The organism is Alcanivorax sp. 24, from assembly GCF_004360225.1.
In the GTDB taxonomy this organism is placed as follows: Bacteria; Pseudomonadota; Gammaproteobacteria; order Pseudomonadales; family Alcanivoracaceae; genus Alloalcanivorax; species Alloalcanivorax xiamenensis.
The window spans coordinates 115,343-344,779 of record NZ_SNUA01000001.1 but is presented as its reverse complement, the minus strand read 5'-3'; the positions used below and the strand labels follow the sequence as shown (position 1 = coordinate 344,779).

Annotated in this window: 210 protein-coding genes, 1 tRNA gene, 1 pseudogene and 1 riboswitch (2 of these 213 only partly in view); of the genes and pseudogenes, 80 read left to right on the top strand and 132 right to left on the bottom strand. The window is 61.9% G+C overall.

Going from position 1 to position 229,437, the window contains the following annotated elements:
• From creD to creB, 3 genes are all read right to left on the bottom strand, one after another.
• A protein-coding gene (gene creD, locus E0L37_RS01550; RefSeq protein ID WP_133490052.1) for a cell envelope integrity protein CreD crosses the window boundary here: on the bottom strand, positions 1 to 557 show its 5' end (the start). Its footprint begins 793 nt before the window's first position; only the first 557 of its 1,350 coding nucleotides appear in the window; the start codon lies at positions 555 to 557; the stop codon falls past the left edge of the window.
• 219 nt (positions 558 to 776) lie between these two features.
• Complete coding sequence (gene creC / locus E0L37_RS01545; protein WP_133490051.1) at positions 777 to 2,192, bottom strand: two-component system sensor histidine kinase CreC; 1,416 nt, start codon at positions 2,190 to 2,192, stop codon at positions 777 to 779.
• Positions 2,189 to 2,863: a two-component system response regulator CreB gene (gene creB / locus E0L37_RS01540; RefSeq protein WP_236564081.1), complete on the bottom strand. Its 675-nt coding sequence runs from the start codon at positions 2,861 to 2,863 to the stop codon at positions 2,189 to 2,191. The genes creC and creB overlap by 4 nt, the downstream gene beginning before the upstream one ends.
• A gap of 136 nt (positions 2,864 to 2,999) precedes the next feature.
• Here creB and E0L37_RS01535 point away from each other — a divergent pair, with 136 nt between their 5' ends.
• Positions 3,000 to 4,175: a trans-acting enoyl reductase family protein gene (locus E0L37_RS01535; RefSeq protein ID WP_133490050.1), complete on the top strand. Its 1,176-nt coding sequence runs from the start codon at positions 3,000 to 3,002 to the stop codon at positions 4,173 to 4,175.
• 43 nt (positions 4,176 to 4,218) lie between these two features.
• Here E0L37_RS01535 and E0L37_RS01530 read toward each other — a convergent pair whose 3' ends face one another.
• Genes E0L37_RS01530 through E0L37_RS01515 form a run of 4 tightly spaced genes read right to left on the bottom strand, consistent with a single transcriptional unit; the run spans position 4,219 to position 7,972 of the window.
• On the bottom strand, positions 4,219 to 5,133 hold the full coding sequence (locus E0L37_RS01530) for an amidohydrolase (RefSeq protein ID WP_240687407.1): 915 nt from the start codon (positions 5,131 to 5,133) through the stop codon (positions 4,219 to 4,221).
• Positions 5,134 to 5,140: 7 nt separating this feature from the next.
• Positions 5,141 to 6,421: a TRAP transporter large permease gene (locus tag E0L37_RS01525; protein WP_133490049.1), complete on the bottom strand. Its 1,281-nt coding sequence runs from the start codon at positions 6,419 to 6,421 to the stop codon at positions 5,141 to 5,143.
• Positions 6,414 to 6,914: a TRAP transporter small permease gene (locus E0L37_RS01520; protein WP_133490048.1), complete on the bottom strand. Its 501-nt coding sequence runs from the start codon at positions 6,912 to 6,914 to the stop codon at positions 6,414 to 6,416. The genes E0L37_RS01525 and E0L37_RS01520 overlap by 8 nt, the downstream gene beginning before the upstream one ends.
• Before the next feature lie 53 nt (positions 6,915 to 6,967).
• Positions 6,968 to 7,972, bottom strand: coding sequence for a TRAP transporter substrate-binding protein (locus tag E0L37_RS01515; RefSeq protein WP_133490047.1), 1,005 nt, complete (start codon positions 7,970 to 7,972; stop codon positions 6,968 to 6,970).
• 279 nt (positions 7,973 to 8,251) lie between these two features.
• Here E0L37_RS01515 and E0L37_RS01510 point away from each other — a divergent pair, with 279 nt between their 5' ends.
• Positions 8,252 to 9,862: an amidohydrolase family protein gene (locus E0L37_RS01510; protein WP_133490046.1), complete on the top strand. Its 1,611-nt coding sequence runs from the start codon at positions 8,252 to 8,254 to the stop codon at positions 9,860 to 9,862.
• A 263-nt stretch (positions 9,863 to 10,125) separates the two neighbouring features.
• Here E0L37_RS01510 and E0L37_RS01505 read toward each other — a convergent pair whose 3' ends face one another.
• On the bottom strand, positions 10,126 to 11,613 hold the full coding sequence (locus tag E0L37_RS01505; RefSeq protein WP_133490045.1) for an amidase: 1,488 nt from the start codon (positions 11,611 to 11,613) through the stop codon (positions 10,126 to 10,128).
• Between the two features lie 131 nt (positions 11,614 to 11,744).
• On the opposite strand from E0L37_RS01505, the gene E0L37_RS01500 reads away from it, so the two are divergent.
• Positions 11,745 to 12,758: a zinc-binding alcohol dehydrogenase family protein gene (locus E0L37_RS01500; protein WP_133490044.1), complete on the top strand. Its 1,014-nt coding sequence runs from the start codon at positions 11,745 to 11,747 to the stop codon at positions 12,756 to 12,758.
• 129 nt (positions 12,759 to 12,887) lie between these two features.
• Here E0L37_RS01500 and E0L37_RS01495 read toward each other — a convergent pair whose 3' ends face one another.
• Positions 12,888 to 14,687: an AMP-binding protein gene (locus E0L37_RS01495; protein WP_133490043.1), complete on the bottom strand. Its 1,800-nt coding sequence runs from the start codon at positions 14,685 to 14,687 to the stop codon at positions 12,888 to 12,890.
• Positions 14,688 to 14,877: 190 nt separating this feature from the next.
• On the opposite strand from E0L37_RS01495, the gene E0L37_RS01490 reads away from it, so the two are divergent.
• Complete coding sequence (locus tag E0L37_RS01490) at positions 14,878 to 15,711, top strand: hypothetical protein (RefSeq protein WP_133490042.1); 834 nt, start codon at positions 14,878 to 14,880, stop codon at positions 15,709 to 15,711.
• A gap of 274 nt (positions 15,712 to 15,985) precedes the next feature.
• Here the strand turns inward: E0L37_RS01490 and E0L37_RS01480 are convergent, their stop codons facing one another.
• The 3 genes from E0L37_RS01480 to E0L37_RS01470 are packed head-to-tail and all read right to left on the bottom strand — an operon-like array spanning position 15,986 to position 22,286.
• Positions 15,986 to 17,929, bottom strand: coding sequence for a PhoX family phosphatase (locus tag E0L37_RS01480; protein ID WP_133490040.1), 1,944 nt, complete (start codon positions 17,927 to 17,929; stop codon positions 15,986 to 15,988).
• Positions 17,926 to 19,785 (bottom strand): phytase, encoded by a 1,860-nt coding sequence (locus E0L37_RS01475; protein ID WP_133490039.1) that lies wholly within the window; start codon positions 19,783 to 19,785, stop codon positions 17,926 to 17,928. Before E0L37_RS01475 ends, E0L37_RS01480 begins: the two co-directional genes overlap by 4 nt.
• Before the next feature lie 11 nt (positions 19,786 to 19,796).
• Positions 19,797 to 22,286, bottom strand: a complete 2,490-nt coding sequence (locus E0L37_RS01470) for a TonB-dependent receptor (protein WP_133490038.1) — start codon at positions 22,284 to 22,286, stop codon at positions 19,797 to 19,799.
• A 346-nt stretch (positions 22,287 to 22,632) separates the two neighbouring features.
• Here E0L37_RS01470 and E0L37_RS01465 point away from each other — a divergent pair, with 346 nt between their 5' ends.
• Positions 22,633 to 23,535 carry a diguanylate cyclase domain-containing protein gene (locus tag E0L37_RS01465; protein ID WP_133490037.1) on the top strand — a complete coding sequence of 301 codons (903 nt, stop codon included), beginning with the start codon at positions 22,633 to 22,635 and terminating at the stop codon, positions 23,533 to 23,535.
• Between the two features lie 2 nt (positions 23,536 to 23,537).
• Complete coding sequence (locus E0L37_RS01460; protein WP_133490036.1) at positions 23,538 to 24,605, top strand: AraC family transcriptional regulator; 1,068 nt, start codon at positions 23,538 to 23,540, stop codon at positions 24,603 to 24,605.
• On the opposite strand, the gene E0L37_RS01455 is transcribed toward E0L37_RS01460, so the two are convergent.
• On the bottom strand, positions 24,600 to 25,643 hold the full coding sequence (locus E0L37_RS01455; protein ID WP_133490035.1) for a metal-dependent hydrolase: 1,044 nt from the start codon (positions 25,641 to 25,643) through the stop codon (positions 24,600 to 24,602). The two genes, E0L37_RS01460 and E0L37_RS01455, sit on opposite strands and share 6 nt — an antisense overlap.
• A 423-nt stretch (positions 25,644 to 26,066) precedes the next feature.
• On the opposite strand from E0L37_RS01455, the gene cfa reads away from it, so the two are divergent.
• The 6 genes from cfa (at position 26,067) to E0L37_RS01425 (ending at position 34,192) form a co-directional block, all read left to right on the top strand.
• The gene (cfa, locus tag E0L37_RS01450) at positions 26,067 to 27,227 is read left to right on the top strand and encodes a cyclopropane fatty acyl phospholipid synthase (RefSeq protein ID WP_133490034.1); all 1,161 of its coding nucleotides are present in this window, start codon (positions 26,067 to 26,069) and stop codon (positions 27,225 to 27,227) included.
• 120 nt (positions 27,228 to 27,347) lie between these two features.
• A complete protein-coding gene (locus E0L37_RS01445; protein ID WP_133490033.1) occupies positions 27,348 to 27,857 on the top strand; it encodes an RNA polymerase sigma factor in 510 nt (169 codons plus the stop codon).
• Complete coding sequence (locus E0L37_RS01440) at positions 27,854 to 28,807, top strand: FecR domain-containing protein (RefSeq protein WP_133490032.1); 954 nt, start codon at positions 27,854 to 27,856, stop codon at positions 28,805 to 28,807. The genes E0L37_RS01445 and E0L37_RS01440 overlap by 4 nt, the downstream gene beginning before the upstream one ends.
• A 352-nt stretch (positions 28,808 to 29,159) precedes the next feature.
• Positions 29,160 to 31,487: a TonB-dependent siderophore receptor gene (locus tag E0L37_RS01435; protein WP_133490031.1), complete on the top strand. Its 2,328-nt coding sequence runs from the start codon at positions 29,160 to 29,162 to the stop codon at positions 31,485 to 31,487.
• A gap of 279 nt (positions 31,488 to 31,766) precedes the next feature.
• Positions 31,767 to 32,918 carry a lipid A deacylase LpxR family protein gene (locus tag E0L37_RS01430; RefSeq protein WP_133490030.1) on the top strand — a complete coding sequence of 384 codons (1,152 nt, stop codon included), beginning with the start codon at positions 31,767 to 31,769 and terminating at the stop codon, positions 32,916 to 32,918.
• A 116-nt stretch (positions 32,919 to 33,034) separates the two neighbouring features.
• Positions 33,035 to 34,192, top strand: a complete 1,158-nt coding sequence (locus E0L37_RS01425) for a C4-dicarboxylate TRAP transporter substrate-binding protein (protein WP_133490029.1) — start codon at positions 33,035 to 33,037, stop codon at positions 34,190 to 34,192.
• Positions 34,193 to 34,382: 190 nt separating this feature from the next.
• On the opposite strand, the gene E0L37_RS01420 is transcribed toward E0L37_RS01425, so the two are convergent.
• From E0L37_RS01420 to E0L37_RS01400, 5 genes are read right to left on the bottom strand one after another with little or no spacing between them, the layout of a single operon-like run.
• On the bottom strand, positions 34,383 to 34,757 hold the full coding sequence (locus E0L37_RS01420; RefSeq protein WP_133490028.1) for a sirohydrochlorin chelatase: 375 nt from the start codon (positions 34,755 to 34,757) through the stop codon (positions 34,383 to 34,385).
• Between the two features lie 26 nt (positions 34,758 to 34,783).
• Positions 34,784 to 35,017 carry a DUF3820 family protein gene (locus E0L37_RS01415; protein ID WP_133490027.1) on the bottom strand — a complete coding sequence of 78 codons (234 nt, stop codon included), beginning with the start codon at positions 35,015 to 35,017 and terminating at the stop codon, positions 34,784 to 34,786.
• A 43-nt stretch (positions 35,018 to 35,060) separates the two neighbouring features.
• On the bottom strand, positions 35,061 to 35,687 hold the full coding sequence (locus E0L37_RS01410) for a cation transporter (RefSeq protein ID WP_133490026.1): 627 nt from the start codon (positions 35,685 to 35,687) through the stop codon (positions 35,061 to 35,063).
• Between the two features lie 14 nt (positions 35,688 to 35,701).
• Complete coding sequence (locus E0L37_RS01405; RefSeq protein WP_133490025.1) at positions 35,702 to 36,610, bottom strand: cation diffusion facilitator family transporter; 909 nt, start codon at positions 36,608 to 36,610, stop codon at positions 35,702 to 35,704.
• 42 nt (positions 36,611 to 36,652) lie between these two features.
• The gene (locus tag E0L37_RS01400) at positions 36,653 to 36,988 is read right to left on the bottom strand and encodes a DUF3703 domain-containing protein (RefSeq protein ID WP_133490024.1); all 336 of its coding nucleotides are present in this window, start codon (positions 36,986 to 36,988) and stop codon (positions 36,653 to 36,655) included.
• A gap of 74 nt (positions 36,989 to 37,062) precedes the next feature.
• Here E0L37_RS01400 and E0L37_RS01395 point away from each other — a divergent pair, with 74 nt between their 5' ends.
• Complete coding sequence (locus tag E0L37_RS01395; RefSeq protein WP_133490023.1) at positions 37,063 to 37,485, top strand: helix-turn-helix domain-containing protein; 423 nt, start codon at positions 37,063 to 37,065, stop codon at positions 37,483 to 37,485.
• A 123-nt stretch (positions 37,486 to 37,608) separates the two neighbouring features.
• A complete protein-coding gene (gene nhaD, locus E0L37_RS01390; protein ID WP_133490022.1) occupies positions 37,609 to 38,838 on the top strand; it encodes a sodium:proton antiporter NhaD in 1,230 nt (409 codons plus the stop codon).
• Between the two features lie 6 nt (positions 38,839 to 38,844).
• Here the strand turns inward: nhaD and E0L37_RS01385 are convergent, their stop codons facing one another.
• Both E0L37_RS01385 and E0L37_RS01380 read right to left on the bottom strand, forming a co-directional pair.
• Positions 38,845 to 39,648 (bottom strand): class III extradiol ring-cleavage dioxygenase, encoded by an 804-nt coding sequence (locus tag E0L37_RS01385; protein WP_133490021.1) that lies wholly within the window; start codon positions 39,646 to 39,648, stop codon positions 38,845 to 38,847.
• Positions 39,649 to 39,974: 326 nt separating this feature from the next.
• Positions 39,975 to 40,169 carry a hypothetical protein gene (locus E0L37_RS01380; protein WP_133490020.1) on the bottom strand — a complete coding sequence of 65 codons (195 nt, stop codon included), beginning with the start codon at positions 40,167 to 40,169 and terminating at the stop codon, positions 39,975 to 39,977.
• Between the two features lie 254 nt (positions 40,170 to 40,423).
• Here E0L37_RS01380 and E0L37_RS01375 point away from each other — a divergent pair, with 254 nt between their 5' ends.
• Both E0L37_RS01375 and E0L37_RS01370 read left to right on the top strand, forming a co-directional pair.
• A complete protein-coding gene (locus E0L37_RS01375; protein ID WP_133490019.1) occupies positions 40,424 to 41,884 on the top strand; it encodes a YdiU family protein in 1,461 nt (486 codons plus the stop codon).
• Positions 41,885 to 41,942: 58 nt separating this feature from the next.
• A complete protein-coding gene (locus E0L37_RS01370; RefSeq protein ID WP_133490018.1) occupies positions 41,943 to 42,572 on the top strand; it encodes a hypothetical protein in 630 nt (209 codons plus the stop codon).
• Between the two features lie 11 nt (positions 42,573 to 42,583).
• Here the strand turns inward: E0L37_RS01370 and E0L37_RS21480 are convergent, their stop codons facing one another.
• The 7 genes from E0L37_RS21480 to E0L37_RS01340 form a co-directional block, all read right to left on the bottom strand.
• On the bottom strand, positions 42,584 to 42,886 hold the full coding sequence (locus E0L37_RS21480) for a helix-turn-helix domain-containing protein (RefSeq protein WP_166642976.1): 303 nt from the start codon (positions 42,884 to 42,886) through the stop codon (positions 42,584 to 42,586).
• Between the two features lie 184 nt (positions 42,887 to 43,070).
• On the bottom strand, positions 43,071 to 43,340 hold the full coding sequence (locus E0L37_RS21475) for a hypothetical protein (RefSeq protein ID WP_159660712.1): 270 nt from the start codon (positions 43,338 to 43,340) through the stop codon (positions 43,071 to 43,073).
• 24 nt (positions 43,341 to 43,364) lie between these two features.
• Complete coding sequence (locus tag E0L37_RS01360; protein ID WP_370450500.1) at positions 43,365 to 44,021, bottom strand: DUF6670 family protein; 657 nt, start codon at positions 44,019 to 44,021, stop codon at positions 43,365 to 43,367.
• Between the two features lie 116 nt (positions 44,022 to 44,137).
• Positions 44,138 to 47,281 (bottom strand): CusA/CzcA family heavy metal efflux RND transporter, encoded by a 3,144-nt coding sequence (locus E0L37_RS01355; RefSeq protein WP_133490234.1) that lies wholly within the window; start codon positions 47,279 to 47,281, stop codon positions 44,138 to 44,140.
• Between the two features lie 30 nt (positions 47,282 to 47,311).
• The gene (locus tag E0L37_RS01350) at positions 47,312 to 48,478 is read right to left on the bottom strand and encodes an efflux RND transporter periplasmic adaptor subunit (RefSeq protein ID WP_133490016.1); all 1,167 of its coding nucleotides are present in this window, start codon (positions 48,476 to 48,478) and stop codon (positions 47,312 to 47,314) included.
• A complete protein-coding gene (locus E0L37_RS01345) occupies positions 48,475 to 49,728 on the bottom strand; it encodes a TolC family protein (RefSeq protein ID WP_133490015.1) in 1,254 nt (417 codons plus the stop codon). Before E0L37_RS01345 ends, E0L37_RS01350 begins: the two co-directional genes overlap by 4 nt.
• Positions 49,729 to 49,846: 118 nt before the next feature.
• A complete protein-coding gene (locus E0L37_RS01340; RefSeq protein ID WP_133490014.1) occupies positions 49,847 to 50,164 on the bottom strand; it encodes a hypothetical protein in 318 nt (105 codons plus the stop codon).
• 282 nt (positions 50,165 to 50,446) lie between these two features.
• Between E0L37_RS01340 and E0L37_RS01335 the strand changes: the two genes are divergently transcribed.
• From E0L37_RS01335 to E0L37_RS01315, 5 genes are all read left to right on the top strand, one after another.
• On the top strand, positions 50,447 to 50,869 hold the full coding sequence (locus tag E0L37_RS01335) for a PaaI family thioesterase (RefSeq protein WP_133490013.1): 423 nt from the start codon (positions 50,447 to 50,449) through the stop codon (positions 50,867 to 50,869).
• Positions 50,870 to 50,890: 21 nt separating this feature from the next.
• A complete protein-coding gene (gene trpS, locus E0L37_RS01330; protein WP_133490012.1) occupies positions 50,891 to 51,889 on the top strand; it encodes a tryptophan--tRNA ligase in 999 nt (332 codons plus the stop codon).
• A 242-nt stretch (positions 51,890 to 52,131) separates the two neighbouring features.
• The gene (gene ada, locus E0L37_RS01325; RefSeq protein WP_133490011.1) at positions 52,132 to 53,220 is read left to right on the top strand and encodes a bifunctional DNA-binding transcriptional regulator/O6-methylguanine-DNA methyltransferase Ada; all 1,089 of its coding nucleotides are present in this window, start codon (positions 52,132 to 52,134) and stop codon (positions 53,218 to 53,220) included.
• A gap of 8 nt (positions 53,221 to 53,228) precedes the next feature.
• Positions 53,229 to 53,948 (top strand): 2OG-Fe(II) oxygenase, encoded by a 720-nt coding sequence (locus E0L37_RS01320; protein ID WP_205655560.1) that lies wholly within the window; start codon positions 53,229 to 53,231, stop codon positions 53,946 to 53,948.
• Between the two features lie 47 nt (positions 53,949 to 53,995).
• Complete coding sequence (locus E0L37_RS01315; protein ID WP_133490009.1) at positions 53,996 to 54,778, top strand: SDR family NAD(P)-dependent oxidoreductase; 783 nt, start codon at positions 53,996 to 53,998, stop codon at positions 54,776 to 54,778.
• Positions 54,779 to 54,897: 119 nt separating this feature from the next.
• On the opposite strand, the gene E0L37_RS01310 is transcribed toward E0L37_RS01315, so the two are convergent.
• From E0L37_RS01310 to E0L37_RS01300, 3 genes are read right to left on the bottom strand one after another with little or no spacing between them, the layout of a single operon-like run.
• The gene (locus E0L37_RS01310) at positions 54,898 to 55,218 is read right to left on the bottom strand and encodes a DUF3325 domain-containing protein (RefSeq protein ID WP_133490008.1); all 321 of its coding nucleotides are present in this window, start codon (positions 55,216 to 55,218) and stop codon (positions 54,898 to 54,900) included.
• Positions 55,211 to 56,881, bottom strand: a complete 1,671-nt coding sequence (locus tag E0L37_RS01305; protein ID WP_133490007.1) for a PepSY domain-containing protein — start codon at positions 56,879 to 56,881, stop codon at positions 55,211 to 55,213. Before E0L37_RS01305 ends, E0L37_RS01310 begins: the two co-directional genes overlap by 8 nt.
• Before the next feature lie 17 nt (positions 56,882 to 56,898).
• Positions 56,899 to 57,195: an iron uptake protein gene (locus E0L37_RS01300; protein WP_133490006.1), complete on the bottom strand. Its 297-nt coding sequence runs from the start codon at positions 57,193 to 57,195 to the stop codon at positions 56,899 to 56,901.
• Between the two features lie 242 nt (positions 57,196 to 57,437).
• Between E0L37_RS01300 and E0L37_RS01295 the strand changes: the two genes are divergently transcribed.
• Positions 57,438 to 58,043, top strand: coding sequence for an alpha/beta hydrolase (locus tag E0L37_RS01295; protein WP_133490005.1), 606 nt, complete (start codon positions 57,438 to 57,440; stop codon positions 58,041 to 58,043).
• Positions 58,044 to 58,219: 176 nt separating this feature from the next.
• Here E0L37_RS01295 and ahpF read toward each other — a convergent pair whose 3' ends face one another.
• From ahpF to E0L37_RS01255, 8 genes are all read right to left on the bottom strand, one after another.
• Positions 58,220 to 59,791: an alkyl hydroperoxide reductase subunit F gene (gene ahpF, locus E0L37_RS01290; protein WP_133490004.1), complete on the bottom strand. Its 1,572-nt coding sequence runs from the start codon at positions 59,789 to 59,791 to the stop codon at positions 58,220 to 58,222.
• A gap of 85 nt (positions 59,792 to 59,876) precedes the next feature.
• On the bottom strand, positions 59,877 to 60,440 hold the full coding sequence (ahpC, locus tag E0L37_RS01285) for an alkyl hydroperoxide reductase subunit C (RefSeq protein WP_022994839.1): 564 nt from the start codon (positions 60,438 to 60,440) through the stop codon (positions 59,877 to 59,879).
• Positions 60,441 to 60,838: 398 nt separating this feature from the next.
• Complete coding sequence (locus E0L37_RS01280; protein WP_133490003.1) at positions 60,839 to 61,891, bottom strand: sulfate/molybdate ABC transporter ATP-binding protein; 1,053 nt, start codon at positions 61,889 to 61,891, stop codon at positions 60,839 to 60,841.
• A complete protein-coding gene (cysW, locus tag E0L37_RS01275; RefSeq protein WP_133490002.1) occupies positions 61,888 to 62,796 on the bottom strand; it encodes a sulfate ABC transporter permease subunit CysW in 909 nt (302 codons plus the stop codon). Before cysW ends, E0L37_RS01280 begins: the two co-directional genes overlap by 4 nt.
• A 1-nt stretch (position 62,797) precedes the next feature.
• A complete protein-coding gene (gene cysT / locus E0L37_RS01270; RefSeq protein WP_133490001.1) occupies positions 62,798 to 63,625 on the bottom strand; it encodes a sulfate ABC transporter permease subunit CysT in 828 nt (275 codons plus the stop codon).
• A 12-nt stretch (positions 63,626 to 63,637) separates the two neighbouring features.
• Positions 63,638 to 64,636, bottom strand: coding sequence for a sulfate ABC transporter substrate-binding protein (locus tag E0L37_RS01265; protein WP_133490000.1), 999 nt, complete (start codon positions 64,634 to 64,636; stop codon positions 63,638 to 63,640).
• Positions 64,637 to 64,729: 93 nt separating this feature from the next.
• Entirely contained in the window at positions 64,730 to 64,903 is a 174-nt protein-coding gene (locus E0L37_RS01260; RefSeq protein ID WP_133489999.1) for a DUF2292 domain-containing protein, read from the bottom strand.
• Between the two features lie 35 nt (positions 64,904 to 64,938).
• A complete protein-coding gene (locus tag E0L37_RS01255; RefSeq protein ID WP_133489998.1) occupies positions 64,939 to 65,943 on the bottom strand; it encodes a porin in 1,005 nt (334 codons plus the stop codon).
• 209 nt (positions 65,944 to 66,152) lie between these two features.
• On the opposite strand from E0L37_RS01255, the gene E0L37_RS01250 reads away from it, so the two are divergent.
• The 7 genes from E0L37_RS01250 (at position 66,153) to E0L37_RS01220 (ending at position 72,984) form a co-directional block, all read left to right on the top strand.
• A complete protein-coding gene (locus E0L37_RS01250; protein ID WP_166642975.1) occupies positions 66,153 to 66,953 on the top strand; it encodes an EAL domain-containing protein in 801 nt (266 codons plus the stop codon).
• Between the two features lie 128 nt (positions 66,954 to 67,081).
• Complete coding sequence (locus E0L37_RS01245; RefSeq protein ID WP_133489996.1) at positions 67,082 to 67,636, top strand: alpha/beta hydrolase; 555 nt, start codon at positions 67,082 to 67,084, stop codon at positions 67,634 to 67,636.
• 66 nt (positions 67,637 to 67,702) lie between these two features.
• A complete protein-coding gene (locus E0L37_RS01240) occupies positions 67,703 to 69,316 on the top strand; it encodes a methyl-accepting chemotaxis protein (protein ID WP_133489995.1) in 1,614 nt (537 codons plus the stop codon).
• A gap of 45 nt (positions 69,317 to 69,361) precedes the next feature.
• The gene (locus tag E0L37_RS01235) at positions 69,362 to 69,697 is read left to right on the top strand and encodes a hypothetical protein (RefSeq protein ID WP_133489994.1); all 336 of its coding nucleotides are present in this window, start codon (positions 69,362 to 69,364) and stop codon (positions 69,695 to 69,697) included.
• 73 nt (positions 69,698 to 69,770) lie between these two features.
• Positions 69,771 to 71,711, top strand: coding sequence for a copper resistance system multicopper oxidase (locus E0L37_RS01230; RefSeq protein ID WP_133489993.1), 1,941 nt, complete (start codon positions 69,771 to 69,773; stop codon positions 71,709 to 71,711).
• Complete coding sequence (locus E0L37_RS01225) at positions 71,708 to 72,436, top strand: copper resistance protein B (protein ID WP_133489992.1); 729 nt, start codon at positions 71,708 to 71,710, stop codon at positions 72,434 to 72,436. The genes E0L37_RS01230 and E0L37_RS01225 overlap by 4 nt, the downstream gene beginning before the upstream one ends.
• A 14-nt stretch (positions 72,437 to 72,450) precedes the next feature.
• On the top strand, positions 72,451 to 72,984 hold the full coding sequence (locus E0L37_RS01220) for a cytochrome c (RefSeq protein ID WP_133489991.1): 534 nt from the start codon (positions 72,451 to 72,453) through the stop codon (positions 72,982 to 72,984).
• A gap of 34 nt (positions 72,985 to 73,018) precedes the next feature.
• On the opposite strand, the gene can is transcribed toward E0L37_RS01220, so the two are convergent.
• Entirely contained in the window at positions 73,019 to 73,654 is a 636-nt protein-coding gene (gene can, locus E0L37_RS01215) for a carbonate dehydratase (RefSeq protein WP_133489990.1), read from the bottom strand.
• 280 nt (positions 73,655 to 73,934) lie between these two features.
• Here can and E0L37_RS01210 point away from each other — a divergent pair, with 280 nt between their 5' ends.
• Positions 73,935 to 74,423 (top strand): peptidylprolyl isomerase, encoded by a 489-nt coding sequence (locus tag E0L37_RS01210; RefSeq protein WP_022994832.1) that lies wholly within the window; start codon positions 73,935 to 73,937, stop codon positions 74,421 to 74,423.
• A 158-nt stretch (positions 74,424 to 74,581) separates the two neighbouring features.
• Here E0L37_RS01210 and E0L37_RS01205 read toward each other — a convergent pair whose 3' ends face one another.
• Positions 74,582 to 76,159, bottom strand: a complete 1,578-nt coding sequence (locus E0L37_RS01205; RefSeq protein WP_133489989.1) for an acyl-CoA synthetase — start codon at positions 76,157 to 76,159, stop codon at positions 74,582 to 74,584.
• A 117-nt stretch (positions 76,160 to 76,276) separates the two neighbouring features.
• A complete protein-coding gene (locus tag E0L37_RS01200) occupies positions 76,277 to 77,176 on the bottom strand; it encodes a LysR family transcriptional regulator (RefSeq protein ID WP_133489988.1) in 900 nt (299 codons plus the stop codon).
• 250 nt (positions 77,177 to 77,426) lie between these two features.
• Between E0L37_RS01200 and E0L37_RS01195 the strand changes: the two genes are divergently transcribed.
• From E0L37_RS01195 to E0L37_RS01185, 3 genes are all read left to right on the top strand, one after another.
• Positions 77,427 to 78,548: a LuxR C-terminal-related transcriptional regulator gene (locus E0L37_RS01195; protein ID WP_133489987.1), complete on the top strand. Its 1,122-nt coding sequence runs from the start codon at positions 77,427 to 77,429 to the stop codon at positions 78,546 to 78,548.
• Between the two features lie 15 nt (positions 78,549 to 78,563).
• Positions 78,564 to 79,748, top strand: a complete 1,185-nt coding sequence (locus E0L37_RS01190; protein WP_133489986.1) for a helix-turn-helix transcriptional regulator — start codon at positions 78,564 to 78,566, stop codon at positions 79,746 to 79,748.
• A gap of 119 nt (positions 79,749 to 79,867) precedes the next feature.
• Positions 79,868 to 80,695 (top strand): hypothetical protein, encoded by an 828-nt coding sequence (locus E0L37_RS01185; protein WP_133489985.1) that lies wholly within the window; start codon positions 79,868 to 79,870, stop codon positions 80,693 to 80,695.
• Between the two features lie 126 nt (positions 80,696 to 80,821).
• Here E0L37_RS01185 and E0L37_RS01180 read toward each other — a convergent pair whose 3' ends face one another.
• The 7 genes from E0L37_RS01180 to E0L37_RS01150 all read right to left on the bottom strand — a co-directional run bounded on the left by E0L37_RS01180 (position 80,822) and on the right by E0L37_RS01150 (position 91,852).
• Positions 80,822 to 82,894 (bottom strand): thrombospondin type 3 repeat-containing protein, encoded by a 2,073-nt coding sequence (locus tag E0L37_RS01180; RefSeq protein ID WP_133489984.1) that lies wholly within the window; start codon positions 82,892 to 82,894, stop codon positions 80,822 to 80,824.
• A gap of 253 nt (positions 82,895 to 83,147) precedes the next feature.
• Positions 83,148 to 84,776, bottom strand: coding sequence for an acyl-CoA synthetase (locus tag E0L37_RS01175; RefSeq protein ID WP_133489983.1), 1,629 nt, complete (start codon positions 84,774 to 84,776; stop codon positions 83,148 to 83,150).
• A 91-nt stretch (positions 84,777 to 84,867) separates the two neighbouring features.
• Positions 84,868 to 86,250: a hypothetical protein gene (locus E0L37_RS01170; RefSeq protein WP_133489982.1), complete on the bottom strand. Its 1,383-nt coding sequence runs from the start codon at positions 86,248 to 86,250 to the stop codon at positions 84,868 to 84,870.
• Positions 86,251 to 86,428: 178 nt separating this feature from the next.
• A complete protein-coding gene (locus tag E0L37_RS01165; RefSeq protein WP_133489981.1) occupies positions 86,429 to 87,850 on the bottom strand; it encodes an NAD-dependent succinate-semialdehyde dehydrogenase in 1,422 nt (473 codons plus the stop codon).
• A gap of 16 nt (positions 87,851 to 87,866) precedes the next feature.
• Entirely contained in the window at positions 87,867 to 89,630 is a 1,764-nt protein-coding gene (locus tag E0L37_RS01160) for an acyl-CoA dehydrogenase (RefSeq protein ID WP_133489980.1), read from the bottom strand.
• A gap of 91 nt (positions 89,631 to 89,721) precedes the next feature.
• On the bottom strand, positions 89,722 to 90,474 hold the full coding sequence (gene phbB, locus E0L37_RS01155) for an acetoacetyl-CoA reductase (RefSeq protein ID WP_133489979.1): 753 nt from the start codon (positions 90,472 to 90,474) through the stop codon (positions 89,722 to 89,724).
• A 4-nt stretch (positions 90,475 to 90,478) separates the two neighbouring features.
• Complete coding sequence (locus E0L37_RS01150) at positions 90,479 to 91,852, bottom strand: malonyl-CoA decarboxylase (protein WP_133489978.1); 1,374 nt, start codon at positions 91,850 to 91,852, stop codon at positions 90,479 to 90,481.
• 211 nt (positions 91,853 to 92,063) lie between these two features.
• Here E0L37_RS01150 and E0L37_RS01145 point away from each other — a divergent pair, with 211 nt between their 5' ends.
• From E0L37_RS01145 to E0L37_RS01125, 5 genes are all read left to right on the top strand, one after another.
• Positions 92,064 to 92,498: a MaoC family dehydratase gene (locus E0L37_RS01145; RefSeq protein WP_133489977.1), complete on the top strand. Its 435-nt coding sequence runs from the start codon at positions 92,064 to 92,066 to the stop codon at positions 92,496 to 92,498.
• Between the two features lie 25 nt (positions 92,499 to 92,523).
• A complete protein-coding gene (locus E0L37_RS01140; RefSeq protein ID WP_133489976.1) occupies positions 92,524 to 93,072 on the top strand; it encodes an isochorismatase family protein in 549 nt (182 codons plus the stop codon).
• A gap of 59 nt (positions 93,073 to 93,131) precedes the next feature.
• Positions 93,132 to 94,703, top strand: coding sequence for an ATP-binding protein (locus tag E0L37_RS01135; protein ID WP_236564075.1), 1,572 nt, complete (start codon positions 93,132 to 93,134; stop codon positions 94,701 to 94,703).
• An 11-nt stretch (positions 94,704 to 94,714) separates the two neighbouring features.
• Complete coding sequence (locus E0L37_RS01130) at positions 94,715 to 95,353, top strand: response regulator transcription factor (RefSeq protein WP_133489975.1); 639 nt, start codon at positions 94,715 to 94,717, stop codon at positions 95,351 to 95,353.
• A 114-nt stretch (positions 95,354 to 95,467) separates the two neighbouring features.
• Positions 95,468 to 96,643: a YbfB/YjiJ family MFS transporter gene (locus tag E0L37_RS01125; RefSeq protein WP_133489974.1), complete on the top strand. Its 1,176-nt coding sequence runs from the start codon at positions 95,468 to 95,470 to the stop codon at positions 96,641 to 96,643.
• A 173-nt stretch (positions 96,644 to 96,816) separates the two neighbouring features.
• Here E0L37_RS01125 and apbC read toward each other — a convergent pair whose 3' ends face one another.
• Complete coding sequence (gene apbC / locus E0L37_RS01120; RefSeq protein ID WP_133489973.1) at positions 96,817 to 97,908, bottom strand: iron-sulfur cluster carrier protein ApbC; 1,092 nt, start codon at positions 97,906 to 97,908, stop codon at positions 96,817 to 96,819.
• Between the two features lie 466 nt (positions 97,909 to 98,374).
• Between apbC and E0L37_RS01115 the strand changes: the two genes are divergently transcribed.
• The 10 genes from E0L37_RS01115 to E0L37_RS01070 all read left to right on the top strand — a co-directional run bounded on the left by E0L37_RS01115 (position 98,375) and on the right by E0L37_RS01070 (position 107,002).
• Positions 98,375 to 99,757, top strand: coding sequence for an ABC transporter substrate-binding protein (locus E0L37_RS01115; RefSeq protein WP_201303761.1), 1,383 nt, complete (start codon positions 98,375 to 98,377; stop codon positions 99,755 to 99,757).
• A gap of 24 nt (positions 99,758 to 99,781) precedes the next feature.
• Positions 99,782 to 100,669: an ABC transporter permease gene (locus tag E0L37_RS01110; protein ID WP_201303762.1), complete on the top strand. Its 888-nt coding sequence runs from the start codon at positions 99,782 to 99,784 to the stop codon at positions 100,667 to 100,669.
• On the top strand, positions 100,666 to 101,604 hold the full coding sequence (locus E0L37_RS01105; RefSeq protein WP_201303763.1) for an ABC transporter ATP-binding protein: 939 nt from the start codon (positions 100,666 to 100,668) through the stop codon (positions 101,602 to 101,604). Before E0L37_RS01110 ends, E0L37_RS01105 begins: the two co-directional genes overlap by 4 nt.
• Positions 101,605 to 101,671: 67 nt before the next feature.
• A complete protein-coding gene (locus tag E0L37_RS01100; protein ID WP_133489972.1) occupies positions 101,672 to 102,418 on the top strand; it encodes a GntR family transcriptional regulator in 747 nt (248 codons plus the stop codon).
• An 8-nt stretch (positions 102,419 to 102,426) separates the two neighbouring features.
• Positions 102,427 to 104,160 (top strand): fumarate reductase/succinate dehydrogenase flavoprotein subunit, encoded by a 1,734-nt coding sequence (locus E0L37_RS01095; protein ID WP_133489971.1) that lies wholly within the window; start codon positions 102,427 to 102,429, stop codon positions 104,158 to 104,160.
• A 19-nt stretch (positions 104,161 to 104,179) separates the two neighbouring features.
• Positions 104,180 to 104,413: a ferredoxin family protein gene (locus E0L37_RS01090; RefSeq protein ID WP_133489970.1), complete on the top strand. Its 234-nt coding sequence runs from the start codon at positions 104,180 to 104,182 to the stop codon at positions 104,411 to 104,413.
• A 7-nt stretch (positions 104,414 to 104,420) separates the two neighbouring features.
• Positions 104,421 to 105,377 (top strand): HEAT repeat domain-containing protein, encoded by a 957-nt coding sequence (locus tag E0L37_RS01085; protein ID WP_133489969.1) that lies wholly within the window; start codon positions 104,421 to 104,423, stop codon positions 105,375 to 105,377.
• 30 nt (positions 105,378 to 105,407) lie between these two features.
• Positions 105,408 to 105,731, top strand: a complete 324-nt coding sequence (fdxA, locus tag E0L37_RS01080) for a ferredoxin FdxA (RefSeq protein WP_133489968.1) — start codon at positions 105,408 to 105,410, stop codon at positions 105,729 to 105,731.
• A gap of 59 nt (positions 105,732 to 105,790) precedes the next feature.
• The gene (locus E0L37_RS01075; protein WP_205655559.1) at positions 105,791 to 106,126 is read left to right on the top strand and encodes a DUF971 domain-containing protein; all 336 of its coding nucleotides are present in this window, start codon (positions 105,791 to 105,793) and stop codon (positions 106,124 to 106,126) included.
• Positions 106,127 to 106,225: 99 nt separating this feature from the next.
• Entirely contained in the window at positions 106,226 to 107,002 is a 777-nt protein-coding gene (locus E0L37_RS01070; protein WP_133489967.1) for a ferredoxin--NADP reductase, read from the top strand.
• Between the two features lie 42 nt (positions 107,003 to 107,044).
• On the opposite strand, the gene E0L37_RS01065 is transcribed toward E0L37_RS01070, so the two are convergent.
• The 12 genes from E0L37_RS01065 to cbiB all read right to left on the bottom strand — a co-directional run bounded on the left by E0L37_RS01065 (position 107,045) and on the right by cbiB (position 120,562).
• Entirely contained in the window at positions 107,045 to 107,941 is an 897-nt protein-coding gene (locus tag E0L37_RS01065; RefSeq protein WP_133489966.1) for an NAD(P)/FAD-dependent oxidoreductase, read from the bottom strand.
• 27 nt (positions 107,942 to 107,968) lie between these two features.
• Entirely contained in the window at positions 107,969 to 108,418 is a 450-nt protein-coding gene (locus E0L37_RS01060) for an Rrf2 family transcriptional regulator (RefSeq protein ID WP_133489965.1), read from the bottom strand.
• Between the two features lie 60 nt (positions 108,419 to 108,478).
• Positions 108,479 to 109,717 (bottom strand): OprD family outer membrane porin, encoded by a 1,239-nt coding sequence (locus tag E0L37_RS01055; RefSeq protein ID WP_133489964.1) that lies wholly within the window; start codon positions 109,715 to 109,717, stop codon positions 108,479 to 108,481.
• 247 nt (positions 109,718 to 109,964) lie between these two features.
• Entirely contained in the window at positions 109,965 to 111,389 is a 1,425-nt protein-coding gene (locus tag E0L37_RS01050; protein ID WP_133489963.1) for a cobyric acid synthase, read from the bottom strand.
• Between the two features lie 89 nt (positions 111,390 to 111,478).
• Positions 111,479 to 112,090, bottom strand: a complete 612-nt coding sequence (gene cobO / locus E0L37_RS01045; protein ID WP_133489962.1) for a cob(I)yrinic acid a,c-diamide adenosyltransferase — start codon at positions 112,088 to 112,090, stop codon at positions 111,479 to 111,481.
• A 17-nt stretch (positions 112,091 to 112,107) separates the two neighbouring features.
• Complete coding sequence (locus E0L37_RS01040; protein WP_133489961.1) at positions 112,108 to 113,430, bottom strand: cobyrinate a,c-diamide synthase; 1,323 nt, start codon at positions 113,428 to 113,430, stop codon at positions 112,108 to 112,110.
• Between the two features lie 243 nt (positions 113,431 to 113,673).
• Positions 113,674 to 114,438 carry an ABC transporter ATP-binding protein gene (locus E0L37_RS01035; RefSeq protein ID WP_133490228.1) on the bottom strand — a complete coding sequence of 255 codons (765 nt, stop codon included), beginning with the start codon at positions 114,436 to 114,438 and terminating at the stop codon, positions 113,674 to 113,676.
• Positions 114,438 to 115,430 (bottom strand): iron ABC transporter permease, encoded by a 993-nt coding sequence (locus E0L37_RS01030; protein ID WP_201303766.1) that lies wholly within the window; start codon positions 115,428 to 115,430, stop codon positions 114,438 to 114,440. Before E0L37_RS01030 ends, E0L37_RS01035 begins: the two co-directional genes overlap by 1 nt.
• The gene (locus E0L37_RS01025) at positions 115,417 to 116,298 is read right to left on the bottom strand and encodes a cobalamin-binding protein (protein WP_133489960.1); all 882 of its coding nucleotides are present in this window, start codon (positions 116,296 to 116,298) and stop codon (positions 115,417 to 115,419) included. The genes E0L37_RS01030 and E0L37_RS01025 overlap by 14 nt, the downstream gene beginning before the upstream one ends.
• Positions 116,299 to 116,328: 30 nt before the next feature.
• On the bottom strand, positions 116,329 to 118,206 hold the full coding sequence (locus E0L37_RS01020) for a TonB-dependent receptor domain-containing protein (RefSeq protein ID WP_133489959.1): 1,878 nt from the start codon (positions 118,204 to 118,206) through the stop codon (positions 116,329 to 116,331).
• Positions 118,207 to 118,363: 157 nt separating this feature from the next.
• Positions 118,364 to 118,624: riboswitch (cobalamin riboswitch) on the bottom strand.
• A 1-nt stretch (position 118,625) separates the two neighbouring features.
• On the bottom strand, positions 118,626 to 119,663 hold the full coding sequence (gene cobD / locus E0L37_RS01015) for a threonine-phosphate decarboxylase CobD (protein ID WP_133489958.1): 1,038 nt from the start codon (positions 119,661 to 119,663) through the stop codon (positions 118,626 to 118,628).
• Complete coding sequence (cbiB, locus tag E0L37_RS01010; RefSeq protein WP_255433106.1) at positions 119,660 to 120,562, bottom strand: adenosylcobinamide-phosphate synthase CbiB; 903 nt, start codon at positions 120,560 to 120,562, stop codon at positions 119,660 to 119,662. The genes cobD and cbiB overlap by 4 nt, the downstream gene beginning before the upstream one ends.
• Positions 120,563 to 121,130: 568 nt before the next feature.
• Between cbiB and cobT the strand changes: the two genes are divergently transcribed.
• From cobT to E0L37_RS00995, 3 genes are read left to right on the top strand one after another with little or no spacing between them, the layout of a single operon-like run.
• Complete coding sequence (gene cobT / locus E0L37_RS01005; protein WP_133489956.1) at positions 121,131 to 122,198, top strand: nicotinate-nucleotide--dimethylbenzimidazole phosphoribosyltransferase; 1,068 nt, start codon at positions 121,131 to 121,133, stop codon at positions 122,196 to 122,198.
• Between the two features lie 2 nt (positions 122,199 to 122,200).
• Positions 122,201 to 122,815, top strand: a complete 615-nt coding sequence (locus E0L37_RS01000) for a histidine phosphatase family protein (protein WP_133489955.1) — start codon at positions 122,201 to 122,203, stop codon at positions 122,813 to 122,815.
• Positions 122,812 to 123,558: an adenosylcobinamide-GDP ribazoletransferase gene (locus E0L37_RS00995; protein ID WP_133489954.1), complete on the top strand. Its 747-nt coding sequence runs from the start codon at positions 122,812 to 122,814 to the stop codon at positions 123,556 to 123,558. Before E0L37_RS01000 ends, E0L37_RS00995 begins: the two co-directional genes overlap by 4 nt.
• Here the strand turns inward: E0L37_RS00995 and E0L37_RS00990 are convergent.
• The 4 genes from E0L37_RS00990 to E0L37_RS00975 form a co-directional block, all read right to left on the bottom strand.
• Positions 123,465 to 124,202: a lipopolysaccharide kinase InaA family protein gene (locus E0L37_RS00990; RefSeq protein ID WP_133489953.1), complete on the bottom strand. Its 738-nt coding sequence runs from the start codon at positions 124,200 to 124,202 to the stop codon at positions 123,465 to 123,467. The genes E0L37_RS00995 and E0L37_RS00990 overlap by 94 nt on opposite strands.
• A complete protein-coding gene (locus tag E0L37_RS00985; protein WP_133489952.1) occupies positions 124,195 to 124,890 on the bottom strand; it encodes a class I SAM-dependent methyltransferase in 696 nt (231 codons plus the stop codon). The genes E0L37_RS00990 and E0L37_RS00985 overlap by 8 nt, the downstream gene beginning before the upstream one ends.
• Positions 124,891 to 124,996: 106 nt before the next feature.
• Positions 124,997 to 126,274 carry a HAMP domain-containing sensor histidine kinase gene (locus E0L37_RS00980; RefSeq protein ID WP_133489951.1) on the bottom strand — a complete coding sequence of 426 codons (1,278 nt, stop codon included), beginning with the start codon at positions 126,272 to 126,274 and terminating at the stop codon, positions 124,997 to 124,999.
• Positions 126,267 to 126,947, bottom strand: a complete 681-nt coding sequence (locus E0L37_RS00975) for a response regulator transcription factor (RefSeq protein WP_133489950.1) — start codon at positions 126,945 to 126,947, stop codon at positions 126,267 to 126,269. The genes E0L37_RS00980 and E0L37_RS00975 overlap by 8 nt, the downstream gene beginning before the upstream one ends.
• A 244-nt stretch (positions 126,948 to 127,191) precedes the next feature.
• Here E0L37_RS00975 and E0L37_RS00970 point away from each other — a divergent pair, with 244 nt between their 5' ends.
• Positions 127,192 to 128,946, top strand: coding sequence for an alkaline phosphatase (locus E0L37_RS00970; RefSeq protein WP_133489949.1), 1,755 nt, complete (start codon positions 127,192 to 127,194; stop codon positions 128,944 to 128,946).
• Positions 128,943 to 131,096, top strand: coding sequence for a metallophosphoesterase (locus E0L37_RS00965; RefSeq protein ID WP_133489948.1), 2,154 nt, complete (start codon positions 128,943 to 128,945; stop codon positions 131,094 to 131,096). The genes E0L37_RS00970 and E0L37_RS00965 overlap by 4 nt, the downstream gene beginning before the upstream one ends.
• 172 nt (positions 131,097 to 131,268) lie before the next feature.
• Here E0L37_RS00965 and E0L37_RS00960 read toward each other — a convergent pair whose 3' ends face one another.
• From E0L37_RS00960 to E0L37_RS00945, 4 genes are all read right to left on the bottom strand, one after another.
• Complete coding sequence (locus tag E0L37_RS00960; RefSeq protein WP_133489947.1) at positions 131,269 to 131,619, bottom strand: cytochrome c5 family protein; 351 nt, start codon at positions 131,617 to 131,619, stop codon at positions 131,269 to 131,271.
• 164 nt (positions 131,620 to 131,783) lie between these two features.
• Positions 131,784 to 132,311: a bifunctional adenosylcobinamide kinase/adenosylcobinamide-phosphate guanylyltransferase gene (cobU, locus tag E0L37_RS00955; protein WP_133489946.1), complete on the bottom strand. Its 528-nt coding sequence runs from the start codon at positions 132,309 to 132,311 to the stop codon at positions 131,784 to 131,786.
• Positions 132,312 to 132,316: 5 nt separating this feature from the next.
• Positions 132,317 to 133,312, bottom strand: coding sequence for a nitronate monooxygenase family protein (locus tag E0L37_RS00950; RefSeq protein ID WP_133489945.1), 996 nt, complete (start codon positions 133,310 to 133,312; stop codon positions 132,317 to 132,319).
• Positions 133,313 to 133,470: 158 nt separating this feature from the next.
• The gene (locus tag E0L37_RS00945; protein WP_133489944.1) at positions 133,471 to 134,118 is read right to left on the bottom strand and encodes a TetR/AcrR family transcriptional regulator; all 648 of its coding nucleotides are present in this window, start codon (positions 134,116 to 134,118) and stop codon (positions 133,471 to 133,473) included.
• 88 nt (positions 134,119 to 134,206) lie between these two features.
• On the opposite strand from E0L37_RS00945, the gene E0L37_RS00940 reads away from it, so the two are divergent.
• Entirely contained in the window at positions 134,207 to 135,394 is a 1,188-nt protein-coding gene (locus tag E0L37_RS00940; RefSeq protein WP_133489943.1) for a CaiB/BaiF CoA-transferase family protein, read from the top strand.
• Positions 135,395 to 135,556: 162 nt separating this feature from the next.
• On the opposite strand, the gene E0L37_RS00935 is transcribed toward E0L37_RS00940, so the two are convergent.
• Entirely contained in the window at positions 135,557 to 136,312 is a 756-nt protein-coding gene (locus E0L37_RS00935; RefSeq protein WP_133489942.1) for an SDR family oxidoreductase, read from the bottom strand.
• A 60-nt stretch (positions 136,313 to 136,372) separates the two neighbouring features.
• Here E0L37_RS00935 and E0L37_RS00930 point away from each other — a divergent pair, with 60 nt between their 5' ends.
• The 3 genes from E0L37_RS00930 to E0L37_RS00920 all read left to right on the top strand — a co-directional run bounded on the left by E0L37_RS00930 (position 136,373) and on the right by E0L37_RS00920 (position 138,255).
• Positions 136,373 to 137,014, top strand: a complete 642-nt coding sequence (locus E0L37_RS00930; protein ID WP_133489941.1) for an MBL fold metallo-hydrolase — start codon at positions 136,373 to 136,375, stop codon at positions 137,012 to 137,014.
• Positions 137,015 to 137,091: 77 nt separating this feature from the next.
• Complete coding sequence (locus E0L37_RS00925) at positions 137,092 to 137,427, top strand: hypothetical protein (RefSeq protein ID WP_133489940.1); 336 nt, start codon at positions 137,092 to 137,094, stop codon at positions 137,425 to 137,427.
• A 105-nt stretch (positions 137,428 to 137,532) separates the two neighbouring features.
• Complete coding sequence (locus E0L37_RS00920; protein ID WP_133489939.1) at positions 137,533 to 138,255, top strand: DUF2057 domain-containing protein; 723 nt, start codon at positions 137,533 to 137,535, stop codon at positions 138,253 to 138,255.
• Between the two features lie 126 nt (positions 138,256 to 138,381).
• Here the strand turns inward: E0L37_RS00920 and E0L37_RS00915 are convergent, their stop codons facing one another.
• Both E0L37_RS00915 and E0L37_RS00910 read right to left on the bottom strand, forming a co-directional pair.
• Positions 138,382 to 138,807, bottom strand: coding sequence for a secondary thiamine-phosphate synthase enzyme YjbQ (locus tag E0L37_RS00915; RefSeq protein WP_133489938.1), 426 nt, complete (start codon positions 138,805 to 138,807; stop codon positions 138,382 to 138,384).
• Positions 138,808 to 138,810: 3 nt separating this feature from the next.
• Positions 138,811 to 139,779 carry a D-2-hydroxyacid dehydrogenase gene (locus tag E0L37_RS00910; RefSeq protein ID WP_133489937.1) on the bottom strand — a complete coding sequence of 323 codons (969 nt, stop codon included), beginning with the start codon at positions 139,777 to 139,779 and terminating at the stop codon, positions 138,811 to 138,813.
• A gap of 35 nt (positions 139,780 to 139,814) precedes the next feature.
• Here E0L37_RS00910 and E0L37_RS00905 point away from each other — a divergent pair, with 35 nt between their 5' ends.
• Positions 139,815 to 140,447: a DUF523 domain-containing protein gene (locus tag E0L37_RS00905; protein ID WP_133489936.1), complete on the top strand. Its 633-nt coding sequence runs from the start codon at positions 139,815 to 139,817 to the stop codon at positions 140,445 to 140,447.
• 16 nt (positions 140,448 to 140,463) lie between these two features.
• Here E0L37_RS00905 and E0L37_RS00900 read toward each other — a convergent pair whose 3' ends face one another.
• On the bottom strand, positions 140,464 to 140,916 hold the full coding sequence (locus tag E0L37_RS00900; protein WP_133489935.1) for a DUF4112 domain-containing protein: 453 nt from the start codon (positions 140,914 to 140,916) through the stop codon (positions 140,464 to 140,466).
• Positions 140,917 to 140,948: 32 nt separating this feature from the next.
• Positions 140,949 to 142,829 carry a biosynthetic arginine decarboxylase gene (gene speA, locus E0L37_RS00895; RefSeq protein ID WP_133489934.1) on the bottom strand — a complete coding sequence of 627 codons (1,881 nt, stop codon included), beginning with the start codon at positions 142,827 to 142,829 and terminating at the stop codon, positions 140,949 to 140,951.
• Between the two features lie 27 nt (positions 142,830 to 142,856).
• On the opposite strand from speA, the gene E0L37_RS21470 reads away from it, so the two are divergent.
• The 3 genes from E0L37_RS21470 to E0L37_RS00885 all read left to right on the top strand — a co-directional run bounded on the left by E0L37_RS21470 (position 142,857) and on the right by E0L37_RS00885 (position 145,857).
• Entirely contained in the window at positions 142,857 to 143,006 is a 150-nt protein-coding gene (locus E0L37_RS21470) for a hypothetical protein (protein ID WP_166642974.1), read from the top strand.
• 728 nt (positions 143,007 to 143,734) lie between these two features.
• The gene (gene speE, locus E0L37_RS00890) at positions 143,735 to 144,595 is read left to right on the top strand and encodes a polyamine aminopropyltransferase (protein ID WP_133489933.1); all 861 of its coding nucleotides are present in this window, start codon (positions 143,735 to 143,737) and stop codon (positions 144,593 to 144,595) included.
• A gap of 65 nt (positions 144,596 to 144,660) precedes the next feature.
• Positions 144,661 to 145,857: a multidrug effflux MFS transporter gene (locus E0L37_RS00885; protein ID WP_133489932.1), complete on the top strand. Its 1,197-nt coding sequence runs from the start codon at positions 144,661 to 144,663 to the stop codon at positions 145,855 to 145,857.
• 197 nt (positions 145,858 to 146,054) lie between these two features.
• Here the strand turns inward: E0L37_RS00885 and E0L37_RS00880 are convergent, their stop codons facing one another.
• Together E0L37_RS00880 and E0L37_RS00875 are read right to left on the bottom strand one after the other, a co-directional pair.
• A complete protein-coding gene (locus E0L37_RS00880) occupies positions 146,055 to 146,645 on the bottom strand; it encodes a 2-hydroxychromene-2-carboxylate isomerase (RefSeq protein WP_133489931.1) in 591 nt (196 codons plus the stop codon).
• A 1-nt stretch (position 146,646) separates the two neighbouring features.
• Complete coding sequence (locus E0L37_RS00875; protein WP_133489930.1) at positions 146,647 to 147,372, bottom strand: SDR family oxidoreductase; 726 nt, start codon at positions 147,370 to 147,372, stop codon at positions 146,647 to 146,649.
• Positions 147,373 to 147,541: 169 nt separating this feature from the next.
• On the opposite strand from E0L37_RS00875, the gene E0L37_RS00870 reads away from it, so the two are divergent.
• A complete protein-coding gene (locus E0L37_RS00870; protein ID WP_133489929.1) occupies positions 147,542 to 148,054 on the top strand; it encodes a helix-turn-helix domain-containing protein in 513 nt (170 codons plus the stop codon).
• 288 nt (positions 148,055 to 148,342) lie between these two features.
• Here the strand turns inward: E0L37_RS00870 and E0L37_RS00865 are convergent, their stop codons facing one another.
• The 23 genes from E0L37_RS00865 to E0L37_RS00755 form a co-directional block, all read right to left on the bottom strand.
• On the bottom strand, positions 148,343 to 151,324 hold the full coding sequence (locus tag E0L37_RS00865; protein ID WP_133489928.1) for a TrlF family AAA-like ATPase: 2,982 nt from the start codon (positions 151,322 to 151,324) through the stop codon (positions 148,343 to 148,345).
• A 161-nt stretch (positions 151,325 to 151,485) separates the two neighbouring features.
• Positions 151,486 to 151,713: a DUF2274 domain-containing protein gene (locus E0L37_RS00860; RefSeq protein ID WP_133489927.1), complete on the bottom strand. Its 228-nt coding sequence runs from the start codon at positions 151,711 to 151,713 to the stop codon at positions 151,486 to 151,488.
• Complete coding sequence (locus tag E0L37_RS00855; RefSeq protein ID WP_133489926.1) at positions 151,710 to 152,999, bottom strand: TrbI/VirB10 family protein; 1,290 nt, start codon at positions 152,997 to 152,999, stop codon at positions 151,710 to 151,712. The genes E0L37_RS00860 and E0L37_RS00855 overlap by 4 nt, the downstream gene beginning before the upstream one ends.
• Before the next feature lie 2 nt (positions 153,000 to 153,001).
• Positions 153,002 to 153,994, bottom strand: a complete 993-nt coding sequence (gene trbG, locus E0L37_RS00850) for a P-type conjugative transfer protein TrbG (RefSeq protein WP_133489925.1) — start codon at positions 153,992 to 153,994, stop codon at positions 153,002 to 153,004.
• Positions 153,991 to 154,695 carry a conjugal transfer protein TrbF gene (gene trbF / locus E0L37_RS00845; RefSeq protein ID WP_133489924.1) on the bottom strand — a complete coding sequence of 235 codons (705 nt, stop codon included), beginning with the start codon at positions 154,693 to 154,695 and terminating at the stop codon, positions 153,991 to 153,993. Before trbF ends, trbG begins: the two co-directional genes overlap by 4 nt.
• 18 nt (positions 154,696 to 154,713) lie before the next feature.
• Positions 154,714 to 156,081 carry a P-type conjugative transfer protein TrbL gene (gene trbL / locus E0L37_RS00840; protein ID WP_133489923.1) on the bottom strand — a complete coding sequence of 456 codons (1,368 nt, stop codon included), beginning with the start codon at positions 156,079 to 156,081 and terminating at the stop codon, positions 154,714 to 154,716.
• A gap of 12 nt (positions 156,082 to 156,093) precedes the next feature.
• Positions 156,094 to 156,822, bottom strand: coding sequence for a P-type conjugative transfer protein TrbJ (gene trbJ, locus E0L37_RS00835; protein WP_133489922.1), 729 nt, complete (start codon positions 156,820 to 156,822; stop codon positions 156,094 to 156,096).
• On the bottom strand, positions 156,819 to 159,278 hold the full coding sequence (gene trbE / locus E0L37_RS00830) for a conjugal transfer protein TrbE (protein WP_133489921.1): 2,460 nt from the start codon (positions 159,276 to 159,278) through the stop codon (positions 156,819 to 156,821). The genes trbJ and trbE overlap by 4 nt, the downstream gene beginning before the upstream one ends.
• A 12-nt stretch (positions 159,279 to 159,290) precedes the next feature.
• Positions 159,291 to 159,575 (bottom strand): VirB3 family type IV secretion system protein, encoded by a 285-nt coding sequence (locus E0L37_RS00825; protein ID WP_133489920.1) that lies wholly within the window; start codon positions 159,573 to 159,575, stop codon positions 159,291 to 159,293.
• Positions 159,572 to 159,949 carry a TrbC/VirB2 family protein gene (locus E0L37_RS00820; RefSeq protein WP_133489919.1) on the bottom strand — a complete coding sequence of 126 codons (378 nt, stop codon included), beginning with the start codon at positions 159,947 to 159,949 and terminating at the stop codon, positions 159,572 to 159,574. The genes E0L37_RS00825 and E0L37_RS00820 overlap by 4 nt, the downstream gene beginning before the upstream one ends.
• Entirely contained in the window at positions 159,946 to 160,980 is a 1,035-nt protein-coding gene (gene trbB, locus E0L37_RS00815) for a P-type conjugative transfer ATPase TrbB (RefSeq protein ID WP_133489918.1), read from the bottom strand. The genes E0L37_RS00820 and trbB overlap by 4 nt, the downstream gene beginning before the upstream one ends.
• Complete coding sequence (locus E0L37_RS00810) at positions 160,977 to 161,453, bottom strand: ribbon-helix-helix protein, CopG family (protein WP_133489917.1); 477 nt, start codon at positions 161,451 to 161,453, stop codon at positions 160,977 to 160,979. The genes trbB and E0L37_RS00810 overlap by 4 nt, the downstream gene beginning before the upstream one ends.
• A complete protein-coding gene (locus E0L37_RS00805; protein ID WP_133489916.1) occupies positions 161,450 to 163,459 on the bottom strand; it encodes a conjugal transfer protein TraG in 2,010 nt (669 codons plus the stop codon). Before E0L37_RS00805 ends, E0L37_RS00810 begins: the two co-directional genes overlap by 4 nt.
• A 231-nt stretch (positions 163,460 to 163,690) precedes the next feature.
• The gene (locus E0L37_RS00800; protein WP_081194644.1) at positions 163,691 to 163,954 is read right to left on the bottom strand and encodes an EexN family lipoprotein; all 264 of its coding nucleotides are present in this window, start codon (positions 163,952 to 163,954) and stop codon (positions 163,691 to 163,693) included.
• On the bottom strand, positions 163,951 to 164,892 hold the full coding sequence (locus tag E0L37_RS00795; protein WP_133489915.1) for a LysR family transcriptional regulator: 942 nt from the start codon (positions 164,890 to 164,892) through the stop codon (positions 163,951 to 163,953). The genes E0L37_RS00800 and E0L37_RS00795 overlap by 4 nt, the downstream gene beginning before the upstream one ends.
• Positions 164,893 to 164,906: 14 nt before the next feature.
• Positions 164,907 to 166,178, bottom strand: a complete 1,272-nt coding sequence (gene glyA, locus E0L37_RS00790; protein ID WP_081194640.1) for a serine hydroxymethyltransferase — start codon at positions 166,176 to 166,178, stop codon at positions 164,907 to 164,909.
• Between the two features lie 24 nt (positions 166,179 to 166,202).
• Positions 166,203 to 167,060 (bottom strand): tryptophan synthase subunit alpha, encoded by an 858-nt coding sequence (gene trpA, locus E0L37_RS00785; protein ID WP_081194638.1) that lies wholly within the window; start codon positions 167,058 to 167,060, stop codon positions 166,203 to 166,205.
• Positions 167,057 to 168,292 carry a tryptophan synthase subunit beta gene (gene trpB, locus E0L37_RS00780; RefSeq protein ID WP_081194636.1) on the bottom strand — a complete coding sequence of 412 codons (1,236 nt, stop codon included), beginning with the start codon at positions 168,290 to 168,292 and terminating at the stop codon, positions 167,057 to 167,059. Before trpB ends, trpA begins: the two co-directional genes overlap by 4 nt.
• Positions 168,289 to 169,521 (bottom strand): aspartate aminotransferase family protein, encoded by a 1,233-nt coding sequence (locus tag E0L37_RS00775; protein WP_081194634.1) that lies wholly within the window; start codon positions 169,519 to 169,521, stop codon positions 168,289 to 168,291. Before E0L37_RS00775 ends, trpB begins: the two co-directional genes overlap by 4 nt.
• Entirely contained in the window at positions 169,497 to 170,429 is a 933-nt protein-coding gene (gene pdxK, locus E0L37_RS00770) for a pyridoxine/pyridoxal/pyridoxamine kinase (protein ID WP_133489914.1), read from the bottom strand. Before pdxK ends, E0L37_RS00775 begins: the two co-directional genes overlap by 25 nt.
• Positions 170,426 to 171,148: a glutamine amidotransferase gene (locus tag E0L37_RS00765; protein WP_081194630.1), complete on the bottom strand. Its 723-nt coding sequence runs from the start codon at positions 171,146 to 171,148 to the stop codon at positions 170,426 to 170,428. The genes pdxK and E0L37_RS00765 overlap by 4 nt, the downstream gene beginning before the upstream one ends.
• On the bottom strand, positions 171,145 to 171,960 hold the full coding sequence (locus E0L37_RS00760; protein ID WP_081194628.1) for a YggS family pyridoxal phosphate-dependent enzyme: 816 nt from the start codon (positions 171,958 to 171,960) through the stop codon (positions 171,145 to 171,147). Before E0L37_RS00760 ends, E0L37_RS00765 begins: the two co-directional genes overlap by 4 nt.
• Positions 171,960 to 173,201 (bottom strand): benzoate/H(+) symporter BenE family transporter, encoded by a 1,242-nt coding sequence (locus tag E0L37_RS00755; protein ID WP_081194626.1) that lies wholly within the window; start codon positions 173,199 to 173,201, stop codon positions 171,960 to 171,962. The genes E0L37_RS00760 and E0L37_RS00755 overlap by 1 nt, the downstream gene beginning before the upstream one ends.
• Before the next feature lie 107 nt (positions 173,202 to 173,308).
• On the opposite strand from E0L37_RS00755, the gene E0L37_RS00750 reads away from it, so the two are divergent.
• The gene (locus E0L37_RS00750; RefSeq protein ID WP_081194624.1) at positions 173,309 to 174,805 is read left to right on the top strand and encodes a PLP-dependent aminotransferase family protein; all 1,497 of its coding nucleotides are present in this window, start codon (positions 173,309 to 173,311) and stop codon (positions 174,803 to 174,805) included.
• 30 nt (positions 174,806 to 174,835) lie between these two features.
• Entirely contained in the window at positions 174,836 to 176,032 is a 1,197-nt protein-coding gene (locus E0L37_RS00745; RefSeq protein WP_081194622.1) for an MFS transporter, read from the top strand.
• Here the strand turns inward: E0L37_RS00745 and E0L37_RS00740 are convergent.
• The 9 genes from E0L37_RS00740 to E0L37_RS00695 form a co-directional block, all read right to left on the bottom strand.
• Positions 176,029 to 178,002, bottom strand: coding sequence for a relaxase/mobilization nuclease and DUF3363 domain-containing protein (locus E0L37_RS00740; protein ID WP_133489913.1), 1,974 nt, complete (start codon positions 178,000 to 178,002; stop codon positions 176,029 to 176,031). The two genes, E0L37_RS00745 and E0L37_RS00740, sit on opposite strands and share 4 nt — an antisense overlap.
• A gap of 424 nt (positions 178,003 to 178,426) precedes the next feature.
• Positions 178,427 to 179,026, bottom strand: a complete 600-nt coding sequence (locus E0L37_RS00730; protein WP_133489911.1) for a S26 family signal peptidase — start codon at positions 179,024 to 179,026, stop codon at positions 178,427 to 178,429.
• On the bottom strand, positions 179,023 to 179,535 hold the full coding sequence (locus E0L37_RS00725; protein ID WP_240687413.1) for a DUF2840 domain-containing protein: 513 nt from the start codon (positions 179,533 to 179,535) through the stop codon (positions 179,023 to 179,025). Before E0L37_RS00725 ends, E0L37_RS00730 begins: the two co-directional genes overlap by 4 nt.
• A 17-nt stretch (positions 179,536 to 179,552) precedes the next feature.
• Positions 179,553 to 179,804, bottom strand: coding sequence for a chromosome partitioning protein ParB (locus tag E0L37_RS00720; RefSeq protein WP_133489909.1), 252 nt, complete (start codon positions 179,802 to 179,804; stop codon positions 179,553 to 179,555).
• Positions 179,801 to 180,439, bottom strand: coding sequence for a ParA family partition ATPase (gene parA, locus E0L37_RS00715; RefSeq protein ID WP_133489908.1), 639 nt, complete (start codon positions 180,437 to 180,439; stop codon positions 179,801 to 179,803). The genes E0L37_RS00720 and parA overlap by 4 nt, the downstream gene beginning before the upstream one ends.
• A 286-nt stretch (positions 180,440 to 180,725) precedes the next feature.
• Positions 180,726 to 181,580 (bottom strand): replication initiator protein A, encoded by an 855-nt coding sequence (locus E0L37_RS00710; RefSeq protein ID WP_133489907.1) that lies wholly within the window; start codon positions 181,578 to 181,580, stop codon positions 180,726 to 180,728.
• 26 nt (positions 181,581 to 181,606) lie between these two features.
• On the bottom strand, positions 181,607 to 181,891 hold the full coding sequence (locus E0L37_RS00705; protein ID WP_133489906.1) for an AlpA family transcriptional regulator: 285 nt from the start codon (positions 181,889 to 181,891) through the stop codon (positions 181,607 to 181,609).
• A gap of 83 nt (positions 181,892 to 181,974) precedes the next feature.
• Positions 181,975 to 182,766: a DUF2285 domain-containing protein gene (locus E0L37_RS00700; RefSeq protein WP_133489905.1), complete on the bottom strand. Its 792-nt coding sequence runs from the start codon at positions 182,764 to 182,766 to the stop codon at positions 181,975 to 181,977.
• 321 nt (positions 182,767 to 183,087) lie between these two features.
• Complete coding sequence (locus E0L37_RS00695; protein ID WP_133489904.1) at positions 183,088 to 183,417, bottom strand: DUF2958 domain-containing protein; 330 nt, start codon at positions 183,415 to 183,417, stop codon at positions 183,088 to 183,090.
• A 285-nt stretch (positions 183,418 to 183,702) separates the two neighbouring features.
• Between E0L37_RS00695 and E0L37_RS00690 the strand changes: the two genes are divergently transcribed.
• The 4 genes from E0L37_RS00690 to E0L37_RS00675 all read left to right on the top strand — a co-directional run bounded on the left by E0L37_RS00690 (position 183,703) and on the right by E0L37_RS00675 (position 188,526).
• Complete coding sequence (locus E0L37_RS00690) at positions 183,703 to 183,993, top strand: helix-turn-helix domain-containing protein (RefSeq protein WP_133489903.1); 291 nt, start codon at positions 183,703 to 183,705, stop codon at positions 183,991 to 183,993.
• A 99-nt stretch (positions 183,994 to 184,092) separates the two neighbouring features.
• A complete protein-coding gene (locus tag E0L37_RS00685) occupies positions 184,093 to 185,997 on the top strand; it encodes an ATP-dependent endonuclease (protein ID WP_133489902.1) in 1,905 nt (634 codons plus the stop codon).
• A complete protein-coding gene (locus E0L37_RS00680; RefSeq protein ID WP_133489901.1) occupies positions 185,994 to 187,664 on the top strand; it encodes a UvrD-helicase domain-containing protein in 1,671 nt (556 codons plus the stop codon). Before E0L37_RS00685 ends, E0L37_RS00680 begins: the two co-directional genes overlap by 4 nt.
• Before the next feature lie 139 nt (positions 187,665 to 187,803).
• Complete coding sequence (locus E0L37_RS00675) at positions 187,804 to 188,526, top strand: hypothetical protein (RefSeq protein WP_133489900.1); 723 nt, start codon at positions 187,804 to 187,806, stop codon at positions 188,524 to 188,526.
• A gap of 139 nt (positions 188,527 to 188,665) precedes the next feature.
• Here the strand turns inward: E0L37_RS00675 and E0L37_RS00670 are convergent, their stop codons facing one another.
• Positions 188,666 to 188,980: a DUF736 domain-containing protein gene (locus E0L37_RS00670; RefSeq protein WP_133489899.1), complete on the bottom strand. Its 315-nt coding sequence runs from the start codon at positions 188,978 to 188,980 to the stop codon at positions 188,666 to 188,668.
• A gap of 619 nt (positions 188,981 to 189,599) precedes the next feature.
• Between E0L37_RS00670 and E0L37_RS00665 the strand changes: the two genes are divergently transcribed.
• Positions 189,600 to 190,130 (top strand): GNAT family N-acetyltransferase, encoded by a 531-nt coding sequence (locus tag E0L37_RS00665; RefSeq protein ID WP_133489898.1) that lies wholly within the window; start codon positions 189,600 to 189,602, stop codon positions 190,128 to 190,130.
• A gap of 124 nt (positions 190,131 to 190,254) precedes the next feature.
• On the opposite strand, the pseudogene E0L37_RS00660 reads toward E0L37_RS00665, so the two are convergent.
• Positions 190,255 to 192,165 (bottom strand): annotated as a pseudogene (locus E0L37_RS00660) (ParB/RepB/Spo0J family partition protein); the annotation flags it as partial.
• Between the two features lie 179 nt (positions 192,166 to 192,344).
• The gene (locus E0L37_RS00655; protein WP_133489897.1) at positions 192,345 to 193,172 is read right to left on the bottom strand and encodes a DUF932 domain-containing protein; all 828 of its coding nucleotides are present in this window, start codon (positions 193,170 to 193,172) and stop codon (positions 192,345 to 192,347) included.
• Positions 193,173 to 193,840: 668 nt separating this feature from the next.
• Between E0L37_RS00655 and E0L37_RS00650 the strand changes: the two genes are divergently transcribed.
• Positions 193,841 to 194,971 carry a nucleoid-associated protein gene (locus tag E0L37_RS00650; RefSeq protein ID WP_133489896.1) on the top strand — a complete coding sequence of 377 codons (1,131 nt, stop codon included), beginning with the start codon at positions 193,841 to 193,843 and terminating at the stop codon, positions 194,969 to 194,971.
• Positions 194,937 to 196,520 carry a hypothetical protein gene (locus tag E0L37_RS00645; protein ID WP_240687404.1) on the top strand — a complete coding sequence of 528 codons (1,584 nt, stop codon included), beginning with the start codon at positions 194,937 to 194,939 and terminating at the stop codon, positions 196,518 to 196,520. Before E0L37_RS00650 ends, E0L37_RS00645 begins: the two co-directional genes overlap by 35 nt.
• Positions 196,521 to 196,555: 35 nt before the next feature.
• Here E0L37_RS00645 and radC read toward each other — a convergent pair whose 3' ends face one another.
• The 7 genes from radC to E0L37_RS00610 form a co-directional block, all read right to left on the bottom strand.
• Positions 196,556 to 197,065, bottom strand: a complete 510-nt coding sequence (radC, locus tag E0L37_RS00640) for a DNA repair protein RadC (protein ID WP_133489895.1) — start codon at positions 197,063 to 197,065, stop codon at positions 196,556 to 196,558.
• Positions 197,066 to 197,532: 467 nt separating this feature from the next.
• Positions 197,533 to 198,816: a hypothetical protein gene (locus E0L37_RS00635; protein WP_133489894.1), complete on the bottom strand. Its 1,284-nt coding sequence runs from the start codon at positions 198,814 to 198,816 to the stop codon at positions 197,533 to 197,535.
• An 11-nt stretch (positions 198,817 to 198,827) separates the two neighbouring features.
• Positions 198,828 to 199,646 (bottom strand): TIGR02391 family protein, encoded by an 819-nt coding sequence (locus tag E0L37_RS00630; RefSeq protein WP_133489893.1) that lies wholly within the window; start codon positions 199,644 to 199,646, stop codon positions 198,828 to 198,830.
• 25 nt (positions 199,647 to 199,671) lie between these two features.
• On the bottom strand, positions 199,672 to 199,977 hold the full coding sequence (locus E0L37_RS00625) for a DNA-binding transcriptional regulator (protein ID WP_090487213.1): 306 nt from the start codon (positions 199,975 to 199,977) through the stop codon (positions 199,672 to 199,674).
• Positions 199,958 to 200,341, bottom strand: coding sequence for a type II toxin-antitoxin system RelE/ParE family toxin (locus E0L37_RS00620; RefSeq protein WP_133489892.1), 384 nt, complete (start codon positions 200,339 to 200,341; stop codon positions 199,958 to 199,960). Before E0L37_RS00620 ends, E0L37_RS00625 begins: the two co-directional genes overlap by 20 nt.
• Before the next feature lie 160 nt (positions 200,342 to 200,501).
• On the bottom strand, positions 200,502 to 201,701 hold the full coding sequence (locus E0L37_RS00615; RefSeq protein WP_133489891.1) for a site-specific integrase: 1,200 nt from the start codon (positions 201,699 to 201,701) through the stop codon (positions 200,502 to 200,504).
• Between the two features lie 438 nt (positions 201,702 to 202,139).
• A complete protein-coding gene (locus E0L37_RS00610; protein WP_133489890.1) occupies positions 202,140 to 203,051 on the bottom strand; it encodes a LysR family transcriptional regulator in 912 nt (303 codons plus the stop codon).
• A 121-nt stretch (positions 203,052 to 203,172) separates the two neighbouring features.
• Between E0L37_RS00610 and E0L37_RS00605 the strand changes: the two genes are divergently transcribed.
• Both E0L37_RS00605 and E0L37_RS00600 read left to right on the top strand, forming a co-directional pair.
• Positions 203,173 to 203,850, top strand: a complete 678-nt coding sequence (locus tag E0L37_RS00605) for a histidine phosphatase family protein (protein ID WP_097057655.1) — start codon at positions 203,173 to 203,175, stop codon at positions 203,848 to 203,850.
• Between the two features lie 190 nt (positions 203,851 to 204,040).
• On the top strand, positions 204,041 to 204,793 hold the full coding sequence (locus E0L37_RS00600) for an SDR family oxidoreductase (protein WP_133489889.1): 753 nt from the start codon (positions 204,041 to 204,043) through the stop codon (positions 204,791 to 204,793).
• Between the two features lie 299 nt (positions 204,794 to 205,092).
• Here the strand turns inward: E0L37_RS00600 and E0L37_RS00595 are convergent, their stop codons facing one another.
• Both E0L37_RS00595 and glnK read right to left on the bottom strand, forming a co-directional pair.
• Positions 205,093 to 206,352: an ammonium transporter gene (locus tag E0L37_RS00595; protein ID WP_133489888.1), complete on the bottom strand. Its 1,260-nt coding sequence runs from the start codon at positions 206,350 to 206,352 to the stop codon at positions 205,093 to 205,095.
• Between the two features lie 76 nt (positions 206,353 to 206,428).
• Complete coding sequence (gene glnK / locus E0L37_RS00590; protein ID WP_133489887.1) at positions 206,429 to 206,767, bottom strand: P-II family nitrogen regulator; 339 nt, start codon at positions 206,765 to 206,767, stop codon at positions 206,429 to 206,431.
• A gap of 309 nt (positions 206,768 to 207,076) precedes the next feature.
• On the opposite strand from glnK, the gene E0L37_RS00585 reads away from it, so the two are divergent.
• Positions 207,077 to 207,334 (top strand): accessory factor UbiK family protein, encoded by a 258-nt coding sequence (locus E0L37_RS00585; protein WP_133489886.1) that lies wholly within the window; start codon positions 207,077 to 207,079, stop codon positions 207,332 to 207,334.
• 7 nt (positions 207,335 to 207,341) lie between these two features.
• Here the strand turns inward: E0L37_RS00585 and E0L37_RS00580 are convergent, their stop codons facing one another.
• The gene (locus E0L37_RS00580) at positions 207,342 to 209,252 is read right to left on the bottom strand and encodes an alkyl/aryl-sulfatase (protein WP_133489885.1); all 1,911 of its coding nucleotides are present in this window, start codon (positions 209,250 to 209,252) and stop codon (positions 207,342 to 207,344) included.
• 100 nt (positions 209,253 to 209,352) lie between these two features.
• On the opposite strand from E0L37_RS00580, the gene E0L37_RS00575 reads away from it, so the two are divergent.
• Positions 209,353 to 210,252, top strand: coding sequence for a LysR family transcriptional regulator (locus E0L37_RS00575; RefSeq protein ID WP_133489884.1), 900 nt, complete (start codon positions 209,353 to 209,355; stop codon positions 210,250 to 210,252).
• 608 nt (positions 210,253 to 210,860) lie between these two features.
• Positions 210,861 to 212,351: a YifB family Mg chelatase-like AAA ATPase gene (locus E0L37_RS00570; protein ID WP_133489883.1), complete on the top strand. Its 1,491-nt coding sequence runs from the start codon at positions 210,861 to 210,863 to the stop codon at positions 212,349 to 212,351.
• On the opposite strand, the gene E0L37_RS00565 is transcribed toward E0L37_RS00570, so the two are convergent.
• On the bottom strand, positions 212,323 to 213,231 hold the full coding sequence (locus E0L37_RS00565; RefSeq protein WP_133489882.1) for a DMT family transporter: 909 nt from the start codon (positions 213,229 to 213,231) through the stop codon (positions 212,323 to 212,325). The genes E0L37_RS00570 and E0L37_RS00565 overlap by 29 nt on opposite strands.
• Before the next feature lie 92 nt (positions 213,232 to 213,323).
• Here E0L37_RS00565 and E0L37_RS00560 point away from each other — a divergent pair, with 92 nt between their 5' ends.
• Entirely contained in the window at positions 213,324 to 214,115 is a 792-nt protein-coding gene (locus tag E0L37_RS00560; RefSeq protein ID WP_133489881.1) for a helix-turn-helix domain-containing protein, read from the top strand.
• 1,176 nt (positions 214,116 to 215,291) lie between these two features.
• Here E0L37_RS00560 and E0L37_RS00555 read toward each other — a convergent pair.
• From E0L37_RS00555 to E0L37_RS00545, 3 genes are all read right to left on the bottom strand, one after another.
• Positions 215,292 to 216,038 (bottom strand): SDR family NAD(P)-dependent oxidoreductase, encoded by a 747-nt coding sequence (locus tag E0L37_RS00555; protein ID WP_133489880.1) that lies wholly within the window; start codon positions 216,036 to 216,038, stop codon positions 215,292 to 215,294.
• A gap of 184 nt (positions 216,039 to 216,222) precedes the next feature.
• On the bottom strand, positions 216,223 to 217,269 hold the full coding sequence (locus E0L37_RS00550; RefSeq protein ID WP_236564209.1) for an AraC family transcriptional regulator: 1,047 nt from the start codon (positions 217,267 to 217,269) through the stop codon (positions 216,223 to 216,225).
• A gap of 174 nt (positions 217,270 to 217,443) precedes the next feature.
• Positions 217,444 to 218,292: a 16S rRNA pseudouridine(516) synthase gene (locus tag E0L37_RS00545; RefSeq protein WP_240687403.1), complete on the bottom strand. Its 849-nt coding sequence runs from the start codon at positions 218,290 to 218,292 to the stop codon at positions 217,444 to 217,446.
• A gap of 103 nt (positions 218,293 to 218,395) precedes the next feature.
• Between E0L37_RS00545 and rep the strand changes: the two genes are divergently transcribed.
• Positions 218,396 to 220,417, top strand: coding sequence for a DNA helicase Rep (gene rep, locus E0L37_RS00540; RefSeq protein ID WP_133489879.1), 2,022 nt, complete (start codon positions 218,396 to 218,398; stop codon positions 220,415 to 220,417).
• 182 nt (positions 220,418 to 220,599) lie between these two features.
• Here rep and E0L37_RS00535 read toward each other — a convergent pair whose 3' ends face one another.
• From E0L37_RS00535 to E0L37_RS00520, 4 genes are all read right to left on the bottom strand, one after another.
• Positions 220,600 to 221,052, bottom strand: a complete 453-nt coding sequence (locus E0L37_RS00535; RefSeq protein WP_133490224.1) for a cytochrome c5 family protein — start codon at positions 221,050 to 221,052, stop codon at positions 220,600 to 220,602.
• Between the two features lie 235 nt (positions 221,053 to 221,287).
• Positions 221,288 to 223,882: a CHASE2 domain-containing protein gene (locus tag E0L37_RS00530; protein ID WP_133489878.1), complete on the bottom strand. Its 2,595-nt coding sequence runs from the start codon at positions 223,880 to 223,882 to the stop codon at positions 221,288 to 221,290.
• A gap of 236 nt (positions 223,883 to 224,118) precedes the next feature.
• Positions 224,119 to 225,186: a FecR domain-containing protein gene (locus E0L37_RS00525; RefSeq protein WP_133489877.1), complete on the bottom strand. Its 1,068-nt coding sequence runs from the start codon at positions 225,184 to 225,186 to the stop codon at positions 224,119 to 224,121.
• Between the two features lie 6 nt (positions 225,187 to 225,192).
• Positions 225,193 to 225,882, bottom strand: a complete 690-nt coding sequence (locus tag E0L37_RS00520) for a response regulator transcription factor (protein WP_014996509.1) — start codon at positions 225,880 to 225,882, stop codon at positions 225,193 to 225,195.
• A gap of 323 nt (positions 225,883 to 226,205) precedes the next feature.
• Here E0L37_RS00520 and E0L37_RS00515 point away from each other — a divergent pair.
• Positions 226,206 to 226,282, top strand: a tRNA-Arg gene (locus E0L37_RS00515).
• 332 nt (positions 226,283 to 226,614) lie between these two features.
• On the opposite strand, the gene E0L37_RS00510 is transcribed toward E0L37_RS00515, so the two are convergent.
• A complete protein-coding gene (locus E0L37_RS00510; protein ID WP_133489876.1) occupies positions 226,615 to 227,454 on the bottom strand; it encodes a phytanoyl-CoA dioxygenase family protein in 840 nt (279 codons plus the stop codon).
• Positions 227,455 to 227,690: 236 nt separating this feature from the next.
• On the opposite strand from E0L37_RS00510, the gene E0L37_RS00505 reads away from it, so the two are divergent.
• Positions 227,691 to 228,275, top strand: a complete 585-nt coding sequence (locus E0L37_RS00505) for a TetR/AcrR family transcriptional regulator (RefSeq protein WP_159660957.1) — start codon at positions 227,691 to 227,693, stop codon at positions 228,273 to 228,275.
• 10 nt (positions 228,276 to 228,285) lie between these two features.
• Here E0L37_RS00505 and E0L37_RS00500 read toward each other — a convergent pair whose 3' ends face one another.
• The gene (locus E0L37_RS00500) at positions 228,286 to 229,404 is read right to left on the bottom strand and encodes an acyl-CoA dehydrogenase family protein (protein WP_133489874.1); all 1,119 of its coding nucleotides are present in this window, start codon (positions 229,402 to 229,404) and stop codon (positions 228,286 to 228,288) included.
• 10 nt (positions 229,405 to 229,414) lie between these two features.
• A protein-coding gene (locus E0L37_RS00495; RefSeq protein ID WP_133489873.1) for an acyl-CoA dehydrogenase family protein crosses the window boundary here: on the bottom strand, positions 229,415 to 229,437 show its final stretch. The gene runs 1,183 nt beyond the window's last position; 23 of the gene's 1,206 nt are visible here — the last part of the coding sequence; the start codon falls outside the window, past its right edge; the stop codon is at positions 229,415 to 229,417.

Sequence of the window (229,437 nt, the reverse complement as noted above, 5' to 3'; positions counted from 1 at the left end):
GGCATCGACGCGGGTTCCACCAGCGGCAACGTCCGCCCGCCGACACGTAATACCGGACGCTCCACCAGGCCACGCAAGTCACCAATCCGAAACACCAGCAGTGGTGTGCCGGACGACATGATGGAAGCATCGGCCTTGGCGGCCCGCAGCCATTCCTCCGGAAAATGCGCCTCCAGTTCAAGCACGCTTCGATACACTGGCGTACCGTAAATACCACGGTACAGCATGCGGCTTTGCAGATTACCCTCGATGTTCAGGGTATCCGGCAGATAACGATCCAGATCACGGCGCAGCTTGCGGCGCGGGCTCGCGGCTTCTTCCTCGACAGCATCGCGAGTGCTCTCCGTCGCCCAGTATTCCCGCACACGCGGCACCATCAGCAGCGGCCCGGATAAGGTCTGTTCCTTGGCGAACTGGTTGCTGATTTCGTAGCTCACCAGCCGCGCACGATCCTGGCGTTCATCGATCTTCAGCTGAATCATCAACAGCGGACCGACCAGCACCAGCATCAGACCGCAGATCATCAGGATTTTCGTTAGTGGACTATAAGAAGCCATGGGTCACTCCCCTCTTTGGAGTGACCAGCTTGCCGGCCCTGTTTGAGAGGAGTGTGGGGGTTTTGTGAGGATTCCACGCTGGACCTGACTTACCAATTCGCTGGCAAGCCAGCTTCCCACAGCGGCTCCGTAGCCCCCGCTGTGGGAAGCTGGCTTGCCAGCGAATACCGCGCTAATCCCGATCTCCTGGCTACAGCCATGGCTTGCCGTATCAGCAGCCTATCCCAGGCATAACCGCACCCGCACGCCCTGCTCCAGGTTCTCCACCCGCAACCAGCCGCCGTGCAGTTGACCGATTTCCTCCACCATGGCGAGCCCGAGGCCTGAGCTTTTTTCCTCCCCCGGCGCCGGCAACGAGTAAAATCGCTCGGTGACCCGGGCCAGCGCGTAGTCCGGGATACACGGCCCCTGGTTGCTGACGTCTACGCCCTGCTGTCCCTCCTCGCGCCAGCCTTCGACCTCAATGGTGGAGCCCGGTTTGGCAAAGCGCAGCGCATTGTCCAGCATATTGAACAGGGCCAGCCGGGTGGTGTCCGGCTCCACCCGCAGTACCGGCTCGCCGCTCAAGTTCACGCTCAGCCGTTTCTCATCCAATAGCACTTCACGGCTGAGTTGCCATTCCTCCAGCAAGGCCGCCAACCGCTGTTGTTCCCTGGGTGGCAGACTTTCCAGTTTTTCCAGCCGCGCCAGAGCCAGCATCCGATCCAGCAAATCACTGAGCCGCTGACTCTCGTGTACTACATTACCGGTCAGCCGACTCAAGGCAGGCTCGCTGATCTCCTCGGCCAGAATCTCCCCGGCGCCCCGAATGGCCGCCAACGGACTCTTCATTTCGTGGGTCAGCATGGTGATGTGGTTTTCCAGCCGCGCCCGCTCTTCCAGGCGGCGACGCATGGCGGTGACGGCATCGGCCAGTTCACGAATCTCGTCATGGACGCGAAAGCGCGGCGGCGACGGTCTGCCGCCATCGGCCACCGCCAGAGCGTAGCCACGCAGCCGTCCGACCCGGTGACTGATCCACCAGGCCAGACCAATGCCCAACAACAGACAGGCAACCAGCGCCTGCCAGCCGTAGCGGATCAGGCGCTGTTCCGCCTGCTCGATGAATGGCTCGATGGCGGCCCCCGGCTTGCCCAGTGTCACCACGCCAATCAAAGTGCCCTTGTGGCGCACCGGCGCCGCCACGTACAACACCGAGGAGGCCGGATCATTGGGATCCGTGCGGGTGGTGCGGGCGCCGTATTTGCCCTGCAAGGTCAGATGCACGTCGTTCCAGCGGGAAAAATCCTTGCCCTCATTCTCCCCCCGGGAATCGAACAGGACGATGCCATCGGCACTGGTGATATAAATGTGGGTATCAATGCGATTCTTGCTCAACCCCCAGATATTGGCCCCTGGAAGCCGCTGAGCATAGCGCCTCAGCGCCGAACGCAGCGCCGGGGTGACCACCAGCTCGTCTCCGTGAGTGTCCGCGGCGATCACCTCCGCCAGCAGGTTGGCGGCGTCCACCAGCGTTTCCTCCGCCGACTGGCGCACCAGCGGCTGGGCCTCATCCAGCACCAGATCCATGGTGAACCAGCTCACCAGTCCCATGATCAGGAAGAAAATCAGCAGGAACTGGCCGCTGAGCTTCATGGCCGCTCCAGCACGTAACCGAGGCCGCGGCGGGTGACAATCCAGGCGTCCCCCCCCATCGGGCGCAGCTTGGCGCGCAGCGTTTTGATATGGGTATCCACGGCACGCTCGAAACTGTCCTCGTCACTGCCACAAATATCCAGCAGCCGACCCCGGCTGAATACCTGGCCCGGATGTTTTATCAGCGCTTCGAGAATAAGAAATTCGGAGCGGGTCAACGATAACGCCTGATCCCGAAACCAGGCTTTCGCCGCCTGCTGGTCCACCCGCCATTCCCTGCCTTCCGCCACGGGCGCCGGTGTGCCTTTATCCAGACGCTTGAGAATGGCGCGAATACGTGCCACCACTTCGCGCGGACTGAAAGGTTTGGTGACGTAATCATCACCGCCCAGCTCCAGGCCGAGAATGCGATCCACCTCATCCTGGCGGGCGGTGAGGAACAACACCGGCACCTCGCTGGAACGGCGCAGCTGCTTGAGAACCTCGAAACCGTTGAGATCCGGCAGCCCCACGTCCAACACCACCAGCGCCGGGTTGTCGCCGGCCAGTTGCGCCAGCGCCTGCTCACCCCGTTCCACATGGGTGACCTGGAAGTGCTCCCGCCGCAGAGCAAAGATCAGCGGCTCCGCCACCCGTGGCTCATCGTCAACAATCAGAATGTGTTCCGTCACCGGGCATCCCCCTTTCTGGATCGCGCCCATCATACCATCGACATCGCTATCGGTTGCCCTGGGTGCCGCGAACGGCTTACCGTTGGGGCTCGCGAGGGCCGAGCGCCCGCCAGCAAACAACAGAATGGGAAGCATCATGAGCGAGGCACGGGAGTTTGATCTGATTGTATTCGGCGCCAGCGGCTTTACCGGTCGGCTGGTGGCGGAGTATCTACAGCAGCGCTATGGCACTGATGGCGGGCTGCGCTGGGCTCTGGCCGGCCGCAACGAAAGCAAACTGGAGCAAGTGCGCGACGAACTGGGTATCGACCCCGGCGTGGCGATCCTCAAAGCCGATGTCACCGATGCGGACAGCCTGCGCGCTCTGGCGCGTCGGGCCCGGGTCGTGCTGACCACGGTCGGTCCTTATCAGCTCTACGGCGAGCCGCTGGTGGCGGCCTGCGTCGGCGCCGGCACCGACTATGTGGATCTGTGCGGCGAAGTGGCGTGGATGCGCCGCATGGTGGACAAATACCAGGAACAGGCGCAAGACAGCGGCGCGCGCATCGTTTTTTCCTGCGGCTTCGACTCCATCCCCTTCGACCTCGGCGTGTGGTTCCTGCAAGAACAGGCCCGGGCCAGGCTGGGCGCGCCGCTGTCGCGCATCAAGGGACGGGTACGGCGGATGAAGGGCACCTTCTCCGGCGGCACCGCCGCCAGCCTGCAAGCCACTCTGGCCGCCGCGCGGGACGCGGAAGTCCGCAAACTGCTGGTCAATCCATTCGCGCTGACCCCGGGCTTCGAGGGTCCGATGCAACCACCCGCCGCCGAGATTGAGTACGACCAGGCTCTGGGAAGCTGGGCGGCACCGTTCATCATGGCCGCCATCAATACCCGTAATGTGCACCGCTCCAACTTCCTGCTCGGCCACCCCTATGGCGAGGACTTCGTCTACGATGAAATGATCCTCACCGGCCCCGGCGACAAGGGCGAAGCCACCGCCCAGGCGGTGGCCAACGACCGCTCGCTGACCGGTGACAAAGCGCCCAAACCCGGTGAGGGACCAGGCAAGGAGGAACGGGAAAACGGCTTCTACGACGTGCTGTTCCTGGGCGAAACCGCCGACGGCCGGACCCTGTCCGCCAGCGTCTCCGGCGACAAGGACCCCGGCTACGGTTCCACTTCACGCATGATCACCGAAAGCGCCTTGTGCCTGCTGCGGGACGCCACTGACACCCCCGGCGGCATCTGGACCACGGCGCCGGCCATGGGCGACAAGCTGATCCAACGCCTGGAACAAAACGCCGGGCTGCGATTCGCGCTGGAACACTGATCGCCACGATCACGACCGGGAAGCACGGGAGCCCCGGCTTCCCTTAGTCATCAAAACGGTAAAGAGCGGCGGGGTTGTCAGTCAGCACCTGCTTCCTTGTCGCCGGATCCGGAACCAGACGCAGAAACTCATCGACCAGTTCCCCATCATCCGGGATCGGCCCGGGCAGTTGCACATGGGGCCAATCCGTGCCGAACAGGCAACGATCCGCCCGTGTCTCCAGCAGTGTGGTGAAGAACGGATCCACATCGTGATAAGGCGCCCGATCCAGAGCGGTAATGCGATTCGGTCCGGTCAGTTTGACCCAGGTGCGCCCGCCTTCCATAAGTTCCTGGAGCGCCCGGAATCCAGGATGTTCGATCCCGCGATGGGTGGGAATATGCCCCATATGATCGACCACACTGTCGGTGGGTAACCGCTCCAGACGCTCAACCAGCCGTTCGAACCGCGATACGTCCACCAGGAATTGAACGTGCCATCCCAGGCCGGCGATGCGACGGGACAGCAGTTCGATATCCGCGAAAGTCAGGCCACCGGGAAACACCAGATTGACACGCACGCCCCGCACCCCGGCCTCATGCATACGTTCCAGTTCGGCATCGGTGATGCTGTTATCCACCACGGCGATGCCACGCCACTGGATATCGTCGTCAGCGCGCCGGCGAGCCAGTGTATCCAGCATGCGCCGGTTATCGGTGCCGTAAACGCTGGGCTGCACCAGCACGGCACGCTGAAACCCCAGGGTGTGCAACAGCTCCCGATAGGTTTCCTCGGAAGCGTCCGGCGGCGTGTAGCTGCGATTGGGCTGATACGGGTAGCGACTTTGCGGCCCGAACAGATGGGCATGGGTATCACACGCCCCCCGGGGCAAGGCGCTTGCCGGCTTGCTTGGCGCCGGGTGGGGTCCCGGGATCGTCGGTGCACTGATCCCGGACATCGGTTTCTGATTCACGGTCATACCATCTCTACCCCAACAGGCCCGGAAGCCAAAGCGTCACCGCCGGTACATAGGCGGTCAGTGCCACCACGCCAATGAGGACCAGGAAGAACGGCCAGAGATTGCGGGCCACTTTCTCGATACTCAAACCACTGATGGTGGAGGCGACGAACAGGGAATACCCCAGCGGCGGGGTGATCATCCCCACGGCGAAATTAATCACCACCATGGCGCCCAGTTGAATCGGATCCAGACCCACCTGAGTACCCACGGCGGTCAGCACCCCGCTGAGGATGACCATGGCGGACACGGTGTCCATGACCGCGCCAAGCACCAGCAACATGATGTTCAGCAACAGCAGGATCAGGAACGGGTTCGAGGTGAGACTCAGCAGCACTTGCGTGACCTGGGAGGGAATCTGCTCACTGGCGATGATCCAGGCAAAGCCGTAAGCCACCACGATAATGAACATGATCACCGTGGTGGTGCGCATCGACTTTATGAATAACGGTATCAGCGATTTCCACTGCAGATCCTTGTAAATGAACAGGCCAATGACAAGGCTGTACAACGCGCCCACCATGGCCGCTTCGGTGGGCGTGAACACGCTCCCGTAAATACCTCCGAGGATCACCACCGGCGCCAACAACGCCCATATCCCTTCCCGGATCGCCGCCAGGATCTCCCGGACACCGGGCCGCTTCTCCCGGGCGATACCCAGGCGCCGGGCATGGACATAACCGACGACGCAGAACCCCGCCGCGGCGATCAGACCGGGCAGGACACCCGCCAGGAACAATTTGGAAATCGATTCTTCCGACAGTACCCCCCAGATGATCATGGGGATGGAAGGCGGAATCATCTGCCCCAGCGGTCCGATGGAGGTGGACAGCGCCGCGCCGTAACCGCGCGAGTAACCCCGTTTCTCCAGCTCATCGATCATCACCGACCCCACCGCGGCGGTGGTGGCCGGCGCGGATCCGGTAATCGCGCCAAAAAACGTACCCGCCGCCACGGTGGACATGGAAAGCCCGCCGGTCAGATGACCGAAACAGACCGAGGCCACCCTGACCAGGCGCTTGGACAACCCACCCGCGCTCATCAGGTCCCCAACCAGGATGAAACCGGGTATGGCCAGCAGGCTGGTGATGGTGCTCCCGGCGATCAGACGCTGGGCCAGGATCATCGGATTATAGTCCGCCATCCAGATACCAACGGCGGTGAGCAGGCCCAGGGTAAAGGCGATGGGGACGCCCAACAGCAGCAGAACAAACAACCCGACGATCAGAACAATGCCAATCTCACTCATCGACGGCACCTCCCTGCTCGTCAAGCGGCCCGGGGCGGAACAGCAGCACCAAGGCATGGAAGACCATCAAGGCGCCGCAGGCCGGCACCGCCGCGCCTTGCAGCCACAACGGGTAGCGCAGCGCCGGTGACACCTGGTGCGCGGTGAAAGCGGTGAACTGCCAACCGGCCCAGAACATCAACCCGCCGAACAGCAGGATCAATAGCACGCTGCCCCGCTCAAGAGCGTGTTTGAGCAAGCCGGGCAAGGCGTCCACCACGATGGAAACGCGCACGTGTCCGAACTCCCGCGTCAGTACACTGGCGAACAGGAATACCGTCCAACTGAACGCCAGCAACGCGACCTCGTCGCTCCAGGACAAAGAGGAATTCAGTACGTATCGGCAGAACACACCCGCCAGCAAGGCCAGAGTCATGATCAACGCGCAGGCCGCGCCGAGCGCGGCCGTCGCGGCGGCAAGGTATTTGCTGCCTGCTTCGAGATATCTGTACATACCAAGGCTCTGAGGATTGGGCTCCGCGACCTTGCCAGAGCCCTGTACCACCGTTATTCCGTGACCAGTTCCATAGCGCGGTCGACCAGGTCTTCGCCGATTCTTGGCCGATATTCTTCATAGACGGGGCGCACCTCATCACGGAAAGCGCCGGTGTCGGCAATCTCGGTAACCGCCATGCCTTTGGCCTTGATCTTCTCGATCAGCGCCTGCTCGTTCTTCGCCACCTCGGCGCGTTGCCGCTCGATGGCTTTCCGCGCGGCGGTACGCACCGCTTCCTGCTGTTCGGACGACAAACGGGAGAAGGCCTGCTTGGACATCAGCAGCGGCAAGGCGTTATAGGTGTGGTTGGTCAGCGACAGGTACTTCACCACGTCGGCGTATTTGTTGGCGTAAATCACCGCCAGCGGAATCTCGAGACCGTCCACCGTGCCTTGCTGCACCGCCATGTAGGCGTCGCTCCAGGCCATCGGGACCGGGTTGGCGCCCAGGGCACGGAAGCTGGCGATAAACAGATCGCTTGGTTGTACGCGCAGCTTCACCCCCTGCAAGTCACCGGGCTCCAGCACTTCCCGCTTGTTGTTGATGACATGCCGGAAACCGGCCTCGCCGAATCCCAGGCCGATCAGCCCCTGCTTTTCCAACCGTGCGAACAACTCCTGCCCCACTTCGCCATCCAGCACCTCGTGGGCCTGGGCCCGATCCTTGAACAGGAAAGGCAGGTCAAGGAGTTGGAAGCTCTTGTCCAGGGTCCCTAACTGGGTGCCGGTGATAACGCCGGCATCCAGCGTTCCGAATTGCATCCCCTGCAGCATGTCCGTGTCATTACCCAACTGGTTGTTGGGGAAGAATTTGATTTCGAACTGTCCCGGTGCCGCGGCTTCCAGTTCTTCCTGGAAGTAGTGCGCGGCAATGGCGTAGGGATCCACTTCGCTGTCGGCGGTGGTCCAGCCCAGGCGGATCACGGTGGCGGCCTGAGTCACGCTCGCCGCGGCCAGGGTCGTCGCCAGAATGGCAGCGGTCATCAACGTTTTGACGGATCTGGGTAAAGACGTCATCACGGCTTTCCTGTTTGTTTTGATGGAGTTGATGGCGTGGGGGCAGGCGGAATGAGAAGCGCCCACCCAACTTGTCCTACAAGTTGATCATAAATTTACCAGTGCTGTAAAGTCGGTCATCGTGCCTCCCCCGCGAAACAACCCGGGCTGCCTTTCCCGTGGCCGAACCACCACCGACCCGTGCATGGAGCGTGCAGCCCCCCGGAGAGGTACTATTACTGCCCACGGCCTCGGCGCCGTTTACCCGACACCGTTCGCACAGACCACAGGATGAGCCTTATGAAACAAGCTGCCGCTGCAGGACGCAGCCAGCTTTCCGTCAAGATCTCCCGCCATCTGGAAGCGGAGATTTCCGCCGGCCGCCTCAAGCCCGGCGACCGTATTCCCAGTGAGTCACAACTGACGGCGCGGTTTGGTGTCGGGCGTAACGTGGTCCGGGAAGCAATAGCGCGACTCAAGTCGGAAGGGTTGGTGGAGAGCCATCAGGGTCTGGGCGCTTTCGTGTCCAACAAGGCCCATCGCAACAGCTTTCGCATCGACCACGATGAGCTCAGCCATCTACCCAAGCTCCGCCAGCTCTATGAGTTGCGTCTTGACCTCGAAGTCTCCGCCGCCGGCATGGCGGCCCGCCGCCGTTCCCGCAGCCAGCTCGCGGCAATCCGGGCCGCCCTGTCCGCGTTACGCGACGCCCTTGCCACTGGCCAGGGCATGGTCGAGAGCAGCCTGGCTTTCAAACGCGCCATCGCCGACGCCACCGGCAACGAATACTTCAAGAATTTCGTGCTGTTTCTGACCGCCCATATCTTTGAGGCCGCCTCTTTCGAACGGCGCATCGCCACTTCCGAGGCACTGCGTGAAACCGTGCTGACCGAATACGAGGCGATCCTCGAGGCGATCACCGTGGGCGACCCGGACCTGGCCCGCCGCGCCGCCTGGACCCAGATCATCAATTCCGCCGAGCGCAACGGGCTGCGTGGTCTTCAGGGTTGGGAAGTGACCCGCATGACGTCACTTGGCGAAACCTACGCCCCGCCCTGCGCACCACCGGTATCAAGCTGTCGCGCGCCATCAATGCCACTTCCCGAAGGCGCCTGCGACTGCCACTTTCACATTATCGGGGATGCGGCGGTCCACCCTTTCACGCCACATCGTTCCTATACGCCACCGCCGGCATCACTGGACGACTACCGAAAAATGCAGGGCACACTGGGGCTGAGCCGGGGGGTTATCGTGCAACCCAGCGTCTACGGCTACGACAACCGGGTGGCCCTGGAAGCCCTGCGTCAAGGCGGCGACAACTATCGCGGCGTGGTGGTGATCAGTGACCAGACCAGTGAACGGGAACTCCGGGAAATGGATGCCCTCGGGGTACGCGGCGTGCGCGTCAACCTGATCTACAAGAGTGGTGTCGAGGTCTCGGACGTGACCAGTCTGGCCCGCAAGGTGGCGCCGCTGGGCTGGCATCTGCAGTTGCTGATCGACATCTCGGAATTCGCCGATCTCTACGACACCGTGGCCAACCTGCCAGTGGAGGTGGTGATCGATCACATGGGACACATGCCGGCCAGCATCGGCGTGAAGCATCCGGGATTCCGTGATCTGCTGCGTCTGGCCCGGGACGGCAAGGCCTGGGTGAAACTATCCGGCGCTTATCGCTTCACCAACCAGCCGGACACTCCCTACTCCGACGTCACGCCCTATGCCAAGGCACTGATCAAAGCCAATCCCGATCAGATCCTGTGGGCCAGTGACTGGCCCCACGTGTGTATTTCCGTGCCGATGCCGGATGACACCACGCTGCTGGAAGAATTCTTCCAATGGGCCGGGCATGACGAGACCATCATTCGCAAGATTCTGGTCGACAACCCTGCCCGCCTTTACGGTTTTTAAACCGATTGCTCGGAGGCCTTCCGGGCACCAGCAACGTCAACCGCTGGCACAGACGGGACTACGAAGCCACTGTGGGAAGCTTGCTGGCAAGCGAATCTCGGGATCCAGAGGCCCATTCGCTTGCAAGCAAGCTTCCCACAGCAGCATTGTAGCGGCCTCCAGATTTATGTCTCCAAGGCCAGCCCCCGAGTTTGCCGGTTACCTCGAGACCTAACACGGCTTCGCTGCCCTCGATGAAGAGATCACTAAACCCCGAGGAGCGCTTATAACTCCGGTGGCACCCGATCAAACCACGGCTCGGCCCGTTCCAACTGTGCCGCCAGAGACAACAGCTTGCCTTCGTCGCCATGACCGCCGACAAACTGCACACCCAGCGGCAAACCGTTGTCACACCAGTGCAGCGGCACCGACATGGCCGGCACACCAGTGACATTGGCCAGTTGCGTGAACGGCGTGTATTTCAGGTTTTCCCGCGCCATCTGCTCCACCAGCCCGGTTTTCATCAGCAGTTTTTGCGCACCGGTTTTCAGTACCAGCTTCAGTGCCGCTTGCTGCAAGGGCGGGGTCGCCATGGCACCGATACGCGCCGGTGGCATGGCCAGGGTCGGCGTCATCAAGAAGTCATACCCTTGAAGAAACGCCATCAGCTGATGTGTATAGGTCTGCCAGTGCTGGTAGCACCGCAGGTAATCCGGCGCGCTCAAGCTGCGCCCGAACGCCGCCATCCCCAGGGTATCCAGCTCAAATCCGTCGTCACCGGCGCCAGTGAGCCGGCGCATTTCGTTGACGCTGTCGGCGCACTTGGTGAACCAGACCATCAGCCAGTCCATACTCATGGCCATGACGTCGATCTCCGGTTCCGCTTCCTCCACCTGGTGACCGAGGGATTCCAGCAGACGAGCCGTGTTCTCCACCGCCTTCACCGCCTCCGGATCCACCGCCGTGCCTATGGGCGAGCGACTGGTGAAGGCGATACGCAAGGCCCCCGGGTCACGTTCAACCTCTTCACGGTATGGCCGCGCGGGCGGCGCCAGCGGATAGAGACTGGCGAGTTCGTCTCCGGCCACCGCCTCCAGCAACACCGCGCAATCGCGCACGGAACGGGTCACCGCGTGATTCACCGACAGTCCGTGCAGGGCTTCGCCGAAATCCGGCCCCCAGGGCGTGCGGCCGCGGCCGGGCTTGAGCCCGAACAGGCCGCAGCAGGCCGCCGGAATACGGATACTGCCGCCGCCGTCATTGGCGCCGGCGAACGGCACCACCCCGGCGGCCACCAGCGACGCCGAGCCGCCGGAAGAGCCGCCGGGGGTGTGCTCGGGATTCCAGGGGTTGCGGCAGGCGCCGAACGAATCCGGCTCGGTGATACCCTTGGCGCCAAACTCCGGCGTGTTGGTACGCCCGAACAACACCAGGCCAGCCTCGCGCCAGCGCCTCACCAGTTCCGAATCGTGGGGGGCGCGAAAGCCCATTCTCTTGAGCGCCTTGTTACCCATATAACAGGGCGCCCCGGCCATTTCCTGGAACAGGTCCTTGGCCAGCATGGGCACCCCCGCCAACGGCCCGGAAAGCGGTCCCGCCGCCGTGCGCCGGCCTTCCTCGTAAAGCGGAATGACCAAGCCGTTGAGCTTCGGATTGACCTGCTCCGCCCGGGCTATGGCCAGTTCCAGCAATTCCGCCGCGCTGACTTCCCCCCGGGCCACCAGCCCGGCCAGGGCCACGCCATCCAACTTACGGTATTCGTCGAAATTCATGATGGTATCCTTGTGTTCTGAAACCCGCGGCCCATTGCCATGCCGCCCCGAGACCCGCTTGTCATCCTACACGGCGGCGACCGGTCCGCGCGGGCTCACTTTGCGCCAAACTGCGTTACCAGGAGGAGAGGATGAAAGCTGTCGGTTTCGACCGCCCCCGAGCCATTGAAGACCTGCACGCGTTACAGGATATCGAGCTGGAGACACCGGTTCCCGGTCCCCGCGATCTGTTGATCGCGGTGGAAGCGGTGTCGGTGAATCCGGTGGACACCAAAGTGCGACAACGGCCATTGGCCGAACCCGGTTTCCGCGTGCTCGGGTATGACGCCGCCGGCCGGGTGCAGGCGGTGGGTGATGAGGTTCAAGGTTTCAAACCCGGCGACCGGGTCTGGTACGCCGGCGCCATGCAACGCCAGGGCAGCAACGCCCAGTTCCAATGCGTTGATGAAAGGCTGGTGGCACACAAACCCGACAGTCTGGGCATGCAGGAAGCCGCCGCTTTGCCACTGACCACCCTGACGGTCTGGGAAGCCCTGGAAGACCAGCTCGGCCTGACCCCGGACACCGCCAAGGGCAAGACCCTGTTAGTGGTGGGCGGCGCCGGCGGTGTCGGTTCCATCGGCATTCAACTGGCCGCCCGCCATTTTGGCATGACGGTGATCGCCACCGCCGGCCGTGACGAATCCGCCCGTTGGTGCCAATCCATGGGCGCCGCCCACACCATCGATTACCGCCAGGGGCTGGTGGAGCCGGTGAAAGCTCTCGGCATCAATGGCGTGGATGCCATTCTGCTGGCCCAGGAACCGGATCCGTACTGGACCCAAGCCTGCGAGTTGATTAACCCGCTGGGCGGCATCGTTACCATTGTCGATGCCCGCGGCCCTCTGGACCTGAACGCGCTGAAGCCCAAAAGCGCCCGCTTCGCCTGGGAGTTCATGTTTACCCGGGCCATGTTCGGCGTGGATATGCAGCGCCAAGGGGAGATTCTGTCCCAGGCCGCCAAACTGGTGGATGACGGCATACTGCAAACCACACTGGGCGAATCCCTGGGCCCGATCAACGCCACCAACCTGAAACAGGCACACCGCCGTATTGAGGATGGCCGGACCATCGGCAAACTGGTGCTGGCCGGCTGGGAGGAATGACCCATCACCCAGGGACTGGCGTTGCTTCAAACGGATAGCGCGGCTGGTAAGCCACTGGTTCCAGGGCTCGCTGGCACGCCAAATTCAAAAGCCTGAAAACATCATGCCGGACTTGATCCGGCATCGCCTTCAGGCGGACATCAGCACCAGCCCGAGTTCCGCCAGCCGCTCCCGCGCCCGATCCTGCATGGCCGCGGCCGACGATGAGGACCAGTCGATAATGATTGATTTGGCGTCCGGCTGCGGGCAGCTTACCCGGGCGCCGGTATCCAGCTCGGCGATCAATTGCCCGGCCCGATAGCTCACCGCTTTCTGCCGCAATTGATAACGCGCCACCTTGCCCAGCGGTGTCATCGGCATCGAAGGCAGTACGAAGACATGGCGGGGGCGCGCCTGCGGCACGGCGATACGATCACGCACGAAGGCGTCGATGCTCTCGATGCAGGACGCCTCCGCCCCGGCGCGCAGCGTCACATACAGCACTGGCAATTCTCCGGCGTGCTGATCCGGCATCGCCACCACCGCCGCCTCCAGGACCGACGGGTGTTCTTCCGCCACCTGCTCCAGCATTTGTGGATCGATATTATGGCCGCTGCGGATAATCACTTCCTTGGTGCGACCGACAATCCGCAGCTGCCCATCATCGGTGACCGCCACCCGATCCCCGGACGGGACCCAGCCGTTGTGCGGCCGGTCCTGCGTGCCCGTGGCGGTGCGATAACCGGCGAAGACATTGGGACCCCGGACCCACAGCTCGCCCCGCTGGCCGGCCCGGAGCGGCCGCCCCGGCTCCTCGATGGCCACCTCCACCAGCGGCACCGGGTGCCCGGCCAAGGGCGGCCGGAACATCCCGTCGATGAATTGAGCGGTGATGATACCGGCGGACTCGGTCATGCCGTAAAGCTGATACACCGGCGCCCCGCTTAGCGTTTCCAGCCGCTGGGCCAACCGCGGATTGAGCGCCGAACCACCAGTGAGGAAAGCTCTCAGTGAAGCGCATCGCGACGGCTGCCGGGGAGCATCGGCCAGGGTCGACAGCAGCGTCGGCACGCCGCCCACCAACGTTACCTCCAGCGTCTCCAGCAGGGACCAGAAATGCTGGATCACCGCCGGATTCTTTAGTCCCAAGGCAGTGGGCAGCACCGAAGTGGCACCGCCTGCGATGATCGCCAGCACCGCGTCCACCGAGCTGCCCACATGAAACAGGGGCAAGCCGTTCAGCAGACGGTCACTCTGACTGTAGCCGCACCCCGCACAGGTCAGCACCGCGCCGGCGGCCAGATTACCCAGGGTCAGTTCCGCCAGTTTCGGCGCATAAGTGCTCCCCCCGGTGTGCAGCAGAGCGGCCACACGCTCCGGGTCGTCATCCGCGGCCAGGTCGGTGTTCTCCGCCTTCGCCAAGAACGCCGGCCAAAGCTCCCCGCCGCTTACGGCCCGCTCTGCCTCGGTTACCGGCAAGACCACGACATGAGGCGGTCGCGGCAAGCTCGCGGCGGCGGCGAGGACCCGTTCGCTCAAGTCCGACTCCACATGGGGGCCCACGGTGATCACCACTTTGCATCGGGCCAGCGCCAGTTGGGAGGCGATCGCCTGTTCCGACATCAGCAGGTTCACCGGAAACGCCACCCCCACCGAACAGGCGGCGATCAGCGTGGAAACCGCCTCCGGCACCAGGGGCAGGAACATGGCCACGCCATCTTCCGGAGTCACACCGCTGGCGCGCAGAGCGCGGGCCACCGCCTCGGTCTCGGCCAGCAAACGGGCATAACTGACCGTCATCCGATGGCCGGTATCGGCATCGCACAGGTACACCAGCGCCGGATGATCCGGGTGGCGGGCCGCGGCCTGACGCAATAATCGCAACGGCGTCGGCGCCTGCTCCAGACAAGTCCGAACCGCGTCACTGGTGTTCGCGATAGCAGGTTCCATCACCACATCCTGTTGTTGACATACTCCCTTGGCCAGCGCCGCGCTGCTGGTCGAATTGGAACGCGAACTCCGGCACGTTGTTTCAATTCCAAGTGGCAACCAGGCCTTCAAGCAGGTAAGTAAGACGGTTGGGTTTCATGAAATAATGCCCACTGGTCACCCCTTAACTTGTTACTCAAAAGTGGAATCAATGAAAGATGATGTAACTCCCCAGGGACGACCGTCAATCCCCTCGCTCACCAAACTGGCGGAATTGACCCCCAGAACACTGGTCCTGGATATGCTCGCCGTGGCCGCGGATACCGCTCTGACCTCGGTGGCCCTGGCCCAGGGTGGCGACATCATGGGGTTCAAGGCCGGAGCCGTTCGCGTGGCGGTGAGCCGCCTGTCCACGCAAGGCGCCATCATCAGCCCTCAACGCGGCAGCTGGCAATTGGCGGAAAACGCCCCCTGGGCCCGGGAGCAGGGTCGCTGGCAGGGTCTGAGCGAGTTGCTGTGTCCCTGGAGAGAAAACTGGTGGGTGGCGGTCACCCACCAGGTATCGCGTTCCAACCGTAGCGGCTGGCGGGGACATGAGAGAGCCCTCCGGCAAAGGGGTTTCGCCGAGGTGCAACGGGATCTGTTCGCCCGCCCCGCCAACCTGTCACTGGCTTTTTCCGCCCTGCGGCAGGAATTGCGGGCCTTGGGCATGGCCCCGCAAACCGTGCTACTGCGAGCCGATCAGTTATCAGTCACCCCAAGGCCCGGCTTGTGGGATTTTCGGCGCCGTCACACCCTGCTCGAGAAGGTCCGTGATGAAATGTGCCGGCTGCTCGACCAGGCCCCCGCCGGCACCGCTCCCGACAAAGTGCTGTGCGCGCGTTTTTTGCGCGTGGGCCGGGCCGCCACCAAAATTCTCAACACCGACCCGTTACTGCCGGAAGAGTGGACCGGGCCGTCCCCGCGTGGCGAAGTGGTCCGCCTGTTGCCGCACTTCATCAGCACCGGACGCGCGCTGTGGTTTCGTTATCTGGGCATAGACTAGACGCCGGACGCCGGACGCCGGACGCCGGACGCCGGACGCCGGACGCCGGACGCCGGACGCCGGACGCCGGACGCCGGACGCCGGACGCCGATAATGCGAAACCAGACCTAACACCCTGGCAAGCACTAAAAACGCTTTTTGTTTCCGCCGCCCATGGCGGTCACCCTTCGGGCCACCGCGGAGCAACGTTAAACATTGCTCCCGGCAATTTTTTTCCGCAATCCCGCAGCCCCCGGTTTTGACTTTAGCGTCTGGCGTCCGGCGTCCAGTTCCTCTAAGTGCCGATCTCGCCACCGTCGTCGCGTGTGATCAGCACCGTGGTGGAACGGGGGCGGGTGCGACCATCGCTGGCCGGATAGCTGATTCCCGGATGCTGCACGTTGATCCACAAGGTCCGCCCGTCCGGCGTGCCGGTAATACCGGTGATTTCACACCCCCTCGGCCCGACCAGGAAACGGCGCACCTCACCGCTGTCCGGGTCCGCGCACAACAGCTGGTTGGTTCCCATGGCCTGGTGGTCCGGGCTTTGATCGTCGTAATCGGTCTCGATCCAGAGCCGTCCCGCCGGATCGAACCACAGTCCGTCCGGCGAAGAGAACAGGTCGCCCTGGGTGCTACCCCACTGATGGACAGGTGCCTCGCCGCCAGCAGGGTAACCCGCCAATAAAAACAGCTCCCAATCAAAAACCGTGGCAGTGGGCTCATTATCCCGTTCCCGCCAGCGCAGAATCTGTCCGTGCAGATTCCTGGGCCTGGGATTGGCGGCGTTCACTGGCTGCCCGTTATCGACACCGCGCTCATCGTTATTGGTCAGCGTGACGTAAACCTCGCGGCTGCCGGGTCGCACCGCCACCCATTCGGGCCGATCCATGCGGGTGGCTCCGAGCAGATCGGCGGCGCCGCGCGCGTTGATCAGCACCGCTGCCTGATCCGGGAACCCATTGGCGGCGGTGAGCGGCCCCTGACCGTGCCGCAAGGGCCGCCACTCACCACGGCCGTCGTCATGGAATACCGCCACGTACAAAGTGCCGTGGTCGAGCAGGTCCCGGTTGGCGCCGGGATCATCGGCGCGATAGCGGTCACGGGGCACGAATTTGTAGATGTACTCTCCCCGGGTGTCATCTCCGAAGTAAAACGCCATGCGTCCGTCGTCGGCCACCGAAGGCGTGGCGCATTCGCGCACCAGCCGCCCCATGGCGGTACGCTTCACCGGTGTGCTGTTCGGGTCGAAGGGATCGATTTCCACCACCCAGCCGAACCGGTTCGGCTCATTGACCTCCCCCTGGTGAGGCCGGGAGTGATCCGGCGTGGCATCGAAGCGGGGCTCCACGGTTTCCCATGAATAGTAGTTGCTGCGCTCGCCCTGACTGACGCGGTAGCGGGCCTGTTGCGGACGGCGCGGGTAGTCCTCCGCGTCTCGATTGACGAAGTAGTTCGGCCAGTTTTCCTCACAGGCCAGATACGTGCCCCAGGGGGTATAGCCCAGCGCGCAATTGGCGAACGTGCCAATCACCCGGCGCCCGGTGGGGTCCGAGGCGGTGCGCATGGCTTCGGCGCCCGCCGCCGGACCGCTCAGTATCATCGGCGTCAAACCGCTGATGCGACGGTTATAGGAAGACGTCATGATTCGCCGCCACTGGCCATCGCGGTTCTTGGCGATGTCGATGACGCTGACGCCGTGGGCGGCCAGTTCCTTGTTCACTTCTTCACCGGGGCGACGCGGCCTTCCCTGCTCATCATGCCGCATCGTGGCCCCCCGTGGATGCAGGAAATCCGTCGCCACTTTTTCATGATTGATCACCAGCAGGCCGTGCCCGTTGGGATTATCCGCAAACGGGAAATAGTGCATCCCGTCATGGTTATCCCCGGCCTGCCGCAATTGATCGCGCCAATCGTTACCGGCATCCGCGCGCCACCGTGGCGCCTCGGCATCAATCGGATCTCCCCAACTGTAGAAAGGCACCGCGCGATATCCCGCCGGCACCCGCACCGTATCGAAACCGGAGTCGGTTTGCACCGGCAGCGGCGTGAACCCGATGCGTGGCCGCGCGCCACCAGTCACCGCGCAGCCACCGACAAAAACCGCCGCCAGCCCCAGGCCACCCTTGAGCACACCACGCCGGGTCAGGCTGAGCCAGTGGCCCCCGGTATCGCGGGGCACCGGGTGATCGTCCTGCGCTTCCCAATCCTCGGGATCGGTTCGCCATTGCCTGCTCATGGCCGCGCCTCTCTGGTCAGGTTCAACGCCTCACGTACCGCTGACCAGGGCACGTACTTGAAGTTCTGCGGCGCCTGCGGCAACCGGTTGCGCCCATCCTGAACCACCAACAGCCCTTCTTCGTAAGCGCCCCCCAGGTTGACGGATGTCACTTCCAGGCCATCGGTTTCCGACACCCCGTCCACGCCACGCCGTGAATCCAAAGCAATACGGAATCGTCCCCGGTAGGCATAAGGCGGCAAGGCATCCAGGACCACATAGCTGTCGTTGCCCTGACTGGAAATCACCAGGTAACGGTGGTCCTCGCCGGCGTAGATCGCCAGCCCTTCGATATCGGCCACCAGTTTCTCCCCCACGGCCATGACCTTGGTCAGCGTGGCGGGCACTTCGGGGTCGGCGGGCAGAGTCCACACCGCCTGATCTTCCTCGCCGACAAACAACTGGCCGGTCACTTCATCGGCCACGCACCCTTCCGGCTGGCTGTCCACCCGGAAACGCCGCGCCAGGGTCGCCGAGGGCGCCTCGCCGGTGAGGTCCAGGCGGTATTGTTCGAACTCGCCATTCTTGCCGTTGGCGATGGCATGCAGCTCATCGGCACCGGCCAGATAAAGGCACACCCCGTAAATGTCCTTGAGCGTGGTTTCGATTTCACCGGCGTTGGAGACGTTGCCTTCGGTGTCGATACGAAACACCTGGAGGCTGTCATGATCCCGGTTGCTGGCCACCGCCCAGTCACCGCGCACGTCCACATTGTTGAGCCGCCCCACGGGCAGAAACTGCCGGGTTCGGCCGAGCAGATCGTAAACGTACAAACCCGCTTTTTTGTCGGTACCGAGCACACGGCCGTGTTCCGGTTTTTCCGGGTGCAACCAAATCGCCGGATCATCCGCGGCGTCACCGAAACGGGCCACCGGATCGGTTTGTGCCGCCGCGTGCACCACCGCCATATCCGTGTTCCCGAACGTTGGGTTCGCCGCCCGCCAGGGCAGCGTCATGGTCCGAGCGGCACTTCCTTCGTCGTCCAATACCACCAGAGTCAACTCTCCGTTCCGCCAAAGCGCCGCCAGTTTTTCCGGTTCCTTCTGAGCCGGCACCGTTATCGCCGCTCCCACCGGTTCGCCGTCGCGATACAGGTGCAAGGTCCCGGCGTCCTTGTCCAGTACCGCCAGCCCATCCGGAATCACCGCCAGACCGGCGGCGCCCAGCCGCAGCCCGCCTCGGGGCGCCACCATGTCCACCACCCGGCGTTCGGGATCCCGCTCGGCATTGGCGGCATAACGCCAGACACCAACTCGCTCCTCACTGACGTAGAGGTCGCCATCGTCGTCGTCCACCCGGCAGGCCTGAACCTCCGGCGGCAATACCAGATGGCGCAGCGGCGCCACCATCTCGTTGATCAACCACTGATCGGCACCGCCCCGCTCGTCCAGCAGAAACACCGACAACAGGCCGTCCCGGTCCTGATACAAACAGAGACCGGCCACTTCATAGTCCGGGGCGGGGATGGTATTGCCTGCCATGACCTGACCATCGCGGACGGTCAGCACATGCACTTCATTGCTGCTCTGCTCCGCCAACGCCAGGCGCCAATCTCCCGAAGCGACAACCCGGCCATCCAGATGCTGATAGCCCTGGGCGGCGTTTGACTGCCGTTCGCCGTTGATCCAGAGACCGCCCCGTTGATCCAGCGCCGCCCACTGCGTGGTGCCCGGCGCATACCAGAGATCCTGAAATCGCCGCTCCGGCTCCCAGCTCCGCCAGTCCGATTCCGCCACACTATCCACGGCGCAACCCGCCAATCCCAGACCACCACAAAGCAATATCGCAAACCGTCTTCTCGTTCCCATCCGTTTCATTCAACGGCTCCTCAGTAATGCTTCAGGGACAGGCCCAGTTTGTAGGTGGCACCGTACTCTTCGTACTGCGCGTTGTAGCGTTCCCTGCCGGTGTAGGCATAGAAGGGTTCGTCGGTCAGGTTGATCGCCTCGAAGGTCAGTTGCAGCTGTTCGGTCAGGAAATAATGGCCGGTGAAATCCAGTTGAACGTGATCGTCCACGTGAATGTCGTAGCGCTTGTCCAAAGGATCCTGCACTTCCTGAAGATAGTTTCCGGTGTAGTTGGCGGCCAGCCGCAGGCTGAGCTTGCGGGTCTCGTACCCCACCATAAGATTGGCGGTAAGGTCCGACTGGCTCGGCAAGGCGATGGTGCGATCCCGGTACCCCCCGGCATCCTCGTCATAAGCGCGAATGCGCGCCTCGGAATCAACCAGAGTGGCGTTGGCACCGACCAACAGGCCATTGAACGGCGCCGGCAAGCCGCTGAAGGTTTTCGAGTAGGCCAGCTCCAGACCGTACAGGGAAGCACTGTCGCCATTTTCAAATGTCTCCGCCTCATCGTACATTTCGTAACCGCTGGCGCCGCCCACATCGGTGCGATAAACGAAATTCTTCAGATCCTTATAGAACAGGAAGGCGGAGACCACGCCGGCGCGCCCCATGTAATGCTCGATGCCCAGATCGTAGTTGTCCGCTTCCAGGGACTTGAGCCCCGGATTGCCGAAACTGGCCTCGTCACCATCGATTTCATAACCCGGCGATAATTGCTCGAAGGTGGGTCGCACTACACTCTGGGTGAACGCCGCCCGGATCTGAGTATCCGGCCCCACCCGGTAACGCAGATGCAGCGCCGGCAACCAGTGCTGTTCATCCTCGTTGAAGCGATTGGCGACGATATCGCCATCTTCCACGCCGTACCCTCGGGCGGAAAAGTCGGTGCTCTGGTACCGCACCCCACCCAGGACACGCAGATCCCCCACGTCCACGGTGCCCATCACATAGGCCGCCCGGCTGTCCTCGGAGATGTCGTAGTCCTCGATGGCGGACGCCTCGTCGTCCCGCTCGCCAGGTCCACTGAGTAGATTGTCCACGCTGGTATCGATGCCCGATCCCATCTCACCCAGCCCATAATCCACGTCCTTGGCAAAATCCGACAGATTGCCATCGGGCTCGTAGATCCAGGTTTCGGCGTCGGACTCCTTGTCCCGGCGGGCCACCTTGCCGCCGAACTTGAGGGTGGCAAAGTGCTGGTTCCACATCAGATCACGGGTGAAATCCAACTTCAGGTCGGTTTGCCGGTCCTTGGTGTCACTCTGGGCGACCTCCACTTCGTCCAGCTCATACAAGGCATCGTCAAAAAAACCGGACGGGAAAACCGGGCGAGGTTTACGACTACCATAATAGCCACCATCGTCGAACTCGGCGGCAAACACGGCGCCACCGGTATGGCGGGGCTCGTCCTCGCTGGCCCGGCTGTGACCGATACGGTACTCCATGGCCCAGTCATTCCAGCGTTGCTCACCGCCGAACACCACCGAGGTGATCTTCTGGGTTTCCTCGCGGTTCTTCAGCTCTTTCTGTACTTCCACGGCGCCGGTTTCGTTGGGCGCCATGGCTTCCTCGAAGCCGAACACGTTGGCCTGACGGATTTCCTCATCCCGGAAACGGCTGTGCAGGGTACGCAAGTAATAGCGGCTGTTGTCGTTGGGCAGGTAATCGAAGTTCAACGCCAGACCGAGCCGTTCCCGAGTGATGGTGTAATCCCGCTGTTCGAATTCCTCCAGCCGCGCATCACCGTCATCGAAGTCCCAGCCGCCACCGGTTTCCACGTTATCGGAACCGAAGTCGCGCTCGGACCAGCTGAACGCCGCCGCCACGCCGAAATTATCCTCACCGGAGCCGATACTGAAGCGATTGCTGAAAGCGGCGGACAATTCCGGGCTGGTTTCATCCATCAGTTCGTTGTAACTGCCCTTTCCGGTCACCGAATAGTAAAGGCCCGGGCGGTCGAAGGCGGACAGGCTGCGCACCTGTACCGTCCCGCCGAGGGAATTGGCGTCCATGTCCGGGGTCAGCGTCTTCACCACGGTGAGCGATTCCAACAGATCCGCCGGCACCACATCCAGAGCCACCGCCCGGCGCCCCGCCTCCGGCGCCGGAATCCGCACGCCATCCACATCCACCGCGTTGTAGTCCGGCGCCAGACCACGCACCCGCACGAAGCGGCCCTCGCCCTGGTCCCGTTCGATGGACACACCGGGCAGGCGTTGCAGTGATTCCGACACGTTGGTATCCGGCAATTGACCGATGGCATCGGCGCTCACCGTGGTCTGGATGTTGTCGGCCGCGCGTTGGCTGGCCAGCGCCTCTTCCACACTGGCGCTTTGGCCGACCACTTCCACCGCCTGCAGACGGTGGCTCTCCACGCTCTCTTCAGCGCCGGCGCCCTGCGCCAGGGCACCGATCACCGAGGCCAGTAACGTACGTTTAAAAACAGGTGTATTCAGTTGATAGCGGGTCATGGGTCCCCCAAGGCAGTCAGCAACGTCATCCGCGTTGCACGGAACCTAGGGAGGGGCCATGTCACTTCCGTTACACCCCTTGGCCTGGCCTCTTGCCATCAGGGCTTCGAACGCCATTTACGCCCCTTGTTGAGCTGATCACACCCTCTTGCCCGGACGATTTACCGGCACTGAAGCCATCGGTCGCGGCGCACCAGCCCGGCACGGCACGAAAAAAACACCGATGCCATGAGCTGATCCGACCCCCCGCGGTGACGGCGCCACTTCTGTCACGCCGGTGCAATGCCCACGGCGTAGGAAGGGTGGTAGGGCCTGTTCAGCCTAGTTCAAAAAGGAGTAATAACGGATGTGGGGATTCGCACTACATCGATGGAAGTGGTTTGCTCTGCTGACCATCGCCTCGGCGATACTGGCGCTCAATGCATTGACCGGCACCCTGAAACCGATGGCCGAGGTGGTCTGGCTGGATATCGCCGGCGAAGGCGGCGCCGCCCTGCTGGTGCTGATCTGGCTGGCCCTGATGCTCAACAGCCGGCCCGCCGGCCGTGTCACCAATCTTCTGTCGCTGGGGCTCAGCGGTATCTTCGTGGCCTACTGGCAGGACGTCATGGACGAGGTCATTCAACTGCCGACCACCATCGTCTGGGACCACTGGCTGGAATCCGGGGCCATGCCGGTGGGCATGTTGCTGCTGACACTGGGTCTGTATCACTGGCACAAGGAGCAACAGGCGATCTGCGATCAGCTGCGTAAGCGGGAAAAGCTGTTCCGGGAGCATCGGGATTTTGATCGTCTGACCCCGCTCACCCGGGCCGGTTATCTGCGCGAACATCTGGCCCTCGCTTCCCGCCGCGCCACGCCCCCGCTTCTGTTGATGATGGAGTTGCCGGACTTCGACGCCGACCGCCGCCATCTTGGCGAACAGGACGGCCAGCGTCTGCTGCAGGAAGTGGCGGAGTTGCTGTTGCTGAATCTGCGCCGCGACGACCTGCTGTGCCGCTACGCCGGCCACCGTTTCGCCGCCCTACTGACCGATATCGACGCCAGACAGGCACTGGATCTGGCGCGGGAACTGGAACAAGCGGTGGCGGCTTTCGCCTTCAAGAGCGGTCAGGGCCGCACGCATTATTCACAGCTGGTGGTGGCCATCACCGAGGCCGGCGCGGATACGCCGGAGGCCTGGCTGGAGCGCGCCAACCGGGACCTGGATGAAGTCCGCCGGCGGCGGGCGGCGAACGTCGCGGCCTGATCATGCGCGGCGGCTCTCACCACCATATCGGTTATCAGCGGGACGACCGCTTCGTCCCCTGTCACCATCACCCGGCACTGCTGCTGGAGATGGTGCGCGAACAGGGGCTGGACGATCACAAGGCGCTCAGACATACCGGCTTGTTTCCCGATGATCTTCTGGATACCAGCGCGCGTTTGTCGCCACGCCAATACCTGCAATTGGTGCACAACATTCGCCGCCTGCACCCGGATCCCGAGCTCGGCTTCCGCTATGGGCAGACACTGCTTCCCGGCCACTATGGCGCGATCAGCACGCTGCTCGGCAACGCCGCCCATCTGGATCAAGCGCTCATCACGCTGGAGGATTATCAGCCTTTGATCACACCACTACTGGCGCCCCGCATCATCCGTACCGGCGAATATTGTTGCGTGCAGTGGCTGGACAGCTGTGGCGCGGGGAATGAGTACCGGTTTCTGGTGGAGAGCATGATGTCGGCCCTGGCCTCGGTGACCCGCTGGCTCAGCGGCGGACCGTTGCCGTGGACCTTCCAATTCAGCTACCCGCAACCGGACTATCCGGAGCACTATCAGGTCTACCTCGGCTCCCAGCTGTACTTCGAAGCGCAAATGGATGCCATGCTGATTCCCGCCCATTATCTGAATCAGCCCTGGCCCAGGGGCTCGCACACCGCGCGGGCGGTTTCCGAGCAACAATGCCAAGAACAACAGTTGGCCCTGGGATGCGACACCAGTCTGGTTCACCAACTCTATCTGGCGCTGATCGAACGCATCCGCGAGCCGCCATCCCTGGATACCGCAGCGCGGGAACTGGGCCTGAGTCCGGCCACGTTAAAACGCAAACTCAAACACCATGGCACTCACTTTCAGGACCTGCTGGACCGGGCGCGCAAGCATACCGCTCTGCATCTTTTGCAGTTTTATGGCTACAACAGTGAACAGGTGGCGCGCTATTTGCGCTTCAACGACAACACCAATTTCCGCCGCTCGTTCAAGCGCTGGACCGGCCTCACCCCGAGCGCCTGCCAACAGCTGGTGGACCGCGCCATGACCGCGCTAAAACCGCTATAACGCCGTGTCCAGGCAATCCGCCGGTGCCTCCCCCAGTTGCAGGGTACGCAGACAAAGCACCGGCTTGATGGCGAACGTACGCCGCCATAACTTGGACCACATTCCATCATGGATTCTGACATCGCTCAGACGAGTGCTTGGCAAAGGCCGCCAGTCATCACCATCAAATGCCGCCAGCACAAAACGGAACGGATGGGCGCCCGGAACCCCAAGGCGGACGTCCGTCACCACCAGTTGTTCCTGCTCGCGCTGATAATCCAGCAGACCGCCGGTAAACCAGGCCAGCCGTCGCGCTTCCGGCAGCCCGGCGGCGACCGCCTCAAGCTCCCGATGACGCGGAAACCGTTCCAACGTCATGCTGCCTGGGTGATCCAATACACCGGTCACCATTTCCAGGCGCTGATCATCGGTCAGCGCGGTGGCCCGCCAAAGCAGAGTCGAGAATGGCATGGGCTGCACCAGCAACCGTTGCGGTGTGACACCGATACCAGCCAGTTCGGCGCGCACCCGCTGCGTCATCCACTGCTGGGCGGCCAGGCTCCAGATCAGATAGGCGCTGGACAAGGTCAGCCCCAACGCCAACGCCCGCCGCGACGGCGGCCGCCACAGCGCCACCAGCACCGCCAATAGCAATGGCAGGGTGTATAACGGGTCGATGATGAACACACTGCTCAACGCCACCGGTTCACCAAGGGGCCACCACAATTGGGTGCCGTAAGTGGTGAAGGCATCCAACAAGGGGTGGGTCAGCAACACCAGGGCGGTGAATGCCCACCAACGCGCCAGTGACGGATCACGCCAACGGCGAGACAACAGAATCGCCAGCAACAACGAAAAAGGCGTCAGCACCAGCAAAGAATGGCTGAAACCGCGATGCTCGGAAAAATTCGCCACCGCGCTGCCGTAATCGATCAGCACATCCAGATCCGGCAAGGTCGCCAGCAGGGCCCCTCCGAAGATCGCGCCACGCGGGAAACGGCGCCCCAAAACGGTGCCACCCAGGGCGCCCCCCAGAACCGCCTGAGTCAGAGAATCCATTGTGTCTCCTTCCACCATTTCACTTGCGGCCCCGGACGCCCCCGCCTATGAACTCCATAGTTTTGACACATAACGACGATAACCCCATGAATTAATTAATGAAAAATCAGGCACTCAAACAGAGAAGCGATAACCGGGGACTTGCACCCGTGATCAGACCGTCGAAGAATGGGGAACGCGCGTTTAATCCGCCCGTGCGAAGAACCGGATTATTGCGCCATGGCGCAGGGACGAGCCACCGCCAATCGACGATTGGCACGACCCCGGAAAGGCCGGAGCCGTGTAGTACTGCATCCGCCGTTCCCGGATGACGGTGATATCCGACAGGGAAACACGCTTCATCGTCGCACAATAATCAGGGCAATGGGCAGCGAAGCTGCAGCCCGTGACCCATGCAGTTCATCACCCGAAGGGAGGCACTGTATGTTAGGTTCACACAGCCGGGACACCACCACCCACACCGGTTCCCGCTCCATCGACGCGATGATTTCAGAAATCCTCGCCAGCGCCGACATTCAGATCAATGGCCGGCGCCCCTGGGATCTGCACGTTCACCATCCAGATACTTTGTCCCGATTCGCCGCGCAACGTTCCCTCGGGCTCGGCGAGTCCTATATGGACGGCTGGTGGGATTGCGACGCCATAGATGAATTCATTACCCGCATCCTGCGCGCCGGCGCCGACGGCATCAGCCAACCGCGCTGGATGGTGGCGGTGCAACTGGCGGGCTATGCACTACGCAACCGGCAAAGCCTGCGCCGCTCCCGGCAGGTGGCGGAGAAGCACTACGATCTGGACAACCACCTGTTTCAACTGATGCTGGACCCGACCATGGCCTACAGCTGCGGCTACTGGAAGGACGCCTCAACCCTGCACCAGGCCCAGCAGGCCAAGCTCGACCTGATCTGCCGAAAACTGGAGCTGGAGCCCGGCATGACCCTGCTGGATATCGGTTGCGGCTGGGGGTCACTGGTGGAGCATGCCACCCGCCACTACGGCGTGCGCGCCCATGGCGTCACGGTCTCCAGCGAACAGGCGGGTCTGGCCCGTGAGCGCTGCAAGGCACTGCCGGTGGAGATCATGCTCAAGGATTACCGCACCGTCACCGGGCACTACGATCGGGTAGTGTCGGTGGGCATGTTCGAACACGTCGGGCGCCGCAACTATCACACCTTCATGAAAACCGCCGCCAACCTGCTCAAGGACCGCGGCCTGATGCTGCTGCACACCATTGGCAACAACCTCAGCAGCGCCGCCCATGATGCCTGGATCGACAAGTATATTTTCCCCAACGGCGAGCTGCCCTCGATCAAACAGATCGCCCGCGCCGTCGAGCCCTTCTATGTGGTGGAGGATGTACAGAACTTCGGCCCCGACTACGCCAAGACCCTGAAAGCCTGGGACGCCAACTTCCTGGCCAACTGGGATCAGCTCAAGGACCGTTACGACGATCGCTTCTTCCGCATGTGGCACTATTACCTGAATGTCTGCGCCGGCGGCTTCCGCGCCCGCCACCTTCAACTGTGGCAATGGGTGTTCAGCAAACCCGGCCAGCGCTCCCGCACCTATCACGCCCCCCGTTGACGCTGTCCGCTCTCTCCCCTCTCCCCCGCCTGGGCGCCGCTGGCGCCCAGGCGGGGATATCGGCATAATTGCGCCCTGATTCGGAATCATTATCATTTAACGCGATCCGGGCGGACCTTCATGCAAGCGGATCCCCGCGACCATTTGTTCCAGCAACATGCGGCTGAACTCACCGGCTATCTGAACCGGCGTCTGCAGTCACCGGAACTGGCCGCCGAGTTATGCCAGGAGGTCTATCTGCGTCTGCGCCGGATGCCGCGTCATCAGGCACTGGATAACCCCCGCGCCTTTCTGTTCCGCATCGCCCGCAACCTGCTCATCGATCACCTGCGCCAGCAAAACAGCCAACCCGCCTCCATCACCCTGCAAGAGGCCGTCGATGACCTGGAAAGTCCCGCCCCGGACCCGGAGACCGCCGCCAGCGATGCCCAGGTGCTCGACAGCCTGCGGGAAGCGCTCGGCGAATTACCCCATCATGTGCGCCAGGCACTGCTCTGGAATCGCCTGGAGGGACTCACGCAAAAGGAGATCGCCGGCCGGCTGGGGGTATCCGAACGGATGGTCGGCAAGTATATTCTGCGCGCCCTCAACCATTGTCAGGCGCGCCTGGCCTGGGAAACACAAGGATGAGCCCGATGCCGGAGCACCGCCCGTCCCCGTTGGATCAGGAAGCCAACCGCTGGCTCACGCACCTGCATTCCGGCCGGGCCCGGGAACAGGATCACCGGGACCTGGACCGCTGGCGCCGGCGCAGCCCGGCCCACGAGGCTGCCTACCAGCGCGCCGAGACCCTTTGGCGGCAACTGGGCGCCCTTACCGCCGAGCAGGTGAGCACCGATATACGCCCTCCGGACCACAGAGAAGCAGCGCCCCCGTCACGCCATCCTCGGGCGTTCCCGCTGGCGCTGGCCGCCGCCGTGATGCTGGCTCTGGTGGTGCTCGGGCAGTCCCCGTGGCGGCAGTGGCAGGCGGACCTGCGCACCGCCGCCGGCGAACAGCTTTCCCTGGACCTGGCCGATGGCAGCCACCTGGTTCTTAATGGCAACAGCGCCGCCAACTGGCACCTGGACGCCGACAGCCGGCGCATGGAGCTGCTGCGCGGCGAGGCCCTGTTCCAGGTGGCGGCCGATCACCAACGGCCGTTCACGGTCCAAGCCGGGGACGCCCGCATTCGCGTCACCGGGACCCGCTTCAATGTCACCCGCGACGGTGATGATGTCCTGCTTACCGTTATCGAGGGGCAGGTAGTGGCCAGCGGCCCAAAGCGCCGGGAAACCCTCACCCCCGGTCAGGCGGTGCGCTGGAAAGACGGTGGGCTGCGGCCCCCGATCGCCGTCGACGCGGCACAGGCCGAGGCCTGGACACGCGGGCGTCTGATCGTGCGCGATCTCCCCCTGGAGGCGGTGGCCCGCCGTCTGGAGCGCTACCAGGACACCCCGATCTGGGTACTCGGCGACGCCCGCCATCGACGGGTCAGCGGCGTGTTCGACACCGCTGATCCGGCAGCCATGCTCACCGCGCTCGCCGCCAGCCTGTCGATCCACCAGTACCGGCTGCCGGGCCTGATCATCCTGCGCTGACACCAGATCAGGTTGGTACACCAATGCGGCCTCACCATTCGCAGGCACACTTATACGCATCACACCGGCACGCCCATAGTGACTCGCTGGCAAGCCGGCTTCCCACAGCGGCTTCGTAGTCCTTCTTCTGTGGGAAGCTGGCTTGCCGGCGAATACAGCGCAAATTCATACCTCCATGACGACGCTGCTCCGCAGCCTCCGATGGAGAGGAAGCTCCTCCTCCAAACCAAGATAAAGCAAAAATTTCCTCTCCCTTGGTTCAGAAATCCAGACCGGCTTCGTCTTCTTCCGGAACGCAATCCGAATCATTTCCATTTGCATAGTTGTCACAGCACAGGAAACCGAACCGCCCATGCGTCTGAACCCTTTGCGCGCCGCCCTGTTCGGCGCGGTTATTCTGACCTGCGCCGCCCAGGCGGCGCCTTTGAATCTGCCCGCCCAGTCCCTCGACCAGGCGCTGCTGGATCTGGCCGACGCCACCGGCGTCACCCTGATCTACGACACCGTCCTGACCCAGGACAAACAAAGCCCGGCCCTGCGCGGCAATTATTCCGCCACGGCGGCGCTGGACCAGCTGCTGGCCGGCAGCGGACTGCGCTACCGGCGCAACGACGACGGCAGCTACACCCTGGAAGCGGCTCCGGCCCAAAGCTCCCGGGCCCACTCCCCGGCCCGGCCCAACGTGCTGGCTCCGGTGGCGGTGACCGCTCAGGCCGCCACCAAAATCGACCAGCCCACCCTGGAAACACCGCAGTCCATCTCCGTGGTGCGCCGCGAACAGATCGAGTCCCAGGGCTCGGAAACCGTGCAGCAGGCCCTGCGCTATACGCCCGGCGTGTTCACTGATCAGATCGGCGCTTCCAAGCGCTACGACTATGTGGTGATGCGCGGCTTCTCCGATGACAGCATCGACAACATTTACCTGGATGGCCTCAAGACCATGGGCGACCCGGGCACCTTCAATTCGATCCAGGTCGATCCGTACTTCCTGGAGCGGGTGGGGGTGGTCAAGGGGCCCTCTTCGGTGCTGTACGGCCGCGCCTCGCCCGGCGGTCTGGTGAACCTGACCAGCAAGCAGCCGCTGTTCGAGACCCGCCAGGAAATCCAGTTCCGTGCCGGCAGCAATGATACGCTGGGCGCCGCCTTCGATTTCGCCGGACCTCTTGGCGACCGTGCCGCTTACCGCATCATCGGCCTCACCGAAGGCGGCGATACCCAGTTCGATCACGTGGAGCAAAAGCGCCATGCCATCGCGCCGTCGTTCACCATTGATCTGAGCGACCGCACCACACTGGATCTGATGGCCTATTACCAGGACGACCCGGAAGGCGGCAGTCACAGCGGCCTGCCCGCGGAAGGTACCCTGTACCGCCACAACGGACTCTATGTTTCCCGGCATTTCTTCGAGGGAGAGCCGGACTATGAGCAGTATGAACGCACCCAGAAAATGATTGGCTATCGCCTGGAACACGTGATCAACGATACCTTCCGGTTCCGGCAGAACTACCGCTACCTGGAAAGCGACGTGCAATTGCAGCAGGTCTACGCCTATGGCTGGGTCGGCGACACCAATGAATTGAACCGTTATTTCTCCGGCGCCGACGAGCACCTCAGCGCCCATGCCGTGGATACACAGTTGCAGGCGGACTTCGATAAATGGGGGCTGCGCCATACCCTGCTGCTGGGTTTCGACTACCAGCATCGTGACGTGGACGCCCTGTGGCTGAATGGCGCCTTCCCGCCCATCGACGCCTTCGATCCGGTATACGGTTCGGCCCCGCTGGCACCGTTCACCGCCAGCGACAACGATCGCAAACTGATCCAGACCGGTGTTTATCTGCAGGACACCATGAGCCTCGACAATTGGCGCTTCTCATTGGGCGGTCGTCAGGACTGGGTACGGACCGCCAATGTGGATGTCGCCAGCGGTGCCCGCTCCAGCCAGAACCGCAGCCGCTTCAGTGGCCGTGCCGGCGTGCTCTACCTGTTTGATAACGGTCTGGCACCTTACGTCAGTTACTCGGAGTCGTTCAATCCCAGCGTCTACACCGATGAAGACGGCAATCCGCTCAAACCCACCGAAGGCACCCAGTACGAAACCGGGGTGAAATACCAACCGCGTGACGGCCGTGGAATCTACACCCTGTCACTGTTCCATATCGACCAGGAGAACGTGGCCATTCGTGAACCGCAGGCGGCAATCTATCTGCCCATAGGCCAGATCCGTTCCCGCGGCGTGGAGCTGGAAGCCCAGACCATGGTCACCGACCAGTTGGCGCTGCAGGCCAGCTACACCTATACGGATATACGCTACCAGGACGCGGAACAGGACATCGAGGGCAACCGGGTCAATCAGGCACCCCGTCACCAAGCTGCTCTGTGGGGGCAATACCGCTTCAACGACGGTGCTTTGGAAAGTCTTGATGTGGGGCTGGGTGCCCGGGTCGTCACCGACATCGTGGCGGATCGCGCCAACACTCGAACGGTGCCATCCTACACCCTGTTCGACGCTTCCCTGGGCTACGACCTGGGCCGTATCGGCCTGCGCGGCATGGACCTGCGTGTCAACGTCAACAACCTGACGGACAAGGAATACGTGGCGTCCTGCTATTCTCTCGATTACTGCTACATGGGCGCCGAACGCAGCGTCATGGCCACACTCACTTATCGCCTGCGTTAACCTCCGTTCGACACGTCCTCCTTTCCGGTTTTTTCTCAAGAGGGCGCGCATCGATTAAGAAACCCGATCATACCGGTCGGGTTTTTTCTATTTTTCTTATCCTTGCCCGCCCCCATCTTATAGCCATCCCGGTAACCATACTCTGTTGCCGAAGTGAGCATGGTGCTGCGCAGAATCGGGCAATGATCTTCCGGATCCGTTCTACCGCCCGCATCCGACCAGCGCCTATAGTGCCTGTCGCCGGCATCGTCCGGCCATGAACCCTGGAGAAACGACGCCATGACCGTGTTGCCCTCAACGCGGCGAGGCTCCCTATTGCTTATCGCCGCGTCCAGCCTTGCCCTGCTGACCGCCGCCGCCCACGCCCAACCCGCCGTGTCCGTGCCCGGTCTTGATAGCGAACCGCGCCTGGCCATGTTGCCTGGCGAAGAACAACGTCCACGCCGTCCACGCCCCGAGCCCCGACAAGAGCGCCCGGCCGCGTCCTGGTCGGTGGCACTGGACAACGACATTCTCATGCCCGGTTCCCGGGATCAGGATTACACCTACGGACTGAGCGTTTCCTATACCGGCGCCCGGGCCGCTGATGCCTGGTTCTCCCTGGACCACCCATTGGGCTGGCTGGACCGGCTGGTGGGGGTGGACGATCGATCACCGGAAGGTATTGACGGACACAGCATTGAGTTCGGCATGCAGGCGTTCACTCCGGAAGAGGTCAAGATAAAGGACCTGCTGCCCGGTGATCGCCCCTACGCCAGCCTGGTGTATTTGTCTTCCCACCGGGAGCAGATCGACCGTGCCCGCGACCTGGCCTGGCACACCAGCTTCACCCTTGGCGCCCTCGGCCTGCCACTGGTGGGCGAGGCGCAGAACACCGTGCATCGAATCACCGGCAGCAACCGGGCGCGGGGTTGGGATCATCAGATCAGCGACGGCGGCGAACCCACCGCCCGCTACACCGTGGCCCGGCAAAAGTACCTGACACCAGGCCGCCCCAATCTGGAAGTGAAAAGCACGCTGCAAGGATCCGTCGGCTATCTGACCGAGGCGCGCTGGAGCCTCAGCTTCCGCGCCGGCCGGCTACGCAGCCCGTGGTGGCGGTTCAACCCGGAACTGGCCCGCTATGGTGAGGGCGCCAGTTACGCCAGCCCGCCCGGCGGCGTTCAGGAACACTATGTGTGGGGTGGCATCAGCACCGTCGGACGCGCCTACAACGCGTTCCTGCAAGGGCAATTCCGTGACAGTGATTTGACCTACGATCACGACGAAGTCCGCCACCTGGTCGGCGAGGCCTGGCTCGGCTACACCCTGGCCTGGCGGAACGGCTGGCGGCTCAGTTACGTGCTGCGCGCGCAGAGCTCTGAACTGAAAGACGGCCCCGGCGACCGCCCTCTGCTGTGGGGCGGCATGGTCATCGCCCATACGTTCTGATCACCCGCGCAGCCAGTTCACACAAGACCCTTCCATTCTTCCGTTGTTAGCGTCAGAGCTCGCGGTCGGCACCTAATTCCCCCAACAACATGCCGACCCGTCATCGGGAGGTGTCCATGAACACAACAACAAACACTCCGGTTCAACTCTGTCTCGCCTTGCTGCTGCTGGTTTTGACGACAACCCTCCAGGCCCGCGAACTGCGTTATGCCATGGGATTCCCTCCAGGATCCGATTCCGACGTGGCGGCCCAGGCGTACGCCAAAGCGCTCTCCGAATACACCGACGGCGAATTGACCGTCAAAATCTACCCCTTGTCGCTGCTCAACTTCGCCGAGACCTCCGCCGGCCTGCGCGATGGCATCGCCCAGGTCGGCTATGTGCTGGCGCCCTATTTTCCCGCCGAATTCCCCCACATGAACCTGCTCGCCGAATCCTCGATGATGCTGCAGCTGATCGGCGATAAAGTACGCGGCCGGGAAGGCATGGCCTATGTCGGCGCCATGGCGGAGTACCTCTTTCTGCACTGCCCCGAATGTCACCAGGAATTCGCCGCGCAGAAGCAAGTCTTCACCAGCAACGCCGGCAGCACCCCCTACGGCCTGACCTGCACGCAACCGGTTACCAATCAGGCGGAGCTGAAAGGAAAACGGCTACGCGTGGCCGGTTCCCACTGGTCCCGCTGGGCCCAGCATTTTGGCGCCACGCCCATCACCATGTCCTCCAACGAAGCCCTGGAAGCACTGAATCAGGGCGTGGTGGATTGTGTCATCATCTCCGCGCCGGAACTGACCAACCTCGGCCTGATTGACGCCGTCACCGACATCACCATGGCCGTGCCCGGCGGCATCTTCGCCGGCACCGGCACCACCAACGTCAACCTGGAAGTGTGGCGCTCACTCAGCGAGCACGAACGCCGTGCCATGATCCGCGCCGGCGCGGTGATGGCGGCACAAATTCCGTATATCTACCATCAGCGCCAGGATGACGTGCTCGCCAAGGCCCGCGATGAGTACGACGCCAGAATCCACGACGCCAGCCCGGAGCTGGTGGCGGCGACTCGCGACTTCGTCCGCGAGGATCTCAATACCATCGTCGACTATTACAAGGACAAGCACGGCGTGGAACGAGGCCAGGAAATGCTCGATGAATTCCTCCCGATCCTGGAACGCTGGGTCGATCTGGTACAAGACATTGACAGCACCGAGGCACTGGCGGAGCTGTACTGGAAGGAAGCCTATTCCAAGGTGGATGTAAGCCGATACGGGTTGTGATCCGATCTTCGTGGGAGCTTCTTGCAAGCTCTAGCGCGCCATTCGCCAACAGGCTGGCTCCCACAGATCATGCCACGAAGCCGCCGTGGGAAGCTTGCTTGCAAGCGAATGGGCTCCTGCCCCCCCGGATTCGCTTGCAAGCAAGCTTCCCACAGCGGCATTGTAGCCTGGTCAGCCCGCAAGGATTGAGTCACGAGACTGTCTGTTCTTTCACATGGCGAGCCATGAGGTCCGCCAGATCCGGGGTGCTGCCGAGATAGTCCAGCAGCTCAATCTTCAATTCCGGATAACCTTCCCGCGCTTCACGCACCTGGGCGGGAATATCCCGGGAAACATGTTTGCCGCCGTTGAAGAACATGGGGTAAACGAAGACCTGTTCCACCGGCTGGCGGGCAAGCTGTTGAATCGCTTCATTCAACGACGGGCTCGCCAACTCCAGGAAGCAGGGCACGACGGCGACAAACCCGGGGCAACGCCGCGCCAGTTGTTCCACCTGTGCGCGGAATTCATCGTTGGCGGCCGCGGCGCGGCTGCCATGGGCCATGACGACCAGCGCCTTGCTCATAGCGTTCTCCGGATCCGGGACGGTTATCATAACACTCCCCGCCCGGTGTCCCGGAACGCGGCCACCAGGTCGGTCAGCCCCTCGACCTTGATGATCATGGCCAACGCCATCAGCCTTCCCAGTTCCCCCTTGGGGAAGCCTTTGTCGGCGAACCAAAGCAGATACGGCTCCGGCAGGTCGATCACCGGGCGGTCCTGGTATTTGCCGAACGGCATGGTGCGTTGGCACACCGCTTTAAGATCTTCGGGTTTGAATTCCATGGTGCTCTCTGTTTTAACCGTGCCGGTAGCATACCGGCCCCGGCTAACACGAGGAACAACCGCCGCACTCGCCACGGGCCTCGGCGTTGGCCTGGCGCAGAATCGCCACGGCGCTGTGACAGAACAACGCGGCAATCCCCATCGCCACGATCAGGTCTGGCCAGCGGCTGCCACTGGCGATCACTGCCAGGCCAGCCCCGATCACCGCCACATTGGCAATGGCGTCATTACGGGAACACAACCATACCGACCGGATATTGGCGTCGCCCTGACGATAGCGCATCAGCAACGCCAGACTGGTCAGATTGGCCGCCAGCGCCAGCAGGCCGATGCCGGTCATGGTGTGCCCCGGCGGCGGCGCGCCGTTGGTCATCGCCAGCAGACTGTCCGCCAGCACCAGCAGTCCCAGCACTAATAACGATACCCCTTTGATCCGCGCCGCCCGCAATCGCCAGGCCAGCGACTGCCCCAACGCCCACAGCGTCAACCCATAGGTGGCGCTGTCACCGAGGAAGTCCAGCGCGTCGGCGCGCAAGGCCCGGGAACCGGAGAACCAGCCCACCAGCGCTTCCACCAGAAACAGGGTGATATTGATCAGCAACACCGCGATCAGGACGCGGCGGTAGGCCGGCGGGGTCTCCGCGTTCAATTCCGGTTCGCAACATGCCATGGATCCACCTCCCGTCAGCGGTGCAGCACGCAAACGTGCTCGCTGTCGCCGCGCTCCACCTGCAATGTTGTGTGTTGGATACGGAAACGATGGTGCAGTTGGTCCGCCACGCCATCGACAAAAGCGTCATCGGCACCGCCCGGCATCACCAAATGGGCGGTGAGAGCGCTTTCCGTGGTGCTCATGCCCCATACGTGCAGGTCATGAATATCCAGCACCCCGGGCTGGTCGCGCAGCCAGGCTTCCACCTCGTTCAAATCGATGTGCGCCGGTACCGCGTTCAGCGCCAGTTGCAGCGATTCCCTGAGCAGCCCCCAGGTGCCGATCACGATCACCACCACGATCAGCAGACTGACCACCGGGTCCAGCCAGTTCCAGCCGGTCAGCAGGATCGCCACGCCAGCGATCACCACCCCCAGGGACACCGCCGCGTCCGCCGCCAGGTGGAGAAACGCCCCGCGAATGTTGAGATCGTCCTTGCTGCCCTTGACGAACAGCCAGGCGGAAACGGTATTGATCAGAATGCCGATGGCCGCCACCACGATCACCGTCATTGACGACACCTCCGGCGGATCAGCAAGGCGGCGAATGGCGTCCCAACTGATGGCGCCACAGGCAATCATCAGGAACATGGCGTTGGCCAGGGCGGCCAGGATGGAACTGCCGCGCAGGCCGTAGGTAAACCGGTGGTCCGGCATTTTGCGGGCCAGCAGCACGCCGGCCCACGCCACCATCAGTCCCAGTACATCGGACAAATTGTGGCCGGCGTCCGCCATCAGCGCGGAGGATTGCGCCAGGAACCCATAGATGAACTCCACCACCGTGAAGCCCACGTTCAGCGAGATGGCAATGACAAACGCCTTGCCGAAACTGGCCGGCGCCGGATGGGCGTGGCCGTGTTCATGACCGTGATGCGCGTGCATCCGTTTCTCCTTGGTGTGACCTTGTTTCCACTGGCCGCTTCACTAAGCCATCCATTTGCGCAGATCCGGCGGAACCGGCATGCGCCGTAGCACGCTGACGTCAGCACCGCCGGTATTACCTTCCGGCACCCATGGACGGGAGAACAGCAGCGCGGCCAGCAAACGAATCGATTGCCCGGCCACTTCACGGGCATCACCGCGGCGCCACCCCACCTTTAGCATCCACCAATGGCTCAACGTATGCGCTCCGGCACGGCGTTGCCCCAGAATATGCGCTCTCCGCAGATGGTAAAAAGCCCCGCGCCACTGCCGCCGGCGGTAAGCACGGCGCGCCCGCGCCATCTCGCGATGAAACGCCCGATATTGACGTTGATGCATATGCGCCCCCTTGACGGCCACGATGTCCTGCCATTTGAATACCTGTAGCAGCTATAGCTTCAAGAGGAGGCAGCATGTTTTCCATCGGCGATCTGGCCCGGGACACCGGCTGCAAGGCGGAAACCATCCGTTATTACGAACAGATCCGGTTGATGCCGGAACCCGCCCGCAGCGCCGGCAACCAGCGGCGCTACACGCAGCGGCACCGGGACCGGTTGCACTTCATCCGCCATGCCCGCTCCCTCGGTTTCACCATTGATGATATTCGCGAGTTATTGTCCCTGTCCGACGACGAACATCGGGATTGTTCGGCGGTGGACGCGGTTGCCCGCCGTCACCGGGACGCGGTCACCGCCCGCATTGAGTCGCTGATGACGTTACGCCAGGAGCTGGATCGGATGATCGGGGAATGCGGCGGCGGTGAGGTGGGCCAGTGCCGGATCATCGAAGTCCTGCGCGATCACCGGTTGTGTGAGAGCGGGCATCCATTAGCCTGAACGCGCCCCTCCCTGGCGGTCAGCGACAACGTCCTGGCCCCCGCCGCGATCGCCCAAAAGGTCGCATGCTTGACCCAAAAGCGCTAGAATCCGCCCCGCTGATTCCTGCCTTGGAAGTCCCCTATGACCGCATTGCTACTTGTCCTGGTGGCTCTCGGCTTCCTGTCCATCGTCATTGAAGACGTGGTTCACATCGACAAGGCCAAGACCACCCTGTTCTTCGGATCCCTGGTTTGGGTTCTGTTCTTTATTGCCCCGCCCTCTCATCTCACTCATGAAGCCCTGATGGAGCAGTTGAACGAACAGCTCCTCGACATCGCCACTCTGTGGCTGTTCCTGATGGCCGCCATGACCTTCGTCGCGTATCTGTCCGGGAAAGGCATTATCGACGGCATCGTCAACAAGCTGATGCCCTCGCGCATGTCCGAGCGCAAGCTGATGATCATGACCGGGCTGTTCGCCTTCCTGTTCTCGTCCATGGCCGACAACATCACCGCTACCCTGGTGTGCATCGCCGTGCTGATGAACCTGCGGCTGCCGGCGAAGAAACTGCTGCGCTACGTGGTGCTGGTGGTGTTCTCGGTGAACGCCGGCGGCACCGCCTTGATCACCGGTGACGTCACCACGCTGATGATCTTCCTCGCCGACAAGGTGGAGATCGTCGATCTGCTGGTATTGAGTCTGCCCGCCTTCGTGGCGGTAATGAGCCTGGCGTTCCTGCTTTCCCTGGGACTGCAGGGAGATCTGGAGCTGGAAAAACGGGACATCACCTTCGGCCACGGCGACAAAGCGGTGGCGGCGCTGTTCTTCCTGACCATCCTGACCACCATCGGCGCCAACGTGGCCTTCGGTATTCCGCCGGTGCTGACCTTCCTGTTCGGACTGTCCCTGATGTTCATGGTGGTGCAGTTCATGAACAAGGACGAGCCGGTACTCGACTACATTCGCAAAATCGAGTTCGACACCCTGCTGTTCTTCCTCGGTGTGCTGCTGCTGGTGGGCATGCTCAAGGAATTGGGCATCCTCGCCTATTTCCCGAAGCTGTACGACATCATGCCGACCCTGGCCGCCAACTACGTGGTGGGCATGGTTTCCGCGCTGTTCGACAACGTGCCGTTAACCGCCGCCTTGCTGAAATCCGGTATCGAGATGACGCTGCCACAGTGGCTGACCCTGACCTACTCCGTGGGCGTCGGCGGCTCCCTGCTGATCATCGGGTCCGCCGCCGGCGTGGTCGCCATGAGCAAGGTCGAGGAACTGACTTTCGCCAGCTATCTGCGTTACGCGGGCTATTTGTTCGTGGCTTACACCATCGGCTTCTTCGGCGTGCTGGCCATCGGCGTCATGCTTTGAGTCCGCTCAGTTCCCTGGCCGCCACAGCAGGGAACTGACCTCCACCGCGCCCATGCGCCCCCGGAATACCCGGTCCGCCGGCTTGCCGGCGGCGCCGGCGCACACCAGGGCGGGGAGCAGATGCTCCTCGCGCGGGTGGCTGAAGGATCCACCGGGAGCCTGACGCCAGGCACACCATTGTTTTCCCCGTTCTTCCTCGTCCCAGTCTTCGTTCTGGCTGGTCCGCCACAACCACTGCTCGAAATCCCGGTTGGCATTCCATGCCCCCGGCGGATCGCCACGCCCCATCAGTACCGCCATGTTATGGAACGAGGAGCCGGAGCCGATCACCGCCACGCCCTGGGCCACCAGCGGCGCCAGTGCTTGGCCCAGGCACCAGTGCGCCCCGGCGTCCAGTGAATCCAGCAACGACATCTCCACCACCGGCACATCCGCTTGCGGGTACATCAGTGACAGCGGCACGAACAGGCCATGATCGAAACCCCGCTCACTGTCCACCCGCGCCTCGATACCCGACTCGTGCAACAGGCTGGCGGCACGGGCCGCCAGGGCCGGATCACCGGGAGCAGGGTATCGCAGATGGTAGGCGGGTTCGGGAAAGCCGTAGTAGTCGTAAACCAGCTGCGGATGGGCACCACCAGTGAACGACGCCACCGGGGCTTCCCAGTGAGCACTGACCAACAGAATCGCCCTGGGACGCGGCGCCGCCCCGGCGAGTTCGCGCAGCGACGCGACCAGCTCCCTATGCCCCGGATCGTCGAGCAACGGCAGGGGACCACCACCATGAGTAACATAAGCAACGAATGACATGGATCACTCCCAACACGGACTGTGTTCAGAGTACGGCATCGGCGTCAGGCAAGGGATTCAGCGATTGGTGCGGTTACATCAGATTTTTTGTGGCCTGCCATCCATGGCGGCCACCCTCCGGGACGTCGCGAGCGACGTCAAAAATCGTTCCCGACGATTTTTTGTGGCCTGCCATCCATGGCGGCACCCTTCAGGCCTTCGCGGCAGCACGCCATTCGCTGCCAAGGCAGCTTCCCACGGAGAAGACTACGAAACCGCTGTGGGAAGCTTGCTTGCAAGCGAATAGTAGGACAGCAGCCGCGCCCGGCAATTTAGCAACCAGGACGTCAATCATTGCGCCCGATGGTGATACCGCCAATCCGGGTCACCCCGCGCAGGCGCAACAAGGCCCAGATCATACCCGCCAATCCGATGATCGGCGCCAGATAGAGGGTGCGATCAGCGAACACCATCAGCGCCATACTGGCGAAAAACATCAGCGCAAACACCACGAAAAACAGATAAAGGGGCCTTTTGTTCATGCTTCGCGACTCCCGGGGGTTACCCCATCGAAAGGCTTTCCATGAGCAGGAAAGCCCCGTTTTGTTATTATCAGCCTGTTCAGGGAGCGCCAACGACGCGCCTCCGGGCCGGATTCATTAATCTTTTCATGGAAGCCGGCGCAATGCGATAGTCCGGCATTCGCTCTTTTCGACCGTCCGGTCATGCCTCTTTTCCGTCGCCACGGTCTGTTACGCTGTACTCAACGCACCTTGGTTCCCCTCTGGAGTATTGGATGAGCAGTTCCTACGGCTTTCACTTTGATAACGGCTACGCCCGACTGCCGGAGCGCCTGTTCGCCCGCTGCGAACCAACACCAGTGAGCGCGCCACTGGGGATCCTGTTCAACCGCCCTCTGGCCGAGCAACTGGGATTGGATGCCTCCGCTCTGGACAGTCCTGACGGCACCGCCCTGCTGGCGGGTAACACCCTGGCCGAAGGCAGCGAACCCATCGCCCAGGCCTACGCCGGCCATCAGTTCGGCTACCCGAACATGCTCGGCGACGGCCGCGCCATCCTGCTTGGCGAACAGCTTACCCCCGAGGGCCGGCGCCGCGACATCCAGCTCAAGGGCGCCGGCCGAACGCCTTTTTCCCGTGGCGGTGATGGCCGCGCCGCTCTCGGCCCGATGCTGCGGGAATACCTGATCAGCGAAGCGATGCACGCCCTCGGCATTGCCACTACCCGCAGCCTGGCGGTGGTGGCCACCGGGGAGCCGGTATACCGGGAAACCGCTTTGCCCGGTGCCATCCTGACCCGGGTTGCGGCCTCGCATCTGCGCGTGGGCACCTTCCAGTTCGCCGCCGGCCAGCGCGACACCGCACTGCTGGAAACACTGGTGGACTACACCCTGGAACGCCATTATCCGGAACTCAGCGACAGCGACAATAAAGCCCTGGCGCTGCTGGACGCGGTGATGGAGAAGCAGTTGGACCTGATCGTCCACTGGATGCGGGTAGGCTTTATTCACGGCGTCATGAACACCGACAACGTGGCGCTCTCCGGCGAAACCATCGACTACGGTCCCTGCGCTTTCATGGATCACTACCACCCGGACACGGTATTCAGTTCCATCGACCACCAGGGTCGCTACGCCTATGGCAATCAGCCGGCGATTACCCAGTGGAATCTGACCCGGTTCGCGGAAATCCTGCTGCCGCTGATCGACGCTGACACCGATGCCGCCGTGCAAAAAGCCACCAACGTGATCAAGTCCTTCAGCGGACGCTACGACAATAAATGGCTGGCGATGATGCGCGCCAAGCTTGGTCTGTTCGGCGAGGACCCGATGGACGCCACCCTGATTCAGGATTTGCTGGACTGGATGCAACGCCGCCAGGCCGATTACACCAACACCTTCCGTGACCTGATCAGCGAGACCGCTCCCCTGGATGAGATCTATCAGGATGAGGCGTTCGAGAACTGGCATCAGCGCTGGCGGGCGCGCTTGAGCCGCAATACCAAACCGCTCAAGTCTTCGTTCTGCCTGATGCGCAACCACAATCCAGAGGTGATTCCCCGCAACCACAAAGTGGAGGAAGCCCTGAACGCGGCGGTGCGCGACGACGATCTGGCCCCCACGCACCGGCTGCTCGATGCGCTGTCCCGCCCTTATCAGGATCGCGATGACATCGATGACTATCGGCAACCGCCAAAACCAGCGGAACGGGTACTGCAAACCTTTTGTGGCACCTGACCGCTTGCTTGAAAAACACCGGCACAACGCGGGCCAACACATAAAGGAAGGAAAGCACATGGAGAATACCCGGCGGATCGCCACACTCTTGTTGGTCACGCCACTCACTCTGGCCGGCTGCGACAACAGCACCGGAGAAACCGGTGCCGAAGCCTTCCCCGCCGCCTTTCACAGCGGCGAGTACGGCATCGGCCTCGCCTACGACAATCACCAGGCCCGCGCCGTGACGGAGACCGGCGGCTACTTCGGCGATCCGGCCTGGCGGCTGGACGCTGAACCGGATGCCCCTGGCGAGCGTCTGCTGGTGTTGCGCCTCAACGACTCCGACGAGATCCTCACCGGCGAACTGCGTCTCGGTGTCAGCCGTGATCCTGGCCAGGTGGAAAACTGCACCCGCCCCGGCCCCCTGGCCACGTCAAGCGAGACCGGCACCACTGAACGGGATGGCGCGCTCTTCACCACCTACCAGGGAGGTGACGCCGCCATGAACCATTTTCAAAGCCTGCGTGCCTACCGCGCCGTCCACCATGGTACCTGCTACGCCATCGACCTGGTCCTCCAGGGCACCAACCCGGAAGTCTACGATCCCCCGCGGGAAGCCCCATTCAGTCGCGAGCAAGGATTTGAAAGACTGGAAGCTCTACTTAGTGGCGTGGCCTTCGATGAGAAACCGAAGGGGCGCAGCTGATCCGGCGACACTCACGTGCTGCTTCTCCCTGCCTCGCGCCGCGCACTGGGGGCCACGCCTGTCACTCTTTTGAACGCTCTTGAAAAGCTGGATGGATCGCGGTACCCCAATTTGGAGGCAATGCGGGACAACGGCAGAGCCGTCCCCAGCAAAAGACGTTCCGCCCGTTCGATACGCACCTGCTCCAGCAATCCCCCAAAGGAGGAGCCCTCCTCGGCAAGCCGACGGGTCAGCGTCCGGGTGGACAAGGCCAGTTCCCGGGCAATGGTATCCTGAGTCGGTGCACCCTTTTCCGGCACCAAGATATTCAACATCCGCGTCACCTTGATGGTTACCGGCCGGACCTGACCTCGTTGTGTTAATTGTGTCGCCAGCACAGCGGACGTGGCGGCGTGGGTGGTTCGATTTCGGGTGAGCAGTGGACGTTCGAGCAAGGCGCGGGAAAGGGAAAAGCCGTTGTCCATCGCGCCGAATGTCACACGCGCCTGATAGTACGCCTCATAGGCCGAAACATTGTGCGCACCGCAATGAGTGCCGTAGCAGTTGCAGTGAGGCCGGCTCCTTGTCATGCATATGAATCAGTCCTTGCCGTAACACTGCCCGGAATTGATCCAGCCTCAGGCTTTCCATCTGCTCTCCCGATGCCAGTCCGCAGGCTGCCCTGGCCCGTGCCACATCACCACCGCCGGCACGTACCACGGACTCAAGAACGTCAACGAACGCCATGGGGAAACCATATTCAAGCCCGCAGCCCCCCTTATTCATCATCCTTAAACGCCCTCTCCCACAGCGCTACTGCCCGCGTAAGTCGATATACTCGATGTACCCGGTGCCTTCCACCGGCCGCCCCCGAAAGCATCCCCGATATTGGTAACTGCCCGCGTGGCCGGCCGTCATCCCATAATTAAAGTCGCCGTTCGATTGCCCTTCGATGGCTATTACCTCCTCACCGTTTTCATCTTCCACTCGCCAGGAAAAGATTTTCGGCAGCCGCATGGAGTGTCCATTTGGGGTGATCGATACCGTGCTCTCGAATTCCTGTACCGTAAAATCAAACCCCCGGCCGTATACGGCACCATGATCGTTCAACCCGCGGACATAAACACGTCGCTGCGCCTCCAGGCCCAACGGACCGAGTACCTCGGTCAGCAGCACCTGGGTACAGCTATCGATATTGATAATTTGATAGGTAAAAAAACGAAAGGGCAGATTAACCTTCGCGGCTCGCGCGTACTCAAAGGTACAGAGCCCACCAATATCGGTTTTTCGCCCTTCCAGTTCGAGCTGCCCACGGTACTGGCAGAGTACCGACCAATGATCATACAACCCACCAGCCAGACGGGCGAAATGCGCCACTTTGTCCGAGGCCGTCAAAGTGAGTTCCAGATTGAAGCGGTGCCCTTCACGGCACAGGGTGAAACGGAGGCACCACGGCCGTAATTTCTTCAAGCCATGATTAAAACAGCATCGGTTTGTCTTTTTGCGCCGTTCCTTGTCTTATTTCGCCAAATTCCAGATTCACGGCTGGCCACGCCTCCCCAATGAGAAGGCATGGCAGCCCCCTTCTAACGCCGCGATTCCTCGATCTTGTTATGGGAAAACAGGCCATAGAGGCTTGGCAGTACCAACAGCGTCAATGCCGTGGCCGATACCAGACCACCGACGATCACCACCGCCAGCGGACGCTGCACCTCACTGCCGACACCGGTGGCCAACAGCATCGGCATCAGGCCCAGCATGGAAGTGAGCGCGGTCATCAACACCGGACGCAACCGCGATACCGCACCCTCGAAGACGGCTTGATCGACGCTTGCTCCGTCGCGCAGGCGCCCGTTGATCGCCTCCACCATCACCACGCCATTAAGCACCGCCACGCCAAACAGAGTGATGAAGCCCACCGAGCTGGGTACCGACAGGTACTGACCGCTGATCGCCAGAGAGAGAATGCCGCCAATCAGCGCCAACGGTACGTTGACCAGGATCAGCAAGGCCTGAGCAACCGATCCGAAGGCGAAGTACAGCAACAAGGCGATCAGACCCACCGCCACGGGAACCACCATGGATAGACGTTGCTGCGCCCGTTGCTGGTTCTCGTACTGACCGCCGATATCAACGCTGTAACCGGATGGCAGATCCACCTCGGTATCGATAGCCCGCTGTATATCCGCCACCACCGACCCCATGTCGCGACCAGCCACATTCGCCTGGATCACCACTCGCCGCTGCACATCGTCGCGACTGATCTGAGGCGGACCGGACACCAACGCCACCCGGGCCACATCGGCGAGCCGCACCCAGGCCCCATCAGCGGCCCGCAGACGCAGATTACCAATGGCCTCGGCATCACGGCGGGCGGCCTGCTCGAAGCGTACATAAATGTCATAACGCTCGTTGCCTTTGATCACCTGGCCGGCGCTGCCGCCGCCCAGGCCATTGCTGACCAGACTCATCACCTGGTCGACACTGAGACCATAGCGGCTCAACGCATTCCGGTCCGGTTCCACCACCAGTTGCGCCTCACCGGCGATTTGCTCAAGTTGCACATCGGTCGCGCCGCGCACTTCCCGCACGGCCTGCGTGATGGCTTCACCCTTTTCCCGCAACAGGTTCAGATCCGGCCCGAACAGCTTTATCGCCAGTTGTGCTTTAACGCCCGAAAGCAGCTCATCCACTCGCATGGCGATAGGCTGCGAGAAGTTGAACAACAGGCCGGGATGCTGATCGAGTTTTTCCTGAATTTTTTCCTGCAACTCCAGCCGGTTGCGTGCGCTGGTCCATTCGTCCACCGGCTTCAGGCCGATATAGATCTCCACATTGCTGACCGGTTCCGGATCGCCGCCGATCTCGGCCCGCCCCACCCGGCTCAGCGCGTAGGTCACCTCCGGAAAGGTCATGATTTCCCGTTCCAGTTTCTCCCCCACCTCCAGCGCCGTATCCAGGCTGGATGACGGCGCCAGCGTAACCCGTAACGCCAACGTGCCTTCCTCCAATACCGGCACGAACTCGGTACCGATGAGCGGCACCGTGGCCAGCGCCAGCACCAGCAAACCGGCGGCGGCACCGATCACCACCTTGCGAGCCGCCATGGCCCGCCCGAGCAGGGCGCGATAGCGTGCTTCCAGCCAACCGACCAGTTTGTTGGGCTTTTCCTCCACGCCACGGCGAAACAGAAAGGACGCCAGCGACGGCACCACGATCAAGGCCACCAGCACGGCGGCGGCCATCGCCAACATGATGCTGATCGCCATGGGCACGAACATCTTCGCTTCCACCCCCTCGAAGGTGAACAACGGCATGAACACCACCAGAATGATACTGGCGGCGAAGAACACCGGCCGCGCCACTTCCTGAGCCGCATCCTTGACCCGCAACGTGATACCGCCAGCGGCATCGTCGGTGCCTTGCCGGCGGCTCAAGTGTTTGAAGATGTTTTCCACCATCACCACCGAGCCATCCACCAGCATGCCGATGGCCACCGCCAGGCCGCCCAGAGACATCAGATTGGCGGACATACCCAGGCTCGCCATCACCAGCAGCGCGAGGCCGATGGACAAGGGAATCGACAGCAGCACCAGCACGGTGGCACGCAGATTCATCAAGAACAGGGCCAGAACGAGGACGATGAACAGGAACGCCAGCAGCAACGCGCTGACCACCGTGCTCACCGCTTTTTCCACCAGATCGGCCTGGTCGTAGAACACCTCGAAACGCACCCCATCCGGTAACGCTTGCTGAATGCGTTCCGCCCGCGCCTCGATACCATCAATGGTGGCCTTGGTGTTGGCACCCATGCGTTTAAGTACGATACCCGCCACCACTTCACCGAGAAATTCCGGATTTCCCCCGGCATCGCGGCGGGTCATGGTCAGTGCCCCCTGGCGGATTTCACCGCCGAATTCCACCCGCGCCACGTCCCGCACCCGCACCTGGGTGCCGTTGACTTCCTTGAGCGGAATGGCGGCAATGTCACCAAGCCCCTTCCCGCCACTACCGACCCAGCCCATGCCGCGAATCACCAACTGCTCGGCACCACGATCCAGGTACCAGCCGCCGGCGTTGCGATTATTGGCGGCGATGGCGTCCATCACCTGTTGCAGCGTCAGGTCGTAGGCCAGCAGCCGGATCGGATTGACGTTAACCTGATACTGCCGTACTTCACCGCCGTAGCTGAGCACGTCGGTGACACCGCCCACCGGCATCAGCAGCAACTTCACCACCCAATCATTGAGGCTGCGCAACTGCATGGCGTCGATGCCCGAGCCGGGCTCGGCGGTCAGCAGGTACTGATACACCTGCCCCAGCCCCGAGGTGTTCGGCCCCATCTCTGGTGTTCCGACACCGTCGGGAATATCTTCCCGCGCCGCCTGCAATCGCTCGAACACCAGTTGCCGGGCGAAGTAAATATCGGTGCCTTCCTCGAACACCACGGTGACGATCGACAGGCCGGTTTTCGAGATCGAACGCACTTCAGCGACTTGCGGCAATGCATACATCACCGCTTCAATGGGATAGGTGATCAATTGCTCCACTTCCTCCGCCGCCAGCCCGGGGGCTTCGGTGTTCACCTGCACTTGCACATTGGTGACGTCGGGGAAGGCATCCAGTTTCAGGCGTGGCATCTGCCAGGCGATCACCCCCACGGTGATCATCAGCAGAAGCAGCACCACCAGACGGTTGTTCACCGCCCAGTCGATACAGCGATTCAACATCATGTTCTCCTTGCTGGATCCAGGCGGCCGTTAGTGGGCGTGCACGTCAAAGCCCGACTTCGCCTGCTCACTGGCGAGAAAGAAGGCACCCCGCGTGACCACGCGTGTGCCCGCCGGCACGCCCTGAATCACTCGGGCACCGTCCAGGGACTGTCCCGGCGAGACCTCACGGGCTTCGTAGACTCCCGGCGCTTCCTCCACGAACACTTGCCAGTCACCATCACCGCCCCGGGTCAGCGCCTCCTCGGGGATCAACAAAGCGTTGTCCGGCAGCGGCAGCAGCAATTCCACTTCCGCGAACATGCCCGGATGGAGCAGATGATCCTCATTGGGAACACGAATACGGACTTGCAGGGTGCGGGTCACCGGATCAAGACGGTGACCGGACAAAATCACTTCGCCGTTCACCAGGGTTTCCCCCACCCGCACCCGTGCCGGCGTGCCGGTGTCGACTCGGAGTCCCGGTTGCGGCGGCAACGCCGCTTCCGCCCACAGCTCGCTTTCGTCCACCAGAGTGATCAACGGACTGCCGGCGGCCAGCCACTGGCCCTGCTGGAACGCGTCGGTCAGCACCAGACCGGTATCCGGCGCCCGCAAGGTATAGACACCGGCCTCGCCTTTTCCTTTTTCGATATCGGCGAGGTCATCACTGGTGAGACCGTAGCCGCGCCCACGCGCGCGCAGATCCTGATAACGGCCCTGCACATCCAGATAACGCTGGTTGCCCACGGTGGCCCGGCCGAGGCTACGCACCCGCCGCCATTCGTCAGCCACTACCCCGAGCTCCGCCTGCAAGGTCGCCATCTCGGCACTGAACAAGGTGGCGACGGGATCCCCCTTCTTCAGGTGTTGTCCCAACGTGGCGCTGCGTGAAAGCACCTGGGAGTTCACGCGCACCGGGACTTCCCAGGTGCGGTAAAGATTGCTGGTGATCTCCGCCGGCAAGCGCAGTACCCGGTCAGCATCCGCATTGGGCCGCAGGGTGAGCACGCGCAGATCAAGCATGCGGCGCTGCGCCTCGGTGAGCGTCAGATCACCATCATGCCCTTCCGCCCCGCCGACGGACGCTTCCGCGCCATGATCATGCCCGGCCCTGGCACCATCATCATGGCCTTCACCTTGATCCGCCCAGACCAGCGGAGCAACCAACAACAGCAGACACAGTCCCGCTCTTTTTTTCCTGATCATATTTTTCATGATTGTCCTCCCTGCCCCCTGTTCCCGGCGGCCAATGTCTCGATCCAGCTATCCAGTTGCGCACTTTGATAAAGCCACTCCAGCCACGCTTTTTGCATCGACTCCCGCAGGGCGATGCCGGCCAGCAAGGCGTCCTGGCGCTGATTCAGGCCCTGCAGATAGTCCTGGGTGGTGATTTCCCCCAGTTGCCAGGTGCGGTGCAGCAGATCCGCGGCATCCGCCAGACGGTTGCCGGACAAATCGCGCCAGGTCCGCCAGCGGTCACGGCGTTGCTGGTAGTCGCTCAAAGCGCCCTCGACCCCGGCGCTCATGGCCCGTTGTTGCTGGGCCAGCAGTGCCCGCCGCGCGTCACCATCGGCCAGCGCCGCCTGATACTCGGCCTTGCCGGTGTTGAACAACGGCAGCGGCAGACTGAAATCCAACCCCCACAAATTGTCCTCACCTTCCCGGCCGAAGGTGACGCCGAAGGAGGGGTCAGTGCGGCGTTGCTTGCGGGCCAGTTCCGCCTGGCGCTCCGCGACCATCACCTGGAGACGGGCCAGCCGCAGGTCGTAGCTTTGCTCCGCCCGGACCGCGTCCATCACCAGCGTCCCACTTGGCGCCCAGCGGTCGGCGGCGGGCAAGGGATAGTCCGGCGCCGCTTTGTCGAGCACCGCGCGCAGGCGGGTAGTGGTGGCTGTGGCGTCGCTCTCCGCATCGGCCAGCGCCTGTTGCGTACGGCTCAGTGCCAGATAGGAGAGTTGCGCGTCCACTTGCCCCAGGTCGCCGGCGCGCTCGCGCTTGCGCACCAGGGCCAGCAAGTCGGAAAGGCGCTGCTCCTGCTCGCGTACCCCACGCAAACGGGCCTGGGCGGCGTCATAAGCGGCCAGGGCGGAGAGCACCTCCACCGACAGCCGGGCCCGGGCCTTGTCGGCACGGATCTGTGCCAGTTGCGCCCGCGCCTCGCCGAGGCGGGCACCGCTGCGCGCCTTGCCGGACCAATCCAGGGTTTGACCAAGGCCGACGGTGCGGGTGGTTTCGGCACTGTTTTCATAGCCGACATTCAACTCAGGGTTATACAGAGGTTGCGCCTGGGCACGGGCTTCGGCCCGGTCTCGTTGCAGGCCCGCTTCGATGGCACGGCTGGCCGGCAGGTCCGCCATTTCGCGGCTGACCCAACGCGCCCAGGTGCTGGTGTCCGCTGCGGCGGGCGCCGCCAGCAATACAGCCAGGCAAGCCACGCCCGTGGCTCTTGCGGAAAGAATAGGCATCGTCATGACTCCGAATCAGAGCCCGCCGGAATCGGTTCACGGGCCCGGATCAATGGGCACGGGAGAACGTCGGCTTAACGCCGGCGGCGCTTCCCGTGGACAAAAGCGATATCGAAAATCAGACGATGGGAGGTCGGTATGGCGAGGAGGGAAGTGGCACGGGCAAAGCCGGTACCCGGCTGTCCACCAGTACCGGCAAAGGCGCCCGGGCGCTCTGCTCGACGGCGGGGGAAGCCATGAAACCGTGGCACTGACAGCAGTGCTGGGCACCACCATGATGATCGACACCCGCATTCTGGTCCGGTTGGTCCAGGGCCATGACCCGTTCAGAGCCGTCCGTCACGGGGACACGCTCATGGCTGGCCACGTCCGTCACCAGCACATGAAAGCTGGTCACGCACAGCAGCAGCAAGGCCATACAACGTCGAAGTACCATGGCGGATCCATACCGGCAAAGAAACACGACTCACGAGTGAAGCGCGGTCGCGCCTGAGTATGCTTGGAACCGGCGTGCCATGACAAGTTCCCTGGCCCTCGGGCATCACGGTTCGCTGCCAAGGCAGCTTCCCACAGCGGCTTTGTCGTTCCGCTGTGGGAAGCTGCCTTGGCAGCGAATTGCATGCCTGTGTGTTACGTATCTGCGATGCCTTCCCCCCTTGCAGTTTCCTTCCGGCACGGCATAGTGAGCCGCCATGTTGGATGAGAGGTCACCGTCACCATGGACAAAAACACTCTGATTGATACTATCCTGGCCCGCCCCCTGCATCGCGCATGTGGCCTGACCCTGGTGCGCGGCGCCGATGGCGAGAGTGAGGTCACGCTGGAACTGAACGACTTCACTCTGGGCCCCACCGGGGATCTGCACGGCGGCATACTCTACGCCTTTTTCGACGTAGCCAGCTTTCTCGCCCTGCTCTCGGTGTTGCCGGAGGACCGTTACGCGGTGTCCATCGAGACCCATACCAGCCTGCTGCGTGGCGCCAGAGGCGAAGGGCGGATCGTGATCCGCACGCGTGTGGACCGGCTCGGCCGCACTCTGGCATCGATGCGTGGCGAAGCCTTCTTCCAGGCCGCGGACGGCACCGAAAAGCTGATCGCCACCGGCTCGGTGACCAAAGCGGTGGTGAGTAAAAGCGCCTGACCGACAGATTAAGGAACCCCGATGACCGACAAGATTCTCACCGGCGACCGCCCTACCGGCCAGCTGCACCTTGGCCATTACGTGGGCTCTCTGCGCGCCCGGGTGGAACTGCAGGACAAATACCCGCAAACCATTCTGATCGCCGATATGCAGGGCCTCACCGACAACGGCCATAATCCGGCCAAGGTCGCCGAGAACATTCTCAATGTGCTGGCTGACTATCTGGCGGTGGGCATCGACCCACAGCGCACCACCCTGTGCCTGCAATCCGGCCTGCCGGCGCTGGCCGAGCTGACCCAGTTCTACGCCAACCTGGTGACGGTATCACGGCTGGAACGCAACCCGACGGTGAAAGCGGAGATCGCCAGCAAGGAGTTCGGCGCCTCCATCCCAGCCGGCTTCCTCACCTACCCGATCAGCCAGGCCGCCGACATCACCGCCTTCCGCGCGACTCTGGTGCCGGTGGGGGATGACCAGTTGCCGATGATCGAGCAGACCAACGAAGTGGTCCGCAAGGTCAACAACGTGGCCGGCCAGGAATTACTGGTGGAGTGCCGCGCGCTGGTCGGCAAGGCGTCCCGTTTGCCCGGCGTTGACGGCAAGGCGAAGATGTCCAAGTCCCTGGGCAACGCGCTGGTGCTGGGCGCCAGCGAAAAGGACATCTCCAAGGCGGTGAAGAAGATGTACACCGACCCCGGCCATCTGCGCATCGAGGACCCGGGCAAGGTGGAAGGCAACGTGGTGTTCACCTATCTGGACGCCTTCCACCCGGACGAAGCCCTGGTGGCCGGCCTCAAGGAACACTATCAGCGCGGCGGCCTGGGCGACGGACAGGTAAAGAAAGTTCTGGAACAATGTCTGCAGGAGCTGCTGGCGCCGATCCGCGAACGCCGCGAACGGTTCATCGCCGACAAAGGCGAGTTGATGCGTATCCTCAAGGCCGGTACCCAGGCGGCACGGGAAGAAACCGGAGTAGTGCTGGAGGATCTGAAAAAGGCTTTCGGCCTGCCGATTCTGTAGCGGTCAAGGCAACGGCTGGTCTGCCATAATCGGCTCGATAGCGCGGCCCATATTCGCTGGCAAGCCAGCTTCCCACAACGGCTTCGAAGCTCCCTGTGGGAAGCTGGCTTGCCAGCGAACGGGACAGCCTCGGGATGGGCGAATTCGAAAGCAAGGAACGGAGCGTCACGCCGCTCCCACCACCCTACTCTGACTCTGTCCATGCCGGCACACCCGGCGATGCGGTTTCCCAGGAGGCAACCATGAACAGAGCAGCAAGCAAACAGCAACAGGCCCAGGCCACTCTCGCCGATCCGCGCTGGCAAGCCCTGGTGGCACGGGATGCCGACGCCGACGGCCACTTCTACTACGCGGTCATCACCACCGGGGTCTACTGCCTGCCGTCCTGCGCGGCACGGCGGGCGCGGCCGGAGAACGTGCGTTTCTTCGAGCACCGCGAGCAGGCCGAGGCAGCCGGCTTCCGCCCTTGCGCGCGCTGCCACCCGGACCGCACGGCGCCGGCGCATCTGCCGGCGATTATCGACGCCTGCCGGCACATGGAACAGGCGGAAACACCACCGACCCTGAATCAGCTGGCGGCACGGGCCGACCTCAGCCCCCATCACTTTCACCGGGTGTTCAAACGGATCCTGGGGGTCACTCCCAAGGCCTACGCCAGCGCCCTGCGTGCACGCCAGTTGCGCGAGGGCCTGCAACGGGATGGCCGTATCACCGACGCCATCTTCGATGCCGGCTACAACAGCAGCGGCCGCTTCTACGCCCAGGCTCGGGCCTTGCTGGGCATGGAACCGGCCCGTTTCCGCGATGGAGGCAGCGGTGAACGCATCGAGGTGGCCGTGGGTCAGTGCTCACTCGGGGTCCTGCTGGTGGCACGCAGTGACCAGGGCATTTGCGCCATCGCTCTCGGCGACGACGCCGACGCCTTGCTGCGCGAATGTCAGGATCGCTTTCCCAAGGCCGATCTGCGGCCCGGCGGCGACCAGTTCGAATCTCTGGTAGCCCGGGTGGCGGCCTTGATGGAGCACCCGGAACAAACGCTGGATCTGCCGCTGGATATTCGCGGCACCGCCTTCCAGCAAAAAGTGTGGCAGGCGTTGCGCCGGGTGCCGGCCGGAGAAACCCTGAGCTACGCGGATCTGGCCAAACGCATCGGCTCACCGAAGGCGGTACGCGCGGTGGCCGGCGCCTGCGCCAGCAATCCGCTGGCGGTGATGATCCCCTGCCACCGGGTGGTGCGCAGCGACGGCGGATTGTCCGGCTACCGTTGGGGGGTGGAACGCAAACGCGCGCTGCTGGAGCGAGAGACCCGTGCACAAGAGGCCCGTTCATGACGCCGTCGATGACACCATCCACCCCACCATGGCCTCGCCTGCAGCGGGTGGATTGGCCGGCCCTGGAGCAGCACCTCGATGAGAATGGCCATGCTGTCATTGCCGGCCTGCTCGACGCCAGCGAGTGCGCCGGGCTGACCGCGCTCTACACGGAATCGGATCGTTTTCGCTCGCGGGTGGTGATGGCCCGGCACGGCTTCGGCAGGGGCGAATACCAGTACTTCGCCTATCCACTGCCAACGCTGGTCGACACCTTGCGCCGGAACCTCTATCCACGTCTAGTGCCGATAGCCAATCGCTGGCAGGCCCGCCTGGGCAAGGAGCGGCGCTTTCCCGCGGAGCACAGCGCTTACCTGGCTCAATGCCATGACCATGGCCAATGCCGCCCCACGCCTCTGCTACTACGCTACCGGCCCGGTGATTACAACTGCCTGCATCAGGATCTCTACGGCGACAACTGGTTTCCACTGCAGGTGGCGGTGCTGCTGTCGGCGCCGGGGGAACAGTTCGAAGGCGGCGAGTTCGTGCTCACCGAACAGCGCCCGCGCCGCCAATCCCGGCCCATGGTGCCACCGCTTCGGCAGGGCGACGCCCTGGTGTTCGCGGTCAACCAGAGACCGGTGGCCGGACAGCACGGGGATTACCGGGTCACTCTGCGCCACGGCGTCAGCGAACTTCGCCGGGGTGAGCGCTATACTCTGGGGCTGATTTTTCATGACGCCGCCTGAGTGAGCCTGTTTCAGGGCCACCGGCGGCCCTGACTCGGGAGCTCCACATGCAAATAAAAAACGCCGTCGCCCTGATCACCGGTTCCTCCTCCGGCATCGGCGCCGCCACCGCCCGCCTGTTCGCCGAATACGGCTGCAACGTGGTCATCAACTACAGCCGTAACGAAGCGGGGGCGCAGAAAGTGGCCGACGATTGCCGCGCCCTCGGCGTGGAAGCCCTGGTGGTGCAGGCGGACGTCAGCCGCGACGAAGACTGCCAGGCGCTGGTACAGGCCACGCTGGATCAGTTCGGTCGTTTGAACATTCTCGTCAACAACGCCGGCACCACCCTGTTCTGCGCTCATGAAAACCTCGACGGTCTCAGCGCCGACGACTTCCTCAACATTTACCGGGTCAACACCGTCGGCCCGTATCAGATGGTGCGGGCAGCGGAAAAAGCACTGCGCGACAGTGGTGTCGCCCATGTGGTGAACATGGCCTCCATCGCCGGACTAGCCGGCGTCGGCAGTTCCATCGCCTACGCCGCCTCCAAGGGCGCGTTGCTGACCATGACCAAATCCCTGGCCCGGGTGATGGGCCCGCAGGTGCGCGTCAATGCCATCTGCCCGGGCTTCGTGCAAGGGGAATGGCTGGCCCAGGGGCTGGGGCAGGAGCGCTATGACGCGTTGTTGGAGCAAACCAAAAGGGGCGCCGCGCTGAATGACGCCGCGTCACCGGAAACCGTGGCGCAGGCGGTACTGGGTCTGGTCATCGGCGGCGACCTGAGCACCGGTGAAGCGCTACTGGTGGACGGCGGCAGCCATCTCAACGCCAGCGGCGTAAAACGCTAGGGCACCCGGTCTGGTACTGCTGGCCTAGGCAGCTTCCTACAGGCGGAGCTACGGGGCCGCTGTGGGAAGCTGGCTTGCCAGCGAACGCCGTGCGAATTTAAGGACAGCACGAGCCGCGATTAACGTCGTGGCGGCCGCGCCGCCAGCAGCGCCAACCAGTGCGGACGCCAGGACAGGGTGAACGCCACGATCAGGGCCGCACCAGCCAACGCCATGATCCACACCAGCGCCGCCATGGTCGGGTGATCCACTTTCAGACACAGGATCAGCGACAGCGACAGCGCGGCACCGCCCAGTCCTCGCAGCACTCGGGAGGAAGCCTGGCCACGAGGCTGTTTGCCGCACACCTGCTTCCAGTGCGTATCCAGCGCCAGGGCAAACCAGCCCATGCCGGCGACGCTGAGTATCAGTGCGACTGACAGCATGATGTTCTCAGGCATGGGCGGTCTCCCCGGACAGTTCCCCACTGGCCGCCGGCTGTGGCCGGGCACGGCGTTTCAGACGCCGGGCGGCCAATATCGCCACCACCGCGCCGACCAGCATGAACAGGTCCACCCCCGCCACGGGCCAGTAGCCGACACTCAGCGTTTTCAGCAAATGATCGCCGGTGGTGACCCAGTTGAGCAGCACCGCGGCCACCGCCAACACCGCGATGGCCCAACATTGTTCCCCCCAGGCCGGCGCCAGCCGGGCCCGGGCCACCGGCGCGGTACGCCAGAACGCGTGCGCCATGGCCAGCACCCAGATGCCCCAGAAGCAATACTGCTCCCAGTCTCCCCGGGCCGGCAGGTTGGTCGGCAACAACCGGTTGGCGATCAGCATCCCCAGGGTGGCGATCAGCATGCCAGTGACCGTGGTCACCGCCATCGCGTCCACCACCCGGGCGCCGATCTGGCCGCGTTTGGCATGCTGGCGCTTGCGTTTCTCCACGAAGAACAGAAAACCGGTAGCGATACAGGCGCAGCCGGCCAGGCCGCCCAGCACATACAGCCAGCGCAGCAGCCAGTGGCGGAAGTGCTGTAAGTGCAGACCGGTAAGGAATTCATCAATCCGTTCCACCGCCGACGGCGGCGGGTCCTCGCGCAGCACTTCTCCGGTGGAGGCTTTGAAGTGAATGCCTTCCCCGGTGAGGGCAATGCGGTCGGTACCAGCGCGGTAAATGCTCACGTAGCCATTGGCATCACCAACGTGCTGTAACGCCAGAAAGCCCACATCGCCGGCCATGTCCCTGGCCGCCCAGCGGCGTTGCGCTTCCGCCACCATGGCATCCACCGAGGCGGTGGGTGCCGGCACCCCGGCGCTCTCGTGGGGCAAGCCGGTTTCCTGGGACTCGACCACTTCATGTAGATCGTGCAGCGGCTCCAGTTGCGTGTGAGTGACCGGGAAATAGATACCGGCGAAAATCACCAATCCGGTGAACGCGAACATGAAGTGGAACGGCAGCGCCACCACGCCGGTCAGGTTGTGAAGATCGAGAATACTGCGCTGCTTGCTTTTGTTCGGCCGGAAGGTGAACAGCTCACGAAACAGCTTGCGGTGCATCACCACACCAGTGACCAGCGCCACCAGCATGATCAGCGCCGCCAGTCCGACGATCCAGTAACCCAGATCCATCCAGTGCAGATTGAGGCTGTAGTGCAGCGGATAGAAAAAGCGGCTGCCGATCTTCAATTGATCGTCCGGCAGGGCGTCGCCGGTGCGCGGATCGATGGTGCGGGTCCCCCATACCAGCTCATCCGGATTTTTGGCGTTCGGCACCCGGTAGCCGGCGAACAGCCCCAATACCGGGTCCCGGTGCGTGGTGTAGGCGCCCCAGCGCACCGGCGTGTCGAAGTGCTCCGGCATCGGCCCATCGACGCGGGGGCGCATCTGATCGACGCTTTCCTTGGACGGCTGCATGTCCTCGAACACCGGTTTCAGGATCTCGTCGTAGGACGGCATCGGCTGCGGCTCGAAGCGGCTCTCCGGGATCGCCCAGCGGTCGATTTCCCGATCGAACACCGACAGCGACCCGAAGAAGAACACCACCATGAGAACAAAACCCAGGAACAGCCCGAACCAGGTATGGACCCAGGCCATGGCGAGGCGGAAATTCTGAAACATGGCAGGGCTCCTTCCGGTCACACCAGCACGTGTTGAATGAGGGACGCCAGCGCCGCCATCAAGGCGCCGCCACCAGCCAGAACCAGCCATACCCGGCGCGGATCACGGGCGGCAAAGCTCCACAAGAAGGTCACCAGGTACAGCAGAAATGCCAGCAGGCTGAACAGGTGCTCGGCGTCATGGAAAGGCATACCGGCGGCAAAGGCGGTAGCCACGCCCAGGGCGATGAAACCCCAGGCGAACCCATACCCTCCCAGCAAGGCGGCGGCCATGCGGGAGAGCAGTTGTGCGCGAGACGCAGTTGCAGTGCTCATGGTCTTCCTGTCCGGGACGCCGGGCGCCCTGTTCTCTGGTTAGCGGAATGCCGCAAATGATACTCGCTCGCAAACATTAATGAAATTCACCCCAGAATGGCGGCGCCGGCATGGACACGTGGATCATTCGACAGGCCCGCCCATATATTTCAATTTTGAATATTAATTCAATTATTTATTACTTTTAATTTGTTCAGAAAACGATACCCTGTATGGACATCCATTCCGGCAGGAACCCACCCATGTCCCTCGAACATCTGATCATCCCCGGTTGGCATGGCTCCGGTCAGGACCATTGGCAAAGCCATTGGCAGGCCCGATTACCCACGAGCCGCCGCACCCGCGTGCGCGACTGGCAATTGCCGGACCGGGAAGACTGGATCGAAGCCCTGCACCATCTGGTCAGTACCAGCACTGCTGACCGCGTGATTCTGATCGCTCACAGTCTGGGCTGCGTCACTGTCGCGCATTGGGCCCGCCGCCATGGCCAACAATGGGCTCATCGAGTGGCCGGGGCGTTGTTAGTGGCGCCAGCGGATGTGGAACGGGACACCGCACCGGCGGCATTGCGCGGTTTTGCTCCGGCGCCCATGGAGCCGCTGCCGTTCCGGTCGGTTCTGATTGGTTCCAGCAACGACCGTGCCGCCAGCGCCGCCCGGGCGGAGCACTTCGCCGAGGAATGGGGCAGTGACTTCGAGTTATTGGAAGGCGTGGGGCACATCAACGTGGCTTCCGGTCACCACCACTGGGACGAGGGCCGCCGTTATCTGCGGCGGCTGACCGCGGAGCGTCCTGCGATGCCGACGGTGCCGCGCATCACTCCTTCCGCTGTCTCCCAGGCGTACTGATGGATCGCGGTCCAGGGACGATGAATTGGCAACTACATTCGCGGCCAAGGCCGCTTCCCACAGAAGTCTCTTAAGCGCTGTGGGAAGCGGCCTTGGCCGCGAATAGGGCATATCAGTTGTGTGGACAGGGCTGGGGCTGCCCCGCGATTGCGGGGCAGCTTTTATTCCGCCAAGGATCAGGCGGCGTCACTCACCGAAGCGCGGATCAGATGGTCGAAGGCGCTCAACGCGGCCTTGGCCCCTTCGCCCATGGCGATGACGATCTGCTTGTACGGCACCGTGGTGACGTCACCGGCGGCGTAGATGCCGGGAATGGACGTCTCGCCGCGAGCGTCGGTGATGATCTCGCCGTGGCGGGACAACTCCACCGTGCCCTTGAGCCAGTCGGTGTTGGGCACCAGACCGATCTGCACGAACACACCAGCCAGCTCCACGCGGTGCTCTTCACCACTGTCGCGGTCCTTGTACAGCAGACCGTTCACCTTGGCGCCGTCACCGGTGATCTCGGTGGTCTGAGCATTCACGTGCACGGTGACGTTAGCCAGGCTGTGCAGTTTCTTCTGCAGCACGGCGTCGGCACGCAACTTGGTGTCGAATTCCAGCAGCGTCACATGCTCGACGATGCCGGCCAGATCGATGGCCGCTTCCACGCCGGAGTTACCGCCGCCGATCACCGCCACGCTCTTGCCTTTGAACAGCGGGCCATCACAGTGCGGGCAGTAGGCCACGCCGCGTCCCCGGTACTCTTTCTCTCCGGGCACGTTCACTTCGCGCCAGCGGGCGCCAGTGGCCAGAATCAGCGTCTTCGTTTTGAGGCTGGCACCGGAGGCGAAACGGACTTCATGCAGGCCGCCTTCGCTGTCCGCCGGAATCAGCTGCTCCGCGCGCTGCAGATTCATGATGTCCACGTCGTACTCACGGACATGCTGCTCCAGCGCCGTGGCCAGTTTCGGCCCCTCGGTCTCCTTCACCGAAATGAAATTCTCGATGGCCATGGTGTCCAGCACCTGGCCGCCAAAGCGCTCGGCGGCGACACCGGTGCGGATACCTTTACGGGCGGCGTAGATGGCGCTGGCGGCACCGGCGGGTCCACCGCCTACCACCAGCACATCGAAGGCCTCCTTGGCGTTCAGTTTCTCGGCATCACGCTCGGCGGCGCCGGTATCCAGTTTGGCGAGGATTTCCTCCAGCCCCATACGGCCCTGGCCGAATTCTTCGCCGTTCAGGAACACACTGGGCACCGCCATCACCTGGCGCTGGTCGACTTCGTCCTGGAACAAGGCGCCGTCGATAGCCACGTGTTTAATGTGCGGGTTCAGTACCGCCATCAGGTTCAACGCCTGGACCACGTCCGGGCAGTTCTGGCAGGACAGGGAAAAATAGGTTTCGAAGCGAAAGTCGCCTTGCAGCGCTTGCACTTGCTCGATCACCTCGTCGCTGACCTTGGGCGGATGGCCACCCACTTGCAACAGCGCCAGCACCAGCGAGGTGAATTCATGGCCCATGGGAATACCGGCGAATCGCAGGCTGATATCACCACCAACGCGGTTCAGACTGAATGAGGGCCGGCGCTCGTCATCGCCGTCTTCACGCAGGGTGATCTTGTCGGACATCGCCTCGATTTCGCGCAGCAGCGCCGACAGCTCCCGGGATTTGTCGCCATCATCCAGGGACGCGACCATTTCAAACGGTTGCGTGATGCGCTCCATGTAGGATTGCAATTGGGTTTTCAGGTTGGCGTCCAGCATGCTGACGGTCTCCATGAACGATTAACAGAATGTCGATTGAACCCCGGGCCCTCGGGCCCGGGATTGATCCATGCCAAAGGCGGGATCAGATCTTGCCGACCAGGTCCAGGGACGGAGCCAGGGTGGCTTCGCCCTCTTTCCATTTGGCCGGGCACACTTCGCCAGGATGGGCACGCACGTACTGGGCGGCTTTTACCTTGCGCAGCAGGTCTTCGGCGTCACGGCCGATGCCTTCGGCGGTGATTTCAACGGCTTGAATGATGCCGTCCGGGTCGACGATGAAGGTGCCACGGTTGGCCAGGCCTTCGTCTTCGCGCAGTACTTCGAAGTTACGGCTGATCTGCATGGTCGGGTCGCCGATCATGGTGTACTTGATCTTGGCGATGGTCTCGGAGCTGTCGTGCCATGCTTTGTGGGTGAAGTGGGTGTCGGTGGAGACGGAGTAGATTTCCACGCCCATCTTCTGGAATTCTTCGTAGTGATCGGCCACGTCGCCCAGCTCGGTGGGGCAAACGAAGGTGAAATCGGCCGGGTAGAAGAAGAACACTCCCCACTTGCCTTTCAGGTCGGCTTCGGTCACTTCGATGAATTTACCGTCCTTGAACGCCTGGGCTTTGAACGGCTTGATTTCGGTATTGATTACAGACATGTCTTACTCCTTTCGAAGGGTTGTCAACTTGACGGAGAGAAGCATAACGCCGGCGAGACGATATTCATAATGGATAGGTGGAATAGCCGCGATTGGTTTTACCTATCCATATGAACAGCCGCCGGCTCCCGGGTCTCCCCTGCGGCAGACGGTCTCCATGGGCGGTCGTCCGGGCTTCATCTTCATTAGCATCAGTGACAATGGCAAGACGATGCCCTGAATCGAGGAAGAAGTGAGCACTGAATCCGCCATTGGACCAGGGCAGGTCCCGGGTGGCGCTGGAAAGCGTCCAATCGAGGTCTTTTAGTGCTAAACGGCCATTGCTGCCCGAGCAAGGCGGGACAGCAATGGCCCATGGAGCGCGCAGGCATTGCGCCAGCTCGCGCTCAGTTCACGCGTTACCCCGCAAACACCCTCGCGGCACGCGGCAGTGCCTTTACCGGCTCGCCAACCTGAAACGGCCAGCGACCACCACTGTGAGGCAATTCCACCTGCAACGAGGTGTCACCGTCCGGTATCCGTACGCTGACCCGTAACGCCGCGCCGACCTGGGACACACTTTCCACCCGTACGGCCACCCCTTCCCCCTGGTCACCGGCCTGCAACTGGATGTCGTGGGGGCGGATATAGCCGGTCACCTGGCGCGGTTCCGATTGACCGAACTCGGGAGCGGGCACCCGCAGGCCGGCCAGTTCCGCCCAGCCGTCGGCGGCGTGGCCGCACAGCCGGTTGGCATCACCGATAAAGCCGTATACGAACGGGGACGCCGGCGCGTTATAGATTTCCTGGGGTGTGCCCACCTGCTCGACCCGCCCCTGGTTGATCACCACGATACGGTCCGCCACTTCCATCGCCTCTTCCTGATCGTGGGTGACGAAGATCGAGGTCACGTGCAGTTCATCGTGCAACCGCCGTAACCAGCCCCGCAGGTCCTTGCGCACACGCGCATCCAGGGCCCCGAACGGCTCGTCAAGTAACAGCACCCGTGGCTCCACCGCCAGCGCCCGGGCCAGGGCAATGCGCTGGCGTTGCCCGCCGGATAACTGATCCGGGTAACGGTCCGCCAGCCAGTCCAATTGCACCAGTTCCAGCAACCGATGCACGCGTTCGGCGATCTCCCCCCGCGAAGGCCTTTGCCGGCGCGGGCGCACGGTCAGGCCGAAGGCGACGTTGTCGAACACGGTCATATGACGGAACAACGCATAATGCTGAAATACGAAGCCGACGCCCCGTTCACGCACATGGGTGAAAGTGGCGTCCGCACCGGAAAACAGCACCGCGCCGCTGTCCGGGTATTCAAGCCCTGCGATGATCCGCAGCAAGGTGGTCTTGCCGCACCCGGACGGCCCCAGCAGCGCCACCAGCTCGCCACTATTGAAGGTCAGCGAGACATCGTCCAGCGCCTTGAAATGTCCGAAGGTTTTCCGCAAATCACGGACCTGAATACTCATGAGGCCTCCTGACGGGCGGCGGCGCGCGTGGCACGCTCGCGGTCCCGTTGATGCTTGAATTCAAGGAAGGATTTCGCCACCAGAGTGACCACCGCCAGCAACGCCAACAGCGACGCCACGGCGAAAGCAGCGGCGAACTGGTACTCGTTGTAGAGAATCTCCACATGCAGGGGCAGCGTATTGGTCTTGCCGCGGATATGCCCCGACACCACGCTGACCGCGCCGAATTCGCCCATGGCGCGGGCATTACACAGAATGATGCCGTACAGCAGCCCCCACTTGATCGACGGCAGGGTAACGCGGCGGAACGTTTGCCAACCGCTGGCCCCAAGCGTCAACGCCGCTTCCTCCTGACTGACGCCCTGCTCCTGCATCAACGGGATCAGCTCCCGGGCCACGAACGGAAAGGTCACGAACACCGTGGCCAGCACGATGCCCGGCACCGCGTAAATGATCGACAGGTTGTGCTCTTCCAGCCAGGGGCCGAGCCAGCCCCGCGAACCGAACACCAGCACGTAAATCAAACCGGCGATCACCGGCGACACCGCGAACGGCAGATCGATCAGGGTGATCAGCACCTGCTTGCCGCGAAACTGGAATCTGGTCAGGCTCCAGGCGGCGGCGAGACCGAACACCACGTTCAACGGCACCGCCAGGCCGGCGGCGATCAACGTCAGCTTCACCGCGTGCCAGGCGTCCGGCTCGGTCAACGCCGCCAGATACGCCTGCCAGCCTTTGGAGAACGCCTCCTGGAACACCAGAACCAGAGGCACCACCAGAAACACACCAAGAAACGCCAGCGCCAGGGCGGTCAGCAAGATTCGCAACCAGGCTGCCTCGGTCACCGCCCGACGGGTGACCACCGCGTTGGCCGGCGTGGACAGGGAAGACACCGCACCACTCATTTCAACCTCCCCCCTGCCGGCGCAGATTCCAGTACTGCAATGCGTTGATGGCGAGCAGCAGAATGAACGAGAACACCAGCATCGTCACACCCAGCGCCGAAGCACCGGCGTAATCGTACTGCTCCAGTTTGCTGTAGATCAGCAGCGGGGTGATTTCGGTGCGGTACGGCATATTGCCGCTGATGAATACCACCGAGCCGTACTCTCCCACGGCCCGGGCGAAGGACAGCGCGAACCCGGTGAGCAAGGCCGGCACCAACGCCGGCAGCAGGACCCGCCGGAACGTCCGCCAACGGTTGGCACCGAGGCTGGCGGCGGCTTCTTCGAGCTCCCGCTCCAGCCCTTCGAGTACCGGCTGCACCGTGCGCACCACGAACGGCAGGCCGATGAAGGTCAGCGCCACGACGATGCCGGCGGGGGCATAGGCCACTTTGAATCCCCACCAGCCTTCCAGGTACTGGCCGAACCAGCCGTTGCGGCCATACAGCGCGGTCAGGGCAATGCCGGCCACCGCCGTGGGCAAGGCAAACGGCAAGTCCACCAGGGCGTCGGCGATGCGTTTGCCCGGAAAGGTGTAACGCACCAGCACCCAGGCCACCAGCAGACCGAACACCAGGTTGATCAGCGCCGCCACCAGGGAAGCGCCAAAACTCAGTTTGTAACTCGCCACCGCCTGCGGATGACTGACCACCGCCCAGAACGTTTCCGCGCCCAGGGAAATCCCGCTGGCGGCCAGCGCCGCCAACGGGATGAACACGATCAGACTGGTGTAGAGCGTGGCGTATCCCAAGGACAACCCGAAGCCGGGTATGACTCGGTTTCGTGACATGACGTTATCCGCTCACCGGGGTTGGTAAATGTGATCGAATACGCCACCGTCGTTGAAGTGCGTTTCCTGCGCCTTCCGCCAGCCACCAAAGGCGCTGTCCACGGTGATCAGATTCACGTCGGGGAAGGCGTCGGCGTACTCACGAGCCACTTCCGGATCGCCGGGGCGGTAGTAGTGTTCCGCCGCCAGCTTCTGGCCAACCGGGGTATAGAGGTACTCCAGATAGGCTTTGGCCACGTCGGTGGTGCCATGCTTTTCGGCGTTCTTGTCCACCACCGTCACCGGCGGTTCGGCCAGAATGGACACCGAAGGCACCACGATCTCGAACTCACCCTTGCCCAGTTCGTTGATCGCCAACAGTGCTTCGTTTTCCCAGGCCAGCAGCACATCGCCAATCCCCCGCTGCACAAAGGTGGTGGTGGAGCCACGGGCGCCGGAGTCCAGCACCGGGACCTGCTGGTAGAGTTTAGTGACGAAGTCCCTGGCGGCGTCCTCGGAACCGTACTTCTCCTTGGCGTAGGCCCAACCGGCCAGGTAATTCCAGCGCGCGCCGCCGGAGGTTTTCGGATTCGGCGTGATCACCTCGACCCCTGGCTTCACCAGGTCGTCCCAATCCTTGAGGTCCTTCGGGTTGCCCTTGCGTACCAGAAACACAATGGTGGACGTATAAGGCGAGCTGTTATTGGGCAACCGTTTCTGCCAGTCGGCGGGAATCCTGCCGGTCTTCTCGGCGATGGCGTCAATGTCGTAGGCCAACGCCAGGGTCACCACGTCCGCTTCCAGACCATCGATGACCGCGCGGGTCTGTTTGCCAGCGCCACCGTGGGACTGGCGCACCACCAGCGTTTCGCCGGTTTCTTCCTTCCAGTGATGGATAAACTCTTTATTGAACGCTTCGTACAACTCCCGGGTGGGGTCGTAGGACACGTTGAGAATTTCCCGGTCCGCCAGGGCCGGAGAGGACAGAGCCAGGCCGAGCGCGGCCGCGGTAAAAAAGCGAGTGAACTTCACGACGCAGTCTCCACAAAAATCGGGTGTCACGAATGCGTTGGAGACCTCCGGTGGTCCGGTCGGCCGCAAGCCGGATTGCGTTGTTTCAACCGCTCAACGCGGCTTGTCGAAACGGTACTTTTCCTTGCGTTCCACCTGCACTATCCGGCCCTCGTGGACAATGATTTCCACGGCGCCAAAGCGCAGATCCTTGATCAGCGACGTCACCAGTGTGGCCAGATCCACCTCTTCCGACGCCGGGTTGCGATGCGTGTCAGGCCGAGCCATGTCGCGTATTCCTCGGTTCCGTTCGTTAATGAATGTCAGAATTTAAAGGCCAGACCAGTGCCAACGGCACGGTCCTCGGTGCCGGCCTCATCCCGCTCCAGATTCGACAGATACAGATAAGCCACGGTATTGCGTCCCAGGCTGTAGTCGGCACCGAGGGCCCAGAGCGTCAGTTTTTCGTCAGTCTCGTCACCCCGGTTTTCGCCGCCCTGGGCTTTCAGCGTGAGCCTTTCATCCACATGCCAGGCGGCGCTGATCAGGTAGCCGCGATCCTCCAGATCGCTGCCCGGCGCGGTATCTTTGGCCTGCTGATAAAGCGCGCCCAGCTCCAGCGCCTGCCAGCGATAGGTGGTCACCGCGCGCAGAATGTCGGCACGGCGGAATCCGTCCACCGCCCGCCGCGCCGCCTGATCTTTTTCGTAAGCGAGGGCGGCATAGAACCCTTTGCGTTCCCAGGCCACGGCCAGGGACACCACGTCGGCGAGATCGTCGTCCGGATCGCCATCGTCATCGGTGTCCTCCTGTTCCCCCGGGGAGAACGCGCCGTGCACCGACAGGCCACCCAGCAGCACCGGGCTCAGATACTGGACGCTGTTGCTATTACGGGTCTGTCCACCGAGGAAATGGTCGATATCACCGTACAGGTCATTGAACTGATCGACCTTGCCCTCGATGCTTTTCAGCGGGCTGTCGATGTTGCCGGCGCGCAGGGTACCGAAGGCGCCGGCCAGGCCGCCGTATATGTTCCGTTTGCTGAAGGTGTCGTCATCGTCGCCGTCCACGTCGATGCCATACTCCGCCAGATAGATCGCCTTGAGGCCGCCGACTTCGAGGTCGAAGTCCCCTTTGATCCCGAGACGCGAGGCGTTGGAATTCAGTTCCCACTGGTCGTTGGTGCCGGCGCCGGCCAGACTGGCGCCCTCGAAGTCCACGTTCTCCAGCGAGACATTGATCTTGCCGTACAGCGTCGGGCCGTTGGCCCCCGCCACCAAAGGTAATGCCCCCAACAGGCCGATCCCCAGTGCGTTCCCGAGTTTCATTCGGTGTTCTCCAAAACAGCGTTGCGCAAGAAATGAAAAGCAACGCCTCCCGAGGTCGGGTGGGCATCCTTTGTTGATGATGGGGACGATGCTAACGAGAAAATCAAAAGACCAAAAAGTAATATATTTCTATTTATTTATTCTTTTTAAACATAATAAATTTCTCTTTATCCTGGCGCCTCCATTGACGCTTGATGGAGGGATCCACCATGCCCTTGCACGACCTCGTCGACTACTTCAACCGTGAACAACGCCGTCAGTACGGCACCGCCATTGTCCCGAAAGACACCCTGCGCATGCGGGACAATACGGTGGAAGCCGATTACGCCGGCCTGGTTCTGCGCAGTCGCTTCCAACCGATCCTGCCCCTCTGCCAGGAAGGGGTTTACGGTCATGAGGCGTTGCTGTCGGTACACGGCAAGGGCGGCCCGCTATCACCGCAGGCACTGTTCATGATTCCCACCAGCGCTGACGAGATCGTCTATCTGGATCGTCTGTGCCGCACGGTGCACGCACTGAACTTCCTGCTGCAACCGGACCCCGGCGGCCTGCTCTCACTGAATATCCACCCGCGCCATCTGGCCAGCGTGCGGCAGGATCACGGTCTCGCCTTCGAACAGATTCTGCGTCAATGCGGTCTCGCGCCGGAACAAGTGATCCTGGAAATCCGTCATGATCCCGCCGGCACCGAAGACCCTCGCGGGGCGGTGGAGAGCTATCGCCGCCACGGCTATCGCATCGCCCTGGACAACGTGACCTCGACACCGAGCACCACGCTTTGGCGGGCATTGGCCCCGGACATGGTGAAACTGGCCCCCGAACTGGCAGCGATCGAGCGTGACAGGGTGCTCGCCGCCGCCGCGCGGCACGGCACACCGTTCACCCTGCAACTGGGCCTGACCGCCGACCTTGCTCTGCAGCATGGGCTCAGCCACGTGCAGGCGCGCGCCATGGCGCCACCGGCGGAAGGCCTCACCGGCCCCACCTGGCGGCGGGGCGCCTTCCCTTGAAGGCGGCTCCGCCCACCAGCGGCACCGGCAAAGGTCATTGTCATCCTCCTTTCCCGCGCCGGTAAAGAAAGCGACAACTCCTCTGTCTATGCTGACGCTCCCTCTCCTTATCACTGGGAGCATTGACGATGTCCGCCCGCGATAGCGCCCCCTTCCATGGACTGTTGGTGCCCGGACTGCATGGCAGCGATCCGGATCATTGGCAACAACGCTGGCAAACCCATCTGCCCTGGCTGCACAGTCTCTCGTTACCGGACTGGCGGAATACCGAGCTGTCCTACTGGCTCGATGGACTCGACCTGGCCGCCGCCGCTTTGCCCTCCCCCTTCGTGCTTATTGCTCACGGTTTCGGCTGCGTCGCCGCGGCCCACTGGAGCACGACCCGGCCACGGCAAGTGGCCGGACTATTATTGGTGGCCCCAGCCCTGCCGGAGGCCATCCCACGACACCTGTCCGCCCCGCTGACCGTTCCCGCTCGTTTGGTGGCCAGCACCAGCGATCCCTGGATGACGCAGGAGGAGGCGCGCCGTCTGGCCCGGGATTGGGGCTGTGCGTTTCGCAATGGCGGCGATCTGGGTCACATCAACAGTGCCTCCGGCATCGGTGAATGGCGGCGCGGCTTCGAGGATCTGCGCTGGCTGCTCAGTCAGCGCGTTTCACGCGGTACCGCTCTGACCGGCTAGCACCTATCAACCCGCGGCCGCTTCTGCCGATAGCTCTCTTGAAGACAACAATAAAGAGGCTCAGATATGAAGCAGTGGACCATGACCCGACAACTGTGGGGCATGCTCGGGTTACTGTGGCTGGCGATGCTGCTCCTGGCGGGCTGGACCGCCTGGGAAAACCGCCAGACCATTCTGACCGAGCGCAAGACAGGGCTGTCCCAGTACGTGGACTCGGCCCTCAACGCCATCGATGGGCAGGCCCGGCTGGCCGCTTCCGGCGTCATCAGCGAAACCGAAGCCCGGCAGCGTGCCGAGCAACTGATTCGCGATAGCACCTATGACGAAGGGCGCGGTTATCTGTACGCCTTCGATGAGAATCACCGGATGTTGACCCACCCCAGTCTCGCCAAGGGCACCAACATGTGGGACTACCAGAACGAGGAAGGGCGCTACCTGTTCCGCGAGTTCATGGAGGCGGTGGAGAACGGAGACGGGTTCGTCGATTACCTGTGGGTGCATCCGGGCCAGGAGGGCCTGGCGAAAAAGTCGTCCCTGCATGTGCATTATCCGCGCTGGGACTGGTACCTGGGCGCCGGCGTCTATATCAACGACATCAACGACGCCTTCCAAGCCAGCCTCACTCAGTCGCTGCTGTTCCTGCTGGCTCTGGGCATTCCGCTGACACTGCTGATGGGCGCCGTCATTCGCGGCGTGCTGCGCCGGCTTGGCGGCGAACCGGGCTACGCCGCCGAAGCGGTGCGCTACATCAGCGAAGGCGATCTGAGCCAATCCACCCGTTTGAAGGACGGCGACACCGGCAGCCTGCTGTTCGACATCGAACGGATGCGCCAGTCCCTGGGCGCCACGGTGGGCAACATCCATGGCAGCGCCGATGTGGTCAATACCGCGGTGGAGGACATCAAGGCCGGCAACGACGAACTGGCCACCCGCACCGAGCAGCAAGCCGCCTCGCTCACAGAAACCGCCGCCAGCATGGAACAACTCACCACCACCGTGCAGCAGAACGCGGACCACGCCGAGCAGGCCCGGCACCTGGCCAACAATACCGCCGGCGACGCCCGCCGCGGCAATGACGCCATGGAGGCGGTGATTAAAACCATGGGCAGTATCCATGACAGCGCTGAACAGATGAGCGCCATCGTCGACGCCATCGACGAGATCGCGTTCCAGACCAATATTCTGGCTCTCAACGCTTCCGTGGAAGCCGCCCGCGCCGGCGAGCAGGGCCGCGGGTTCGCGGTGGTGGCGGAAGAAGTGCGCAATCTGGCCAGCCGCAGCGCCGAGGCCGCCGGCGAGATCAAGGCCCTGATCGAAAGCGCCGGCACCCTGGTCGCCACCGGCAGCCAGCAGGTGCGCGGCACTGGCGAGATCATCACCGGCATGGTGTCGGATATCGGCCGTCTCAGCACTTTGGTCAGCGACATCGCCACCGCGTCCAATGAGCAGAGCCGGGGCATTGGTCAGGCCAACGAAGCGATCACGCAAATGGACATGATGACCCAACAGAACGCCCGGCTGGTCCAGGAAAGCTTCTCCGCCGCCCAACGCCTGGCGGACCAGAGCCAACAACTGCGCCGGCAAGTATCCCGCTTTCAGGTGGCGCCCCCGTCACAGACGGAGAACCACACCGCCCAGGACCTGCCCCGGAACGACGAGACGGTTCCGGCACCGGCCTGAAAAGGGCTTGACCCCGGGGTAGCCCCCGGGTTGTATAAGCGAACCATGATTCCCGTTTCCGCCGCCCTCCGGCCCGTGGCGACGCTGCTCGCCGGAGTATTGATGACCTGGGCCCTGTTGAGCCCGATCGCCGCCATGGCTTCTCACCATGGCGGCGATCATTCTTGCGCCAGCAGCGAGGGGCGGGAGCATCATCCCTGCCCCCATCACGCCGGCGACACGGAAGGCTGCACCTGTCTTCAGGCCTGCCAGGGCGGCGCCTTGACCACCGAGGCCAGTTCAGTCCGCGCGCCTCAACGGCCAGCCTCGGACCGCCTTGCCTCTCCCGGCCAGCGGTTCGCCGGTTTCCCCACGCCACCGTGGCGCCCACCCTCCGTCTAGACCGTTTTTCCCATCGAAACACGCGCCCCCGCAGACGGGTGGCGTCTTTTGTTTTGTATTGAGGAGAACGTCCATGACGACGTCTTTTTCCCTGCCCCGCCGTCGCTTCGTGCAGGGGCTGGCTCTGGGCGGCACCGCTCTGGGGCTCGGGCTCACCCCGGCACAATTGTTCGCCCGCCAGGGCCAGACCGGCGCGCCGGAGCTGCGCGGTAACCAATTCCAACTGAACATCGGTGCCGCCGATGTGAACCTGACCGGCCGCAACCGGCCCGCCACCCTGGTCAACGGCAGCCTGCCGGCGCCAACCCTGCGTTGGCGTGAAGGTGAGACGGTGACCCTGAGAGTGACAAACCATCTGCCGGAAACCACTTCGATCCACTGGCACGGCCTGCTGCTGCCGTTCCAGATGGACGGCGTGCCGGGGTTGTCTTTCGACGGCATCGGCCCGGGCGAAACCTTCACCTATCAGTTTCCGCTGCGGCAGAGCGGAACCTACTGGTATCACAGCCATTCCGGTTTTCAGGAGCAGACCGGCCTGTACGGCGGCCTGATTATTGATCCGGCGGAACCGGACCCGCATACGGTGGATCGCGATTACGCGGTGGTGCTTTCCGACTGGAGTGACCAGGATCCCAAGCGCATCTATGCCACGCTGAAAAAACTCAGCCACTACTACAATTTCAGCGAACGGACGCTGTTCGACACGCTGACGGATTTCCGTGAGAAAGGCGTGGTGCGGACGCTCAAGGATCGCCACATGTGGAACCGGATGCGCATGAGCGAGACCGATCTGGCGGATGTGACCGGTTACACCTACAGCTTCCTGGTCAACGGCCATACCCCGGCCGCCAACTGGCAGGCCCGCTTCGAACCCGGCGAGCGCATCAAGCTGCGTTTCATCAACGCCAGCGCCATGACCATCTTCGACTTGCGCATCCCCGGCCTGGACATGACCGTGGTGGCCATGGACGGCCAACCGGTGAAGCCGGTGCGCTTCCATGAGTGCCGCCTGGGCGTGGCGGAAACCCTGGACGTGATCGTCGAGCCCAAGGATCACCGCGCCTACACCCTGTTCGCACAAACCATCGACCGGTCCGGCTACGCCCGCGGCACCCTGACGCCGGATCCCTCTCTCCATGCCGAAGTGCCGGAGCTGGACCCGGTGCCGCTGCTCGGGCACCGGGAAATGGGCATGGGCGCCATGGACCATGGAGCCATGGGGCACGACGGCGGGAGCATGACCGGCATGGACCACTCCGCCATGTCCCCTTCCTCTATGGACCATTCCTCTATGAACCATGGAAACATGAACCATGAAGGCATGAACCACGATGCCGGGGGAGACATGGACCATGCCGCCATGGGGCATGGCGGGCACGGTTCCTCCACCGACAGCACCGCCACCGTGCCCTTCGCGGTCTCGGCGAACAACCCGGATTTGCCACCACGACAAAGCGCCACGGAACACGCCGACAGCGAATACGGCCCTGGCGTGGACATGCGCGCCATGTCGCCGGTACCGATGCTGGACGATCCCGGCATCGGGCTACGCGACCGGGACTGGAAAGTACTGACCTACGCCGACCTGGAATACGCCCACGGCCTGCCCGACAGCGCGCAGCCGGAACGGGAAATCGTGCTGCATCTCACCGGCAACATGGAACGCTACATGTGGAGCTTCAACGGCATCCCGTTCGCCGACGCCAAGCCGCTCGAGTTGTATCACAACGAACGGGTACGCCTGACGCTGGTAAACGACACCATGATGCACCACCCGATCCATCTGCACGGTCTGTGGAGCGATCTGGAACTGGGCGATGGGCGTCTGCTGCGCAAACACACCCTGCTGGTGAAACCTGGAGAAAAGCTCAGCTACCTGGTTCGTGCCGATGCCCTGGGACGCTGGGCCTACCATTGCCACCTGCTCTATCACATGGAAGCAGGCATGTTCCGGGAGGTTCGAGTGATACCGCGACCACAATCGCATCACCAGCACCAGGAGGGCCACTCATGAAATCACTGACAATCACCCGCGGCGCCCTCACCGCACTGCTCGCACTCTTCGTCACCACCTCCGCGCAGGCCATGGAGGGCGTTCCCGCCCGCTTCGGCCAAATCCTGGTGGATCAGTTGGAAGCCCGCGACGCCGACGACGGCACCGTGGCGGCCTGGTCCGCCAACGCCTGGTACGGCGGTGACATCAACAAGCTGTATTTCGCCACCGAAGGCGAACGGCTGATGGACCGGGGCGGCGAAACCGAAAGCCTGGAAACCCGGCTGGCCTGGAGCCGCGCCTTCGCCCCTTACTGGGACTGGCAACTGGGTGTACGCCGGGACTGGCAACCGGACGATCCCAACCGGGACTGGGTCAGTGTCGGGGTGATGGGGGTTGCGCCCTACTTCTTCGAGACCGAAGCCAACCTGTTCCTGGGCGAATCCGGCCATAGCGAACTGCGCCTGGAAGCGGAGTACGAGTTGCTGTTCACGCAGCAGCTGATTCTGACCCCGGAAGTGGAAGCCAGCCTGTACGGCAAGGAAGACCGTGACCTCGGTATCGGCAAGGGACTCGCCACGGTGGAAGCGGGATTGCGGTTGCGCTACGAAATCCGCCGCGAATTCGCCCCTTACATCGGCGTGCATTGGGAGAAGAAATTCGGCGACACCGCCGACTTCGCCCGTGACCACGGCGAGGACGCCAGTGACACCATGCTGGTGGCCGGTATCCGGGTCTGGTACTGATTCAAGGAGGCGCCATGAAAACGGTTCTTTATACGCTCCTTGCGGCCATTGCCATTGTCTCCTTCACGGTGGCCCTGGTGGTCTTCGGCGGGTTCTATAACTTCGCCGCGGACCAGCCCCATTGGCCGCTCACGGAAAAGGTGATTTCAGTCGCCCGCCATCAGGCGGTGGAACGGCGCGGTGCCGACATCACGGTCCCGGACGACCTGTCGTCCCGGGAGCGGTTGATGCGGGCGGCGCCTTCCTATGACGACATGTGCAGCGGCTGTCACCTGACACCCGGTCAGGACGGCAGCGCGCTGCGCGAAGGGCTTTATCCGACACCGCCGGATTTCACCCGGCACGGCATTCACGATCCCGGTGGTGCGTTCTGGGTGATCAAACACGGCCTCAAAATGAGCGGCATGCCGGCCTGGGGACGAAGTCATGATGACGAGGCCCTGTGGGACCAGGTCGCTTTGCTCAGCGTCCTGCCGGAACTGAGCCAGGAGGAATGGCGGACTTTGCTGCAACAGGCGGAGGAGACCGGTCACACCCATCACCATTAAGAAGGATCGTGGCCCCGCAAGGGGCCACGATGTCCTATGCCCCGAATTCCTGGCTTTCCAATTCACGCAGGCGGGCGTTGTTGTCCACCTCGATCCCCAGATCGCCGAGGCGGCCGTCACCGATACCGTAAATCCAGCCGTGGATGGTCAAAGGCTGCTCTCGGCGCCAGGCTTCCTGCACCACCGTGGTATTGGACACGTTCATTACCTGGCGAGCCACGTTCAACTCGCACATGCGATCGAGGCGGGCGGTGGGGTCCAGATCCACCAGCTGCTTGCGGTGGCGCAAATACAGCTCCCGCACCTGACGGATCCAGTTGTCGATCAGCCCGTGAGGCTGATCCTCCATGGCGGCGCGCACGCCACCACAACCGTAATGGCCCACCACCATGACATGCTTGACCTTGAGCACTTCGACAGCGAACTGCAGCACCGAAAGCAGGTTGAAGTCTGTGTGATGCACCAGATTGGCCACATTGCGGTGCACGAACAGCTCACCGGGCATCAGCCCGACGATTTCATTGGCGGGGACACGGGAATCGGCACAGCCGATCCACAGGAATTCCGGGTTTTGCTGGCCCACCAGGGTACGGAAGAAGCCGGGATGCTCTTCCTCGATCTGGTGGCGCCACTGTTCGTTGTTGGTAAAAAGCTGCGGCAGGGTTTTCATGGTCGGGCAATCTCCATATCCGGTCCCCATGATGCCGGAACGGCTCCGTAAAGAAACGGCGAAAACCCTTTCAAAGTGTATCGGACCCGCTCGGCCCCCAGGGGAAGAAGCGCCAACGGCAAAGACCGGGGGCGCGACAAGCGGGGCTATTATAACGCCCCGCCGGCCGGCTCGCAGCCAGGCGGCGATTGGTCACGGCCGTCGCTGCCCTGTTACCATGCCGGTATGTGGGCGCGGGAGCGGTTCCCGCCCAAAATTCATCAACCCGAAAAGGGCACCCATGCAAATTGCAGACAACAAGGTGGTGGCGTTCCACTACACCCTGACCAACAACGCCGGTCAGACCATCGACTCCTCCCACCAACGGCAGGAGCCGCTGACCTATTTGCACGGTCACGGCAACATCATCCCCGGTCTGGAAAAGGCGTTGGTGGGCAAGGAAGTGGGCGACAAACTGGACGTGACCGTGGCCCCGGAAGAAGGCTACGGCGAGCGTCACGACGGCCTGATTCAACAGGTTCCGGCCTCCGCCTTTGAAGGTGCCGGCGATGAGCTGCAGCCGGGCATGCAATTCCAGGCACAAACGGAAGCCGGCCCGCGCATCTTCACCATCACCGAGGTGAATGGCGATCAGGTCACCATCGACGGCAACCATCCGCTGGCCGGGGAAACCCTGAACTTCGCCGTGGAAATCACCGACATCCGTGAATCCAGCGAAGAAGAGCAGCAGCACGGCCACGTGCATGGGCCGGACGGCCACGACCACTAATCGTTGTTGTGGGCGTGCCCGCTATACGCGGGCGCGCCTGCGCGTCGATTCGCTGGCAAGCCAGCTTCCCACGGCGACTCTCGCAGCCTTCTTTTGTGGGATGCGAGCAGGGCGGCACTCCGCTTGCTCGCGAATAGCGCCAACCCAGCACGTTTCGCCTAAAGACGGAAGAACCCCTCCGCTTTTTTTCCTTCCCGATACTCATCCCTGAGCAGCCGCTTGAGCAGCTTGCCGTTGGGCTCGCGCGGCAATGTATCGCGGAATTCCAGCGTCCGTGGACACTTGATCGACGACAGCTTCTCGCGGCAGAAACTCAGCAGTTCCGTGGCCAGTTGCTCGGTGCCCGGCCTGTCCTCGCGGGACTGAACAATGGCATGCACGGATTCCCCCATCTCCTCATTAGGGATACCGATGACCGCCACGTCAAATACGGCACGATGTCCCATCAGGGTGTTTTCCACTTCCTGCGGATAGATATTCACGCCACCGGAAATGATCATGTTGCTCTTACGGTCGGTGAGGTACAGGTAACCATCCTCATCCAGCCAGCCGATATCACCGACACAGGCCCAGCCCTTGTCATTGTGCGCCTCGGCGGTTTTGGAGGGATCCTTGTGGTATTCGAACGGATGGCCCCCGGAGAAGTAGATGGCGCCTTCCTCGCCAATAGGCTGCTCCTGACCGGTTTCCTCGTCGACGATATGCAGGGTGCCGTAGATCGCCTTGCCCACGGTGCCGGTGTGTTTCTTCCAGTCCTCGCTGTTGGTCATGGTCAGACCGGCGCCCTCGGTGCTGCCGTAGTACTCATAAATCACCGGGCCCCACCAGTCGATCATCGCCTGCTTGGTGGTCACCGGACAGGGCGCCGCCGCGTGCACCGCCATTTTCAGGCTGGAAACATCATAGCGATTACGCACTTCCTCGGGCAGGTGCAGCATGCGGTGGAACATGGTCGGCACCCACTGGCTATGGGTGACCTTGTACTTCTGGATGTTTTCCAGTGCCCGCTCAGGATCGAACTTCTCCATGATCACCGCGGTGCCGCCGAGCACCAGCACGCCGCGGGTCCATTTCAGCGGCGCGGCGTGGTAATACGGCGCCGGAGACAGGTAGACCATGTCACCATTGCCGCCGAACGCCAGTTCAATTAACCCCGCAAGGGTTTCGGTGCTGCCCACCGGCAGGCCGCTGATTTCCGGTTTCACCCCCTTGGGGCGGCCGGTGGTGCCGGAAGAATAGAGCATGTCGCTGCCTTCCCGGGCGCCGGGCAGCGCCTCCGGAGATTGCGCTTCCATGGCCTGTTCCAGGGACTCACAGCCCGGTAGCGGCTCATCCAGCATGAATATCCTCGGTGCCAACGGCAGCTCACCGATGGCCTCAACCAGTTCCGGGGTGGCGGTTTGCGCACTGAGGATCACCACCCGGGCCTCGCAATCCTCGAGAATGTAGAGCACCTCTTCCGGTTTCAGCCGGGTGCTGACGAAGGTGTAATACAAACCGGCGTAATGGCCACCCCACTGGACCGCCGGGCACTCCAGGCGGTTTTCCAGTAAACAGGCAATATGATCACCGTAATCCAGCCCTTCGTTCTGCAGCACCCGGGCCAAGCGGTTGGCGAAGGCGTCCAGTTCCGCGTAGCTCATGGTGTCACCAGTATCCGCCAGAATCACGGCGGGGTGATCGGGTTTTTCCTGTGCGTGCAGCCCCGGATGGCGCGGACGGGCTTCCGTGTTCATGAACCTCTCCTAGCATTGTTGTTTTTGGGATGTCGCCCGGCAGGCGTCGACCCTTGATGTTGCCTGGGAGAAGACGGCGGGTATTCGTCAGAACCGACTATTTTGTATGACCATTGGTTACACCGACGCCAACGCCGGCCGCGACGGTTCATTCAGGTCCGGCAGCCATGGCCCCTCCATGAAGGCACGCAGCGGCTGACTCCAGGTCTCCTCCCCTGCCGTGGCGATGGCGGTGGTGACCGCCGACAGCGCTTCCGGCAAGGCCACCGTGTGCAGCGGATAGCGATGACGGTACTGGCGCACCGTGGATTCCGGCAAAACCGCCAGCCCCATCCCCGCGCTGACACAGCCGAGAATGGCATCCAGGCTGCCCAGTTCATGGACCGGCGCCGGGGGCGCGCCCTGCTCCGCCAGCAGCACCGACACCGTCTGCCGGTAACCACAGCCCTGACGGAAGGATAAAAAGGACGTGCGAGACAACTCCGCCGCACACGGCACGCTCTCGAGCGGCCGGCCACTCACCAGTACCAGCCGCTCACGGAACACCGGCCTCATGGCCAGGCCATCGCCGACGTTACCGGCAATCACGAACGCGGCATCCAGTCGCCCTTCGCGAAGTTCATCCAGCAAGCAGGCGGAAGGGCTGGTGCGCAGATTCAGCGATACCGCCGGCCAGCGCCGACTGAACGCGGGCAGCACCCGCGGCAAATGCACGGCGGCGGTGGTTTCCATGCTGCCCAGGCGCAATTCCCCTGTGGGTTCGCCACCGCCCTTGAAATGGTTGAGCGCCTCACTGTGCAAATCGCCGATGCGGCGAGCGTATCCCAGCAGCTGATGCCCCGCGGAAGTGAGCGCCACCGGATTGCGGCGCTCCAACACGCGCACGCCCAATTCGCTTTCCAGCTTCTTGATATGGGCGGTGACATTGGACTGCACCGTGTGCAGGCGCTCGGCGGCGGCACTGAAACTGCCGCTGTCCACCACGGCCTGAAAGATTTCCAGAGATCGAATCAGCATGGCGAAATCCCTATTTCCAATATTCTTCAAAGGTATCATCACAAATAATGATAATGCACGCTCTTCGAACTCTTCCGACTCCGCTCATCCATTCTTGGCCCCTGATCATGTGACGTCATTCACATTTAAAGCCCGGTCACCTATATTTCCCCTGAATCCATTCGCGCGGATAAGAAAGGTCGCGATCGGGACAGACCAACAATATCGCCCGTTTGGCGACCGAAGCGGGCATAACGGGGAAAACCGACAGATGGACGCGTTGCTGGATTTCGTCGGGGAAATCTATGAAGCCTCTTATAACCCGGGGCACTGGGATGATGTGGCGGCTGGCCTGTGCAAGCTCCTCAAGGCACGTTCCGGCGCCATCTTCCTGGACGATCACGAAGGCCGCATCCGGGGTATGATCGGCGCCCACGGGTTACCCAAACCGGTCAGGGCGGCCTACCGGTTTGGCATGTCCAAATACGATCACACGTTCCAGCTGCAACGCCGGGAGCCACTGGGCAAAGCCCGCCAATTGCTTCGGGCGGAGGACATCCGCACTGAGCATCCCTTCTATTACCGGTTGATCCTCAAGCCCTATGACATCGGCTTTCTGGCTGCCATGAATGTCTATAACGACGAAGAATGGCACGTCGGCATCGGCTTGCACCGCTCTTTCCAGGCGGCACCCTTTTCCGATGACGACTGTCTGACCCTGCAACGGCTCTACCCGCATTTCAAACGAGCGCTGCGCATTCATAAGGAGTTTCATCGACTGCGCAACCGCCAGCAGACACTCGAATCCGCTCTCGGGCGTTTCATGACCGGTCTCATCATTGTTGACCCGGACGGCAATGCCATTTACTGCAACCCCGTTGCCGAAGCCATCCTCTCGCGGCACCAGGCGTTGAGCATCAACGGCGATCGCCGGCTACAGGCGCATTACCCGCAAGAAAATCAACGTCTGCGGACGTTACTGGCGCAGCTGGCCACAGCCGACCGGCAAGATATCAGCACTCATGATCAGGCCATTGGTCTCAACCATCCTGACCGGAAACATGCCCTGAATCTGATGCTCGCACCGCTGGCGGGCGCCATGACCGGCACCGTTCAAACCACCGGCGGCGTAGCATTGTACCTGTGCGATCCGGACACTTCCTTCCATCTGCCGGCCGAGGCATTGCGCTCCCTGTATGACATGACCCCCACCGAGGCCAGTGTCGCCATGGGGCTGGTCAACGGCCTGTCCACCATGCAGATCAGTGAACAGCATGGCGTCAGTTTGGAAACCATTCGCAGCCAGCTGAAAAGTATTTACCTGAAAATGGGTGTTAACAAGCAGCAGGATGTGATTCGCACTCTGTTATCCGGAGTCGTGCGGATCGGCTAGCCAGGAGCCAATACAGTGGATACGCAACACGTGACGACGATGCCCGGAACTGACCGGGACACCAGCCTGCCTTTCCCTTCTCTGGACGGACAAACGCTTCAGGCGTACAACCAGCTGGTCGCCACCCTGTACAGCGGTTTGCATGACAACACCGGCTTTCAATCCTTCTTCAATGCCTTTCAACAACATTTCAAAGCCTTGCAGGGCGGAATTCTCGGGGTTACCTCCAATCCCCAGCGCATGGTGTACGGCTGGACCTTCGGCTACCCGGAAGGATTCGAGGAGTGGTATATCAGCAGCGACCTTCCGGAAAAAGACGAGGCTCTGACCCGTTACATACAATTGCCACCGCGACAATTCGACTCCTTTTTGCGCGGCGATGACAGCCGCACCATCCTCGAAATCCTCGGCCCTGAAAGCCGCGCCTGGGCGGAAGCCGTTGGCATGGGGGACAGCGCCGGCATGCTGGTAACGCGGGAAAACGACACCAATGTGGTTTTCATGGCCAACCGCCACCAGGATTTCGGGCCTTATACCGATGGCGAACTCCTGCAGATGAACCTGCTGGCCCCGCATATCGAAAATGCCGTTGCCCTGCACCTGAAGCTGTACCAATCAAACAGCGACAACGAAAACCTGGCCATGGCGCTCAACCATGTGAACAAACCTCTGATGGTGTTCAATGCGCTGGGCAGCATTGCCCAGGCCAATGACGCCGCCCGAAACCTGCTGACCCATACCGGCAATCTTTTCATTGGTGACGACCAGCGTCTGCACAGCAGTGACAAACGTCTGAGTCGCAAACTGCACGACGCCATCAGTACCAGCATTGTGCATTCCCACAAAGGCCATCTGGATACCCGCACCCTGTTTATTCGCAATGGGCCCGAGCGGCTTGCCATCTGCCTGACCCCACTGGTCGCGGAAAGTGTCGAGAACAACGGTGTTCTCGCGGAGTTGTTCAGTTTCGATACAGAGCTGGTGCCCGATCTGCAACGAATGCAAACGCTGTTTCAATGCACCCCGGCGGAAGCCGCCGTGGCGGCGGCATTGATCCAGGGCCAGGGCGCCGGCGCCATCGCCGAAGAAAAACAAATATCCGTCCACACCGCCCGCCAGCATATCAAGAACCTGCTGGCCAAAAACGGCTATCGTAAACAGACCGAGTTGGTGGCCATGCTGGTGCGGGCGCTGGGATAAAAATACACACCAACCAGAAAACAAGACAATGTCATCCCGCGCACTGTCATCGCGAACCGGACCCGGGATGACAGAGCTGAATTTGTGTAGGGGATGTCCCAATAACAACCAGGAAAACCATGGCACCAGTACTACAGAATGAGCCTGATCTGCTTCAAACACTGTACCGCTCTCTGACTCACCAGGAAGGCTTTCACGCCTTTCTGGAAAAACTGACTGGCGCCATCAACGGCTGTGCCGCCCAGCTATTGGTGATTCACCGTCAGCCCCCGCGCATGGAACATCTTTGGTATCACGGCCTGTCGGAAGAGTTCCTTGACTGGTATCTGGAAAACAACATGATCGCCCAGGATGTGGTGAGCAATCAGGCAATCAAACAGGCACCAGGGCTCTTCCAGTCAGCCCTGCCGCTGCTGCCGGATTTTCAACCCGACGCGGATTACTCCAAATGGGAGAACGAGCAAGACATGCTGGACTCCGCCTGGCTGGTGGTTTACAGCACCCGCACCCACACCTTTGTCCTGACCATTCAGCGCACAGTGAGCCAGGGACCTTATCAGCAGGCGGAACTGAGAGCCCTGAACCGGCTGGTTCCTCATATCCGCCACACAGTGCAGCTATATCGGCAACTGGAAACCCGCAGCAAGGCAGCGTCATCCCTGTCAGCGGTCATTGATGTTCTCCCCGATGCCACCTTTGTACTCGACAGCCTGGCCACCGTACTGTACTCCAACAAGGCCGCCCGCGCTTTGATCAACCGAGAGCGCTGCCTTAGCATCCGCGACGAACGCTTCAACTTTGCCGAAAAGGACGTGCAGACCATCGCCAGGCAACTGGGCCGCGGGGTCTCCACCGTACGCACACAGATCAAACATATCTTCCAGAGAACCGGCTGCTCCCGGCAGGGGGAACTGATCAGCCGGATTCTGGCGGCGTTATTGCGTTAACACTTCCCTTCGTCACTCCAGGCTTGCCCCGGAGCCTCTCTTAAACCATCGCAGACGTTCCAAACACTCTGCCAACGGCGTGAGATCCCGGGGCGAGCCCGGGATGACGGTGGGTTATTGGCTTCCTTAGTCTGCCGTAAAGTTCAGGGTGTAATGGCAAACACTTTCTTCGCTGTTGAGATCCCACGTCCAGGTTTCGGTGACATCAATCGAGCCTGTGATCTTGGGGGATTCGCCTGGGTTATAGGTTGCATTCCAGTCAAACTCCACTTCGGCCCACTGGGTAACGCAGTCGCCAACACCATTGCACCCTTGGTAAATCACTTCCTTGGGGTCCGCGCCGCTGGTGGAAATAGAACGATCAGCCTTGTCGTAGCTCCCTGCGCTTTCACCATCGATAGTGAAATTTCCACTGTCAGCATAAAGGCGCCATGTTTCACCAAAGCTCTCGGAATCACCAATCTGACCATCAATATGGCACTGCATAATGGCCCGGTTGGTGGGGTCATTTTCCGGGTCGTGGTAGTAAGTCAGCTCTTCACCTGGTGTATAGGCTGACAGTGTCTCGGTAATTGTCAGGTTCAGCGTGGTGGTGCTATTGGAAGGAGCCGGATCAATACCATCCTCAATCCCGTCATCATCCGAATCAGGGTCAAAATCGTTCGGATCCTGAGCGTTGGCCAGGCCGTCACCATCGATGTCGTCATCGGCCACATCCCCTACGCCATCATTGTCAAAATCTTCCTGGCCCGGGTTCGGGTCATTGGGCGCGTTATCCAGGTCATCGATCACGCCGTCCTCATCGGTATCCTGCTCACAGGCATCCCCCGTGCCATTGCTGTTGTCGTCGATCTGACTGGCATTGGGGGTCAGGCGGCAGTTGTCTGAGGTGTCGGCAACACCGTCCCCATCATCGTCGCTATCACACACATCACCCTGGCCATCGCTGTCGGTGTCCAACTGACTGGCATTGGGGATTGCCGGGCAATTATCTTCGGCGTCCACAATGCCATCGTTGTCGGCGTCCAGGTCACAGGCATTTCCGATACCATCGTTATCGCCATCTTCCTGGTTGAAATTCGGCGTTTCCGGGCAGTTGTCTTCATGGTCCAGGATTTCATCGTTGTCCCTGTCCTGGTCACAGGCATCGCCTGTACCATCTGCATCCTCATCCGCCTGGTCCGGATTGGCGACGGAAGGACAGTTGTCCGCGCTGTCAAGGTGGCCATCCAGATCGCTATCCACTTCCAGATCCGGGTTTTCCACGGTTTCATCCAGATCCTCGGGAGGATTCACCTCTACTCCGGTTTGTTCTGTTTCTGATGCCAGCAAATCTTCCAGGTCACTGATAAAAGTATCGGTACCCGGCACCTTAACCATGCTCAGGTCCTGGCTCAGATCATCCACCACGTTGGTACCGGAAAACCCGGAGATGGCGACACCATCCGCCTCCCCATCCGCAACACCATCACTGACGTCCTCCGCCAACATGGCGATGACCGCATCGGAGGACGCCGGCGTACTTGTTCTACTTCCAATTCCCGTGGCAACCGCGACCAAGGCCTCATTCGCCATGCGGTATTTCACGACAGAGGAATAATCCGCTTCCTCCATACCCGATACATAAAGAGGGGGTGTTTCAAACAGATTCAGAGTAGGGTCGATACCAAATCCCAGCGCCGTGGCGACTTGCGCCTGAGCGGCAACCAGTTCGCTATCGAAGTTTTCCGTAGTGAGCTCTTTCTCGCTCAGAAGCTCAACCACCATGGTAGTCATCGGTGTGGCATAAACCGGCTGATTTCCGCTTAATTGCGATTGAGTCACTATTGTTTTCAGTGTCTGCATGGCGGCACTGCCGTCATCGGTGGACAGGTCCGTGGTTTCGCCGTCAACGGTGATCACCAGAAGAAAAGGAGCCTCCACTGGTTTCAGTGTCAAACCGTCGATGGCCGCCTGCTGACTGGTGCGCGTTTCGCCGACGCTGGCGCCCTGTAAATTTCCCACGGCCACATCAATTCGATAGGCCATGACAGGCGCATTGGCCAGCGGCCCTTTCACCGCAGCCCCGGACATTTTCATCCCTGAGCCCCCGGTATCACTGGCCGGCGGATTGCTGCTTCCCCCACCACCACAGGCGGACAGTACCGCCGCAACCCCCATCGCCAACGCACTCCGTATGAACCAGCTCTTTGTCATCATTCCCCGTCCCTCATTCTAGTTCCACCAATGGCAGCGTTTATCGCCTTGTCCTCCATTAGCCCAAAGCAAGGTAGCCATGCTGAAAAAAATCCACATCCCCCAAATTGGGGATGGGTAAGTGCTAACGGGCAGATTTCGGACTGACAGGGTTCTTTAAAGAGAGGCGTTGGAAGTCAGTGCTTTCATGACCTGACCGGGGGATCCCGAATAGAAAAAACTTCCGGGGGGAGCCCCCGGAAGAACGCAGGGAAAATCAGGCGCTGAGTTGCTCGCGCAACACGTGTTTCTGGAATTTCCCGGTGGAGGTTTTCGGCAACTCGTCGACGAAGAACACCTTTTTGGGGCACTTGAAGCCCGCCAGGCCCTCCCGGCAATGGCTGACGATGTCTTCCTCGCTGACCGAAAGCCCGCTCTTCAAGGCGATGAAGGCACAGGGAATTTCTCCCCAATGCGGATCAGGGCCGGCCACCACCGCGGCTTCCAGCACCGCGGGGTGGGCGTACAGCACGCTCTCCACTTCCAGGGTGGAAATGTTCTCGCCACCGGAGATGATAATGTCCTTGGAGCGGTCCTTGATCTCCACGTAACCGTCCTCATGCCACACTCCCAGGTCACCGGTATGGAACCAGCCGCCGGCGAAGGCTTTTTCAGTGCCTCCGGGGTTGTTCAGATAGCCTTTCATGACGCTGTGCCCGCGCACGAACAGCTCACCCAGGCTGACGCCGTTGCGGGGTACCGGTGTCATCGTCTCCGGATCGGCCACCATCATGTCGGTCATCGACAGCGACAGAATCCCCTGCCGCGCCACCTTGTCGGCCTTGTCTTCCAGGGACAGCGCCGCCCACGGGTCCTGGAATTCACACACCAGGCTGGGGCCGTAGGTTTCGGTGAGACCATACAAATGGACAATGTTGATCCCCAGGTTTTCCATGGCGGCGATGGTGGCGGCCGGTGGCGCGGCACCGCCGGTGGCCACGGTCACGGTGTGATCGAAGGGCCGACGCTGCTCTTCCGGCGCGTTGATCATCATGTTCAGCACCACCGGGGCGGCGCAGAAATGGGTCACCTTGTGCTCGCTGATGGCACGAAAAATCGGCTCCGGGTGGGGCTGGCGAAGACACACGTGGGTACCGGCCACGGCGGTCACCGCCCAGGGAAAACACCAGCCGTTGCAGTGAAACATGGGCAGCGTCCACAGATACGCCGCGCCCTGGGGCAACCCCAGCCCAATAATGTTGCTCAGGGCATTCAGGTAGGCGCCACGGTGATGGTAGACCACGCCCTTGGGGTCGCCAGTGGTGCCGGAGGTGTAGTTCAACGTGATCGCCTGCCATTCATCCGCCGGCGCCTGCCAGGTAAAGTCGTCACGCCCACGAGCCAGCAGTTCGTCAAAAGTCAGTTCTCCGACCCGCTCCCCGCCTTCGAAAGTCGGATCCTCCACATCCACCACCAGAGGCGAAACCGAGCAACAGGACAACGCCTCCCGGCTTCGCTCATGGAATTCAGGGTCGATGAAGAACACCTTGGCCTGCCCGTGATCCAGCATGAACGCCATGGACGCCGCGTCCAGGCGGGTGTTCTGGGTGTTGAGTACCGCGCCCAGCATCGGCACGGCGAAATGCAGCTCCAGCATTTCCGGTACATTGGGTAGCAATGCCGCCACGGTATCACCGGGCCCCACCCCCATGGCCCGCAGCGCGGAGGCCAACCGCAAACAGCGTTGATGAGTCTCGCCCCAGGTGCGCCGCACCGGACCATGAATCACCGCGGTGCGATAGGGATGCGCCAGCGCGGTACGGGCCAGAAAAGTGAGCGGTGTCAGCGCCGAGAAATTGGCGGCGTTGGGCGTCAGGTCCGCATCGAAAGCAAGCGAGCTGGACATGATCGGAATCTCCTGAATCAAGGGCGCCCCATGCCGATCACGGGGCGCCGGGTTACGGTGTCACTTTGTTGTTTTCGCGAAACAATCCGGTCTATTCAGAGCTGGCGGGCTCGGCGGCACCGGCGGTGGCGCGGCTTTCGCCAGCCAGCCAGTCACGCTCCAGCACCAGCCACAGAACCAGACCGGCGCCCAGCCCCCAGGCGGCGCCCTTGGTGGCCAGAATGGCACCGACGATCACCGCCACACCGCGTTGCAGGTTGGTGCCCTTGCCGAGCATCTCCACCGCCAGGTAGCCGCACAGATAACCCTGGATCAGTAAGGTCAGCGCCAGGCCGATGTTCAAACCCGGCTTGAACAGCGACACCACCGGCAGCAGCAGAAGCGCGATGCTCATACCCCAATAGATGCTGTTGGCACCGCCCCAATAGCTGTCCATGGCCTTGCGGTCGTTATTCATATAGCGATTGACCACCAGTGCCTGGCCACCGGTCCAGGACGGCCCGGACAGACTGATGAAAGGCGCGCACAGCCCGTGAAACAGATTACGGATACCGGCGATGATGCTGTTGCGGCGCGGGCTGAATACCAGCTTCTCATCCTTGCGTACCTTGTCCGCGTTTTTAAACAGAGAGTCGATCACCAGTACATCCCCGAACGCGATCACATAGGCGGCCAGCGCCAGTGGCAAAGCATCCAGGAAATACTGATAAGACGGCCAGCCAAGGCCGAACACGGTATAGCTGTCGAGCATCTCGCCAAACGGCAGCGAGACCCAACCCCATTGCAGACTCGGCGCCTGCACTTCACCGATCAGAATGCCGAACACATACGCAATCAGGAACGGCACGGCGATACCGTACTGGGCAATGAAGCGAAACATCGGGTAGCGCTCACGCAGCGGCGCCGCCGTTCTGGAGAACAGCATGAAGAACCCGAGCGTGGCCCCGAGCAGAATGGTGATCGGCATGGACCAGACCCGGCCGGTGTCGGAGAACTCGGTCATCACCGCGGAAAAGCCGGCGCCGATCAGAATCCCCGCCTTCAATGACATGGGCATCTTGCGCACCAGCACATCCGCCCCCTTGAACAGGCCCATGGCGAAAAACACCGCCGCCACCGTTAACTGCAACGCCACCAGGGCGAGAATGCGCGCGTCCCCTTCCGGGTAGCCGGATAGAAAAGCCACGTACAAGGGAATGCCGGCGGTAATCCAGCCGGACACCGCCGGATCACCGAAATGGCCGTGCAGCATGAACAGGAAGTTGTTGATCACCACGAAAGCCACGGCAATCTCGAAAGGAATACCCAGCACCGATGTCATCAGGCCGGAAATACTCAGCGGCACCACACACAGAATCGCGCCCTGCAGAATGTCGGGCAATTCCAGTTTGTAGTGAACAAAGGGGATGCGCAGCTTCAGGAAACCCAGCGCCGAAGGCTGCTCGCCTCCGTCCGCTCTCTTTCGCAGACTCATGTTGTTCTCCGTTATCCGGTTTTATTGGCGTTATCGATGCGGCGGTAATGCCGTTTTTTTGAATCAGGGGTTTTCCCCTGAATACTAGGTATATATACCTTTTTAATCAAGTGAAAACACCCAAAATAAAAAGGCCCGCTAAAGCGGGCCTTTCAACGGAACCGGGGCTGCCCGGCGGTCAGACCGCCACGCCACCGAGTTTGGTTTCCAGATATTCCAGCAAGCCTTCCCGGGCCCCCTCGCGCCCCAGACCGCTTTCGTTCATACCACCGAATGGCGCCGCCGCGCTGGTGGGATTGATGTCATTGATGCCGATGATGCCGAACCGCAGACCTTCGAACATGCGAATCGCCCGGGACAGCTTCTCGGTGTACACGTAGGCCGCCAGCCCGTAATGGGTGTCGTTGGCCATGGCCAGCACTTCCTCTTCGTCGTCGAAGGGAATCACCGGCGCCACCGGGCCGAACGTCTCCTCCCGGTAAATGCGCATTTCCGGGGTCACGTCCGCCAACAGGGTCGGCGCATAGAAATGGCCGCGGTCCGCCTCACCGGCGAACAGACGCTCGCCGCCCTGCATCAGGCGGGCGCCCTTGGCCACCGCGTCGTCCACCTGTCCGGCCACCTTGTCGATGGCCGCCTGATTGATCAACGGGCCAATGCTGATGCCCTCTTCCATGCCGTTGCCGGCCTTCAACCTGGCGATGCGGTTACTCATCTCCGCCAGGAACGGCTCGATGATGTCACGCTGAACGAAGATGCGATTGGGACTGATGCAGGCCTGGCCGGTGTTGAGGAATTTCACCAGAGACAACCCTTTGGCCGCATGCACCGGATCCATGTCATTGAAGACGATCGCCGGGGCATGACCGCCCAGCTCCATGGAAACCCGCTTGAGATGACCGCCGGCCAGCCCGGACAGATATTTGCCCACCGGCGTGGAGCCGGTAAAGGTGATTTTCTTCACCAATGGGTGGGTGCAGAACGCCTCACCCACCGGCTTCGGATCCTGCTTGGTGATCAGATTCACCACCCCCGGCGGGAAGCCGGCCTCATGGAAAATCTCGAACATGGCCTGGGCGCACAGCGGTGTCGCTTCCGCCGGTTTCAACACGATGGTGCAACCCGCCGCCACCGCCGGCGCCAGTTTGCGGGTGATCATCGAAATCGGATAATTCCACGGCGTGATCGCGCCGACCACGCCCACCGGATGCTGCCGCACCCAGAAGCGCTGGTTGGCGCGGGCGGACGGGATGGTTTCGCCGTACATGCGCTTGGCTTCCTCCGCGAACCACAGTAGAAAATCAGCGCCATAACCCACTTCGTTGAGCGCCGCCTTGAGGGGCTTGCCCTGCTCGCGGGTCATCAATTCCGCCAGCTCCCGTTTGCGCGCCAGCATCAGCCCGTGGGCCTTGTACAACAGCGCCGCCCGTTCATAGGCGGTGGTGGCGGACCAGGACGCGAAGGCGGTATTGGCCGCTTCGATGGCCGCCGAGATATCAGCGTCGTCAGCGTCGGCGACGGTACCGATCTGCTCGTTGGTGGCGGGGTTGAACACCGCGAAGGTGTTGTCCTTGTTGATCCATTCACCGTTGATGTACATGGTTTTCTCCTGCGGGTTACAGCAGCTCTTCGGGCAGCGCCATCAATGTATCGTCACCGAAACGCAAAGCCCGGGCGTGATGCAGATAACGGGGTAATATCTGCTCGAGGTAAAAGTGAACATGATGCCGCTTGCGGCGAGCGAACGGGGAATCGTCTTCCGCCACGCTCAGCGCCGCACGGGCCATCTGCCAGGCGGCCACCACGGTGGCGCTCAACATCAGATAGTGGAACGCGATAGCACCGGGCAGCGTGGCGCTGTCACTGGCGCCCAGCAAGAATTCCGTGGCGTCGGAAACCGCCACCACCGCATCCGCCAACAGCGCTTTGCGTTCGCGGCCCAGCACGCTATCCAGACGCGGCTCGGCCAGGAACGCGTCGATCTCTTCCAGCATCTCGAACATGGCGACGCCGCGGTCACGCAAGGTCTTGCGCCCCACCAGGTCCATCGCCTGAATGCCGTTGGTGCCTTCGTAGATCGGCAGGATGCGCGCATCCCGGAACAACTGCCCGGCACCGGTTTCCTCGATGAACCCCATACCGCCATGACACTGCACGTTCAGGGACGTGACTTCCTGGGCCATCTCCGTGCACCAGCCTTTCACCAGCGGCGTGAGCAAATCCAGGCGCCGCTGATGGCGGGCCCGGCGTTGCGGATCGCTTTCACCGTGCACCCGATCCACTTCGGCGCAGCCCACGTAGGCCAGCGCGCGCCCCGCCTCGGTGAGCGCATTCATGGTCATCAGCATACGGCGCACATCCGGATGGCCGATGATCGGCCCCGCCTCACGCTGTCCGGGAGCCACGCCCTGTACTCTTTCGCGGCAATATTCACGCGCCTGCTGACAGGCCCGTTCAGCGACGGCCACGCCCTGCAGTCCCACCGTGAGACGGGCGTTGTTCATCATCGTGAACATACAGGCCAGTCCCTGATTGGGCTTGCCGACCAGGTAACCGATGGCGCCGCCATTGTCGCCGTAGCTCATGACGCAGGTGGGGCTGGCGTGAATGCCGATCTTGTGTTCCAGCGAGATGGCCCGGCAATCATTGCGTTCGCCCGGAGAGCCGTCCTCGTTGAGCAAATACTTGGGCACCAGGAACAGGGAGATGCCCTTCACCCCCTCCGGCGCATCGGGCAAACGGGCCAGCACCAGATGGACGATGTTGTCGGCCATGTCGTGATCGCCCCAGGTGATAAAAATTTTCTGCCCGGTGATGCGGTAATGATCGTCTTCCGGCACCGCCCGCGCCTTCACCGCCGCCAGGTCGGAACCGGCCTGCGGCTCGGTCAGATTCATGGTGCCACTCCAGGCGCCGCTGACCATGGACGGCAGATAGCCGGCTTTGAGCGTGTCATCGGCGTTGGCGGCGATCGCTTCCACCGCGCCCTGGGACAACAGAGGACACAGCCCCCAGGACATATTGGCGGCGTGCCACATCTCCTGCACCGCCACCGCCAGCGAGAACGGCAGCCCCTGGCCACCGTACCCGGGATCGAACTGCAGACTGCCCCAACCGCCGTCCACATAACGCTGATAGGCGTCGCGAAAGCCGGGAGCGGCGACCACGCCATCCGCTTCCAGACGCACGCCATGGCGATCGCCCTCGGCGTTGAGCGGTGCGATCACCGACGAAGCCAGTTTGCCGGCCTCATCCAACACAGCTTCGGCCAGGTCACGGGACACTTCAGTAAACGGCGGCAGTGCCGCCAGGCCATCGATATCGGTCAATTCGCCAAGCACGAAGGCCATGTCCTGCAACGGCGCTTTGTATTCCGGCATGGGGCATCCTCTGTTTTGTTGTTCGCGGCAAAAATGGATAAAACGGCTAATGCGGCGCCGGCAATCAGCCAGGCCGGCGCCCGCCGGAAGCCTAGCTCATGTACTGGCCGCCGTTTACCGACAAGTTTGTACCGGTGATGAAACCCGCTTCCTCCGCGGTCAGGAACGCCACCGCCCGGGCGATGTCCTCCGGCTGGCCCAAACGGCCTACCGGGATACCGGCGATGATACCTTCAAGAATGTTCTCCGGCACCTGCCGCACCATCGGCGTGTCGATATAACCCGGGGAGACAGCATTGACGGTCACCCCCTTGCGCGCGCCTTCCTGGGCGATGGAGCGGGTGAACCCATAAACACCGGCCTTGGCGGCGGCATAGTTACACTGCCCAAACTGGCCTTTCTCACCGTTCAGGGAAGAGATATTGACGATACGGCCGAAACCGCGCTGGCACATGCCGTCGAACACCGCCCGGCACAGATTGTACATGGAGGTCAGATTGGTATTGATCACATCCTGCCAGAAGTGCGGCTCCATGCGCTTGATCGGCGCGTCCCTGGTGATGCCGGCGTTATTCACCAGCACATCGATGGGACCGAGCTCCGCTTCCACATCAGCGGCGAAGACGGCGCAGGCGTCATAGTCGGTGACATCCAGGGGACGCACGTGCACGGAATAGCCCTGCTGCTCCATGCTTTCCTGCCATTGCCGCGCCTGTTGTTCCTGTTGCGGGTCCGGATAGTAGGTCCCCACCACGGTGCGGCCCTGATCACACAGAGCCTGACACATGGCCACGCCCAAGCCGCCGGTGGCGCCGGTCACCACCGCCAATCGTTTTTCGCTCATATTATTAAGCCTTCAATAGTTTTTTCATGGATGCCGACGTGGCCACGGCCCCGTCGACGGTGTAGCTCTGGCTGCGCGTTTCAATGCGCGGCAGCTCGTATCGGTAATTCACCATCATGCCGGCGGACTGGCGCCGGCCCTTTTCCGACAGGTCCGCGGCCCAGTTCAGACGCGCCACCTGAGCGCCATTACTGAGATGAAAGTGCGCCACCGGATCCAGGGCGTATCGACCATTGCGTTGCTCCCGGCACAGGTACCAGGCCATCAGCCGCTGTAGTGCCTCGGCCCGCAACGGATCCAGCCGTTCCGGATCCAACAGCGCCCCGGCACTGCCGGTGTCCCGCCAAACCGTGCCACCGGGCAATCCGGCCAGAACATCGTCGGGGAGTCGCTCCAGCCAGCGGCTGAATCCCGGGATCGGCGACAACGTGGCGAATTGTTTCAACTGCGGCAGTTCCTGGCGCAGCAGTTTCACCACCCGTTTGATCAGGAAGTTGCCGAAACTGATTCCGGCCAGGCCGGCCTGGGCATTGGAAATGGAGTAGAAAATGGCGGTGTCCGCCCGCCGGGCATCCAGCACCGGCGCGTCCTCATCCAGTACCGCCTGAATGCTGCCGGCCATGCCTTCCACCAGCGCCACCTCGACAAAAATCAACGGCTCGTTGGGCATGTTCGGATGGAAAAACGCGAAGCAGCGGCGGTCCGGGCGCAAACGGTTCTTCAGATCGTTCCAGTCCCGAATCGCGTGCACCGCCTCATAGGCGATCAGTTTTTCCAGTAACTCGGCGCTGCTCCGCCAACTGATCTGCTCCAGTTGCAGCAGCCCGACATCGAACCAGGCGCCGAGCAGCCGCTTCAGATCCGCTTCCAGCGGCGCCAGTTGAGGGTATTCCTTGCGCAAGGACAACAGTTCCGCACGCAGATCCACCAGGAACTTGACCCCCTCCGGCACGCCGTTGAAGCGGGTCAGCAGGGTCATGCGCGGCGGCTCCAGAGCATCACGCAAAGCCAAGGCGGCCTGCATGCGCCCCTCATTGCCGGCCGCGCGCCATTGCTCCATGGCCCGCTCCACCCGCGCCTCATCCACCGCGTACTGTTCCGCCAGCAACATCAGGAAACGGGCACGGCCGTCGCGATTCAATGCCTTGAATTCACGCGCCAGGGTCACCGCCCGGTCGCGGGCCGCCACTTGCCCTCCGTCGTCCGCCAGACAAGCGTCGATCCACTTGATCAGGCGCTCCACGTCACCACCGTTGAGGTCCGGGGTCAGTGTCAGCTTGCCGTCCAGCAACCGGCGCTCGTTCCAGGCCTCCAGTCCGAGCGGCACCAATCTGCGGATGGCCTTCTCCCAAAGACCGTCATTCTGATCCTGCATCATTGTTCTCTCCCACCAGGTCGCACCACGCTGGTTCGACACCGACGGCCAAGAGACTAGCAAAGGCGGATTTCAAAACCAAGTATTTCTACTTGGATTTAAAAGTGTAAACCACTACACTTTTCAGTCACTGGCTTTAATTGGATGGCTTCACGCCTTATGAACAAACCAAAGCCACGACATAAAGAGTCACTACGTAAAACAAGGAATCCCGATGGACGAACTGCACGGTTACTACCTGGAAGACCTGAAAGTCGGCCTCAGCGCCAGCTACGCCAAGACCATTACCGAGGCGGACGTGGTACTGTTCGCCGGCATCACCGGTGACGATAATCCGGTGCACCTGAACGCGGACTACGCCGCCGGCACCCAGTTCGGCCAACGCATCGTGCACGGCATGTTCAGCGCCGGCCTGATCTCCGCCGTGCTCGGCACCCGCCTGCCCGGCCCAGGCGCCATCTATGTGGACCAGCAACTGTCCTTCAAGGCGCCGGTGCACATCGGCGATACCGTGGTGGCCACCGCCACCGTGCTGGAGATCGACGAAAAACGGCGCCGGGTGAAGCTGGAAACCGTCTGCCGCGTCAAGGACAAGATCGTAGCCCAGGGCGTGGCCACCAATATGGTGGACCGTCGCCCCTCCCAATAAGACATAAAGAGTTAAGGATCCGCCCATGCTGATCAAAGCCCAAGATTCCACTCTGCTGGTCATCGACGTTCAGGAACGTCTGCTGCCCGGCGTGCATGAACACGAAACCCTGGTGAAAAACTGCCGCTGGCTGATCGAAGTGGCGCAACTGATGGACGTGCCGGTGCGCTTCACCGAGCAATACCCGAAAGGCGTCGGCCCCACCACCGACCAGCTGCTGGAACTGGCCGGCGAGGGGAACCCCGCCGTCGCCAAAACGGTATTTTCCTGCGCCGACGCACCGGAATGCGCGCCGCTGCTCTCGGAAGCCCGCGGCAAGACCTTCGTGCTGTGTGGCATGGAAGCCCACGTCTGTGTGATGCAGACCGCCCTGGGGCTGCACCAGGCCGGCAACACAGTGTTCGTGGTGGCCGATGCGATCTCCGCGCGCAACCCACTGGACACCGACATCGCCCTGCAACGCCTGCGCGACGAAGGTGTACGCGTGGTCACCCGGGAGATGGTGGGCTTCGAGTGGGTTCGTGACTCCCTGGCCCCGCAATTCAAAACCTTCAGCCAGAAGTTCCTGCGCTGATACCCGAAAACACCGTCGGCATCACGCCGGCGGTGGTTGGGCACCGCACGAGGTACACTATGTTCCTTAGCCAGCAACCCAACCACGGCGCCATGGACACACCGACACCGGAAGAGGGCTTCACCGCGCTCACCGACGATGCCGAGCGCAACCGCCTGCTGGCGGAGATGGCCGAGCAGTCCACCGACATGATCTCCCGGCATACCCCCGGAGACTGGCGTTTTATTTATGCCTCACCAGCGGTAACCCATCTGCTCGGCTACAGCGTCGAGGAAATCGTCGGCGTCTCCGCCTATGACCTTTATCACCCGGACGATGTGGAGAATTTCCAGCGGCGCTCCCCCAGCGTTCGCTACGAGCGCGGCCTGTACACCCACACCTACCGGTTCCGTTGCAAGGACGGCCATTACACCTGGCTGGAAAGCACCAGCCGCACCTTGCGTGACCCGGTCACCGGCGAGATTCGTGAAATCCTGGTGGTGTCCCGGGACGCCAGTGGCCGCATCGAGGCGGAGCAAACCAACCGGCGGCTGGCACGGGTGCTGGAAAGCACCAGCGATCTGGTGATCTTCACCTCGCTGGATCACCGCATCACCCATCTTAACGAGTCCGCCCGCCAGGCTCTGTCGCTGGACAGTGCCACCCCCTCCGCCGACTTGTCGGCACTGTTTACCGAGGCCGGCTACCGTCTGCTTGGCGAAGCCGCCTTCCCCACCGCCCTGCGGCACGGTAACTGGAGCGGTGAGCTGGAGATGCGCGACCGTCGTGGCCAGACCATCCCGGTTTCCCTGGAATTGCTGGCGCACCGCTCCTATCACGGCGACATGGAGTATTTCTCCCTGGTGGCCCGGGATCTGAGCGCGGCCAAGGCGGCGGAAGCGCAATTGAAGGCCTATCAGGCGGACATCGAACACGCCAGCCGCCTGGTGACCATGGGAGAGCTGGCTTCGAGCCTGGCCCACGAGCTGAACCAGCCACTCACCGGCATCGTCAATTATCTGCGCGGCATCCAGCGCCGCTTCGGCGATCAGGCCGAGGTCCGCTGGCAGGACCTGCGCGTGCCGCTGGAAAAAACCGTGGATACCGCTCTGCGCGCCGGCGGCATCATCCACCGGATGATGGATTTCACCCGCAAAAGAGCCCCGGTGCATGAGGCAATGAACTTGCTGCCGGTGGTCGATGATTTGCTGCAATTCTGCGAACCCAACGCCGAGCGCCACAATGTGGTGTTGGAAAACCGCATAACCCTGACGGATGCTCGGGTGGTGGCGGACCGTATTCAACTGGAGCAGATTCTGCTCAACCTGATCGTCAATGCCATCGAAGCCTGCCAGAGGCCGGCCGGGCAAGCACCGCTCAAAGTCTGGCTGGAGGCGGAACGGCACGGCAAGCAACTGGAGATCCGTGTCCGCGATCAGGGCCCTGGCCTGCCGCCACACAGCTCGGATAAACTGTTCGAGCGCTTTTTCACCACCAAAAAGAACGGGCTGGGCATGGGCCTGGCCATCAGCCGCTCCCTGGTGGAATCCCTTGGCGGCGAACTGTGGCCCCTCGCCGTGGAGGAAGGGGGCGCTTGTTTTTGTTTCACCCTGGCGCTGGCGGATGATGACACGCCGGCCACGACGAATTGATCCGGATCCCAATGGCAAACAGCGAACCAACGCAAACCATTCATATCATCGACGACGACGCCGATGTGCGTGACTCCCTGCAATGGCTACTGGAGTCCGTGGGGCTGCGGGTGCGCTGCCATGAAACCGCCCTCGCCTTCCTCGAGCGTTTCCAGCCTGGCGACGGCGGCTGCGTGGTGATGGACGTGCGCATGCCCGAACTCAGCGGTATCAACGCGCAGAAAAAATTTCCCGAATACGGCATCGACCTGCCGGTGATCATGATCTCCGCCCACGGCAGCATCGACATGGCGGTGACCGCCCTCACCGATGGCGCCCTGACCTTTATCGAGAAACCGTTCGACGATCAGGTGCTGATCGACCATGTCCAGAACGCCCTTGAGCGGGATCGCCAGCATCGCCGCAAACTGCGGGCACTGGCGGTGCACCGGCAACGCTACCAGGGCCTGACCAAACGGGAGCGCCAAGTGTTCGAGGAAGTCGTCAACGGCCTGTCCAATCAGGAAGTGGCCGATAAACTCGGCATCAACCGCAAAACAGTGGAAGGCCACCGCGCCAACATGATGAGCAAGATGGCGGCGGACTCCCTGGCGGAACTGGTGCAGATCGCCATCAATCTGCGTCAGCAGGACGACGCTCTCCACGCCTGATCCCGCGCATTCAGATCAGTGATACCTGGCATCTGTATAAATCATTTTTAGTGATGGGCGGACTCTGCTTAACTGGGCACCTGCCAACGACCGCCCTGAGAACCGGAGCCGCACATGACCACTTCCGCCTCGCCCGCCCGTCTTGTCCTGATGGGGGCCGCCACCACCCTGGCGGGCATAGGACTGGGCCGTTTCGCCTACGCCGCGCAGTTACCCGGGCTGATCGAGGCCGGCTGGCTGAGCGCCCGTGATGCCGGTTTCGTCGGCGCCACCAATCTGCTCGGCTATCTGGTCGGCGCGGTACTCGCCAGCCGTCTGGCCCGCCGTACCAGCCCGGGCGCGGTGATCAAACTTTCCACCTTGCTGATCGCGATCAGTTTCCTGGCCAGCATGTGGCAGGGGCCCGTGTGGTGGTTCAGCCTCTGGCGCTTCGTCGCCGGTGTCACCGGCGCCCTGCTGATGGTGGTGGCGCCCTCACTGATCGCCAGCCAGTTACCGGAATCCAAGCGCAAGAGAGGCACCGCGCTGGTCTTCACCGGTGTCGGCACCGGTGTGCTGATCTCCGCCACCCTGGTCCCGTTGCTGATACAACAAGGGCCGGCACTGACCTGGCTGGGTCTCGGCCTGATCGCCCTGTTACCCGTTGCTCTGGTGTGGCGCCCCTGGCCAAGCCTGCCGAGCGCTCCGCAACAGGGCCATCAGCCTGCCCGGGTCGGGCTGGTGCTGGCCGCCATCTATTTGGCCTACCTGCTGGATGCCGTGGGCTTCGTGCCGCATACCGTGTTCTGGGTGGATTATCTGGAAAGGCACAGAGATTTCAGCACCTGGGCAGCGGCGATGCAGTGGGGACTGGTGGCTCTCGGCGCCATCAGCGGCCCGTTCCTGGTCGGCGCCATCGCCCGCCACGCCGGTTGGCACCGCACCTTGTTCACCGCTCTGGCCTTAAAGGGAACGGCGGTCCTGCTGCCAATGCTGGTACCAGGCACCCTGGTGGTATCGCTTTCGTCCTTTACCGTGGGCGCGCTGATCCCTGGCATGGTCGCCACCACCATGGGCCGCATCGGCGAGTTGGTACCCGCCCATGCGCACGCCACCGCCTGGGGCCGGGCCACCGCCCTGTTCGCCGTCGGACAAGCGGCGGCGGCCTATCTGATGGCTCCGATTTACGCCGGCGCCGAGCACAGCTCTCTGATTTTCATCATCGGCGGCAGCGCCCTGCTCTGCGCCGCCACCTTGACGCTGGCGACACCGCTGTTCGCCAGGCACAAGCCGGTGACGGAGGTGTCCTGAGCGCTGCCTGCTGACATGGATGCAGAGATGGCCACGCGGCGACCGTGGGAGACCAGCTTGCTGGCGAATACCGTTCTTCCGAGGTTGGTGCATTCGCTTGCAAGCAAGCTTCCCACAGCGGCTTCGGACCCCCCTGTGGGAAGCTGCCTTGGCAGCGAATGGCGTGTCGCGTGTCAGCGGTTCTCCACCACAATGCGCGGGAAGCGGGCTTTGTGGTCCAGTGGCCGGCAGGCCAGCCGGCCGGCCAGGGCCAGGGCCACATTCCGATATTGCCGTGCCACGGCGCCGTCCGGATCAGCCAGTATCGACGGCAGACCGGCATCGGCCTGGGTGCGGATACCGATGTCCAGCGGCAGCTGGCCCAGCAGCGGCACCTGGTAATCCTCCGCCATGCGACCACCACCGCCGCTGCCGAAGATCGGTTCCTGATACCCACAGTGGCTACACACATGAGTGCTCATGTTCTCGATCACGCCGAGCACCGGAATATCCACCTTCTCGAACATGCGTAACGCCTTGCGCGCATCCAGCAGGGCAATGTCCTGGGGCGTGGTCACCACCACCGCGCCAGCCACCGGAATCTGCTGGGCCAGTGTCAGTTGCACGTCGCCAGTGCCTGGCGGCAGATCCACCAGCAGATAATCGAGATCCCGCCAGCGAGTATTCTTGAGCAACTGCGTCAGTGCCCGGGTCACCATGGAGCCGCGCCAGATCACCGGCGAATCCTCTTCCACCATGAAACCCGCCGACATGATCTGCACACCGTGACCGATCAGCGGTGTCATTCGTTTGCCATCATCACTTTGCGGCCGCTCATCGACGCCCATCATGCGCGGTTGGCTGGGACCGTAAATGTCCGCGTCGAGAATGCCGACCCGCGCGCCTTCCGCCTGCAAGGCCAGCGCCAGATTGGCGGTAGTGGTGGATTTCCCGACGCCGCCCTTACCCGAAGCCACGGCAATGATATTGCGCACCTCCGGCAACGGCTCCATGCCGCCCTGGACACGATGTGGCCGCACCTGCCATTCCATATCAACGACAATCCGCATCGCATTCGCATGAGCACCCAGATAGTCGATCAAGCCCGCCGCGCTTTCTTCTTTATAGCGGTCCACCGGGAACCCCAGGGACACTTTCAAAGTCGCGACGCCACCGTCCACCGATATGTTCCTGAGCGCTTTGCTGTTGATTAGATCCTGGCCCTGCATTGGTTCTTTCCAATGGTGCAGAAGATGGCGTAAGTGCGTGGTATCCAGAGTTGTCATGGGAGGCGCTCCTGAACGGTCATACCTTTTAAGGCAGCAATTTCCATGCCGCGAAGTGTGCCGTGAACAGAAAAAACGGATATCCATATTTAAAAACATTCTTTGATCTGTTCCTTCGCTCTTTCATACCCTGTTTCGCATCGTCCACCTCGACGATACCGCCTACCCGTCCGCGGGCGGCCCGACATCTCCGACGGGAATCACGCCGCGGCCAGCAACTTGTTCTAGTTGTCGTACCGTTACGCCTCGCCTTGTCCCGAAAACTGGCGTCATCACTGTGCACCTGCCCCAGCAAGGGGCAAGCGCACCTTACGCCCGGATTCCGTCGCAAACACCAAACAAGAAAATTGCCCTTATAAAACATACGGATACGAACAGGCTTTCGAAAACTGGCACGTCTAATGCGTTTTATAAGCAGTGGTGATGTCTTGTTAGTACAAGTGAACTCTCAATGAGGAAACCGGACATGAATCACAAACGATACGGCGTCGCGGCCTGTTTCAGCGTTTTTATCGGGCTTGCTTCGACACCGCTGCTGGCGGAAACCATTCGCATTGGCATTGGCCACCAGAGCATGGTGACCAACACCGTGTCGGGCGGCGTTGTTCTGGAAAAACTGAATCTGATCGAAAAGCACTTACCCAAGAGCGGTAAGTATCAAGACGCGGACTACGACATTGTCTTCAAGGACTACGATTCTGGCCCGCCGATCACCAACCAGATGCTGGCGGGAAAGCTGGACTTCGGTGTCATGGGCGATTACCCGCTGATCGTCAATGGCGCCAAATTCCAGGAAGGCGGCCGCGCCGAAACCCGTTTCATCGCCATCACCGGTTACAACAAGGAGGGCACCGGTAATGGCATCGTGGTGCCGGTGGACTCCCCGGTCCAGTCCCTCTCCGATCTTTCCGGCAAAGCCATTTCCACCCCAGTGGGCAGCGCCGCCTGGGGTATGACGCTCAAGGCACTGCGAGACGAAGGGCTGATCGACAAGGTCACTATTGTCAATCAGTCACCACCAGTTGGCGCCGCCAATATCGCCGCCGGCAAAATCGACGCCCACGCCGATTTCTGTCCCTGGTCCGAGATCATGGAATTCCGCGGTACCGGCCGGAAAATCCACGACGGCCGCCAGGCCGGCGTTCCCACCTTCCACGGCATCGTGGTGCGTGAATCCTACGCTCGGGACTACCCCGAGGTGGTGCAGGCGGTTCTGCAGGCCACCCTCGAAGCACAGCAATGGATTCGGGACGACCCGGTACGTGCCGCCGAACAGGTCGCCGAGTGGACCGGTGTGGAAAAAGAAGTGCTCTATCTGTACTTCAGCAATGGCGGCATCACCACCATGGACGCCAGCGTCAAACCCGCCTGGATAGCGGCCATGAAGTACGATCATGAACTGCTGCAAAAAGAAAAGCAGATTCCGGACCTGAATTTCAACGCCTGGGTGGACGACAGCTATCTGCGTAACGCCTACGCCGCCAGCGGCCTCGACTACGATAAGGCGGTCGCCGCCATGGTCACCCCGATTCCGGATAACCCGGCCTTGCAGCCGGCGGAAATCTGGTACGCCGAAGACGGCGTCAAAGGCTATGACTCCATTGATGCCATGCTGGCCGCCGAACGCGAAGCGGAACAGAACGGCAGTGGTATCAACGCCTCTTATGTCTACGACAAAAACAGTGGTCTGAAGCTGTTCGGGAAAAGCGCCTTCTACGCCCGTAACGGCGACCAGTTGGCCGCGTTCATGCGCCGCCCGGAGGCGGAGGCTTTCGCCGCCGACGGCGAGGTTTTCAGCTACCGGCAAATTCTGCAAAGCCGCAAAGACAACGCGGTCGCCGAACGGTGATGGCGGGTCAGGGAGGAGCGCATTATGAGCCTGAACAATAGTGAAATCGGTGGCGAGGCCGGCAGCCCGGTGATCGATCAGGTCGATACCCCAGCCGCCGACACCGCCACGGCACGCCGCTCGCCGCTACGCCTGCCGGAAACCCTCAGCCGTTATCTGGTACGCGGCCTGGCCCTTCTGGCCGCGCTACTGGTATGGCACTGGGCATCCAGCAGCGGCTTCAATCTGTTCATCAACTTCGAGAACGTGCCCGGCCCATTGGTGGTGGGCCAGGCATTGACGGAAGCGCTGTCCAACAGCGATTTTTACCTGCACATCCTGCACAGTCTGCGACGCATCACCGTCGCCTATGCGGTGGCCGTGGTGCTCGGCGTCGGGCTCGGTATTCTGATGGGCCGCTCCCGTCTCGCCGAAGACATCATCACGCCCTACATCGAACTGCTCAGACCGATACCGGCGGTGGCCTGGATTCCGCTGGCCATCCTGATGATGCCCAGCGAGGAGTCCAGCATCATCTTCATCACCTTTCTCGGTGCCCTGTTTCCGATCGTCATCAACACCGTGCACGGCGTTGAACAGACACCCAAAGTGCTGGTGCGGGCGGCGCGCAGTCTTGGCGCCAGCAACGCCGCCATCCTTCGGCATGTGGTATTGCCCGGCGCACTGCCCAGCATCGTTGCCGGCCTCGCTATTGGCATGGGGGTCGCCTGGTTCTCGCTGCTGGCCGGCGAAATCATCAGCGGCCAGTACGGCATCGGTTACTTCACCTGGTCCGCCTACACCCTGATCCAGTACCCGCAGATCATCATCGGCATGTTGATGATCGGTGGCCTCGGCACGCTCTGCACCCTGTTGATCAAGTGGTTGTGCCGTCCACTGTTGCGCTGGCAAGTACAGGAGAAAGACCGATGAAACCGGCCACCAAATCGACTCCGGAAAGCACCATCCGGGACCAGAGCAGAGCCAAGGAGAACCCCATGACCTCCGCCATCGACATGACCCGGAGGCTGGCGCAACCGCCAGGACGGAGCTCCAGAGCCCCCGGCGGTGAACGTGGCCATATCGAGATTCGTGATGTCTCGGTGGAATTTGAGCGCAGTGGCGACTGGGTTACCGCGGTACACCGCGCCCAGGTGGACATCCGCCCCGGCGAATTCGTCTGCCTGCTCGGCCCGTCCGGCTGCGGCAAATCCACATTGCTGAATACGGTCGCCGGATTCGTCAGCCCCACCCGGGGCGAACTGCTGGTGGACGGTAATCCGGTCAAGGCACCGGGCCCGGATCGCGGCATGGTGTTCCAGCAACATTCCCTGTTCCCCTGGAAAACAGTGCGCGACAACGTGGCGTTCGGTCCCTTGATGTCGGGGCTCGGCCGCAACGAAGCGCTGAGTCTGGCACGCACCTTTCTTGGCCTGGTCGGCTTGTCCGCCCATGCCAATGCCTTTCCTGACACCTTGTCCGGCGGCATGCAGCAACGTGTGGGGATTGCCCGCGCGCTCGCCAACTACCCCAGCGTGCTGCTGATGGACGAGCCGTTCGGCGCTCTCGACGCCCAGACCCGCACCATGATGCAGGAAAGCCTGCTGGATATCTGGAGCGAATTCGGCAACACCGTTTTGTTCGTCACCCACGATATCGACGAAGCGGTGTTTTTGTCCGATCGCATTCTGATCATGAGCGCCAGCCCCGGCCGCATCATCGCCGACATCTCCGTGGATCTGCCCCGCCCGCGCAGCCAGGACCTGCTGACCCAGCCCGGCTTCATGGCCCTGAAACGCGAATGCCTGGATTTGATTCGCCGTGAAACCCTGCGCGCGTTCGAGCAACAGAACGGACAGGCCGGCTGAGATGCTTCATGCCGTTCGCTTTCATGCCTGTAAATGCCATGACCTGTCATAACAAGAGGACAGTACCGTGAGCAAAACCCTGACCCGGCCGCTATCGAACCGGTCACCACAACCGCTGTACCTGCAGATCAAGGACCAGCTCCGGCGGCGCATTCTCGAAGGCGACTATCGCCCCCACGAGAAATTGCCTTCGGAAAGCGAATTGATGAGCGCCTTCGGCGTCAGCCGTATCACTATCCGGCAGGCGTTGCGCGACCTGCATAACGAAGGGCTGGTGTTCAGCGCCCAGGGTAAGGGGACCTTCGTCAGCAAACCCAAGGCGGTGCAGAGCGTGGAGCACTTGCAGGGTTTTGGCGAAGCCATGACCGCGCAAGGCTATGAAGCCTCCGCCCGTTTGCTCAGCATCCAGCAGTTGAAGGCTCCCAAAGCAGTGGCCGCCGCGCTGCGCCTCGCCAGCGGCGAGGACGTGGTGGAAATCACCCGGGTCCGTTTCCTCAACCGTGAGGCGCTGTCCCTGGAACACAGCTATTTCCCGCTGGATATCGGCCGGCGCATGTTCGGCATGGAGCTCAGCGGTGACATTTTTCCGATGTTGGAGAACCTGTTCGCCATTCCCCTGGGTGAGGCCAGCATTCGCATCGAAGCGGCGCTTTCCGATCAGGGCACCCGCGCCCATCTGAACCTGCAACCCGGCGAGCCGGTGCTGCGGGTGGAACGCCTTACCCATGACCGTCGTGGACGCCCGATCGACTTCGAGTATCTGAGCTTCCGCGGCGACTCTTTCAAATATCACTTCCGCGTGGGTCGGAAATAGGAGGAACCATGAACTTCGACGACGTAGCCATCATCGATACCGATGTGCTGGTGATCGGCGGCGGCACCGCCGGTCCAATGGCCGCGGTGACCGTCAAGGAACGTCACCCGGATCTCGACGTGACCTTGCTGGAGAAAGCCAACGTCAAACGCTCCGGTGCCATTTCCATGGGCATGGACGGGTTGAACAACGCCATTGTCCCCGGCCACGCCACCCCGGAGCAGTACGTCAGGGAAATCACCATCGCCAACGACGGCATCGTCCACCAGCCAGCGCTGATGGCCTATGCCCAGCGCTCCTACCCGATGATCGAGAAACTGGATTCCTGGGGCGTGCATTTCCAGAAGGACGAAACCGGCGACTACGACATGAAAAAGGTGCATCACCTCGGCACCTATGTTCTGCCCATGCCGGAAGGCCATAACGTCAAGAAAATTCTCTACCGGCGCCTGCGCCGTCATCGCATCAAGGTGGAAAACCGCTATCAGGCCACCCGTCTTCTCAAGGACACCAAGGGCAATATTTCCGGCATGATCGGTATCAACACCCGCACCGCCGAGCCGATCATCATCCGCGCCAAGGCGGTGGTGATGGCCACCGGCGCCGCGGGTCGCATTGGCCTGCCGCATTCCGGCTACCTGTTCGGCACCTATGAAAACCCGGCCAACTCCGGCGACGGCCACGCCATGGCCTATCACGCCGGCGCCGACCTGGCCAATCTCGAGTGCTATCAGGTCAACCCCTTGTTGAAGGATTACAACGGCCCGGCCTGCGCCTACGTTACCGGTCCACTCGGCGGGTTCACCTCCAATGCTTTCGGCGAACGGTTCATAGAGTGCGACTACTGGTCCGGGCAGATGATGCTGGAGTTTTTCAAGGAACTGGAATCCGGCAAGGGTCCGGTGTTCCTGAAGCTGGATCACCTCGCCGAGGAAACCATTCAGGAGATCGAGACGATTCTGCACACCAATGAGCGGCCCAGCCGTGGCCGCTTCCATGACGGCCGCCACGTCGACTACCGCAAACGCATGGTGGAAATGCACATTTCCGAGATCGGCTTCTGCAGCGGCCACTCCGCCTCCGGCGTCTGGGTGGATGAGACCGGTGCCACCACCGTGCCGGGGTTGTACGCCGCCGGCGATATGGCCTCGGTGCCCCATAACTACATGCTCGGCGCGTTCGTATATGGCCAGATCTGCGGCGAAAGCGCCGCTGACTTCGCGCAACAGCGCGGCCAATTTGAACTGGACAAAAATCTGATCGAGGAAGAACTGGTGCGTCTGCGCGCGCCACTGCAACGGGCCGACGGTATCCCGCCGGAACAGATGGAGTACAAAGTCCGGCGTCTGGTCAACGACTACCTGCAACCGCCAAAGGTCACCCGCCGCATGGAGATCGGCCTGGAACGGATTCTCTCGGTCCGCGATGACCTGCCGCTGCTCAAGGCCGGTGACGCCCACGAACTGATGCGCGCCATGGAGGTGCATTCCATCGTCGATTGCGCCGAGATGGCCGCCCGCGCCTCGCTTTACCGCACCGAGTCGCGCTGGGGCCTGTACCACTATCGCGTGGACTTCCCCGAGACCGACGAGCAGCAGTGGTTCTGTCACAGCCGCCTGTACAAGGACGAGTCCGGCGGGATGGCCAGCGGCACCCGCCCGATTGCTCCGTACATCGTTTCACTCGGCGAAGAAAAGGATGCCTACAACCAGCTGCGTGTAAAAAAAGCCGCCAACGCCTGATTCCGACAAGGAGATTCTCATGCCTATCGCCAATCATCACAGCGCCGTGCCCGTCACCGTCGACGCGGATAAATGTATCGCCGATAAAGGCTGCACCGTGTGCATCGACGTCTGCCCCCTGGATGTGCTCTGGATCGATGAGAGCACCGGCAAGGCCCACATGAAGTACGACGAGTGTTGGTACTGCATGCCCTGCGAAGCGGACTGCCCGACCGATGCGGTCACCGTGAACATTCCCTACTTGCTGCGCTGAGGTGCCCATGAACGTGTTTCACGATCCCGAACTGCGGGAGTTGGCCGAGCGCCTGGCCTCGCCGGATCCCGGCCTGCGCCGCGTGGCGGTGCTGGACCTGGTCGATTGCCCGGAACCGGAGGCGGTGACGCTGCTGATCCAGGCACTCCGGGACCCCGACCCCCAGGTGCGTCAGGAGGCCGCCAAGGTGGTCGATGAATTTGAATCCGAGGATATGGCCGACGCACTGATCGCCGCGCTCAATGACAGCGACGAGGTGGTGCGCAACGCCGCTGCTCATGCGCTCTCTGATCTCAAGGATCCGGCCGCGGCCAAACCGCTACTGGCCGCCCTGGAAGAAAGCCGCGACCCGTTCGTGGTGGCGGGCATTCTGCGGGCGCTGAAGCCCCTGCGCGAACCGGCGGCCCGTGAACCGGCGCTGGCGCGCCTGGAAGCCGGCGATGCCACGATCCGCCGTGAAGCCGTCGGGCTGCTCGGCTGGCTCAAGGAGGAACGCAACCTGCCGGCGCTGATCCAACGCGCCCGCGACGATGACGATGCCGAGGTACGCCGCGCCGCCGTCGGTGCGTTGGTCTACGCCGAGCCGGACTCGGTGGCGGAAGCGCTCCGGCAAGTGGTAAGTGATCCGCACTGGCAGGTGCGGGCCGAGGCGATGAACAGCATCGCCAAGCTCAATCACCAAGACAGCCTGCCGCTGCTGATCGAGGCGACCCGGGACAGCACCTGGCAGGTGCGGGAAAAGGCCGCCGACGCCATCGGCAAACTCGGCCGGGTGGAAGGCATTCCGGCACTGGGCGAGTGCAGCCGCGATGCCATGAGCAATTTGCGCAAAGCCGCCATCGGCGCGCTCGGCGCCATCGCTCACGAACAATGCCGGCCTTACATTCAAACCGCTCTGGATGATCCGGACCCGGACGTTCGCAAACTGGCCCGCTGGGCGCAATCGAAGTTGAGTGCCGCCTGACCGGCGGCCTCGGCCGGCAAGGAGACGACGATGACATTCGTGGTGACCGAGAACTGCATACGCTGCAAATACACCGACTGCGTGGAAGTGTGCCCGGTGGACTGCTTCCACGAGGGGGAAAACTTTCTGGTGATCGACCCGGAGGTCTGCATTGATTGCGCTCTGTGTGTGCCGGAGTGTCCAGCCGGCGCCATCCACGCGGACAAGGAACTGCCCGAAGGCCAGGAAATGTTCGTGGCACTGAACGCGGAGCTGGCGCAGGTCTGGCCGGTACTGGCGGAAGCGTCGGAGCCCCTGCCTGACGCCGAAGCCTGGGAAGGCAAGAGCGACAAGCTGCGGTACCTGCAACGCTGAGTGCACGACAACTTGTCATGACAGGTTATCCCAGGCACTCACTCAATCCGGAGACGACAATGACACATCACAGCGGGATCAATGCCCCGGAGGAAATACGTCTGCTCGACGGCGGTGGCGCTCTGCAACTGCTGTGGGAAAATGGCGAAATCTCCCGCCTCGCCAGCACCGCTCTGCGCCGTGCCTGCCGCTGCGCGCACTGCGAAGCGGCACGGCGGTGCGGCACTGATCTGGTCGACGACGACGTTAGCATCCGAGACGTGGCCATGGCCGACCTCGGTGCGCTGCAATTGACCTTCTCCGACGGCCACGATCGCGGCCGTTTTCCCTGGAGCTATCTTTACCGTCTCGACAACCTTTGCCGCCTCGACAACAACGCGGAGGCGCCACCGTGACACCCACCAGCGGACGCCGGCGCCCGCGTCACTGCGTGCACGCTTGCAACCTCCCCGAAGGGGACCGCATTCAACTTTGTTCGTTATTGGAGGATAGACATGGCTGCCATTGGTAAAGAAAACGTACTGAGTGTGCACCATTGGAACGACACTCTGTTCAGCTTTCGCACCACCCGTGATCAGGCCCTGCGCTTCGAGAACGGGCACTTCGTCATGATTGGTCTGGAGCTGGACGGCAAACCACTGATGCGCGCCTACAGCATCGCCAGCGCCAACCATGAAGAACATCTGGAATTTCTCAGCATCAAGGTACCAGACGGCCCGTTGACGTCCCGGCTTCAGCATTTGAAAGAGGGAGACGCGCTGATCGTCAGCCGCAAACCGGTCGGCACCCTGGTGGTACACGACCTGAATCCGGGCAGGAACCTGTTCCTGCTCGGCACCGGAACCGGCCTGGCGCCCTTCATGAGCATCATCAAGGATCCCGAGATTTATGACCGTTTCGACAACATCATCCTGGTCCACGGCGTCCGTTATGTGAGCGAACTGGCCTATCACGATTACATTCATCAGGCGCTACCCGCACACGAATTCCTTGGCGAGTGCATTCGCGAAAAACTGATTTATTATCCCACCGTGACCCGGGAGCCGTTCCGCAACCGGGGGCGGATCACCACCCTGATCGAAAGCGGCAAACTCACCGAGGACCTCGGCCTGCCGGCACTGAACCCGGAAACCGACCGGGTCATGCTGTGCGGCAGCCCGGCGATGCTGGAGGAACTGACCAGAATGCTGGACGCCCGTGGCTTTCAGGCGTCTCCACATCAAGGGCAGCCCGGCGACTATGTCATCGAACGTGCCTTCGTGGAGCAATAACGCGCCAGCGGGCAAACCACCACAAGCAGCTGGCGTCCGGCGTCAGCCGCTCTCCGGCAAACCGAACAACAAAGCCCGGTGCGCGCCCATGGCCGCCATGGTGCCATCGGCCATGGCCAGCGTCACGTTGCCGGCGGCCCGGGCCGTGTCGCCACACGCGAACACACCGGGCACCGAGGTGGCCTTGACCTCATCGGTGGCGATGATTGTGCCCATGGGAGTGGATTCCAGTTTGCATCCCAATTGTTCCGCCAACGGACCGGGCACTATCTCGGTGGCCACAAACAAACCCACCAGTTCCTTCTCTCTGCCGTCCTTCAACGCCACCGTGGCCCGGTCGCCGGACACCGCCACCACGGCTTCCGTCTCCACCGTGACACCACGCCGGGCCAGATCCTGTTGCTGTTCCTGATCCAAGGTCAACACGCCATTGGTGAAAAGCGTGGTGGGTCCCCACTCCGGAATCAATTGCGCCTGATGCAGCGACATAGGCCCGCTGGCAAGCACCCCGAGCACGCCCCGGTTCAGTTCGTAACCGTGGCAGTATGGGCAGTGAAACACCGAACGCCCCCAACGTTCCTTCACACCCGGCACATCGGGCAAGGTATCGGAAACACCGGTGGCAAGGATCAGGAGGCGACCTCGGAACTGGTCGCCGTCGGCGGTGCCCACTGCAAACCCGTCATCAAGCCGACTCGTGGATACAGCTTCGCCATCACGCCAGGTGAGATCCGGGTAAAGCAGCAATTGCCGCTTCCCTTCAGCGGCGATCTCCCCCGGCGGGCGTCCATCCTGGGCCAGAACACCATGGGCGGCGTCAGCGAAGCGGTTACGGCGCAGTCCGCTGTCGATCACCAGTACCTTGCGACGGGCGCGCGCCAGCGGCAGCGCCGCGGACATACCAGCGTAACCGCCGCCGACAATAATGACGTCAAACATAATAGCCTCCGGCAAAAAATAGCGCGGTCAGGAGGGGCAGTGAGCGTGGTCCCGCTGTTGCAGGCCACGATGAAAATCCCGGCTCAGATCCGCCAGGGTCACATCACGCAACCGGGCCATCAGCACCGCTTCGGCCTGTTGAAGAGCATCGTTCATATGAGCGTTGACTGCTTTTTCCACCAGGCAGCCAGGCGACTCAGTACGGTTTCCCATGGCGAACACCACGGGTTCGCCCAGCGCCACATAGATGTCATGCAGGGTGACGGCATCCAGATCGCAGCACAGACGCCAGCCGCCGCCGTGCCCCTTTACCGAGGTCACCAGCCCCTGCTCGCGCAGTCCGGCAAGGGTACGGCGAATCACAACCGGGTTGGTCTGCATGATCCCGGCAAGGGTCTCGGAAGTAACCGGCCCTTCCACTTCCGCCATGTGCAGAAGCACGTGCAGCACACCTGATAATCTGCTGTCTCTTTTCATGTAACAAACAATATTACATATTGCGCGAAAATACAATCCTGGCGAGTACGGTCCCCGGTGTTAAAACACGTATTGCAGTTGCGGCCGCACCTCGACAAAACGCGCATCGGCCTGGTCGGAACCGATCACGCCGACACGCAGACGCAGCGACAGCCCTTCCAGGCCACCACCGAAGGCATAGCTGATGTCCAGATCCGCCTCATCCGTGTCCACCGCGCCAAGCCGCTGATAGCGGGCATAGCTGACTTGCCCGCTCCAGCGCGGCGAAAACGACTGTTTCAGGCTGATCTTGTAAGCCTGGCCGGCGGCGCTGTTTTCCAGTGTCTGCGTCATCGAGTTGGTGAACAGTGGCCCGGTGGAATAGCTGAACGGCATCGGCAAGGCGCCGCGGCCATAGGCATCGGCGTCTTCCCAGAAGCGGTTCCAGGCCAGCGCCAGAGTCGTGGCGTTCCGTGACAACGACAGTTGCAGCCCGCCACCACGAGCGTTGATCCGATCCGCCAGGGCGTCACCGGCGTCATCCCCGTAAAGTCCTTGCACGCCAAGGTCAAAGGCCAGGCCGCGCCAATCCGCCAGCGGGGTATCCATCCGCACGTAATAGAGAGTGAACAGGTCCGGCAGCGCCATGGCCCAGGCCTGCCACTGGCGCTCCGCCGGTTGATAACGGGCGCCGGCGATCCAGGCGCCTTTGTCACTGTCATCGACAACACCATAACGATCCAGCGCGAACTGGCCGATCCGTTCGAATGCATCGTCCGGGCGGTTCTTGATCCGGCGCAAATAATGCCCGGACAGCTCCAGTCCGTCGATCGCGGTGTTGGCCACCGACAGCGCTTCATAGGTAATTGGAATCAGAAACGCATCGGAGGGATTGGAGAAAGGCGTATCCACTTTCAGTCGCCCGGCCCGCAGCCGATTGCCGGCGCCCTCATACTGCATCCAGGCTTCGCCCAGCACGTCCACGTCATCGGGCAGATTGGCGTTACGCCGGGAGCGCTCTTCGTACTGCAGCCCCAATCCGTTGGAGGTGTAAAATGTGGCGCCGGCGGACACACCGGACCAGGGCGCGGTTTCCGCGTGCAGGCTGCCGCCGAGCGCGAAGGTATGGTTGGCGTCACTGCCGTGTGCGTCCCTGATGTTGTGATAGGCGCGCAGATTGCCGCTGACTTCCCCATCGGAAAACGCCTCCTGAAGCGACTCGGCCTGAGCCAGGGCGAGACCCGGCAGAGCGGCGATCAGCATGGCGGCCGCCAATGGGCCACATCGATTCACAGGATCCGTTCCAGTAAGCCTGCTCATGTTCCCTCCTCGTCAAGATGACTTGTACTAACCGGTCAATACCTTGAAGAAGAAAGACGCAGGCGCCGTACCAGTTTCCATGTCGATCGGGGCAGAAGCGTTTTTTACCGGGAGATGACAACATCGACGGCGAATCGGAGCCGGACTTTCGAAGCACGGTGTTTGCCTCGTCACGGGGCACGATCGATAGGACAAGCGCTCCAAAGGCGCAATCAAACAGAGCCGTTCCAGCACAACCAGGACAAGTTCAGAGCCGCAGCCAGCGGCGCAACAAGGGCGGATTCAAATGCTGTTCGACACTGTCCGCCAGACGATCCAGAACCGCTTGCCGGTGTTGCTCATGATCCGCTGTGCTCTCCTGCCGTGGCCGCAATAACGCATCGCACACGCCAGCCCGATCAAACAAGCCATGCAGGTAGCCGCCCATCACCTGGCCGTCGTCACTGACCGCGCCGTCCATGCGACCACCCACATCGAACAACGGCCGTTGCAGCGCCGGCCCGCCAGTGACGCCATTGTGGATTTCATAACCGGCTACGGCTTCACCACCAGGCAGCAAACGTGCCCCCACCTGCCGCAGTTGCTTGCCAGCCACCAGGGTGGTTTCCATATCCAGCAGCCCCAGTCCATCACTACTGCCGGGACGCCCCTCAATACCGTCCGGATCATGTATCGCCTTGCCCAACATCTGGAAGCCGCCACAGATACCCAATATGCGCCCGCCATAACGCAGATGACGCTGCAAATAAGGCTCCCAGCCTTGCTCCCGCAACCAGTGAAGATCGGCGCGAGTATGCTTGCTGCCCGGCAGAATCACCCAGTCGGCTGGCGGCGGTGTTTGCCCCGGCCCGACCAGATACAGGGCAATACCGGGATGCAGGCGCAGCGGATCCAGATCATTGTGGTTACTGATGCGGGGAAAGACCGGCACCACCACGTTCAATGCTTCACCGACATGCTCACCGGCGTCGGCCACCGCGTCTTCCGCGTCCAGCAACAGGCCATGCAGATAAGGCAGCACGCCGAGTACCGGTTTGCCGGTGCGTTGCTCCAGCCAGTCCAGGCCGCTTTGCAACAGCGCCGGGTCTCCGCGAAAACGATTGATGACAAAGCCGACCACACGTTCCCGTTCGCTTTCAGAAAGCAGCTCCAGCGTGCCCACCAACTGCGCGAAAACACCACCCCGGTCAATGTCCGCCACCAGAATCACCGGGCAATCCACCGCCTCGGCAAAACCCATGTTGGCGATGTCGTTCTCACGCAGGTTGATCTCCGCCGGACTGCCGGCGCCTTCCGCGATGATGATCGGATAGCGTGCGGACAGATCATGCCAGGCCGCCAGCACCGCTTCCCGGGCAGTGGTTTTGTATTCGTGATAGGCGATGGCGTCCATGTTGCCGAGCACCCGTCCGCGCAGGATCACCTGGGCACCACGATCGGTCTGCGGCTTGAGCAATACCGGGTTCATATCACTGTGCGGTTCAAGACCACAGGCCAGCGCCTGCAACGCGGTGGAGCGCCCGATCTCGCCACCGTCCCCGGTCACCGCGCTGTTCAACGCCATGTTTTGCGGCTTGAACGGGGCCACCGCCACCCCCTGCCGCGCCAGCCAGCGGCACAACGCCGCCACCACCGTGCTTTTTCCGGCATCCGAAGTCGTGCCTTGCACCATTAAAGTCAGTTGACAGTTGACAGTGGATAGTTGACAGCTACTGCCAGGATTTTCGCTGTCAACTTTCAACTGTCCACTATCAACTTTCTTCACAGCTCTATGCCTTTCTGCGCCTTCACGCCAAGATCCTTGAACGCGTGCTTCACCACTTTCATTTCGGTGACGGTGTCGGCCAGTTCGATCAGCGGCTTAGGTGCGTAACGGCCGGTGACCACCACGTGCTGCATTTCCGGGCGGTCCTGCAGGTCATCCAGTACGGTGTCCAGATCCAGGTACTGGTAACGCAGCGCGATGTTCAGTTCATCCAGCACCACCAGCTTGTAGTCCGGGTCACGCAGCATGCGGCGCGCCTCGGCCCAGGCGGCTTTGGCGGCGGCCACATCGCGTTCGCGATCCTGGGTGTCCCAGGTGTAGCCCTCTCCCATGACGTGGTAGTCCACCAGCGGCTGCGCACGGAAGAAGCGCTCCTCGCCGGTTTTGAACGCCCCTTTGATAAACTGCACCACACCCACTTTCATGTCGTGGCCCAGGGCGCGCGCCGCCATACCGAAAGCGGAACTGCTTTTGCCCTTGCCGGGGCCAGTCAGCACCAGCAACACACCCTGGTTGTTCTGTGCCCGGGCGATTCGTTCCTGCATGATTTTTTGCTTTTTCGCCATGCGTTCGGCATGGCGGTGCGGGGTTTTGGCGTCTTCACGCATGATCCGTCTCCCTGCTTTCAATGATCGGACATTTTGCCTGCAAACAATGCCGCCACCGCTTCCGGCGCCGACGGGAAATAGCCGTGAAAGTAACTGGCGGTCAGAGTGCCTTCACGGAACACCGGCTCCCCGCCAGTGCCGCTTTGTTTTTCACTATGCTGATCCGGCACACGTGGCGTTTCCAACCTGGAGTAGTGGAAGGTATGCCCACGCAACTGCCCTTGTGGCAATGACAACGCGTGCAACCCCAGCCCCTGCAAGCGCCCCATCATCAGTGCTTCGCCGGGCAGCAGGCCCAGCATGGAATGGCGCCAGCCCTTATTGTCCACCAGTGTCTCCATGCAATACATCAGCCCGCCGCACTCCGCCAGGATCGGCTTGCCTTGACGATGGTGGTCACGGATCGACGCCCGCATGGCCAGGTTCGAGGATAACGCGCCGCCATGCTGTTCCGGGTAGCCGCCGGGCAGCCAGAGCGCCTCCGCCTCCGGCATCCCCCGATCGTGCAGGGGCGAAAAGAACCGGAGCTCGGCGCCCATGGCGGTGAGCAAGTCCAGGTTGGCCTGATAGAGAAAACCGAAGGCGGCATCCCTGGCCACCGCGATGCGGCGCCCGGCCAACAGCGCCGCCGGCGGCGGCGGACAATCGGCATTCAACGTGACTTCCTCCGGCAGGCGATCCAGGCCGGCCTCCGCCAGCACCGCCGCCACCGCATCCAGACGCCGGTCCAGATCGGTCAGTTCCTCCGCCTGCACCAAACCCAGATGCCGCTCCGGTAAAGCCAGATCGGAATGACGGGGCACCGCACCCAGCAACGACAGATCCGCCGGCAAACCTTCCGCCAGCATTTCACCATGACGGGGACTGCCGATGCGATTGGCGATCACCTGCCGCAGTCTCAACCCGGGACGGAACCTCGCCAGCCCCTGGGCCAGTGCGGCGAATGTCTGCGCCATGCCGGCCGCATCGATGACCGGAATCACCGGCAGGTCGCACATCCGTGCCAGATCGGCACTGGAAGGCGAGCCATCGAACAGGCCCATGGCCCCTTCCACCAGCACCAGGTCCGCCTCACGGGCGGCCTCGGCGAGACGCCAGCGGCATTCCGCCTCGCCGGTCATCCACGGCTGCAGTTGGTACACCGGCGCGCCGCTGGCGCGGGCCAGGATCATCGGGTCGAGATAATCCGGACCAAACTTGAATACCCGCACACGACGGCCGGCGTTGCGGTGCAGGCGCGCCAGGCCGGCGGTGATCAGGGACTTGCCCTGCCCCGATCCGGGTGCACTGATCAGAGCGGCGGGCGCGCGGCCCTCCACTCGGGAAACCGCTTGTGTCATGGATGGCGGTCCTTATGTCATGGCTGCCCCGCGATTATGGGTCTGGCCACTTACACGCAACACGCTGGCACCTTCTTTAAGGATCACCTCGAAGCCACCGTGGGAAGCTTGCTGGCAAGCGAATGGCCAACGACCCGGGGGCATTCGCGGCCAAGGCCGCTTCCCACAGCGGCTTCGTAGTCCGGTCTCGGCGTATTGCGTGTATGTGAATCGTGGAACAGCGGTGGTCCTTATGTCAGAGAATCACCCCGGCAAAAATACCCGGGTGCCATTTACTTCGGTGACGATCAGCGACTGCCGGTACAACCGCTCGAGCGCCTCCGGTATCAGCATGGCGTCGGCGGGCCCATGGCACAGCTCACCGTCGGGATAGAGCAGCAGGGCCCGGTCGCACCAGCGCGCGGCCAGGTTCAGATCGTGCAGGCACAGACACAGGCCCGCGCCCTGTTGCGATTGCTGTGCCAGCAACCGCATCACCGCCACCTGATGGTGCAAGTCGAGATGGTTGGTGGGCTCGTCCGCCAACCACAATGCCGGCTGTTGAGCCAGGGCCGTAGCCAGCGCCAGACGCTGCCGTTCACCGCCGGACAGGGTGCTTACCAGGCGCTGTTCCAGATGACTCAAATCCAATAGGCGCAAAGCGTTCCGGGCCTGTTCCAGATCCGCCGCGGTTTCCATGCGCCACGGCGGCAGGAACGGATGCCGGCCGATCAGCGCGGTCTCCAGCACGGTGGCGGGGAAGCCGTCCTGCCGTTCCTGAAACACCACCGCCAGCCGCTGGGCGACCTGACGGCGGCGCCATTGAGACAGCGGCTTGCCATCCAGCAGCACCTGCCCGGAACGTGGCGCGCGCAATCCCGCCAGAGTGTGCAGCAAGGTGGTCTTGCCGGCGCCGTTGGGTCCGAGAATGCCCCAGCGTTGTCCCGGTTCAATGCGCAGACTCAGCGCGCGCCCGGAGACTCGCCCGGGCACATCGATGATCAGCTCGCGGGTTTCCAGCACGCTCATCATCGGCTCCGGTACAGCAGGAACAGAAATACCGGCACACCCAGCAAGGCGGTGATCACGCCCACCGGCAGTTGCTGCGGTGCCAACAGGATACGGGCCAGGGTATCCGCCAGCGTCAACAGGGTCCCGCCGGCCAGGGCGCTGGCCGGCAGGATCAAGCGCTGATCGTTGCCCAGTACCAGACGCAACAAATGGGGCACGATCAGGCCGACGAAACCGACGCTGCCGGCGGTGGTCACCGCCACCGCCGTGACCAGGCTGGCCAGCACATACACCGAGGTTTCCAGTGGCCGCACCGCCACGCCCAGCGCCGCCGCTTGCAGCGGCCCGCGCGCCAGCACATTGAGTGAACGTCCCATCGGCAGCATGGCCGCCACCGCGATCACCAGTACCAGCCAGGCCCAGCCCGGATGCCTGGCATGGGCGAGGTCGCCCATCAGCCAGTACAACATGCCGGGCAGACGTTCCGTCGGACTCATGGTGAGCAGAAAGGTGATCACCGCGCCCCAGCCCGCCGCCACCACCACGCCGGTGAGCAGCAGACGGGTCGGGGTCCAACTGCCGGAGCCCCGCGCCAAACCGAACACCAGCAGCGTGGACAACAAAGCGCCGGCGAACGCGGAGCCGGACACCAACATCGCTCCAGCACCCAGCAGCATGGCGCCAAGCGCGCCGACGGCGGCACCGCCGGACAATCCGAGCACATAAGGATCGGCCAGTGGATTGCGCAACAGCACCTGCATCAGAGCGCCGGCCAGGGCCAGCAGCCCCCCGGTGGCGAACGCGGCCAGCGCACGAGGAGCACGCAGTGACCAAATCAGATCCCGCTGCAGCTCGTTGCCACCGCCGGTGAACACCGCCCACAGATCGGCGGCGCCCAACGGCACGCTGCCCACCGCCACCGCCAGTGCCATCGCCAGCCCCCCCGCCAGCGCCAGAACCCACAGAGCGGTCCAGGGGTAGGCGCGCGCCGGCGCGTCAACGCCGGGCACGGGCCTGCTCCAGGTGTTTGCACAGACGGCGGGTGCCTTCCAGCATGCGCGGCGTGGGCCTCTGCAAGGTGGAAGGCGGAACGAAGAACAGATTGTCGCGACGCACCGCGGTGAGCGAGCCGAACTCGCGCCAGGGGTCCAGCCAGGCCGGATTGTCCTCGCCCATGCCGCCGGCGATGATCACCTCCGGGTCCGCGCCCAGCACCGCTTCGCGGCCGATTCGCGGCGTCAACGCCGGCAACTCGCCAAACACATTGACGCCGCCACACAACCGAATCGCTTCGCTGATCAGGTGCCGGTCGTTCACCGTCATCAACGGCTCTTCCCATACCTGATAGAACACGGTGATCGGTTTGGCGTCGCCGTGGCGCTGGCGCAGAGCATCGATGCCGGCGCGGAACTGCTCCGCCACCGGCTTGCCCAGCTGCTCGGTACCGGCCAGTCTGGCGAACCGTTCCAAAGTCGTGCCGATCATTTCGAAGCGGACCGGTTCGCTGTAATAAACGGTGAGACCAAGCCGTTCCAGCTGTTCGGTCTGACCGGCCGGATTGCCGCTGCGCCAGGCGATCACCAGATCCGGCTTGAGCGCCAGGATCGCTTCCAGGTCCAATCGTTTGTAACTGCCGACCCGGGGCACTTTGCGCGCCGCTGGCGGTTCGTCGCTGAAACCCACCGCGCCCACCACCTGCTCGCCAGCGCCGGCGGAAAACAACAGCTCCACCGCCCCCGGCGACAACCCCACGATACGTTGCGCGGGATGCTCCAGGCAGACTTCACGGCCGACATCGTCCTCGACGCAACGGGGTGCCGCCATGGCGGCCAGGGGCAACAGCGCGATCAGTATCGTGAATACAGTCCATTGCCCCATTCTGGCCACCATAACGTTCTCCCGTTGCGATCAGCGGATATCGTAGCGCACGCTGACGAACACGGTGCGGCCGGCGTTGAGATAATGCCAGCCGGAATAGTTCCGCGCCGTGGCGTATTCCTTGTCGAATACGTTCTTCACCGAGACCCGGGTGGTCCAGTCCGGGGCGAAGCGCCAGCTGGCGCGCAGGTCCAGCAAGCCGTAGCCCGGCAGGCGCTGGGTGGCGGCGGCGTCGTTGTAGCGGTGATCCTGGAACACCGCGCTGCCGCCCAGTGACACGGAGCCGAAATCCCGGTCCACATCGAAACGCACGCTCTTGCGGTTTCGACGCTGTAACAGCTCATCGGTTTCCTCGTCCTTGGGATCCAGTACGGTGACTGCCATGGCCAGACGCCACTGATCCAGGTCGAGACCGGTTTGCAGTTCGGCGCCGCGAATGCGTGCTTCGTTGACGTTATAGGGAAGGTATTTGCCGTCCCGCAGTTCCGAGGCGATCAGATCCTCGACATCATTCTGGAATACCGACAGATCCCAGAAGCCACGGCCGTACTGCCCGCGTATGCCTATTTCCTTGTTTTCGGATTTTTCCGGCGACAGGTCCGGATTGCCGAAGCCCGGATAATAGAGTTCGTTGAAGGTCGGCGCCCGGAAGGCGGTGCCGTAACTGACACGAAGGCGGTGATATGGGTTCAGCGCGTAACCGAGGGCCACGCCGCCGGTGCTCTTGTGGCCAAAGGCTTCGTTGTCGTCATAGCGCACGCTGGCTTGCGCATCCAGATCACCGACAGTGGTCATCAACTGGGCAAAGGCCGCCTTGTTCTCGCGGTTGTCCAGACTGTATTTCGTGGTGCTTTCGATGTCGTCACGCAGATACTCACCACCGACGATCAGTTCCACGTAATCGTTCACCAGGAAGTGGTTCTTCAGATTGACGGCTCGGGTCTTGGTGTTGAAGGTGCTGGTCAGATCACCGTCGGTGAAATTGTCGTTCTCATCCTTCGCTTCACTGACTTGCAGCTGCATCAGCCAGTCATCGGACACCAGTAATTCACCGTGCAGAGCCCCTACCTGGATCAGGTAATCGGTGTCTTCCCGGGTGGCGGCGGTGCCGGGCTCAAACTCGGTGTTGCCCTCGGCGCGGAACCCCATCACGCCGATTTCCGCCCGCTCACCGAAGCGATGGCTCAGTTTGACGATGCCGGAGGTATTGTCGTAACCGCGATCATCACCGTGCTCACGCAGGCGGGTGCCGTCGGTATCGAAACGGTTTACCGCCATGCTGTAGCGGGTGCCGTCTTTTTCACCGGCCGCACCGCCGCCGATGGAACGGGTGCTGAAGCTGCCACCGCCCAGTTCCAGCCAGGCGCCAGGCTCACCGCTGCCGTCCGGGGTGAATACCTGAACCACGCCGCCCACGGCGTCGGAGCCATAGAGACTGCCGCGCGGCCCCCGCACCACTTCCACCCGGTCGATCATTGATGGCGGCAGGAACTGCCAGGACGGCGTGCCGCCGGTGGCGGGCCGGATACGCACGCCGTCAAGTAACAGCAAAGTGGAACTGCCACTGGTGCCGCGCATATAAACGCTGGTGGTTTTGCCGAAAGCGCCATTGCCGATGATATCCACCCCGGGCTGAGCGCGCAGAATGTCCGCCATTTCCAGCGGTTGTTGTTCTCGCAAGGTTTCTTCGTCAATCACCGCCACCGGCGTGAGACTGGCGCGGGCGGTTTGCGTGGTCATGCTCGGCGTCACCACCACCGGATCAAGCCGATTCTCGTGGGGTTTCACTTCCGGCAATGACAGCTGCGCCAGCAAGATGGGATCGGTTGGGGTTTCCCCAGCATGGGAGGTAGTGGCACACAGGCCGATAACGGCGGCGGCCACCGGTGTCAGTTTGAATCTGGACATGGCACGAATTTCCCCTGGCCGTGCTCACCCGCACGGCGAATGGTGTCGTGTCACGGCGGGACATCCGGGAGAGGCGGCGGAGGCAAGCCACGAAAGCGGGCGTGGGAAACGCCCTCGCATCACCCGGCGGTCGCCCACCGCGACGCCTGGCGGAGAGGCACGCCTCTCCCCTTCGGGCCGGTATCCGGACTGATGAGGTGGAAGGTGGAACACCTTCCGTCGCAATCACCTTCCCATGCCTGGGGCACAGTGGTGGCGGCCGGCGCCGGACCGGTCGCGGATCGCGGTGTACTCAATCACCGTTGCGGGGGCAGCGTCGGATTCACCCCTGGTAGCTGCTCGGAACCCAGGGCACACCGACTTCCCGTTTAACCCGTGGCCTGGCAGGCTCACGGGCACCCGAAAGTGGCGCGAAGCTATCAATCTGGCCTCGGCGGGTCAATGATTTCCCGCACTGCCGGCTCGGCCAGAGCCCGTTCCAGCCGTTTCCAGGCGGCGTTCTGGTCCGGCGGCAGACCGACGCGCAGGGCCGGCGGGTCACCGAAAGCACGCACCAGAATCCCCTCCTGGGCCAGAGCCCGGGCCAGGGCGTCGGCACCGGGGTGCGGACAATACAGGAACAGATCAGTGCCACCGGCCACCCTCAGTCCCGCTGCGCTCAATAACCCGGACAGGCGTTCCGCCGCCTGCCGGCGCCATTGCCGGTTTTCGCGTTGCCAGGCGTGGTCCGCCAGGGCGCCCGCCATTACCGCCTGCGCCGGGCCGCTCAGGCTCCAGGGGCCGAGCGCCCGCGCCAGCTGTTGCAACAACGCCGCTTCGGCGAAAACCCAGCCGGCACGCACGCCAGCCAGCCCGAACGCCTTGCCCAGGGAACGCAGCAGCACCAGCCCCGGCGCCCCGGTATCGGCGGCGACGCTCATTGCCGGGTCATCGAGAAAGGCTTCATCGACCACCAGCCAGCCACCGCGATCCGCCAACCGCCGGCACCAGGCCAACAGCCGTTCCGGCGGCAGCCGTTCGCCGGTGGGGTTGTTGGGATTGATCCAGACCAGCACATCCAGTTGATCCAGCGCCGCCTCCACCTGATCACTGCCGAGACCACGCACCTGGTGACCGGCACGCCGCCAGCACAAGGCGTGCTCGCCATAACCCGGCACCGGCACGCCGACCCGGCAAGGCGCGCGCAACAACGGCAGTTGCTGAATCGCCGCCTGGCTGCCCGGCACCGCCAGGCAGGCCGTCGTGGACGGCGCGCCCACCCATTGGCGGGACAGATCCGCCAGCTCCGGGGACGGCTCCGGCAACCGTTGCCACACTTCCGGTGGCAGCGGCGGCACCGGCCAGCCCTTCGGGTTGATGCCGGTGGACAGATCCAGCCAGTCCGCCTCCGGCCGCCCCCAGAGCCGGGCCGCCACCCGGCGGCCGCCACCGTGGTCACGTTCCCAGTCCCGGCTCATGGGTTCCCCACCGACAGCAATACACTTCCGGTCACCGCCACCAGCAACCACAAACCCAGGGTTCTCCGCAGCAGCCGCAGAGAGGCGTCGATGGTCGCCGCCTCCGCCGTCGGGCCCTCCCCCAGCACGGGCCGTTGCCGCCATTGACCGTGATAGGGCGCGCCGCCACCGAGCGATACGCCCAGCGCTCCGGCGCCGGCGGCCATCACCGGGCCGGCATTGGGACTCGACCACTGCCGGGCCTGCCGGCGCCAGCAGGACAGCGCCAAACGGGTCTGACCACAAAGCGCGTAACTCAGGGCGGTAAGACGCGCCGGCACCCAGTTGAGCACATCATCCAGACGGGCCGCGGTTTTACCGAATCGCTCGTAACGCTCGCTGCGATACCCCCACATGGCGTCCAGAGTGTTGGCGGCGCGATGGGCGACGACGCCGGGCAATCCGGCCAGCAGAAACCAGAACAGCGTGGCGAACACGGCGTCGGCGCCGTTTTCCAGCACCGATTCAGTGGCGGCGGTGGCGACGCCGGTTTCGTCCAGAGCGGCGGTGTCCCGGCTCACCACCCGCCCAACCGCCATACGGGCGGCGGGCAGATCAGCGCGGGCCAAGGGCCGCGCCACCGCCAGGGCATGTTCGTGCAAACTGCGCGGTGCCATTGCCAGCACCAGCACCAGCACCTGCAACGGCCATAGCAGCACCGACGGCAACCACCACTGACAGAACGCCGCCACCAACACCGGCCCGCCCACCAGCAACAGGGTCGCTTTGACGCCGGCTCCCCCGCTGCGGTCGGGTTGCCGGTTCCAACGCCGTTCCAGAGCCGTGGCCCAGCCGCCGAACACCACCAGAGGATGCCCGCGCCGGGGCTCCCCCAAAGCGGTGTCCAGTAAAACAGCCAATACGCAAAGCCAGGCGCCCATGGATTGTGGAGACCATCCCAATGAAATGAGGCGCCAAGTCTAGCGTGGGCGGCGGGGTGGGCCTAGCCGGGTGGCCTAGCCTGACGCCGATAATGCAAAACCAGACCCAACGCCCTGGCAAGCACTAAAACGCTTTTTTATGGTTCATCGCGGCTTAGCGGGAAGGGGCACTCCGCATGGCCGCGAATGCCCTGGGCCGTTGGCGATTCGCTTGCCAGCAAGCTTCCCACAGCGGCTTCGTGGCATGATCCGTGGGAGACCAGCTTGCTGGCGAATGCGGCCTCTGGTGTGGGGTATTCGCTTGCGGACACGCTCCCAGAGCGGCTTGATAGCCCCTTCCGTTACAGACCCATGCCCATGATTGAAGCGCCGTGGCCCTCTAAACCGCGATGAACCTTTTTTATGACCACAATGCCCGCAGCCCCGGGTTTTGACTTTAGCGTCTGGCGTCTGGCGTCTGGCGTCTGGCGCCTGGCGTCCGGCTTTCAACCCTTGACAGCCCCTCCAAGCGTGCCGACCATTTTGCTCTTTGCCACTGGATAGCCCCGTGCCCGTTTCTTCCCCTTTCTGGCGACAATCGCCCCCCTCCCTGGGTCCTGATTTTCTGCGGCAAGGCCGTCAGCGCCAGGCCAGCCTGACCAAACCCGCCGGCTCCCTGGGACAGTTGGAACAACTTGCCATTACCCTGAGCGCGCAACAGCAACGCCCCCGCCCGGCGGTGGACCGCGTGCGCATCGTGGTGTTCGCCGCCGACCATGGCGTTTGCGCCGAAGGCGTGTCCGCCTTCCCCCAGGAAGTGACAGGCCAGATGATCGCCAACTTCGTCAACGGCGGCGCCGCCATCAGCGTGCTCGCCCGTCATCTGAACGCGGAACTGGAGGTGGTCAATCTGGGCACCGCGCACCCACTGCCCATCCATGACGGGGTGGTAATGGCGGAAATCGCGCCCGGCACCGCCAATCTGGCGACGGCGCCGGCGATGAGCGCCGAACAGCTGCAAGCCGCCTTGCACGCCGGGCAGAGCGCCGTGCAACGGGCGGCGCGGACCGGCGCCGAGCTGTTCATCGGCGGCGAAATGGGGATCGGCAATACCACCGCCGCCGCCGCGGTGGCCTGTGCCCTGCTGGACCTGGCACCGGAGGCCCTGGCCGGTCCCGGCACCGGGCTCGACGCCGACGGCCTTCGACGCAAGGTGGCGGTACTGCACCGGGCGTTGCAGCGTCATCGCGATACCGTTACCGAGGCCGGCCAGCCCCTCTCCGTTCTCGCCTCCCTCGGCGGCTTCGAGGTGGCGGCCCTGGCCGGCGCTTTCCTGGCCGCCGCCCAGGCCCGGCTGCCGGTGCTGGTGGACGGTTTCATCGCATCGGTGGCGGCGTTGGCGGCGACGCGCCTGCAACCGGGTCTGGCGGACTGGCTGCACTTTGCTCATCAGTCCGCCGAACCCGGTCACGTCCGGGTCCTGACCGCTCTGGACGCCGACCCGCTACTGCGGCTGGGCATGCGGCTCGGAGAAGGCAGCGGCGCGGCGGTGGCGGTGGGACTGCTGCGCCAGGCCTGCGCCCTGCATAACGAGATGGCGTCGTTCGAGGACGCCGGCATCAGCAAAGGACCGTAGCGATGGGCATTGAAACGACCACCTGGGTGGACCTGATCCGCCATGGCGAACCGGAAGGCGGGCGCCGCTATCGCGGGCACCGTGACGACCCGCTCAGCGACGCCGGCTGGGCGCAAATGCGCGGCGCCATCAGTGCCGATGAGCACTGGGACGCGGTGCTCAGCTCGCCCTTGCTGCGTTGCCGCGCCTTCGCCGAGGAAGTGGCGCGGCAACGGGGCCTGCCTTTGCACGTGGAACCGCAACTCAAGGAAATTCACTTCGGTGACTGGGAGGGCTTCACCCCCACCGAACTGGCGCAACGCGACGGCGAACGGCTGGCGGCATTCTGGGCCGACGGCGAGCGCAATCCGCCCCCCAATGGCGAGTCCCTGACTGACTTCCACGCCCGCGTATCCGCCGCCTGGGAACAATGGACCGACCGCCTGTCGGGACAGCGCGTCCTGCTGGTCGGGCATAGCGGCATGATCCGGATGATACTGGCCTCGGTACTGGATCTGGCCCCTTCGCGGGCCATGGCGCGTCTTTATATCCCCTACGCCGGGCGCAGCCGGGTACGGCTGGACGACACCGAACACGGCCGCCTCGGCTGCCTGCTCAGCCACGGACTGACGCCATGACCGCCATGCCGCTGCGCACCGCCCTGGCGTTGATGACCCGCCTGCCCAGCGGACTGAAGCGGACGCCCGACGACCGTGATCAGGGCCTGGCGGTGGCCTGCTATCCCCTGGTCGGGCTGATCGTCGGATTGCTGCTGTGGCTGGGCGCCGCCAGCGGCGGCTGGCTTCATTGGCAAAGCGCGCCGCTGGCCATTCTGTTGGTGGCGGCCTGGGTGCTGCTCACCGGCGCCTTGCATCTGGACGGCCTTGCCGACAGTGCCGATGCCTGGCTCGGAGGCTACGGCGACCGCGAGCGTACTCTGCGCATCATGAAGGATCCGGCCAGTGGTCCCGCCGGGGTCAGCGCCGTGGTGCTGGTGCTGCTGGGCAAATCCCTGGCGTTGTGGACATTGCTGGATCTGGGCTGGTCCCTGCCACTGCTGTTGGCGCCGGTCTTGGCCCGCGCGGCCACCGCCTCGTTGTTTCTGCGGCTACCTTACGCCCGCCCGGAAGGACTGGGACGCGCCGGCGCGGACCACCTGCCCCGGGGCAAGGTCTCTCTGGCCCTGGCGCTGACCGCGCTGCTCAGCGTGCTGCTCGGTGGTTTCGCCGGCGCCGCCTGGGTACTGATCAGCGTGCTGGTCACCTGGGGCGCCGTGCGTCTGCTTCGTCAGCGGCTGGGCGGCTTCACCGGGGACACCGCCGGTGCCCTGATCGAAGTGGTGGAAACCACGGTGCTACTGGCCGCCGCCTTGGTGTTGTGATCCCAGGCCCGTTGGTACTGCTCCAGAAACCAGGCCCAATCCCGTTCCGGCATGGTGCCGCGATGCCGGCCGAACTGATCCAGATCGCGCCATGACGCGGTGGCCCGCCGGAACCGGCGGCGGCTCTTTTCCAGATCGATCAGCGCCACCCGCGGCCGGCCATGCCCCACATTGACGAACACATGCTTGGCGTAAAGGCAGCCGTGTTGCCAACCGGCGGTGTGCAGTCGCGCCAGAATGGTGGCCAGATCATGGAGCATCGCATGCCGCTCCTGTTCCGCGCGCGGCGCCTGCGCGTACCATTGATCCAGACTGATGAACCCGGTCAGCGCTTCGGTCACCAACAGCGCGCGCCACTGCCCCTGTTCACGCCGGGCACCGGCGTAGCGCAGCACCGGCAAGGGAATGCCCAAAGCCCGCCAGGCCCGGTAAGCCTCTGCCTCGCGAACCACGGTAGGCCGTCCCAGCGGATAGCGCAGCGAGCGATACAGATGACCGGTTTGCCGTTTGCAATACAGCCCCGGCACGCCCTCTCCCTCGATTCGCAGGTACTGTACGCCGCTCTCGCCGCCACGCCGCTGGTTGGCGGGCTCTACCCAGGGCCCATGCCGCCGCCACCAGTAGGAGAAGGTTGATTCACTCATCCTCGCTCCCGCCACCGGCACCCTTCTTGCGTAAAGTATAGACTCGCCACATGGCGTAACCCGGCAGAAAATCCTGGTGGCCGACGATGTCGAAGCCGGCATCGCGAAACTCCTGTTCCACCCGATCCCGGGTGATGATGAAACGATTGCGGCTCTGGTCGCGGCGTTGCTCCAGACGGCGACGGCGCCACGCTTTGTAATTGCCGTCGACCCACAGGGACAGAATCACCGTGTCGCGGCTGACCCGGTGAAACTCGCGCAGTATGGTGGTTCGGTGTTCAGCGTCGGCGACATGATGGAGCAGCCGCATGCAGAACACACAGTCAACACTGGCGTCATCGAGATCGATGGAAAATGCCGAGGTGCGCAAGGTCCGCACCCGCCCCTGGCTTTCACGTAGCTGATGGCGCCGGGCCACATCCAGCATGTCGGCGGAGTAGTCGGCGGCCAGAATTTCCCGGCTCGGGTGCTCCGCCAGCGTGGACCAGAAACGCCCGGCACCACAGGGCAGGTCCAGTACCAACCGGGGTTCTCCGGCTTGTTTCAAGGCCCGACGCGCCAATTGCTGATCGCGCCAGTTGGACAGCCGGCGGGACCAGCCATCCTGATGCTTGTTCAGATAGTGCTCGGCGTGTTGCAGGTCGTACTTTCTGGAAAATTCCAGTTCCACCGGCCGTGAATCCGACATGGCTCTACTCCATTGGGAATATCAGCCATAACAGTAAGAAAAGCCGCCTGAAACACTCGTCAAAGGGATGTCAAAATTTCGTTAAGTGGGTTTTTTTCCAAAAAAATCAGGACGATGACAGCGACACATGAAAACAGCAGCCGCCCGCGGGCAGGGAAGTTACCGAGATACGCCAGCCTTGACTGGCACAGATGCGTTTCACCAGAGAAAGACCGAGCCCCATACCCTCACCCCGGGCACTGCTGCCACGCACGAAGGGTTGAAACACCGTCACCTGCTCCGCCTCGGGGATACCGGCCCCGCTGTCCTCCACCTCGAAGCCCTGCGCCGACACCGTCAGGATGACACCGCCGCTCTCGGTGTAATGACAGGCATTGCGCAACAGGTTGCCCAGCACCGCGCCCAATAAAGTCGGGTTATAGGCATTGTCGGCACCGTCCTCGTCGTTCCGGTATCGCACCTGAAAAGCCAGGCCCTTGGCACGAATCCGCGGTGCCCAGCGCGCACATTGTTCTGCCACTACCTGTTCAAGAGAAGCATCGGCGGCGAAGGCCGAGTCTTCCGGGTCGTTGCGCGCCAGCATCAGGAAAGTGTCCACCAGACCGTGCATTTCCTCCACCGCGCGGGCAATGCGTTCAACCTGCTCCTTCTCCCTGTCCGCCAGCGGTCGGGCCGCCAGCAACTCACAACTGCCGGCGATCACCATCAGCGGCGTGCGCAGTTCGTGACTGACATCTCCGGTGAACAGACGCTCCCGTTCGAGGGACTCATGCAAACGCCGCAGCGTGGCATCAAAGGCCTCCGCCAAATGACCAATTTCATCGTCGGCGTAATGCAGGGCCAGTGGTGGAGAATGGGACAACAGCCGGTCTTCTTGCCGTACCTGCCAGGCCAGTGTCACCAGCGGCGCCATCACCTTGCGGGCCAATAACCAACCGAGCAGGCAGGCGGCCACCACGCTGAGCAGAAACCCCACCGCGACCACCTGGAACAACGCCTGCTCGCGCGCTTCGAATTCCTGCTGTTCCTGCAGCAACACGTAACGATGCCCGCTCTGATCTCGCACATAGGCGTAATAGGCCTCGCCACCACGCTCCAGTTCATGAAACCCCGGCGACAAAACCATCATCCATGGCTCCGACGGCAAGCCATCGCCAGCATCACTATAGAAACGGGTTTTGAAGTCCGGCCGCGGTGAAGCGTGTGACCGCGAATCATCGGAAAGAATGGCATCCAGTTTACGTCCCATCTCCTCCGACATCAGATGTTGTTCAACAAAATGAACGGAGAAGAAGATGCCAAACGAAAACAGTCCGCTGACCACCAGTGTCATCACCGTGAAAGCGATCACCAGACGCCGGACAAACGGCTGCCGGCTAGGCATCGGCACGATCCGAAAGTCGATAGCCGATACCGTGGACCGTGTGCAGCAGGGCCCGTTCGAAGGGTTTGTCGACGGTCTGACGCAGCTGATGGATATGGCTGCGCAAGCTGTCGCTGTCGGGCGGGTCTTCACCCCATAACGACGCTTCCAGGGCTTCCCGGCGCACTACCGCCGGACTTTTTTGCATCAACACTTCGAGCAGCTTCAAGGCCAGCGGATTCAGTTTCAGGGACTGTCCTCCCCGGCTCACTTCCAGGGTATCCAGGTCATAGCACAGGTCCGCCACTTGCAACCGGCGCTTGAGGTCACCCTGGCAGCGGCGCAGCACCGCCTCGATACGCGCCACCAGCTCCGACAGCGCGAACGGCTTGATCAGATAGTCGTCGGCCCCGGTACGCAACCCCTTGACCCGATCATCCAGCGCATCGCGGGCGGTCAGCATAATGATCGGCGTGGTCACGCCCGCGTCCAGACGCAGCCGCTCGCACAACCGATAGCCGTCCATACCCGGCAGCATGATATCCAGCAGAATCAGGTCGAAAGGCTGGGTTACCGCCAGGTGCAGCCCGCTGACTCCATCCCGGGCACAATCCACCGTGAACCCCTTCAACTGAAGGTAATCCATCACGTTGGCCAGAATGTCCGGGTTATCCTCGATGACCAGAATACGCACATCGCTCTCCGACACTGCGGATCAAAACACCCAAACTGAAGACCCTCTGTCCCCGGATTACGTTCCACCAGACCCGGTCTCCATCCGCATTTCTTCATCCCCCCTTCATCCTCCCGTCACCTTTAACCGGGCCCTTACAAACCGACACATGGCACTGCCGTACTAAACGTAAGTGCCACGGTGCCGGTGCAATTCCCTGCCTACCCTTGGGGCATTTATTGACCGTCTTTCAGCGGGGATCAGCATGGATCACAAACGTCGTGCTCTGGTACGGACACTCGGGGCAGGCAGCACTTTGGTATTGGCCGGCTGTGGCGGGGGCGGCGGTGGTGGCGGCAGCCCGCCCGTGGGCAATCCCGAAGCCCCCAATCAGCCCACGGACCCCGGTACGCCGACCCCGCCATCACCGGAGCCGGAAACCCCGGCACCGCCCAACGTCCGTTTTCTGCATGGCGTGGCCTCCGGCGACCCGCTCTCCACGCAAGTGATCCTGTGGACCCGGGTCACTCCCGAGGAAGACGCCGTGGTAACGGTCACCGCCACCGTCGCCACGGATCCCGCCATGACCGCGGTGGTGGCTCAATACCAGGCCGTGGCCAGCGCCGATGGCGACTATTGCGTCAAGGTGGACGCCACCGGACTGCTGCCCGGCCGCTGGTATTACTACCGGTTCGAGGTGGGGCAGCAGCGCTCCCCGGTGGGCCGCACCCGCACTTTCCCGGCATCCTGGAATGCCGTTGACCGCGCTCGTTTCGCGGTGGTGTCCTGCTCCAATTTCCCCAATGGTTACTTCTCGGTCTACAAAGCGGTGGCGGAACTGGGCGATCTGGATTTCGTGCTGCACCTGGGGGATTACATCTACGAATACGGCGCCGGCGAGTACGGAGACTTTCCCGAACGCGTGCCGGATCCGCCGCACGAAATCGTCACCCGGGAGGACTACCGCCGGCGCCACGCCCAGTATAAAACCGATGAGGACCTGCAGGCGCTGCACCAACAGTTCCCGATGATCGCGATCTGGGATGACCATGAGTCCGCCAACGACAGCTGGCACGGTGGCGCCGAGAATCACGACCCCCTCACCGAAGGCGTTTGGGAACAGCGCAAGAACGCCGCTCGCGACGTGTATTTCGAATGGATGCCGATACGCCCCCGCGAACCCGGCAACACCGACGTCATTTACCGCCGCTTCCACTTCGGCGATCTGCTCGACCTGACCCTGCTGGATACCCGGCTGGAAAGCCGTGACGCGCCGCTGCCGGCGGTGGCCGGTTCACTGGACCCGAAGCGCAACGCCCCGGATCGCCGTCTGATCAGTACCGAACAGATGGACTTCCTGCTCGACGGCCTGGACAACGCCCGGGGCCACTGGCGGTTCATCGGCCAACAGGTCATGTTCTCCCAGCTCAATATTCTTGAAATCCCCGGCCTGACCCCGGCAATGAAAGGTCAGTTGCTGGCCATCAACATGGATCAATGGGACGGCTATACCGCTGATCGCGACACGATCCTCAAACATCTGGAAGACCACCGCATCGATAACGTGATCGTGCTCACCGGGGATATTCACACCTCCTGGGCCAATGAGCTGTACCGCAATCCCGCGGTACTGGTGGGCGACCTGTTTGCCCGTCCGCTGGCGGCGGAATTCGTCACCCCTTCGGTTACCAGCCCCGGCTTCCCCGAGGGCCTGGCGGAGCTGGCCTCGGTGGCGCTGCCGGTGGTGAATCCGCACATCCGTTACACCGAACTGAAAACCCACGGTTTCATACTGGTGGATGTGACCCGGGCACGCGCGCAAGCCGAGTACTACTACGTCAACAGCATCGATGCCTATGACCTGCGCGGGCAGCTCAATGATCGCCTGACCAAGGTCGTGGCGGTGGAAAGCGGCAACAGCCGCATCAAGGAAGACCTGCCGGTTTCCCGTCCTCGAACCTTGCGCACCGCCCTGTTCCATCCTCCCGTCGAGCCCAACCAGGAAGAGGTAATGTCATGAAGCCCCTATGGACCCTGCTGCCACTGTTGGCGGCTTTGACACTGGCCGCCTGCGGAGGCGGTGGCTCCTCTGGCAGTGATGCCGACGGTGGCGCCAACCCCGATCCCAGCGCCCCCGGGGATGGCGACGGCAATAATGGCGGTGACGGGGATGGCGGAAGTGATGGCGGTGATGGCAACGGGGACCCTGATCCGGATCCCGAGCCGGAGCCTGAACCGGAACCCTTGGCGTCCCTGCGTTTCATCGTGATCGGCGACTCCGGCAGCGGTTCATCCGGACAATACGCGGTGGGGGAAGCCATTGCCGCCGTCTGTAATCGCAAAGGCGGCATGGACGAAACATCCGCCGCCGCCGGCTGCCACCTCGCCCTGGGACTGGGCGACAACATCTATGAATCCGGGGTCACCAGCGTCGATGATCCCCAGTTCGAGGAAAAATTCGAGAAACCTTTCGAACCGATCCAATTGCCGTTCTACATGGTATTGGGCAATCACGACAATACCGGTTATGTGGGCGGTGACGGCGCCGGCAACGCCCGTGGCGAATTCCAGGTCGACTATCATTACTTCGATGGCCGCTTGTCCAACCGCTGGAAAATGCCGGACCGGTACTACCGGCACACTCCCGCCCCAACCACCCGTGACGGCAGCCCGCTGGTGGATTTCTTCGCGCTGGATTCCAACCCCATCGCCGGCGGTTTCGCCGACCCGGACATCGCCTATGCCTACCACACCTATGGCGTGGACCAGCGCAACTGGGCGGTGAACGCCCTGGCCGGTTCCAACGCGGTATTCAAGATCGCCATGGCGCATCACCCTTATCTCTCCAACGGTTCCCACGGCAATGCCGGTAACTATGACGGCGTACCGCGTCAGATTCTACCGGTGCTGGCCGGCACCCGCTGGAAGGCGTTTCTGGAAGAGGCGGTGTGCGATCAGGCCGACTTCTTCCTGGCCGGTCATGATCATGATCTGCAAGTCCTGCCGGGCGTGCCGTCCTCCTGTGGCCGCACCGAATTCATGGTCAGCGGCGCCGCCGGCAAACATCGCTCCATTGACGATCCGCAGCGCAACCAGGCGCTGTTCCAGCAAGGTGATGAATACGGTTTCATGTGGCTGCAGGCCACCGAGGCGGATGAGCAGAACCAGACTCCGGCATCTTTGTGCCTGGAAGTCTATGTGGTGGATAAAGACGCGGAAGGGCTTGGCGTCATCGACGGCAGCGCTGAGCTGACCCCGGCGTTCACGCACTGCTATGACAAACAACCGAAAACCGGTCTTACCCCGGGTAACGATTTTACCGGCCAACCGATTGGCGACGGTGCCCTGCCACTGCCTTTGCCCGAGGACTTTGACGCCACCTTCACCGGCCCGCTGAAGGAACTGCGCGAAGCCCTGGTGTCGGGTTTCACCGAAGCCGGTGCGGATTTGCCGCCTGAGATGCGACAGACACTGGACCAGCTGATCGCCGGCATGGACATTCTGCTCAACGCCCTGGATGCGGCCACCGCCGCCATTGTCAACGGTGACAGCAGCGAAATCACTCAGTCGGTGGAAGCGGTGCTGGCCGCCGCCGAGCAACTGCAGGCCATTGATACCAGCGGCCTGCCGGCGCCGTTTGATCAATTGGGCGGTGCCTTCCAGTCTCTGGCCGCCGGTATCGGCAGCGGTGAAACCGAGCCGGGCGAGGGCAGCACCGTGGATGACATCGCCTTCATCGCCGGCCCCCTGGTGGAACTGTCCCGCAACCTGCACAACATCCTGGATGGCATCGAGGAAGTGATGCCCGAGGAGGTGCCGGTGTTCGCCGGGCTCACGTCGGTACTGTCCACCGTCACCCTGGGACTGGCCAACACGCTGGAGCAGCTGGTGGCGCTGGATGTCAGCGCCGGCGGTGACGAATTGGTGGGGACGGTCCAGCAAACCCTGGAGAATCTGGTCAACGATGTGCTCTGGCTCAACAAGATTCCCGGAGCCGGGGATTACACTACCCTGCCCGGCGACTTTCTCTCTTCGGTGCTGTCCACCCTGGTGAGAGAGATCACCACGATACTGGATACGGTATTGGAAGGGCCGCTGGATCTTCTCCGCGACCTGCTGTCGCCGATCACCGGATTATTGCGGGACCTGCTGTCCGGTTTGTTTGGCTAGAGCAAGCGTTTCTGCTCCACGGAGCCCGTTATACCGAGGCCACTACGGAGCCACTGTGGGAAGAGGCCCGGGCGGCGCTCCGCTTGGCCGCGAATGCCCGGGCCGTTGGGCATTCGCTTGCAAGCAAGCTTCCCACAGCGGCTTCGTAGTCCTTTCTGCCCTAGCGACAACCCTATTTCGCGCCGCTCAATTGCAACATGTGAATCACCGTGGCGCGGATTTCATCGTCGCTGCAATCCATGCACCCGCCTCGGGGCGGCATGGCGTTAACGCCGTTGACGGCCTCGCGCACGATAGCTTCAAAGCCTTCTTCCTCCACTTCGTGGGACCAGTGCAAGCGGTTTTCCTTGGCCACGACCGGCGCTCCGCCGGCGCCGCTGGAATGACAAACCACGCAGTATTGTCGATAGATGGACGCGCCATCACGAGCCACCACTTCCCCGGCGGAGGAAGCTTCCTCCGCATCCGTGCAGGCCGCCAGTACCAGCGGCAATGTCATGATTAAAAAAAATCGTATCAGCATGATTGGCTCTTGGCGGTACGCCCCCGGAATCAAACACGATAAAAAAAGACGTTTTAGACGGCGCCAGCAGCGCGCGCCAAAAAGTATACCGTTGCCGTCTGGCATGAACATGACAATCGGAGGCGAGCCGGACGACGCCCGGGTCAAGGGAGGGGGTGTTCGGGTCAGCGGGAGGGGACACCGGATTTCAGATCAAGGGGCAACCCCGCCACCACCAGACGAACGTTCTGGCAACGTTGCGCCAACGCCTGATTGAGCCAGCCCAGTTCATCGCCGAAGCGGCGGGTCAGGGGATCCATGCCGATGATGCCAAGACCCACTTCATTGCTGACAATCACCAGCGGGCCGGGATAGCCGATCAGAGCCTTAAGAAAATCATCACGCTCCTCCCGGCAGCGTTCCTCGCCAGCGTGCAGGAGGTTGCTCAGCCAGAGGCTCATGCAATCGATCAACAGACACGGTGACGAAGGCGCCTGCTCGCGCAAGACCCGGCCCAGCGCCAACGGCTCTTCCACCAGCCCCCAATGGTCCGGACGGCGGCGGCGGTGCCGCTCGATACGATCCCGCATCTCCCCGTCCCCGGCGGTGGCGGTGGCCACATAGGTCACCGGACGGCCGCTGCTCGCCGCCGCCCGCTCCGCTTCCGCGCTTTTGCCGGAACGGATACCACCGAGGATCAGGGTATGCGCCATCAGGATCAGCTCGCGGCGCGCAGCGCCGGAGAGGCGACCTTGCCGTTGAGCTCGGCCTTGGCGGCTTCGTATTCCCGCGCCAGACGGTCCACGTGTTCGGCCGCGGAAGTCACCTTGTCCACCGTGCCAATGCCCTGGCCGCAGCCCCAGATGTCTTTCCAGGCCTTGGCCTTGCTGCTGCCGCCGGAACCGAAGTTCATCTTCGACGGATCGCTTTCCGGCAGGTCTTCCGGATCGAGGCCGGCATTGCGGATGGAGGGCGCCAGGTAGTTACCGTGCACGCCGGTGAACAGGTTGCTGTAGACGATATCGTTGGCGGAGCTGTCGACGATCATCTGCTTGTAGCCTTCCGCCGCGTTGGCTTCCTCGCTGGCGATGAACATGGAGCCGATGTAGGCCAGGTCCGCGCCCATGGCCTGGGCGGCAAGAACGGAACGGCCATTGGCGATGGAACCGGACAGCCCGATCGGACCGTCGAACCACTGGCGCAGTTCCTGAACCAGGGCGAACGGCGACAACTTACCGGCGTGACCACCAGCACCGGCGGCCACCGCGATGAGGCCGTCCGCGCCCTTCTCAATGGCCTTGCGGCCGAAGCGGTCGTTGATGACGTCGTGCAGGGTAATGCCACCCCAGCTGTGCACGTGCTGGTTGAGGTCCTCGCGGGCGCCCAGGGAAGTGATCACCAGCGGTACCTTGTACTTCTCGCACAGCTCCAGATCCTGTTCCAGACGATCATTGGTCTTATGCACGATCTGGTTCACCGCGAACGGCGCGGACGGCTGGTCCGGATGATCACGGTCCCAGGCCGCCAGCTCCTCGGTGATCCGGTGCAGCCATTCGTCCAACTGTGAAAGCGGACGGGCATTCAGAGAAGGGAAAGAGCCGATCACGCCGGATTTGCACTGGGCGATGACCAGATCCGGATTGGAGATGATGAACAGCGGTGAACACAGCACCGGCAAACGCAGCCGGCTGGCGATGGAATCAGGAAGTGCCATGGGAAGTCCTCTTCGTTCCGGCGCCCCGTGGACGGCCGGTCCTATTGTTTACGTAATGGTTTACGTTAAAAACGGGTTTACGTTGTAAATTCAATGAGCTGCTCGAAGACAGCTCGCCTCGGGATGGCGGTAAGATTTACACCGTATATCTTTAAAGATCAAGCCTGATCTTCATCCACCGGGGGGCCCGGTTCCAGCGACGGCGGTGAAGCCAGCATGCCCGCATACAGGGTGCGCATGCATTTTTCGCGCAAGGTATCGGCGTCGATTTCCCGATCCAGGCGGCCGGCCATCTCCAACACCACGATGCCGTGCATGGTGGCCCAGAACATATAGCCGATCAGATCCGCGTCCCCCTGCAGCAGGCCGGCATCAATCATTAACTGCACATATCCGATCATGGTGTCGTGGGCACGGGCATTGGCCTTGACCAGTTCCGGATAACGTTCCTCATCCTGCATGGAGAAGTCGAACATCATCTGGTAGGCGGCGGGATAGCGCTTGGCGAAACGGACGTAAGCATCGCCCACGGCGCGGGCCTTGGCGCGCACATCCGGAGCCCGGCTCACCGCCCGGGACAAGGACGAGGCGAACTTGTTATAAGCAGCCGCGCGCACGGCGGCGAGGATTTCGTCCTTGTCGCGGAAGTAGCGATACGGCGTCATCGCGCTGACACCCAGTTCAGCGGCGATCTGCCGCATGGTCACGTTTTCCCGCCCGTGCTCGATGAACAAACGGGTGGCGACATCGCACACCCGCTTACGAAACACCGCCACTTCCTGATCGGTCTTCGGTTTTTTCGACACCCGGCTCTCCCCAGTTACGCCATTGGCGCGGACCTCGGTTATGGATTTATAGTGTAAACGATAACAAAGACCGATATCGGGAGAGATCATGAGTACAACAACACCGCCCGCTGGCGGCAACGCGGGGCCGCTGACCGGTGTCCGTGTTCTGGATTTCGGCCGTTTCATCGCCGGCCCTTTTTGCGCCGCGCTGTTGGCGGAGTTCGGCGCCGATGTGATCCGGGTGGAACGCCCGGAAGGCGCGGAAGACCGTTTCCTGATGCCGGTGACTGACGACGGCACCGGTGCCTTGTATCTGCAAATGAACCGCAATAAACGCTCGCTGGCCCTGGACGTGACCAGCGACGAGGGCCGCGCCATCGTGCGCCGGCTGCTGGCCAACACCGATGTGGTGGTGGCCAATCTGCCCCCCACCACCCTGCGCAAAATGGGCCTGGATTACGCCACGCTCAGCGCCATCAAGCCGGATATCATTCTGGTCAACCTCAGCGCCTACGGTCAGGAAGGTCCGTGGAGCACCCGCCCCGGCTTCGACAGTATCGGCCAGGTGATGTGCGGCGGCGTATACCTCAGTGGCGAGGACGGCAAGCCCCGCCGCACCCAGGTCAACTGGGTGGACCACGCCACCGCCACCCACGCGGCTTTCGGCACCCTGCTGGCGTTGATGGAACGCAATCTCAGCGGACGTGGTCAGGAGGTCACCGGGGCCCTGCTGAATACCGCGCTGTCCGCCCACGCCCAGCCCCTGGTGGAACAGCATCTGATCGCCAGCGACCGTCAGCCGGCGGGCAACCGGGGCATTTTCACCAACCCCGGCGATCTGTTCGAAGCCCGTGACGGCTGGCTGGTGCTGCAGGCGGTGGGCAATCCCCTGTTCCGCCGGCTGGCAAAACTGATCGATGAGCCGCAGTGGCTGGAAGATCCCCGCTTCCAGGACGATGAGGGGCGCGGCGCCCATGGCGAGGAACTGTGTGAACGCATCGCCGCCTGGTGCGCGGAACGCACCCTCGACGAGGCACTGGACGCGCTGGCGGAGGCGCGCATCCCCTCGGCACCGGTGCTGTCTCCGGCGCAGTCCCTGGCTCATCCCCAGGTTCAGGCCACCGGCATGCTGCAGCCAATGACCATTCCTGGACTGGACAAGGAAGCGCTACTGGCGACGGCCCCGGTGAATCTGTCGCGCACCCCGGGCAGCCTGCGCCGACCACCGCCGCGTCTCGGCGAGCATAACGAGGAAATCCTGGCCGAACTGGAACGGTCGGAACAGGCCGGCTAAGGCCTGTTCGGCACCGATCGGCCGCTTCCCGCGGAGCGGACTACGAAGTCTCTGTGGGAAGCTTGCTTGCAAGCGAATTCTTGAGGAACCAGGCCAATTCGCTTGCAAGCAAGCTTCCCACAGCCACGGCGTGGCAGCCTCCGATTTCAGGTCTTCTCGCTCTCAGCCCCGCCCGACAAACGGCATTTTGGTGGCCATGATGGTCATGAACTGCACGTTGGCGTCCAGTGGTAGCCGCGCCATGTGCACCACCGCGTCGGCCACATGGGCCACGTCCATCATCGGCTCCACCAGGATATCGCCGTTGGCCTGGGGAATGCCGCGCCGCATCGGCTCGGTCATTTCGGTAGCGGCGTTGCCGATGTCGATCTGGCCGCAGGCGATGTTGTAAGCGCGACCATCCAGCGAGGTGGATTTGGTCAGCCCGGTCATGGCGTGCTTGGTGGCGGTGTAGGGGGCCGAGCGCGGTCGCGGCGAGGTGGCGGAGATCGAGCCGTTGTTGATGATACGCCCGCCTTGTGGGCTCTGCTCTTTCATGATGCGAAACGCCTCCTGGGTGCACAGAAAGGCTCCAGTCAGATTGGTGTCCACCACCGCCCGCCAGTGTTTCACCGACAGCTCTTCCAGCGGCACCGGCGGAGCGCCGATACCGGCGTTGTTGAACAACAGATCGAGCCGGCCGTACTGCTCCTTCACCTTGGTGAACAGGGCCTTCACCGAATCCGGGTCGGTGATATCGGTGGCGATGGCCAGCGCCTGATCCGGCCCCAACCCGGCGTCCGCCAGCCCCTGTTGCAGACGCTCGCCATTACGGCCGGCGGCTCCCACGCGATAACCGGCGCTCACCAGCGCCAGCATCACCGCGCGTCCGATTCCGGTACCGGCGCCGGTCACAATGGCCACGGGAGATGAACTCATCACTGCTCTCCTTCCTGTTCGGGTTATACTGTCGGCCCCGTTTTTCAAAGCCGATTCGCCATGAAATACGCCATTCTGCCCGTTACCCCTTATGAACAGAACTGTTCTTTCCTGGTGTGCGAGGACACCGGCAAGGTCGCCATCGTCGACCCCGGCGGCGATTTGCCCCGCATCCACCAGGCTCTCGAGCAGCTCGGTGGCAAGGCGGAAAAGATCCTGGTGACCCACGCTCATCTGGATCACGTGGGCGGTGTCGCGGACCTGGCGGAAGCACTGGGCGTACCGATCGAAGGGCCCCATCGTGACGACCAGTTCTGGATCGACATGCTGCCACAACAGTCGCAGATGATGGGTTTTCCGCCCGCTCGCCCCTTCACCCCCGCCCGCTGGCTGGAACACGGCGATACCGTCACTGTCGGCACGACGGAACTCAAGGTCTTGCATTGCCCCGGCCATACTCCCGGGCATGTGGTGTTCTTCCAGCCGGAAGCCGGACTGGCGGTGGTCGGCGACGTGCTGTTCAACGGCTCCATCGGCCGTACCGACTTCCCCCGGGGCGACTACCCGACCCTGATCGACGCCATCCAGACCAAGCTGTTCACCCTGGGCGACGACGTGGCGTTCATCCCCGGGCACGGACCAATGTCCACCATCGGCCACGAGCGCCAGCACAACCCTTTCGTCGCCGATCATCGCGGCTAAGGGTCAAGGCTTCATTTACAACAGGGGCCGGGGTAAGGTGCTGTTCGGTTCCCGCCCGGCCGATCAGGAGACCCTCAATGCCGGATAATCATACCCAGCTGTGCAAACTGGCCTATGTTTTGCTTCTTCTGGGCATCCTTACCGGCGGCCTTACCGCGCTGGTGGCGGTGGTGATCGCGCACCTTCATGCACCGCAGACCGACGACCCGGTCCGCGCGCATTTTCGCTTCCAGTACCGGACATTCTGGATCGGCCTGTTGTATTACTTTATCTCCGGGCTGACCACGCTGGCGCTGATCGGCTGGGTACTGTTGACCATCACGGTGGTGTGGTGGGTAATACGGGGTCTGCGCGGTCTGGACAAGCTGAATCGCGGCCAGCCACCGGCCAATCTGGAAACCTGGGGCTTTTAACCCGCCCCGTTCTTGCCACCGTGGCCTATACCGCCATGGAATGTTGTCATAAAACCTTCACCGGCCATCGGCACACTGTCGGGCCTGTTTTATCGGGAGTTCACCATGCCTTCTCCGCGTTCTCTTCTGATCCTGATCTTCGCCACCCTGGCCCTCACCGCTTGCGCGCGCAATCCGGTGGTTCAGCTTTATGATGGTCCGAAAAAGCCGGACACCCAGGTCTTGACGGTGCGGGTCCCGACCCAGATGGAAGTCGTCACCATCAATGGCCAGGAGGTAAAAGGCGCCAACACCTTCTTCAATACCTCCCACAAGGATCTGAAGCTGACCCCCGGCACCTATGAAATCGTGGCCTACTACAAGGAACTGTGGGATCTGAACTCGGAAAGCCACGAAGTAATGAAGTCCGACCCGGTGATTTTCCCGGTCAGCGGCAAGGCCGGCCAGTCCTACGCCATGAACTACAAGCAGCCGGAAAACGCCCGCGAAGCCCGGGAGCTGGCGAACAACTTCTCCGGCTGGGTGGAGAACACCGCCACCGGCGAAAAGACCCCGACCCAGCCCAGTGGCCTGGTGCTCAAGCGCAGCATTCTGGCGCCACTCACCGGCACCGAGGTGGAATCCTCCACCAGCGAAGCGGTAGCGCCCAAGCCCGCCGCCGTGATCGCGCCCCAGGAAGCGGCCTCCGCGCCGGCTCCGGCCCCCGCTCCTTCCTCCTCTCCGGCACCGGCGGCACCGGCCGGCAGCTATGTGGATACCCTGAAAGCCCAGTGGAACCAGGCCACGCCCGAGGAGCGTCGCGAGTTCCTGCAGTGGATTTCCAAGTAAGCTCTGACCGCCAGCAGCCCGCGCTCACGCGGCGCTGGCGCTGATTCGCGGCCAGGGCCGCTCCCACAGTGTTTCTTCGAAGTTGCTGTGGAAGTGGCCCGGGCGGCGTATCAGCAACGTCTTCCGCTATCCCGCGTCGCCCTGCAAGGTCGCCACTATTTTGCGCGCACCGCCGTGATCCCGGTGCTCGCACAGATAGATTCCCTGCCAGGTGCCCAGGGCCAGGGTCCCGTCGTGGAGCGGCACGGACAGCGACGGCCCGATCAGCACGCTCTTGATATGCGCGGGCATGTCATCCGGCCCTTCCAGGGTGTGCTCGTAGTGCGGCGCGTCCGGCGGCACCATCACATTGAAATGGCGCTCCAGATCACCGCGCACATCCGGGTCCGCGTTTTCGTTGACGGCCAGGGAGGCGGAAGTGTGCTGGATGAACAAATGCAGCAGCCCCACCCGGTAACGGCCCAATTCCGGCAGCGCTTCGACCACTTCGCGGGTGATCAGGTGGAAGCCCCGGGCCCGGGGCTTCAGGGTGATGGTCTGCTGATACCACATGGCTCATCCCCCCTGGTTGACGACATTGACCGGCTGTCCGTTCCGCCAGGCATGGATGTTTTCCACGACCTGGTCGACCATACGCTGGCGGCATTCGGTACTGACCCAGGCACTGTGCGGAGTGACGATCAGATTCGGCACCTCACCGCTGAGCAGAGGGTGATCCGCCGGTGGCGGCTCCTGGCTGAGCACGTCGAGGGCGGCACCGCCCAGATGCCCCGCCCGCAATGAGCGCTCCAGCGCTGCTTCATCCACCAAGGGCCCGCGGGCGGTATTGATCAGGAAAGCGCCGGGACGCAGGGCGGCCAGGAACTCATCGTTGACCAGCCCCTGGGTGTCGGCGGTGAGCGGGCAATGCAAACTGACGACATCGGCGCGACGAAGAAATTCCGGCAGCGGTACCCGATCCGGTGCCGGGCTCGCGCCAGGGCGCAACGACGCGGCCACCAGCACGTCCATTCCCATTGCCCGGGCAATGGCCGCCACCCGCTGTCCCAGAGCACCGTAGCCGATAATACCGAGGGTACGGCCGGCCAGATCCACCACCGGGTAGTCCATGCGGCAAAACATGGTCGACTCGCTCCAGCGCCCCTGTTGGGCATCCCGATCGTAGCGGTGCCATTGCGTGGCCAGGCCCAGCATCAGTGCCACCGCGTGCTGAGCCACGGTGGCGGTGGAGTAGCCCACCACATTGCTGACCACGATGCCTTTTTCCCGAGCCGCCTCCAGATCCACATTGTTGGTGCCGGTGGCGGAGATACCGATAAACTTGAGGTCCGGGCAAGCGTCCATCACCGCCCGGTCGATGACCACCTTGTTGGTCACCGCCACGGCGGCGCCGGCCAGACGTTCGGCCACCTGCTCCGGGGCAGTGCGATCATGGAAGGTCCAACCGGACAGCGCGGTGCGCAGCGCCGACAGATCCAGCTCGGAGGGCTTGATGGTTTCGATGTCGAGAAATACGCCTTGCATGGGAGATCCTTCGTTATGAAACCGGACGGGCCACTATGCTAACGGAATTGCTCGAGGAAATGGGCTTCGAATCCGCTCTGGAACAGCCCCGGGTGGCGGCCAGCGCCTGCCTGCTGGGCCAACCGGTGCGCTACGATGGCGGCCACAAATACCACACCGCCGTGGCCAACACCCTGGCGGCCCGGGTCACCCTGGTGCCACTGTGTCCAGAAACCGCCATCGGCCTGCCGGTGCCCCGCCCTCCGATCCAGGTGGTGCTTGTGGGTGGAGCGCAACGGGTGCGCGGCCTGGCCGCGCCGGACGATGATTTCAGTGATGCTCTGTCGGAGTACGCCGACAGCCTGGCGCCGGCACTGGATGGCATGGTGTTGAAATCGCGCTCGCCCAGCTGCGGCTTTGGCACCACACCGCTGCACAACGAGAGCGGCGCGGAAGTCGGTGTCACCAGCGGCGCTTTCGCCGCCCGGCTTCATACTCGCCGGCCGGCCTTGCCGCTGTGCAACGACAGCGATCTGGATAGCGAGGGCGCACTCGCCGATTTCCTGTTGCAAGTCCACTGCCATCGGCACCAGCGGTTGGGAGGCTCCCTTGCCGATTTGCGACAACGGGCACGACACCTGGCTCCGGGCCCGCGGCAGTCGCTACTGTGGTATCTACAGCGCCGTTGACACCATCACCGCGCGGTCACCAGATCCACATAACCAGAGCGGTGATGAGCCCGAACAACAGGCACAATCCGATGAACGGCCGCCAGGGGAAACGCTGCCGGGGTTCTTCCTCCAATTGCTCGTGGAGGTATTCACGCAGCAATCGGGTATTGCGCGTATTCGCTTTGAACACCGCGTCGAAGGCATCGCCCACCACCGGCAGCAGGCCGCCGAGAAAGTCCACCAGGATATTGCGCACCATACGCCGTTTGACCTTGCCGCTGGCACCCACTTTCCGGGCTTGCAGCAGCACATAGCCGGACAACAGCAAGCCCACCACATCGCCGATACCGGGAATCAGGCCGACAAGGGCTTCCAGGCCGATACGAAAGCGGGTGAAAGGAATACCGATACTGGAATCAGTCCAGGTGCTGAACCGGTCAAGCCGCTCCAGCACCGCCTGATAACGCTGACGTTCCTTCTCATCCATGCACTGATCTCCTTTCCAATCTATGGAGGCGATTATTCCAGATAAGTGTAGCCAGCCAGACCATCGCGAATATCGTTCAAAAAGACCTGCCGGCGTGATTCGTCCAGATGGGCGTCCCGGCACCGGTTCTCCAGGGTTTCCAATAATCGTTGCGGATCGAAATTGACGTAACGCAACACGGTGCTGACGGTATCCCCCTGGATCGCGTGGGCCAGTTCAATGTCGCCATTCTCCGTGACAGTGACATCCACCGAGTCGGTATCACCAAACAGGTTATGCATGTCACCAAGAATCTCCTGATAAGCGCCAACCATGAAGATGCCAAGATGGCCATTCAGGGTCTCCGGCAGCGGCAGGCTGCTCTCCACGCCCTCGCCGTCCACGTACTGATCAATACGGCCATCCGAGTCACAGGTGATGTCCTGCAAGACCCCCCGGCGGGTGGCCGGCTGATCGAGCCCGGACAAAGGCAGCACCGGAAACACCTGATCGATACCCCAAACGTCTGGCACGGACTGGAACACGGAAAAGTTCACGAACAGCTTGTCGGCCAGACGTTCATTGAGCTGATCCAGCAATTCCCGCTGCTGCCGGCGGCGCGGATCCAGGCGCTGGCGCAAGCGCAGCAGCGCATTCACGTACAGCTGCTCGGCGCGGGCACGCTCAACGATGCCGAGGTCGCCATTGAGGTAACGCAGCTGCAGATCCTGCCAGGCGCCCATCAGCTCAGGATACAGCTCCAGCAGGTTGCCTTCCCCACGTTCCAACTGACCGTTCAGCCGCCACAGTTCATGCAGTTCCACACTGTCGTCGTCACCGGGCGGCTGCACCTCCGCCACGGTCTGTCGCTCTTCGTCTGTGATATTGAGCAACAGCACCGCATGATGGGCGGTGAGCGCGCGGCCGGACTCGGAAATCACGTCGGGGTGCGGCAAGTCATGGGCGGCACACTGTTCGGCCAGGGTGTGGACAATGTGCCAGGCGTAATCGGCCACGCCATAGTTCATCGAGCAGTAGGAGCGCGAGTGCGTGCCTTCGTAGTCCACGCCGAGGCCGCCGCCCACGTCCACGGTATCCACCGGCGCGCCCAGGCCACGCAGTTCCACGTAGTAGCGGGCCGCCTCGCGCATACCGGCCTTGATGTCCTGGATGTTGGCCACCTGGGAGCCCAGGTGAAAATGCAGCATGCGCACACAGGACAATTTGCCGGCATTCCGGCAGTGCGCCACCGCCTCGATCAGTTGCGGCGCGCTCAGACCGAATTTGGATTTCTCACCCCCGGTGTTCTGCCAGTTGCCCTTGCCGATGTTCATCAGACGCACGCGCAGGCCAATGATCGGCTCCACCCCGATCCGGTCCGCCTCTTCCAGCAACAGCGGTAGCTCCGAGAGCTTTTCCACCACGATATGCACCTTGAACCCGAGGGTCTGCCCCATCAGCGCCAGACGGAGGTATTCGCGGTCCTTGTAGCCGTTGCAGACCACCGTGTCGCCAGGATTGGACAACGCCAAGACCGCCAGCAACTCGGGCTTCGAGCCTGCTTCCAGGCCGACCCGATCACCGTCCTCGCGGGCGCGGATGATCTCATGCACGACCCGGCGCTGCTGGTTCACCTTGATCGGATAAACCGGCGTGTACTCCCCCCGGTATGCCAGATCATCGATGGCGGCCCCGAAGGCCGTGGACAAACGCCGCACCCGGTCCTTGAGAATGCCGGAAAACCGGGCCAGCACCGGAGGCCGCAACCCAGCCCCTCGGCAGGCTTCCAGCACCGTCTCCAATGGCGCTTCGGCGCCATCGCCGCCCTGTGGTCGCACACACAAGCGTCCCTGGTCATCGATACGGAAATAGCCATCCCCCCAGCGATCCACATTATAGATGGCGTCAAAGGGGCGTTCCGGGGCGGTGCTCATAGACTGGCAATCCTTGGTGGGGAAGTAATGACTGACTCAATTATGGGCCATCATGAAGGGGTGGCAAAGACGCCGGACGCCGGACGCCGGACGCCGGACGCCGGACGCCGGACGCCGGACGCCGGACGCCGGACGCCGGTAATGCAAAACCAGACCCAACGCCCTGGCAAGCACTAAAACGCTTTTTTATGGTTCATCGCGGTTTGGCGGGCCACGGCGCTTCAATCATGGACACGGGTCCGTAACGGAAGGGGCTACCAAGCCGCTATATTCGCCAGCAAGCCGGTCTCCCACGGATCTGCCACGAAACCGCTGTGGGAAGCTTGCTGGCAAGCGAATATCCCAACACCAGAGGGCCGGAACTCGCCAGCAAGCTGATCTCCCACGGATCTGCCACGAAGCCGCTGTGGGAAGCTTGCTGGCAAGCGAATATCCCAACACCAGAGGGCCGGAACTCGCCAGCAAGCCGGTCTCCCACGGATCTGCCACGAAGCCGCCGTGGGAAGCTTGCTGGCAAGCGAATATCCCAACACCAGAGGGCCGGAACTCGCCAGCAAGCTGATCTCCCACGGATCTGCCACCAAGCCACTGTGGGAAGCGGCCCGGGCGGCGCTCCGCTTGGCCGCGAATGCCCTGAGCCGTTGGCGATTCGCTTGCCAGCAAGCTTCCCACAGCGGCGCTGTAGCCACCTCTGAAGGGAGGTCTTCGAGGTAACCGGGCAATACGGGAGCCCCCGCCGGAGCGACGTTAAAATTGCTCCCGGCAATTTTTTATTGCCGCAACGCCCCGCAGCCCCGGGTTTTGACTTCAGCGTCTGGCGTCCAGCGCTTTTCTATAGGCGCGAGTGCCGCTGGCCAGTACAATCGACGCCGTTCCCTCCACCACCCATTAGCGGGAAGAGTCCTATGAGCGCCCAAGACGGCAATTGGTTCATCGAGCATTTCGACTCCGCCGGCGTGGCCTTCGGCCTGCGCCTCAAACAAAAGCTGGAAGCTGTGCAAACCCCCTACCAGCACATCGAAATGTGGGAAACCGACACCTTCGGCTATCTGATGACCATCGACGGCGCCACCATGCTGAGCAGCCGCGATAACTTCCTCTACCACGAGATGATGGCGCACCCGGCTCTGTTCGCGCACGCGGCGCCGCGCCGTGTGTTGATCATCGGCGGCGGCGACTGCGGCACCTTGCGCGAGGCGCTGCGCCACGGCGGTGTGGAGAAAGCGGTGCAGATCGACATCGACGAACAGGTCACCCGCTTCTCCGAGAAGTATTTCCCGGAATTGTGCGAGTCCAATGACGACCCGCGCGCCGAACTGCGCTTCGAGGACGGCGTCAAGTTCATGCAGGACTGCGAGCCCGGCCAGTTCGATGTCATCATTGTCGATTCCACCGATCCGGTGGGTCCCGCGGAAGGGCTGTTCAAGGCGGCGTTCTTCCGTCACTGCCACCGCGTGCTCGCCGATGGGGGGGTACTGGTACAGCAGTCGGAATCACCGCTGTTGCACAGCGACACCATTATCCACGACCTGCACGTGAACATGCGCGAGGCCGGCTTTGATCACACCCAGACCCTGCCGTTCCCGCAGCCGGTCTATCCCAGCGGCTGGTGGAGCTGCACTCTGGCCGGCAAGGGCCGCGATGTCAGCACCTTCCGTGAGGCGGACGCCGCCGGCAAGGATTTCGACACCCGCTATTACAGCGACGCCATCCATCGTGGCGCCCTGACCCTGCCGCCATTCATGAGCGCCGCCATCGGCGACTGATTCCGCACCGCTCAACCCGCGCCCCGGGGAAGCACTCTTCCCCAGGGCGCTGAATCACGGAAGCAATGACCGATTCCCACTCAACACCGGGCGCTAACGCCCCGCTCTGGGGGCTGGCGCTACTGACCTTCAGCGGCACCCTGGCGATGCACATCTTCGTGCCGGCCCTGGCTTTGGCTGGCGACGACCTCAATGCCTCCGCCAGCGCCATGCAGATGACCGTCAGCCTGTATATTCTCGGCCTCGCCGTGGGGCAACTGGTGTATGGCCCGCTGTCCGACCATTTCGGCCGCCGGCCGGTGCTGATGGTCGGCCTGGGCCTGTACACCCTGGCCGGGCTGGCCGCGGCCCTGGCCCCCGGAGCCCACTCGTTGATCGCCGCGCGTCTGTTTCAGGCCCTGGGCGGCTGCGCCGGCCTGACCCTGGCGCGGGCCATCGTCCGCGACACCACCGCACCCCGGGAAGCGGCGCAACGGCTGGCGATGATGAATCTGATGGTGACCCTGGGGCCGGGCATCGCGCCGATTCTCGGCGGGCTGCTGGCCAACGAATTGGGCTGGCGCTGGATTTTCTATCTGTTGGTGGGACTGGGCGTGGCCAACGTGCTGTTCACCTGGCGGCTGTTGCCGGAGACCCGACCGCGCGGCAGTGTCGGCGGCAACGTCAAAACCCTGGTCCGGGATTATCAGGCGCTGCTGCGCTCACCGGCGTTCCTGGGCTTCGCCCTCGGCGGCGGCTGCGCCACCACTTCCGTATACGCGTTCATCAGCGCGGCGCCGTTTGTGTTCGTGGACCAGTTGCAGGTGCCGGCGGAACACGTCGGGCTGTATCTGGCACTGCTGGTGTCCGGCATGTCCATGGGCAATGTGTTCGCCAGCCGTCTGCTGGCGCGGGTCCCCATGCGCACGGTGCTGATGCGCGCCAATCAGGTCAGTGTGCTGGCGGCGTTCGTGTTTCTCGGTGCGGTGCTCAGTGGTCATTTGTCACTGACCGTCCTGCTGCTGTCCCTGTTCGTGTTCGCCACCGGCCTCGGTATCGCCGCGCCGGCCACGCTCACCGAAGCGATCAGCGTGATGCCCAGCGTCACCGGCTCCGCTTCGGGCCTGTATGGCTTCACCCAGATGGCCATCGGCGCCCTGTGCTCGGCCCTGGCGGTGCTCGGTGACGACCCGGCCCTGGCCGCCGCGGTGGTCCTCGCCAGCGCCGGCGTCATCGGCCAGATCGCGTTTCATGTCGCGCTGAAGAATACAGTTGACAGTTGATAGTGGACAGTTGACAACGAAAAACGAAATAAATGCGCTTACGCAAAAATCTTTTGCGCATCAGCAAGATCCGTTTTTCCTGGTGTTGTTTTTGTTCTAAGAGCAAAGGGGCCGCGCCCAAGCTTCAGGCGCGGCCTCTTTGCTTTCAAATCAATTGACCCTGTCTCGCGTCGCTGTCAACTGTCCACTATCAACTGTCAACTCTTTCCAAGCTCTTCCTCCACCCAATCCAACCGGTCCTGACCAAAGAACATCTCATCGCCGACGAACATTGTCGGGGCGCCGAAAATGCCTCGGGACACGGCTTCTTCCGTGGTCTGTTTCAGCACTTCCTTAACCTCGGGCTCCTGGGCCCGGGCCGCCCATTCGGCCGGATCGAGGCCGGCTTCCTGCAAGGTCGCACCCAGCACGTCCAATTCGTCGAGTTTGCGTTCCTTCAGCCACATGCCTTCGAACACCACCTTGAGCAGGGTCTCCCATTGCGGCGTATTCAGCGCGGCGGTGAGCAGACGCATGCAGCTCAGCGTATTCACCGGAAAATGGGGATTCTGATTGAGCGTGACCCCATAACGCCGGGCATAACGCTGCATATCCATGCGCGAGTACAGTCCCTTCAGTGGCACCGCCGCTGGCGAAGCGTTGCCGGTGGCCTTGAACACACCGCCCAACAGCATCGGCCGATAAAGCAATTCCGCGCCTTGGCGCTCGGCGATCCCGGGCAGTTGGGTCCAGGCCAGATAGCTGGCGGGGCTACCCACGTCGAAGAAGAATTCCACGGTCTTGCTCATCTCAAAAGGTCTCCATCCAGGGTCTCAGATCCAGTTCATGAGTCCAGGTATCGCGGGGCTGTTGATGCAGCATCCAATAGGCATCGGCGATGTGCTCCGGATCGAGGATACCGTCCTGATCCTTGAGCGCGTAACGCTGAGGAAAGTTGTCGCGAATGAAAGCGGTGTCGATGGCGCCGTCAATGATGCTGTGCGCCACATGAATACCCTCCGGGCCCAATTCCCGCGCCATGCTCTGGGCCAGCGCCCGCAACGCGAACTTGGCGCCGGCGAAGGCGGAAAAACCACGCCCGCCCCGCAACGACGCGGTGGCACCGGTGAAAATAATCGTGCCGCGCCCACGGGGCACCATCACCCGCGCCGCTTCGCGGCCGGCGAGAAAACCGGCGAACGCCGCCATTTCCCAGACCTTGCGATAAACCCGGGCGGTGGTCTCGCGGATCGGGAAGTTGACGTTGGCGCCAATGTTGAACACCAATACCTCCAGCGGGCCCACCTCCTGTTCAATGGTATCCACCAGGGCCACGGCCTGTCCCTCATCCCGGGCATCGGAGCCGAAAGCGCTGGCCTCTCCCCCCTCCGCCTCGATCTGGTCCACCAGATCCGCCAGGGACTCCTGCTTGCGGCGGCTGACACAGGCCACATAGCCCTCACGGGCGAAGCGCCGGGCAATGGCGCCGCCGGTGGCATCACCGGCTCCCACCACCAGCATCGCGGGTTTGCTCATAACTCTCTCCTGTCCGTTCTTCCGTCCATTACGAAATCGACCCGTCATACCCGGGCCCACCCAATGGCACCGATCATCAGCACTTAGAGTTCCAAAAAGGAACTAAATAGTCCATTCTTTTTTGGAACCTGTCAAACCACTATACTGTGGATTCACAGAGGAGGACGGCATGCGCTGGCAAGATCTGGATCAGGAGCCCTGCTCCATGGCCCGCACCCTGGCGGTGATTGGCGACCGCTGGACGCTGTTGATATTGCGGGACTGTTTTCTCGGCGTACGCCGTTTCGAACGCTTCCAGGAGCGTTTGGGCATCACCCGGCACGTGCTCAGCGACCGGTTACGCAAACTGGTGGAGGCCGGTGTGTTGGAGAAACGGGCTTACCAGGAACGGCCCGTGCGGGAAGAGTACCGCCTCACCACCATGGGGCTGGAGCTGCATCCCGCGATCATCCACCTGGTGCAGTGGGGCGACCGCTGGCTGTCCGATGATCATGGCGCCCCACTCCAGCATGTCCACCGCGGTCACGGGCATCGTTTCCAGGCTCAACTCACCTGTGCCGATTGCGGCGAAGTGGTGGGCCCCCGGGATGTCACCGTGGTGGCCAACCCGGCCCTGGCACGGCAGTTGGATCTGCCCGATGAAAGCCGGTCACCGGACACCGCCTGGCGGCAAGGCGGGTGATCGCGCTGGCCGAACGGGGGTTATAAACAAATCGCCGGGAACGATTTTTAACGTCACGCCAGTGACGGCGGCCATAAAAAAAGACCGGCGTCAAGCTTTAAAGCCAAGTTGGCTTGAAGTGTAAAGACTATACAGGGAAAGAACTTAGGTTAGGTTTTGGCTGCTTGCGAGCCGTACAATTTTGTAGGCTGGGAGCCACATAGGTGTATCGCGGCAGTAAGCCCAGGCGGGCCACAGCGTGGTTGCAAGCAGCAGAAACCCTCCATTCCATCATCTGGACAAGGCAGATCATCGATCCAACCTTACACGCAGCCGCCTCGCACGCTCCTGGAACGCCGCCTCGCCACCCTCCAGGATTTCGCATACCTCTTTCCTGATTTCGGCGTTCTCGAGACCGCCAGACAGGTAGGTAATGGGCGGCAGCGCCTCATGGGGATGTGGACCTGCCTCTGCGATGATGATCTGGTCGGCGTCGGTATTGATAACGAGATTCGCGTTGTGAGTAACCATGATCACCTGTCGGTGTGATTTGGCTTCAATAAATAGCCCCACCAATTCGTCAAAGACCGATTTCGGATCCAAGTTCTCTTCCGGCTGGTCAATGAGAAGCGGCCGGTCATCTTTGTCGTCCAAACCGAGGTAAAGAAGTAGGAGGACTATTCCGCGCGTGCCAGGGGATAGCTTTCGGATATCGACACCATCATAGTCGATGCCGTATCGGATCTCGATATGGTCCGTGCTGAACAGCCACTGAGCGAAGCGTTTCGACCATATGCGGAACTCCGCCTGATCCGTCCTTGCGACGGGGGAGTGGTCCAGCAAATCGTTCTGGTAGAGCCGCCGGAACTCTGCCATCGCTGCTATCACTGCACCAGAATCCCCGACTTCCCAAGCAGCTTTCAGCACCTCATCAGCTTTTTGCTGAAGCGTCCCTTTCCCACGGAAGGCGCCGGCCTTTCTCAAATCAATAAGACCTTCCTCGGCCGCCTCTGCCCACTGTTCCACGTCTGCAATGCGCGCAACGGAGAATGAGAGTTTCTTCAATGTTCCCGAAGATGCGGCAAGCCTCGCCATCAACGGCGCGTAAAGCTCCTCCAGAACCGATTGCTCAGCGACGAGCGCATCGAAGGCCCTGCCATACGCCGTCTCACGATCTGCCTGCAGCTGAAGAGCACGGTCCTTGGCTCCTTTGGCGTCCTTTAGCTTTTCCGTCAACGTTTGTAGCGCCGTGGTCTCGGCCGCAATGTTCTTGGAGAGCGCGGCATAGCGGCGCTGTGCATCCTTGTCGGCATTGACCAGCTTCTCCAGCCGCGCCATCTCTGCTTCCAGCACCGCCTGTGTGAGTGTGCTGAGATCAGTGTTCTCGGGGACATAGGTGGTGTTCGGGTCACCCGGTGGCGGTGTTGTTCCCTTGAGTTTGGTTATCTCACCATCGACCCATTTCACATAGCCAGTGAGATTGTCATCGACCGGCCCCGTATAGTCGATCAGGAACGCCGCCCATTGTTCCGCTGACATTCCGCTGTGTTCATGACGCGCCTGAGCTTGCCGAAGCGCCTCGGGTGCTTGGTTGCGGCGCATGTCTTTCACTTCATCCTGCATGGCGAGAAACGTCTGTCGCTGCCCCGTAAACTGACGAAGCTTTGCTCGGACTTTGTTGGCAGCGCCGGCCAACTCCGTATGTCTCTGAGCTCTCTTTTCACCGCCTTTTGATACCAGCTTGGCACGATCGGCCGTATACGCGTCGACCAGCTTCTTTTTCTTCGCCACCTCTGCCTCGTAGCTGGCGACGAGTTTTTCCTTTTCCAATTCCGTACTTATGCGATCAGAAATCTGAGCGACTGCTTCAGCCTCCCTGGCGCGGGCGAGGCGATGTCGTGATGCACGCTGCTCCAACAACTCGGTAAAATTCAACGCACCGTCCCTGGTATCCTCGGGATGCGCCTCGAAAATCACACGCTCGATTTCTCGAAGCAATCCGTCTGTTAGCCCGTTTGAGGAGCATAGTTCTTCGACAAATTGCTGAGACAAATACCGCACCCGTTCATAGCTGAACGGTCCGTTCGCGTCCGAACCATCGAGCGCACGTATCTCGGGGTCTCCAGCCGCCCATTTCACCTTGACCTTTGAGTCTCCGACAATTGGGCGTGCCCGAACGAGAAAGGATGGATTTGCCCACTCGTCTGCGTTCCAAGTCTCGTCCGGGATCGAGTCGCAACCAGCCGCGATCATGTCCGCCAGCGCGGTCTTGCCGGATCCACGAGCTCCGATAATAGCAACCAGCCCTGGATTGAGCGGTATAACCGGCGTCTTCAGCCATGGTGCATCTAGAACTTTGATTCCAGAAATCACCTGAGAGGGTGTTGCAGACGCTGGCGGTTCGCTCCCAACATACGCCCGGTCGGCAGGATCGATACATGCTTGACGCAACGAGTCGAATTCAAGCCCGCCCTTGATCCAGGAGAAGCGATCCCCAAACGGCGAGGCTACACTCTCAAGGTTATGGGCGTCGCTTCCATGAAGGCAGGGCTTGAGGCCGCCATAGACCTTGCGAACTTCATCCGCAGACATTGAAGGCTTACGGCCCAGCCAAAATTCGCGCTGCGCTTCGCTGCTAGCGAATATCACATGAGCAAACCCTTCGATCTCGCGCCGGATGGTCTGGTCGGCCGCCTCTCGGACGCCCGATGTTCCATCGCTCGCCCCACCTGCCACACCAATTAATATGTTCTTTCTCGCCCAACTGCTTTCCGCATACACTTCACGCAGCTGCTGGAAGTTGACTTTGAACTGGCTGGCACCATAGGCAAGTGCAGCACCATCGTCAGTGATATTCGGGTCCGCCTTCTTGCCCAGCCTGATCAGATCGGCGCGCGTACAATCGAATCGATCCTGGATCACATTAAACTGCAAGCGCGACAGTATCCGTTGCAGCTCATCAATGTGCTGAGGATCTTCGGGACTCACAAAAAGGTGTAGATTGACGAAGCCTCCCTTCGCAGTAGCAACATCGAGCCTCAACTCCACATTGGGGAAAATAAGCGTCGCGTTAGGAAGCCTACCTACATCTCGATATTCCAAGATTTTCTGATAGGTATCAGTTATGTAATAGTCGGTGACTGCGATCGCCTCGATGACTGGGGTCGCCCGCTCAAGTGCTGTGAGGTAGTCGTCCCAAGCATTTGGTCCACTGAACTGGTTGTTCATGACCGTGCCGGGCGCATGAATATGTGGCTCCCACCTCCGCCACTCCGATCCGCGATTCAGCATGCGTTCCCCTTAATTATTTCCCAATTCTTCTGTCACATCGCAAAGGAGCCAATGACAGTGGTGTTATTATTGCCACCATACCCGACTATTTGTGTCCACCTTAGGAAACACGCTCACTCCTAGCTGGCGTCAGCCATTTTAAGGGTTATTCTGACATATTGTTACATTTCAGGGAGGGCTGCCTTCCTAAATCCTCGATCTCTCGCCATAAATGCCTCCAGCATATGCGGGACCAGCGTCACCGCATCAACCGCCTCCCCATAGGTCTGCGCGTGCAACGCGGCATAGCGATCGAGGTCAGCCTTCAGGCTGGCCGGGCAGGCGAAGGTCAGCTTGGTGGTCTGGGTGCTGGGCAGCGGACCAAGACGTAACTTTCGGGTGGTGGTCATTGTAAGGCTCCCTGATTGAAGAACGGTGGCTGGTAAGGACGGAGTACCAAATCGCGGTTGACGATAATGCGTACTGGCAAGCCGGGCCGCTCCGTCAAGGTGGGTTGGATGTTCAGGTTGCGCCGGGTCATCTCCTGGCCAACCTGATTGATGCTGTCTTGCGCGCTGTCGCGGCCAGCGATGATGACGCGATCACCGTCCTGCCGGTTTTCCGGCGCGGCCAGTTCGGCGCCGACACCCAGCAGCGTTGTCAGCACGGCGCCGGCAAAGATTCGGTCCCAGTGCCAATCGACGCCATCCTCCAAACCGGCATAGCCAGCTGGATCGGTGCCGACCAGGCTGTCGAGCGTCAGTGAGGATGTATCCGGCAGAATGATGCGGTTCCAGACGACTTGAACCCGGCTCTGCCCGTAACTGACCTGACTGTTGTAGCGGCCCAGGATACGGGAGCCCTGCGGGATCAGCAGGTGTTGGCCGGTAGCTGTGTCGTAGATCGGCTCCGTGACCGTGGCGATCACATCGCCCGGCAGGTCGGATTGGATGCCTGTCACCAGTGCCCCCGCGATCACCGTACCGGCCATGACCTGATACGGTGAATCGGGCAGTTGCAGGTGCCCGGCATTACGGGTTTCCGTAGAACCGGATTTCAGGAAAGCCTCTTTCTGGTCTTGCCGGTTCTGGACGGCGGTCGGATCAGCCGGTTGTACACCCGTCGAGACCGCTCCGCCGGCCAGCGCATCAAAAGCTGCCAAGGTGTTGCTCCCGTCTGGCATAGAAGACGGCGACGATACCGTGACTGCCGTGGTGGCTGGGTTTCGGTTGCCGGTCTGGAAGAACAGCGACGAAGCGGCTGCGGCTTCGGTCTCTTCGCGTAGCGCATCGGCGGGATCATAGCCAGGAGCCGAATAGCTGGCCACCGCTGGCTGTTGCGCGTTCACGATGGCTGGTCCCAGATCCCCCGGTAACGGCGGCCCCAACGCCGGCACCTCGGGCGGTACGTCAGGTGGCAGCTTGGAATAGTCGGAGGGCAGCTGCTCCAGCTCTTCGGAGCGTGACACACGCTCGACGTTGTACAGCTCCGTCTGCTCGCTACCCCTGCGCTGTGGCGGCTGCAATGACCAGAGTGTGGCCCCGAGCATGGCGACCGCCAGACCGCCGGTCAGGATCGCCAAGGTGCGCCGGTTCAGTCGCGTCACCGGACGCGGTTGGGCACGTAGGGTCACGCTGTGGGGGGAGACTTTATCCGCTTGCGGTGTGGCCCGGTCGGCCGTCTCTTCCTGACTCATATTCAGTCCCTCCGTGCCACGCCGTCAGTGCGTTCGATGCGCACTACGTCGCCCTTGTCGCCGCCCAGGCGCAGCTCGGCTGCCCCGAACAGCCGATCGACGATGTAATACGGTGGACGGAACCGGTAGTTCACCAGTTGCCCATCCCCCTCGGCGCCGATCACGAACAGCGGTGGTAGCTCGCCTTGTGCGATGCCCACCGGGAATTGGATATAGACCTTTCGTCCGTCGTCGAAGGCGCGCAGCGGTTTCCAGGGCGGCTGACTGCCGCTAATCGCGTAACGAAAGCGCAGGTTTTCCAGCGCCAGGCCGGTATCAATAGGTGTGGCCGCCTCCGCTGCCTGATTCCGGCGCTGCAAGGCCAGCATCTGGTCGCGCGGATAGTCCCAGGACACCGACGCCATCCAGGCCTTGTCCGTCGAGGACAGTTCGATCAGGTAAGTGCGCCGACTGGTGGTGATGACCAGATTAGTTTGCAGGCCCGAACGGATCGGCTTGACCAGCACATTGACGCGCCGGTCGTCGCCGGTACCGCTGGAGGTGTCGCCCACGACCCAGCGCACGGTGTCCCCAGCCGCCACCGTAACCAGTTCTTCGCCCGGCTGGAGCGCGATCACCGTCACACGTCCGACCGCAGAATAGACTTGATACAGTGCGCCGTCGGTGAAAGGCCAGACCTGGATGGCATTGACGTAGCCCTCACGAGTCGGGGCCATGCGCGCTTCCTCATTGGCCCTGGAAACACGCACGGTTTCATCGTCGGGCTCAGATGCGGAGTCCGCTTCCTCGGCCTCCGGCAGTAGTTTCATCTGCCCCGGCATCGGTAGCACTTCGGGCACCGCCACCACTTCCACCGGCAGGGGCGGCTCGGGCAAGGGCTGAGCTAACACTGGCTCATCAAGAGAGATAGCGGGTGGCGGCTTGCCCTGCGTGGCGCAGCCCGATAGGACCAGCAGGATCAGTGGCAACGCGTAAAAACGTAAAAATGGGTTCATGGCTGGGCTCCTTCGGACGTATCCAGTTCACGGCTCCACGACAGGCCATTGACGTAGATGCCCAAGGGGTTCTTGCGCAAACGGTCTTCGGTGCGCGGGGTTTGCAACACGATGGACACCACAGCCGTCCAGCGCTCCAGCCCGGCGGCAGCACCATTGACGTAGCGGCGTTCGGTCCAGCGCACGTTGAACGACGAGTCGCTGGCACGCACGACACTGGTGATCTGTACCGTCACCGTCTCCTTGCCGATGCGAGCGAAGGGATCGTTGGTGCGGGCATAGTCATTGAGCACCGCCGCGCCCATGTCAGTGGTGTAGTCGTAGGCATTGAGCCAGTTCTGCCGTACTACAACCGGGTCGATGGACAGCGCGCGCACTAGCGTCACGAAACGCGCCAGATGATGCGCGATCTGCGCGTCATTGGGCCGGTACGGCGTGGCGGCTTCGCCCACGGCGCGCAACTGTCCGGCTTGATCCACCTCCACCACGTAGGGCGTGACGATGGACTGCGCCGAACGCCACACCAGACCACCGGCCATCAGCAACGCCAGCACCAGGCAGCCGAAAGCCATCAAGCGCCAGTTCTTCGCCTGCACACGCGCCGAGCCGATGCGCTCGTCCCACACCTGGGCGGCGGATTGGTACGGGGTGGCCGGTTGCGGAGATTCCGCATAGCGCACCCTCGGTCGTTTGAATCGCATAAGGGTTCTCCTAAAGGATCAGGTATCGGAATCACGCAAACTTGGGCCGGAACCCGCACCGCCACTGTCACCACCGCGCAAGGTATGGGCGGTCGTCGTGGCGGCCTGGGTGATCTGCTGGCGACGGTGCAGGCGTTTGGCCCAAGCAGGTTGTTGTTGGGGTTGCGATGTCGCGGTCTGGCCCGTTCCAGTGGCGCCGCCGCCCGCGCTATCATCGGTAGACGAGCCGTTCCAGCCCGCGCGGAAGGGAGCCACCATGCGCTGCCCGGCAGCGGAGACACGAGCGACCGTGCCACGCCCGGCGGCTTGAGCGCCGGACCTGGCGACATTGCCGAAGCCCGCCGCCGCCCCCTTGAGGCCGCCACCGGCGGCGGTCGAACCGGCCTGGAATGCCGATCGAGCGCTACCGACTGTCGAGGTGGCAGTACGTGCCCCCGTACCGGCCAATCTGGCGGCGGCCGGGGCCATGCGTGCTCCGGCCATGACGGCTCCGCCCACACCCGTTGCAGCCGCACCAACGGCCACGGCGGTTCCGGCGGCGCCGACCGCAGCACCGGCCATCGCACCGGCACCCAATTGCGGCCCACCGGAAATCAGCCCGGTGGCAATACCCGGCCCGAAGATGCCCAACGCCAGCAAGGCGAGCGAAGCCAGCATGATGACCAACGCGTGATCGATGGACGGCTCGTCCGGATGCACCTGGAACTCCGCAAACAAGCCGGTACCGATACCGACGATCACGGCCAGCACCAGCACCTTGACGCCGGAGGACACCACATTACCCAGCACCTTCTCGGCGAGAAACGCGGTCTTGTTCCACAAGGCAAACGGCACCAGCACGAAACCCGCCAACGTGGTCAACTTGAACTCGATGAGCGTGATGAAGAGCTGGATCGACAGGATGAAGAAGCACAGGATCACCACCAGCCAGGCGAGGAACATCACCACGATGGGATCGAGATTGACGAACACCTCGGGGAAGCCCGCCATGTCGCCGATCTGTTCCAAAATCGGCGCCGCCGCATCGATGCCAGTCTTGGCCAGCCGACCCGGTTGCAGAAAGTGCTCCATCGTCAGCGACGAGCCGGTGGCCGTCAGGCCGAGGCCGGCGAAGGAACGGAACACGATGCCCGCCAGCCAGTTGAAGTTGCCGATGATGTAGGCGAAGGCACCGACATAGAGCACCTTGCGGAGCAGCCTGGCGATCACGTCTTCGCCCTGACCGGTGGCGTGGCTCATCGCCCAGTACAAACCGGCGAGGGTCATGTCGATGATGATCAGCGTGGCGGTCAGGAACGCGACCTCGCCCTGCAACAACCCAAACCCCGAGTCGATGTAGGTGGAGAAGGTGTTGAGGAAGCGATCGATGACCGTCACGTCATTCATGGCCCGACCTCGTCAGTTGGAATAAAAATCCACACGCTGCGGCGTGTAGGGGGTGCCGGTACCGAGAAAGCGGCGCCGCACCTCACGGGCTCGCTCGGTGGCGGCAGCCTGGCGTGCCAGCTCCAGCGCCGCCGCCCGCTCCTGGGTGATCTGAAGCTGTTGCGCCTGAATCGATTGCTTGGCCTGTAAGGCCAGTAGCTGATTGGTGGCCTGCATGGCTTGCAAAGCGCCTTCCGCCGACTGGCTCTGACCCACCAGATCGACCAGCGCGCTTTCGTCATCGCGCAGGTTCTGCGACGCCTGCGCCTGTACCCGCATCGCGGTGTGCAGCCCGTCAAGCGTGTGCCGCCAGCGTTCCTGCGCATCCTGGTACATCTGATCGCCGCTGACGGTGGCGGCGTACTCCTCGGGGTACAGCCGCGCGAACTCGCGGTCGAGGTTCTGTACGTCATAGGCCAACCCCTGCGCCTCGGCGATCAGGCGTTCGGTGGTGGCCAGCGTCGAGCGCAGCCGGTTGACGACGTTGAAATCCAGACCCGCCAGATTGCGCGCCTGGTTCGTCAGCATCCGCGCTTCGTTCTGAAGCTGATTGATCTGGTTATTGATCTGCTCCAGTGTGCGAATGGCGGTCAGCGCGTTCTGCACAAGATTCGTGGGATCGACCACGACCCATTGGGCCTGGGCAGTAGACACGGTGCCGAGCATAGCCGCGACGGCGATGGCGAGAAGACACTGCTTCATGGTGGATTCTCCTGAGGTTGGTTGGTAAAGCGAGAGGCAGCCGGGACCAGGTCGGGGAACGAAGGCAGCAGGTCGGCGCCCCAGTCGAGGCCGCGATGACGCAGCCAGGCACCGGCGAATCCGGGTTCGCCGGCATCCAACAGCACACGGTCGATGGCGCGTTGATCCTGCGGAGTGGAAGCCCCCGCAAACGCCAATGCGACTGGTCCCAGGTCGAGGTCAAACAGTCGATTACCCAGCCGCGACTGGTAGTAGTAATCCCGCTTGGGTTCGGCGGTGGCGACGATTTCGATCTGCCGACCGTTGAGGCCGAAGCCCTCGTAAATGGTGCGAATCTGCGGCTCGGTGGCCTGCGGGTTGGGCAGGAAGATGCGGCTGGCACAGCTTTCGATGATGGCCGGCGCAATGCTGGAGTCTTTGATGTCAGCTAGCGACTGCGTGGCGAAGATGACGCTGACGTTCTTCTTGCGCAGCGTCTTGAGCCACTGCCGGATGCGTGCGGCGAACACCGGGTCGTCAAGGAACAGCCAGGACTCGTCGAGGATCAATAGCGAGGGGGCGCCGTCGAAGCGTTCGTCAAAGCGCGCGAACAGATAGCCCAGTACGGCTAGCACCGCCGCCTTGCTATGCATTAGTTCTTCCATCTCGAAGCCCTGTACGTCGGCGCTGCCGAGCCGGTCCTGCTCGGCATCCAACAGCTTGCCGTGGGCACCGCCAAGCACATAGGGCGCTAGCGCCTGGCGCAGCGCGTTCGATTGCAACAGCACGGACAAGCCGGTCATGGTGCGCTGCTCCTGCGGTGCACCGGCAAGGCTGCTCAGCGCCGACCAGATGGCCGCCTTCTCGTCGGGGCCGACCTCCACGCCTTCGTACAACAAGCGGCCTTCCACCCACTCGGCGGCCCAGGTGCGATAGCTTTCCTGGTCAATGCGCGCCAACGGCTGGAAGGCGATACCGCCGTCCGCGCTCAGGTCGTAATGCTCGCCGCCCAAACCCAGGATAGTGGCCCGCATGGATCGGCCCATGTCGAAGGCGAAGATGCGCGAACCGGGGTAACGGCGAAACTGCATGGCCAGCATGGCCAGCAACACCGACTTGCCCATGCCCGTCGGCCCCACGACGAGGGTATGCCCCACGTCGCCGATGTGCGTCACCAGCCGGAACGGTGTGGCGCCATCAGTGCGGGTGACGATCAGCGGAGGGCCATCCAGGTGATCGTTCCTCTCCGGCCCCGCCCAGACCGCCGAGACCGGCATCAGGTGCGCCAGGTTCAGTGTCGAGACAATGGGCTGACGCACATTCGCATAGGCGTTACCGGGGATCGAGGACAGCCAGGCGTCCACCGCGTTGAGCGTTTCAGGAATGGTCACGAACCCGCGTCCCTGGATGACACGCTCCACCATCCGCAGCTTCTCCTCGGCCACGTCAGCATCCGTGTCCATCACGGTGACCGTGGCCGTCAGATAGCCGAAGGCAACTTGATCGCTGCCCAATTCCTGCAGGGCCGCATCGGCGTCCGCCGCCTTGTTGTTGGCGTCGGTATCCACGAGCGGGCTTTCCTGCTGGAAGATCGTCTCGCGCAGTAGCGCCACCACGTTCTTGCGTTTGGCGAACCACTGGCGGCGCAGACGGCCCAGTTCCCTTTCCGCCTCGGTTTTGTCGAGGCACAGAAAGCGCGTGCTCCAGCGATAGGTGAACCCCAGACGGTTGAGGTCGTCTAGAATCCCCGGCCAGGTTGAGGTCGGAAAGCCGCGCACCGACACCACGCGCAGATGGTGATCGCCCAGCATGGGCGCCAAGCCACCAACCAGCGGGCAGTCGGTCAGTAGCGCATCCAGATGGAACGGCACCTCGGGAACGCCTATCTCATAGCGGCGCGTGGAGACGGTCCCGTGCAGGTAGGTCAACGCCTGACTGTCATCCAGCCAGGTGATTTCCGGCATCACACCATCGAGCAGGTCGAATACGCGATTCGTTTCCGCCACGAAGGCATCCAGCCGACCCCGCCAATCCACACCGTCGCCGGGGGCGTTCTCGTACAGCATCTTGGCCGCGCGGGCGTGGGATTCTTCCGAGTGTAGGAAGGCCAGCGTCAGGTGATAGCGGCTCTCGAAGTGTTGGCTCGATTCCTCGAACACGGCGCGACGCTCCTCATCCACCAGCCAGGACAGCGCTTCGGGGAAATCAGCGTGGGGATAGTCCACCGCATGTTGGCGTTCGGCCTCGATAAACAGCGCCCAACCCGCCCCCAGTCGGCGCAGCGCATTGTTGAGCCGTGCGGTGGTGGCGATCATTTCGCCCTGCGTCGCACTGTCCAGATCCGGTCCACGAAAGCGCGCCGTTCTCTGGAGCGAACCGTCCTTGTTCAGCACGACACCCGGCGCCACCAACCCAGCCCAAGGCAACCAATCAGCCAGTAGCGCAGGGCGCTGGCGGTATTCGGCAAGGTTCAGCATCGCGACACCTCCCTACACGTCCAGCAGTGGCTTGTGCTTTATGTGCCGGGCGAAGACCTGCATGAACTGCGGATCGACCCGTGCACCCCATACCGCCAATGAGTGACCGACAATCCACAGCACCACGCCCGGAATCCACAGTTGCAATCCCAGCCCGACAGCGGCGGCCAGGGTGCCATTGGCAATGGCCACGGTCCGCGGCGCGCCGCCCAGCAGAATCGGCTCGGTCAGCGAGCGGTGCAGCGGAATCTCGAAACCGGGTGCAAAGCCCGTTGTGACTTCGTTGGCGGTGCTCATACAACCGCCCCGCCCGAGAAGCTGAAGAACGACAGAAAGAACGAGGACGCGGCGAAGGCAATGGAGAGCCCGAACACGATCTGGATCAGCTTGCGAGCGCCCCCGCTGGAATCGCCAAAGGCCAGCGCCAGGCCCGTGGCGATAATGATGATCACCGCGACAATGCGCGCCACCGGCCCCTGGATGGAATCGAGGATGGATTGTAGTGGCCCTTCCCAGGGCATCGAGGAACCGGCCGCCTGTGCTGTGCTAGTCAGCAAAAGCATCAACACGGCGAGCAACAGCCCTTGTCCTGCTGGGCTGACCAGCGGGCGCAGCCGTGCCAGTCGGGACAGCGGATGGTCAAAAAAACGTAAAGCAACGGTGTGGATCATGGCTGTTCTCCTATTGGGCTGGCAGGTGGGGTGGAATCAGATGGTGACGGCAAGACGGGTAACGCCGCATCCAGCACGTCCGTCAGGAGGTAGCCGCTCGGGTCGAAGCCCACCACACGGGCAATGCCCGCGATGTGGCGTTTGCGGCCACGCCCAGCGATGTGAATCACGACATTGACCGCCTCGGCGATCAACGGACGTGGTGGATTCACAACCACTTCGAGAATCAGTTGTTCCAGACGCAGCAACGCGCCCAGAGCGGAACCGGCATGAATGGTGGCAATGCCGCCGGGATGGCCCGTTCCCCAGACTTTGATCAGATCCAGCGCCTCACCACCGCGCACCTCGCCGACCACCACACGATCCGGGCGCAGCCTCATGGTGGCGCGCACCAGTTCGCTCATGCTCACGACACCAGCACGGGTGCGCAGTGGCACGTGATCGTGGGCGGCGCATTGCAGCTCGATGGTGTCTTCAAGCACCAAGACGCGGTCGCCAGTGGCGGCGATCTCCGCGAGCAAGGCATTGGCCAGCGTGGTTTTGCCAGTGCTGGTGCCACCGGCAATCAGGATGTTCTGGCGTTCGCGTGCCGCACGGCACAGAAACTCAGCCTGTTGCGCCGTCATCATGCCGTCAGCGACATAACGCGCCAGCGGAATCACGCCTATAGCGCGTTTGCGCAAGGCAAAGGCCGGCCCCGGCGCGGCGGGCGGCAGAATGCCCTCGAAGCGTTCGCCGGTTTCCGGCAGCTCGGCCGACAGGAGTGGCTGACCGCGATGCACTTCCGCGCCGACGTGGGCGGCTACCAGCCGGATGATGCGTTCACCGTCTTCGGCCGACAGTTCCGCACCCAGCGGCGCGCGGCCGGTGGACAGCCGATCCACCCACAGGGTCCGGTCGGGGTTGAGCATGATCTCCACCACGTCCGGGTCCTCCAGCGCGGTGGCGATCAACGGCCCCATCGCCGTGCGCAGCATCTGGATGCGCCGATCCAATGAAGTGGTGGAGGAAGACTGAGGAATAGCGCTCATGGCATCGATTCCTCAGCACGTTCCCGCGTCTCAAACTGCGCTGCCGCGTCATCCGTGCGCATCGGGTCAGGATGAAGCTCCTCCACCACGTCACGCACCAAGCTGCGGCCACGCAGCAGGTGGCGACCGAGTTGTTCGACGAACTGCTCGAAACGCGCTTTGCCCTGGGCGCGGGCCGCGTCCTGGTGCGCTTCGGGCACCGGCGTGCTCACCGTCAGGAAGTAGCGCACGAACAGCGCCAGCGTCTCTATTTCGATGTTCTGGTCGCGCTCCAGCTTCTCGAACTGGCGTGACAGGCGATCGAGTCGCTTGGAGATGGCGGCTTCGCGCTGGTCGGCCGCGTCCGGTGACAGCCAGGACGCCAGCGCCGCCGCGACGATGCTGGATTTCGAGACGCCTTTCTTGGCGGCCAACTCATCCAGGCGCCTGGCGTGCTCGGGTTGGATAAAGAGGTTCAGGCGGTATCGGCTCATAGCTGGATTCCATCATCAGGGTCGAGGGACGCCAGCCGCGCCACGCGCTGCATGGCCGGGTCAAACTGGCTGGGAAGCGTCGGCGCCGGGTCATCGTCATCGAGTAGCCCCAGATCGCTGACTTCCTGTTCCGACTCCGGGTCGTAGGCGACACTTTCGGACAGCTCGGGCTGACGACGTGGGCCGCCGTCGTCCACGCTGCCCAAACCATCAGTGGATGCCTCAACCGATGCAGCGGACATGGCTGGAGTCACCAGCTCGCTCCAGTCATCAGGCCGCAGAGGCGGCGCATCGGCGTAGCGCTTCACCCGGGAAGAATCGGCAAGCGCAGGCGGCGGCGATACGCGTTGTTTGAAATTGGCATCCGCGTAATAGCGCAGCTTCCTGGCTTTGATTGGTGCCACGCTGGAGACCATCACCACGGCCTCGTCAGGCGGAAGCTGCATCACCTCTCCGGGCGTAAGCAACGGTCGAGCCGTCTCCTGGCGCGACACCATCAGGTGGCCCAGCCACGGCGCGAGCCGGTGGCCAGCATAGTTGCGCTGGGCGCGCAGTTCGGTGGCCGTGCCCAGCGTCTCGGAAATGCGCTTGGCAGTGCGTTCGTCGTTGGTGGCGAAGGTCACCCGCACATGGCAGTTGTCCAGAATCGAGTGGTTCTGGCCGTACGCTTTGTCGATCTGGTTGAGAGATTGCGCAATCAGGAAGCTGCGAATGCCGTAGCCGGCCATGAAGGCCAATGCGGTTTCGAAGAAGTCGAGCCGGCCCAATGCCGGAAATTCATCAAGCATCAGCAACAGCTTGTGGCGGCGTTCGATGCCGTCGGAGCCGTCGAGTGATTCGGTGAGCCGTCGCCCGATCTGGTTAAGGATCAACCGGATCAGCGGCTTGGTGCGGCTGATATCCGAGGGCGGCACCACCAGATACAGCGATACCGGATGTTCGGCTGCAATCAGGTCGGCGATGCGCCAGTCGCAGCGCGACGTGACCTCCGCTACCGTCGGGTCGCGGTACAGTCCCAGGAACGACATTGCCGTGGAGAGCACGCCTGAACGTTCGTTGTCGGCTTTGTTGAGCACTTCGCGCGCGGCGGAAGCCACTACGGGGTGTGGCACATCGCCCAGATGCTTCGTGGTCATCATCCGGTGCAGGGTCAGCTCGAACGGGCACGCCGGATCAGAGAGGAAGTTGGCGACGCCACGCAGCGTCTTGTCCTCGCTAGCGTAGAGCACATGCAAGATGGCGCCCACCAGCAGCGCGTGGCTGGTCTTCTCCCAGTGATTGCGCCGCTCCAGCGCACCTTCGGGATCGACCAGAATGTCGGCGATGTTTTGCACGTCGCGCACTTCATGCGCGCCACGCCGTACTTCCAGCAACGGGTTGTAGCCGGCCGAGTTCGCATCGGTGGGATTGAACAGTAGGCAGTGTGAGAAGCTCGAACGCCAGCCGGCGGTGAGCTGCCAGTTCTCACCTTTGATGTCGTGGATAACCACAGAGGCGGGCCAAGACAGCAGCGTTGGCACGACCAGACCAACACCCTTTCCGGAGCGCGTCGGTGCGAAGGCCAGTACATGTTCTGGGCCTTCATGGCGCAGGTATTGGTCGTTGTGCAGCCCGAGAAAAACACCCACCGGCTCGGACAGTTTGGCCTTACGGATGTCGGTGGCGCTGGCCCAGCGTGCTGACCCATAGGTGGTGACCCGTTTGGATTGCCGAGAACGCCATACCGACATGGTGATAGCAACGACAACGGCCATCAGGCCACTGCCACCGGCAATCGCGCCGCCGGTGTCAAAAACTTCCGGCGCGTAAGCGCCAAAGAAGAACCACCATTCGAACAATTTCCAGGGGGGATAAACCGGTGTGCCGAAGAGATCAAACCAAGGCGAACCGAGGCGTAGCTGATAGCCCAGAGCGGCGGCAGTCCATTGTGTGGCTCCCCACACACCGGCGATCACGATGCCGAAAACGGCAGCGATCTGCCCAAACAGCACGCCCTGAGCTTGCATTGGCTGGCCTCCAGTATTCCCGCGTTAATGCTTCGTTCAATGACGACACGAGAACGTGCCGCATAACGCGAGGATCAGTGCCAGGCCGGTGCCGGTCAAAGACTGTTATCGGAACCAAGATGATGCAAAAAACATCGTTTCATGCAGGGAAAGAGGCAGGAAAAACACCGCAAGCATGAGCGCATTGCGGCGTGTCAGTAAAAAAAGAACTATGTTGGTAAATATCGACTGTCAGAATCTGGGCGATTCCTCCGGCGGGGTGTAAGGCGTACTCCCGTCGCCAAAGAAGCGCTGGTTCGTAGCCTCGGCGACTCGGTTGCACAGCACATCGCCCAGCTGAGCGCGTTCCGTTTTGCACTGCTGTCGCAACTCCTTCAGCCGCTTGGGATCAGCAGCCAGTTCTTCCACAGTCAACACCTCGGCCTGTCGAGGCGATTCCGGTTGACCGCATCCGGCCAATGTCGCGACAAGTAATAATGGGACGATCTGCTTCATAGTTCGACTTCCTCCTGATCCGATTCGGGCGGTGGCACTAGCCTGCCGCCTTCAGGCGATTCGATAGCCTGTACCCGCTCAATGAACCGGACCAGTACTCCCGACGTCTCCGCTTCCCGATGCAGTAAATAAGTCGTCAGCATCGGCGAACGGCCCGCCAACGGCCGAGCGACCACACCAGGTTCGCGGCTGGAAGCGATGTGCGGCGCGCCCGCCAGGCCGAGAGCAAAGCCTGCCGATACCAGCGCCATCATCAGGTCGCAGGAGGCCACGCGCTCGGCGATCAAGGGTTCTTGCTCCGCACGCCGCAACACCCGCTCGACCTGGCGCGCATGGCCTTCGCATACCTTGGGATCGCATAGCACCGGTGGATAGCGCAGCACTTCGTCCAGCGGGATACGTTTGTGCTTGAGCAGCGGATGCCGCGCTGGAACAGCGACCATTAGCGGGTCGCTCCAGATCGGCTCGGCCGCGATACCATCTCCCACCTCGTCCGACTGTGCGAAACCCACGTCGTACAGGTCGTCATGCAATCCCTTGAGTTGCTGCGACAGAGGCACCTCAAACAATCGGATTTCGACCTCGGGTTCCTCCTGCCGGCAAAGCGCCAGCAAGGACGGCAGGCGTGAGGGTGTGATGCCATCGGACAGCGCGATGCGCAACTGGCCGTGAAAACCATTGGCCGCCGCATTCACACTGTCGCGGGCCTGTTCCAGCGCAGCGAAGACGCGCGGCACATGCTCCAAAAACAATTTACCGGCCCGCGTCAGCCGCGTACTGCGGCTGGTGCGGACGAACAACTGCTCGCCCAAGTCTTCTTCCAGTTCCTTGATGGTGCGCGACAGCGGCGACTGCTCGATGTGCAGCCGCTCGGCAGCGCGGGCGAAGTGAAGTTCTTCGGCCACGGCCAAGAAGCAGCGCAGATGCCGCAATTCCATATGCCAGTCGTCCGCTATTGGTACACGGGATGGCGGCGGCACAGGTCCACCACCTGTTTCCGCACCCCATCACGAACCGTGGTTAGCGCATGCCCCCCGGTCTCCAGCGCATCCAGCACGTCACACAGCCAACCCGCTAACTGTTCACACTCGGTCACGCCAAAGCCGCGCGTGGTCACGGCTGGTGTGCCGATACGCAGCCCCGAGGTGACGAAAGGTGAGCGCGGGTCGTTGGGCACCGAGTTCTTGTTTGCGGTGATATAGGCACCGGCCAGTGCCGCATCCGCATCCTTGCCGGTGTATGGCTTGGAAGACAGGTCGATCAACATCAGGTGGTTGTCGGTGCCGCCGGAGACGATTTCGTAGCCACGCCGTTGAAGCACTGCAGCCATCGCGCGGGCGTTGGTCACCACTTGTCGCTGGTAGGCCTTGAATTCGGGCTGCAGTGCTTCCTTGAAGGCCACCGCCTTGGCAGCAATGACATGCATCAGCGGGCCGCCCTGGATGCCGGGAAACACTGCAGAATTGAGCTTCTTGTAGAAGTCCTCATTCTGTCCTTTGGCCAGGATTATGCCACCGCGCGGGCCGCGCAGGGTTTTGTGCGTAGTGCTGGTCACCACATGAGCGTGTGGCAGTGGGTCCGGGTATTCGCCCACCGCCACCAGACCGGCGACGTGGGCCATGTCCACCCAGAAGATAGCGCCCGCTTTATCGGCGATGGCGCGCATGCGCGCCCAGTCTTTGTGGCGTGAATAGGCCGAGAAGCCACCGATGAGCATCCTGGGGCGGGTTTCCAACGCGATGCGTTCCATTTCGTCGTAGTCGATCAGTCCCGTCTCGGGATCAAGCCCGTAGGGCACAATTTTGTAGTGGCGACCGGAGAAATTGGACGGATTGCCGTGGGTCAGGTGGCCACCCTGAGCTAAATTCATGCCCATCACGGTATCGCCAGGGTTGGTCAGTGCCAGGAACACCGCCGCGTTGGCCTGAGCGCCAGCATGGGGCTGAACGTTGGCGTAGTCGCAGTCGAACAGCACCTTGACCCGTTCGATGGCCAGGCGCTCGGCCACGTCCACATGCTCGCATCCGCTGTAGTAGCGCTTGCCTGGATAGCCTTCGGCGTACTTGTTGGTGAACACCGAGTTCTGGATGGCCATCACCAGCGGGCTGGCGTAATTCTCGGAAGCGATCAGTTCGACGTGATCTTCCTGGCGGCGCTCTTCGTGCTGAACGGCTTCGGCCAGTTCGGGGTCGAAATCGGTGAGGGTCAGGGAGGTGTCATACATAGGGTTGGTCCTTTGTTCTGGAATTCAGGTTTTGGGATATTCGGGCTTGAAGGCGGGATCCGGCTTGGGCGTGTCCAGGTCCAGTTGATGGCGCACATCGCGGATCAAATCACTGGCCACCGCCAGCGCCTCGGCCGCCGGCTTGTCGGCCAGGCTTTCGATGAGCCAGGAGCCGATCACGACGGCATCGGCCACCTGGGCGACCTCCCTGGCCGTGCAGGCGTCGCGGATACCGAACCCGACGCCGACGGGAATACGCACATGGCGGCGAACGCGCGCCAGCGTGTCGCGCACCTGAGTCATGTCCAGCGTCTTGGTACCGGTGACGCCTTTGATGGAAACGCAATAGACGTAGCCGCTGGCGCGGTCGGTAACTTGTCGGATGCGCCGCTCGGTGGAGGTCGGCGCCAACAATAAAATCAGGTCGATGTCATGGCGGCGCAATTGCGTCGCCAGTTCCCCGGACACCTCGGGCGGGTAATCTACGACCAGCACGCCATCCACACCCGCACGGGCTGCGTCCTCAGCAAAGGAACCCGTCTGGCGCAGTAGATCGTAGCGTTCGATCGGGTTGGCATAGCCCATCAGCACCACCGGTGTTTTGGTGTCCGACTCGCGAAAGCGTCGCACCTGATCGAATACCTGCGGCAGGCCAATGCCTAGGCGCAGTGCATGTTCACTGGCGGCCTGAATGGTCGGACCATCAGCAGACGGGTCGGAGAATGGCACGCCGAGTTCGATGATGTCGGCGCCGGCTTCGGCCAGTACGTGCATCAGCGCCGGGGTGATGTCGACGCCGGGGTAGCCAGCGGTGACATAGGGGATCAGCGCCTTGCGCCCCTGCCGTCGCAGACGCTGGAAGGTCGTCTCAAGTCGGCTCATGACTGACCTCCCATGGCATCCGCCTGAGCCATCACTGTTTCCATGTCCTTGTCGCCCCGGCCGGACAGGTTGACCAGGATGGCTTGGTCACTGGGCAGCGTAGCCGCCAGCTTGATCGCATAGGCGACGGCGTGGCTGGCCTCCAGCGCGGGGATGATGCCCTCCACGCGACTGAGAAGATGGAAGGCACTCAGCGCCTCGTCGTCGGTGGCACCAACGTATTCGGCACGACCGATTTCGTGCAGCCAGGCGTGCTCTGGTCCAACGCCGGGATAGTCCAAGCCGGCGCTGATGCTGTGGGTTTCCCGCACTTGGCCGTTGTCGTCCTGAAGAATGAGTGAGCGGTTGCCGTGCAACACGCCGGGGCTGCCGCGCTGGATTGAGGCGGCATGCCGGTCGGTGTCCAGCCCCAGCCCAGCCGCCTCGACACCGATCAGACGCACGCCTTCGTGTTCGATGTACGGGTGGAAAATGCCGATGGCGTTGCTGCCGCCGCCGACACAAGCGATCACCACGTCTGGGTGCTGTTTGTCCAAGCCCAGGCGCTTGAGCAGAGTCGGCATCTGGATCAGACACTCCTTGCCGATTACGGTTTGGAAATCCCGCACCATCGTCGGGTACGGGTGCATACCGGCCACTGAGCCAATCAAGTAGAAGGTGTGATCGACGTTCGTGACCCAATCGCGGATCGCGTCGTTCATGGCGTCCTTCAGTGTGCATGAGCCGGAAGTCACCGGCACCACGGTCGCGCCCAGCAGCGCCATGCGCTGGACGTTGGGGCGCTGTCGCTCGATGTCCTCGCTGCCCATATAAACCACGCATTCCAGGCCGTAGCGGGCGCAGATCGTCGCGGTGGCAACACCGTGCTGGCCCGCGCCGGTCTCGGCGATGATGCGCCGCTTGCCCATGCGCCGCGCCAGCATGGCCTGACCGATCACATTGTTAATCTTGTGGGCGCCGGTGTGGTTGAGGTCTTCGCGCTTGAGGAAGATGCGCGCACCTCCCGTTTCCTCGTTGAGACGACGGGCGTAGTACACCGGTGAGGGACGGCCAACGTAATCGGCCAATTCCTCCTCGAACTCGGCAATGAAGGCGGGATCGTCACGGTAGCGCCGATAGGCCACATGCAGTTCCTCGACAGCTTGCGCCAACGTCTCGCTGATGAAGCTCCCACCAAAGCGACCGAACAAGCCTTCAAGGTTGGGTTGGTCGTAGACTGGCTTCTGCCTCATGTTGTCGACCCCTTCTGCACAGCCGCTTCAGTCGTGACAGCACCAATCATCACGCTTGACGACAACAAGCGAGTGACACGCACCACGATGTCGTCGATTTGCATCTCATCGCAAACCAGCGGCGGTAATAGCCGGATGACAGTGTCGCGGGTTACGGTGATGAGCAGCCTCTGCTCCTCCAGCGCCCGCCCGACCAGCTCTTTGCAATTCCTGTCCAGCTCAATCCCTGCCATTAGTCCCTGGCCGCGGATGGAGGTGACGTTCGGATGATCGCTTAGTGCCTTCTGCAAGCCAGCAAGCAGGCGAGCGCCCAGTGCGGCGGCGCGCTGCGGCAACTTGTCGCGGGCCATGATCTCGAGCACGGTACAGGCTACCCGACAAGCCAGTGGATTGCCGCCGAAGGTCGAGCCGTGCTGGCCGGGCGAGAACAGATCGGCCGCCGCGCCGCGTGCCAGGCAGGCGCCGATGGGAAAGCCGTTGCCCAGTGCCTTCGCCAACGTAATCACGTCCGGCGTGATACCCGCGTGCTGGTGCCCGAACCAGGTGCCGGTGCGGCCCATGCCGGCCTGAATCTCGTCGAGCATCAGCAGCCAGTCGTGCTTGTCGCAAAGGTCACGCAGTTCGCGTAGGTAGTCTGTACTGGCAACCCGGATACCGCCTTCACCCTGTACCGGCTCGATGAGCACGGCCACGATACCGGACTCATGGGTAGCTATGCGGCGAACCGCCTCAATATCGTTATAGGGCACCCGCAAGATGCCGGGCAGTAACGGCTCGAAGCCTTGCTGCTTAGTGGGGTTGCCGGAGGCGGAAAGCGTCGCGATGGTGCGGCCATGAAAGCCATTCTCCATCACAACAATTTTTGGCCCGGCTACCTGCTTGCGGTGACCGTGCAGTCTTGCCAGCTTGAGGGCAGCTTCGTTGGCTTCTGCGCCTGAATTGCAGAAAAAGGCCCTTTGCATGCCTGTCAGTGCACACAGGCGCTCGCCCAGGTGCTCCTGCCAGTCGATGCGGAAGACGTTGGAAGTGTGCAGCAGCATCTCAGCCTGCTCGGCGATGACCGTGGCGATTTCCGGATGGGCGTGGCCCAGGCTGGTGACCGCGACACCGGCGATGGCGTCCAGGTACTCCACGCCTTGTTCATCCCAGAGGCGCGCACCGCTGCCGCGTACGAAGGAAACGGGTTGGCGGGCATAAGCCCGCATCAGATGGGAAGTGGCTGTTTGCATGGGAAAATCCTGTAAGTGAATTTGCTGACGGACTCACGTGCCGTTGTTCTGCGGTCCTTGTGGCTGTCCGCCATAGGCAACAGCAGTTCGGCGCATTGCGCCTGTTGGGTATGACGCAGTGCGCGAACGACATGACGACACGCCTGCGTGGTGGCTTCCGACAGATCAGCGCCATTGAGCCAATGCCCAATCAAGGTGGCGCAGAACAGGTCGCCGGTGCCCTTGGGGGTCACCTCGATGCGTGGATGCACGATGACTTCGGCTTGCGTGCGGGTAACGAGCACCACCTGCATCTCGTCCCTTGCCCAGGTATCGGGTGCAGCACTGGTCACGGCGACCCATTGCGTACGTCCGGTCAGCAAGGTGCGGGCAGCGATGACCACGCTTTCAATATCGTTCACCGTCCGCCCGGTCAGGTGCGCCAGTTCAAAGCCGTTCGGCGTCAATCCATCGGCCAATGGCAACAAGTCTCGGCGGTAGGCATCGACCAGACAGGGATCGACATAGATGCCGTGGTCGTAATCGCCCATTACCGGGTCGATCACGATGCGTAGGTCGGCACGTTGTGTCAGCCGCGCCCGCGCCCAACGCGCGAGGGCATCAGCCTGTCGTGGGTTGCCCAGATAGCCGACCAGAACGGCACGCAAGGCACACAGGGCCCCGCGTGCCGACAAGTCCTGCAAATAGCCATCGAACCATTCGATGGGCAGCGCGCCGCCGTGCATCGTCGGGTAGTGCGGCGTGTTGCTGAATACCACGGTGGGAACTGCGGCCACCGAGAGCGCCAGAGCTTCCAGAGTCGGCACCGCGACGTTGTTGCCTACTCGGCCATAAACCACTTGTGATTGCACCGAAACCACATCCAGCGGAAGTGGTTGAGGTAGCGCAAATGAGGGGATGTCGGTCATGATGATGCCCCTCTTGGCGGGGCTGTCTCGATCCCGTCCAGCCAGGAAGCGAACGCCATCCGTGCCGCCAGCGGCAAATCGGATTGCAGGGCTCGTGCTTCGGCGCGCAGTGCGCGCGGGTCGACGCCGGCCGTCGCCAGTTCGCAGGCATGACCGACTAGCCAGCGTTCAATGCGGCGCGGGTCCGCCTCCAGATGGCATTGCAGCGCCAGCACATGGCTGTCAATGCTGAAAGCCTGGTTGGCGCAGATGGCCGTTCCCGCCAGCCGCGTGGCGCCGGCGGGAATGTCGAAGCGGTCGCCATGCCAGTGCAGTACCGGCACCTTGCCCAGCGCCGTCAGGGGTGACGCCTCACCCTCCTCGGTTAGCGTCAATGGCGCGAAGCCGATTTCCTTGACGCCCATGCTGGCTACACTGGCACCGAGCGCACGGGCGATCACCTGTGCGCCCAGGCAGATACCCAGCATCGGACGTCGGCTTTCCAGTCGCTGAAGAATCACTGCCAGTTCGTCGCCGATGAAGGGATAGATGGTGTCATCGAAGGCGCCGATCGGGCCGCCCAGCACCACTAGCAGATCGGCTGATGCCGTATCCACGGTGTGCAAATCGTCAATGGTGGCATCCAGATAGCGCACGGCATAACCACGTGTCACAAGCAGCGGCTCCAATGTGCCGAGGTCTTCAAAGTCCAGGTGGCGGATGGCAATGGCAGTTTTCATGGTTGTGATTTCTCTGTGCTGGGTTCGCCGGGCCAGTAGTGGCTGTCTGACAAAGGGCGGGCGCCGAAGATGGCCTGGCCAACACGCACCACGGTGGCGCCTTCCTCGATGGCGATCTCGAAGTCGCCGGACATGCCCATCGACAATTCATCCAGGCCGACTCCGGCGGGTGCGCTTTGCCGTAACCGGTCGCGCAGACTGCGCAGCAGCACGAAACACTGACGCACCCGTTCGGCTTCGCTGGAGAACAGCGCCAGTGTCATCAGTCCGCGCACCCGCAACGCCGTGAATGCCGGCAGCGCCTGAAGGAAAGCCGGTACATCCTCGGGTGCCAGGCCGTACTTGCTGGCCTCGCCGGAGGTGTTGACCTGCACGAAGACGTCGAGCGCGCGGCCTTCCAGTTGCAAGCGGCGTTCCAGCACCTCGGCCACGCGCAGGCTGTCCAGCGACTGGAACTCGCTGGCAAAACGCGCCACCAGCTTGGCCTTGTTAGTCTGTAGGTGGCCGATCACCGACCACTGAAGATCGGTCAGGTCCTGCATTGCCTCCCATTTGCGGAAGGCTTCCTGAGGCTTGTTCTCGCCCAGTATCCGGCAGCCCGCCGCATGGGCCAGACGCAGGCGGGCCTCGGGCTTAGTCTTGCTAACCGGCAGCAGCCGTACTTCTGCGGGGTCGCGCCCGGCACGGCGGCAGGCGGTGGCGATGCGGGTCCGCACGGCGGCCAGGTTGTGCCGGAAATCCTTGACCGTGGTGGCCTCGGGATAACGGCCATGCTGGTCGTGACGGGTCTGTGTGTCGGACGGCATGGACATCAGTTCACCCTCTTGTTGAATGACGTCGGCGCAACGGCGGATTCCTGTGCCCGCTGCGGCAGCCGACCATTAAGTACCGCATAGGCCGCCAGCCCGATCACAAGCCCCCAGAACGCCCCGCCAATGCCCAGCAAGGTGATGTTGGCCGCAGCCGCCAAGAAGGTGATCAGCGAGGCTTCTCGTGTCCTGGCATCGGCCATCGCGCCGGCGAGACTGCCGCCGATGGTGCCTAGCAGTGCCAAGCCCGCCAGGGTGGTGATGAACGTTGCAGGGAATGCCATGAAGACCGCGGCCAACGTTACCCCGAACACACCGACCAGAATGTAGAGCACGCCTGCGGCAATACCGGCGACCCAGCGCCTTGACGGGTCTTCATGTGCCTCGCGGCCGGTGCAGATGGCAGCCGTGATTGCAGCGATGTTGAAGGCATGAGAACCGAACGGAGCCATCAGCAGGGAGCCGAGCCCGGTAATCGTCACGATAGGGTTGGCACTGGTTTTGAAGCCATCGTTGCGCAGTACCAGCATGCCGGGCATGTACTGACCGGTCAGGGTAATCAGGAACAGAGGCAACGCCACACTCAACACAGCGTTGACCGAGAATGCGGGCATGGTGAAGGCAGGAGCGGCAAGCTCCAGGCTCACCCCCGATAGATCAACACGATCCAGAAGCAGCAGGAAGGCCAGTCCCATGACTAGGATGCCCACGATGGCATAGCGGGCCGAGAATCGCTTGAGCACCACATAGGCGACAATCAACAGTCCGGCCAGCAGCGGGTCAACGCTCATACCATCAAAAGCCCCAATGCCGAACTGGAGCAGGATGCCAGCCAGCAGCCCAGCTGCCACGCCCGGGGGAATCAGGCGGATGACACGCTCGAACCAACCCGACAGCCCAAGAACCACAAATGCTGCTGCCGAAATCAGGTAGGCACCCACCGCTTCGGCATAAGGCGTTGTCGCCAGCGCCGTGACCAGAAACGCTGCCGCTGGGGTGGACCACGCAGTGATGATCGGCTCTCGGGAAATCCAGCTCAGGATGATCCCTGTTACGCCCACGCCAATGGAAATAGACCACACCCACGAGGCCGTTAGCTCAGGGCTGAGACCTGCGACTTTGGCGGCCTGGAACACCAGGATGAACGTACCACCGTAGTTGACGATGACCGAGATCAGACCAGCCACGACAGGATGAATTAGATCGTTCCAGCGAATAGATGAAGGTGAAGGGACGGATGACATGGCCTGATGGTGACTCCTGAAAAATGGATAGACGGGTTGTGAAATGTATTTATAGCTTTAAAATGGATGGATAGTCCCTGCCAATTTTACGTAGAGGTACAGACCAATTGTTCAAGCATGCCCAACTTGAATCCGTCAAAGCCTGGATCGGCGACCCCGCGCATGGCGCTTTGCCGCTGCATGCGCGCGTGCAGCGGGCCATTCGTCAGTTGATCCTTGATGGTGCACTCGATGTGGGTAGACCACTGCCCGCGTCGCGCGCCCTGGCGAAGTCGCTGGGGGTTTCCCGCGATACGATCGAGTCGGCCTACAGCCAGTTGCATGCGGAAGGCTTCATCGAACGTCGTGTGGGCAGCGGCAGCTTCGTATCGGAGCGGGCGCAGCGTCTACCAGGGCGTGGCAAGGCACGGCGCACGAAAACGCAAAAGGAGACACCACGCCTCAGCCAGCGTGGTAGCGCCATGTTCCAGAGCGGCGGCGTGCGCGACTTTCTGATACCACGCGCCTTCGCGCCCGGCGTGCCGGAAACGCGCAGCTTTCCACTTCAGACCTGGGAGCGGTTGGAGCGACAGGTGTTGAGGGAGTACGGTACTCAGGCGCTGCTGCACAGCCCGCCACAGGGCATGGAGCCACTGCGGCGCGCCATCGCCAATTACGTCAATCTCGAACGAGGGGCACGCGCCACACCCGAGCGTGTACTGGTGCTGACCAGCTCTCAGCAAGCCATGATGCTGTGCGCCACCGTGCTGCTCGATGCTGGCGACCGAATCTTTATCGAAGATCCGGTGTATCACGGGGCACGCAAGGCGTTCGATGCCGCCGGGTTAGAGTGTGTGCCAGTGCCACTGGATGTCGACGGACTGCAAGTAGACCACTTGCTTGAGCCAACGAAGGCGCCCGATGAACCGGCCAAGGCGGTATTCCTGACGCCATCACACCAATTTCCCACCGGGGCGACGCTGGCGCTGGACCGGCGGCTGGCAGTAATCGAATGGGCCAGGCAACACCAGAGCTGGATCATCGAAGACGACTACGACAGCGAGTTTCACTACGCCGGCAAACCCACCGCCTGCGTGCAGGGGCTTGATCCACACGAGCGGACGATCTACATCGGCACCTTCACCAAATCATTGTTTCCTGGCCTGCGCATCGGCTACATGGTGTTGCCTCCACCACTGGTCGCGCCCATGACCGTGGCCCGCACCCTGCTGGACGGACACAGCGCACCGATCCCACAACTCACGCTGGCACGCTTCATCGAAGACGGCCACTTCGGCGCACATGTTCGGACCATGCGTGCCATCTATGCCAAACGGCGCGATGTGTTGGCGCAACTGGTAAAAAAATATCTGGCCGACTTTCTGGAACCGCGAGTGCCGGCCGGCGGCATGCAGATGCCTTGCGTGTTCATCCGTGACATCCCCGAACGTGAAGCTGTGGAATCTGCGCGTCGGGCAGGAATCGACCTATTGGGACTAACAGCCCTGCATGCGTCGAGCAGACACAGAGCCGGTTTCCTAATGGGGTTTGCCGCCCATGCTCCCCACGAACTGGAAACTGCTGTCAAGAAACTCACGAGCGTGCTGCGTGCGTTGTGTTGCTGATCCCTAGTAGGGGACTAACGAGGGACAAGAATGAAATCGTCACCCAACGGGTTATTGGTCCAAGTATCCATCGCCCACTTGGTCAGCCATCTGCACATCATGGCGGTACCCGCGCTCTTGCCGCTGCTGCCTGGCGCCATGCAGGTCGGCTTTGTCGAGCTGGGTATTGCCATCGGTCTGTTCAACATCATTTCGGCACTGGTACAGGCACCTCTCGGCTTTGTCGTGGACAGGCTGGGTGCGAGATGGGTGCTGATGGCCGCACTCCTGCTGGGTGCGGCCAGCTTCGGACTGGTCGCCGTGTTCCCAAATTACCCGTGCCTGCTCGCCGCCATGATCCTGGCTGGGCTGGCAAACGGAGTCTATCACCCGGCCGATTATTCGCTGCTGTCGCGCGGCATACCCGCGAACAGAATGGGCCGGGCGTTCTCGATCCATACTTTCGCTGGGTTCCTGGGCAGCGCTCTGGCACCTCCGGTCATGGTCGGTGTTGCACTGCTCGTGGCGCCGCGCTGGTCCTTTGCCGTCGCGGCTCTGGCCGGACTGATAGCGTGGAGCGTAATGGCCATCAGTTCGCCACTCCCAGAAGGGCAACCTGATGCTGATATCGCCGAACCGCGCAAGGCTAAGGCGCGCCCAATTACCACGCCGGTGATGACCCTGGCCGTCCTGACCCTGCTGTTCACCCTTCTCAGCTTGAGCACCGGTGCCATCGAGAAATTTTCAGTATCGGCGCTAGTCCAAGGATTTGATGTGACGCTACCGGCGGCTAACCTGGCACTAACAGTTTTCCTGTTCGCCAGCGCCTTCGGTGTGTTGGCCGGTGGTGTGCTGGCAGATCGTACCGACAAGCACGGTTATGTGGCGGCAGCTACCTTCGCGTTGGCGGCATTCATTGTGGTGTTGGTGATCAGGGTGCCGATGCCGCCCGTGGTCCTAGCTATAGCCCTTGGGGCAGCAGGTTTTATGACCGGCATGGTGGCACCTTCGCGCGACATGCTGGTCCGTGCCGCATCCCCGGCAGGCGCTGAAGGCAGAACATTCGGTATCGTCTCCACCGGCTTCAACGTGGGCGGCGTCATCGGCCCGCTCCTATTCGGCTTTCTGCTGGATCAAGGACTGGCCAGTGGCGTATTGTGGGCAGCCGTTGGCTTTATGGTTGCGACCACCACTATCGTATTGCTTCAGGAGAGACACCAGCGCATAAGGCCCGCAATAGCGGGCTAACCAATGGATGGCCCGCGTTGTCTGCCAATTTCCCAAGAGACTCCGCGACCTCGCATTGTCGCCGCGATCTGCTGCCCCAATCGCTGCTCGATCACTGGCTTCCAGGGTACGAGACTGAATCCCACACCGTCATCCAGCATCGCGAATCGCCCACTAGCGAGCATCACGCTATGCCGGTAGATGCCCGTCACGCTCTGTCCGTCGGCCACCGGGCGATGCTCCAGACCAGTTTCGGCGACAATGTCCTTGGCGGCTTGGGCCAGTTCTCTATTGCGCAGTGTCGCCAGTAGGTTACGTGCCAAGATCACGCGCTGCCCGCGTCGATGGGCCAGCCCCTGTTCTTCGAGGAAGTCGGCTCGTTCCTGCAACGCTTCCTTCACCTCTCCACCAAAGCCTATGTCACTGAATCCTCGACCACCGCCGATTAGTTGCTGGTCAAGCCAAGTAGCGCCGATCACGCGCGCCTGACGTTCGATGGGCAGGTGCGATTTCAGCTCCACCGCCACCCCGCCCAGGCGCTGAGTATCGTACTGACGCCCACGCTCAGGCAGGTCGCCCGGCACCTTCCATAGCCCCTCGGCCACGCGTTCCACAATGCCCACACGACGTAACGCTTCCAGGCGACGAACATGGGCTGCGACGATTTCTTGCGGGTCGCGCCCAACCTTGGTTCGGCCTTGTTCGATGACCAGGTGATGGTCTGTGCGGTAAAGGCCATCGCTTGCCAGTTCCGCGATGTTGCGGTCGGCCGCACGTAGTTCAGCAGAACCGCGCACTTCCACCACGGCCCCGGTGGGATAGTTCGTCAACTCGTCACGGGCGTTGAGTGAAATGTAATGGGCCTTGCCATCCACGCCGTCAATCACCAAATAACCCCGGTCGTGCAGTTCATCGGCGAGCCCTTTACCAGCCACACGCCCGATGACACTGCGCCCGCTCTCACCCGGTTCAAAGACAGTCAGTTCTCGTGAAAGGCCGCTCATGGACCTTTGCAGGGTGCGGATGATATCGCCACGTTCACCCAGGGCACGCAATGTCTTCTCAGCATCGGCGTGAATGTCCCAGGTACCGGGCTGTATCTCGTCCGCCAAGCCCAGGCGCTGCAAGTGTTGCAAGCGGCCAATGAGCAGTTGTCTCTGACGTTGCAACGTCGGGTCGATAAAGCGTTCGATCTGCACCCGGTAGTCATCGCCAGCCTCTCGCTGCAGCGTGCGATCCAGGCTCGTCCACCGCTCCTGTTCTACCTCGCGCCGCAAGGTCTGTTGGATCTCTAGTTCAGTGCGCCGCCCCAGCCATTCCGTCGCCAGTTCGGCGGCGCGATGGCGGATGCCATGGGCGATGTAGTCGCTGGCGATGATGAGGTCTTTGCCAGTGTCGTCACGCCCACGCACAACCAGGTGCGTGTGTGGGTTGTCAGTGTTCCAGTGATCCACTGCCACCCAATCCAGCTGCGTGCCCAGATCAGCTTCCATCCGGCTCATCAGGTGACGTGCGTAAGTGCGTAGATCGCCTAGCTCGGCTCCATCCTCGGGCGAGAGGATGAAACGGAAATGGTGCCGGTCGCCCTGACAGCGTTCCTTGAAAGCATCGAGATCGGCCTCGTCGATCTGCGGCCCATAGGCTCGGCCTGGCTCACCATTACGCCCCGCGCCGTCGCGCTCGATATAGCGCAGGTGCTTCTCCAGCGACTGCGGGCTGGCCCGGCGCTGATTGACCAACAGGGTTTTGATAGTGACACGGCGCGAGAACGGCGTCAGTGAGGAGCCCGTAAAGCGTGCGGCGGTATGGCCACGCCCCAAACGTGAGCCGGGCCGCTGGCCAGCGCTACCCGCCGATGTCTGACGGCGTGCCGAGGATTTGCCACCACTGGCTTTGCCTGTCTGCTTGAGCACTTTGGAAACAAAGCCCTGTCCCCGGTGCTTTGGCGCATTGGGACGGATACGAAAATCATCATCGTGGTGGTCACTCATGGCCGTGTCACTAGAAAGCTATGGCGTGTTCCGTCGTGTAAAGCACGCGGGCAGTTCAACATCAGTGCGGGTTTCGCGCTCGACGCGGCACCGTGGCAACGGCACGATGTGCCGCGCCACCCACACGTGCAGACTGACTTTGCGGACGGCCAGGTGCCGCCCCCTTTTGTCTTGCCTTCCGCCTTTGCCCTTCGCTGACGCTCAGAGCGGCGGCGGCCCGGCGGCGCTGCGCTGCTTGCAGCCAGCCCGCCAGCGAACACGCCAATGGCCGCAGGCCGGGCGCATTCGAGGCAAGACGCCTGCACATGAGAAGGCAGCGCGGATGCGCTCGCACTGCACGCGTGACGACACGCGGAAAACCACCGGCTCGGTACGCCCGATGGCTCCATAAGATGCACGGCAACGTGCAGCGAGTCAGGACCTATCATGGTCGGGCCTCCAGCCAGATGGGATGCGCGATGCCGATCACGGCGGATGCGCTGACCGGCCCGAAATATCGGCTATCGAACGACGCCGGGTTGGTTGTGCTCAAGAGGAAGAGTTCGCCAGGCCGAAGCTGCCGGCATTGCCGCCAGGTTGGCAGCGGACGGCCCATACGATCAGCAGGCAGTACAGTAGCCACCGGTACACCGTCGATACGTACCTGATCGGCGATAAGACATACGTGTTGCGGTGCGACTGCACCCACACGTTTCAGCAACGGAATGTGGGCCGGCAGGTAACCGCGCTGCGCGGCCAGCGCGGCGGCTTCTGGTGGCAATATGGTCAGGACGATGCTGCCTACTTCAAGCCGATGTGCCAGCGAGCCGGGCCGGTGTTGCAGCGGATCGAGGCGATACCAGCCCACCGACACGCTGTCGGACGGGTTGTAGATCAGTCGTGGCAGCGGCTGCACGAAAGACGCCCAGGCCAGCGCAGCAAGGCCGCAGAGGGACAAACCTACCAACACAATGCGAGCACGCAGGCGCGAGCGAGGATGAGGCGCGGCGTCAGGGCAGCGTGTCACACTGATATTGTCCGTCATGGCAACGCCCTCCCGGCCAGCCAGGCGGCGTGCCGCTCGGCAGAGTATTCGGGCAATGGCAAACGCGCAGCGAGCCGATTGGCGAGCGTACGCCAGTACGCGGGCGACGCCGTTGCCGGTGCAATACCCAGTGCCTCGATGGCATCAATGCGTTCCAGCACAGTGCGCACGATGGGGTCGCCTTCAGTGTGCAGCAGCAGGCGTGCTCCGGGCTGCACGCCAGGGATGCGCTGCATGGCATCCAGTGGCGGGCCAGCCTGCATCACCATGAGCTGCCAACGCACGGTGCCGTAGTCGTTGGCCTGCCAACGGATGCGGCAGAATATGGCACCAGGCAGGAACACCGCCACACGCCGCCAGCGATCGAATCGGATGACGCGTTCGGGTTCGCCGAAGCGCAGGTAGAGCTTGAAGCGCGATTCGATGTAGGCCAGCGAGACTTGCGTCAGTGGCAGGTTGTCTGCTTGATCGGGGAGCGTGGCTAGTGGTGGTGACAATGCAACCGGCATCGCCGAAGGCTGTGTGTTCATGATGGGGTCTCCGGGAACTCTCGTTCCAGCAAGGCGCGCAGTAACTCGGCCACGGTCACTCCCTGCGTGAAGGCCGAGACCTTGATGCGCGCCCGCATCGCGGGCGTGATGTCGAGGGTCAGGCGTGCGGTGTAGAGGTCGCCCTTGTTGAGAGCATCGGCGTCACCCTGGCGAATCCAGGCCTCCGCCTGTGGATTGGCGGGTGGGCGCGCACCGATGCCGACGCGTTTGCTGCGTGCCTTGCTCATAACGGCCACCGCAGCAGTTCATCCACCAGCGCCGTGATTTCACGTGCGGCGATGCTGTCCGGTGCTGTTTCGCGCGCCAGGCGGCCAGCGGCCACGCTGTCGGCAAAGACGATGCGTTGGCGTACCTCGGCGCGCAAAGCAGGCAGCGGTTGTTCCGCTAATGCCTGCCGGGCTTCACGCCCGATCACCGTGGTACTGACGCGTCGGTTGATGGCGAAAGCCGCCATGAGCTGCGGACGGAACACTTGAGCCTCACGAACCAGTGCCACCATCTCGGCACTGGCCCACAGATCGTAGGGGCTGGGCTGTACCGGGATCAGTACACGCTCAGCCGCCAACAGCGCGGAGCGCGCCAGAGCGGCGATCCTGGGTGGTCCGTCTATGACGACGTGATCGGCTCGCCTGGCGAGTTCAGGTGCCTCCTGATGCACCGTTTCACGGGCGAGCCCGACGGCACTGAACAACCTGGGCAAGCCTTGCTGGCTTCGGCGCTGCGTCCAGTCCAGCGATGAACCCTGCGGGTCAGCATCCAGCAGGATGACGTTCTGGCCACGTATCGCGAGTTCGCCGGCAATGTGCGTGGCCAGCGTGGTCTTGCCCACGCCGCCTTTCTGATTGAGCAAAGCGACGATCATGGCGTAGCCCTCCTTGCAGGAAAGCCACACCATGAACGGCCTGAAAAACGCATTGGCCGTTGCGGGTTGGCGGTTATCCACCGCATCAATAGCTGTTTATTATTATTGGTTAGATAAGTTTTTAAGTTAGATATTAAGTTAAGGACCGAAAAAAACCTTACCACCCATAACGTTAGGTTCAGTTTGCGCGCCTGATAGCACGATATCGGTGCGCCTGATAGCACGAGTCCTCGCGCGCCCGATAGCACGAGCCCATTCACAGCTTGTTCTGCTGCTATCCCCCGACTTATCCCCGTGCCGTTTGCGGCACGGGCCGGAAGGCAAGAATCTCCGGTTCGCCGGGCCAACGTTCGATGGATAATTCGTAACCGGGAAGTGACTGCTTTGCCACCAGAAGGCGCAGGTCGCGGGCAAAATCGCGCGGCTGCGCCAGGCTGCCGGACTTGCGATACAGGTAAGGGATATCGAACTGCCAACCGTTTGCCTGCCGACCGCCATGCTTGCGCACTAGCCGGTACAGCCAGCGCTCGATGCCGCCGGTGAGCCGGAAATACGTCGGGTCGATGGTGAGCACCAGGGCGGCATCGAGTACGCCCGCATAGAACCAGTCCGGCAGGATCAGCTCGATGCCCAGCGGCTTGCCGTTGGCATCGGCCAGTTCTTTCCACTCGTTGATCCAGGAAAATCGGTGCAGACGCCGCCCGGTGGTCTCGCGAATGGAGGTGGCCACCGTGGTCGATTGCAACCGGTCGAGAGCGGCCTTGAGGCGCTGGTAATCGCGCAGCGAGGTGCCGCGCCGGATGAAGCGCAAGATCTCGTAGGGCGTGGCCTGCATCCGGCGTGACGGCTGAATACCCGCATCGCGGGCTTCCACGATTTGGCTGGCAACCCAGATCAGGATGTCGGCGTCCCAGATGGTGGCGATGCCGTGTTCCTGGGTGCCTTCCACACGCAGAGTGATGTTGCAACTGCGGAAGTCGATCGGCGCGGTGCGCCGTGACTTGGCCAGCGAGAAGAAAGGATAAGCCATCAGGTCCTGGGCATCGCGTGGCGCCATGTCCTCGCCCGGCAGTGCGCGGAACAGGTCGAGCTGTTCCCGTTGCGCTGGCTGCTGCCGGGGCGGCAGCGATGGGCCGGGCATGACGATGGCCACCGGCTCGCCGCCGATCAGCGGCCATCACGGTAGTCACCCGCGTGGCGTTCGGCGTATTCGGGATCGGACGTGGCCTCGTAGCTGCGAGCATCGGCCCAGGCGTCGAGATCGGCTACGGCGTACATGACGCGGCGGCCGAACTTGCGAAACTTGGGGCCACCGCCAATCACGCGCTGTTTTTCCAGCGTGCGCGGTGACAGGCGCAGATATTCGGCGGCTTCGTCGTTGGTCAGGTAGCGTTGGGGCTGCGCGGGCGTATCAGTAGCGGCAACAGCAGGCCGCAAGGGAGCGGGTCGCATGGGAGGCACCTCCATCGGTTGAAAACGTCCGGCCACACAGCGCGACCGGATGGAGGCAGTCTCAAGCAACGCGAGATGCTTGCTCAGGGACGTTTTGCGGGCACCGCCGCACGTCCCTGTTCAACGAGTGGAAGCTGTGCCAGGCAGCGATAGCCGCCGTGCATCAGGCTATTGCCCCGGCGTACCAAGCGACGCACGCGGGCACGCAAGGCGCTGTCGGCGTGCCAGTCGTCCGCGACGACATCAGCACCGAACAGCCCTTCGGCCACCTCGCGCAAGGACGCACCGGCCAGGGTGGCGTCGAGCGCCTGCAAGGTGTGCAGTTCCAGCAAGTTCGACAGGGAGGGCCGCGGTCGTGTCAGCGCCACGGGGAGCATGCTGATGGCGGCAGCCAACTGATTCAGGGAGGCCGACAGCGCCTGACAACGTGCCAGGGAGGTGTCGCTGGCACGGACGGCGTAGACGTAAGCCATGCCGTCGGCCAAGTCCGGCGCCAACGCGAATCGCAGGCAACCACCCGCCCAGCGGCTTACCAACAGTAAACGCTGGCCATCGTGGATCAGGTACTTGTAACCCGGAAGGTGCCAAAGCGTGAAGGCTGCCGCGTCGGACGGTGGGTCGGCATCCGGGTAGAGTTGAAGCACGGCATCATGGTCGGGAAACCAGGCGGGGTGCGCGTCGCGCGCATCCAGGGCCGGGTTTTCCAGCAGGCGCAGTCCCCAGCGATGCCCCGCATCCGGTCGGCGACGACGCCAATCCTGGCGGTAGTCAGGGTGGCGGCGCAGGTATTCCCAAGCCAGCGCCGGACCATCCAGGTGCAGGACGTAAAGATAGGCCGCCGTCGGATACCAGGACGGGGCGCTGGGATCAGCCATGGCGCAACCTCCCTCGGCTCGAGGTACGTCGCCACGGCAGACAGGCGCGCTATGGAGCGATCATCGAAACGTCATGAGGGAAACGATAAACTGTCAGCGTCAAGACCGATTGGCTCCGGTGCGTTTCTGGTTTCGTCCGAATGCGACGACGGCTCGCCTCAAAATGGCGTGCCGTATTGGCCAGCCTGCCAAAAGCCGCGCCGGGCATCATGACTGTTTGGATCAGCTATGCACTTCATCGGTGCAAAGTCGCCCATCCAGACCGGTACGGTCTGGAGTCAGACCCAAAAAGACACGGTGGGCCGCCACTGGGGTGGTGGTTCAGTCGGTGATCGAACCGTTTTCCTCGGCCAACCACAGATATTCCGATAGCCGTCGTACCGGCTGGAAGTAGCGATCGCGCATCACGGGTTGTCCATGCGGCCCGACGAAGGACGCCAGATCGGAGAGTTTTACCGTTCCCAGCTCGGGCATTCCGATCCCCAGGTCGATCAGACCATGGGCCGTGTCGCCGTCGGCGGGATCGAGGGAGGCCAGCAGCCAGGTAGCGTGTGCATCCGGGGTGAATAAGCGTACGACTGGCACCGGGTCGGCGCCCTGATCGTTGGCAAGCAGTGCCACGCGCTCCGCGTCGGTGATGAGTGGCCTCATGACCGTCTATCCACCACGAAGGCAAAGAATCGCCGAACCGCATCCCCACTTGCGTGCAAACGCACCAAAACGGAACACCACGAACCCACGGAAACGTGGAAGCGTGAAAGCGCATTGGCATAAGTCAGGAAAGGCACGGATACGGTTCCCCAGATTGCACACTATCCGCAAAAGCGGATTTCCGTAAAGGCACGAAAATACAGAGCAACACCAAATGAACACTATAGATTGTAGCCCTATAGGGCGCAATAGGCTGTCATCTTGGTTTTTGAGGGGAAACCATTGGTGGCAGAACAGTACTCATTGGCGAAGGCATTGAAGGCCGTCAGAAAGGCGCGTGGCTTGAGCCAGGAAGCCTTCTCCGACGTGTCCAGCCGCACCTACCTGAGTACCCTGGAGCGCGACCTGAAAAGCCCAACCCTCAGTAAGTTGGCTGAGTTGTGTGAGGTGATGGAAGTTCACCCCTTGACGCTGCTGACGCTGGCCTATAGTGGCGACAATCCGCATAAGGTTGATCAACTTCTCCAGCAGATACAGCTCGAACTGCGTGAAATCATTAACGATGCAAAAAGTTAGCTTCAAACAGGCTAATGATGAGCCATAGCTTGGTTGTTGTCTGTAACTTAGTGATCGCTGTCGTAAAATGCCATATAAAACAGAGGAATAACGCGTCACATGAAATTACAGAGCATCCGGCTATTCAGCTTTCAGTCGTTCGGGCCGGAGCCCACTGAACTGCCCCTCAACGACATCACCTATCTGATCGGCCCGAACGGTTCAGGCAAGACGGCAGCACTTCAGGCGTTGTGCCGCTTGTTTGCCTTCGATCCCTCGCTACGGCGCATCCGGCGGTCAGACTTCCACGTTCCCTATGACGAAGAGGAAGCTCCTGAAGAGCGGCAGCTCTGGATCGAAGCCGACTTTATCTTTCCCGAACTTGAAGATGACGATGATGTCGCAACGATAGCTCCCCATTTCGGCCATATGCGGCTGGACTCCGCCGATGGTCCACCCCGTGTCCGATATCGCCTGGACGCCACGATGGGCGTGAATGGTGACATCGAGGAAACCCTGGTTCATGTATTGGATCTCGATGCCGATGGCTCTCCCCTCACGACAGCACAGGTTACGCGAGCGGAACGCAACCATGTGCAGGTTCATTACCTACCTGCACGACGAGATCCCGCTGATCACATCGCCTACAGCGCCAATGCTCTGCTTGGCCGTATGCTAAGAGCCGTAAACTGGGAGAATGAGCGAGAAGAAATCAAAGGCTTCACAGACAAAATCAGTGAAAGCCTCGCGGGCAATCCATCAATCGCAACTCTGAGCGAGAGCCTGCAGACAACCTGGGGCACCTTGCACAAAGGCAGCTTCTTCGCCGACCCCCAAATCACCTTCGTCGCATCCGAAATCGAAGCCTTATTACGGCACCTGTCCGTTTCATTCTCTCCTGGACATGACGAAGAATTGGTCGATTTTTCCAGGCTAAGTGATGGCCAGAAGTCCATGCTCTATCTGTCACTGGTGCTTTCGGCACAGTCAATCGGGCGTGCGGTCCTTGCCGGTGACGATGATACCTTCGACCCGGATAAGTTGCGTCCCCCGGTGTTTACGATCGTCGCCCTTGAAGAGCCTGAGAACAGTCTCTCACCTCACTATTTGGGAAGAATCGTGAATGCTCTGGTCACTATGACGAGTAACGAAGATGCCCAAGCTCTGATCGCCACCCATGCACCTTCCATGCTTCGGCGAGTCAATCCTAGGCACATACGCTACTTGCGGCTCACCAGCGAGCGAACTACCAAGACCACGCGCATTCGCTTACCGAAAAGAACCGATGAAGCCCACAAGTTTGTCCGCGAAGCCGTGCAGGCATATCCCGAAATTTATTTCTCCCGGCTGGTTATTCTTGGAGAAGGTGATAGCGAGGAAATCGTTCTGCCCCGCATCCTGCGTGCCAAAGGTATTCCAGTCGATGAGTCTGCTGTAACCGTGGCGCCTCTGGGCGGTCGCCATGTCAATCACTTCTGGCGCCTGCTCTCGGCTCTTGAAATCCCCTATCTCACTCTGCTCGACTTGGATGTCGCCCGGCATCAAGGGGGCTGGGGGCGGATCAAGTACGTCAACGATCAGTTAGGCGAATACGCTCCTGCCAAAAAGCTCCCACCGGACCATGGAATTCCCGCTTGGAACGATGCAAAAGAGAAGGTTCGTAGCTATCTCAACTACCTTGAAAAACTGGAGAATCGAGACGTTTTTTTCTCCTATCCACTGGACCTCGACTTCGCGATGTTACTCTCGTTTCCCGATGAGTACGGTGTCGAGTCTAATCCACCGAGTGAAACCACGGTCAAAGCCGTTCTCGGCGATAGCCATTTCGACGCAGCACAGTACGATGACGATGAACGCGCACTTTTCAAGACCTATCACAAGCGTTTCAAGCTAGGCAGCAAGCCAGCGGCCCACATTGATGCTCTGGCCCAGTTGAGTGACGAGGAACTTCGCGACGACATGCCTGAATCACTGGCGCGACTGGCGGATGCGGTAATCGCCAAGCTGGAGGAATTGCCTGAATGATCGCCGCAGGTGATTGGCGGCCAGCGGACGGGCTTACGCTTGAGCCAAATGCCTTGCGTGCCGCACGGGAAACTGAGCGCTGTCTTGCGCTGACAGCCGGGCCGGGAGCAGGCAAAACAGAAATGCTTGCACAGCGTGCCGATTTTCTGTTGCGCACAGGAACCTGCCGTTACCCGAAACGAATACTGGCCATCTCGTTTAAGGTTGATGCCTGCAAAAACCTGAAGGAGCGCGTGCAACGCCGTTGTGGTTTCGACTTGGCAGCACGTTTCGACAGTTACACCTTCCATGCTTTCGCAAAGAGGATTATTGATCGTTTCCGGCCAGTGCTGACCGGACGGGATGCCCTCGACGTCGACTACCAAATCGGCGACCGAAGAGTGACACGACGACAGATCGAATTCAGTGACCTTGTGCCCCTCGCCATACAGATCCTCAGCACATCCGTTGCGGCCCGCAACGCTGTCCGTCAGACCTACAGCGATGTCTTTCTGGACGAATTCCAGGATTGCACCGACCAGCAATACGCACTGGTGAAGCTTGCGTTCCAGAACACTGCTATCCGTCTGACGGCAGTCGGCGACACCAAGCAAAAGATCATGGGATGGGCAGGTGCGCTTGATGGCATATTCCAAACCTTCGCAGCGGACTTTGTTGCTGAACCACTTAATATGTATCGCAACTTCCGTTCTAAGCCTCGTCTGCTGCGTATGCAGAACGAGATCATTAAGGTGATGGACTCCACCTCCGTAATGCCTGATGAACAACTCGCCGGTGAGGAGGGCCAGATATTCGCGTGGCAATTTCCAAATAGTCAAGAGGAAGCCGAACATCTGGCGGACTCAATCGACACATGGATCAACCATGAGCAACTTCCACCTTCAGAAATCGCGATCCTGGTTGTCCGGCAACCTGACCTCTATGGTGACCACCTAATCCAAGCGTTGGAGCAGCGGCGCATCCCCTTTCGCAATGAGCAACAACTCCAAGATATCTCTGTCGAACCGGCCGCGAGGCTTATCGTCGATTATCTGTCCATTCTCTATGGGCAGCGAGAACCCAAAGCCTGGATTCGATTGATGGCACAACTCATCCCTTTCGCCGACGATGATGTACAGTCCAGCGTGCGAAGAGATTTTCAGAACTTTATTGCTGATCAGAGGAAAAGTGCCGTACAGAGCGCACTATTAGGTGAACCATTCGCGGACTGGTGGGATTTTGTTCGCGCCTTCCTAAGCAAAGTGGGCATCGAGACTCTGTCTGCACTGTCCCATGATTACGAGTCAAAAGCGAGACTAGTGCAAGTCGTCAACGACACCAAGACCCGCGTAGATGAACTATTAAAGTCGGAACCCAATTTGCCCAAGGCACTGGAGCGTTTTTCCGACGATCAAGCTGTGCGTATTTTGACTATCCACAAGAGCAAGGGACTCGAATTTGATACGGTTGTCATTCTCGCTGTTGAAGATCAGTCTTTCTGGGGAGATGAAGATGCGGAACGTTGTGCTTTTTTTGTCGGCATTTCCCGGGCTAAGCAACGGCTGATGTTGACCGTCAGTGATCGCCGAGACACCCCACCATCCAATCCTCGCAGGTGGAAGGAAAACAGAACGCCGCACTCGGAGTTTTTAGGCTATGCCATGCCTTTTCTCAACCCTGATCGGTAGTCTCACAATACTACAGAGTACGCGGCTGACACGGGCGTATGCCGACAACAGCGAACGCAAAGCCGATCAACAACTGAAGCGCCTCGTTGAATGTGGCATGTAATCCCCTCAGAAGAACCGTTGAAAAGGGCTTTTATTGGTGAAACTTCCTCTTGTAGATACGTTCTCTCCCACCTATGAAATTTGGGAAAAAAGAGATCCTACGCTTGATGAAATGCTGGCAGCAGGAAATCCCCATCTGCGTATCCCAATCAGATTGGAAGCATGTATCTCTAACGCCTACGATGCTGCCACTCACATGGCAAAAGTCGGCGCCGATAATAGGCTTGGCAACTTCATTGACGATGCCTTGGACAAAAGTGTCGCGTACAGGTCTTGGCGGCAAACGATGCCATCCAAGACACCAGACGAACTTTCGCGGTATCAGAAGCGCTATCCACATTGCAATTTCGAGCAGGTTTCCGCTGAGATAGAAGCGGTCGGCCATGTGCTCAGTGAAGGACAATGTCTTTTCCACGCAGGGCTATGGCCCGCCAATGGCAATCGTTTGTTAACAGATCGTCCGCTTTCCACCTCATTCTGCCCTCAGGTTGCCTTACGTAACGCAAACCATAAAGGCAAGGGATATGACGCCGACCGGATTGACTTGTTCGTACTAAGAGCGACCAATCCGAAGACCAAGGTTTTCGCTTACAGACGGAAAGGTACGAATCTAGGCCATGAAAACGAAGTTGTGTTTGCCGCTGGCGCAGAGTTGTCGCTGAGATCAGCCGTTCCGGTTAATACCAACTATCCGGCTGGAAAGTATGGGTTCCCGGATAAGCGAATATTGGTTCGCGTTCTGGAAATTGATATTTCGTAAGCGGCTTTAGCTGATCAAGCCCTGAAAGCAAGCAACGGTGGCAATGCAACCGAATTGCGCGCGCCATAGGTGAGCGCATGACATGCTGCATCAGCGGTAAGATGCCCCGCCGTAATGGACGGGGCACGGTGAGCGGCGGTTACACCGCCTGGGGCCTGCTGCGTGACCAGATCAGGTCGTGCGTGCCGTCCTCGCCCTCGATCAGACGAGCGTAAACCGGAGCCGGGAACGAAGGGTCGTCGGCGGTGACTGACAGGTAGTCTCGCCCGGCCTCGCTGGTTTTCTTCCACGCCGCACCGATGTCGTGCCCAGCAGCCTGGAGGCGAAAGTCTGGAGCATTCTCGCTGTCGCCCTTGTCGTTGGGAACCAGCTTGACCTTGACGTTGAGCGTCAGGGTACGAAGAGTGCCGGTGTAGCCGTCTTTGTCTGCGGTAAAAGTGCCGATGTTGGCCATGATGTTTCTCCTTTCGGGTTAAACAAGGTTCGCGCCCATCGCGTCCTTGTTGTGATCCGAGCGGCGGGGGACGGGCTGGCTGCACCGCTTGCGGTCGCAACGTAGTGAAGAACCGGAAGGCGCAAACAATTTGCCGCGCGAGGAATGCACCCAGCGCAGGGGAAATTGTTTGCGCCACACGGTTGCAGCCATAAAGCCCGAGGCGCAGCCGGGCCACCGCCAGGATTCACAACGACACAAGGACGCCTTGGGCCGAACCGCTCCGAAAGGAGACCTGGACAACTCGGGATTTCCGCACGAAGGCTTCACCGGCTCTCGGGCTGACGTGGGTCAGGTCACCCTCACGATGAAGACGAGAATTCCCCACTGCATGCAATGGCAATGGTGTTGACATGAGGTGTGGCTTCACCATGGCGAGATCAGGCGAGTGTCCGCGAACTCTCCTTCATGACACAATGGACAGCACCGCCAGCATTGAGGAGGATACAAATTTGCACAACCTGTCGCAGCAAGCTCTAGCGTGTTCGTCAGTACGTAGCCTGACGAAAATCGGCGACGTATCGCACCAACACACCCAAGCCGCTCTATATTTGTAGATTAAAGAAGCAAGCATAAACCCATGACTATCCAGTTCCGACACGAAACCCCGAGCGACATTGCCACTATAGAAGCGGTCACAATAGCCGCTTTCGCCAATGCAGCGCATACCAGCCACACGGAGCAATTCATCGTGCGCGCACTGCGTGTCGCCAGTGAACTGACGCTTTCCATCGTGGCCGAAGATCAAGGCCAGATTGTCGGTCATGTGGCCCTGTCGCCCGTAACCATCACTGATGACCATGGACGACAGGTCAAAGGCTGGTACGGCTTGGGGCCGATCTCCGTCCTGCCGCAAAGACAGGGAGAAGGCATCGGCTCTCACCTGATGGAACAAGCGTTGTTCGAACTGCGGGCCATGCAAGCTACAGGTTGCGTGCTGTTGGGAGATCCCGCGTATTATGCGCGGTTCGGTTTTCAGGCCCATGAGGGCCTGCAACTGCCGGGTGCGCCACCCGGCTACTTCATGGCGCTGGCCTTGAATGGGCCAGTACCCGAAGGCAACGGCGTTTTGACTCTGCTGTTGGTCTTCAACACAGGACGCGGTAGCTGATCCCAGTTATTCCTTCATCTCGATGAGTCTCATTTAGCGTGTGGCAAGGCGCGAATCATCATGGGCTGCTTTCCTGCCAAGGAAGCACCCTGGCCGAGGACAAGGTGCTTGTTCTCAATCAAGGCTATGCAGCTGCCGTTCCGCTTGATACTTCCTCCATCGCCTCAGCATCCTGTTCCTGAGCGGGTTCCTGCGGGTTGTCAGTCTTGAAGACAGCAGGCATCCAGTCCGTGCCTTCGACCAGTCGTTCCGCTTCACTGGCAATATCAGCCTTCTTCAACTTGGCCAGCCGGGTGACGTGCTCCGGCGCGTACTCACCCACCGCTTGCAAAATCGCTGCCTTCGGAACGTGTTTGAAGTAGCTTTCGGCGGTCGGTTGCCACCATGCGGCCATATTGAGGCCGACGGCCTGCGCCAGTTCCGCGCCGGGCGGGTGCAGACTGGCACGAGGCGTCACCACGTCCACCGTGGAAGCCACGCACACGGCCAGCAGCCGCACCAGTTCGTCTTGCGGCTTCGCCAGCAGCGCGGCGAACAGTTCGGCCGTGTCCTCCGGCAGGGCTTCGCCCGCGACTTGCTGCAATTCGCGCAGCGCCACAGCGGCGGGTGATTCCGGCCAGTCCGGGGCCATGCCTTCCAACCGGTCTTGCACTTTGAGGCTCACGCCTAACGGCAGATCGCGCCCGTAATGGCTTTCCTGCAAGACGGTCTGCACCATACCATGCACCACGGCGGCCAGCGCGGTTTGCGGATGCCGGGCCACTTCGATTTGCAGCGCTGCGGTGCGATGCGCGCTCAACCGCTGCGCCAGCCGGTCGGATATGACCGGGGCTTGTGCCTCGTCTGCCGTGTCGCCTTCATTGTCGCTCTCAGCATCCACGCCAGCCAGTCCCTCCCGCAGCCGTTCCAGCGTGCGCAGCGCCTTGGCTTCGGCCTCGCGCATCAGTCCACGATGGATGACAGCCTCGCCATTGCGATCAATGGTGACAATGGCACCGGCGGCAGCCTTCACGTTCGGGTCGTAGTCCTGCAAGCGATCTTCCAGCGCCTGCAATTGCTCGCCCAGCCGCTCGCCCTCGACTTGCAGCGCATCGGCTTTTTCCTCGTCATCGGCGTCCAGCGCGCTATCCACAGCGTCATCAATAGCCTGCATCTTGGTTTGCAGCTTTGCGATACGCTCGGCTTCGCGTTTGGTCGGGCTGCGGCGCTCTCTGGGAGCACGGTGAAAGGTGTGTAAATCGGCGTGGGTCATGGCGGGTGTGGCATCGACCCGTCCCCAGCCTTCCGCCTTCACCTCGGCGGCAGTTTCAGCCAGCTTCTCTTGTGCCAACCTTTCCAACAGTGGGGCATCGGTCAGGTACACGCCCTCGTCATCCTCCGCGAACAGGTCGCGGCGGACACCGCCGCCAGCAGTCTCATAGACATCCAGCCCGACAAAACGCACCAGCGGATGCCGGCGGGCTTCAATCTCGCGCTCGGTCAGGCGTTCGCGCAGCCTATTCGGGCTGCGCTGCCATTCCGGCGCATCGTAGAACGCACTCTCCTGCGCCGTGTGGTCGTCGGTGATGGCAAGGGCCATCAACTGGTCGAGGCTCACCGCATCGGCTCGATAGTCGGCCATCAGGCGCGGGGAGACGTTCGCCAGTTTCAAGCGGCGCTGTACCACCAGCGGCGTGACGGAAAAATCCGCTGCAATGTCCTCGATGGGGCGGCCTTCGGCCACCAGTGCCGCGAAGGCTTCAAACTGGTCTGCCGGGTGCATGGCCTCCCGCTGTACGTTCTCGGTCAGGCTCACGGTGCGGGCGCTGCCATCGCTTACCAGCAGGCAAGGCACTGCCCAATCCTTGGGAATGCGCCGTTTCTTCGCCAGCCGCTTGAGGGCGGCAAGGCGACGACTACCGGCCACCACATCGTAATGCTCGCCATCGCGGGCCTGAATCACACTCAGGTTTTGCAGCAAGCCAACGCGCTGGATGCTGGCGGCCAGCGCGTCAATGGACTGGCCAGTGGTTTTGCGCACGTTGCGGCGCGAGGGTCAAAGCTGCGACAGCGGCACACGCATCAGGTCTTGCGTCAAAGCGGTGTTGTCCTGTGTGGTGGTGTCAAAGGTTTCGGGTTGGGTCATGGTAGTCATGGTGATAACTCCTATCGGTTCAGGGATGCAGCAGCAAAAGACGCGGCAAGGGCTGCTGCCTGACCCTGCCGCGTGAGGGTTCAGGCTTTCAACTGGCGCAGACCATCGGCCAGCAACCACAGGGCGCGGTTCAGGCGCACATCGGAATTAATGCCCTGCACGGCGCGGGTACGCTGGCGGCGTCCGTTGGCGCTTCGCCGGGACAAGCCGCCTTTGGTTAGGTTTTCCTGGGTGCGGTTGAACACGCTCCACAGGTCGGGGCGGCGGTCATCGAACCGGCGCGGCATCAAGATTTGCGATTCGGTGATAGGTGCGGGTTTGTTGTCCGTGGGGTCGTACTTCAGCGCCAGCGCGGAACGGGCGAAAACTTCGGCTTCACCATCGTCCAGCGTCACGGCCCGCATGGCGTCGCGGGATTCCTGCACCCGCTCGAAGCCACTCAGCACCTCGTAGGCGCCCTCAATGACCTGTCCGGCCACGTCGCCCTTGTGCGGTACTCGCACATCGGCCACGGTGTCGCCGCACACCAGTCCGTTGGCGCAGACAAACCGGAACATTCCGGCCAGCATCTGGTAACTACTGGTGCCGTCATGGGAGTTCAGCAAAATGATTTCATTGGCTTCCGCACCGTTGATCTGGCTGGCGTGGCGCAAGCGAATCATGTGCTTTGTGTAGTCGCGCCGGTCTTCGTGGCGCGTGCGGGTCTGCGCCACCATGAAGGGTTGAAAGCCTTTCTTGCGCAGTTCTGTCAATACGGCGGCGGTGGGAATATAGGCATACCGCTGTGAACGGCTCTCGTGCGGGGCGTCCGCGAAGATGGAAGGGGCCACACGTTGAATCTGGTCATCGGACAGCGGGGAATCGCTGCGCAGTACCGGGGAACGGGAAGCGAAACGGGATGCAAGCATGGTCTGTACTCCTGACAAAATGGGGTTGTTGGTCACACCGCGCACCAGATTCCTAGATTCGGAGCCCAGCCTTCCGGCTGTTCGGTGTGTTTGGCACGAAGAACCCGGTTGGCCTCGTTGCCACCGTCTTTCCTGAGTTCATCGCCCGCGACGGTCAGGAGCGCGCGGACGGGAGCCGTCAAGGAGGCAAGCGCTGGGTAGGTGCGGCCCGCAGGCGCAGCCGAGGACACGGCCCGGCGCGCCTTGATGGCACACGGACGCGGGCTACAGTCGCGGACAAGGTGATGGAATCAGGAGAGATGGCTGGACAGGCAACGGCCGCCTCAATGTGCCGACCGCACGCAAGCGAAGCGCGCAGGCCCGAAGCTGGAAGCCGGGCCGGAGGCGTCAGGGATGTGAAAGGCTGGCACCAGCCAGTCCCGTCAGGGATGACTGGATAGTGAACCTGGAGCAGCGCGGTTCGCGAAGCGAAGACGTGAAAGTGTGTCCAAGTGTTATGAATTTCTGGTAAATTAGGGGGGTTAAACAAAGGGGGGGTTGAAAATCCAAGGGTTTGTGAAGCATCAATTCCTATGCTTTCTAGTGGCCATCCTCAAAAGCGATAACAGCGGTCTGAAAACCAAGTTTACGTATAGCTTGCTCTTAGACCGGATAAAAATGGAGCTTCGATGAGCTTTCTCAGCGAGACCGAGGTTGAAAACCTTACCATTGAACGAATGATTTTCCACGTTGTCGATCCCGCGTCGGAATCACCCACCTTTCTAGCAGAAGTGAAGCCGCCGCAATGCGTCGACTTTTTTGTTGAACGCGTCAAAGAAACCCTTCGTGGGGCCGCGTACGAATTTCTTCCAGGTGCAGGTGTTCCCGATCTTCTCTATCGAGCTTTACCAACCTCTGACGGGGACGATGAGTTTATTCAGGTCTCGCATGATCTCGCCGACCGGTTCAAAGACAAAGTCAAACAGGACAAACGTCTTGCTCCAGGCGTGTTAATGCTCTTTGCACTTAAAACGACAGGCAATGTTCAACTAGTCGCAGTTATTAAGTATGAGCATCAGCAAGTAGTCTCTTACTCCTATATTAAGGATGAGAACGGGGCGCCAGTTTTAGACACCGATGGTAATCCTGTCCCTGATCTTCAAACGCTTGTGGAAACATTTACAAAAGATCGCAAGGCTATGCAGAAATCTGCGGTCATTCGATTCCAAGATTATAGAAAATCCGCCAAGCATAAGACGCCTCAATCGTCAGTCGTTGTAATTGACCATTCATCCGGCCGCTACCGAGACGCAACGCAGCATTTTGCCAACTTCCTGGATATTAAACGTACGCTTGAGCCCATCGAACTGACTAAGCGTCTTGAAGATGCCGCTGTCGAATCTATAAAAGCAAATAAAAGTGAAGTTCCACCCGAAGTTGCTAAAGCCCCTAAACGCTTTGTACGGACTGCAATCTCAAGACTTGACGGTTTCGACTTTGAAAAGCCCGAAGAATTTTTGAGCGCCGTATTGCAGGGAGTTTCCCCGGAAGCAAAAATCCTGAAAACCTTTAAAAGCAAACTCGCCAATAAGAATATAAGTACGGAGGCATTCAAATTCGAGGGAGCCACACCGCCTGCGGCCGAGTACCGTCGTGTAGTCACGAACGAAGGCATTACACTTTTATTCAGTGCAGGGCATGAAGAAAACAAAAACGTAGAAATAAAAGATGAAGACAATGGCGGCGTTGAAATAACGATACGATCCACCGGTCTGGAACGGGACGATGAACTCGAAAAAATGCCTAGAATCCCTGATTGATGGGTTAGGAAAAAGCGCAAATATTCGGGAAACTATTGGGCAACTCGATATTTCCGGCCAAGTTTCTCCAGAACAATCGGATTCGTTTAAACTGGCGTACGACGATTTCTTGAACGAGTTGTCTGACGAGTGGTCGATTTCAATTCGCGATGGTGAATTTTCAGAGATTTCCATAGATTACATCACGAACGAGGATGTTACTCTTGTCGTAAAGAAGCCGGTAGGCGGCAGGGTTTTCTTTGCTACGATGGCAGGTTTTTCATCTGCTCTTGATAATAAGTCGTTAACTCTATCCAGAGAACTATTGGTACTGGGCTCATTTACTGGATTCAAAACCCAAGGGTTTTCCGTTTTGCCTTGGGATGGCATCCCTCTGTCTGGTTTGACTTATTCTGATCCGAGCCCAGATGCAATTGACCCGAGAAAAGGAATCGTACGAGATCTAACTGGCATCACTGTTCCTGCTGACCCATATCGTTGGATATTGTTGGGTGACAAAGGGAGTGGCGAACCCTGGGAGGTCTGGAAAGGCAAGGCAACCAGGAAGCTAGCCACTCTTTTTGTTTCAGATGTCTGGGAAGGAGACAAGCCAAAAATATCTCTTAATGGGTCAAGGAAGCGTACGTTTATACTTGGAGACGAATGTCAGGATAACAAGGCGTATGAGAAAGTTTGCCAAGCAGCCGAGTGGCTACTTGTAAAGCAAGATACCGAAGCTCGCCATGAAGTTCTCGTACGTCGTCTTTCCGCTATTGTGAGAGATTCCGACACCAATACCGACTGGCTAACCGTATTGCCAGAAGCATTGCAAGAAGCGCTTGATGGAGCGCGGCTTGATCATCGCGCTTATGTAAGATCGAAGTCTGCAGAAACGGTGAAGGCAATGGCTGATCTTCGAAAAGCCGTCGGAGAAGATGTTTCACGTATCGTAGAGCGCGTTCATCGGCTATCGACTGGCTTTGTCGTTGGTCTTGCAGCATTAGCAACCGGATTAGGCGTTCGGCTGACATTGCTAACATCACAAAAAAATACCTGGCCAGCTGTCGGAATCATTTTTTGCCTCGTTGTTCTCGCAATTACTTGGGCCAGCATAATTCTTCAACGCCATGTCAGCTCGAAGTCATTAGTGAATGAGCTTCAAAACATGAGGCGATGGCACAAAAATGTTCATACAGCATTGACCCGTTCAGACTATAGGGAGTTGGCGTTGCGCCCGGTATTGGATGCAGTCCGGCTATACAAGAAGACCGCCAAATTTACTAATAAAGGCATGATTTATGCTTCGATTATATTTTTAGCTTCCTTTGTTGTTATCCCGCTTTTTCACTCTGCAGAGAAACCACTTGCAACAAGCATAGAACGCGATCAGACACCGCCAGCTGGCGCAGCAAGCACTAAAGCAACACCAACACTTGAAGATGTCATTCAAAAACCCGAAGTACTCAGTGAGGATGCCAGCATCTCAACGCAGACAGCCAGGACTGAAAATGACAACAAAACTGAGAGTGCAGGTTTATTAGAAGATGAGCAGCCTGGATCTTCAGAATAGCTGTTAAAACAAAAAAAGGGGCCGAAGCCCCAGAGTTAAATTAACCCTCGCTCGGCAAACGACGTGGTGTCGCTACCGGCGACAATGACATGATCCAGCGAGCGTACATCCACCAGCGCCAGAGCCTCCTTGAGCCGCTTGGTGATGGCTTCATCAGCACGGCTCGGCTCGGGATTCCCGCTGGGATGATTGTGCGAAAAAATCACCGCCGCCGCATTGAGCCTAAGGGCTTCCTTGACGACCTCGCGTGGATACACCGACGCACCGTCAATGGTGCCCCGGAACATCTCGGTGTAGTCGATCAGTCGATGCTGCGAATCGAGGAACAGCACCGCAAAGACTTCGTGCTCGAAGCCTGCCAGCTTGGCACATAGGTACTCCTTGACAAGTGTTGGTGAGGTGAAGGACATACCACGTTGTATTTTCTGGTCGATGACCTGGCGCGCGGCGTCAAGAATCTGATCCACCGACGCTGGCAGGTAGCGCCCTTGCGCGTCACGAACCAGCAAAGAGGAATCGAACGAGGAAAAGGACAGTTGTGTCATGATCGTGCTCCGGTTGCTCGGGCGGAATTGCCCGGAACCGGCGTCAGCACGGCGCAGCGGAAGCTGTCACAGGGTCATGAACGGCCATGGCCGCAAGCGTGCGAGCACGCGCAGCCCTTGACGGCGAGAACGCCGTGGTACGGTGACGGGAACAGCAAGACCGCCCATACCCCCCCATTGCACACACTCGCTCTTGGCAAGCGGAGCGCGCAGGCCCCATGGGCCGAAGGTACTCAGGGATCAAAGCCGGATGGCCGCGATTCGACACGAAGCGCGGGGCGCAGCCCGCGAGCCCGACGGCGGCACGCCGGGATGCACGGTTTAGATTGGGTAATCCTGCAATAGTGTTCTGTATGCCACACTCGCAGGATGCCAAGCATCATGGAACGTTAGTCGGTATCCAACTCGTCGAGCAGCCTGGCTTAGCTCCGCCGGGGTGCTCATGAAGGATTTCCAATGAGGCGTGGTCACACCTCGTGATGGGCTGCCGTGTGGTTGTGTTTAAGATCCGAAACTACGGCAATCAATCTATTGACTGGCTCGGCCAATCGCTTTGGTAATACACGGTGCTGGGAAAAGGTTTTTTCATCGGCAATCCAGCGCTTCGCAACCCACACATCGTCTTCGGGGTGATTGTTGTCCACGCCGTTGCAATACTTGTAGCCAACAAGCGCATCGGTGTGCGACAGAAGGATACGCGCCATGGTCATGTGGAAACGGTGGGCTTGAAGGTCCGCTGGCCCCTTGGGGCGAGGAAGGGTCAGGCGAAGACACTTCTGACTATTGAAATCTTTCCAGTCAGATCCAACAACCTGCCCGGCACGCTCCAGCATCTTGCGAGCCTGGTCGTTCTTCCCGTTGACTAACGCCACGGAAACCGTCCCCTTCGGATACTCCAGCTTGTCGGCAAGCAGATTCATCCAGCGTACCAGCTTGTTCAGCGTTTTATCATCGGCAAACACCAGGAACTGGTGGCGCTGTTCGTCGTCAAGAAACGCCGGTAGTTGCGCATAGAGGGGGTATAGCAGGTCATGGAGATAGATGTAGGTCTGTCGGCGCCCTTGTTCATGGCTACGCGTGGTCGCCGTCAACACTTGCCGTGCCCATTCCGGCGTAAGTTCGGGCAGTGTCATTTCGGTGATATCGATGGAGATGAGTGGGAAGCCGAGAGACTTTCCGATCAGCGCTTTGCGCCCGTCAAAGGCGTGGCCAAGTTCGATTTCAACCCCACCAAGCACCATCGGCTCAGCCTGGACCGGTGGACCGAGCACAGCCACGTCGAGCCGGAACTGGCTGCCAAACGGCGTCTCTAGGGGATGCTCGGTTGCCACCTGGTCGGCACCAAGCAACAAATTTCCTTCCAGCGGATAGTCCGATGCATCGACATCTTTAAACGCCCAGGGCATTGCAAGCCCGGCATGCAAACGTCGGGTGAGTTCCTCCGCGACAAGCTCTTTCGCCCGCCGGTGTTCGGGGCTTTCCTGCACGGCGCGCCATCGGTTGGCTTCTTCATCGTCGAAGTGCTCTTTAGGCTTAAAGATGTGCTGAGTAGGCAGTACCCGAAAATGGGATCGCCGGCGCAATTTTCCATGTTCAAAGGAAGGACTGACCCAGGTCACCATTTGTCGCGATCCGTCAGAAGAGACCAAAGGCCAAAGCTTGCGCGCATGTTCCCGGCTGCGGACGTCACGTGCCGCGATCGTGGTCTGGAAAATCCCTTTCCGGGAGAAAACAACAATCGCCTCGTCCATTGTCTCTCCCTTTACGCCGATACAGCAGCAAGTCTCGTGACGCCATCCAGCTTGCGGTGAATCAGTGACACCAGCGTCAGGATGTCCAGGGCGTCTTGTTCGGACATGGGCCAATGTGTCTTGGCGGCATGGGCAAGCGGATTGCGTACCGCGCCAAACAGGCCGACCAGAAGATTTACAAAGCCTTTCTGCTCGCTCTTTTCAGACTCCGTGTTCAGTGCCTTCAAGATAAGCACGGGTTGCTGACCCCCAAATGCCTTATTCACAAGGTCAGCACCATCGCCACTCAGGCCAGAGAGCTGGCGAATGCGCTCGGCGACGCCCTTGGTCGCTTCAAAAACCGCGTGAAAATAATTTTCCTCCATGAGTTCTGCGCGGCAGTAATTCAGGACTTCTGCATGTACAGCGCGACTTTCCAGCGCCGCTTTGAGGCGCCCAGCTCGTGCGCGGGCCTCGTCCAGCGTATGGGCCTTGTCGGCATAGCCGACTTTGCCATCTTCGCGCACGTAGAAACCCGAAAAGGCCAGGACAACATTGAGTTCATCGCGACGCCATGCGAATGTCCCGGAATCGCTGGCATAACTCACTGGATTCATCGCGCGATTGATGAACATGATGAGATGGTTGCCGACCTGGTGCCGATTCTGTGCACCAGCTAGAGCATTGAACAGCCGTTTCCATTTGGTCATGTCCGGGGATGGGTCGGCTACCTGAATCTCTTGTAGCAACCGACCGATTTGGGTGCCGGTCAGACCTTGTGCGGTGTCGGCAAGAACGCGGCAGGCAGCTTCCAGGTGCTGGGAGCTAAATGGGGCAATTTGTGACGCCACTATCTGTATCTCCGTCGTACACTCATCAGATAATGGCCTGCAAGCCTTTGTCGGCGATGACGTTGAGCAGCTTGAGCGCCGGGCCGGCTGGACGCGTTTCACCCTGTTCCCACTTGCGTACCGTCGAGGCGGAGGTATGCAGGTGATGGGCGAACACGGGCTGGCTGAAGTGCAGCGCCTCACGCAGACGTTTAATGTCGCCGGCACTGAACTCGCGCACTGGCGGCGGACAGATCTCGTCGAACTGACGCATGGTCACCTTGTTGATCGCGCCAGCGTCGTGCAATGCAGCCAAGTCACCACGCAAAGATTCAATGATTTTGCTCGTCACAACACACCTCCAGTAGAACACCAGTCTGCAATGCCTTCACCAACTCCTTGGCCGATAACTCTAGAAATACCTTGCCGGCATATTGCAGCGCTTTTTTCTCGTCCCGCGTGATGTTCGCCTTGTCGCTTTTCGGGAACCCATGCAGGAATACATAACGGTGGCCAACACGGGCTGATAACAAGGTACGGTAGCCACCGCTCTTACCCGCACCAGGGCGGGCGACCCGCTTCTTGTAGAGGTGGCCGCCCAAGTCGGCATCAATCAGCCCACTTTCCATTTCCAGGACCGCCTTGCACAGAGCCGCATCGGACAGTTTCTCGCCAGCTTGCCACCGCGCAAAGTCCTTTCGCTTCAAGACGTTCATATCCGTTCACCTTCAAAACTATACCCGTAACGGGCATGATTGTCTAGCCCTTGCAAGTGGCAGGTCGCCACCCGCCTCCAGAGGCCGTCCATGTCCAATAGTCGCAACAACGTTGCGACTATTGGGTCGGTAAACCCAGACGCCGGGATACTGAGCCTGTTCATACGGAAGCCCCCTTGGCGTGTGGCGTCCCTATAATCGTCTTGCGCCGGTTTGCCACCAGTTCGGCCGCCTCACGCACCGGATCATCCTCGGTGTGGATGTAGCGCATGAACATGGTCACCGTCTTATGCGCTGTCAGCACCATGCCGACCTTGACCGGGATGCCTGAGTTGGCGATATCTGTGGCCGAGCGGTGGCGGATGCCATGCGTGCCAACGTGAGGTACGCCAGCCGCTTTGAGCGTCCGGGTCCAACCGCCGTAATACTCCCCATAGGTCAGGTGGGTGAGCGGATTACGTGGCGACGGCAGCACATAACGCGCTCCGGGCTGCCGAGGGGCCGAGGAAAGCAGCTGATAGGCTTCCTCGCTCATGGGCTTGGACATACCGCCGGTCTTGCTGTCGGGCCAGACCACCCGGCGGTTCTCCAGGTCAATCCACTCCCATTCGAGTAGCACGATTTCGGAGCGCCGGGCAGCAAACTCGAATTGCAGACGGATCGCCAACGGGACGACATAGGGCACCAAGCCCTCGGCCTCGATTTGGTCAAGGTGCTTGAATAGCTTGGCCATTTCTTCGTCTGTAATGAGGCGAGTGGTCTTTCCCCCGGTATACAGCGGAACGTGTCGGCACGGGTTCGAGCCATCAGGTCGATAGCCCCAAATCTCAGCCAGGTTGAACATCTTACGTAGGACAGATAGCGCCTTGTTTGCCTCACCCGGCTTGTAATCCAGTTTTTTCATCATCGCGGCCACGTCAGCGCGTTTCACATCCTGGACCTTCATCCGCCCCAGGATCGGGATAATGTTGCGGTCGATGTTGCCCTGGTAGCCTTTCTGCGTACTGGGTTTGTTGCGGTGCTTGGAGTAGTCCTCCATGAACTTTACGCACAGCTCCTTGACTGTCGGCGCCTTGCGCGCTTCGGCCTTGGCGGCCCCCGGATCGCCGCCTCGGCGAACCTCGGCCAGCCAGTTTTGCGCCAATGAACGGGCCTGTTCGACAGTCAACTCTCCGTACAGGCCCAGTGCTGGCTTACGCCGCTCACCGGCATTCGTCCGGTACTGGAGCATGAAGACCTTGCGGCCGGCCGGCGTGATCTTGCACAGGAAGCCGGGGACGAGAGTGTCGCGCAACTCGACGGGCTGCGCCTGGGGCTTTGCCGCATCAATTGCGGACTTGGTGAGTTTGATCTTGGCCATAGCTGACTCCTTGGAAAGACCCGTTTCCAGGAGCCTGTTAGGAGCCAAGCGGATGGAAGCCGGGTCAAGTTTCGGAAAGCACCGGCATATGATGAATTAGCCTAAGTTATTGATAAACCTGCTGTATCGAGCTTAGGCGTAGTCCAGCGAAGTACGGTGCTGGAGTCATGGTGAAATAAAAAAAGGGAGCCCAAGGCTCCCTTTTCCCGGAGTGGCCACAACCCACAATCAGCCACCCACTTGTACCGCTACGGCCCAAGCCACGACTCCCAGAATGACGATAAGCAATACTCGTCGTCGTACCAGGGGCCAGTTGACGTGCCACATGGTCGGTTCCCCCTTGCATTTTTGGCACCCCCGCGACGACGGGGTGCTAAAACGGTACAAGTGAGACATGTGTCACACAATACGAACAAAGAGGGAGCGGAAAGCACCGCATTAAGAATGAGCAGACAGTTGTTCCATAACCGCCATGACCTTCTGCCGCAACCAGCTGTGGCCGGGGTCGGCGCTTTGATCCCGATGCCAGTACAGATGTAATTCCAGCCCCGGAATGTCCACCGGCAAGGGCTCGGTGTGCGCGCCTTTCGGTGCCAGGCGGCGGGCCAGCAATTCAGGCAGAGTCAGCAGCAGATCGGACCCCATTACCGTGGACAAAGCGGCCTGGTGATGTTGGCAGCGCAGCCGGATATGACGCCGGTAACCCAACCGGGAAAGCCCGAAGTCTTCCATGCCCGGCCCTTCCCGGCGGGACGACACCAGCACATGCTGGGCGGCCAGATACGCCGGCAGATCAAGATTTCCGGCCAGCGGGTGACCAGCACGCATCATCACCACCAGCGGCCCCTGCATGACCCTCCGATGCTGCACCGACTCCGGTAACGGCAGCAGAATATCGGTGGCCAGATCAAGGCGCCCGCTGGCCAGCTCCGTGGCCAGTTGCCGGCGTGGCACCGTCATCGACTGCAAACGGATGCCTGGGGCCTCGTCCACCAACGCGGAGATCAGCGGCGGCAACAGGCACCCTTCCAGACCATCCCGCAGCCCGAGCACGAACGTGCGCTCCGCTTCGCCAAGATCGAATCCCCCTTCATGGCTGAGGCAGCGCTGCAAGCCACCCAGCGCGTGACGCACCGGGGTCACCATGGCCCGAGCCCGACTGGTGGGCACCATGCGCGCGCCCTGCCGCACGAACAGGGGGTCCTCCAAGCGCTCCCGCAGGCGCGCCAGGGCGTGACTCACCGCCGGCTGGGTAAGGTTGAGCACCCGTGCCGCCCGGGTCAGGGACCCTTCCGTATAGATGGCGTCGAACACCACGAACAGGTTCAGATCGAAGCGCGAAACATGCATGGGTTTTATCCGGAATTATTTCAAATATTCATTCGATTTATTGAAAACCGATACCTAGCATGAGGTCAATGGTTGCTGTGTTCGCTGGCACCGGCGCCCGCGGACCCCGGGAGAATACGCAATGCCTGTGATTTATCTGATCCGCCACGGCCAGGCCAGCTTTGGCGCGGAGAATTATGACGCCCTGTCCGATAACGGCTGGGAACAAAGCCGGATCCTCGGCCGCCATCTGAGCGAGCAGGACCTGGGCGCCCCCCAGGCGGTATGCGGCTCGCTGCGCCGGCACCGGGAAACCGCCGAAGCGACACTGGAACAAATGGCTCTGCCGAAGGAATGGCAGACCGATCAGGGTTTCGACGAGTACGACCATAAGAGTCTGCTGCATGTGCATTGGCCGGAGTCCGCCGATCATCAGGCACTGTCCGCCTGGCTGGCCGAGCAGCCCAATCCCCGGCGCGCCTTCCAGGCTCGCTTCGAGGAGGCCCTGCAACGCTGGCAGCGCAACGAAGACGACTACAAGGAAACCTGGCCGGCATTCCGTGAGCGGGTTCTGGCGTCGCTTTACAGCCTGGCCAATGGCCTGGAACGCGGCGATTCCGCCCTGGTGTTCACCTCTGGCGGCGCCATCAGCGTGGCCATACAGCACCTGCTTGAACTGGCCGACGACGCCTTGATCACCTTCAATCGCGGCCTGGTCAACACCAGCGTCACCCGTCTGCTGGTCAATGCCGGCCGCCTGCGCCTGGCCACGCTCAACGAACACCTGCACCTGCGCGGCGAACTGCTGACTTATCGCTGACTGCTGTGAAAAGGCACGAAAAGGCCCGCGGGGACTGGCGGGCCGTCACGGTTAACGGCACCATCCTCATTCGCAGCTCCGCAATCAGCAGTGTCACTTGCAGGCGATTCACTGCTGAAGCAGCTTCCCACAGGGGGCTACAGCGATTTCGCAAGCCACCACCGGCACATCAGGCGTATAAGGACTCCCGATGCCGCACCGTAAAACCATTCTGATTACCGGCGCCAGTTCCGGACTGGGCATGGGCATGGCCCGGCGTTTCGCCGCCATGGGCCGCGACCTGGCGCTCTGCGCCCGGCGCCTGGATAAACTGGAAGCTCTCAAAAACGAGCTGGAACAGGCGCACCCAAACATCACCGTGGCGATCCAACCACTGGACGTGAACAACTACGAGCAGGTGTTCGAGGTGTTCCGCGCCTTCAAGGCGGAGTTGGGTCAGTTGGACCGGGTCATCGTCAACGCCGGCATCGGCAAGGGACAGCCGCTGGGCACCGGTCATTTCCACGCCAATCGCCAGACCGCCGAGACCAACTTCGTCGCCGCCCTGGCTCAGTGCGAGGCGGCCATGGAAATCTTCCGCGAACAGAACAGCGGCCATCTGGTGGTGGTGTCTTCCATGAGTGCCTTGCGCGGACTGCGCAAGAACATCAACACCTACTCCGCCACCAAGGCCGGCGTGGCCGCGTTGGCCGAGGGCCTGCGCATGGAAATGCTCGGCAAACCGATCAAAGTAAGCACGATCTATCCCGGCTACATCCGCACCGACATCAACGCTCAGGTGAAAAACGCGCCCTTTATCGTCGATCTGGAAACCGGCTGCCAGCAATTGGTGAACGCGATCGAAAAAGAATCGGCCAAGGCCTATGTGCCACGCTGGCCCTGGGCGCCGCTGGGTTTTGCCATGAAAGTGCTGCCGTTGGCGGTGGTCAAACGCATGACATAAGGGCTACAAAGCTGCCGTGGGAGATTCCATGGTGCCTTGCAAGCTCGCTGGTATGCCGCCATTCGCCAGCAACAGATCATGCTACAACGCCGCTGTGGGAAGCGGCCTTGGCCGCGAATGCTCTCCGGGCCGTTGGCCATTCGCTTGCCAGCAAGCTTCCCACAGCGGCGTTGTAGCGGTCTCTGAATTTATCCCTCCAAGGCGGATTTAACGTGTTCTCTCCATTCAGGACCGGGCACGGATCATGAACCAAAAAAAGGGCGCCCATGGGCGCCCTTTTTCATCCGGAAGGTGATCGATCAGCTTTTCACGAATTCCGGGTAGGCTTCCATGCCGCAGTCCACCAGATCCATCCCTTCGTACTCTTCTTCCTCGGTGACACGAACCCCCATCACCGCCTTGAGGATGCCCCAGACGATCAGGCTGGCCACGAACACCCAGATGAAGATGGTCAGGGCGCCGATGATCTGGCCGGAGAAGCTTGAATCGCTATTGGTCAAGGGCACCAGCAGCAGGCCCAGCAGACCCACCACGCCGTGCACCGAGATGGCGCCCACCGGGTCGTCGATTTTCAGCTTGTCCAGGGTGACGATGCTGAACACCACCAGCACACCACCGAGCGCACCAAACAGGGTCGCCAGCAGCGGCGTTGGCGTGGACGGCTCGGCGGTAATCGCCACCAGACCGGCCAGGGCACCGTTGAGCAACATGGTCAGGTCGGACTTGCCGAACAGGATACGGGCCACGATCAGGGCGGCGATGGCGCCACCGGCGGCGGCGGCGTTGGTGTTCATGAACACCACGGCCACGGAGTGCGCGTTGGCGGCGTCACCCAGTTTCAGCACGGAACCGCCGTTGAAGCCGAACCAGCCCATCCACAGGATGAAGGTCCCCAGGGTCGCCAGCGGCAGATTGGCACCGGGAATCGCGTTGATCTGCCCGTTGGCGCCGTACTTGCCTTTACGCGGGCCGAGCAGCAGCACACCAGCCAGGGCGGCGGCGGCGCCGGCCATGTGCACGATGCCGGAACCGGCGAAGTCGGAGAAGCCCAGGTCGCCCAGGTTGTACATCGTGAACACGTCATCGCCGCCCCAGGTCCAGGAACCTTCCAGCGGATAGATCACACCGGTCATGACCACGGCGAACAGCAGGAACGCCCACAACTTCATCCGTTCCGCCACGGCACCGGAGACGATGGACATGGCGGTGGCCACGAACACCACCTGGAAGAAGAAGTCGGACGCGCCAGAGTAGACGGAATCACCGTCGAATCCGTTTTCCGCGGAAGCGGACAATACGCCGCCCAGATCGAAGTCAGTAATGCCTTTCAGGAAAATGCCACCGTCGTACATGATGGCGTAGCCGCACACCATGTACATGGTGCAGGCGATGGCGAACAACGCCACGTTCTTGGTCAGAATTTCAGTGGTGTTCTTGGCGCGTACCAGGCCCGCCTCCAGCATGGCGAAGCCCGCAGCCATCCACATTACCAGTGCACCACAGATCACGAAATAAAACGTATCGATGGCGTACTGCAATTCAAAGATTTGGTTTTCCACGTTGCAACCCTCCGAGAAATAAAAACGTGTCCAGAAGCCTTGGCATGGGTCGATTCAGCACACGTTCTAAAACTTCTTAAACAGCATCCTCACCGGTTTCACCGGTACGAATGCGAATGGCCTGCTCAAGGTTGGTGACGAAAATCTTGCCGTCACCGATCTTGCCGGTGTTGGCGGCCTTGGTGACGGCTTCGATCACCTGGTCCAGGCTGCCATCGGCAATGGCCACTTCGATCTTCACCTTGGGGAGGAAGTCGACAACGTATTCCGCACCACGATAGAGCTCGGTGTGCCCCTTTTGGCGACCGAAACCCTTGACCTCGGTAACGGTGATGCCCTGAACACCGATCTCGGACAGTGCTTCACGCACATCATCCAATTTGAACGGCTTGATAATGGCTGTAACCAGTTTCATTGCTATCTCCTCAACGCTCTTAACGCGTCCGGTAACGTCCGTTTCGTTTCAGGCCCCTCTTTGGTTCCCGATCCATCCACTTGCGCGAACGCTCTGTCCCATCTAGTGCACGACCCATGCCAGTTTTAAAAAGTCACGCTTTCTCAAAGGGTTACATCGCCGACGCGGGTCACGCCCCGACTCCGCTGCGGTATAATAGTGCACCGACTTGGGGCACGTTCCATTTTGGGGCACGGCAGTCAGTGCCGCACAACCCCGACCTGGAGTGATACCATCACGCCGACTGAACGCATAGTGGAGCCTACGGCCATGCAAAGCCAACCCTTTATCGATCGACTAATGGCCGACATTCAGCGGCGCCTGCCCGGGGATCCGGGGCGGCTTCGCGACGATGTGGAGCACAGTATAAGGGCAGTACTGGGTGAAGCACTGGCGCGGCTGGACCTGATCAGCCGGGAGGAATTCGACGTGCAACAGCGGGTACTGGAACGCACCCGCGAGAAGTTGGAGGCGCTGGAAAAGCAGGTGGCGGCGCTGGAGCGCGCCGCGCAATCGGATCAGCCGTAGCGGTTGGTTACCCCAGCGTCGCCGGGGTAACGATATTGAAGGAAGACTGGAACTGGTCGAGCATGCCGAACAACGCTGCCACCTTGGCCTGATCCCCGGCCACCGCCAGCCGACCGTCCTGCATGCACTGCGGCAGCGTCACTTTGCCCAGCCCGACCTGATCCAGGTCGGGCTTGCCCATGGTGACGCTGGCGTCGGCCTCATCATGGCGGTGCCCTTCCAGATAGGTGAGCACGCCGTTGCGAACGGTCAGGGCGAAGTCCTGGCCCAGATCCGGGAAGTGCCAGTTCAGGGTCATCGGCTGTGACGCGGCCTTTTCGCTGTCCAGCCGGATCGCCAGCAGCGAAAAGAAAAACGCCGGCGTCAACGCCCGCACCAGATCCGGTGCCTGTCCGCTCGGTACCCGCTTGACGCCCTTGCGCAGTTCCTGGGCCCCGGTAAGGTAGGCGTTGCGCCAGGTGGTGTTCTCGCACTGATAGCCCAGTTGCTCCAGGGTATCCGCCTGCAATGCCTTGGCTTCGGCGTTATCCGGATCCGCGAACACCACCTGATTGACGATTTCCGCCACCCAGCGATACTCACCGCGCTCGAATTCCGCTCTGGCCTTTTCCAATACCGCGTCGGCACCGCCCATCCATTCAATGGTGCGGCGGGCACTGTCCACCGGCGGCAGCGGATTCAGGTGCGCCGGATTGGCGTCATAGAAGCCCATGTAGCGCTGATAAACAGCGCGCACGTTGTGGCTCACCGAGCCGTAGTAATCGCGGGCATGCCAGCGTTGCGCCAGCGGCCGCGGCAGACTCTTGATGTGCTCGGCGATGTCCAGCGGCGTCAGACCATGGTTGAGCAGCCGCAGGGTCTCGTCGTTGAGGAAAGCGTACATATCACGCTGATCAGCCAGGTACTCGCGGATATTGTCCGCCCCCCAGGTAGGCCAATGATGCTGCGCGAACAGCACATCACTGCGATCCCCGTAACGGGCCAGGGTCTGGCCGAGATAGTAGGACCAGATGCGCGGATCACGGACCAGCGCGCCCCGGATGGTGAGAATGTTGTGCATGCATTGGCAGGCGTTCTCGGCCACGCACAACGCCCGCCATTGCGGGAAGTACAGATTCATTTCCGCCGGCGCTTCGGTACCCGGGGTCAGTTGGAATTCGATTTCCACACCGTCGATGGTATGGGTTTCGAACGCCTCGCTGATTTCATTGGTGGGCGCGATCAGGGTCACGGTGCCCCGGGACGTGCCCTTTCCCAGGCCCGCGTCCACCTGACCGCGCGGCCCCTTGGGCAGCAAGCCGCCATACATGTACTGGGCGCGGCGGCGCATGGCCGGACCGGCGTAGACGTTTTCGCTGACGGTCTCTTCCATGAATCCTTCCGGCGCATAGACCCGCACCTGGCCGGATTGTACTTCCTCCTCGCTGATCACCCCTTTAACACCGCCGAAGTGATCCACATGGCTGTGGGTGTAAATCACCGCCACCACCGGACGGTGCGGGCGATGCTGGTAATACACTTCCAGTCCCGCCTTGGCGACCTCGGCGCTGACCAGCGGGTCCATGATGATCAGACCGCTGTCGCCTTCGATGATGTTCATGTTGGAAAGATCGAAACCGCGCACCTGATAGATACGCTCACACACCTGGAACAGACCGGTGTGGTTGTTCAGACGCGCCAGCCGCCACAGACTGGGGTTTACCGTGTCCGGCGCTTCCTCGCTTTCCTGGAAATCATAGGCACGGAAATCCCACACCACCCGGCCATCCTCACGACGCACCTCATCGCCATCGAAAGTGGCGATAAAACCGCGCCGGGCGTTCTCGAAATCGGTTCTGTCCTCGAACGGCAGACGATCCCGCCAACCATGATTACAGGCGATAGTCGCGGGCTGAGCGGGCTTGGATTGATCACACATGGGGATTCTCCGGGCTGGCAGGGTGCGCCCTGTTGTACGCTGGCTCCCGGAATGTTACAAATGCATAACATTTATCAAATCAATGCATTTATCGCATTCAATGAATCTGCGTCGACTGGAACAATTGGTGGCCCTGGCCGAGGAACGTTCCTTCGTCAAAGCCGCGGAACGCACCCACCTGAGCCAACCCGCCCTGACCCGTGGTATCCAGAATCTGGAGCACGAGCTGGGCATTCGCCTGTTCGACCGCACCTCCCAGGGCGTGGTCCCCACCGCCGCCGGTCAGCAGTTGATCAACCGTGCCCGGCGGGTGCTGTTCGAAGCCCGGGGCCTGCGCCGCGATGCCGACCTGATCCGCAATCACGAGATGGGTGAGGTCCGCTTCGGCGCTGGCTCCTACCCTTCCGCCATCCTGCTGCCGGACGTGCTCGGCACCTTGATGAGTGAGCATCCGCACCTGCGGATCAAAGTGGAAGTGAACGACTGGGCCACCCTGCTGCGTAAAGTGGAATCGGAGGAACTGGATTTCGCCGTGGTGGAACGGCGCACCGTGCCCCACGACTCCGCCCTGGAAAGCCAGCCACTGTCAAAGGAGGCCGCCGGCTGGTATGTGCGCCGGGGGCACCCCCTGACGGATGGCAGACCGGTGGCCACACGCGATCTCGGCGACTACCCGCTGGTGTCCGTGCCGTTGCCGGAAACCGCCCGCAATCGTCTGAAACGACGGCTGGGCCAGTCCCCCGGAGAAGCGCTGGCACTCAGCCTCGAGTGCAACGATCTGGTGACCCTGCGCGAGGTGGTGACCCGCACCGATGCCGTGCTCAGCGCCACGCCCTCGGTGTGCCGCTCCCAGGAGGCGGCGGGCCGGCTGGTGCGGCTGAATATTCAGGACAGTCATCAGGAAGTGGAACTGGCGGTGGCGCGCCTGGCCAACCGCACCCTGTCGCCGGCGGCGCAAAAGGCGCTGTCACTGATCCAGGCCTGGGCGGACCAGCACTGATCTGCTCCGAATGAACGCTGGCACAGAAGGCGCCACGAAGCCGCTGTGGGAGCTTGCTTGCACGCGAATGGGCTTCCGGGCCTCCAAGTAAGCTTCCCACAGCGGCGTTGTAGTGGAGCGAGGAAGCTTTTTTATGGCCGCCGTCCGTGGCGGCCACCCTCCGGGCCGCTAACACGCAACACGCTGGCACGCCAACACGCTTTGAAAACACCCGGGCATCCCGGGATAGAGAGTTCCCTGGCTTAAGACCATTGAACTCCCCCTTCGGGGCGTCCAGCGGGACGTCCAAACGGTGCTCTAAGCACCGTTGTGTGGCCCGGGATCTCCCTCCGCAGGGCACATGGCTTCGTGGAAGGAGATGCCGGATCAAGGCCGGCAAGCGGGCCTTGGGTTTGGCATGTTGCGTGTTGCGTGTTGCGTGTCAGCAATGGCTCCCGACGTTTTTTTGTGACCACCGTCCATGGCCGCCGCTCGTCGGGCCGTCGCTGGCGCGACGTCAAAAATCGCTCCCGGCGATTTTTTCCTACACGTGCCGACGACGATATCTCACCCACCATCACCGTCCTGGCTGACAGCCATCCCCGCCCCGTTGCCTTACCCTGAACCACATGAACATTACCAGCCTGCTCAGCCGCGCCAGCCAAGGTATCGATGCCGTTCCGGTAAGGGTGGAAACCCATCTGGCGCCGGGGTTGCCCGGTTTCACTATCGTCGGTCTGCCAGACACCGCGGTACGCGAAAGCCGTGACCGGGTCCGCTCGGCGCTGGTCACCAGCGGCTTCGAGTTTCCGCAACGGCGCATTACCGTCAATCTGGCACCGGCGGATCTGCCCAAGGACGGAGGCCGCTTCGATTTGCCCATCGCCCTGGGCATTCTGTTGGCCAGCGGCCAGTTGGGTCGGGTGGACATCGACGGCCACGAGTTCATTGGCGAGCTGGCGCTGTCAGGTCGTCTAAATCCGGTGCCAGCGCTGTTGCCCGCCGCGCTGGCCTGCGCCAGCGCCGGCCATACCCTGGTGGTGCCGGCGGAGAATGCCGACGAGGCATCCCTGGCCGGGGCCCGCACCCTGGCGGTGACCTGCCTCAACGCGCTCTGCGCCCATCTGCGCGGCACCACCCCCTTGCCCTGTCACCCCGCCCCGAGCATTGACGACCAACAAGCGGCCCCACCCCATCCCTGCCTGGCCGATGTGCGGGGGCAGCTCAGCGGCAAACGGGTGCTGGAAATCGCCGCCGCCGGCGGCCATTCCCTGCTGCTGTGCGGCCCGCCAGGGGCCGGTAAAAGTCTGCTGGCGTCACGGCTGCCCGGCCTGCTGCCGCCGCTGGACCGGGGCCAGGCCCTGGAAGTGGCCGCCGTCTATTCCCTGCGCGCCAGCCGGCCGGCGGCGCACTTTCTGCAACGCCCCTACCGCAGCCCCCATCACACCACTTCCGCCATCGCCCTGGTGGGCGGCGGCAGCCGGCCAAAGCCGGGAGAGATTTCCCTGGCCCACCATGGGGTGCTGTTTCTCGACGAGTTACCGGAATTCGAACGGCGCGTGCTGGAAGTCCTGCGGGAGCCGCTGGAAACCGGTGAGGTACACATCGCCCGCACCGCTCAGCAACTGACGTTTCCCGCCCGCTTTCAGTTGGTGGCGGCGATGAACCCCTGCCCCTGCGGCTATCTTGGCGACCCCGAACGCGGCTGCGGCTATCGCTGTGAAAAGGCCCGCCGCTATCAAGCGCGTCTTTCCGGACCACTGCTGGACCGCATTGATCTGCATCTGGATCTGCCGCCGCTGCCAGCGGCGGAACTGCTGGAGGGCAAGCCCGGGGAGAGCAGTGAACGGGTACGCCAGCGCGTGATCGACGCTCGCCAGCGGCAACAGCAACGCCAGGGCAGACTCAACCGGGAACTGCCCGCCGAGACATTGGACGCCATACTGGCACCACACCGCGGCTGGCTGATCAAGACCATGGAGCGGCTGAGCCTCTCCGCCCGCGCCCTGCACCGCAGTCTGCGCGTGGCCCGCACCATCGCCGATCTGGCGAGCGCGGACCAGGTGGACCGCACCCATCTGAGCGAGGCGCTCAGCTATCGGCGGAACCAGGAAGGCTGACACCGGCGGCGCGGCGCAATGGCCGCCGCCAGGTTTCCGCCAGGATCACCCCGGCCAGGGTCAGCCCGCCACCAATCAGGTGCGCCCAGGTCAGTTGTTCGCGCAACAGTACGGACGCGATCAGCGCGGTGAGCAAAGGCATCAAATTGAAGAACAGGCTCATACGGCTGGGATCGAGCCGGGCGATCCCCTGCATCCATAACAGCGGCGCCACCATGGAGGCCAGCACGCCCGCGTAGATCACCAGCGGCACCGCCTCGACACTGGCACCCTGTTGAGGAGAGAACAGCAGCAGCGGGAACAGGGCCACCAGCGCCACCAGCACCTGCAGGTACAGCAGCAGCATGGCGGGCAAGGGCGGCTGCCAGCGTTTCAGCAACACGCCGTAAACGGCGTAAGCGAACGTCGCCAGGACCATCAGCGCATCGCCCTGATTAATGCCACGGGCGACCAGAGTGCCGAGGTCGCCGGAAGACACCACCAGCACCACGCCGCACAGGGAGATCACCGCGCCCACCAACGCCCCCAGGGTCAGCGGCGTACCCAGTAGGGCCGAGGACAATCCCAATGCCATCAACGGCATTAGCGAGAGGATGATGCCCATGTTGGTGGCGCTGGTCATGGTGGCGGCGTAGTAAGCCAGGGTCTGGTATACCGCCATGCCCAGCAGACCGAGCACGATGATACGGGGGATCAGCGGCTTCACCTGATGACGGTATCGCCACAATCGCGGCGCCATCAGCGGTGTCAGCAAGGCCCCCGCCAGCACCCAGCGATAAAAGCCTATTTCCGCGGGGAACAGCACCCCCACCGCCAACTTGTTGACCACGTTATTGCCGGACCAGATTAGTACCGCCGCCAACGGGAGCAGATACGCCATACCACGGGCCTCCCTTTCTCGAGGCGCCATTATGGCGCTGTCTGAAATAAGTCTTATACTTCCATTCAGACAACCCACAGGGGATTTCGGACATGACAGCCCCCCATTACCTGCCATTGCCGGATTTCACCGCGCTGCCGTCGCCGGTGTACTTCCGTTACGACGAGTTTCCGGCCGGCAGTGAGTCGCTGGAACACCACCATGATTGGGGCCAGCTCAACTACACCACTCAGGGCATCATGCATTTGCGGGTGGAGGGAAAGCGGTTTTTGTCACCGCCTCAGTATGCCGTATGGATTCCGCCCGGCGCGGCCCATGGCAGTTACAACCCGAATGCCGTGATCTACCGCTCGGTGTATATCGACTCGACGCTGTGCGAGGATCTGCCGACCCAGGCCTGCACGGTGGCGATCACCGACATCCTCAAGGCCATTCTGGTGGACTTCGCCCGGCGCGGCGTGCACGAACCGGAGCACGAGAGCGACCGGCGGCTGGCGCGGGTGATGCTGGATCAGCTCAGTCTCAGTGCTCAAGGCGTCCCGTACTTCCTGCCTTACACTGATCACCCGGTGCTCAGTGGTGTCCTGGAAGCCCTGCGGGAAAACCCGGCGGACAACCGCACTCAGGTGCAATGGGCACGGCGGGCCAACATGACTGAACGCACCCTGGCTCGCCTGTGCCACCGGGAATTGGGTATGCCACTGGGGGAATGGCGCCAGCGGCTGCGTTACCTGCTGGCACTGGAAGCGCTGGAGGAAGAACACAGCGTCCATGCCATCGCCTATGACCTGGGCTACAGCAACCCGTCCGCCTTCATCGCCATGTTCCGGCGCCTGGCCGGCACCACGCCGGAGCAATACCGGCGGCAGGCCGGGCGGGGATAACGGGACATCGCGGATGTTTAAAGGCGGGCCGGACGCCGATAATGCAAAACCAGACCCAACGCCCTGGCAAGCACTAAAACGCCTTCTTTTAGGTTCATCGCGGTTTAGCGGGCCACGGCGCTTCAATCATGGGCACGGGTCTGTAACCGGAAGGGGCTACCAAGCCGCTCTATTCGCCAGCAAGCTGGGCTCCCACGGATCCGCCACGAAGCCGCTGTGGGAAGCTTGCCGGCAAGCGAATATCCCAACACCAGAGGGCCGGAATTCGCCAGCATGCTGGTCTCCCACGGATCTGCCACGAAGCCGCTGTGGGAAGTTTGCTGGCAAGCGAATATCCCAACACCAAAGGGCCGGAATTCGCCAGCATGCTGGTCTCCCACGGATCTGCCACGAAGCCGCTGTGGGAAGCTTGCTGGCAAGCGAATATCCCAACACCAAAGGGCCGGAATTCGCCAGCATGCTGGTCTCCCACGGATCTGCCACGAAGCCGCTGTGGGAAGCTTGCTGGCAAGCGAATATCCCAACACCAAAGGGCCGGAATTCGCCAGCATGCTGGTCTCCCACGGATCTGCCACGAAGCCGCTGTGGGAAGCTTGCTGGCAAGCGAATATCCCAACACCAAAGGGCCGGAATTCGCCAGCATGCTGGTCTCCCACGGATCTGCCACGAAGCCGCTGTGGGAAGCTTGCTGGCAAGCGAATATCCCAACACCAAAGGGCCGGAATTCGCCAGCATGCTGGTCTCCCACGGATCTGCCACGAAGCCGCTGTGGGAAGCGGCCCGGGCGGCGCTCCGCTTGGCCGCGAATGCCCTGAGCCGTTGGCGATTCGCTTGCCAGCAAGCTTCCCACAGCGGCGCTGTAGCCCCCTCTGAAGGGAGGTCTTCGAGGTAACCGGGTAATACGGGAGCCCCCGCCAGAGCGACCCTTCCCGCTAAACCGCGAGGAACCTTTTTTATGACCGCCGTCCATGGCGGTCACCCTTCGGGCCGTCGCCGAGCAACGTTAAAAATTGCTCCCGGCAATTTTTTATGACCGCCGTCCATGGCGGTCACCCTGCGGGCCGTCGCGCAGCAACGTTAAAAATTGCTCCCGGCAATTTTTTATTTCCGCAATGCCCTCAGCCCCGGGTTTTGACTTTAGCGTCCGGCATCTGGCGTCCAGCGTCACCCCTCTGTTTAAAGCGTATTACAAAGGTGGCCGCCATCCACCGGAATCGCCGCGCCGCTCATGTAGGAAGACGCGTCGGAGGCCAGCAGTAGCAACGGGCCGACCAGTTCGTCGATCTGACCCAGCCGATGGTAGGGGATGCGCTTGATCAGCTTGCCGCCATGGGGGCCCTGGAAAAAGTCCCGGTTGATGTCGGTTTCAATGTAGCCGGGGCAAATGGCGTTGCAACGAATGTTGTAGCGGGCGTAATCCAGAGCGATGGACTTGGTCAGTTGCACCACGCCGGCCTTGGCCACGGTGTACGGGGACAGCATGGCGCCCACTCGCAGGCCAAGGATGGAGGCGATATTGATGATGTTCCCCGGGCGCTCATCCCGGCGCCATTGCTGGATGGCGAATTTGCTCACCGCCCAGACACCATTGAGGTTGGTGTCCACCACCGCGTTCCAGTCTTCCTCGGACAGGGTGTCGGTGGCGCCTTCCCGGGTGATTCCGGCGTTGTTCACCACCACATCCAGAGCCGGCATATTCTCGAAAGCCCGCTCCACATTGGCGTGATCGGACACGTCCATTGCCACCACCCGTGCGTCACGCCCCAGGGCGCGGACTTTTTCCGCGGTGGCCTCGAGTTTGTCCACCCTGCGTGCCGCCAGTACCAGATCGGCACCATGCTCGGCCAGCACTTCCGCGAAACGGGCGCCAAAACCGCTGGAAGCGCCGGTGATAAGAATGCGTTTGTTGGTAATATCGAACATGGCTGTCTCCCAAACCTGTCTATAAAGAAAACAAGAAAAAATGGACCACGGGAACCCGATCGCGGAGGATAGAGTAAGGGCCCGAAAGAGGGCATTGATTGTGCCGGTTTCCAGTGCCTGGAGTGAAGTCTGTCGCGGTCTGTTACATCTTGGTTGGAATGAGAGCGAAGGTGCGGACGGACGCTTACAGATTGCCCAGATAGTCGCTGGGCGGACGGCCGGTCCAGCGGCGGAAAGCCCGGGTGAAGTTGCTGGGTTCGGCATAGCCCAGCTTCTGCGCCACCTGCTGCACGGTGAGATTGGCCTGGAGATAACGTACCGCGCGGGCCATTCGCACTTCTTCCAGCAGATAGCGATAGCTCACGCCCAGCGCCGCAAGATAGCGACGCAGAGTGCGTGAGGTCAGGTGGAAACCGGTGGCCAGCTGCTCCAGGCTCGGCAAGGCGCCTTCCGCCTGCATCAAACGGGCGCGCACCCGCGAAGCCCAGTCCTGATCCGCTTCCAGCCGTTGCAGTTCCTCCTCGCATCGCTGGGCGGCCATTTGCCGGGAGGAGGCATCCGCCATCGGCAGCGCCTCCCTCAGCAGCGTCGCCGGAAAGCTGAGCGCCGCGGTATCGGCGCCGAAACGGACGGTCATGCCCAGCAGTTCCTGGTACCGCCCGGCGTAGTCCGGTGAGGCGTAGGGCAAGGTCAGCACCGCGCCCTGGAAACGGTCGCCGAGCAAATAGCGCAGCCCGGCCACCAACGCGGCGGTCACCACCTCCAGATAGGGACGGCGGATCTCACCCAGGTCGTAACTTTCCATCAGGGCAAAACGCACCCACTGCTGCTCCACGTCCAACCGCGGCAGACACAGGCGGGTGCGGGTACGGAAATAGCGTTCCAGTAATTGCAGCGCTTCCCCCAGATCACGGCTGCTGATGGCGGCGTAGCCCAACAGGCCATGGGCGGTAACGGTGAGTTGCTGCCCCAGACTCAGGGCGATGGCGGGATCACCGGACAACGCCCTGGCGCTGGCCATGACACGACGGAACTGATCGAATCTCAACGCCGGCTCGGCGCTGTACACTTGAGGTTCCGACAAACCGGCGTGCGCCAGCAGACGGGACGGGTCGAGCCCGGCTTCGCGGGCCAGTTCCACCAGATTGCGCACATAGTTGACCGGGATCGGCGAACGATCACTGGCCAGTGCGGGGTCGTTGTGTGGCGTCCTGTTCATGGCCTCAAGCATACACCTGCGCTCATTGCTGTCCGAAAATGACAAGTGACTGTCCAGAGCATCCCATTGACGGCAACCATAATCCGGACCTCCAGCACTATGCACTGTTCTTGCGGAGAACCCAAACCGGGGCCAGCCACGGCCCACCCTCCTCGCCCGATCCGACGAACCCGGGCGACAGCGTGGTCAGTCCGGGGGGCCCAGCCGATGCCGTTCCGCGTCGGTGAGCGGGCGCCATTCTCCCGGCGTCAGCGCCGGGTCCAATACCACATCCCCGACCGCTTCCCGATGCAGTGCCACCACCCGGTTGCCCACCGCCGCCAGCATCCGTTTGACCTGGTGATAACGCCCCTCGCTGATGGTCAGGCGCAGACACAAAGGCGCCACCACTTCCACTTGCGCCTCCCGGGTGGGGCGGGAATCGTCACGCAACACCACGCCCGCCGACAGGGCATCAACCTGGGCGCGGGTCACCGGCTCGGCGGTGGTGACCCGATAGCGCTTGGCGCAATGGTGTTGCGGCGAGGTGATGCGATGGGACCATTGGCCATCACTGGTGAGCAATACCAGTCCGGTGGTGTCCAGATCCAACCGACCGGCGGCATGCAGGCCGGCACGCTGATCACCGGGCAGCAGATCCAACACGGTGCGATGGCCCGGATCCTCGGTGGAACACACCACGCCCATTGGTTTGTGCAGCATCAAATATCGATGCCCTTCCAGTCTCAGCGGCCGCCCCTCCCAGACCACCCGCATATCCGTTTCCAGACGCCGGTCCGGTTTGACGGGCACCGCACCGCCGGCACCATCGAATACCTGGATGGCGCCGGAGCGAATCAGGGTTTTGACCTGTTTACGGGTGAGCCCGGTGGCGTGGGCAACGAAATAGTCGAGACGCATGGCGGTAGTATAGCAGCGACCTGCTGGCACGCTGGCACGCTGGCACGCTGGCACGCTGGCACGCTGGCACGCCATGCTTGCCGGGCCGGTCTGGAACGGCAAGGCCTGATTGCTCGGAAAGGCAGTGGTAAACACGCCGGCACACTATTTGCCGCTGGTGATCGGACTCCGGGGTTAGCGTGTATGCGCACCGCCGTGGCTGCTATGATACGCGCCTTCGTTTACCCCTGGAGCCATCATGACCTCGTTGAACCCTCGCCAACGGGAAGCGGTCCTTTACGCCGACGGCCCACTGCTGGTGCTGGCCGGGGCGGGGTCCGGCAAGACCAGCGTGATCACCCGCAAGATCGCCTGGCTGATCCAGGAACGGGGCGTGCCGGCCCGGCGCATCGCCGCGGTGACCTTCACCAACAAAGCGGCGCGGGAAATGAAGGAGCGGGTACAAAACCTGGTCCAGGGCGGTCAGAGCCGGGGGCTGATTGTCTCCACCTTCCACAACCTGGGCCTGCGCATTCTCAAGAGCGAGTTGAAGGCCTGCGGCCTGCGCTCCGGTTTTTCCATTCTTGATCAGACCGACAGCCGTGAAATTCTCAAGGAGATCCTGCTTCAAGGGGAATCCGAGCGGGACCTGAACGCGGTGGAGGCGGTGCATAAGTGTCTCTCGGACTGGAAAAACGAGCTGGTCTCCCCCGAGGAGGCGGTGAGCCAGGCCCAGACCGAGGAAGAAGTACGCGCGGCCATGGCCTACAGCGGCTACAACCGCATGCTGCGCGCCTGCAACGCGGTGGATTTCGATGACCTGATCATGATGCCGGTGCAGCTGTTCCGCGAACAGCCACGGATTCTGGAGAAGTGGCGTCATCGCCTGCAATACCTGCTGGTGGACGAATATCAGGACACCAACGGCGCCCAGTACGAGCTGGTGCGCATGCTGACCCTGCCGGAAGGCCGCTTCACCGTGGTCGGCGATGACGACCAGTCAATCTACGCCTGGCGCGGCGCCCGCCCGGAAAACCTGGATCAGTTGCAGCAGGACTGGCCGGCCCTGAAAGTGGTGAAGCTGGAACAGAATTACCGCTCCACCGGCCGCATCCTCAAGGCCGCCAACACGGCGATCGCCAACAATCCCCATGTGTTCGAGAAGAGCCTGTGGTCGGACTACGGCTACGGCGAACCGATACGGGTGGCGGCGCTGCGCGACGAGGACGGGGAAACCGATTGGATCGCCGGCGATCTGTTTCACCGCCGGCTGCAGCGGGGGCTGCACTGGAAGGACTTCGCCATTCTCTATCGCGGCAACTTCCAGTCCCGCATCCTGGAAATGAAGCTGCAATCGCTGTCGATTCCCTACAAGGTCTCCGGCGGCACCAGTTTCTTCTCGCGCAGCGAGATCAAGGATCTGATGTGCTATCTGCGCTTGCTGGTGAATCCGGACGACGACAACGCCTTTTTGCGCATCATCAATACGCCCCGCCGGGAAGTGGGCCCGGCCACCCTGGAAAAGCTGGCGGCCTGGGCGGGCCGGCGCGATCAGGGCCTGTATCACGTCTGCGGCGACCTTGGTCTGAGCGAGGCCATGCCACCGAAGGCGGCGGAGAAACTGCGGGAGTTCAAACAGTGGCTCGATGGCAAGCGTGAACATTGCTTCCGGCACAATAGCCTGCAGGCGGTGAAGGAACTGATCACTGAAATGGACTACGAAGGCTGGGTCATGCAGAACGCGTCCAGCCCCCGTATTGGCGAGAAACGCATCGAGAACGTCTGGCAGTTGGTTCGCAACATCGAACGCATGCTGGAAAAACAGGAAGAAGAGGACGACGGCTCCAGCGATCTGGAGGCGGTGATCGGCAAGCTGGTGCTGATGGACATGCTGGAGCAGCAGGACGAGGAGGACGACTCCGACCGGGTCCAGCTTATGACCCTGCATGCTTCGAAAGGGCTGGAATTTCCCCACGTCTACATGATGGGGGTGGAGGAAGAGCTGCTCCCTCACCGCGCCAGCATCGAGGACGATAATATCGTCGAGGAGCGCCGTCTGATGTACGTGGGCATCACCCGGGCGCGGGAAACACTCACTCTGACTCAGGCGCGCACCCGTAAGCAGTACGGTGAGAAAGTGGACACCACCCCGAGCCGATTCATCGACGAGTTGCCTCAGGATGATCTGGAATATATCGGGGAAGGCGCACCGCGCAACGAAGAACGGGACAGTGAGATGGCCGAAGCCAGCCTGGCCAATCTCAAGGCGTTGCTGGAGTAAGAGGGTTCCGGAAAGCCCACGAACCGGGCCATGAAACCGCTGGACCTTTATCCGGGCGGCGAGCCGCTGCAAGCGAATCCTTTGCCGCCAAGGCCCATTCGCTGGCAAGCCAGCGTCCCACAGGCTCTGCTACGAAGCCGCTGTGGGAGCTGCCTTGGCAGCGAATGGCGTATCCGCCGAAACTACTGGCTGTTCTCGACGATGTATTCCACCGCGTTGCGGATTTCCTCTTCGGAGCAATCCATGCACATGCCTTTGGGCGGCATGGCATTGAAGCCTTCGAAAGCGTGCTTGACCAGGGTGTCCATGCCCTTTTCGATATGGCTGGCCCACTGACCCGCATCACCGAACTTGGGCGCGCCGGCGGCGCCAGTGGCGTGACAGGCGGCACAGCCGGTATCGTACACGGCCTGGCCGGAACGAGGCTCACCACTTCCTTCCGCGGCGGCTACCGTGCTGCCGCACTCTTCGCCTTCCACGCACACGGACCCCACCGGTTTGATCCGCTCGGCGGTGGCGCGGTCACCCAGAACGGAGCGCTCGCCCAGAGGATACGGGGAAATGTCCTTGGTGCTGGCGGCCATCACGGCGCCGGCGAACAGAGTGGCCAGTACAACCAGGCCAGCGGTCAGCATTTTTTTCACGGTTCCACCTCGGTTATTGGTATGTCCCGAAACACATCTTTGAATAACGCCCGGCTCCCCCTTGGGACTGGGACTCATTCAGAGACGTGCCGGCTCTGTTTGTTATTGCGGGCGCGATTATACCCTCAGAAATCGCGGGGATAAAATCAGTACCTTGGGAGTAGCTATCTGGAGGCAAAATGGGCATCCAGCAGGCGGGATGGAAATAGGCTGAACAGGCCCTAGCTCAGGATAACTGGATTCGTGGCAGCAACAGGGTAAAACGGCTGCCCTCGCCGGGAGCGCTGGCCACCTTGATATCGCCACCATGACGCTCCGTCACCACCTTGACGAAGCGCAGTCCCAGGCCGGCACCGCGAGTACGGGCGCCGCCGCTGGTACTGGCGCGACTGAAACGATCGAACAGCTTGTCCTGGAACGCGTCCGGGATACCCACGCCACGATCCCGCACCTCACAGGTCACCTGGCCCCCCTGGGTAAACAGGCGAACATCCACCGAATTGCCTTCATAACTGTATTTGACCGCATTGGTGAGCAGATTCACGATCAGCCGTTCCAATAGCTCGTTATTGCCCTTTACCCAGACCTCCTCGGTCTCGTCGTAGGCGAACCGCAGGGTGATGTCCCGGGCCTGGGCCTGGATCTGCACCTGATCGATGGCGGATTCCACCACATCGAGCATGTCCAGCTCCATCATTTCCACTGAATCCACACCCTCGACCCGGGCCAATTGCAGGAACTGCTCGGCGATGTTGAGGTTGCGTTCGGCGTAGTGCTCCACGTTATCCAGGAAGTCGGTCAATCGCTCGCCGTCCGGGCCATGCCTCATCTTGCCCACCAGCGCCAGCACCGACACCATCGGCGAACGCAGATCATGGGACAGGAAATCCAGCATCTCGGTGCGGGTGCGCATGGCCTGCTTGACATCGGAAATGTCCTTGAGACTGACGATCAACATGCGTCCAGGCTGGTCGCCGGCGTGCACCAGGATCATGTCCAGATAGAGATCCATGCCGCGACGGTTGCGGCACTCTTTCTGCACCCGGCCATCCGCCAGGGCTTCCTGAAGCAACGTGCGCCAGCCGCGATCGCCGGTGAATTCCAGTTCCCGACCAATATCCGCCAGCCCCAGGGTGTCCTGGGCCACCCCCTCGATACTGAGCAGATAGGACGCTTGCGGGTTCATGAACACCACACCGCCACAGGCGTCGGTGATCAGCACCCCTTCGCTCATTTGCGCCAGACCGACCTGGAAGAAGCGGGTCAACGCCTGCTGGCGGTGCTCCTCCCGGCGCAATCGCTCGATGTGTTTTTCCAGCACCTCATAGCGTGGCCCGATGCCGGCCTGATGGGTTTCGGTACGCGCCAGCATGGCGCGAATCCAGTAATCATAAGTGTCCGCATCCAGAGCCTGGCGCCACACCACGGTCAGCTCATAACGTTTGCCGTCATGGCGGAACGGATAGCGGCGAGACAGCTGCCCCCGCCAGGCCGTGGCTTCCAGTTGCTCGCCGCCGGACACCGGGGCGCCGGCCTGGGCCTGCAGCCGCCAGGCCCGCACCGGCAGCACCTGATCCAGCATGCGCAGCATCCGCGACAGCGGCGCCGGCTCGGTGAGACGGCGGTTCAGATCACTGTATTCCGCCAAGCGCTCCAGAGCATTACGCATATACGCCATGGAGTACTCCAGGCGCCGCCAGGTCCACAGCGGATAAGCCACCACCGCGGCGATGGCCGAGGCCGCCGGCGGAAACCAGATCTGCCAGACCGCCAAAAGCGCGTAGCAGATTCCCAGCGTGAACAACAGAGAGCCGAGAATCAGCGGAATACTCCAGCGCGGCAAGAAGAACGGCAGCAGCAGCGGTGCCAGCAAGGCCAGCAACACGCCGAGGGCTATGGCCCAGGGCCGGCTCATGCCTGAAATCATGCGCTCATGGCGCAGACCATCGAAGATATTGGCGTTGATCTCGACGCCTGCCATCAGGTCCCCCTGCCCGGCCATGGGGGTCGGCAGCATATCGCCCAGCCCCGCGGCGGTGGCGCCGATGAACACGAACTGGTCCTTGATCAATTGGTCCGGAACCCGGCCCTCCAGCACATCCACCGCGGAGACGTGCGGATAGCTTCCCGCGCCGCCGGCAAACGGGATGTAACGGGGGTATTTGCGAACATTGGCCAGACCGACGAAATCGTCGTTTTCGCCGGCGGGAAAGCGGTCCTCGGGGATCAGGCCCTCGCCTTCCAGCATCGCCTGGGTAATGTGTGGCCACCAGGGTTGTCCGATCCCGGAACGCAGATAGACCGAACGGGCCACCCCGTCACCATCCAGCTCCAGATCCACATGGCCGAGCCCCCGGGCGGCGCGGGCGAAGGGCCCCGCCGGCAATACCTCGATCAGTTGCCCACCGGAGCGCAGTTGCTCCACATGCACCGGCAGATAAACATTGCCGTTCTCGGACAGCACCCGGACCAGCGCCTGATCCGCCGCCGGACGTGACCGGTCCGGCTCCGACAGGATCAGATCCATCAGCACCCCACGGGCACCCTGTTTGGAGAGTTGATCAATCAGACGGGCATGGATGCTGCGATCCCAGGGCCAGCGCCCCACTTCCCGCAGGCTATACTCATCGATACCGACAATAAGAATGTCGCCGGAGGGCTCCATCGGCAGCCGCGGCAACAGGGTGTCGTAGACATAACGATTGAGGAAAGACAGGCCGCCGCTGATGGACAGCAGGATGCACAGGCTCGCCACCACCAACAGCACGGACATGTGCTCAACCAGATAACGGCGCTGGTGGCTATCGAACCCTCTACTCATGAACCCCGAACCTCTTTCCTTGGATACCGCCGGGCGCCTTTGCATGGCATCAAACCGGAGTCATCACTATCCCGATCTACGCCCTTCATTTCCAATGTTTTTTACGCAATGGGCTATCGTGCCGGTGCCGGGAAGCAACGTCGTGGAGAAAGGTCACTGGAGAGGGTGAGCACAAAAAGCGACGGCACCTGGGAAAGGTGGCCGCCATGGACGGTGGCCACCCGAGGCGAGAAGGATCAAAGCGCGAGCAGCAAACCGGCTCCGCCGATGAACAGAAGAGCATCCCAGGGCCAGGCGCCTTTGGATACGGTGGCATCCAGCATCCGCTCCTGGCCGCGTAGCCCCCGCGCATCAATCGCTCTGACCAGCACCTGATAATCGCCGGCCTGGGGTTTGCTTCGCCATTGCGGCTTACTGACCTGCTCACTCCGCAACAGAACGCCATCGGCATCGAACAGTTCCACCGAATACGCCTCGGCGCCTTCCACCGGCGGCCACTCCGCTCGCAGACCGCGACCGCCCGCCTTCAGCGTCACTTCCGGGGCTGGCAGCAATTTGACCGGCTTGGCCGGCGCCTGGCCGGCGCTGGCCATCGTGCCATACCCAGCAGGTACCGGCGTGGTGCTACGGGCGGCCGCGACTTCCACTTCACCTTCAACCACTTCACTGAGGGTGACGGCGTCATCGGTGATACGAACGTGGTACTCGGTGCCGCGAACCGCGGTCATCACACCCGGAGTGTACACGCGGAATACGCGGGCATCGGTATCGCGGGGGGTGACGGTGTTGCGGATGGCGCCCCGCTCCAATTGCAAATCCGTGGGCTCGTTGCCGACGTCGACGAAACGCCGGTAATTATTCACCTTGAGCACGGTGCCGGGCTTGACCGCCACTTGGGAATTGTCGGCGAAGCGTACCACCACGCTGCCAGCCTCCCCGGTCTCGATGGTGTCACCAAAGGCGATCTCCGCGCCATTCTCCACCGGCTCCGGATCGTTATTGCCCACCAGCAGCCAGACCTGGCCATTAACCCGCTCGGCACGAGCCGGCACCGGTTGCTCCTTGAGCCAGGCGAGTGGGATCAGAATGACCTTGCCCGGCGACATGCGATAGGGGTCATCCACCGCACTGTCCGCCGCCAACTGGCGCCAACAGAACACCGGGTCCTGAGCGAAGCGCTCACACAGATTCCACAGCGTGTCGCCAGGACGAACCGTGTATTGCCAGTGATCGGCATTGGCATCGGCTTGCGCCGTGGCGGCGATCACACACAGCACCACGGCGGCCAACCAGCGGGAAAGCATAGGCGTTTATTCTTCCATTGGTTCCAGCCGGTAGCCATGCTGGTACACCGTCTTGATGCGATAACCGCGTTCAGGACGGATTTGCAGACTACGGCGGATGCGACTGATGTGGACGTCAACCGTACGGGACTCAATCGGCGTCATGATGCCCCACACCTTTTCCAGCAGGTGTGCCCGGGACATTAATTTGCCTACATTCTGGAACAGATAACAGGCCAGTTCGTAGTCCTTGTCGGTGAGTTTGACGGCTTCGTCGTCCAGAAAGATCTGTCGCCGGGCCCGGTCTATGGTCCAGGGTCCAACGTTGAGGGTTCCTTGATCATCCATGTCGGCAACACCCGCTCGCCGCCCCAGGGCGGTGAGTCGGGCCAGCAGCTCCGCTTGTTTAACTGGCTTAACCATATAGTCGTCGGCTCCCTGGGTCAGCGCGCCCACGATGGAGGACTCGTCATCGCGTTGAGTGGCGAACAGGACAGGCGTGCGATTGCCACTGGCACGCACTTCCTCGAGAACGGCATAACCACTCATATCGGGCACTTCCCAATCGAGTACCAGGAGGTCGAAGGTGTCCCGTCGCAGCAAGCTCATGAACTCGCGACCGCTGGACAGGTGCATACACGTATGGCCTGCTTCGCGCAGCCAGTGTGTCACCAGCTCGGCCTGGGCCTGATCGTCTTCTAGGTAGGCGATACGCACCGTTTTTTCTCCATCCTAATGTCGCAAGAGGTTACCGAATCCACTCCGGTATGGCGGGAAAAGATTGTAAAATGCCGCCCCGCTCAACCTCGCTGAAACCCAGGAAAAACGTGCTTTCCACGCCTTTCCCCCCGGGGATAACCGATGTCCGCGCCACCCCCTGACGCGGACCACTGAATGGGCGGGGGCATGCCCTCGCGCCAAGCCGGATCATTATACGTGCCTTGCCGCTCATTCCCAATCGTGGACTCGCCGACGCTGAACCGCTATCATGCGCGTCCGCGCCCCCGGGGCGCCATCGAAAGTGCCATTAAAATCGTTTTCCGCCCGTAGCTCAGCTGGATAGAGCGCTGCCCTCCGGAGGCAGAGGTCAGAGGTTCGAATCCTCTCGGGCGGGCCATATAAAACACAAAAGCCCGCCTCGCGCGGGCTTTTGTGTTTTATCCGGTCTGCTTGAGGGCTCTGATTCGAACCTCCGTTCGACACTCGACAGTTTCACCGTCGAGTGGACGCCCAACGGGCGCCCGAAGGGGACGCTCCAGCGGAGCGTATCCATCGTCTCGGCCATTCGCCGCCAAGGCAGCTTCCCACAGCGGCTTCGTAGTTCCCTCCGTGGGAAGCTGGCTCGCCAGCGAATCCAGCGCGGGCTCGTATCCAGGGCCGATCGCTACCAAGGCAGCTTTGTAGCAGCTACCCGGGGGCAATGCATGCCTCAGGGAACAACGGAGCGTATCACTCCTCCAGCAACCGTAACGGGTGCTTGCCATCCACCATTCCCATGAACGGCGGCATGATGGAATAGCCAATCAGCGACCGGAGCTCCGGCGACATTTCACGAACCACCTCTTTGGACAACTCCAGCAGAAAATTCTCCTGTTGCCGCAAATAGGCTTCGCAATACTGACAGGTCACCGCGAGACGGGGCTTTTCGGAACGGTTCTCGCCACCGCCATGCCAGGTCGTCCCCAGGAAAAACAGCACCGAGCCGGCTGGCATGACCGCGGGTATCGCTTCTTCCCACCGTCCCCTGCGCTCCTGTCCCCAGGTGTGACTGCGCGGGATCACCACGGTGGCACCGTTCTCACCGGTGAAGTCGTCGATCGCCCAGATCGTCGCCGCGCCCAACGGCGGCCGTGGCCTTGGCACTTTGTAGAAGCTGTCATCGGCATGCAGAAGCTGCGGTGCCTCCCCGGGCAGAATGTTGATGATCTGGGCCTGGCTGATGAGGTAGTTGGGCAGAAACAGCTTGTCCATCAAACCCAGGATACGGGGATGGTCCGCCAGGGAATCCAGGGCCCGGGTCTTGGAGAAGAGGTCATACACCCGTTGTGTCCGTGCCCCCTCGAAGGTGTTCCTGCCGGTCTTGTCCAATAACGGGGTTATCCGCGAACGGATATCGTCCAGCGTATCCCGGTCCAGCACGCCCTCGATGATGACGTAGCCCTCACGCATCAGGGTCTCGAAGTCCCGGTCGATCTCTGGCGAGCTGCGCTCGGCGGAGGGCCGCAAGGCCTTGTGGCGAGCAGCCAGATCACTGTCCAGCACGCTCAGGTTGGCAATCTTGCATGGCATGGGCATCTCTCCTTTTGTCATTGTGATGGGCCCGCGATTGATCGCCATGAGCGGCCTCGCGGAATTGAGTTGAATTCAATTCAATGCCAGTTCGATGCGGCCGTCAACCCGTATTTGAACTGGATTCCAGGCCTCCGCTCTGATTGATCTTTACCCCTGAATCCCCTTGAATGCCCTGGTCGGGCGCCAGTAACCGCCGCCGGCATCGAGCCCCGCTGAATTGGGAGAAGGAACAGGTGGCAGAGAAAAAGACCTCACCGGACCGGTTGATCGCCGCGGCAACCCGGGCCTTGCAACAGGGGGATGGGGATTTCGAAATGAGCACCATCGCCCGCACCGCCGGGGTCTCGGTGGGACTGGCCTATCATTATTTCGGCTCCAAGGCCGGACTGGTCGCCGCCGTCGTCGAACACTTCTACGAAGCCCTCGACAACGAGGTGATGATGGCCCGCTTGCCGGTTTCCGACTGGCTTGAACGGGAACGGCTACGCATTCAGTACAGCGTGGCGTTTCATTATCGCCATCCGCTGGCTGCCGTTATCCTGCAACGCCTGCGCCGCGAGCCATCGGTGATGGCGATCGAACAGCAGCGACTCGAACGGCAGATCGAAGCCGGTGTCGGCAATATGCTTCAGGGACAGAAACAGGGGAGCGTTTCAGCGGAGCTGGATCCCGCCGCCGCCGCCACCTTTACTCTGGCGGGTTCCCGGGCGTTGATTGCCCGGGCCTTGGCCTTGCCGCCCGAGGCGCGCCCCACGGAGCAGACGCTGAGCGAACAAATCTGGGGCCTGGTTCGCCAGGCGACCCGCGCTGGCGGCTGATGATCACGCCTTACAGCGCCGCCCAGGCCCGCTTGAGGTGATAGTTCTCATCCCCAAACAGTAACCCGAGGGCAGTCAACCGCTTGAAATAGTGACCCACATCCAGCTCGTCGGTCATGCCGATCCCTCCGTGCAGTTGCACCGCCTGCTGCCCCACGTAACGGCCAGACTGACACAGCTGCGCTTTCAGCAGTGCGCTGTCCCGGGCATGCGACGGCGACTGGTCCCAGCGATTCGCGGTGGCTTCCAGAAGATGCTCCAAGTTCTTCATGGCAATGTACATATCGACCATGCGGTGCTGCAGCACCTGGAAAGAGGCGATCGGCACACCGAACTGCCGGCGTGTCCGGGTGTAGTCCAGGGTACGGCGCAACAGCGTCTGCATCGCCCCCACTCCCTCCGCCGCCATCATCATGATGCCCTGCTCCAATACCTGGCGCAGCACGCCAGCGCCATGCCCGTCCCGGGTCAGGCGCCGCGCTTCGTCGACGTCCACGGCCGCCAGCGTCAGCCGAGCGCCACGGTGGCCGTCCATGGTGGGGAAACCGGCCACCTCAAGCTCATCGGCCTGGAGCAAAAACAATTCCACCACCGGCCCGGCATCGTCCTCGAAGGTCTGCGCCGACACCACGAAGTGCGTTGCCAGGTCACCACCGATCACCGCCACCTTCTCGCCCTCCAGGCGCCAGCCACCGTCGATGCGGCGGGCACTGGCAGCCAGATGCTCGGGATTGCCGCGGCTGATGCTTTCCTCCCAGGCCAGCACCGGCATGGCCTGGCCGGCGACCAGTTCGGGCAGCAGACTGTCGGCGGCATCCTGGTTATCCGCCTGGGCAATGGCCTGACCGCCCAGCCCCACCACGCTCAGATAAGGCTCCACCACCAGCGCGGCCCCGAAACGCCGCATCAGTCCAAGCGTATCGGTGATATCCCCGCCGAGACCGCCATGACGCTCGGCGAAGGGCAGACCAAGCCAACCCAGCTCCGCGAACCGTTGCCAATGTTCGCGGTTGTATCCCGGCGCCTTTTCCACCCAGGTGCGGCGTTGGTGAAAGTCGTAATGGGCATTGAGAAATTTGTCGACGCTGTCTTCCAGCATGACGCGGGTGTCGTCGTTAAGAAAAGCCATGGCGCGTCCCTCAGCCCAACAACATCTTGGCAA

Coding starts and splice junctions, on each gene's coding strand:
- E0L37_RS01420 (WP_133490028.1), bottom strand. CDS start 34,757: ATGAGCAAGGCGCTGGTCGTCATGGCCCATGGCAGCCGCGCCGCGGCC.
- E0L37_RS00695 (WP_133489904.1), bottom strand. CDS start 183,417: ATGAGGCCACTCATCACCGACGCGGAGCGCGTGGCACTGCTTGCCAAC.
- glnK (WP_133489887.1), bottom strand. CDS start 206,767: ATGAAACTGGTTACAGCCATTATCAAGCCGTTCAAATTGGATGATGTG.
- E0L37_RS00800 (WP_081194644.1), bottom strand. CDS start 163,954: ATGAAGCAGATCGTCCCATTATTACTTGTCGCGACATTGGCCGGATGC.
- cfa (WP_133490034.1), top strand. CDS start 26,067: ATGTTAGGTTCACACAGCCGGGACACCACCACCCACACCGGTTCCCGC.
- can (WP_133489990.1), bottom strand. CDS start 73,654: ATGAAAACCCTGCCGCAGCTTTTTACCAACAACGAACAGTGGCGCCAC.
- nhaD (WP_133490022.1), top strand. CDS start 37,609: ATGACCGCATTGCTACTTGTCCTGGTGGCTCTCGGCTTCCTGTCCATC.
- E0L37_RS00940 (WP_133489943.1), top strand. CDS start 134,207: ATGAGTACAACAACACCGCCCGCTGGCGGCAACGCGGGGCCGCTGACC.
- E0L37_RS00720 (WP_133489909.1), bottom strand. CDS start 179,804: ATGAGCAAGGCACGCAGCAAACGCGTCGGCATCGGTGCGCGCCCACCC.
- E0L37_RS01180 (WP_133489984.1), bottom strand. CDS start 82,894: ATGATGACAAAGAGCTGGTTCATACGGAGTGCGTTGGCGATGGGGGTT.
- trbG (WP_133489925.1), bottom strand. CDS start 153,994: ATGAACCCATTTTTACGTTTTTACGCGTTGCCACTGATCCTGCTGGTC.
- E0L37_RS01430 (WP_133490030.1), top strand. CDS start 31,767: ATGACCGTGTTGCCCTCAACGCGGCGAGGCTCCCTATTGCTTATCGCC.
- E0L37_RS01425 (WP_133490029.1), top strand. CDS start 33,035: ATGAACACAACAACAAACACTCCGGTTCAACTCTGTCTCGCCTTGCTG.
- E0L37_RS01415 (WP_133490027.1), bottom strand. CDS start 35,017: ATGGAATTCAAACCCGAAGATCTTAAAGCGGTGTGCCAACGCACCATG.
- trbF (WP_133489924.1), bottom strand. CDS start 154,695: ATGCGATTCAAACGACCGAGGGTGCGCTATGCGGAATCTCCGCAACCG.
- E0L37_RS01345 (WP_133490015.1), bottom strand. CDS start 49,728: ATGCCTATTCTTTCCGCAAGAGCCACGGGCGTGGCTTGCCTGGCTGTA.
- E0L37_RS01520 (WP_133490048.1), bottom strand. CDS start 6,914: ATGTACAGATATCTCGAAGCAGGCAGCAAATACCTTGCCGCCGCGACG.
- E0L37_RS01470 (WP_133490038.1), bottom strand. CDS start 22,286: ATGACCCGCTATCAACTGAATACACCTGTTTTTAAACGTACGTTACTG.
- cobD (WP_133489958.1), bottom strand. CDS start 119,663: ATGAGCCGGGACTGGGAACGTGACCACGGTGGCGGCCGCCGGGTGGCG.
- E0L37_RS00730 (WP_133489911.1), bottom strand. CDS start 179,026: ATGACGGACAATATCAGTGTGACACGCTGCCCTGACGCCGCGCCTCAT.
- cysW (WP_133490002.1), bottom strand. CDS start 62,796: ATGAGTGGTGCGGTGTCTTCCCTGTCCACGCCGGCCAACGCGGTGGTC.
- E0L37_RS01525 (WP_133490049.1), bottom strand. CDS start 6,421: ATGAGTGAGATTGGCATTGTTCTGATCGTCGGGTTGTTTGTTCTGCTG.
- E0L37_RS00920 (WP_133489939.1), top strand. CDS start 137,533: ATGCCTTCTCCGCGTTCTCTTCTGATCCTGATCTTCGCCACCCTGGCC.
- E0L37_RS01255 (WP_133489998.1), bottom strand. CDS start 65,943: ATGAAACTCGGGAACGCACTGGGGATCGGCCTGTTGGGGGCATTACCT.
- E0L37_RS01055 (WP_133489964.1), bottom strand. CDS start 109,717: ATGAGCAGGCTTACTGGAACGGATCCTGTGAATCGATGTGGCCCATTG.
- E0L37_RS00570 (WP_133489883.1), top strand. CDS start 210,861: ATGAACATTACCAGCCTGCTCAGCCGCGCCAGCCAAGGTATCGATGCC.
- E0L37_RS01050 (WP_133489963.1), bottom strand. CDS start 111,389: ATGGTGCAAGGCACGACTTCGGATGCCGGAAAAAGCACGGTGGTGGCG.
- E0L37_RS00970 (WP_133489949.1), top strand. CDS start 127,192: ATGGATCACAAACGTCGTGCTCTGGTACGGACACTCGGGGCAGGCAGC.
- E0L37_RS01305 (WP_133490007.1), bottom strand. CDS start 56,881: ATGTTTCAGAATTTCCGCCTCGCCATGGCCTGGGTCCATACCTGGTTC.
- E0L37_RS00525 (WP_133489877.1), bottom strand. CDS start 225,186: ATGCTTTCCCGCTGGTTGGCCGCCGTGGTGCTGTGTGTGATCGCCGCC.
- cobO (WP_133489962.1), bottom strand. CDS start 112,090: ATGCGTGAAGACGCCAAAACCCCGCACCGCCATGCCGAACGCATGGCG.
- E0L37_RS00865 (WP_133489928.1), bottom strand. CDS start 151,324: ATGCTGAATCGCGGATCGGAGTGGCGGAGGTGGGAGCCACATATTCAT.
- E0L37_RS01185 (WP_133489985.1), top strand. CDS start 79,868: ATGGCACCAGTACTACAGAATGAGCCTGATCTGCTTCAAACACTGTAC.
- E0L37_RS01240 (WP_133489995.1), top strand. CDS start 67,703: ATGAAGCAGTGGACCATGACCCGACAACTGTGGGGCATGCTCGGGTTA.
- E0L37_RS00855 (WP_133489926.1), bottom strand. CDS start 152,999: ATGAGTCAGGAAGAGACGGCCGACCGGGCCACACCGCAAGCGGATAAA.
- E0L37_RS21475 (WP_159660712.1), bottom strand. CDS start 43,340: ATGATGAATAAGGGGGGCTGCGGGCTTGAATATGGTTTCCCCATGGCG.
- E0L37_RS01160 (WP_133489980.1), bottom strand. CDS start 89,630: ATGCCGGAATACAAAGCGCCGTTGCAGGACATGGCCTTCGTGCTTGGC.
- E0L37_RS01170 (WP_133489982.1), bottom strand. CDS start 86,250: ATGAGTCTGCGAAAGAGAGCGGACGGAGGCGAGCAGCCTTCGGCGCTG.
- apbC (WP_133489973.1), bottom strand. CDS start 97,908: ATGACAACTCTGGATACCACGCACTTACGCCATCTTCTGCACCATTGG.
- E0L37_RS01105 (WP_201303763.1), top strand. CDS start 100,666: ATGAAACCGGCCACCAAATCGACTCCGGAAAGCACCATCCGGGACCAG.
- E0L37_RS00980 (WP_133489951.1), bottom strand. CDS start 126,274: ATGCCTAGCCGGCAGCCGTTTGTCCGGCGTCTGGTGATCGCTTTCACG.
- E0L37_RS01065 (WP_133489966.1), bottom strand. CDS start 107,941: ATGTTTGACGTCATTATTGTCGGCGGCGGTTACGCTGGTATGTCCGCG.
- E0L37_RS01465 (WP_133490037.1), top strand. CDS start 22,633: ATGTGGGGATTCGCACTACATCGATGGAAGTGGTTTGCTCTGCTGACC.
- E0L37_RS01370 (WP_133490018.1), top strand. CDS start 41,943: ATGGAGAATACCCGGCGGATCGCCACACTCTTGTTGGTCACGCCACTC.
- E0L37_RS00795 (WP_133489915.1), bottom strand. CDS start 164,892: ATGGAATTGCGGCATCTGCGCTGCTTCTTGGCCGTGGCCGAAGAACTT.
- glyA (WP_081194640.1), bottom strand. CDS start 166,178: ATGTATGACACCTCCCTGACCCTCACCGATTTCGACCCCGAACTGGCC.
- E0L37_RS01095 (WP_133489971.1), top strand. CDS start 102,427: ATGAACTTCGACGACGTAGCCATCATCGATACCGATGTGCTGGTGATC.
- E0L37_RS01230 (WP_133489993.1), top strand. CDS start 69,771: ATGACGACGTCTTTTTCCCTGCCCCGCCGTCGCTTCGTGCAGGGGCTG.
- E0L37_RS01510 (WP_133490046.1), top strand. CDS start 8,252: ATGAAACAAGCTGCCGCTGCAGGACGCAGCCAGCTTTCCGTCAAGATC.
- E0L37_RS01320 (WP_205655560.1), top strand. CDS start 53,229: ATGACACCATCCACCCCACCATGGCCTCGCCTGCAGCGGGTGGATTGG.
- E0L37_RS00880 (WP_133489931.1), bottom strand. CDS start 146,645: ATGAGCAAGACCGTGGAATTCTTCTTCGACGTGGGTAGCCCCGCCAGC.
- E0L37_RS01040 (WP_133489961.1), bottom strand. CDS start 113,430: ATGACACAAGCGGTTTCCCGAGTGGAGGGCCGCGCGCCCGCCGCTCTG.
- E0L37_RS00995 (WP_133489954.1), top strand. CDS start 122,812: ATGACCGCCATGCCGCTGCGCACCGCCCTGGCGTTGATGACCCGCCTG.
- E0L37_RS00875 (WP_133489930.1), bottom strand. CDS start 147,372: ATGAGCAAACCCGCGATGCTGGTGGTGGGAGCCGGTGATGCCACCGGC.
- trpS (WP_133490012.1), top strand. CDS start 50,891: ATGACCGACAAGATTCTCACCGGCGACCGCCCTACCGGCCAGCTGCAC.
- ahpF (WP_133490004.1), bottom strand. CDS start 59,791: ATGCTGGACGCCAACCTGAAAACCCAATTGCAATCCTACATGGAGCGC.
- E0L37_RS01440 (WP_133490032.1), top strand. CDS start 27,854: ATGAGCCCGATGCCGGAGCACCGCCCGTCCCCGTTGGATCAGGAAGCC.
- speE (WP_133489933.1), top strand. CDS start 143,735: ATGAGCGCCCAAGACGGCAATTGGTTCATCGAGCATTTCGACTCCGCC.
- E0L37_RS00510 (WP_133489876.1), bottom strand. CDS start 227,454: ATGCCATGCAAGATTGCCAACCTGAGCGTGCTGGACAGTGATCTGGCT.
- E0L37_RS00650 (WP_133489896.1), top strand. CDS start 193,841: ATGAGCTTTCTCAGCGAGACCGAGGTTGAAAACCTTACCATTGAACGA.
- trbJ (WP_133489922.1), bottom strand. CDS start 156,822: ATGAAGCAGTGTCTTCTCGCCATCGCCGTCGCGGCTATGCTCGGCACC.
- E0L37_RS00950 (WP_133489945.1), bottom strand. CDS start 133,312: ATGGCACTTCCTGATTCCATCGCCAGCCGGCTGCGTTTGCCGGTGCTG.
- E0L37_RS01395 (WP_133490023.1), top strand. CDS start 37,063: ATGTTTTCCATCGGCGATCTGGCCCGGGACACCGGCTGCAAGGCGGAA.
- E0L37_RS01280 (WP_133490003.1), bottom strand. CDS start 61,891: ATGAGTATTCAGGTCCGTGATTTGCGGAAAACCTTCGGACATTTCAAG.
- E0L37_RS01350 (WP_133490016.1), bottom strand. CDS start 48,478: ATGAAAAATATGATCAGGAAAAAAAGAGCGGGACTGTGTCTGCTGTTG.
- E0L37_RS01210 (WP_022994832.1), top strand. CDS start 73,935: ATGCAAATTGCAGACAACAAGGTGGTGGCGTTCCACTACACCCTGACC.
- E0L37_RS01380 (WP_133490020.1), bottom strand. CDS start 40,169: ATGAACAAAAGGCCCCTTTATCTGTTTTTCGTGGTGTTTGCGCTGATG.
- phbB (WP_133489979.1), bottom strand. CDS start 90,474: ATGAGCGAAAAACGATTGGCGGTGGTGACCGGCGCCACCGGCGGCTTG.
- E0L37_RS00765 (WP_081194630.1), bottom strand. CDS start 171,148: ATGAAAACTGCCATTGCCATCCGCCACCTGGACTTTGAAGACCTCGGC.
- E0L37_RS01340 (WP_133490014.1), bottom strand. CDS start 50,164: ATGGTACTTCGACGTTGTATGGCCTTGCTGCTGCTGTGCGTGACCAGC.
- E0L37_RS00600 (WP_133489889.1), top strand. CDS start 204,041: ATGCCGCACCGTAAAACCATTCTGATTACCGGCGCCAGTTCCGGACTG.
- speA (WP_133489934.1), bottom strand. CDS start 142,829: ATGAGCACCGCCCCGGAACGCCCCTTTGACGCCATCTATAATGTGGAT.
- trbL (WP_133489923.1), bottom strand. CDS start 156,081: ATGAATGACGTGACGGTCATCGATCGCTTCCTCAACACCTTCTCCACC.
- E0L37_RS00700 (WP_133489905.1), bottom strand. CDS start 182,766: ATGGCTGATCCCAGCGCCCCGTCCTGGTATCCGACGGCGGCCTATCTT.
- creC (WP_133490051.1), bottom strand. CDS start 2,192: ATGAAGCTCAGCGGCCAGTTCCTGCTGATTTTCTTCCTGATCATGGGA.
- E0L37_RS01110 (WP_201303762.1), top strand. CDS start 99,782: ATGAGCCTGAACAATAGTGAAATCGGTGGCGAGGCCGGCAGCCCGGTG.
- fdxA (WP_133489968.1), top strand. CDS start 105,408: ATGACATTCGTGGTGACCGAGAACTGCATACGCTGCAAATACACCGAC.
- E0L37_RS00555 (WP_133489880.1), bottom strand. CDS start 216,038: ATGTTCGATATTACCAACAAACGCATTCTTATCACCGGCGCTTCCAGC.
- E0L37_RS01245 (WP_133489996.1), top strand. CDS start 67,082: ATGTCCGCCCGCGATAGCGCCCCCTTCCATGGACTGTTGGTGCCCGGA.
- E0L37_RS01455 (WP_133490035.1), bottom strand. CDS start 25,643: ATGGATTCTCTGACTCAGGCGGTTCTGGGGGGCGCCCTGGGTGGCACC.
- E0L37_RS01135 (WP_236564075.1), top strand. CDS start 93,132: ATGTTCCTTAGCCAGCAACCCAACCACGGCGCCATGGACACACCGACA.
- E0L37_RS00740 (WP_133489913.1), bottom strand. CDS start 178,002: ATGAGTGACCACCACGATGATGATTTTCGTATCCGTCCCAATGCGCCA.
- E0L37_RS00755 (WP_081194626.1), bottom strand. CDS start 173,201: ATGTCATCCGTCCCTTCACCTTCATCTATTCGCTGGAACGATCTAATT.
- rep (WP_133489879.1), top strand. CDS start 218,396: ATGACCTCGTTGAACCCTCGCCAACGGGAAGCGGTCCTTTACGCCGAC.
- E0L37_RS01175 (WP_133489983.1), bottom strand. CDS start 84,776: ATGTCCAGCTCGCTTGCTTTCGATGCGGACCTGACGCCCAACGCCGCC.
- E0L37_RS00680 (WP_133489901.1), top strand. CDS start 185,994: ATGATCGCCGCAGGTGATTGGCGGCCAGCGGACGGGCTTACGCTTGAG.
- E0L37_RS00805 (WP_133489916.1), bottom strand. CDS start 163,459: ATGCAAGCTCAGGGCGTGCTGTTTGGGCAGATCGCTGCCGTTTTCGGC.
- E0L37_RS00645 (WP_240687404.1), top strand. CDS start 194,937: ATGAACTCGAAAAAATGCCTAGAATCCCTGATTGATGGGTTAGGAAAA.
- E0L37_RS00615 (WP_133489891.1), bottom strand. CDS start 201,701: ATGGCCAAGATCAAACTCACCAAGTCCGCAATTGATGCGGCAAAGCCC.
- E0L37_RS00635 (WP_133489894.1), bottom strand. CDS start 198,816: ATGGACGAGGCGATTGTTGTTTTCTCCCGGAAAGGGATTTTCCAGACC.
- E0L37_RS01310 (WP_133490008.1), bottom strand. CDS start 55,218: ATGCCTGAGAACATCATGCTGTCAGTCGCACTGATACTCAGCGTCGCC.
- E0L37_RS01150 (WP_133489978.1), bottom strand. CDS start 91,852: ATGATGCAGGATCAGAATGACGGTCTTTGGGAGAAGGCCATCCGCAGA.
- E0L37_RS00655 (WP_133489897.1), bottom strand. CDS start 193,172: ATGCTTGCATCCCGTTTCGCTTCCCGTTCCCCGGTACTGCGCAGCGAT.
- E0L37_RS00580 (WP_133489885.1), bottom strand. CDS start 209,252: ATGTGTGATCAATCCAAGCCCGCTCAGCCCGCGACTATCGCCTGTAAT.
- E0L37_RS01020 (WP_133489959.1), bottom strand. CDS start 118,206: ATGTCCAGATTCAAACTGACACCGGTGGCCGCCGCCGTTATCGGCCTG.
- E0L37_RS00530 (WP_133489878.1), bottom strand. CDS start 223,882: ATGAGTAGAGGGTTCGATAGCCACCAGCGCCGTTATCTGGTTGAGCAC.
- E0L37_RS01025 (WP_133489960.1), bottom strand. CDS start 116,298: ATGGGGCAATGGACTGTATTCACGATACTGATCGCGCTGTTGCCCCTG.
- trpB (WP_081194636.1), bottom strand. CDS start 168,292: ATGAGGCAGAAGCCAGTCTACGACCAACCCAACCTTGAAGGCTTGTTC.
- parA (WP_133489908.1), bottom strand. CDS start 180,439: ATGATCGTCGCTTTGCTCAATCAGAAAGGCGGCGTGGGCAAGACCACG.
- E0L37_RS01195 (WP_133489987.1), top strand. CDS start 77,427: ATGGACGCGTTGCTGGATTTCGTCGGGGAAATCTATGAAGCCTCTTAT.
- radC (WP_133489895.1), bottom strand. CDS start 197,065: ATGACACAACTGTCCTTTTCCTCGTTCGATTCCTCTTTGCTGGTTCGT.
- E0L37_RS00535 (WP_133490224.1), bottom strand. CDS start 221,052: ATGCTGACCGCTGGCCTGGTTGTACTGGCCACTCTGTTCGCCGGCGCC.
- E0L37_RS00605 (WP_097057655.1), top strand. CDS start 203,173: ATGCCTGTGATTTATCTGATCCGCCACGGCCAGGCCAGCTTTGGCGCG.
- E0L37_RS01385 (WP_133490021.1), bottom strand. CDS start 39,648: ATGTCATTCGTTGCTTATGTTACTCATGGTGGTGGTCCCCTGCCGTTG.
- E0L37_RS01235 (WP_133489994.1), top strand. CDS start 69,362: ATGATTCCCGTTTCCGCCGCCCTCCGGCCCGTGGCGACGCTGCTCGCC.
- E0L37_RS01355 (WP_133490234.1), bottom strand. CDS start 47,281: ATGTTGAATCGCTGTATCGACTGGGCGGTGAACAACCGTCTGGTGGTG.
- E0L37_RS01480 (WP_133490040.1), bottom strand. CDS start 17,929: ATGAGCAGGCAATGGCGAACCGATCCCGAGGATTGGGAAGCGCAGGAC.
- E0L37_RS00930 (WP_133489941.1), top strand. CDS start 136,373: ATGAAATACGCCATTCTGCCCGTTACCCCTTATGAACAGAACTGTTCT.
- E0L37_RS00810 (WP_133489917.1), bottom strand. CDS start 161,453: ATGAGCCGATACCGCCTGAACCTCTTTATCCAACCCGAGCACGCCAGG.
- E0L37_RS00820 (WP_133489919.1), bottom strand. CDS start 159,949: ATGATCCACACCGTTGCTTTACGTTTTTTTGACCATCCGCTGTCCCGA.
- E0L37_RS01530 (WP_240687407.1), bottom strand. CDS start 5,133: ATGACCGTGAATCAGAAACCGATGTCCGGGATCAGTGCACCGACGATC.
- E0L37_RS01495 (WP_133490043.1), bottom strand. CDS start 14,687: ATGGAACCTGCTATCGCGAACACCAGTGACGCGGTTCGGACTTGTCTG.
- E0L37_RS01490 (WP_133490042.1), top strand. CDS start 14,878: ATGAAAGATGATGTAACTCCCCAGGGACGACCGTCAATCCCCTCGCTC.
- E0L37_RS00960 (WP_133489947.1), bottom strand. CDS start 131,619: ATGCTGATACGATTTTTTTTAATCATGACATTGCCGCTGGTACTGGCG.
- E0L37_RS00725 (WP_240687413.1), bottom strand. CDS start 179,535: ATGCCGGTTGCATTGTCACCACCACTAGCCACGCTCCCCGATCAAGCA.
- E0L37_RS01090 (WP_133489970.1), top strand. CDS start 104,180: ATGCCTATCGCCAATCATCACAGCGCCGTGCCCGTCACCGTCGACGCG.
- E0L37_RS00575 (WP_133489884.1), top strand. CDS start 209,353: ATGAATCTGCGTCGACTGGAACAATTGGTGGCCCTGGCCGAGGAACGT.
- E0L37_RS01060 (WP_133489965.1), bottom strand. CDS start 108,418: ATGAAAAGAGACAGCAGATTATCAGGTGTGCTGCACGTGCTTCTGCAC.
- E0L37_RS01070 (WP_133489967.1), top strand. CDS start 106,226: ATGGCTGCCATTGGTAAAGAAAACGTACTGAGTGTGCACCATTGGAAC.
- E0L37_RS01315 (WP_133490009.1), top strand. CDS start 53,996: ATGCAAATAAAAAACGCCGTCGCCCTGATCACCGGTTCCTCCTCCGGC.
- E0L37_RS00870 (WP_133489929.1), top strand. CDS start 147,542: ATGCGCTGGCAAGATCTGGATCAGGAGCCCTGCTCCATGGCCCGCACC.
- E0L37_RS01375 (WP_133490019.1), top strand. CDS start 40,424: ATGAGCAGTTCCTACGGCTTTCACTTTGATAACGGCTACGCCCGACTG.
- E0L37_RS00990 (WP_133489953.1), bottom strand. CDS start 124,202: ATGAGTGAATCAACCTTCTCCTACTGGTGGCGGCGGCATGGGCCCTGG.
- E0L37_RS01515 (WP_133490047.1), bottom strand. CDS start 7,972: ATGACGTCTTTACCCAGATCCGTCAAAACGTTGATGACCGCTGCCATT.
- E0L37_RS00620 (WP_133489892.1), bottom strand. CDS start 200,341: ATGAACGTCTTGAAGCGAAAGGACTTTGCGCGGTGGCAAGCTGGCGAG.
- ada (WP_133490011.1), top strand. CDS start 52,132: ATGAACAGAGCAGCAAGCAAACAGCAACAGGCCCAGGCCACTCTCGCC.
- pdxK (WP_133489914.1), bottom strand. CDS start 170,429: ATGACCGACATCCCCTCATTTGCGCTACCTCAACCACTTCCGCTGGAT.
- E0L37_RS01260 (WP_133489999.1), bottom strand. CDS start 64,903: ATGGCTCGGCCTGACACGCATCGCAACCCGGCGTCGGAAGAGGTGGAT.
- E0L37_RS00685 (WP_133489902.1), top strand. CDS start 184,093: ATGAAATTACAGAGCATCCGGCTATTCAGCTTTCAGTCGTTCGGGCCG.
- E0L37_RS00550 (WP_236564209.1), bottom strand. CDS start 217,269: ATGCTTGAGGCCATGAACAGGACGCCACACAACGACCCCGCACTGGCC.
- E0L37_RS00670 (WP_133489899.1), bottom strand. CDS start 188,980: ATGGCCAACATCGGCACTTTTACCGCAGACAAAGACGGCTACACCGGC.
- E0L37_RS01400 (WP_133490024.1), bottom strand. CDS start 36,988: ATGCATCAACGTCAATATCGGGCGTTTCATCGCGAGATGGCGCGGGCG.
- E0L37_RS00900 (WP_133489935.1), bottom strand. CDS start 140,916: ATGGATGAGAAGGAACGTCAGCGTTATCAGGCGGTGCTGGAGCGGCTT.
- E0L37_RS00915 (WP_133489938.1), bottom strand. CDS start 138,807: ATGTGGTATCAGCAGACCATCACCCTGAAGCCCCGGGCCCGGGGCTTC.
- E0L37_RS01085 (WP_133489969.1), top strand. CDS start 104,421: ATGAACGTGTTTCACGATCCCGAACTGCGGGAGTTGGCCGAGCGCCTG.
- E0L37_RS01535 (WP_133490050.1), top strand. CDS start 3,000: ATGAGCGAGGCACGGGAGTTTGATCTGATTGTATTCGGCGCCAGCGGC.
- E0L37_RS01000 (WP_133489955.1), top strand. CDS start 122,201: ATGGGCATTGAAACGACCACCTGGGTGGACCTGATCCGCCATGGCGAA.
- E0L37_RS01205 (WP_133489989.1), bottom strand. CDS start 76,159: ATGAACACGGAAGCCCGTCCGCGCCATCCGGGGCTGCACGCACAGGAA.
- E0L37_RS00860 (WP_133489927.1), bottom strand. CDS start 151,713: ATGACCACCACCCGAAAGTTACGTCTTGGTCCGCTGCCCAGCACCCAG.
- E0L37_RS00760 (WP_081194628.1), bottom strand. CDS start 171,960: ATGTCCATGCCGTCCGACACACAGACCCGTCACGACCAGCATGGCCGT.
- E0L37_RS01140 (WP_133489976.1), top strand. CDS start 92,524: ATGCTGATCAAAGCCCAAGATTCCACTCTGCTGGTCATCGACGTTCAG.
- E0L37_RS00985 (WP_133489952.1), bottom strand. CDS start 124,890: ATGTCGGATTCACGGCCGGTGGAACTGGAATTTTCCAGAAAGTACGAC.
- E0L37_RS00925 (WP_133489940.1), top strand. CDS start 137,092: ATGCCGGATAATCATACCCAGCTGTGCAAACTGGCCTATGTTTTGCTT.
- E0L37_RS01225 (WP_133489992.1), top strand. CDS start 71,708: ATGAAATCACTGACAATCACCCGCGGCGCCCTCACCGCACTGCTCGCA.
- E0L37_RS01335 (WP_133490013.1), top strand. CDS start 50,447: ATGGACAAAAACACTCTGATTGATACTATCCTGGCCCGCCCCCTGCAT.
- E0L37_RS01165 (WP_133489981.1), bottom strand. CDS start 87,850: ATGTACATCAACGGTGAATGGATCAACAAGGACAACACCTTCGCGGTG.
- E0L37_RS01500 (WP_133490044.1), top strand. CDS start 11,745: ATGAAAGCTGTCGGTTTCGACCGCCCCCGAGCCATTGAAGACCTGCAC.
- E0L37_RS00825 (WP_133489920.1), bottom strand. CDS start 159,575: ATGAGCACCGCCAACGAAGTCACAACGGGCTTTGCACCCGGTTTCGAG.
- E0L37_RS00965 (WP_133489948.1), top strand. CDS start 128,943: ATGAAGCCCCTATGGACCCTGCTGCCACTGTTGGCGGCTTTGACACTG.
- E0L37_RS01220 (WP_133489991.1), top strand. CDS start 72,451: ATGAAAACGGTTCTTTATACGCTCCTTGCGGCCATTGCCATTGTCTCC.
- E0L37_RS00745 (WP_081194622.1), top strand. CDS start 174,836: ATGAAATCGTCACCCAACGGGTTATTGGTCCAAGTATCCATCGCCCAC.
- E0L37_RS01130 (WP_133489975.1), top strand. CDS start 94,715: ATGGCAAACAGCGAACCAACGCAAACCATTCATATCATCGACGACGAC.
- E0L37_RS00935 (WP_133489942.1), bottom strand. CDS start 136,312: ATGAGTTCATCTCCCGTGGCCATTGTGACCGGCGCCGGTACCGGAATC.
- ahpC (WP_022994839.1), bottom strand. CDS start 60,440: ATGTCTGTAATCAATACCGAAATCAAGCCGTTCAAAGCCCAGGCGTTC.
- E0L37_RS01125 (WP_133489974.1), top strand. CDS start 95,468: ATGACCACTTCCGCCTCGCCCGCCCGTCTTGTCCTGATGGGGGCCGCC.
- E0L37_RS00910 (WP_133489937.1), bottom strand. CDS start 139,779: ATGCAAGGCGTATTTCTCGACATCGAAACCATCAAGCCCTCCGAGCTG.
- E0L37_RS00705 (WP_133489906.1), bottom strand. CDS start 181,891: ATGCGACCCGCTCCCTTGCGGCCTGCTGTTGCCGCTACTGATACGCCC.
- cobU (WP_133489946.1), bottom strand. CDS start 132,311: ATGGCGCATACCCTGATCCTCGGTGGTATCCGTTCCGGCAAAAGCGCG.
- E0L37_RS00500 (WP_133489874.1), bottom strand. CDS start 229,404: ATGGCTTTTCTTAACGACGACACCCGCGTCATGCTGGAAGACAGCGTC.
- E0L37_RS01035 (WP_133490228.1), bottom strand. CDS start 114,438: ATGAGCGTGCTGGAAACCCGCGAGCTGATCATCGATGTGCCCGGGCGA.
- E0L37_RS00610 (WP_133489890.1), bottom strand. CDS start 203,051: ATGCATGTTTCGCGCTTCGATCTGAACCTGTTCGTGGTGTTCGACGCC.
- E0L37_RS00585 (WP_133489886.1), top strand. CDS start 207,077: ATGCAAAGCCAACCCTTTATCGATCGACTAATGGCCGACATTCAGCGG.
- E0L37_RS01300 (WP_133490006.1), bottom strand. CDS start 57,195: ATGAGCACTGCAACTGCGTCTCGCGCACAACTGCTCTCCCGCATGGCC.
- E0L37_RS00710 (WP_133489907.1), bottom strand. CDS start 181,580: ATGCCCGGCCCATCGCTGCCGCCCCGGCAGCAGCCAGCGCAACGGGAA.
- E0L37_RS01250 (WP_166642975.1), top strand. CDS start 66,153: ATGCCCTTGCACGACCTCGTCGACTACTTCAACCGTGAACAACGCCGT.
- E0L37_RS01200 (WP_133489988.1), bottom strand. CDS start 77,176: ATGCTGATTCGATCTCTGGAAATCTTTCAGGCCGTGGTGGACAGCGGC.
- E0L37_RS01405 (WP_133490025.1), bottom strand. CDS start 36,610: ATGCACGCGCATCACGGTCATGAACACGGCCACGCCCATCCGGCGCCG.
- E0L37_RS00560 (WP_133489881.1), top strand. CDS start 213,324: ATGACAGCCCCCCATTACCTGCCATTGCCGGATTTCACCGCGCTGCCG.
- E0L37_RS01410 (WP_133490026.1), bottom strand. CDS start 35,687: ATGGCATGTTGCGAACCGGAATTGAACGCGGAGACCCCGCCGGCCTAC.
- E0L37_RS00565 (WP_133489882.1), bottom strand. CDS start 213,231: ATGGCGTATCTGCTCCCGTTGGCGGCGGTACTAATCTGGTCCGGCAAT.
- E0L37_RS01445 (WP_133490033.1), top strand. CDS start 27,348: ATGCAAGCGGATCCCCGCGACCATTTGTTCCAGCAACATGCGGCTGAA.
- trbB (WP_133489918.1), bottom strand. CDS start 160,980: ATGAGCGCTATTCCTCAGTCTTCCTCCACCACTTCATTGGATCGGCGC.
- E0L37_RS01475 (WP_133490039.1), bottom strand. CDS start 19,785: ATGAAACGGATGGGAACGAGAAGACGGTTTGCGATATTGCTTTGTGGT.
- E0L37_RS00665 (WP_133489898.1), top strand. CDS start 189,600: ATGACTATCCAGTTCCGACACGAAACCCCGAGCGACATTGCCACTATA.
- E0L37_RS00885 (WP_133489932.1), top strand. CDS start 144,661: ATGACCGATTCCCACTCAACACCGGGCGCTAACGCCCCGCTCTGGGGG.
- E0L37_RS01295 (WP_133490005.1), top strand. CDS start 57,438: ATGTCCCTCGAACATCTGATCATCCCCGGTTGGCATGGCTCCGGTCAG.
- E0L37_RS01115 (WP_201303761.1), top strand. CDS start 98,375: ATGAATCACAAACGATACGGCGTCGCGGCCTGTTTCAGCGTTTTTATC.
- E0L37_RS21470 (WP_166642974.1), top strand. CDS start 142,857: ATGACTGACTCAATTATGGGCCATCATGAAGGGGTGGCAAAGACGCCG.
- E0L37_RS21480 (WP_166642976.1), bottom strand. CDS start 42,886: ATGTTGAATATCTTGGTGCCGGAAAAGGGTGCACCGACTCAGGATACC.
- trpA (WP_081194638.1), bottom strand. CDS start 167,060: ATGAGCCGACTTGAGACGACCTTCCAGCGTCTGCGACGGCAGGGGCGC.
- E0L37_RS00905 (WP_133489936.1), top strand. CDS start 139,815: ATGCTAACGGAATTGCTCGAGGAAATGGGCTTCGAATCCGCTCTGGAA.
- E0L37_RS01505 (WP_133490045.1), bottom strand. CDS start 11,613: ATGAATTTCGACGAATACCGTAAGTTGGATGGCGTGGCCCTGGCCGGG.
- E0L37_RS01435 (WP_133490031.1), top strand. CDS start 29,160: ATGCGTCTGAACCCTTTGCGCGCCGCCCTGTTCGGCGCGGTTATTCTG.
- E0L37_RS01145 (WP_133489977.1), top strand. CDS start 92,064: ATGGACGAACTGCACGGTTACTACCTGGAAGACCTGAAAGTCGGCCTC.
- trbE (WP_133489921.1), bottom strand. CDS start 159,278: ATGCTGAACCTTGCCGAATACCGCCAGCGCCCTGCGCTACTGGCTGAT.
- E0L37_RS00775 (WP_081194634.1), bottom strand. CDS start 169,521: ATGCAAACAGCCACTTCCCATCTGATGCGGGCTTATGCCCGCCAACCC.
- E0L37_RS01075 (WP_205655559.1), top strand. CDS start 105,791: ATGACACATCACAGCGGGATCAATGCCCCGGAGGAAATACGTCTGCTC.
- E0L37_RS01460 (WP_133490036.1), top strand. CDS start 23,538: ATGCGCGGCGGCTCTCACCACCATATCGGTTATCAGCGGGACGACCGC.
- cysT (WP_133490001.1), bottom strand. CDS start 63,625: ATGTCACGAAACCGAGTCATACCCGGCTTCGGGTTGTCCTTGGGATAC.